General features: G+C 68.4%; 199 protein-coding genes and 2 pseudogenes (1 of these 201 only partly in view). 100 read left to right on the top strand and 101 right to left on the bottom strand.

Annotated elements, in window-relative coordinates; all coding sequences use genetic code 11:
• The 4 genes from GA0116996_RS10395 to GA0116996_RS10380 form a co-directional block, all read right to left on the bottom strand.
• A protein-coding gene (locus tag GA0116996_RS10395) for a 2-aminoethylphosphonate--pyruvate transaminase (protein ID WP_092310345.1) crosses the window boundary here: on the bottom strand, positions 1 to 830 show its 5' portion. Its footprint begins 304 nt before the window's first position; the window shows 830 of its 1,134 coding nt (coding positions 1–830); the start codon lies at positions 828 to 830; its stop codon lies beyond the left edge, outside the window.
• Positions 831 to 867: 37 nt separating this feature from the next.
• Positions 868 to 2,697, bottom strand: coding sequence for a putative 2-aminoethylphosphonate ABC transporter permease subunit (locus tag GA0116996_RS10390; RefSeq protein ID WP_092310341.1), 1,830 nt, complete (start codon positions 2,695 to 2,697; stop codon positions 868 to 870).
• Positions 2,688 to 3,830, bottom strand: coding sequence for a putative 2-aminoethylphosphonate ABC transporter ATP-binding protein (locus tag GA0116996_RS10385; RefSeq protein ID WP_092310338.1), 1,143 nt, complete (start codon positions 3,828 to 3,830; stop codon positions 2,688 to 2,690). The genes GA0116996_RS10390 and GA0116996_RS10385 overlap by 10 nt, the downstream gene beginning before the upstream one ends.
• A gap of 90 nt (positions 3,831 to 3,920) precedes the next feature.
• Positions 3,921 to 4,955, bottom strand: a complete 1,035-nt coding sequence (locus GA0116996_RS10380; RefSeq protein WP_092310335.1) for a putative 2-aminoethylphosphonate ABC transporter substrate-binding protein — start codon at positions 4,953 to 4,955, stop codon at positions 3,921 to 3,923.
• A 265-nt stretch (positions 4,956 to 5,220) separates the two neighbouring features.
• Here GA0116996_RS10380 and GA0116996_RS10375 point away from each other — a divergent pair, with 265 nt between their 5' ends.
• From GA0116996_RS10375 to GA0116996_RS10350, 6 genes are all read left to right on the top strand, one after another.
• The gene (locus GA0116996_RS10375) at positions 5,221 to 5,949 is read left to right on the top strand and encodes a phosphonate utilization associated transcriptional regulator (RefSeq protein ID WP_092310332.1); all 729 of its coding nucleotides are present in this window, start codon (positions 5,221 to 5,223) and stop codon (positions 5,947 to 5,949) included.
• A 57-nt stretch (positions 5,950 to 6,006) separates the two neighbouring features.
• The gene (gene phnA, locus GA0116996_RS10370) at positions 6,007 to 7,269 is read left to right on the top strand and encodes a phosphonoacetate hydrolase (protein ID WP_092310329.1); all 1,263 of its coding nucleotides are present in this window, start codon (positions 6,007 to 6,009) and stop codon (positions 7,267 to 7,269) included.
• Positions 7,270 to 7,358: 89 nt separating this feature from the next.
• Positions 7,359 to 8,822, top strand: a complete 1,464-nt coding sequence (phnY, locus tag GA0116996_RS10365) for a phosphonoacetaldehyde dehydrogenase (RefSeq protein WP_092310327.1) — start codon at positions 7,359 to 7,361, stop codon at positions 8,820 to 8,822.
• A 165-nt stretch (positions 8,823 to 8,987) separates the two neighbouring features.
• The gene (locus GA0116996_RS10360) at positions 8,988 to 9,743 is read left to right on the top strand and encodes a DeoR/GlpR family DNA-binding transcription regulator (protein WP_092310324.1); all 756 of its coding nucleotides are present in this window, start codon (positions 8,988 to 8,990) and stop codon (positions 9,741 to 9,743) included.
• Positions 9,744 to 10,036: 293 nt separating this feature from the next.
• Complete coding sequence (gene gdhA, locus GA0116996_RS10355; RefSeq protein ID WP_092310321.1) at positions 10,037 to 11,389, top strand: NADP-specific glutamate dehydrogenase; 1,353 nt, start codon at positions 10,037 to 10,039, stop codon at positions 11,387 to 11,389.
• 91 nt (positions 11,390 to 11,480) lie between these two features.
• Positions 11,481 to 11,786, top strand: a complete 306-nt coding sequence (locus GA0116996_RS10350; protein WP_092310318.1) for a DUF1272 domain-containing protein — start codon at positions 11,481 to 11,483, stop codon at positions 11,784 to 11,786.
• On the opposite strand, the gene GA0116996_RS10345 is transcribed toward GA0116996_RS10350, so the two are convergent.
• A complete protein-coding gene (locus tag GA0116996_RS10345; protein WP_092310315.1) occupies positions 11,783 to 12,217 on the bottom strand; it encodes a phasin family protein in 435 nt (144 codons plus the stop codon). The genes GA0116996_RS10350 and GA0116996_RS10345 overlap by 4 nt on opposite strands.
• Positions 12,218 to 12,495: 278 nt before the next feature.
• Between GA0116996_RS10345 and GA0116996_RS10340 the strand changes: the two genes are divergently transcribed.
• A complete protein-coding gene (locus tag GA0116996_RS10340; RefSeq protein WP_092310312.1) occupies positions 12,496 to 14,037 on the top strand; it encodes a methyl-accepting chemotaxis protein in 1,542 nt (513 codons plus the stop codon).
• An 85-nt stretch (positions 14,038 to 14,122) separates the two neighbouring features.
• Here the strand turns inward: GA0116996_RS10340 and GA0116996_RS10335 are convergent, their stop codons facing one another.
• The 8 genes from GA0116996_RS10335 to wecB form a co-directional block, all read right to left on the bottom strand.
• Positions 14,123 to 14,941, bottom strand: a complete 819-nt coding sequence (locus GA0116996_RS10335) for a hypothetical protein (protein WP_092310309.1) — start codon at positions 14,939 to 14,941, stop codon at positions 14,123 to 14,125.
• 2 nt (positions 14,942 to 14,943) lie between these two features.
• The gene (locus tag GA0116996_RS10330; protein WP_243419742.1) at positions 14,944 to 15,783 is read right to left on the bottom strand and encodes a YaiO family outer membrane beta-barrel protein; all 840 of its coding nucleotides are present in this window, start codon (positions 15,781 to 15,783) and stop codon (positions 14,944 to 14,946) included.
• Between the two features lie 204 nt (positions 15,784 to 15,987).
• Positions 15,988 to 16,998 carry a hypothetical protein gene (locus GA0116996_RS10325; RefSeq protein WP_092310306.1) on the bottom strand — a complete coding sequence of 337 codons (1,011 nt, stop codon included), beginning with the start codon at positions 16,996 to 16,998 and terminating at the stop codon, positions 15,988 to 15,990.
• Positions 16,986 to 18,086 carry a bactofilin family protein gene (locus tag GA0116996_RS10320; RefSeq protein WP_244159801.1) on the bottom strand — a complete coding sequence of 367 codons (1,101 nt, stop codon included), beginning with the start codon at positions 18,084 to 18,086 and terminating at the stop codon, positions 16,986 to 16,988. The genes GA0116996_RS10325 and GA0116996_RS10320 overlap by 13 nt, the downstream gene beginning before the upstream one ends.
• A gap of 2 nt (positions 18,087 to 18,088) precedes the next feature.
• Positions 18,089 to 19,663, bottom strand: a complete 1,575-nt coding sequence (locus tag GA0116996_RS10315) for a glycosyltransferase family 2 protein (RefSeq protein WP_092310303.1) — start codon at positions 19,661 to 19,663, stop codon at positions 18,089 to 18,091.
• A 53-nt stretch (positions 19,664 to 19,716) separates the two neighbouring features.
• A complete protein-coding gene (locus tag GA0116996_RS10310) occupies positions 19,717 to 21,504 on the bottom strand; it encodes a polysaccharide deacetylase family protein (RefSeq protein ID WP_244159830.1) in 1,788 nt (595 codons plus the stop codon).
• Positions 21,505 to 21,669: 165 nt separating this feature from the next.
• The gene (locus GA0116996_RS10305) at positions 21,670 to 21,981 is read right to left on the bottom strand and encodes a hypothetical protein (RefSeq protein WP_092310298.1); all 312 of its coding nucleotides are present in this window, start codon (positions 21,979 to 21,981) and stop codon (positions 21,670 to 21,672) included.
• Between the two features lie 140 nt (positions 21,982 to 22,121).
• Complete coding sequence (wecB, locus tag GA0116996_RS10300) at positions 22,122 to 23,300, bottom strand: non-hydrolyzing UDP-N-acetylglucosamine 2-epimerase (protein WP_092310295.1); 1,179 nt, start codon at positions 23,298 to 23,300, stop codon at positions 22,122 to 22,124.
• An 895-nt stretch (positions 23,301 to 24,195) separates the two neighbouring features.
• Between wecB and GA0116996_RS10295 the strand changes: the two genes are divergently transcribed.
• Complete coding sequence (locus GA0116996_RS10295) at positions 24,196 to 26,433, top strand: NADP-dependent isocitrate dehydrogenase (RefSeq protein ID WP_092310292.1); 2,238 nt, start codon at positions 24,196 to 24,198, stop codon at positions 26,431 to 26,433.
• A gap of 85 nt (positions 26,434 to 26,518) precedes the next feature.
• Here GA0116996_RS10295 and GA0116996_RS10290 read toward each other — a convergent pair whose 3' ends face one another.
• Positions 26,519 to 26,746, bottom strand: coding sequence for a hypothetical protein (locus GA0116996_RS10290; protein WP_092310289.1), 228 nt, complete (start codon positions 26,744 to 26,746; stop codon positions 26,519 to 26,521).
• Positions 26,747 to 27,028: 282 nt separating this feature from the next.
• Between GA0116996_RS10290 and GA0116996_RS10285 the strand changes: the two genes are divergently transcribed.
• Positions 27,029 to 27,232: a cold-shock protein gene (locus GA0116996_RS10285; protein WP_012356438.1), complete on the top strand. Its 204-nt coding sequence runs from the start codon at positions 27,029 to 27,031 to the stop codon at positions 27,230 to 27,232.
• A gap of 15 nt (positions 27,233 to 27,247) precedes the next feature.
• Here GA0116996_RS10285 and GA0116996_RS28255 read toward each other — a convergent pair whose 3' ends face one another.
• Positions 27,248 to 27,415 carry a hypothetical protein gene (locus tag GA0116996_RS28255; RefSeq protein ID WP_167355491.1) on the bottom strand — a complete coding sequence of 56 codons (168 nt, stop codon included), beginning with the start codon at positions 27,413 to 27,415 and terminating at the stop codon, positions 27,248 to 27,250.
• On the opposite strand from GA0116996_RS28255, the gene GA0116996_RS10280 reads away from it, so the two are divergent.
• The 3 genes from GA0116996_RS10280 (at position 27,414) to GA0116996_RS10270 (ending at position 28,525) form a co-directional block, all read left to right on the top strand.
• Positions 27,414 to 27,713 carry a hypothetical protein gene (locus tag GA0116996_RS10280; protein ID WP_092310285.1) on the top strand — a complete coding sequence of 100 codons (300 nt, stop codon included), beginning with the start codon at positions 27,414 to 27,416 and terminating at the stop codon, positions 27,711 to 27,713. The two genes, GA0116996_RS28255 and GA0116996_RS10280, sit on opposite strands and share 2 nt — an antisense overlap.
• 66 nt (positions 27,714 to 27,779) lie before the next feature.
• Positions 27,780 to 28,106 carry a hypothetical protein gene (locus GA0116996_RS10275; protein ID WP_092311195.1) on the top strand — a complete coding sequence of 109 codons (327 nt, stop codon included), beginning with the start codon at positions 27,780 to 27,782 and terminating at the stop codon, positions 28,104 to 28,106.
• A gap of 44 nt (positions 28,107 to 28,150) precedes the next feature.
• Entirely contained in the window at positions 28,151 to 28,525 is a 375-nt protein-coding gene (locus tag GA0116996_RS10270) for a hypothetical protein (RefSeq protein ID WP_092310282.1), read from the top strand.
• An 80-nt stretch (positions 28,526 to 28,605) separates the two neighbouring features.
• Here GA0116996_RS10270 and GA0116996_RS10265 read toward each other — a convergent pair whose 3' ends face one another.
• The 4 genes from GA0116996_RS10265 to GA0116996_RS10250 form a co-directional block, all read right to left on the bottom strand.
• Positions 28,606 to 28,860 carry a translation initiation factor 1 gene (locus tag GA0116996_RS10265; RefSeq protein ID WP_092310279.1) on the bottom strand — a complete coding sequence of 85 codons (255 nt, stop codon included), beginning with the start codon at positions 28,858 to 28,860 and terminating at the stop codon, positions 28,606 to 28,608.
• Positions 28,861 to 28,945: 85 nt separating this feature from the next.
• The gene (gene infA, locus GA0116996_RS10260; protein WP_008646230.1) at positions 28,946 to 29,167 is read right to left on the bottom strand and encodes a translation initiation factor IF-1; all 222 of its coding nucleotides are present in this window, start codon (positions 29,165 to 29,167) and stop codon (positions 28,946 to 28,948) included.
• A gap of 115 nt (positions 29,168 to 29,282) precedes the next feature.
• On the bottom strand, positions 29,283 to 29,516 hold the full coding sequence (locus GA0116996_RS28570) for an isochorismatase (RefSeq protein ID WP_092310276.1): 234 nt from the start codon (positions 29,514 to 29,516) through the stop codon (positions 29,283 to 29,285).
• 476 nt (positions 29,517 to 29,992) lie between these two features.
• On the bottom strand, positions 29,993 to 30,901 hold the full coding sequence (locus GA0116996_RS10250; RefSeq protein ID WP_092310273.1) for a LysR family transcriptional regulator: 909 nt from the start codon (positions 30,899 to 30,901) through the stop codon (positions 29,993 to 29,995).
• 148 nt (positions 30,902 to 31,049) lie between these two features.
• On the opposite strand from GA0116996_RS10250, the gene GA0116996_RS10245 reads away from it, so the two are divergent.
• Entirely contained in the window at positions 31,050 to 31,727 is a 678-nt protein-coding gene (locus GA0116996_RS10245; protein WP_092310271.1) for an isochorismatase family protein, read from the top strand.
• 96 nt (positions 31,728 to 31,823) lie between these two features.
• Here GA0116996_RS10245 and GA0116996_RS10240 read toward each other — a convergent pair whose 3' ends face one another.
• From GA0116996_RS10240 to GA0116996_RS10225, 4 genes are all read right to left on the bottom strand, one after another.
• On the bottom strand, positions 31,824 to 33,194 hold the full coding sequence (locus GA0116996_RS10240; protein ID WP_092310268.1) for an MFS transporter: 1,371 nt from the start codon (positions 33,192 to 33,194) through the stop codon (positions 31,824 to 31,826).
• 46 nt (positions 33,195 to 33,240) lie between these two features.
• Positions 33,241 to 34,845, bottom strand: a complete 1,605-nt coding sequence (locus GA0116996_RS10235) for a benzoate-CoA ligase family protein (RefSeq protein WP_092310265.1) — start codon at positions 34,843 to 34,845, stop codon at positions 33,241 to 33,243.
• Between the two features lie 86 nt (positions 34,846 to 34,931).
• Complete coding sequence (locus GA0116996_RS10230; protein WP_092310262.1) at positions 34,932 to 36,479, bottom strand: 3,4-dehydroadipyl-CoA semialdehyde dehydrogenase; 1,548 nt, start codon at positions 36,477 to 36,479, stop codon at positions 34,932 to 34,934.
• Positions 36,480 to 36,488: 9 nt separating this feature from the next.
• Positions 36,489 to 36,953, bottom strand: a complete 465-nt coding sequence (locus GA0116996_RS10225; RefSeq protein ID WP_092310259.1) for a DUF4863 family protein — start codon at positions 36,951 to 36,953, stop codon at positions 36,489 to 36,491.
• Positions 36,954 to 37,042: 89 nt separating this feature from the next.
• Between GA0116996_RS10225 and GA0116996_RS10220 the strand changes: the two genes are divergently transcribed.
• From GA0116996_RS10220 to boxA, 4 genes are all read left to right on the top strand, one after another.
• The gene (locus GA0116996_RS10220) at positions 37,043 to 38,005 is read left to right on the top strand and encodes a helix-turn-helix transcriptional regulator (protein ID WP_092310256.1); all 963 of its coding nucleotides are present in this window, start codon (positions 37,043 to 37,045) and stop codon (positions 38,003 to 38,005) included.
• 160 nt (positions 38,006 to 38,165) lie between these two features.
• A complete protein-coding gene (gene boxC, locus GA0116996_RS10215) occupies positions 38,166 to 39,824 on the top strand; it encodes a 2,3-epoxybenzoyl-CoA dihydrolase (RefSeq protein WP_092310253.1) in 1,659 nt (552 codons plus the stop codon).
• A gap of 44 nt (positions 39,825 to 39,868) precedes the next feature.
• Positions 39,869 to 41,296 carry a benzoyl-CoA 2,3-epoxidase subunit BoxB gene (gene boxB, locus GA0116996_RS10210; RefSeq protein WP_092310250.1) on the top strand — a complete coding sequence of 476 codons (1,428 nt, stop codon included), beginning with the start codon at positions 39,869 to 39,871 and terminating at the stop codon, positions 41,294 to 41,296.
• A gap of 113 nt (positions 41,297 to 41,409) precedes the next feature.
• The gene (gene boxA, locus GA0116996_RS10205; RefSeq protein ID WP_092310247.1) at positions 41,410 to 42,690 is read left to right on the top strand and encodes a benzoyl-CoA 2,3-epoxidase subunit BoxA; all 1,281 of its coding nucleotides are present in this window, start codon (positions 41,410 to 41,412) and stop codon (positions 42,688 to 42,690) included.
• A gap of 192 nt (positions 42,691 to 42,882) precedes the next feature.
• Here the strand turns inward: boxA and paaX are convergent, their stop codons facing one another.
• On the bottom strand, positions 42,883 to 43,806 hold the full coding sequence (paaX, locus tag GA0116996_RS10200; protein ID WP_092310244.1) for a phenylacetic acid degradation operon negative regulatory protein PaaX: 924 nt from the start codon (positions 43,804 to 43,806) through the stop codon (positions 42,883 to 42,885).
• 129 nt (positions 43,807 to 43,935) lie between these two features.
• On the opposite strand from paaX, the gene paaA reads away from it, so the two are divergent.
• The 9 genes from paaA (at position 43,936) to GA0116996_RS10155 (ending at position 52,945) form a co-directional block, all read left to right on the top strand.
• Complete coding sequence (gene paaA / locus GA0116996_RS10195) at positions 43,936 to 44,934, top strand: 1,2-phenylacetyl-CoA epoxidase subunit PaaA (protein WP_092310241.1); 999 nt, start codon at positions 43,936 to 43,938, stop codon at positions 44,932 to 44,934.
• Between the two features lie 57 nt (positions 44,935 to 44,991).
• A complete protein-coding gene (paaB, locus tag GA0116996_RS10190) occupies positions 44,992 to 45,273 on the top strand; it encodes a 1,2-phenylacetyl-CoA epoxidase subunit PaaB (RefSeq protein ID WP_029044895.1) in 282 nt (93 codons plus the stop codon).
• 13 nt (positions 45,274 to 45,286) lie between these two features.
• A complete protein-coding gene (gene paaC / locus GA0116996_RS10185) occupies positions 45,287 to 46,051 on the top strand; it encodes a 1,2-phenylacetyl-CoA epoxidase subunit PaaC (protein ID WP_092310238.1) in 765 nt (254 codons plus the stop codon).
• 5 nt (positions 46,052 to 46,056) lie between these two features.
• Complete coding sequence (gene paaD, locus GA0116996_RS10180; RefSeq protein WP_092311192.1) at positions 46,057 to 46,581, top strand: 1,2-phenylacetyl-CoA epoxidase subunit PaaD; 525 nt, start codon at positions 46,057 to 46,059, stop codon at positions 46,579 to 46,581.
• A 17-nt stretch (positions 46,582 to 46,598) separates the two neighbouring features.
• On the top strand, positions 46,599 to 47,675 hold the full coding sequence (gene paaE, locus GA0116996_RS10175) for a 1,2-phenylacetyl-CoA epoxidase subunit PaaE (RefSeq protein ID WP_092310235.1): 1,077 nt from the start codon (positions 46,599 to 46,601) through the stop codon (positions 47,673 to 47,675).
• Between the two features lie 55 nt (positions 47,676 to 47,730).
• Positions 47,731 to 49,395, top strand: coding sequence for a phenylacetic acid degradation protein PaaN (gene paaN, locus GA0116996_RS10170; protein ID WP_092310233.1), 1,665 nt, complete (start codon positions 47,731 to 47,733; stop codon positions 49,393 to 49,395).
• Positions 49,396 to 49,468: 73 nt separating this feature from the next.
• A complete protein-coding gene (gene paaK / locus GA0116996_RS10165; RefSeq protein WP_092310230.1) occupies positions 49,469 to 50,818 on the top strand; it encodes a phenylacetate--CoA ligase PaaK in 1,350 nt (449 codons plus the stop codon).
• 157 nt (positions 50,819 to 50,975) lie between these two features.
• The gene (locus tag GA0116996_RS10160) at positions 50,976 to 51,284 is read left to right on the top strand and encodes a DUF485 domain-containing protein (protein WP_092310227.1); all 309 of its coding nucleotides are present in this window, start codon (positions 50,976 to 50,978) and stop codon (positions 51,282 to 51,284) included.
• On the top strand, positions 51,281 to 52,945 hold the full coding sequence (locus GA0116996_RS10155) for a cation acetate symporter (protein ID WP_092310224.1): 1,665 nt from the start codon (positions 51,281 to 51,283) through the stop codon (positions 52,943 to 52,945). The genes GA0116996_RS10160 and GA0116996_RS10155 overlap by 4 nt, the downstream gene beginning before the upstream one ends.
• A gap of 13 nt (positions 52,946 to 52,958) precedes the next feature.
• Here GA0116996_RS10155 and fusA read toward each other — a convergent pair whose 3' ends face one another.
• Both fusA and GA0116996_RS10145 read right to left on the bottom strand, forming a co-directional pair.
• Positions 52,959 to 55,022 carry an elongation factor G gene (gene fusA / locus GA0116996_RS10150; protein WP_092310221.1) on the bottom strand — a complete coding sequence of 688 codons (2,064 nt, stop codon included), beginning with the start codon at positions 55,020 to 55,022 and terminating at the stop codon, positions 52,959 to 52,961.
• Positions 55,023 to 55,219: 197 nt separating this feature from the next.
• Positions 55,220 to 56,116, bottom strand: a complete 897-nt coding sequence (locus GA0116996_RS10145) for an oxidoreductase (RefSeq protein ID WP_092310217.1) — start codon at positions 56,114 to 56,116, stop codon at positions 55,220 to 55,222.
• A gap of 192 nt (positions 56,117 to 56,308) precedes the next feature.
• On the opposite strand from GA0116996_RS10145, the gene gcvA reads away from it, so the two are divergent.
• On the top strand, positions 56,309 to 57,205 hold the full coding sequence (gene gcvA, locus GA0116996_RS10140) for a transcriptional regulator GcvA (RefSeq protein WP_092310214.1): 897 nt from the start codon (positions 56,309 to 56,311) through the stop codon (positions 57,203 to 57,205).
• A gap of 16 nt (positions 57,206 to 57,221) precedes the next feature.
• Here the strand turns inward: gcvA and GA0116996_RS10135 are convergent, their stop codons facing one another.
• From GA0116996_RS10135 to GA0116996_RS10100, 8 genes are all read right to left on the bottom strand, one after another.
• Positions 57,222 to 58,448 (bottom strand): CaiB/BaiF CoA transferase family protein, encoded by a 1,227-nt coding sequence (locus tag GA0116996_RS10135; protein WP_092310211.1) that lies wholly within the window; start codon positions 58,446 to 58,448, stop codon positions 57,222 to 57,224.
• A 1-nt stretch (position 58,449) separates the two neighbouring features.
• Positions 58,450 to 58,902 carry a PaaI family thioesterase gene (locus tag GA0116996_RS10130; RefSeq protein WP_244159798.1) on the bottom strand — a complete coding sequence of 151 codons (453 nt, stop codon included), beginning with the start codon at positions 58,900 to 58,902 and terminating at the stop codon, positions 58,450 to 58,452.
• A complete protein-coding gene (locus GA0116996_RS10125; protein ID WP_244159797.1) occupies positions 58,899 to 59,882 on the bottom strand; it encodes a tripartite tricarboxylate transporter substrate binding protein in 984 nt (327 codons plus the stop codon). The genes GA0116996_RS10130 and GA0116996_RS10125 overlap by 4 nt, the downstream gene beginning before the upstream one ends.
• A gap of 32 nt (positions 59,883 to 59,914) precedes the next feature.
• Entirely contained in the window at positions 59,915 to 60,718 is an 804-nt protein-coding gene (locus tag GA0116996_RS10120; protein ID WP_092310205.1) for an enoyl-CoA hydratase/isomerase family protein, read from the bottom strand.
• Between the two features lie 10 nt (positions 60,719 to 60,728).
• Positions 60,729 to 61,493 (bottom strand): SDR family oxidoreductase, encoded by a 765-nt coding sequence (locus GA0116996_RS10115; protein WP_092310202.1) that lies wholly within the window; start codon positions 61,491 to 61,493, stop codon positions 60,729 to 60,731.
• A gap of 1 nt (position 61,494) precedes the next feature.
• Positions 61,495 to 62,640, bottom strand: coding sequence for a thiolase family protein (locus GA0116996_RS10110; RefSeq protein ID WP_092310199.1), 1,146 nt, complete (start codon positions 62,638 to 62,640; stop codon positions 61,495 to 61,497).
• 30 nt (positions 62,641 to 62,670) lie between these two features.
• Positions 62,671 to 63,024, bottom strand: a complete 354-nt coding sequence (locus GA0116996_RS10105) for a Zn-ribbon domain-containing OB-fold protein (RefSeq protein ID WP_092310196.1) — start codon at positions 63,022 to 63,024, stop codon at positions 62,671 to 62,673.
• 231 nt (positions 63,025 to 63,255) lie between these two features.
• Complete coding sequence (locus GA0116996_RS10100) at positions 63,256 to 64,185, bottom strand: LysR family transcriptional regulator (RefSeq protein WP_092310193.1); 930 nt, start codon at positions 64,183 to 64,185, stop codon at positions 63,256 to 63,258.
• A 731-nt stretch (positions 64,186 to 64,916) separates the two neighbouring features.
• Here GA0116996_RS10100 and GA0116996_RS10095 point away from each other — a divergent pair.
• Positions 64,917 to 65,690, top strand: coding sequence for an SDR family NAD(P)-dependent oxidoreductase (locus tag GA0116996_RS10095; RefSeq protein ID WP_092310190.1), 774 nt, complete (start codon positions 64,917 to 64,919; stop codon positions 65,688 to 65,690).
• On the opposite strand, the gene pdeM is transcribed toward GA0116996_RS10095, so the two are convergent.
• The 8 genes from pdeM to GA0116996_RS10055 all read right to left on the bottom strand — a co-directional run bounded on the left by pdeM (position 65,675) and on the right by GA0116996_RS10055 (position 77,223).
• Entirely contained in the window at positions 65,675 to 66,382 is a 708-nt protein-coding gene (gene pdeM / locus GA0116996_RS10090) for a ligase-associated DNA damage response endonuclease PdeM (RefSeq protein WP_092310187.1), read from the bottom strand. The two genes, GA0116996_RS10095 and pdeM, sit on opposite strands and share 16 nt — an antisense overlap.
• Positions 66,379 to 69,084 carry a ligase-associated DNA damage response DEXH box helicase gene (locus GA0116996_RS10085; RefSeq protein WP_208601242.1) on the bottom strand — a complete coding sequence of 902 codons (2,706 nt, stop codon included), beginning with the start codon at positions 69,082 to 69,084 and terminating at the stop codon, positions 66,379 to 66,381. The genes pdeM and GA0116996_RS10085 overlap by 4 nt, the downstream gene beginning before the upstream one ends.
• Positions 69,081 to 70,754 carry an ATP-dependent DNA ligase gene (locus GA0116996_RS10080; RefSeq protein ID WP_092310181.1) on the bottom strand — a complete coding sequence of 558 codons (1,674 nt, stop codon included), beginning with the start codon at positions 70,752 to 70,754 and terminating at the stop codon, positions 69,081 to 69,083. The genes GA0116996_RS10085 and GA0116996_RS10080 overlap by 4 nt, the downstream gene beginning before the upstream one ends.
• Complete coding sequence (locus GA0116996_RS10075; protein ID WP_092310178.1) at positions 70,751 to 71,857, bottom strand: ligase-associated DNA damage response exonuclease; 1,107 nt, start codon at positions 71,855 to 71,857, stop codon at positions 70,751 to 70,753. Before GA0116996_RS10075 ends, GA0116996_RS10080 begins: the two co-directional genes overlap by 4 nt.
• A 247-nt stretch (positions 71,858 to 72,104) precedes the next feature.
• The gene (locus GA0116996_RS10070; protein ID WP_092310175.1) at positions 72,105 to 73,550 is read right to left on the bottom strand and encodes an NAD(P)/FAD-dependent oxidoreductase; all 1,446 of its coding nucleotides are present in this window, start codon (positions 73,548 to 73,550) and stop codon (positions 72,105 to 72,107) included.
• 16 nt (positions 73,551 to 73,566) lie between these two features.
• Positions 73,567 to 73,968, bottom strand: a complete 402-nt coding sequence (locus tag GA0116996_RS10065; RefSeq protein ID WP_018008487.1) for a nuclear transport factor 2 family protein — start codon at positions 73,966 to 73,968, stop codon at positions 73,567 to 73,569.
• 140 nt (positions 73,969 to 74,108) lie between these two features.
• Entirely contained in the window at positions 74,109 to 75,671 is a 1,563-nt protein-coding gene (pdxR, locus tag GA0116996_RS10060; protein ID WP_092310172.1) for a MocR-like pyridoxine biosynthesis transcription factor PdxR, read from the bottom strand.
• A 115-nt stretch (positions 75,672 to 75,786) separates the two neighbouring features.
• Positions 75,787 to 77,223, bottom strand: a complete 1,437-nt coding sequence (locus GA0116996_RS10055; protein ID WP_092310169.1) for an amino acid permease — start codon at positions 77,221 to 77,223, stop codon at positions 75,787 to 75,789.
• A gap of 334 nt (positions 77,224 to 77,557) precedes the next feature.
• On the opposite strand from GA0116996_RS10055, the gene GA0116996_RS10050 reads away from it, so the two are divergent.
• From GA0116996_RS10050 to GA0116996_RS10040, 3 genes are all read left to right on the top strand, one after another.
• On the top strand, positions 77,558 to 78,406 hold the full coding sequence (locus tag GA0116996_RS10050) for an IclR family transcriptional regulator (protein WP_092311186.1): 849 nt from the start codon (positions 77,558 to 77,560) through the stop codon (positions 78,404 to 78,406).
• 66 nt (positions 78,407 to 78,472) lie between these two features.
• Positions 78,473 to 79,492 (top strand): AAA family ATPase, encoded by a 1,020-nt coding sequence (locus tag GA0116996_RS10045; RefSeq protein WP_092311183.1) that lies wholly within the window; start codon positions 78,473 to 78,475, stop codon positions 79,490 to 79,492.
• Positions 79,489 to 81,210 (top strand): cobaltochelatase CobT-related protein, encoded by a 1,722-nt coding sequence (locus GA0116996_RS10040; RefSeq protein ID WP_092310166.1) that lies wholly within the window; start codon positions 79,489 to 79,491, stop codon positions 81,208 to 81,210. Before GA0116996_RS10045 ends, GA0116996_RS10040 begins: the two co-directional genes overlap by 4 nt.
• Positions 81,211 to 81,223: 13 nt before the next feature.
• Here the strand turns inward: GA0116996_RS10040 and GA0116996_RS10035 are convergent, their stop codons facing one another.
• The 4 genes from GA0116996_RS10035 to GA0116996_RS10020 form a co-directional block, all read right to left on the bottom strand.
• Entirely contained in the window at positions 81,224 to 81,553 is a 330-nt protein-coding gene (locus GA0116996_RS10035; protein ID WP_092310163.1) for a 2Fe-2S iron-sulfur cluster-binding protein, read from the bottom strand.
• A gap of 34 nt (positions 81,554 to 81,587) precedes the next feature.
• On the bottom strand, positions 81,588 to 81,905 hold the full coding sequence (locus tag GA0116996_RS10030; protein WP_092310160.1) for a ferredoxin: 318 nt from the start codon (positions 81,903 to 81,905) through the stop codon (positions 81,588 to 81,590).
• A 1-nt stretch (position 81,906) separates the two neighbouring features.
• A complete protein-coding gene (locus GA0116996_RS10025; protein WP_092310157.1) occupies positions 81,907 to 82,242 on the bottom strand; it encodes a 2Fe-2S iron-sulfur cluster-binding protein in 336 nt (111 codons plus the stop codon).
• 61 nt (positions 82,243 to 82,303) lie between these two features.
• Positions 82,304 to 83,842, bottom strand: a complete 1,539-nt coding sequence (locus GA0116996_RS10020; protein WP_092310154.1) for a hypothetical protein — start codon at positions 83,840 to 83,842, stop codon at positions 82,304 to 82,306.
• Between the two features lie 388 nt (positions 83,843 to 84,230).
• Here GA0116996_RS10020 and GA0116996_RS10015 point away from each other — a divergent pair, with 388 nt between their 5' ends.
• From GA0116996_RS10015 to GA0116996_RS09965, 12 genes are all read left to right on the top strand, one after another.
• A complete protein-coding gene (locus GA0116996_RS10015) occupies positions 84,231 to 84,926 on the top strand; it encodes a sulfite exporter TauE/SafE family protein (RefSeq protein WP_092310151.1) in 696 nt (231 codons plus the stop codon).
• A gap of 58 nt (positions 84,927 to 84,984) precedes the next feature.
• Positions 84,985 to 85,917, top strand: coding sequence for an ornithine cyclodeaminase family protein (locus GA0116996_RS10010; RefSeq protein WP_092310149.1), 933 nt, complete (start codon positions 84,985 to 84,987; stop codon positions 85,915 to 85,917).
• 172 nt (positions 85,918 to 86,089) lie between these two features.
• Entirely contained in the window at positions 86,090 to 86,821 is a 732-nt protein-coding gene (locus GA0116996_RS10005) for an iron-containing redox enzyme family protein (protein WP_092310146.1), read from the top strand.
• A gap of 25 nt (positions 86,822 to 86,846) precedes the next feature.
• Positions 86,847 to 88,292, top strand: coding sequence for an aldehyde dehydrogenase family protein (locus GA0116996_RS10000; protein WP_092310143.1), 1,446 nt, complete (start codon positions 86,847 to 86,849; stop codon positions 88,290 to 88,292).
• Positions 88,293 to 88,320: 28 nt separating this feature from the next.
• On the top strand, positions 88,321 to 88,800 hold the full coding sequence (locus tag GA0116996_RS09995) for a GlcG/HbpS family heme-binding protein (protein ID WP_092310140.1): 480 nt from the start codon (positions 88,321 to 88,323) through the stop codon (positions 88,798 to 88,800).
• Between the two features lie 22 nt (positions 88,801 to 88,822).
• Positions 88,823 to 89,824: a 2Fe-2S iron-sulfur cluster-binding protein gene (locus GA0116996_RS09990; RefSeq protein ID WP_092310137.1), complete on the top strand. Its 1,002-nt coding sequence runs from the start codon at positions 88,823 to 88,825 to the stop codon at positions 89,822 to 89,824.
• A gap of 70 nt (positions 89,825 to 89,894) precedes the next feature.
• Entirely contained in the window at positions 89,895 to 90,605 is a 711-nt protein-coding gene (locus GA0116996_RS09985; RefSeq protein ID WP_092310133.1) for a GntR family transcriptional regulator, read from the top strand.
• 166 nt (positions 90,606 to 90,771) lie between these two features.
• Complete coding sequence (locus GA0116996_RS28250; RefSeq protein ID WP_165835205.1) at positions 90,772 to 90,948, top strand: hypothetical protein; 177 nt, start codon at positions 90,772 to 90,774, stop codon at positions 90,946 to 90,948.
• A gap of 259 nt (positions 90,949 to 91,207) precedes the next feature.
• Entirely contained in the window at positions 91,208 to 92,698 is a 1,491-nt protein-coding gene (locus tag GA0116996_RS09980) for an amidase (protein WP_092310130.1), read from the top strand.
• Between the two features lie 44 nt (positions 92,699 to 92,742).
• A complete protein-coding gene (locus GA0116996_RS09975) occupies positions 92,743 to 94,047 on the top strand; it encodes an MFS transporter (RefSeq protein ID WP_092310127.1) in 1,305 nt (434 codons plus the stop codon).
• Positions 94,048 to 94,323: 276 nt separating this feature from the next.
• Positions 94,324 to 95,364, top strand: coding sequence for a type IV toxin-antitoxin system AbiEi family antitoxin (locus tag GA0116996_RS09970; RefSeq protein ID WP_092310124.1), 1,041 nt, complete (start codon positions 94,324 to 94,326; stop codon positions 95,362 to 95,364).
• Positions 95,348 to 96,247: a nucleotidyl transferase AbiEii/AbiGii toxin family protein gene (locus tag GA0116996_RS09965; protein WP_092310121.1), complete on the top strand. Its 900-nt coding sequence runs from the start codon at positions 95,348 to 95,350 to the stop codon at positions 96,245 to 96,247. Before GA0116996_RS09970 ends, GA0116996_RS09965 begins: the two co-directional genes overlap by 17 nt.
• A gap of 34 nt (positions 96,248 to 96,281) precedes the next feature.
• On the opposite strand, the gene GA0116996_RS09960 is transcribed toward GA0116996_RS09965, so the two are convergent.
• The 8 genes from GA0116996_RS09960 to GA0116996_RS09925 form a co-directional block, all read right to left on the bottom strand.
• A complete protein-coding gene (locus tag GA0116996_RS09960) occupies positions 96,282 to 97,052 on the bottom strand; it encodes a sulfite exporter TauE/SafE family protein (protein WP_092310118.1) in 771 nt (256 codons plus the stop codon).
• Positions 97,049 to 98,083 carry a phosphate acetyltransferase gene (gene pta, locus GA0116996_RS09955; RefSeq protein ID WP_092310115.1) on the bottom strand — a complete coding sequence of 345 codons (1,035 nt, stop codon included), beginning with the start codon at positions 98,081 to 98,083 and terminating at the stop codon, positions 97,049 to 97,051. The genes GA0116996_RS09960 and pta overlap by 4 nt, the downstream gene beginning before the upstream one ends.
• A gap of 123 nt (positions 98,084 to 98,206) precedes the next feature.
• A complete protein-coding gene (xsc, locus tag GA0116996_RS09950) occupies positions 98,207 to 99,973 on the bottom strand; it encodes a sulfoacetaldehyde acetyltransferase (RefSeq protein ID WP_092311180.1) in 1,767 nt (588 codons plus the stop codon).
• A gap of 397 nt (positions 99,974 to 100,370) precedes the next feature.
• Positions 100,371 to 101,543 carry a c-type cytochrome gene (locus tag GA0116996_RS09945; protein WP_092310112.1) on the bottom strand — a complete coding sequence of 391 codons (1,173 nt, stop codon included), beginning with the start codon at positions 101,541 to 101,543 and terminating at the stop codon, positions 100,371 to 100,373.
• A 40-nt stretch (positions 101,544 to 101,583) separates the two neighbouring features.
• A complete protein-coding gene (locus GA0116996_RS09940; RefSeq protein ID WP_183299228.1) occupies positions 101,584 to 102,462 on the bottom strand; it encodes an ABC transporter ATP-binding protein in 879 nt (292 codons plus the stop codon).
• Entirely contained in the window at positions 102,456 to 103,529 is a 1,074-nt protein-coding gene (locus tag GA0116996_RS09935) for an ABC transporter permease (protein ID WP_092310109.1), read from the bottom strand. Before GA0116996_RS09935 ends, GA0116996_RS09940 begins: the two co-directional genes overlap by 7 nt.
• A gap of 4 nt (positions 103,530 to 103,533) precedes the next feature.
• Positions 103,534 to 104,550 carry an ABC transporter substrate-binding protein gene (locus GA0116996_RS09930; protein WP_092310106.1) on the bottom strand — a complete coding sequence of 339 codons (1,017 nt, stop codon included), beginning with the start codon at positions 104,548 to 104,550 and terminating at the stop codon, positions 103,534 to 103,536.
• A 44-nt stretch (positions 104,551 to 104,594) separates the two neighbouring features.
• Positions 104,595 to 105,692, bottom strand: coding sequence for an LLM class flavin-dependent oxidoreductase (locus tag GA0116996_RS09925; RefSeq protein WP_092310103.1), 1,098 nt, complete (start codon positions 105,690 to 105,692; stop codon positions 104,595 to 104,597).
• A 195-nt stretch (positions 105,693 to 105,887) separates the two neighbouring features.
• Between GA0116996_RS09925 and GA0116996_RS09920 the strand changes: the two genes are divergently transcribed.
• The 3 genes from GA0116996_RS09920 to GA0116996_RS09910 all read left to right on the top strand — a co-directional run bounded on the left by GA0116996_RS09920 (position 105,888) and on the right by GA0116996_RS09910 (position 109,454).
• A complete protein-coding gene (locus tag GA0116996_RS09920; RefSeq protein ID WP_092310100.1) occupies positions 105,888 to 107,099 on the top strand; it encodes an acyl-CoA dehydrogenase family protein in 1,212 nt (403 codons plus the stop codon).
• 109 nt (positions 107,100 to 107,208) lie between these two features.
• Entirely contained in the window at positions 107,209 to 107,826 is a 618-nt protein-coding gene (locus GA0116996_RS09915; protein ID WP_092310097.1) for a cysteine dioxygenase family protein, read from the top strand.
• Positions 107,823 to 109,454, top strand: coding sequence for a rhodanese-related sulfurtransferase (locus GA0116996_RS09910; RefSeq protein ID WP_092310094.1), 1,632 nt, complete (start codon positions 107,823 to 107,825; stop codon positions 109,452 to 109,454). The genes GA0116996_RS09915 and GA0116996_RS09910 overlap by 4 nt, the downstream gene beginning before the upstream one ends.
• Positions 109,455 to 109,468: 14 nt before the next feature.
• Here GA0116996_RS09910 and GA0116996_RS09905 read toward each other — a convergent pair whose 3' ends face one another.
• Together GA0116996_RS09905 and GA0116996_RS09900 are read right to left on the bottom strand one after the other, a co-directional pair.
• Positions 109,469 to 109,930: a hypothetical protein gene (locus GA0116996_RS09905; RefSeq protein WP_141693724.1), complete on the bottom strand. Its 462-nt coding sequence runs from the start codon at positions 109,928 to 109,930 to the stop codon at positions 109,469 to 109,471.
• Entirely contained in the window at positions 109,893 to 110,498 is a 606-nt protein-coding gene (locus GA0116996_RS09900) for a nucleotidyltransferase domain-containing protein (protein ID WP_167355490.1), read from the bottom strand. The genes GA0116996_RS09905 and GA0116996_RS09900 overlap by 38 nt, the downstream gene beginning before the upstream one ends.
• Positions 110,499 to 110,833: 335 nt before the next feature.
• Between GA0116996_RS09900 and GA0116996_RS09895 the strand changes: the two genes are divergently transcribed.
• The 4 genes from GA0116996_RS09895 (at position 110,834) to GA0116996_RS09880 (ending at position 117,196) form a co-directional block, all read left to right on the top strand.
• Positions 110,834 to 111,244, top strand: a complete 411-nt coding sequence (locus GA0116996_RS09895) for a cobalt-zinc-cadmium resistance protein (protein WP_092310085.1) — start codon at positions 110,834 to 110,836, stop codon at positions 111,242 to 111,244.
• Positions 111,245 to 111,461: 217 nt separating this feature from the next.
• Positions 111,462 to 112,910 (top strand): TolC family protein, encoded by a 1,449-nt coding sequence (locus tag GA0116996_RS09890; RefSeq protein WP_092310082.1) that lies wholly within the window; start codon positions 111,462 to 111,464, stop codon positions 112,908 to 112,910.
• A 2-nt stretch (positions 112,911 to 112,912) separates the two neighbouring features.
• Positions 112,913 to 114,073, top strand: coding sequence for an efflux RND transporter periplasmic adaptor subunit (locus GA0116996_RS09885; protein ID WP_092310079.1), 1,161 nt, complete (start codon positions 112,913 to 112,915; stop codon positions 114,071 to 114,073).
• Positions 114,074 to 114,079: 6 nt separating this feature from the next.
• The gene (locus GA0116996_RS09880) at positions 114,080 to 117,196 is read left to right on the top strand and encodes an efflux RND transporter permease subunit (protein WP_092310076.1); all 3,117 of its coding nucleotides are present in this window, start codon (positions 114,080 to 114,082) and stop codon (positions 117,194 to 117,196) included.
• A 175-nt stretch (positions 117,197 to 117,371) separates the two neighbouring features.
• On the opposite strand, the gene GA0116996_RS09875 is transcribed toward GA0116996_RS09880, so the two are convergent.
• The 5 genes from GA0116996_RS09875 to GA0116996_RS09850 form a co-directional block, all read right to left on the bottom strand.
• Positions 117,372 to 117,956, bottom strand: a complete 585-nt coding sequence (locus GA0116996_RS09875) for a methyltransferase domain-containing protein (protein WP_092310073.1) — start codon at positions 117,954 to 117,956, stop codon at positions 117,372 to 117,374.
• An 11-nt stretch (positions 117,957 to 117,967) separates the two neighbouring features.
• On the bottom strand, positions 117,968 to 118,318 hold the full coding sequence (locus GA0116996_RS09870; protein WP_092311174.1) for a mechanosensitive ion channel protein MscS: 351 nt from the start codon (positions 118,316 to 118,318) through the stop codon (positions 117,968 to 117,970).
• Positions 118,319 to 118,487: 169 nt separating this feature from the next.
• Positions 118,488 to 119,606 carry an NAD(P)H-dependent flavin oxidoreductase gene (locus tag GA0116996_RS09865; protein ID WP_092310070.1) on the bottom strand — a complete coding sequence of 373 codons (1,119 nt, stop codon included), beginning with the start codon at positions 119,604 to 119,606 and terminating at the stop codon, positions 118,488 to 118,490.
• A gap of 57 nt (positions 119,607 to 119,663) precedes the next feature.
• The gene (locus GA0116996_RS09860) at positions 119,664 to 120,551 is read right to left on the bottom strand and encodes a LysR family transcriptional regulator (RefSeq protein WP_092310067.1); all 888 of its coding nucleotides are present in this window, start codon (positions 120,549 to 120,551) and stop codon (positions 119,664 to 119,666) included.
• Between the two features lie 309 nt (positions 120,552 to 120,860).
• Positions 120,861 to 123,326 carry a DUF3772 domain-containing protein gene (locus GA0116996_RS09850; protein WP_092310065.1) on the bottom strand — a complete coding sequence of 822 codons (2,466 nt, stop codon included), beginning with the start codon at positions 123,324 to 123,326 and terminating at the stop codon, positions 120,861 to 120,863.
• A 478-nt stretch (positions 123,327 to 123,804) separates the two neighbouring features.
• Here GA0116996_RS09850 and GA0116996_RS09845 point away from each other — a divergent pair, with 478 nt between their 5' ends.
• Both GA0116996_RS09845 and GA0116996_RS09840 read left to right on the top strand, forming a co-directional pair.
• A complete protein-coding gene (locus tag GA0116996_RS09845) occupies positions 123,805 to 124,473 on the top strand; it encodes an alpha/beta hydrolase (RefSeq protein WP_092310062.1) in 669 nt (222 codons plus the stop codon).
• A 158-nt stretch (positions 124,474 to 124,631) separates the two neighbouring features.
• Positions 124,632 to 125,360 (top strand): BON domain-containing protein, encoded by a 729-nt coding sequence (locus GA0116996_RS09840; RefSeq protein ID WP_092310058.1) that lies wholly within the window; start codon positions 124,632 to 124,634, stop codon positions 125,358 to 125,360.
• 13 nt (positions 125,361 to 125,373) lie between these two features.
• Here GA0116996_RS09840 and GA0116996_RS09835 read toward each other — a convergent pair whose 3' ends face one another.
• From GA0116996_RS09835 to GA0116996_RS09825, 3 genes are all read right to left on the bottom strand, one after another.
• Entirely contained in the window at positions 125,374 to 126,105 is a 732-nt protein-coding gene (locus GA0116996_RS09835) for a GntR family transcriptional regulator (RefSeq protein ID WP_092310055.1), read from the bottom strand.
• Between the two features lie 77 nt (positions 126,106 to 126,182).
• The gene (locus tag GA0116996_RS09830) at positions 126,183 to 127,511 is read right to left on the bottom strand and encodes an MFS transporter (protein ID WP_092310052.1); all 1,329 of its coding nucleotides are present in this window, start codon (positions 127,509 to 127,511) and stop codon (positions 126,183 to 126,185) included.
• 129 nt (positions 127,512 to 127,640) lie between these two features.
• On the bottom strand, positions 127,641 to 129,296 hold the full coding sequence (locus tag GA0116996_RS09825) for a GMC family oxidoreductase (RefSeq protein WP_092310049.1): 1,656 nt from the start codon (positions 129,294 to 129,296) through the stop codon (positions 127,641 to 127,643).
• A gap of 131 nt (positions 129,297 to 129,427) precedes the next feature.
• Here GA0116996_RS09825 and GA0116996_RS09820 point away from each other — a divergent pair, with 131 nt between their 5' ends.
• A complete protein-coding gene (locus GA0116996_RS09820; protein WP_092310046.1) occupies positions 129,428 to 130,252 on the top strand; it encodes an IclR family transcriptional regulator in 825 nt (274 codons plus the stop codon).
• A 22-nt stretch (positions 130,253 to 130,274) separates the two neighbouring features.
• Here the strand turns inward: GA0116996_RS09820 and GA0116996_RS09815 are convergent, their stop codons facing one another.
• Positions 130,275 to 130,919 (bottom strand): uracil-DNA glycosylase family protein, encoded by a 645-nt coding sequence (locus GA0116996_RS09815; protein ID WP_092310043.1) that lies wholly within the window; start codon positions 130,917 to 130,919, stop codon positions 130,275 to 130,277.
• Between the two features lie 136 nt (positions 130,920 to 131,055).
• Between GA0116996_RS09815 and GA0116996_RS09810 the strand changes: the two genes are divergently transcribed.
• On the top strand, positions 131,056 to 132,552 hold the full coding sequence (locus tag GA0116996_RS09810) for a PQQ-dependent sugar dehydrogenase (protein ID WP_092310040.1): 1,497 nt from the start codon (positions 131,056 to 131,058) through the stop codon (positions 132,550 to 132,552).
• Between the two features lie 27 nt (positions 132,553 to 132,579).
• Here GA0116996_RS09810 and GA0116996_RS09805 read toward each other — a convergent pair whose 3' ends face one another.
• Complete coding sequence (locus GA0116996_RS09805; protein ID WP_092310037.1) at positions 132,580 to 133,590, bottom strand: tripartite tricarboxylate transporter substrate binding protein; 1,011 nt, start codon at positions 133,588 to 133,590, stop codon at positions 132,580 to 132,582.
• A gap of 24 nt (positions 133,591 to 133,614) precedes the next feature.
• Entirely contained in the window at positions 133,615 to 134,796 is a 1,182-nt protein-coding gene (locus GA0116996_RS09800; RefSeq protein WP_092310034.1) for a M20 aminoacylase family protein, read from the bottom strand.
• A 156-nt stretch (positions 134,797 to 134,952) separates the two neighbouring features.
• Here GA0116996_RS09800 and GA0116996_RS09795 point away from each other — a divergent pair, with 156 nt between their 5' ends.
• The 3 genes from GA0116996_RS09795 to GA0116996_RS09785 all read left to right on the top strand — a co-directional run bounded on the left by GA0116996_RS09795 (position 134,953) and on the right by GA0116996_RS09785 (position 137,539).
• The gene (locus GA0116996_RS09795; protein WP_092310031.1) at positions 134,953 to 135,861 is read left to right on the top strand and encodes a LysR family transcriptional regulator; all 909 of its coding nucleotides are present in this window, start codon (positions 134,953 to 134,955) and stop codon (positions 135,859 to 135,861) included.
• 112 nt (positions 135,862 to 135,973) lie between these two features.
• Positions 135,974 to 136,570: an AraC family transcriptional regulator gene (locus GA0116996_RS09790; RefSeq protein ID WP_092310029.1), complete on the top strand. Its 597-nt coding sequence runs from the start codon at positions 135,974 to 135,976 to the stop codon at positions 136,568 to 136,570.
• A gap of 66 nt (positions 136,571 to 136,636) precedes the next feature.
• Positions 136,637 to 137,539, top strand: coding sequence for a LysR family transcriptional regulator (locus GA0116996_RS09785; RefSeq protein WP_092310026.1), 903 nt, complete (start codon positions 136,637 to 136,639; stop codon positions 137,537 to 137,539).
• Positions 137,540 to 137,564: 25 nt separating this feature from the next.
• On the opposite strand, the gene GA0116996_RS09780 is transcribed toward GA0116996_RS09785, so the two are convergent.
• From GA0116996_RS09780 to GA0116996_RS09770, 3 genes are all read right to left on the bottom strand, one after another.
• On the bottom strand, positions 137,565 to 139,097 hold the full coding sequence (locus tag GA0116996_RS09780) for a class I adenylate-forming enzyme family protein (RefSeq protein WP_092310023.1): 1,533 nt from the start codon (positions 139,095 to 139,097) through the stop codon (positions 137,565 to 137,567).
• Positions 139,098 to 139,175: 78 nt separating this feature from the next.
• Positions 139,176 to 140,384: an acetyl-CoA C-acetyltransferase gene (locus tag GA0116996_RS09775; protein WP_092310020.1), complete on the bottom strand. Its 1,209-nt coding sequence runs from the start codon at positions 140,382 to 140,384 to the stop codon at positions 139,176 to 139,178.
• 40 nt (positions 140,385 to 140,424) lie between these two features.
• Entirely contained in the window at positions 140,425 to 141,729 is a 1,305-nt protein-coding gene (locus GA0116996_RS09770; protein ID WP_092310017.1) for an acetyl-CoA hydrolase/transferase family protein, read from the bottom strand.
• 295 nt (positions 141,730 to 142,024) lie between these two features.
• Here GA0116996_RS09770 and GA0116996_RS09765 point away from each other — a divergent pair, with 295 nt between their 5' ends.
• The 10 genes from GA0116996_RS09765 (at position 142,025) to yedA (ending at position 155,997) form a co-directional block, all read left to right on the top strand.
• A complete protein-coding gene (locus GA0116996_RS09765) occupies positions 142,025 to 143,191 on the top strand; it encodes an acyl-CoA dehydrogenase family protein (protein WP_092310014.1) in 1,167 nt (388 codons plus the stop codon).
• A 292-nt stretch (positions 143,192 to 143,483) separates the two neighbouring features.
• The gene (locus GA0116996_RS09760) at positions 143,484 to 147,446 is read left to right on the top strand and encodes an autotransporter outer membrane beta-barrel domain-containing protein (protein WP_092310011.1); all 3,963 of its coding nucleotides are present in this window, start codon (positions 143,484 to 143,486) and stop codon (positions 147,444 to 147,446) included.
• Positions 147,447 to 147,535: 89 nt separating this feature from the next.
• Positions 147,536 to 147,880, top strand: a complete 345-nt coding sequence (locus tag GA0116996_RS09755; protein WP_244159795.1) for a hypothetical protein — start codon at positions 147,536 to 147,538, stop codon at positions 147,878 to 147,880.
• 100 nt (positions 147,881 to 147,980) lie between these two features.
• Entirely contained in the window at positions 147,981 to 149,198 is a 1,218-nt protein-coding gene (locus tag GA0116996_RS09750; RefSeq protein WP_092310005.1) for a TolC family protein, read from the top strand.
• Positions 149,195 to 149,764 (top strand): hypothetical protein, encoded by a 570-nt coding sequence (locus tag GA0116996_RS09745; RefSeq protein ID WP_092310003.1) that lies wholly within the window; start codon positions 149,195 to 149,197, stop codon positions 149,762 to 149,764. Before GA0116996_RS09750 ends, GA0116996_RS09745 begins: the two co-directional genes overlap by 4 nt.
• Complete coding sequence (locus tag GA0116996_RS09740; protein WP_092310000.1) at positions 149,764 to 150,882, top strand: efflux RND transporter periplasmic adaptor subunit; 1,119 nt, start codon at positions 149,764 to 149,766, stop codon at positions 150,880 to 150,882. The genes GA0116996_RS09745 and GA0116996_RS09740 overlap by 1 nt, the downstream gene beginning before the upstream one ends.
• A gap of 9 nt (positions 150,883 to 150,891) precedes the next feature.
• Positions 150,892 to 153,996 (top strand): efflux RND transporter permease subunit, encoded by a 3,105-nt coding sequence (locus GA0116996_RS09735; protein WP_092309997.1) that lies wholly within the window; start codon positions 150,892 to 150,894, stop codon positions 153,994 to 153,996.
• Between the two features lie 53 nt (positions 153,997 to 154,049).
• The gene (locus GA0116996_RS09730; RefSeq protein ID WP_092309994.1) at positions 154,050 to 154,436 is read left to right on the top strand and encodes a hypothetical protein; all 387 of its coding nucleotides are present in this window, start codon (positions 154,050 to 154,052) and stop codon (positions 154,434 to 154,436) included.
• Positions 154,437 to 154,710: 274 nt separating this feature from the next.
• Positions 154,711 to 154,896 (top strand): hypothetical protein, encoded by a 186-nt coding sequence (locus tag GA0116996_RS09725; protein WP_062802878.1) that lies wholly within the window; start codon positions 154,711 to 154,713, stop codon positions 154,894 to 154,896.
• A gap of 225 nt (positions 154,897 to 155,121) precedes the next feature.
• Positions 155,122 to 155,997 carry a drug/metabolite exporter YedA gene (yedA, locus tag GA0116996_RS09720; protein ID WP_092309991.1) on the top strand — a complete coding sequence of 292 codons (876 nt, stop codon included), beginning with the start codon at positions 155,122 to 155,124 and terminating at the stop codon, positions 155,995 to 155,997.
• A gap of 21 nt (positions 155,998 to 156,018) precedes the next feature.
• Here yedA and GA0116996_RS09715 read toward each other — a convergent pair whose 3' ends face one another.
• The 3 genes from GA0116996_RS09715 to GA0116996_RS09705 all read right to left on the bottom strand — a co-directional run bounded on the left by GA0116996_RS09715 (position 156,019) and on the right by GA0116996_RS09705 (position 159,323).
• Positions 156,019 to 156,711 carry a GntR family transcriptional regulator gene (locus tag GA0116996_RS09715; RefSeq protein ID WP_092309989.1) on the bottom strand — a complete coding sequence of 231 codons (693 nt, stop codon included), beginning with the start codon at positions 156,709 to 156,711 and terminating at the stop codon, positions 156,019 to 156,021.
• A 126-nt stretch (positions 156,712 to 156,837) separates the two neighbouring features.
• Positions 156,838 to 158,451: an OpgD/OpgG family glucan biosynthesis protein gene (locus tag GA0116996_RS09710; RefSeq protein WP_092309986.1), complete on the bottom strand. Its 1,614-nt coding sequence runs from the start codon at positions 158,449 to 158,451 to the stop codon at positions 156,838 to 156,840.
• 107 nt (positions 158,452 to 158,558) lie between these two features.
• Complete coding sequence (locus GA0116996_RS09705; RefSeq protein ID WP_092309983.1) at positions 158,559 to 159,323, bottom strand: TerC family protein; 765 nt, start codon at positions 159,321 to 159,323, stop codon at positions 158,559 to 158,561.
• Between the two features lie 187 nt (positions 159,324 to 159,510).
• On the opposite strand from GA0116996_RS09705, the gene GA0116996_RS09700 reads away from it, so the two are divergent.
• The 10 genes from GA0116996_RS09700 to GA0116996_RS09655 all read left to right on the top strand — a co-directional run bounded on the left by GA0116996_RS09700 (position 159,511) and on the right by GA0116996_RS09655 (position 172,745).
• Positions 159,511 to 160,488, top strand: a complete 978-nt coding sequence (locus GA0116996_RS09700) for a 2-dehydropantoate 2-reductase (protein ID WP_092309980.1) — start codon at positions 159,511 to 159,513, stop codon at positions 160,486 to 160,488.
• Positions 160,489 to 160,757: 269 nt separating this feature from the next.
• Complete coding sequence (locus GA0116996_RS09695; RefSeq protein WP_012356329.1) at positions 160,758 to 161,477, top strand: GntR family transcriptional regulator; 720 nt, start codon at positions 160,758 to 160,760, stop codon at positions 161,475 to 161,477.
• Positions 161,478 to 161,792: 315 nt separating this feature from the next.
• A complete protein-coding gene (gene frc, locus GA0116996_RS09690; protein WP_062802884.1) occupies positions 161,793 to 163,025 on the top strand; it encodes a formyl-CoA transferase in 1,233 nt (410 codons plus the stop codon).
• A gap of 149 nt (positions 163,026 to 163,174) precedes the next feature.
• Positions 163,175 to 163,957 carry a fumarylacetoacetate hydrolase family protein gene (locus tag GA0116996_RS09685; protein ID WP_092309977.1) on the top strand — a complete coding sequence of 261 codons (783 nt, stop codon included), beginning with the start codon at positions 163,175 to 163,177 and terminating at the stop codon, positions 163,955 to 163,957.
• A gap of 37 nt (positions 163,958 to 163,994) precedes the next feature.
• Positions 163,995 to 165,554 (top strand): Re/Si-specific NAD(P)(+) transhydrogenase subunit alpha, encoded by a 1,560-nt coding sequence (locus GA0116996_RS09680; protein WP_092309974.1) that lies wholly within the window; start codon positions 163,995 to 163,997, stop codon positions 165,552 to 165,554.
• A 16-nt stretch (positions 165,555 to 165,570) separates the two neighbouring features.
• Positions 165,571 to 166,968: a Re/Si-specific NAD(P)(+) transhydrogenase subunit beta gene (gene pntB / locus GA0116996_RS09675; protein ID WP_092309972.1), complete on the top strand. Its 1,398-nt coding sequence runs from the start codon at positions 165,571 to 165,573 to the stop codon at positions 166,966 to 166,968.
• A gap of 437 nt (positions 166,969 to 167,405) precedes the next feature.
• Positions 167,406 to 169,145, top strand: a complete 1,740-nt coding sequence (gene oxc / locus GA0116996_RS09670) for an oxalyl-CoA decarboxylase (RefSeq protein ID WP_092309969.1) — start codon at positions 167,406 to 167,408, stop codon at positions 169,143 to 169,145.
• Positions 169,146 to 169,184: 39 nt separating this feature from the next.
• On the top strand, positions 169,185 to 170,435 hold the full coding sequence (frc, locus tag GA0116996_RS09665) for a formyl-CoA transferase (RefSeq protein ID WP_092309966.1): 1,251 nt from the start codon (positions 169,185 to 169,187) through the stop codon (positions 170,433 to 170,435).
• Positions 170,436 to 170,593: 158 nt separating this feature from the next.
• Positions 170,594 to 171,031, top strand: a complete 438-nt coding sequence (locus GA0116996_RS09660) for a PAS domain-containing protein (RefSeq protein WP_092309963.1) — start codon at positions 170,594 to 170,596, stop codon at positions 171,029 to 171,031.
• Positions 171,032 to 171,167: 136 nt separating this feature from the next.
• Positions 171,168 to 172,745 (top strand): AMP-binding protein, encoded by a 1,578-nt coding sequence (locus tag GA0116996_RS09655; RefSeq protein WP_092309960.1) that lies wholly within the window; start codon positions 171,168 to 171,170, stop codon positions 172,743 to 172,745.
• Positions 172,746 to 173,003: 258 nt separating this feature from the next.
• Here the strand turns inward: GA0116996_RS09655 and GA0116996_RS09650 are convergent, their stop codons facing one another.
• Positions 173,004 to 173,558: a hypothetical protein gene (locus GA0116996_RS09650; RefSeq protein WP_244159794.1), complete on the bottom strand. Its 555-nt coding sequence runs from the start codon at positions 173,556 to 173,558 to the stop codon at positions 173,004 to 173,006.
• A gap of 12 nt (positions 173,559 to 173,570) precedes the next feature.
• On the opposite strand from GA0116996_RS09650, the gene GA0116996_RS09645 reads away from it, so the two are divergent.
• Positions 173,571 to 174,851, top strand: coding sequence for an SDR family oxidoreductase (locus GA0116996_RS09645; protein ID WP_244159793.1), 1,281 nt, complete (start codon positions 173,571 to 173,573; stop codon positions 174,849 to 174,851).
• Complete coding sequence (locus GA0116996_RS09640; protein ID WP_092309954.1) at positions 174,833 to 175,291, top strand: DUF2269 family protein; 459 nt, start codon at positions 174,833 to 174,835, stop codon at positions 175,289 to 175,291. Before GA0116996_RS09645 ends, GA0116996_RS09640 begins: the two co-directional genes overlap by 19 nt.
• 55 nt (positions 175,292 to 175,346) lie before the next feature.
• Here GA0116996_RS09640 and GA0116996_RS09635 read toward each other — a convergent pair whose 3' ends face one another.
• Positions 175,347 to 175,652 carry an HAD family hydrolase gene (locus GA0116996_RS09635; RefSeq protein WP_012356314.1) on the bottom strand — a complete coding sequence of 102 codons (306 nt, stop codon included), beginning with the start codon at positions 175,650 to 175,652 and terminating at the stop codon, positions 175,347 to 175,349.
• Positions 175,653 to 175,768: 116 nt separating this feature from the next.
• Positions 175,769 to 176,710 (bottom strand): LysR family transcriptional regulator, encoded by a 942-nt coding sequence (locus tag GA0116996_RS09630; protein WP_092309951.1) that lies wholly within the window; start codon positions 176,708 to 176,710, stop codon positions 175,769 to 175,771.
• A 309-nt stretch (positions 176,711 to 177,019) separates the two neighbouring features.
• Here GA0116996_RS09630 and GA0116996_RS09625 point away from each other — a divergent pair, with 309 nt between their 5' ends.
• From GA0116996_RS09625 to fdhF, 5 genes are all read left to right on the top strand, one after another.
• A complete protein-coding gene (locus tag GA0116996_RS09625; protein ID WP_092309948.1) occupies positions 177,020 to 177,943 on the top strand; it encodes a LysR family transcriptional regulator in 924 nt (307 codons plus the stop codon).
• A 134-nt stretch (positions 177,944 to 178,077) separates the two neighbouring features.
• On the top strand, positions 178,078 to 178,296 hold the full coding sequence (locus GA0116996_RS09620) for a hypothetical protein (protein WP_092309945.1): 219 nt from the start codon (positions 178,078 to 178,080) through the stop codon (positions 178,294 to 178,296).
• A 637-nt stretch (positions 178,297 to 178,933) separates the two neighbouring features.
• On the top strand, positions 178,934 to 180,253 hold the full coding sequence (gene oxlT, locus GA0116996_RS09615) for an oxalate/formate MFS antiporter (RefSeq protein ID WP_092309942.1): 1,320 nt from the start codon (positions 178,934 to 178,936) through the stop codon (positions 180,251 to 180,253).
• Positions 180,254 to 180,436: 183 nt separating this feature from the next.
• Positions 180,437 to 182,146, top strand: a complete 1,710-nt coding sequence (locus tag GA0116996_RS09610) for an NADH-ubiquinone oxidoreductase-F iron-sulfur binding region domain-containing protein (RefSeq protein ID WP_092309939.1) — start codon at positions 180,437 to 180,439, stop codon at positions 182,144 to 182,146.
• A 26-nt stretch (positions 182,147 to 182,172) separates the two neighbouring features.
• On the top strand, positions 182,173 to 184,995 hold the full coding sequence (fdhF, locus tag GA0116996_RS09605) for a formate dehydrogenase subunit alpha (protein ID WP_092309936.1): 2,823 nt from the start codon (positions 182,173 to 182,175) through the stop codon (positions 184,993 to 184,995).
• A gap of 50 nt (positions 184,996 to 185,045) precedes the next feature.
• On the opposite strand, the gene GA0116996_RS09600 is transcribed toward fdhF, so the two are convergent.
• The 5 genes from GA0116996_RS09600 to GA0116996_RS09580 all read right to left on the bottom strand — a co-directional run bounded on the left by GA0116996_RS09600 (position 185,046) and on the right by GA0116996_RS09580 (position 189,834).
• Positions 185,046 to 187,145: a TonB-dependent siderophore receptor gene (locus GA0116996_RS09600; RefSeq protein ID WP_092309933.1), complete on the bottom strand. Its 2,100-nt coding sequence runs from the start codon at positions 187,143 to 187,145 to the stop codon at positions 185,046 to 185,048.
• A gap of 135 nt (positions 187,146 to 187,280) precedes the next feature.
• Positions 187,281 to 188,339, bottom strand: a complete 1,059-nt coding sequence (locus GA0116996_RS09595; RefSeq protein WP_207781286.1) for an AI-2E family transporter — start codon at positions 188,337 to 188,339, stop codon at positions 187,281 to 187,283.
• A 42-nt stretch (positions 188,340 to 188,381) separates the two neighbouring features.
• Complete coding sequence (locus GA0116996_RS09590) at positions 188,382 to 188,606, bottom strand: DUF2188 domain-containing protein (RefSeq protein WP_092309927.1); 225 nt, start codon at positions 188,604 to 188,606, stop codon at positions 188,382 to 188,384.
• 174 nt (positions 188,607 to 188,780) lie between these two features.
• Complete coding sequence (locus GA0116996_RS09585; RefSeq protein WP_092309924.1) at positions 188,781 to 189,074, bottom strand: GYD domain-containing protein; 294 nt, start codon at positions 189,072 to 189,074, stop codon at positions 188,781 to 188,783.
• Between the two features lie 238 nt (positions 189,075 to 189,312).
• Positions 189,313 to 189,834, bottom strand: coding sequence for a MarR family winged helix-turn-helix transcriptional regulator (locus GA0116996_RS09580; protein ID WP_092309921.1), 522 nt, complete (start codon positions 189,832 to 189,834; stop codon positions 189,313 to 189,315).
• 139 nt (positions 189,835 to 189,973) lie between these two features.
• Between GA0116996_RS09580 and badH the strand changes: the two genes are divergently transcribed.
• Genes badH through aliA form a run of 4 tightly spaced genes read left to right on the top strand, consistent with a single transcriptional unit; the run spans position 189,974 to position 194,431 of the window.
• Positions 189,974 to 190,741, top strand: a complete 768-nt coding sequence (gene badH / locus GA0116996_RS09575; RefSeq protein ID WP_092309918.1) for a 2-hydroxycyclohexanecarboxyl-CoA dehydrogenase — start codon at positions 189,974 to 189,976, stop codon at positions 190,739 to 190,741.
• Positions 190,742 to 190,777: 36 nt separating this feature from the next.
• Positions 190,778 to 191,560 (top strand): 2-ketocyclohexanecarboxyl-CoA hydrolase, encoded by a 783-nt coding sequence (gene badI, locus GA0116996_RS09570; RefSeq protein ID WP_092309915.1) that lies wholly within the window; start codon positions 190,778 to 190,780, stop codon positions 191,558 to 191,560.
• 26 nt (positions 191,561 to 191,586) lie between these two features.
• A complete protein-coding gene (gene aliB / locus GA0116996_RS09565; RefSeq protein ID WP_092309913.1) occupies positions 191,587 to 192,738 on the top strand; it encodes a cyclohexanecarboxyl-CoA dehydrogenase in 1,152 nt (383 codons plus the stop codon).
• A 49-nt stretch (positions 192,739 to 192,787) separates the two neighbouring features.
• Positions 192,788 to 194,431: a cyclohexanecarboxylate-CoA ligase gene (gene aliA / locus GA0116996_RS09560; protein ID WP_092309910.1), complete on the top strand. Its 1,644-nt coding sequence runs from the start codon at positions 192,788 to 192,790 to the stop codon at positions 194,429 to 194,431.
• A gap of 177 nt (positions 194,432 to 194,608) precedes the next feature.
• Here aliA and GA0116996_RS09555 read toward each other — a convergent pair whose 3' ends face one another.
• The 3 genes from GA0116996_RS09555 to GA0116996_RS09545 all read right to left on the bottom strand — a co-directional run bounded on the left by GA0116996_RS09555 (position 194,609) and on the right by GA0116996_RS09545 (position 196,753).
• Positions 194,609 to 194,941 (bottom strand): DUF2917 domain-containing protein, encoded by a 333-nt coding sequence (locus GA0116996_RS09555; RefSeq protein ID WP_092309907.1) that lies wholly within the window; start codon positions 194,939 to 194,941, stop codon positions 194,609 to 194,611.
• A 14-nt stretch (positions 194,942 to 194,955) separates the two neighbouring features.
• On the bottom strand, positions 194,956 to 195,972 hold the full coding sequence (locus GA0116996_RS09550) for an alpha/beta fold hydrolase (RefSeq protein ID WP_092311168.1): 1,017 nt from the start codon (positions 195,970 to 195,972) through the stop codon (positions 194,956 to 194,958).
• A gap of 166 nt (positions 195,973 to 196,138) precedes the next feature.
• Positions 196,139 to 196,753 (bottom strand): TetR/AcrR family transcriptional regulator, encoded by a 615-nt coding sequence (locus GA0116996_RS09545; RefSeq protein WP_232348250.1) that lies wholly within the window; start codon positions 196,751 to 196,753, stop codon positions 196,139 to 196,141.
• 338 nt (positions 196,754 to 197,091) lie between these two features.
• Here GA0116996_RS09545 and GA0116996_RS09540 point away from each other — a divergent pair, with 338 nt between their 5' ends.
• The 3 genes from GA0116996_RS09540 (at position 197,092) to fahA (ending at position 200,597) form a co-directional block, all read left to right on the top strand.
• Positions 197,092 to 197,475 (top strand): helix-turn-helix domain-containing protein, encoded by a 384-nt coding sequence (locus GA0116996_RS09540; protein ID WP_092309901.1) that lies wholly within the window; start codon positions 197,092 to 197,094, stop codon positions 197,473 to 197,475.
• Positions 197,476 to 197,882: 407 nt separating this feature from the next.
• Positions 197,883 to 199,202, top strand: a complete 1,320-nt coding sequence (gene hmgA / locus GA0116996_RS09535) for a homogentisate 1,2-dioxygenase (protein WP_092309898.1) — start codon at positions 197,883 to 197,885, stop codon at positions 199,200 to 199,202.
• 132 nt (positions 199,203 to 199,334) lie between these two features.
• A complete protein-coding gene (gene fahA, locus GA0116996_RS09530) occupies positions 199,335 to 200,597 on the top strand; it encodes a fumarylacetoacetase (protein ID WP_092309895.1) in 1,263 nt (420 codons plus the stop codon).
• A 24-nt stretch (positions 200,598 to 200,621) separates the two neighbouring features.
• On the opposite strand, the gene GA0116996_RS09525 is transcribed toward fahA, so the two are convergent.
• The 9 genes from GA0116996_RS09525 to GA0116996_RS09485 all read right to left on the bottom strand — a co-directional run bounded on the left by GA0116996_RS09525 (position 200,622) and on the right by GA0116996_RS09485 (position 210,564).
• Positions 200,622 to 201,101 carry a hotdog family protein gene (locus GA0116996_RS09525; RefSeq protein WP_092309892.1) on the bottom strand — a complete coding sequence of 160 codons (480 nt, stop codon included), beginning with the start codon at positions 201,099 to 201,101 and terminating at the stop codon, positions 200,622 to 200,624.
• Positions 201,094 to 201,906 carry a beta-ketoacyl synthase chain length factor gene (locus tag GA0116996_RS09520; RefSeq protein ID WP_092309889.1) on the bottom strand — a complete coding sequence of 271 codons (813 nt, stop codon included), beginning with the start codon at positions 201,904 to 201,906 and terminating at the stop codon, positions 201,094 to 201,096. Before GA0116996_RS09520 ends, GA0116996_RS09525 begins: the two co-directional genes overlap by 8 nt.
• 9 nt (positions 201,907 to 201,915) lie before the next feature.
• Positions 201,916 to 203,118, bottom strand: coding sequence for a beta-ketoacyl-[acyl-carrier-protein] synthase family protein (locus GA0116996_RS09515; RefSeq protein WP_092309886.1), 1,203 nt, complete (start codon positions 203,116 to 203,118; stop codon positions 201,916 to 201,918).
• A 65-nt stretch (positions 203,119 to 203,183) separates the two neighbouring features.
• Entirely contained in the window at positions 203,184 to 204,032 is an 849-nt protein-coding gene (locus GA0116996_RS09510; RefSeq protein ID WP_092309883.1) for a polysaccharide deacetylase family protein, read from the bottom strand.
• Positions 204,029 to 206,440, bottom strand: a complete 2,412-nt coding sequence (locus GA0116996_RS09505) for an MMPL family transporter (RefSeq protein WP_092309881.1) — start codon at positions 206,438 to 206,440, stop codon at positions 204,029 to 204,031. The genes GA0116996_RS09510 and GA0116996_RS09505 overlap by 4 nt, the downstream gene beginning before the upstream one ends.
• The gene (locus GA0116996_RS09500; RefSeq protein WP_092311165.1) at positions 206,437 to 207,072 is read right to left on the bottom strand and encodes a LolA-related protein; all 636 of its coding nucleotides are present in this window, start codon (positions 207,070 to 207,072) and stop codon (positions 206,437 to 206,439) included. Before GA0116996_RS09500 ends, GA0116996_RS09505 begins: the two co-directional genes overlap by 4 nt.
• 18 nt (positions 207,073 to 207,090) lie before the next feature.
• Positions 207,091 to 208,065, bottom strand: a complete 975-nt coding sequence (locus tag GA0116996_RS09495; RefSeq protein WP_092309878.1) for an LpxL/LpxP family acyltransferase — start codon at positions 208,063 to 208,065, stop codon at positions 207,091 to 207,093.
• Positions 208,059 to 209,780 (bottom strand): AMP-binding protein, encoded by a 1,722-nt coding sequence (locus GA0116996_RS09490; RefSeq protein WP_092309875.1) that lies wholly within the window; start codon positions 209,778 to 209,780, stop codon positions 208,059 to 208,061. Before GA0116996_RS09490 ends, GA0116996_RS09495 begins: the two co-directional genes overlap by 7 nt.
• Before the next feature lie 49 nt (positions 209,781 to 209,829).
• Positions 209,830 to 210,564, bottom strand: coding sequence for a COG4648 family protein (locus GA0116996_RS09485; protein ID WP_092309872.1), 735 nt, complete (start codon positions 210,562 to 210,564; stop codon positions 209,830 to 209,832).
• 265 nt (positions 210,565 to 210,829) lie between these two features.
• Here GA0116996_RS09485 and GA0116996_RS09480 point away from each other — a divergent pair, with 265 nt between their 5' ends.
• Together GA0116996_RS09480 and GA0116996_RS09475 are read left to right on the top strand one after the other, a co-directional pair.
• Entirely contained in the window at positions 210,830 to 211,090 is a 261-nt protein-coding gene (locus GA0116996_RS09480) for a phosphopantetheine-binding protein (RefSeq protein WP_062802929.1), read from the top strand.
• 40 nt (positions 211,091 to 211,130) lie between these two features.
• Positions 211,131 to 211,949 carry a glycosyltransferase family 2 protein gene (locus GA0116996_RS09475; RefSeq protein WP_092309870.1) on the top strand — a complete coding sequence of 273 codons (819 nt, stop codon included), beginning with the start codon at positions 211,131 to 211,133 and terminating at the stop codon, positions 211,947 to 211,949.
• Positions 211,950 to 212,012: 63 nt separating this feature from the next.
• On the opposite strand, the gene GA0116996_RS09470 is transcribed toward GA0116996_RS09475, so the two are convergent.
• The 4 genes and pseudogenes from GA0116996_RS09470 to GA0116996_RS09455 all read right to left on the bottom strand — a co-directional run bounded on the left by GA0116996_RS09470 (position 212,013) and on the right by GA0116996_RS09455 (position 216,762).
• Positions 212,013 to 212,189, bottom strand: a complete 177-nt coding sequence (locus GA0116996_RS09470; RefSeq protein ID WP_092309867.1) for a glycine zipper 2TM domain-containing protein — start codon at positions 212,187 to 212,189, stop codon at positions 212,013 to 212,015.
• A gap of 170 nt (positions 212,190 to 212,359) precedes the next feature.
• Positions 212,360 to 213,247 (bottom strand): annotated as a pseudogene (locus GA0116996_RS09465) (NAD(P)-dependent oxidoreductase); the annotation flags it as partial.
• 261 nt (positions 213,248 to 213,508) lie between these two features.
• Entirely contained in the window at positions 213,509 to 215,821 is a 2,313-nt protein-coding gene (locus GA0116996_RS09460; protein WP_092309861.1) for a cation:proton antiporter, read from the bottom strand.
• Positions 215,818 to 216,762, bottom strand: a complete 945-nt coding sequence (locus GA0116996_RS09455; RefSeq protein WP_092309858.1) for a LysR family transcriptional regulator — start codon at positions 216,760 to 216,762, stop codon at positions 215,818 to 215,820. Before GA0116996_RS09455 ends, GA0116996_RS09460 begins: the two co-directional genes overlap by 4 nt.
• 135 nt (positions 216,763 to 216,897) lie before the next feature.
• Between GA0116996_RS09455 and GA0116996_RS09450 the strand changes: the two genes are divergently transcribed.
• Positions 216,898 to 217,911 (top strand): 3-hydroxyacyl-CoA dehydrogenase family protein, encoded by a 1,014-nt coding sequence (locus GA0116996_RS09450; RefSeq protein WP_279615825.1) that lies wholly within the window; start codon positions 216,898 to 216,900, stop codon positions 217,909 to 217,911.
• A complete protein-coding gene (locus GA0116996_RS09445) occupies positions 217,908 to 218,795 on the top strand; it encodes a beta-keto acid cleavage family enzyme (RefSeq protein WP_092309855.1) in 888 nt (295 codons plus the stop codon). The genes GA0116996_RS09450 and GA0116996_RS09445 overlap by 4 nt, the downstream gene beginning before the upstream one ends.
• Before the next feature lie 63 nt (positions 218,796 to 218,858).
• Here the strand turns inward: GA0116996_RS09445 and GA0116996_RS09440 are convergent, their stop codons facing one another.
• Complete coding sequence (locus GA0116996_RS09440; protein WP_092309852.1) at positions 218,859 to 219,134, bottom strand: hydroxyquinol 1,2-dioxygenase; 276 nt, start codon at positions 219,132 to 219,134, stop codon at positions 218,859 to 218,861.
• A 305-nt stretch (positions 219,135 to 219,439) separates the two neighbouring features.
• Between GA0116996_RS09440 and GA0116996_RS09435 the strand changes: the two genes are divergently transcribed.
• Positions 219,440 to 219,691 carry an H-NS family nucleoid-associated regulatory protein gene (locus GA0116996_RS09435; RefSeq protein ID WP_373861842.1) on the top strand — a complete coding sequence of 84 codons (252 nt, stop codon included), beginning with the start codon at positions 219,440 to 219,442 and terminating at the stop codon, positions 219,689 to 219,691.
• Between the two features lie 42 nt (positions 219,692 to 219,733).
• Here GA0116996_RS09435 and GA0116996_RS09430 read toward each other — a convergent pair whose 3' ends face one another.
• Complete coding sequence (locus GA0116996_RS09430) at positions 219,734 to 220,168, bottom strand: hypothetical protein (protein ID WP_092309846.1); 435 nt, start codon at positions 220,166 to 220,168, stop codon at positions 219,734 to 219,736.
• Positions 220,169 to 220,385: 217 nt separating this feature from the next.
• Here GA0116996_RS09430 and GA0116996_RS09425 point away from each other — a divergent pair, with 217 nt between their 5' ends.
• From GA0116996_RS09425 to GA0116996_RS09410, 4 genes are all read left to right on the top strand, one after another.
• Complete coding sequence (locus tag GA0116996_RS09425) at positions 220,386 to 221,075, top strand: heavy metal response regulator transcription factor (RefSeq protein ID WP_018008628.1); 690 nt, start codon at positions 220,386 to 220,388, stop codon at positions 221,073 to 221,075.
• Entirely contained in the window at positions 221,072 to 222,523 is a 1,452-nt protein-coding gene (locus GA0116996_RS09420; RefSeq protein ID WP_092309843.1) for a heavy metal sensor histidine kinase, read from the top strand. The genes GA0116996_RS09425 and GA0116996_RS09420 overlap by 4 nt, the downstream gene beginning before the upstream one ends.
• 118 nt (positions 222,524 to 222,641) lie before the next feature.
• Positions 222,642 to 223,052 carry a VOC family protein gene (locus GA0116996_RS09415; RefSeq protein WP_092311159.1) on the top strand — a complete coding sequence of 137 codons (411 nt, stop codon included), beginning with the start codon at positions 222,642 to 222,644 and terminating at the stop codon, positions 223,050 to 223,052.
• A 304-nt stretch (positions 223,053 to 223,356) separates the two neighbouring features.
• Positions 223,357 to 225,510: a heavy metal translocating P-type ATPase gene (locus tag GA0116996_RS09410; protein WP_482156197.1), complete on the top strand. Its 2,154-nt coding sequence runs from the start codon at positions 223,357 to 223,359 to the stop codon at positions 225,508 to 225,510.
• 72 nt (positions 225,511 to 225,582) lie between these two features.
• Here the strand turns inward: GA0116996_RS09410 and GA0116996_RS09405 are convergent, their stop codons facing one another.
• Together GA0116996_RS09405 and GA0116996_RS09400 are read right to left on the bottom strand one after the other, a co-directional pair.
• Complete coding sequence (locus GA0116996_RS09405) at positions 225,583 to 226,482, bottom strand: polysaccharide deacetylase family protein (protein WP_092309837.1); 900 nt, start codon at positions 226,480 to 226,482, stop codon at positions 225,583 to 225,585.
• 12 nt (positions 226,483 to 226,494) lie between these two features.
• Positions 226,495 to 226,809 (bottom strand): annotated as a pseudogene (locus tag GA0116996_RS09400) (bifunctional UDP-4-keto-pentose/UDP-xylose synthase); the annotation flags it as partial.

The following is a 226,809-nucleotide window of genomic DNA, read 5'->3' as shown; positions in this document are numbered from 1 at the left end:
GTGTCGCAGTTGCGGCGATAGCGCGCGCCGCGCACCGGCTGGCCGCCTTCTTCCAGGAACTGGTCCAGCGCGGCCCGGAATGCCGCCACCACGTGCGTCGGCGGCGTGAAGCGCCACTGCGTGGTCTTCTGCATGTAGACGTACTGGTCATAGAGGTCCAGCGCCAGCGAGTGGCTGTTGCCCTGGCTGGCTTCCAGCACGTCTTTCTTCACCAGCACGAAGCCCATGCCGGGCACGCCCTCGATGCACTTGCCGGTGGCGGCCACCAGCGCGTCGAACGGCATGGTGCGCGCGTCGATCTCGAGCGCGCCGAACGAACTCATGGCATCGACGATCAGGCCCTTGCCCAGGCGCTGGCACAGCAGGGCGATGTCCTGCAGCGGGTTGAGCACGCCGGCGCCGGTCTCGCAGTGCACCTGCGCCACGTGCGTGATCGACGGGTCGCGCCGCAGCGCTTCCTCGACCAGCGCGGCGCTGGCGGGCTGGTCTTCCGGAATCGGCAGTTCCACGCTGGCGCGCCCGAGCACCTTGCAGATCTTCAGGATGCGCTGGCAGTAGGCGCCGTTCTGCGGCACCAGCACCTTGCCGTCGCGCGGCACCACGTTGGCGATCGCCGCTTCCACCGAGAAGGTGCCGCTGCCCTGCATCGGCACGCAGACGTGGGTGCCTTCGCCGTGGACGATGCGCACCAGGTCGTCGCACAGGCTGCGCGTGATGGTGTTGAAGGCGGCGTCCCACGAGCCCCAGTCGCGCAGCATGGCCTGCTTGGTGGCGAGCGAGGTGGTCAGGGGGCCGGGGGTCAGAAGGATCGGGTCATTGCCGCGAATCATGTTGAGCTCCTGATTGGGAAGGAGTGGAAATGGAAAGTCAGTCGTTGCCTTGGCCCTGGCGCCAGGCCTGGGTCTTGCAATCGAGCACGCGTTGCAGCAGGTAATAGAGCAGGCAGGCGCCGGCCGAGGTCAGCACCACCAGCGTGGCCATGGCCGCGGCCGGGCCGATGTCGCCGGACTCGTCCAGGTTGACGATCTCGACCGAGGCCAGCTTGGTGTCGGCGCCGTACAGGAACACCACCGCCGAGACCGTGGTCATCGCATTGATGAACAGGTAGCGCGAGATCTCCAGGATGGCGGGCAGGCAGGCCGGTACCGTGACCTTGAAGAAGGTCTTGTAGAACGGCACCTTGAGCGATGCGGACACGGCCTCGAACTCGCTGTCGAGCTGCTTGAGCGCGGTCACGGCGGTCAGGTGGCACGATGCGTAGTAGTGGACGATGGTCACCAGCACCAGGATGCCCAGGGTCTGGTACAGCCCGTGCAGCGGGTTGGCCTGCGGCACGAAGAAGAAGATGTAGCCCAGCCCCAGCACCAGCCCCGGCACGCCCATCGGCAGCACCGCCATCAGCCGCACGAAGCTGCGCAGCCAGTCCATGCCGCGGGTCTTCTCCAGCAGGTAGGCGGTGGCGAAAATGAACACCGGTCCGATCACCGCGGCCAGGCCCGCCATGCGCAGGCTGTTCAGGTAGGAATCGACCACGCCGCCCTCGATCAGCCCGACCCGGTAGTGGTTCAGCGACAGCGAGAAGTTGTACGGCCACAGCTTGACGAAGGACGCGTACACCGCCATGCCCATCACCGCCAGCATCAGCGCCGCCATCGACCAGCAGAACACCGCCATGGCCAGGTCGAAGCGCGGGCTGCGCCGCGGCACGTAGGGCACCGAGCGCGCCGACATCAGCGCCATCTGGCGGCGCTGCACGCGCGCGTCGACGCAGTAGGTCACGGCCACCGGCACCAGCAGCATCAGCGACACCACCGCGCCCTGCGAGAAGTCCTGCATGCCGATCACCAGCTTGTAGATATCGGTCGCCAGCATGTGGAAGTTGCCGCCGATCACCTTGGGGATGCCGAAGTCCGAGATCGCATAGGTGAACACCACCATGGCGGCGCTGACCAGCCCGTAGCGCGCACCCGGCACGGTGATGGTGAAGAACTTGCGCACGGTCGAGGTGCCCAGCGCGTCGGCGGCTTCATACAGCCGCGCATCCGTCAGCGACAGCGCCGTGATCAGGATCATCAGCGCATGCGGAAAGGTGGCGAACACCAGCGACGCGACGATGCCCAGCGGCCCGTAGATCTGCGTGCTGCCCATCCACGGCTTGAACAGCCCCTGGTTGCCGAACCAGAAGATGAACGAGATCGCCGCCAGCAGCGAGGGCGCCAGCAGCGGGATCAGCGCCAGGTTGCGCAGCAGGCCCTTGCAGGCAATGCGGCTGCGCGTCAGCGCATAGGCAAAGCCGAACGCCAGCGGCACCGTGATGCAGGTGGCCAGCGCCGAGACCCACACGCTGTTCCATACCGAGCGCAGCAGCGCGGGAGACTCGAAGTAGGCGCGGAAGTGCGCGATGCCGGCCAGGGTGCCGTCGCGGTTCTGCACGCTCTTGGCCAGGATCATCACGATCGGCGCCAGCACGAAGCAGGCCAGCGCCAGCGCGGCCAGGGCCAGCAGCGCGTAGGCGAGGCGGTCGGTCCAGTGCGCGCGCACCGAGGTGGCGACCAGCGCCGGCGATGCCGGCGGCGAGGGCTGCGCGCCAGGGTTGGCGGGCCCCGCCGGCGCGCTGGCCGGGGCGGGGGAGAGGGTATCGGTAGCCGGCATGGTGGCAGACGTGGTGGCCGGCGCCGCAGTGAGGCTCATGCGCATGCGTGGCGGAAGATTCGGATACGGTCAGCGGGAATGGCCAGACGCAGCCGGTCGCCGGTGTGCGGGCGCAGCTCGTGCAGGTCATTGAGCGAAAGGTCGGCATACAGCGCGCTGCCAAGCGCGCCGGCGCCGCCCGGTGCCGCCGGCGCGGCGTCGGGCAGCCGCAGCGTCAGCCGCGAGAAGGCGCCGAGGAACTCGATCTTGTCGACGGTGGCCTCCAGCACATTGGGGCCATGCTGTTCGATGCCGCGCACGCAGACGTCTTCCGGGCGGAAGAACACCTGCACGTCCTCGTCGGGGCAGCAGCCCGCGGGCGCGGCGCAGCGCATGCGCACGCCGCCCAGGTGCAGCTCGCCGTTGCCGCAGACGCGCGCGCCCAGCATGTTGGTCTTGCCGACGAAGTCCGCCGCGAACGGCGTGGCCGGGCGCTGGTAGACCTGCGCCGGGGTGCCGACCTGCTCGATCGCACCCTGGTTCATCACCACGATGCGATCCGCCATCGACAGTGCCTCTTCCTGGTCGTGCGTGACCAGGATGGTGGTGATGTTCAGCCGCTGCTGCAGCGCGCGGATCTCGCTGCGCAGGCGCACCCGCACGCGCGCATCGAGCGCCGACAGCGGTTCGTCCAGCAGCAGCAGCCCGGGCGAAGTGGCCAGCGCGCGCGCGATCGCCACGCGCTGCTGCTGGCCGCCCGACAGCTGCGCCGGATACTGGTTGCCGCGATCGGGCAGCCCCACCAGCGTCAGCAGTTCCGCCACGCGCGCGCGGCGCTGGTCGCGCGGCATGCGCCGGTTGACCAGGCCGTAGGCGACGTTGTCGGCCACGGTCAGGTTGGGGAACAGCGCATAGGACTGGAACACGATGCCGTAGTCGCGCTCCATCGGCGGCAGCGTGGAGATATCGCGCCCGCCCTGGTGGATGGTGCCGGCATTCTGCGATTCCAGCCCGGCGATGATGCGCAGCAACGTGGTCTTGCCGCAGCCCGACGGGCCCAGGAAGCACAGCAGCTCGCCCTGGCGCACGTCCAGGTCGATATGTTGGAGCGCGACGAAGGCGCTGCCGCTGCCGCCGAAGCGCTTGTGGATGCCTTTCAGGCTGAGGTAGGTCTCGGCCGTGGATGTGGAGGTCTGCATGGCGTGGGGCCTGTGTTCTGTTGGGGGAGCCCGGCGCCGCCTGCCCGCGAGACAGGCCGGCGGCGCCGGTACAGGACGGCGCTCAGGCGCTCAGGGCTGCTTTTCCGACTTGCTGGCGTAGCGCTTCTGCCATTCGGTCAGCACGCGCTCGCGGTTCTTGGCGATGTAGCCGAAATCGTTCTTGACCAGCATCTGCTCGTAGTTGGCCGGGATGGTTTCCACCTTCCGCGCCACGCCCGGGTAAGCCACGATGGCCCAGTCCTTGGCGAACAGCTGGTTGGCCTCCTTGCTGGCGAGCCAGTCCAGGTAGCGTTGGGCGGCCTCCATCTTCTTCGTGCCCTTGACGATGCCGGCGGCCTCGATGTCGTAGCCCAGGCCCTCCTTGGGGAAGATCATCTCGATCGGCGCGCCCGCCGCCAGCGTCTTGTGCGCGCGCAGCTCGAACGAGATGCCGATCGGGAACTCGCCGGAGCCGGCCTGCTTGCAGGGCTTGGAGCCGGAGTGCGTGTATTGGGCGATGTTCTCGTGCAGCGCGTCCATGTACTTCCAGCCTTCCTGCTCGCCGTAGAGCTGCAGCCAGGCGGTCACGTCAAGGAAGCCGGTGCCGGACGAGGCCGGGTTGGGCATCACGATGGTGCCCTTGTAGACCGGCTTGGCCAGGTCCTTCCAGGTTTCGGGGCGCGGCAGGTTGCGCTTCTTGGCCTCGATGGTGTTGAAGCAGATGGTGGCGCCCCACACGTCCAGCCCTACCCACGACGGCGGTGTGGCCTTGTCGCTGTAGTCGCGCGTCAGCTTCTCGAAGCCCTTGGGGGTGTACGGCACGAGCATGCCTTCCTGCTTGAGCAGTTCCAGGCTCGACGCCGCCAGCCCGGCGATCACGTCGGCCTGCGGATTGGCTTTCTCGGCCAGCGCCTTGGCGGTGATCACGCCGGTGGAATCGCGCACGTATTTCAGTTCGATATCGGGCGCCACCTTGGCAAAGCCCTCGGCATAGGGCTTGAGGGTCTCGGTCTCCCACGCCGTATAGACGGTCAGCGTGGTCTTCTGGGCCAGCGCGGTGCCGGAGGCGGCTAGCGCAAGCAGGGCGGCGGCGGTGCGCAGGGTGGTGGTGAAGGACGGTTGCATGGGGACTCCTTCCGGCATTGTAGGTGGAGAAATGTGTCAATGTGGTGAATATGTTGCAATGCCGTGGGGCGTGCTGCACAACATTGAATCACCGTGAAACCCTTGTGCTACAACACTTGCAAGACATATGCCCAACTTCTGGCGCGTTGCGTTGTCACCCGTGGATCTGCGCCGATGTCTTGATTGTTGACAATATACAAACCGCTTGCTTTAATGGCAATAAGGATTTTCGATATTGCTGAATCCGTCACAAACGGGAGTTTTCATGTCACGCCAAGCGCCGCTGGCGAGCGAAATCACCATCCTGCAGAGCCAGTCCCTGACTACGCTGGTGCAGCGGGAGCTGGAGTTGCGGATCATGTCCGGCGAGCTGGCGCCGGGCGCCAAGCTCAACGAGATCGAAGTCGCCGGGCAGCTCAATGTGTCGCGCGGTCCGGTGCGCGAGGCATTCCGTGCGCTGGAGCAGGCCGGCCTGCTGCGCACCGAGAAGAACCGCGGTGTGTTCGTGCGTGCCATCTCGGTGGAGGAAGCCGATGAGATCTATGAACTGCGTGCCGTGCTGGATGAGTTCATCGGCCGGCAGCTGGCCGCCCGCATCACGCCCGCGGACCTGCGCGAACTGCGCGCACTGGTGGAGGCGCTTGACGCGGCGAGCCAGGCGCGGGACGTCGATGAATACACGCGGCTGAACCTGTCGTTCCACGACCGCATGGTCGAGCTGGCCGGCAACCGCAAGCTGCTGGAGACCTATCGGCGCCTGGTCAAGGAGCTGACGCTGTTCCGGCGCGAAGCGCTGTCGCGCAGCCACGCCGCCATGCCCGATTCCACCCGCGAGCACCGCGCCATCGTCTCGGCGATTGCCGCGCGCGACGGCGAGCTGGCCGCGCGCCTGATGCGCGAGCACGTCGAGCGCGGCCGCGCGCGCATGCATGCCGCGGTGGCCCCGTCGGCTACCAGCGCTGGCGCCAGCACCGGCACCGATGCCGCCGCCTGAATCTGAATCCACTGCAGCTACCGCCTTACCGACCGCGATCCCGCACAGGAACCGACCATGCCCGATACCAATGCCCGCACCATTACCGTCAACCAGCGCACCTATCGCTGGATGCAGCAGCCCGTCGTGGTGGTCTGCGTCGACGGCTGCGAGTTCGATTACCTTGAAGCCGCCGCGGCCAGCGGCCGCGCGCCGTACCTGAAGCGGCTGCTGGACGCCGGTTCTGCCTTCCGCGGCGCCTGCGTGGTGCCGACCTTCACCAACCCCAACAACCTTTCCATCGTCTGCGGCGCGCCGCCCGCGGTGCACGGCATCTGCGGCAACTACTTCTTCGACCGCAGCGCCAACGGCGGGCGCGGCGAGGAAGTGATGATGAACGACCCCAAGTACCTGCGCGCCGGCACCATCCTTGCCGCCTTTGCCGAGGCCGGCGCCAGCGTCGCGGTGGTCACCGCCAAGGACAAGCTGCGCCGGCTGCTGGGCCATGGCATGCAGGGCATCTGCTTCTCGTCGGAGAAGGCCGACCAGGCCACGGTGGCGGAGAACGGCATCGACGGCGTGCTCGAGCTGGTGGGCATGCCGGTGCCGGACGTCTATAGCGCCGAGCTGTCCGAATTTGTCTTCGCCGCCGGCGTGCGCCTGATGGAAACGCGCCGCCCGGACCTGATGTACCTGTCCACCACCGACTATATCCAGCACAAGTTCGCGCCCGGCTCGGACGGCGCCAATGCCTTCTACGCCATGATGGACAAGTACCTGGCGCGGCTGGATGAACTCGGCTGCGTGGTGGCGCTGACCGCCGACCACGGCATGAACGCCAAGCACGACGAGGCCACCAAGGCGCCCAATGTGATCTACCTGCAGGACCAGCTGGACGCCTGGCTGGGCCGCGGCGTGGAAGAGGGCGGCGCGCGCGTGATCCTGCCGATCACCGATCCGTACGTGGTCCACCATGGCGCGCTGGGTTCCTACGCCACTATCTACCTGCCCGACGATGCCGACGCCGCCGCGATCCAGGCGCGACTGTCCGATTTGCAAGGCGTGGAGAGCGTGCTGACCAATGCCGAGGCCTGCGCGCGCTTCGAGCTGCCGTCCGACCGCGTCGGCGACCTCGTGGTCACCAGCGACAAGCACGTGGTGCTGGGCACCAGCCGCAGCCGCCACGACCTGTCCGGCCTGGACGCGCCGCTGCGCTCGCACGGCGGCGTATCGGAGCAGACCGTGCCGCTGGTGTTCAACCGCGCCACCGCCGGCATTCCCGGCAAGACCGTGTTGCGCAACTTCGACATCTTCGATGTCGCGCTGAACCACCTGCACTGAACGCCCGGATGGTATCGGCCGGTTCGGGCGCGCAGCCTGACTCTGCTGTCCGAGCCGCAATTTGAGCCTGTATTGAACGGAGGAGACCCATGAACGCCCCCCAATTTCCCGCTGGCGCCGTCAGCCCCCATTTCCGTGCCGAGGCCTTGCGCATCGACGGCCAGAAGATCGTGCGCGAGCGCGTGATCGAAGTGCGCAATCCGTTCGACGGCGCGCTGGTGGGCACCGTGCCCAAGGCCACCGTCGACGACGTGCGCCGCGCCTTCGAGGTGGGCCAGGCCTACCGCGCCACGCTGACGCGCTACGAGCGCGCCGCCATCCTCAACCGCGCCGCGGCCCTGCTGCGCGAGCGCACCGAGGAAGCGTCGGACCTGATCACGCTGGAATCCGGCCTGTCCAAGAAGGACTCGCTGTACGAGATCGGCCGCGTCGCCGACGTGCTGGGCTTTGCCGCCACCGAGGCGCTGCGCGACGACGGCCAGCTGTTCTCGTGCGACCTGACGCCGCACGGCAAGAAGCGCCGCGTGATGACGCAGCGCGAGCCGCTGATGGGCGTGATCAGCGCGATCACGCCGTTCAATCACCCGATGAACCAGGTTGCGCACAAGGTGGCGCCGTCGATCGCCACCAACAACCGCATGGTGCTCAAGCCGTCGGAAAAGGTGCCGCTGTCGGCGTTCTACCTGGCCGACCTGCTGTACGAAGCCGGCCTGCCGCCGCAGATGTTCCAGGTGGTCACCGGCGACCCGCGCGAGATCGCCGACGAGCTGATCACGCACCCGGCAGTGGACCTGGTCACCTTTACCGGCGGCGTGGCGATCGGCAAGTACATCGCCAGCAAGGCCGGCTACAAGCGCGTGGTGCTGGAGCTGGGCGGCAACGACCCGCTGATCGTGCTGGACGACGCCGACCTGGACCGTGCCTCCGACCTGGCGGTGCAAGGCTCGTACAAGAACTCCGGCCAGCGCTGCACCGCGGTCAAGCGCATGCTGGTGCACCAGGCCGTGGCGGCGCGCTTTACCGAACTGGTGGTGGAGAAGACCCGCGCCTGGAAGTACGGCGACCCGATGGACCGCGGCGTCGACATGGGCACCGTCATCGACGAGCAGGCCGCGCAGCTGTTCGAGGCCCGCGTCAACGAGGCGGTGGCGCAGGGCGCGCGGCTGCTGGCCGGCAACCAGCGCAACGGCGCCAGCTACGCGCCCACCGTGATCGACCGCGTCGACCCGTCGATGACGGTGGTGCGCGAGGAAACCTTCGGTCCGGTCTCGCCCATCATCACCTTCCGCGATGTGGACGATGCCATCCGGATCTCCAACGGCACCGCGTTCGGGCTGTCGTCGGGGGTGTGCACCAACAATATCGAGGCCTTCACCAAAATCGCCAATTCGCTGCACGTGGGCACGGTCAACCTGTGGGAAGTGCCTGGCTACCGGATCGAGCTGACGCCGTTCGGCGGGATCAAGGATTCGGGGCTGGGGTACAAGGAGGGGGTGCAGGAGGCGGCGAAGAGTTTTACGAATTTGAAGACGATTACGCTGCCTTGGGGGTGAAGCACGGCTGAAACCGGCTGCGGGTTGGCTCGCCTCTCCCGCGCGCGGGAGAGGGAGCACGCAGTCGGTCATGGGAAAGTCTATGGCAGTTGGGCGCCAGGTCGCTCGGGGTGACCCCGCTGCGCTAGAATCAGCCCCCAAGTCCCCGATCCTCCCGGAGTCCCCGTGCTCGCCGAACAACGGCAGAAATACATCCTCGATCAGCTTTCCGCGACCGGCGCGCTGGCCATCAGCGAGCTGGTGAGCGAACTCGACGTTTCGCGCGAGACCATCCGGCGCGACCTCAACGCGCTGGCCACCCGCGGGCTACTGGTGCTGACCCACGGCGGCGCGCTGGCGCCGGACCGGACCGAGCCCGATACCCAGACCCGCGCGCAGGTCAATGCCGAGGGCAAGCGCGCCATCGGCGTGCGCGCGGCCGAGCTGGTGCGCGACGGCGCCTCGCTGATCCTGGACTACGGCACCACCACGCATGCGGTGGCGCAGGCGCTGCACGGGCACCACAACCTGCTGGTCTACACCAACGACCTGGCCATTGCCCAGCTGCTGGGGCGGCGCAACGGCAACCGCGTGATCGTGCTGGGCGGCGAGCTGCAGGACAACGAAGACGCCACCCACGGCTGGGACACCATCGAGCAGCTGTCGCGCTACCACACCGACTTCGCCTTTATCGGCATCGGCGGCATCACGCCGCGCGGCGAAATCTGCGACTTCTCGCGCGCCGCGGCCGAGCTGCGCAGCCGCATGCTGCTGGCCGCCGACGTGGCCTGCGTGGTCGCCGACCACACCAAGTTCGGCCGCAACACCGGCGTCACCATCAAGCATGCCGAACTGGCGGCCTGGGTGATTACTGACATGGCGCCGGAACCTGAGTTGGGCGCGGCCCTGAAGGAGCGGGGCAACAAGCTGCTGATTGCCTGACGGCCTCGCCTTGGTCTCGGCCGGGCGGCCGCCATGTCCGCTGATCGCACGCAAATCCGGCCGGCCGCGCACCAAAATGCGGCTTTGACGCCGCTGTCACAGGTGTTTTGACTCCCGTGTGCCCCATGGCGGTGCTAAAGTGCTGGGTTGTCGAACCGGCATGGCTAGCCGTGCCCGTCCGATAACCGGAGGCGACCCACCTTCCATCGGCGCAACGCCAGACGGCACCGCAGACCGGCATCCAGCCGGCAAGGCTGCCGGATCCTGCCACTCCAGCACAGCAAGAGACATCCGTGAATTCTCCTTCCCGCACTTCCCTTGAAGCATTTCTGGCGGGGGTTGCCCGCCGCGACCCCAATCAACCCGAATTCCTCCAGGCCGTGAAGGAAGTCATGATGACGCTGTGGCCGTTCGTCGAGCGCAACCCGCGCTACGCCGACCAGGCCCTGCTCGAGCGGCTGGTGGAGCCCGAGCGCGTGATCCAGTTCCGCGTGGCATGGACCGACGACCAGAACCGCGTCCAGGTCAACCGCGCCTTCCGCGTGCAGCACAGCTCGGCCATCGGCCCGTACAAGGGCGGCATGCGCTTCCACCCGACCGTGAACCTGTCGGTGCTGAAGTTCCTGGGCTTCGAGCAGACCTTCAAGAATGCGCTGACCACGCTGCCCATGGGCGGCGGCAAGGGCGGCTCGGACTTCGATCCCAAGGGCAAGTCCGACGCCGAAGTGATGCGCTTCTGCCAGGCGCTGGTGACCGAGCTGTACCGCCACCTGGGCCCGGATACCGACATCCCGGCCGGCGACATCGGCGTGGGCGCGCGCGAGGTCGGCTTCATGGCCGGCATGATGAAAAAGCTGTCGAACCAGTCGGCCTGCGTGTTTACCGGCAAGGGCCTGGCCTACGGCGGCAGCCTGATGCGCCCTGAAGCGACCGGCTACGGCACTGTCTACTTCGCCCAGGAAATGCTGCACCGTCGCGGGCGCGGCTTCGACGGGCTGCGCGTGCTGATCTCCGGCTCGGGCAACGTGGCGCAGTACGCGGCCGAGAAGGCGATCGAACTGGGCGCCAAGGTGCTGACGCTGTCCGACTCCGGCGGCGTGCTGCACTACCCGCAGGGCATGACCACCGAGCAGCTGGCCGAAGTCATGGCCTTCAAGAACGAAGAGCGTGGCCGCCTGTCCGACTTTGCCGCCCGCCGCGGCATGACCTTCGAAGCCGGCCGCACGCCCTGGCACGTGCCCGCCGACGTGGCGCTGCCGTGCGCCACCCAGAACGAACTTGACGGCAACGACGCCGAAACCCTGCTGGGCAACGGCGTGATCTGCGTGGCCGAAGGCGCCAACATGCCGTCGACGCTGGAGGCGGTGGACCGCTTTGTCGAGGCGAAGATCCTGTACGCGCCGGGCAAGGCCAGCAACGCCGGCGGCGTGGCCACCTCGGGCCTGGAGATGTCGCAGAACGCGATGCGCCTGTCCTGGCACCACGCCGAGGTCGACGAGAAGCTGCACGCGATCATGAAGGACATCCACCAGAACTGCATCCACCACGGCCAGAAGGCGGATGGCTACATCAACTACGTCGAAGGCGCGAACATCGCCGGCTTCGTCAAGGTGGCCGACGCCATGCTGGCGCAAGGCGTGATCTGACGGGAAAAAGCGGCCGGCGCGATGCCGGCCGCGCCGAATCCGGCTACGATGGCGGTCCCGAACCGCTTATCCAGAAAAGGAGCGACGCGCCATGCTGGAACTCAGACCAGGCTGCGAACACTGCAACAAGCCCCTGCCGCCGGATTCCGCCGAAGCGCGCATCTGCTCGTACGAATGCACCTTCTGCGCGGGCTGCGTCGACCTGCTCGGCAATGTCTGCCCGAACTGCGGCGGCGGTTTCGCGCCGCGGCCGGTACGGCCGGCGCGGGACTGGAAGAACGGCAACTACCTGGGCAACAACCCGGCCAGTACCAAGGTCAAGCACCGGCCGGTGGACCTGGCCGCGCATGCCCGCCTGGTCGAGGCGGTGGGCCAGGTTCTGCCTGAGCGGCGCTAGCCGCGGGGTTTCGTTTTCGGCTGGAGCATTTCGCCAGCCTCCTTCACGTTCTGTTCGGCGCGCTTGCTGATCACGGCAAGCGCCTCGGCTTGCGCCTTCTGCGCGGTCTCGGCCAGCGCGCGCATATTCTCCAGCGCCTGGTGCAGCTGCTGTTGCACGAACTCGCTGTGCCTGGCCATGGCCTCGGCCGGGTTGCCCGCCGTGCCGTACTGCTGCGCGGCCGCCTGCAGCTGCTGCATGGTCTGGGCGAAGATTTCCTGCTGCTTCTTCACGATGGCCTGCATGCCTTCATAGGCCAGCCGGTTGGCCTCGGTCAGGGCCTCGATGTCCTTGCGGCGCGCTTCGATCACCGCGCTCATGTCCACGCCCGGCAGGCGGAACTGTTCCATCATCCTGGTGAAATCGGCAAAGGGATTGGGAGGCGTGGCCATGCTGGGTCTCCTGGAAGGACTGGCAGGTCGGCCGGCGGCGGGGATGGCGTGCCCTTTGGCCGGGATCCTGTCCACTATAGCCGGTATCCGCACACTTCTGGCCGTCAATCGAGGAAGACCCTAAAGTTACCGCCGCCCCTGCCGTTGGCATCCATAGCCCGCCTGTGCGTCGGCCCGACCCGGCCCGCCCGCGGACGATGAGAGCGAAGAGCGTTGCGCCGAGCCATTTCGGGGCGCGGCAGCACTTCGCCATGACCAATGCTAATCAGGTAGAAGAAATGAAGAATCTAGGTATCGGGGTTCGCCTCGGCATCGGCTTTGGGGTGGTATTGCTGCTTGCGGCGCTGACGACGGGATTGGGCATGCTGCGGCTGCAGCAGGTGGCCGAGCGCACGCACGCAATGATGCAGCAGCCGCTGACCAAGGAGCGGCTGGTCAGCGACTGGTATCGCCTCATGCACACCAGCGTGCGCCGTACCACCGCGGTGGCGCGCAGCGCCGACCCTTCGCTGGGCCAGTTCTTTGCCGCCGAGACCAAGGCATCGATCGAAGGCATTGCGCAGCTGCGCGACAAGCTGCAGCCGATGCTGAACTCCGAAGAGGAAAAGGCCGCGTTCCAGAAGATCCTGAGCGTGCGCGACCCGTACAACAACGGCCGCGACAAGATCACCAAGCTCAAGCAGGAAGGCCTGACCGAGGAAGCCAACCAGGTGCTGGAGCAGGAGTTCGTGCCCGCCGGCGACGCCTACCTGGCCGAGATCCAGAAGCTGCTCGACATCCAGCGCGCCAGCATCGACGCCACCGCGCGCGAGATCAACGCCATCTACGTCAATGCGCGCAACAGCCTGATCGGGCTGGGCGTGGTGGTGCTGGGGATCGGCATCGCGTTCGCGTTCTGGCTCACCCGCGGCATCACGCGTCCGCTGCATCGCGCCGTGGCGGTGGCACGCACCGTGGCCTCGGGCGACCTGACCAGCCGCATCGACGTCGACAGCCGCGACGAAACCGGCCAGCTGCTGCAGGCACTGGCTGACATGAACGCCAATATCCTGCGCATCGTGCGCCAGGTGCGCGCCGGGACCGAGTCGATCGTGTCGGGCACCAGCCAGATCGCGGCCGGCAACACCGACCTGTCGCAGCGCACCGAGGAACAGGCCTCGTCGCTGCAGCAGACCGCGGCCAGCATGGAGGAGCTGACCAGCATCGTGCGCCAGAACGCCGACAACGCGCGCCAGGCCAGCACGCTCGCGGTCAACGCCTCGGATATCGCCGCCAAGGGCGGCGAAGTCGCGGGCCAGGTGGCCGAGACCATGGAAGAGATCAACGGCGCGTCGAAGAAGGTGGTCGACATTATCGCCGTGATCGAGGGCATTGCGTTCCAGACCAATATCCTGGCGCTCAACGCCGCGGTGGAAGCCGCGCGCGCCGGCGAGCAGGGCCGCGGCTTTGCGGTGGTGGCGGGCGAAGTGCGCACGCTGGCGCAGCGCAGCGCGACCGCGGCCAAGGAGATCAAGGCGCTGATCGGCGATTCGGTCGACCGCGTCGAAAAGGGCTCCATGCTGGTGACGCAGTCGGGCCAGACCATGGAAGAGATCGTCGCCGCGGTCAAGCGCGTGACCGACATCATGGGCGAGATCAGCGCCGCGTCGGCCGAGCAGAGCTCGGGCATCGAGCAGGTGAACCAGGCGGTGACGCAGATGGACACGGTGACGCAGCAGAACGCGGCGCTGGTGGAAGAGGCTGCTGCGGCGGCGGGTTCGCTGGAGGAGCAGGCGCAGCGGCTGAAGGAGGCGGTGGCGACGTTCAGGCTGGCGGCCTGACGGCCGGGCAGCGCTTGCCTTCTTCCGCCAGCCGTAAGAAGGGCGCCCTGCCCGGTACGGCCGCCGTCACGGCGGCACGCCGGCACTACGGGCGTCCGCCCGGACGCTTCCAGCTCATGGCCCATCCGTACAGCGCGATGCATCCCGATACCATCACGGTCGGCCCCAATACAAAGGACAGCAACGGCATCATCAGCAGCGAGCAGCATGACAGGATGTACAGGTGCAACGCCAGTTGCAACGGTACGGCGACGACCACGAACGCCAGGGTCAGCAGCGTCAGCGATATCTTCTTCCACCACGCAAAGCCGAAGATGTAGTACGTCAGCGCATGGGCCCACGGCAGCAGCCAGAGAAAGCCGCAGGAGGTCTTGAGGCCGTTGTCAATGTAGCTGCTTGCGCTATACGGAAAACTATGTGGGGCCACCGCGAAGAACAGCAGCGCGGTAGACTGCACGAACACCGCGAACAATATGAAATAGCGCAGCGGCAGGTAGTGGTCGCGCAGGCGCAGCGCCAGCAGCGCGGCCGCCAGTGTGCCAGCCAGCGTCAGCCACCACGTCAGCGTGTCGGGCATCGCGACGGAGACACTGACGTACGGAAGGGGCAGGTCGAACCAGCCTAGCGGCGCGGTCCGCTCGGACACGGTACCCTCCAGGCGCAGCTTGTCGATCCAGAAGGCCAGCACGGCGGCCCATGCCGCGCTGAGCTTGCCGCGCAGCATCCATTCGGCGGCGTTGAAGGCGAGCGCAACCAGCGGGATCGCGGCAAGCGTGGGCAGGCTCAGTATCAGGCGGTCCAGCGATCGCTGCCGTGCATGGTACAGCGTTGCCAGGCCGAGTGCATCGCCCTTGTCGCGTGCGGCGGGTGGCTCGGCAGTGCGATCGCAGGCCTGGCGCGGCATGGTCAGAACTCGACGAAGAAGCCGATCTCCGCTTGCTTGCGCCGGTACGACGGGTTCTCGTAATAGATCGCGCGCAGGTTCATGCCGTAACGTTTGTTGAACCACTTGCGCCACGTCAGCGTGACCTCATGGCTGGTAAAGTCGCTCAGCAGCGACTGCGCGCCGGTCAGCTGATAGGCTTCGCGGCCGCCGTCGTACTTGAGGGTGATGTACTGGTCTTTGTCGCGGCCGTAGGTGATGGCGGCCACGCCGCGGTTGGAGCGGACGTTGCCCGGGTCGCTGCGGTTCAGGCGCGCGCCGAGCTGCACGATCCACGGTGCGTCGAAATAGTAGGTCAGGCCGAGTAGCAGTGTCTTGTCGGTATAGATTTCCTTGGCGCGGTAGTAAGTGAAGCCCGCACTGGCCACCAGGTTTCTCTTCTCGAGAAATTTGCGGAACAGCATGCCGTCGACGCGGAACTCTGGCAGGAAAAAGCCGCCGGCGCTGGTGCCGACGCTCAGGAAGCCGTACCAGTCCGGATTGAAGGTGCGGGTGTAGCCCAGGCCGAAGAATGTGCCCTGGTCGTCAAAGTGCCGCTGGTGGCTGATTTCGCCGGTGACGTAGTCAGCGGCGGACAGGTGCACTCCGCCGCGCAGATACTGGTCGTTCCAGCTGGCGTTGTTGCCGGTCAGGCTGGCGTGACCCAGGCCGCCTTCGATAAAGCCCGTCAGCGACGGGGCGAACGTCCGGGGGGCGGTGGCCTCGGCCTGGGCCCGGGCGTGGGGACAAGCCGCCAGTGCCAGCACGCCGAGCAGGCAGGCAAGGGACTGTGCGCCGAAGCATCTGGCGTCCGGTAGCTTCACATTGCCTCCTGTCGTGCTTATGGGTATTTCCGGGGACGGCCGGTGCAGACCGCCTGATGTGGCAGCAGCGCTTGCACCATACACCGGGGCGGGGCGATGCGTCGATCCGCCATGCCTCGTCATTTTGGTGGTGTGTTGCATCTCTGAAATGCTGGCCAGGCGTGCCGGTCGGTTGCCTTGGCCCCGCGCCCCTGCGTTACCGGGCTATCGGCAGCGCAGGCTGGCCGGCGGTGGCGCGAGCGCCTGCGCCGGCGTGAGCCTGGCCTCGAAGGCCAGGAACAGCGCCTCTTCCAGGACGTTCCAGTGATGGCCGTGGCGGAACTGGTTCGAGCGCACGCGCCAGCAGGTGATCGCGTCGGCGTCGCCCATCTTGTCGGCCACCAGCGCGACCAGCCCCCACGGGAAGTCCACCTCTGTCATTTGCAGCCACGCGAAGCGATGCGTTGTCATCCACGCCTGGTAGGCACTGGCGTGCGGATGGCCGGGAGGCTGGATATCGGCCAGGATGGGGAAGATCTGCGCCACCGCATCGGGATAGAACTCGCTGCGCTCGCGCGGCTGGGTGCTGACCAGGAAGCCGCCTTTGCGCCAGAACACGCGCAGGATGGCTTGGTCGAGCTGTTCGGCCTGGCGTGCCCAGGCCGCGGCGCCGCTGCTGTCGCCCAGCCGCTGGCGGTAGGCGCTGACTGCCTTGAACGCGCTGGATACCTCGACATTGTCCATCAGCAGCGCCACCGGCAGTGTGGAGGAAATCTGGTAGACACCGGTGCGGCGGTCGCGCAGCGTGTCGAGGTAGCGGGCTGCCTTGTCGAAGCTGGCCTGCCACGCGGGCGGCATGCCCTTGGCCGGGGCGGTGCGGACCAGCAGTTCCATCCAGGCCGCCATCAGCGCGTCGTCGGCATCCGCGGCCTGGCAGGCGGCAAAGTGTTGCCCCGTGAGGCAATAGCGGTCGAAGCGGCCGTCGCCGTGCTGGCGTGGCAGTTGCCACGCGATCCACTTGCCGGCCGCGGTGGTGGTGGCCATGCCGGCATCCTGTGCCGCCAGCAGGGCCTTGGCCGCGAAGTAAGGGTCGATCGAGTCGCCACCGAAGTATGTCGTGATGGCGCCGTCGGACCGTTGGTAGCCCGGCAGCGCAAGCTCGGCGGCGGCCGCGGGGACGGCCAGGGTGGTGGCGAGGGCCATCAGCAGGGTGAACAGGGCTTTCAGGGCGGGCATGGATGATCCTTGGTGGTGGCAGCGTCGCAATCCGGTTCGACGCGCCCATGCTCCAGGGCCGAGGCGGCGCCGTGTACCGTGGCGCCGACGCGCGCGCGCAACACCGGTGCCACCACGGTGGTGTGCCGCTGCGGCGAGCCGATCACGCAGGATGGGGCCAGCCGGATCTCGCGCTCGGCGGCGACCGGCCCGCCGATGGCGCAGCCGCGCTCCACCGAGATGTCAGCCCCGGCAATCAGGGCGCCATCGATGCCGGCGCCGGCTTCCAGGCGGATGCTGCCGCTCGCCTTGACACTGCCGGCAATGTGGGCGCCGGTGCCGATCCACAGGTTGCCATGGACCACCAAGTCGCCGCGATACAGTCTGTTGGCGGGGAAGGTGAAGTCTTGCGGCACCAGCCAGCGACCATCCTTCGCTTCGGCGGGCGCGAGCTCGCCCGCCGGCGCACCGGCGCAGGGGCCGGCCGCGGTGCCGTCGGCGATGCCGGCAGCGTCGCCGGCACGACCGAAACGGACCACGGGCGCATTGACCGACGCGAAGCGGCAGCCTGCCTCCAGCCGGATCGACTGCAGCGCGGCCACCGGACCCAGCAGGCGGCAGCTTTCGCTCACGTACACGCGGCTGGCGTGGGCCCATCGCTGCAGCTCGCTGCCTGCGGCGATGACTATGGCGCCGTCGGAAAGCAGTCCCTGCAGGCGGTTGCGCTGTCCGGTGCGGATGCTGCGCCGGCCATAGATGTCGCGGGCGAAGGCGTAATCGTCGGGCAGCTGCACGGCTTCGGCAGCCACGATGGTGCGGGCGCACAGCCCGGCTGCCGCCTCGGCCGGGCTCGGCACGAAGGCGCCGTCCACGCGTACCAGCGGCTCCAGCGAAAGCTCGGGCGTGGCTCTGCCCACTTGCCCCGGCGACTCCGGCTGCGCGACCAGCCGCGCCCGAAAGCCGGCTGCCACCGCACCAACATCCAGGGTGTGTTCGCCATCGATGGGCAGTGGCCCGATATCGCGTTGCCTGCGCCATTCCAGCAGTGCCGGCGTCAACGGCAGCGCCAGCACCAGCAAGGTCAGGAACGCAAGGGTGAGGGGCCACACGGTCAGCTCCGCTGTCGGTAGCGCGTGGTCTTGTCCCAGCGCATCTCGCGGCGCAGCAGCGGATCCAGCACCATCTGGTCGGCGATCGCCCGCGATACGGCCAGTACGCTCACCAGGAAGCCGAAGTAATTCAGCGGCAGCAGGCAGATGCGAGCGCGGCTGCCGTCCAGGTACACCGCCGCGGCAATCTCGAAGAACGCGGCAAAGTTGCCCAGCGTCCCGTACGAGATCAGGGCGAACAGGACCAGCGCCTCTCCCAGCGACGGCAGTCCGCCGGCATAGAACAGCAGGATTGCCAGCAGCCAGCCGGCCAGCATCACCGGCGCCATCATGTAGATGCCCAGCAGCGCCAGGCCGTCGATCTTCTCGAGCAGGCCGTGATCGCGGCAGCGCGCCATGTTCCATGCGTGCCGGTACAGCGCCTGGTTGTGCCCCTTGGTCCAGCGCTTGATCTGCCGAACCCGCACGGGCCAGCTCTCGGGAACTTCCTCATAGCATTCGGACCAGTTCTGGTAGACGGTCTTCCAGTTGGCCAGCAGCAGGCGGTAGGTCAGGTCGGTGTCTTCGGCCAGCACGTCGTCGTGCCAGCCGCCGGCGCTGCGCAGCGCACGCATGCGGATGCCGCCCACGGTGCCGCCGTATTGAGGCACAAGGTTCAGGTTCATGCGCGCCTGCTGGTCGACCTGGTAGCCGCCGGAGCGCTCGAGATCCAGCAGCCGCGTCAGCAGGTTGCTGCTCAGGTTCATCGGCACCACCCGCCCCATGGTGGCACCCACTTCCGGATCGAAGAACGGTGCCACCAGTTGCTTGAGCAAGCCGATCGGCGGCAGGTAGTCGGCGTCGAAGACGACGATGATCTCGCTGGTCACGGTCTCGCACGCGTCCTTCAGGGCCGCGGCCTTGCCCGGTTTGCCGCCGGTACGGTGGAACGGCGTGATGCGGCCCGGGTGCTGTGCCACGATCGCGTCGATGATGTCGCGGGTGCGGTCGGTGGAGCGGTCGTTGACCGGCATGATGGTGAGGCGGTCTTCCGGATAGTCGGCCCGCAGCAGGCATGCCAGCGAACCGGCGATCACGGCTTCTTCGTTATGCGCGGCGACCATCACTGTCAGCCTCGGCCAGTCGGCGATATCGATGTCGAGGTAGGGGTGGCGTTGCTTGCCGAACAAGCGGTTCAGTGTGAACACGTAGTGCCGCACCGCGTAGAACACCACCAGTGCGACGATCAGCGTCAGCATGCTGGTGAGCAGCGTGACCATGGCGTGCCCGTCTGCCGGCATGGGCGGCTGGCCCGGCGGTGCAGGCGGCCACGTCCGTGCGGGCGGCTTGGGGGGCTCCAGCGAATCGGCGGGCAGCGTATCGACGAAAGCCAGCTCCAGTGCCACGGTTTGCGCGCCCGGGTCGGGGATGCTGCCCGCCATGGCCTGGGTCGCAGGCGCGGGCATGGGCTGCGCCGCGGCCGCTTCGCGGACCAGGGTATCGCCGCGAAGCGGCAGGTCGGCCGCCTGCAGCGGCACGACGATGCTGCCCGCGAGCAATCCGCACAGCGGCAGCAACCAGCGATGGGCCAGGCGCATGGGCGACAACCCTCAAGTGTGTGGTGGGCGCGGCAGGCCGCCGCGCTCGCGCATCAGAGCTTGCTGGCGATAAACGTCAGCGATGTCCCTCCCAGCGCGGTCACGATCCAGTTGTTGGCATCGAATGTCACGAGCCCGAGGCCGCCGGTGACCACCGGCTGAATGAAGCCCGTGCGCGGCAGTACCCATGTCATGTCGGTCATGTCGGTCGGATGCGCGGCCTGGAATACCCAGGTGAGGCCGTTGTCGGTGGCCTGCCAGCTAACCAGGTCACGCCGCTGCTCGAACCTGGCCAGCGTGTCCATGGTGTACCAGCTGAACTGTCCGCTCAGCGCCAGCGTCGCGGCGCGGCTGAACAGCGCATTCAACACCGTCGGGTACTCCTCGGCGCCGAGCGGGTGCATGTAGATCAGCCGGCTGGTGCGGTTCTTGACCACGAAGTCGATCAGTTGCCGGTACCAGGCGGTGACGCTGCCCGCGGGCACGTTGAATTCATCGAACTCTTCGAACGTCGCGTACTGGCCGAACGGCATGACCGGGAAGGCGCGGATGCGCTGGTTGGTCAGCACGCCGTGGCGATAGCTGCGCGTTGGCGCCATGCCGGTATGGCCCAGGAAGTAATAGCCGGTGTTGCCGTTGGCTTCCAGCCAGTCCACCGACCATTGCGGGGTGTTCCCTTCCGGCGCCGCATACTCCGTCGCGGGCCGCCCGGTCACGGCTTCCACGCTTTGCTTGTTCAGCTCAAGATACTGCTGGAACGTGGACTGGTTGGTTTCGCTGGCATTGGCGCCCCAGTAGTCGTGGATCCATCCGCCATGGCTGCCGATCTTGTGGCCCTTGGATTGCAGAAACAGCAGCAACTGCTGCGCGGTGGCATTCTGCGGCAGCTTGATGCCGAGGCCATCGCCAAAGGTGATCTGGTCCGGACCGGCAGTCACGGAAACCGAGAATGGTCCGTGGTTGAAGATGCCCCAGTTCTTGAGCTTGAGTGCCGGGGCGATCTGGTCGCCGGCGCAGAAATGCATGTTCAGCACCAGCCCGGCGCGCCCCTTCGGCTGTGCCGACAGCCGCGGCAGCTTCATCAGGTTGACGGCAAAGTAGCGCAGGAAGCCGTGCATCAGCATGCCGTCGGTCTGGCCCTTCAGGTACGACAGCGGCAGGTTGACGAACAGCACGCTGCCGGAGCCGAAATTGCGCAGCCCGGCCACCAGGCCGAAGTTCGGCGACGTCAGCAGCGCTGATCCGGTATAGCTGCCTTGCGTGACAAAGCTGGGATAGGTCAGGAAGCCATAGACATAGCCCGAAATGCCCTCCACCGGGTCGGTGGTGCCATTGGTGGACCACAACATCGACTTGCCTGGCGGCACCTGGATGTTCCGCAGCGTACTGCCCAGGCCCGTGACCGGCCCCAGTCCGATCATATTGCCGAGCAGGGAGTCGTAGAGCACGTAGTCGACGCCGGCAAGGTTGCTGAGCCGGCTTCGCTGCGGCGCGTAGAAGCCGGTGGTGGTCAGCGCGCCGAAGTCATACACCAGCATGACCTTGCCGCCTAGGCTGGTGTAGTTCTCCAGCGCGGCGATCAGGTTCTCGCTGGCATGCACATGCACCTGGTCTGGCAGGATGACGCCAGGGAACTGTGCCGGGGTGATGCCCTGCTGCAACTGGGTATCGCTGATGACGGTCAGCTTCAACCCTTCTTCGCGCGCGGCGTCTTCCCACGCCGAGACGCGTGCGTCGGGCAGCGCCATGCCGTCCGGCACAAGCAGCGCGATCTGGTTGGTGGCGGCGCGGCTCACCGCTGGCATGGCTAGCGACAGCGCCGCCACGACCAACAACAGCATGGCGCGGTGCTTTCGCAGCCGTTGCAGCAGGGCGTACAGTGGGTTTGGCATGGTCTTCTCCGGGTGCGATCAAGTAGGCCGGTGTTGCCGTGCGCAGCCGCGCGGCCGCCGCACGGGGCGTGATGCCGCGTGGGCGGCGACGCGTCGTTGCAATGAAGGGAAGCCTCAGTCCGGCTCGGCCGCTGGCGCCGGCGACAGCGTGTAGGCGCCGCTGCGCACCTTCGGGCCCGCTACGGCATTGTTCAGGAGCTTCTTGGTCAGCCTGTCCTTCAGCGCCTTGTTCTTGCTTGGCGCATGCGCTTCGAAAGCGAAATCGAGTTGGGCGCCATGCTCATAGCCTTTCAGCCCGCCGGGATTGGCGGGGCTGGCCGGAAGATAGAGCGGGCTTGCCGCCAGGGCCGCGGTGGCTTCCGCGGTCAGCGCGGCCCTGGCGGTTGGCAGCGCCAGGGCCGCCGCGAGTGCAACGGCAGTTGCCATTCCAATACGTGAGCGCTTCATTGCGATGCTCCTGCGGTGAGCGACCAGGCCGGCCGCGGCTGTAGCGTGGTGCGAGGGATGCGAGGTGTGCTTGTCGGGGGGGCGGGTTGTGCGTGTCGTGCGCGCAGGACCTGTGCCGGCTAGTGCGTGGTGACGCCGGCGCCCATGCCGGCGGGCGCGCCGCAATACTCGGCGGCGCGGCCCTCCAACGCGAGAACGATGCGTTCGCTGGCACGGCCATCGCCAAATGGGTTGTGCGCCCGCGACATGCACGCATACTCGTCGGCGTCATTGAGCAACTGCTCCGCCGCGGCAATCAGGCGCTCGGGATCAGAACCGACCAGCCGCGCCGTGCCTGCGGCGACGGCCTCGGGCCGTTCCGTGGTTTCGCGCGTAACCAGCACAGGCTTGCCGAGTGCCGGCGCTTCTTCCTGGATACCGCCGGAGTCCGTGACGATCAGGTGCGCCCGCGACATCAGGAACACAAAAGGCAGGTACTCCTGTGGTTCGATCAGGTGGATGTCCGGATGCCCGCCCAGGATGGCATGCACGGGCGCGCGCACGCGCGGGTTCAGGTGCACCGGATAGACGAACTGCAGATCGCGATTGCGGTCAGCGAGCGTGCGCAGTGCCGTGAACAGGCGCTCGAATGGCGCGCCGAAGTTCTCGCGCCGGTGTCCTGTCACCAGCACCAGCCGGCGCGAGCTGTCCAGGAAGGGGTAGTTCCCCGCCAGCTGCTGGTGCATCACCACGTCGCGGTCCAGCCGGGCCTTGACCTGCAGCAGCGCGTCGATGCCGGTGTTGCCGGTCAGGCTGACCCGGATCGGGTCCACGCCCTCGCGCAGCAGGGTTTCCTGCGCCTGCTGCGTTGGCGCGAAGTGCCAGGCGGCCATCACGTCGGTGACGCGGCGGTTCATCTCCTCGGGCCAGGGGGCACTGAGGTCGCCGGTGCGCAGTCCCGCCTCGACATGCCCGACTGCGACATTGCGGTAAAAGGCGGCGAGGGTCGCTGCCAGGGTGGTGGTGGTGTCGCCATGGACCAGCACCGCATCGGGCAGGTATTGACCGAGCAGGGCATGCACGCCCGCAAGCACGCGCGTGGTGATGTCGCTCAGGCTCTGGCCCTGGCTGATGATGTTGAGATCGTAATCGGGTTCGATCTCGAACAGCCGCAGCACCTGGTCGAGCATCTCGCGATGCTGTCCGGTCACGCAGACCCGCAACTCGAAGCGGTCGGAGGCCTTCAGGCGATGAATCAGCGGCGCCATCTTGATGGCTTCCGGGCGGGTTCCGAATACAGCCAGGACTTTCTTCGGCATGTCGGTCTCTTTGGTGTGGTCGGCAGATGCCGCCCGCTGTTTTTTTCAAGAGAGGCGGTGTCGCTCGCTGGCATCGCGCTATCCACCGGGACAGCGCCAATCCGGCTGGATCGGTCCGCGCGGGTCGGCGGATACGCGTGCCCATCCTGCGCGAGGGCATAGCGATGGCTGTGCCAGCGGGCTGCAACCCTTGACCCGTGAGGACCCGGGGGTCACACCTGGCCAGCCGCCCGACTTGCCGGTCCTTCCGGGTTGCACGGCTGAAACAAAATGCAGTAAGAAATACACCCGCTTGCCTGGCGCGCGGGCTGGCAGAACCGGGCTCGCCGTCCGGATTTGAAGCAAAAAGTGGCAACTTAATGCTTTGTGGTTCGCTTTTTGTCAGATACGACGTTTCCGCTGTGAAACGTCAGCCCGTGTTCCGGATTGCTCCAGGCTTGTGGTGCCTAGCATGGCGGAGCACGGCGGCGCCGCGGGCCATCACGACGCTGGGGCATGGTCGAAATGTGGGCGATTCGGCGCACGCGCCGAGGCAAATGGCGGATAGACGCGATGGCTCCCGCGTGCGCATGGAACGCCCTCTCGTTCTTTTGGCGTAAGAGAGCGCTGGTGGAGCACGCCTGCATTGGGTTGCTAGGATGAAACTGCTCGCAAATCAGATATAAGTATCATTTACAACATGTGCCTTGGGCATTGGGATGTCGACAATGACGACGAAGCGCGTTGTGGAGCGGACTACCGGCGCCCAGGCGTGAGCGGAAAGGGCTTGACGGCGTAGATTTTCAGTCTCCTGAAAGGAAACTGAGGCAGAATTCTATTTTTCGCCGACTGTGCTGCCCGCTGTGACCCAGCGGGCAGACGACCCACCACCCCGTTAGAGGATCTGAGAGAAGCAATGAGTACCCAGCAACCCACCATCATCTACACGCTGACCGACGAAGCCCCGCTGCTGGCGACCAGTGCGTTCCTCCCGATCATCCAGACCTTCACCAAGCCGGCCGGCATCAACGTGACCACCAGCGATATCTCGGTGGCGGGCCGTATCCTGGGCGAGTTCCCCGAATTCCTGACCGAGGCCCAGCGCGTGCCGGACAACCTGGCCGAGCTGGGCAAGCTGACGCAGCTGCCCGACACCAACATCATCAAGCTGCCGAACATCTCGGCCTCGGTGCACCAGCTGGTCAGCGCCATCCGCGAACTGCAAGGCAAGGGCTACAAGGTGCCCGACTATCCGGAAGATCCCAAGACCGACGAAGAGAAGGCGATCCAGAAGCGCTATTCCAAGTGCCTGGGCTCGGCGGTGAACCCGGTCCTGCGCGAAGGCAATTCCGACCGCCGCGCCCCGGCCGCGGTCAAGAACTACGCGCGCAAGCACCCGCACAGCATGGGCGAGTGGAGCATGGCCTCGCGCACGCACGTGGCGCACATGAAGCACGGCGACTTCTACCACGGCGAAAAGTCGCTGACGCTGGACCGCGCGCGCGACGTCAAGATGGAGCTGATCACCAAGAGCGGCAAGACCATCGTGCTCAAGCCCAAGGTGTCGCTGCAGGATGGCGAGATCATCGACAGCATGTTCATGAGCAAGAAGGCCCTGTGCGCCTTCTATGAAGAGCAGTTCGAAGACGCGCGCAAGACCGGCGTGATGCTGTCGCTGCACGTCAAGGCGACCATGATGAAGGTGTCGCACCCGATCGTGTTCGGCCACGCCGTCAAGATCTTCTACAAGGAAGCCTTCGCCAAGCACGGCGCGCTGTTCGACGAGCTGGGCGTCAACGTCAACAACGGCCTGGTCAACCTGTACGAGAAGATCGAGTCGCTGCCCAGCTCCAAGCGCGAAGAGATCATCCGCGACCTGCACGCCTGCCACGAGCATCGCCCGGAACTGGCGATGGTGGACTCGGCCAAGGGCATCTCCAACCTGCACGCACCCAACGACGTGATCGTCGATGCCTCGATGCCGGCCATGATCCGCATCGGCGGCAAGATGTGGGGCGCCGACGGCCGTCCGAAGGACACCAAGGCGGTGATCCCGGAAAGCACCTTCGCCCGGATCTACCAGGAAATCATCAACTTCTGCAAGACCAACGGCAACTTCGACCCGACCTCCATGGGCACCGTGCCCAACGTCGGCCTGATGGCGCAGAAGGCCGAGGAATACGGCTCGCACGACAAGACCTTCGAGATCGCCGAAGACGGCGTCGCCAACATCGTCGACCTGGCCACCGGTGAAGTGCTGCTGACGCAGAACGTCGAGCAGGGCGACATCTGGCGCATGTGCCAGGTCAAGGATGCGCCGATCCGCGACTGGGTCAAGCTGGCCGTCACGCGCGCGCGCAATTCGGGCATGCCGGCGGTGTTCTGGCTGGACCCGTACCGTCCGCACGAGGCCGAGCTGATCAAGAAGGTAGAAACGTACCTGAAGGACCACGACACCAGCGGCCTCGACATCCAGATCATGTCGCAGGTGCGCGCGATGCGTTATACGCTGGAACGCGTGATCCGCGGCCTGGACACCATCTCGGTGACCGGCAACATCCTGCGCGACTACCTGACCGACCTGTTCCCGATCATGGAGCTGGGCACCAGCGCCAAGATGCTGTCGATCGTGCCGCTGATGGCCGGCGGCGGCATGTATGAAACCGGCGCGGGCGGCTCGGCGCCCAAGCACGTCAAGCAGCTGGTGGAAGAAAACCACCTGCGCTGGGATTCGCTGGGCGAGTTCCTGGCGCTGGCGGTGTCGCTGGAAGACGTCGGCATCAAGACCGGCAATGCCCGTGCCAAGATCCTGGCCAAGACGCTGGATGCCGCCACCGGCAAGCTGCTCGACAACAACAAGAGCCCGTCGCCCAAGACCGGCGAGCTGGACAACCGCGGCAGCCAGTTCTACCTGGCGATGTACTGGGCCCAGGAACTGGCCGCGCAGTCGGACGACGCGGAACTGGCCGCCAGGTTCGCGCCGCTGGCCAAGACCCTGACCGACAACGAGCAGAAGATCGTTGGCGAGCTCGCCGCGGTGCAGGGCCAGCCGGTGGACATCGGCGGTTACTACCAGCCGGACGCCGCCAAGCTCAGCGCCGCGATGCGCCCGAGCCAGACGCTGAACGCCGCGCTGGCCTCGGTCGCAGCCTGATTGCGCCCGGCCCACGCGGTGGGCCGGCTGCTGGCAAGAGCCCCGGACTTCGGTCCGGGGTTTTTTCATGGCGGCGCAGGTTCGCCTATTGCGGCGGCGTTGGCGCGGGCAGGTCCCAGCCTTGTTCCGGACCGCTCTTCTGGTCGCGGTAGGTCCACAGGGCACCGCAATCCTGGCAGACGAAGCTGCTGATGGTGACGGCCGCCGAGCGCGGCGGCTTGATGCGGCGGGTGTCGGTGATGCGCAGTGCGGCGTGCCCGGGGGCGCCGCGCACATGGCGTTCAATGGCCTGGCAGGCAGTGCAGAGTGTCATCCGTGGTGTTCCCTTCGATGGGCCACTGTAGCATGCATGCCGCATGCAGGACGCGAAGACCCGCAAGCCGCACTTTGCGCACGATTCCGCGGCGATCCGGAGAAGTTCGTTGACTTGGCAGGGGGTGACCTGTATAAGGGTGGATGCAGGATCTTTCAAGCAGCAACCTCGAAGTCCAGGTGCTTGCCCGTACGGCGCCACTTTTTCTCCTTGTGTCTTCCTTGATCGTCATGCCTTGCCGGCGCTTTTACCGGTGAGAACAAACTTATTGAGGAATCCAACATGGAAACCGGTACCGTCAAGTGGTTCAACGATTCGAAGGGTTTTGGCTTCATTACGCCTGATGCAGGCGGCAACGACCTGTTCGCGCACTTCTCCGAAATCCAGGGCAGCGGCTTCAAGTCGCTGGCAGAAGGCCAGAAGGTGCGTTACGTCGCCGGCGTCGGCCAGAAGGGCCCGGCCGCGACCAAGATCGAGCCGATCTGAATTGCACCGCACCCATTAAGCTGAGCGCCACGGCGCCAGTTCGATGAGAAAAAGCTCCGCCACGGCGGAGCTTTTTTTGTTTTGGCCGGCATGCTGCCCGCCGATGACGAAATAAAGCCACTGCGCGGCCGTCAACAGGCGTAGAGTGGGGGCAAGACCACCATCTCCGGCGGAGACTGCCATGGATATCTATCCAGCTGCGACATACAAGGGGTATGACCTCTACCCGCTGGTGTACAAGCACACCATCACGCGCGTATGGCCGGAACCGCGACCCGATCGCTCGTTCGATGCGGCGGTGGTGATCTGCCTCGAGGGCGAGTCGCCGGAGGGCGCGCAGGCGCGCACGTTCCGCCTGGAAGCCACGCCGTGGGACAACGTCGGCGGTGCACGCCGTGGTGCGCTGCGCTATGCCGAGGCCATCATCAACGGCGCGGTGCCAGGGCTTTCGGTGGCATCGACCGGTTTGCCGGCGTCCTGATCCAACCTGGGCGCCGGTCCTGGATGTCTTCCCCATCAACGCGGCACGATGCCGCATGGAGCCGTCGTGAGCGACAGCAGTCCCAGCCGCAGTCCCGGCAACAATGTTCCCGGCAGCACGCCCTTTGCCAGCTACAAGGGTTTTGACCTGTACCCCCTGGTTTACCGCCACCGGCCTCAGCAGGCGTGGCCGCGCACCAAGCCCGACAACAGTTTCCTGGCTTCCATCGTGATTTGTCGCGAGGGCTATCGCCCTGGCGAAGACCATGCGCGCGTGTTCCCCGTCGGCCAGTCGCGCTGGGAGAACATCGGCTCGGCGCGCCGCGGCGCGCTGCAGTTCGGCGAAGACATCATCAACGGGCTGGTTGCCGGCGAATCGGTGGCGTCGCTGTAGGCGTTGCCCCAGGCGTTATCCGTCAGACTGCAAGGAGTCCTTTCATGGACATGCGTACGGGATCATCCGGTTTTCTGTGCACGTTGCCCGGCGAGGGCAAAGGCATCACCTATCACGTGGCGGTCTGCTTCATCGATGCCGAGCATCCTACCGGCGTGCTGTTCACCAGCTTCGTGGGGGTGGGGCGGCGCTCGTTCGGCGTGCTGACCGACCCTGCCGCATTGCAGGGCCAGCTTGCCACCAGCGGCGAGGCGTTGTGCCGCCTGGCCATCGGCCAGGTGGTGCGCGACCAGCTGCATGACAAGGCGCGCGAGGGCGACTACGTGCTGGACCTGGCCGCCGCCCCCTGGGACGGTGAGTTGCGCTCGGTCGGCGCCGGGCTCAGGACGGCCCGGCCGCATGTGCGCGTGCTGGGCTGAGGTGCCGGCGTGCCCGCGGCACCGCGGGTGCTAGTGCACGGGCACGCAGCGCGTCGCGCACAGCTCGTGGGGCACTGCAATCAGATCTGGAACACGGGGTCGCCGTGGCGCTCCAGCAGCGCTTCGATCAGCGCCATGTCGGTGATCTCCGGGGTGCGGTCTTCCACTGCGCGCGAGGGCCCGCAATAGGTGGCCGTCACGTGGCGCCTGACCGTCAGCACGCCCGCCGCCGGCGGCGCGATCTCCACGGCTTGCCACGGCGCATGCCGGTAGCTGCCGGCTTGCCAGCCTTCAGGCGTCAGATGCAGGGCTTCCCATTCTTCGATGACGGACATGATCGGTTCTCCTTGATTGAGGGATAAGGCGTTGAGGGATGGCATGCGCCGCTGCGGCGCATGCCATGGCGCAGGGCGCGTCCGGCTACGACTTGTGCCGGTAGTTGATGCGTCCCTTGGTCAGGTCGTAGGGCGACATTTCCAGCGTGACGCGATCACCCGCCAGCACGCGGATGCGGTTCTTCTTCAGTCGACCGGACGAATACGCCCAGACTTCAAAGCCGTTTTCCAGGATCACGCGAAAGCGGTTGTCGGGCAGCACTTCCGACACCTTGCCGCCAAATTCGACCAGTTCTTCTTTTGCCAAGGGAACTCCTTGCTGTAGCCGCGCAGCTTGTGCGCGGGCTTGGGGTGGCGGCCAGCCGCTGACGGCGGACCGAGGGGAGGGGGCTGACTGCGGCCTGACTGCGGCCTGCCGCGGCTTACTGCTGGCGCAGCCGGGCTGCGGCATGTTCGCCCGCGCGGCGGGCAGCCTGCCTGGCGCGGGCTTCGGAGCGGTGGGTGTCGTGGCGCATGGCCACGTTGGCCACGATGCGTTCGGCGCCATTGCGGTATTCCGCAATCATGTAGGTCGCGAACCAGACGCCGGGTTCCTGCTGAATCGGGTAGACGGAAACGGTATAAGAGCTGTGTTGGATAGGGTTGACTCGATTCAATGTGTTGCCTGTTCATGGGCGCGGCCGTGGGCGGCGCGGGGCATCGGCATGCCGATGCGGCGCGTGGCGCGGTGGCGGCCGTCAGCCGTTGCGGTGTGCCAGCATCTGGCCCGGGCGACAGCACGGGCGTTGCATCTGGCGTGAAATGGACCATGCCTGCGCAAGCCGATACGCCGGCGTACCAGGGTGCAGGGATGCAGCGGTACGGGTGATCGTTGCGGAGCGGACCAGCCGCTGGTCGGAAAAGGGTGATGGGCCGTCCGGCCCGAAGACGCGCCGGGGATCGATGGATCGGTCCGGGTTTGCGCCTGATATGCCGCTGCTGAAGTGCTTCCAGTGGACAGAGGACTGCGGCAGATGCGCAGCAGTCGGGCGTTGCCGGTCTGGTCTGCACATAGGATCCCGGATGATACCACTTCCGCGCCAGGCCTGCTCGTGTGACGGGCGATACCTGTGGCGCGCCTGCGCTGCATCGCTCAGGATTCGTCGATCTGCGCAAAACGCTGCGACAGGAACTCGATCAGTTCGCGCACTGACGGCAGCAGCCCGCGCCTTGACGGAAACACGGCGTGAATCACGCCGCCCTTGACCGACCATTCCGGCAGCACCTTCACCAGACGGCCATCGCGCAACTCCTCGGTCATCATCATCACCGGCAATTGCACGATGCCGGCACCGGCCACCGCCGCCGTGCGCAGCATGATCATGTCGTCGGTGACCAGCCGCGGCTTGTGGTGCAGGTCGGCGCTGGCGCCGCCGGGTCCGTACAGCGACCAGGTGTGCGAGGGGCGGGGCGGGCCCAGGTCGAGCGTGGGCAGGGCGTTCAGGTCCGCCGGCGCCAGCAGCGGTCCGTGATTGGCCAGCAGCGCCGGGCTGGCGACAAAGCACCACGCGCGCTGGGCCAGCTTCCGCATCACCAGGTCGCTGTCTTCCAGCGGCGGCACGCGCACCCGCACGGCCAGGTCGATGCCCTCGGCGACCACGTCGACGCGCCGGTTGGTGGCCTCCAGGTGCACGATGACCTTGGGATTGGCCGCCATGAAGTCGGCCACCATCTCGCCAACGCGCGCATGCAGCAGGGCTACGGGACAAGTCATGCGCACCAGGCCGCTGGGCTCGGCGCGGCTTTGCTCGATCGCGCTCTCGGCGGCCTCGGCCTCGACCAGCATGGCCTTGCAGTGGGCGTAATAGGTCTGTCCCAGTTCGGTTACGGAGAAGCGCCGCGTCGAGCGCTGGATCAGGCGCACGCCCAGGCGCTCTTCCAGCAATGCCACGCGCCGGCTGAGCTTGGACTTGGGAATGCCCAGCACGCGGCCGGCCGGGGCGAAGCCCTGGTGGTCGACCACCAGCGCGAAGTAGTACAGGTCATTGAGGTCCGGATGCAACGGCGGCTCCTGTCGTCCTGCCAGTAGGACGCTGAGGGCAGATTTTGTTGTCTACCGGTGGGATTTGCCAAGTCCTATGCTTTCGCAACACGGTCGGTTCCGGATGGTCCGGTCCGCCGGTTTTGCCAACCGCATAGGAGAATGCCAAATGACCACACCCGCCAATTTCAACGGCAAGCGTCCGGCCATCGATCCCGCCGATACGGCAATGCTGCTGATCGACCACCAGAGTGGCCTGTTCCAGACCGTGGGCGACATGCCGATGCCCGAACTGCGCCTGCGCGCAGCCGCACTGGCCAGGATGGCGACGCTGTGCAAGCTGCCCGTGATCACCACCGCATCGGTGCCGCAAGGCCCCAACGGCCCGCTGATCCCCGAGATCCACGAGAACGCCCCGCATGCCAAATACGTCGCCCGCAAAGGCGAGATCAATGCCTGGGACAACCCTGACTTTGTCGCCGCCGTGCGCGAGACTGGCAAGAAGACCCTGATCATCGCCGGCACCATCACCAGCGTATGCATGGCGTTCCCGTCGATCAGCGCGGTCGCCGACGGCTACAAGGTGTTCGCGGTGGTCGACGCCTCGGGCACCTATTCCAAGATGGCGCAGGAAATCACCCTGGCGCGCATCGTCCAGGCCGGCGTGGTGCCGATGGACACCGCCGCGGTGGCTTCGGAGCTGCAGCAGAGCTGGAACCGCCCGGACGCGCAGCAATGGGCCGAGGTCTACACCAAGATCTTCCCCGCCTACCAGCTGCTGATCGAAAGCTACATGAAGGCGCAGGAAGTCGAGAAGAAGCACGAGGTGCTGGACTCCCAGCGTTAAGTTCCTGACGCTAGGCACTGCTGCAGGTGGAAACATAGCGGGCGCGGCAAGGGATCCCTTGCCGCGCCCGCAACGTTTCCACCGGAGCAATTGCCCTCAGGCTTCGCGCACAACCGCGCGCACCGGCGCCGCTGCGGCTTCGGCCTGCGCCGAGGCCGAGCGCCGGTGGTTGATCATCGACACCGCCCCCACCGCGATGACCGCCGGAATCGCCATCGCCATGAAGTTCTGCTGCAGCGGCATCGACATTCCCACCAGCACGCCAATCACGATCGGCGCCAGGATGGCACCGCTGCGCCCCACGCCCGAAGCCCAGCCGATGCCGGTGCCGCGCACCGCCATCGGGTAGAACTGGCCCGCGTAGGCATAGGTAACGATCTGCGTGCCGATGGTGGAGGCGCCCGCCAGGCCCACTACCACGAACAGCGCGGCGCTGGGCATCGGATAGCCCAGCAGCGTGATCGACACCGCCGCGAGCGTGTACATGCCGATCAGCACATGCTTGATCGGCAGGCGATCGGCCAGCCAGCCGCCGCCGATGGCGCCCAGCATCGCGCCGAAGTTCAGCACCAGCACGAAGGTCAGCGCCGAGCCCAGGCTGTAGCCCGCGCCCGCCATCAGCTTGGTCAGCCACGAGCTGAGCGCGTACACCATGAACAGGCACATGAAGAACGCGACCCAGAACATCACCGTGCTGACGCCGCGGCCGTCCTGGAACAGGCGGCGGATGGGCGCGCTTGCGGCGGCGCCGGCCGCACCCTCGTCCGCGGGCAGGACAAAGACATCGCCGGCCTGCGGGCGATGCGAGGGCGCCAGCCGCGATACCACCGACTGCAGCGCGGCGGTCTGGCCGGTGCGGAGCAGGTAGGGCATCGACTCCGGCAGCGCGCGCAGCACCAGCGGGATCAGCACCACCGGCAGGCCGGCGGCGAGGAACACCGACTGCCAGCCGTAGCTTTCGATCAGTCCCTTGCCCAGCAGGGCGGCCAGCATGCCGCCGACCGAATAGCCGCTGAACATCAGCGTCACCAGCGTGCCGCGCAGCTTGCGCGGCGAGTACTCGGTCATCTGCGCCACCACGTTGGGCATGACCCCGCCGATGCCCAGCCCCGCCAGGAAGCGCGTCACGCTGAAGCTGACCGGATCGCTGGTCAGGCCCGCCGCCGCGGTGAACACGCTGAACAGCGCCACGCAGATGGCGATGGCGTGCCGGCGCCCGATGCGGTCGGCCACGGTGCCGAGAAAGATCGCGCCGAACATCATGCCGAACAGCGCCGAGCTGACCATGAAGCCTGCGCTGGTGGCGGTCACGCCCATCTCCTTCATGATCGACGGTAGCGCGATGCCGGCCACGGCGAGGTCATAGCCGTCGAAGATGATGATCAGCGCGCACCAGAACAGGATGAGCGCATGGAAGCGGTTGAAGCGGGCCGTGTCGGCCAGCTGGTGGACATCGATCTGACGCATGGTTTGTCTCCGGATGGTTGGGGTGGCGGCAGGGCGGCGTTGCCGCTCACGCCACCGCGGCGGCACGCTCTGCGGCGGCCTGCAGTTCTCGTTCGCGCAACAGGAAGCGCTGGATCTTGCCGGTGGCGGTCTTGGGCAGCGCCTCGACGAAGGCGATCGCGCGCGGGTACTTGAAGGCGGCCAGCCGGTTTTTGACGAAGGCCTTCAGTTCGTCCTCGCCCAGCTGCGCGCCGGCCTTCAGCACCACGAAGGCCTTGGTCTTGAGCAGCCCGTCGTGGTCGGGCACGCCGACCACGGCGGCTTCGAGCACCGCGGGGTGCTGCACCAGCGTGGCCTCGACCTCGAACGGCGACACGTAGATGCCGCTGACCTTGAGCATGTCGTCGCTGCGCCCGGCGTAGCTGTAAGTGCCGTCGGCGTTGCGCACGTACTTGTCGCCGCTCTTGGTCCAGCCGCCGCGGAAGGTCTCGCGCGACTTCTCGCGGTTGGCCCAGTACATCATCGCGGCGCTGGGGCCCTGGATATACAGGTCGCCGATCTCGCCGTCGGGCACCGCGCGGCCGTCCTCGTCGCGCAGCTCGATGGTGTAGCCCGGCACCGGCCAGCCGGTAGTGCCGTAGCGCACCTGGCCGGGACGATTGGACAGGAAGATGTGCAGCATCTCGGTGGAGCCGATGCCGTCGATGATCTCGCAGCCGAAATGCGAGGTGAAACGCTCACCGATCTCCGCCGGCAGCGCTTCGCCGGCCGACGAGCACAGCCGCAGCGCCACCTCGGCGCGAGCCGGCAGCGCCGGCGACGCGAGCAGGCCGGCATAGCCGGTCGGCGCGCCGAAGAACACCGTCGGCTGGTGCTTCAGCCAGCGGCGGAAGGTGGCATCGGGCGTGGGCCGCTCGGCCATCAGCACCACCGTGGCGCCGACGCTGAGCGGAAAGCTCAGGCCGTTGCCGAGCCCGTAGGCGAAATACAGCTTGGCCGCGGAGAAGCACACATCCTGCTCGTTCAGGCCCAGCACCGGCCCGGCGTAGAGGGCCGCAGTCCAGTAGGGGTTGCCGTGGCTGTGCACCACGCCCTTGGGCTGGCCGGTCGAGCCCGACGAGTAGAGCCAGAAGCCGGGATCGTCGCAACCGGTGGCGGCGGGCGCCGGCAGCGGAGCCTGCGCGGCCAGCGCCGTTTCCAGCGCCGCCACGCCATCGGGCAATGCTTCTTGCGCACGCGACACCAGCACCTGCCGCACCTCATGCCCGGGTCGCGCCAGCGCTTCCTGCAGTACCGGCAGCAGCGCGGCCGATACCAGCACCGCCTGGGCGCGGCTGTGCTGCAGCATGTAGGCGTAGTCGTCGGCGGTCAGCAAGGTGTTGACGGCAACGGGGACGATGCCGGCGTACATCGCGCCGAGAAAGCACACTGGCCAGTCGGTGCAGTCGTGCATCAGCAGCAGCACGCGCTCTTCGCGGCGGATGCCGGCGCCGAGCAGCGCCGCGGCCAGGCGCCGCACCCGCTGGTCGAGTTCGCCATAAGTGAGCTGGCCGTCGTCGTCGACATAGGCCACCTTGCCGGCGCGCGCGAGATTGCAGTCGAGCAGGTGCGCGGCAAAGTTGAAGGGGGTGCCGGGTGGCCGGACCGGTGGCGCTGCGGGCGTGGCGTTCATGGGTTGTCTCCCCTGTTGCTGGTGTACGGTGTGCCGCGCGCCGCCATGCGGATGTGGCGGCGCGGGAAAGCGGTGGGCCGGATGGCTCAGCCCAAGGTGCCGAGCACCGCGGTGCTGGCCTGGATCGCGCTGCGGCGGTGATAGAAGTGCAGGGCGCGCAGGCCGCCCAGCTCTTCGCCGCCGCCGGCGCGGCCCGGGCCGCCGTGCAGCGATTGCGGCATCACGTTGCCGTGGCCGGTGTGCAGCTGCGCCACGTCGAGCGAAATCACATGCACGCGGCCATGGCTGTCTGCCAGCTCCAGCGCGGCGGCGCCGAGCGCGGCCGCGTCGCTGCCATAGAGCGAGGCCACCAGCGAGCCCTGGCCGCGGCGCACCAGGTCGAGGGCATGGGCCGTATCCCGGTAGGGCAGCAGCGTGGCGACCGGGCCGAACACTTCGGTGTCATGCACCGCGGCGGCCGCGTCGGCATCGGTCACGCCCAGCAGCGTCGGGCCAAGGCAGCACGCCACCGCCGGGTCGGCATCGACCAGCGGCTGGCGCGCGCCGTCATGCAGCACTTGCGCGTGCGCGCGCAAACCGGACAGCCCCGCTTGCACGGCGTCGAACTGCGCGCGGCTGACCAGTGCGCCCATGCGCACCGAGTCGTGGCGCGGGTTGCCCACGGTCACCTTGGACAGCCGCGCGCCGATGGCCTCGGCGGCCTCGGCGTACAGCGCCTCGGGCACGAATATGCGCCGGATCGCGGTGCATTTCTGGCCGGACTTGACCGTCATCTCGCGCACCACTTCCTTTGCCAGCAGGTCGAAGGCGGCACTGCCGGCGCCGTCCTGTGGCAGCAGCACGGCGGAATTGATGCTGTCCGCTTCGATGTTCACGCGCACCGAGCGCCGGGCGATCGCCGCATGCGAGCGGATCACCGCCGCGGTGTCGGCCGAACCGGTGAACGACACCACGTCGAACGGCCGCAGCGCGTCCAGCAGGCCCGCGGCGCTGCCGCACACCACCGACAGCGCGCCGGCCGGCAGGATGCCGGCCTCGACCACGTCGCGCACCATGCGCTGGGTCAGCCAGGCCGTCGCGGTGGCGGGTTTGACGATCACCGGCACGCCCGCCAGCAGCGCCGGCGCGGCCTTCTCCCACAGGCCCCAGGCCGGGAAATTGAAGGCATTGATAAACAGCGCCACCCCGCGCGTGGGCACCAGCACATGCTGCGACTGGAACAGCGGATCCTTGCCCAGCCGCACCGCTTCGCCGTCGGGCAGGTAATGGCGGTCGCCAAGCGCGTCGCCCAACCTGGCGTAAGTGCCCAGGGTGAAGATGCCGCCGTCGATGTCGACCGCGGAATCGTTGCGCACGGTGCCGCTGTTGGCGGTGGCGATGTCGTAATAGGCATCGCGATTGGCCTGCAGCACCTTCACCACCTCGCCCAGCAGCGCCGCGCGTTGCCGGTAGGTCAGCGCGCGTAACGCGGCGCCGCCTTGCTCGCGGGCGAACGCGAAGCCGGCTGCAAGGTCCAGGCCGGCGGCGTCGACGCGCACCAGTTCGTTGCCGAGCACCGGATCGAACAGCGGGGAGCCGGCGCCGCCGCCGCGTTGCCAGGTGCCGCCGAGGTAATTGGAGAGCAGTTCAGTCATGGGGAGGCCTCAGCGCGTAAAGTCGATGCGGCCTTGCGGCAGCAGGTACAGCACCAGCGCGCGGCCGTTGCTGACGGTGGGGCGATGGGCGCTGCCCGGCGGGCACACCAGCCAGCCGGCGGGGCGGCCGTCGAAGCGCGCGTCGCCGTCGAGCGGCATGATCAGGTCGATCTCGCCTTCGGGATGGCTGTGGTGCGGGCCGGCAATGTCCTGCATGTCGACCACGTCGACCGAAAATCCGTGCAGGTCGTCTGCGGGCCTGAAGATGCGGCCATAGCGGATGCCGCCGCCTTCGCGGTCGCACAGCCAACCATCGGCGACACCAGCCTGGCATGACGCCATCAGTTGCTGGTAAGTGGGGCTGCCCGCGCCGTGCTCGGCGTTAAGCCAGTCATCGAGCGCGGCATCGAGCGGGCGGCCGGCCAGTTGCGCGGTGAGCCGGGCAATCTGGCTGCGAAATTCAGTGGGGGTCATAGGAAGGGGGCTCCGTCTGATGCGCCGGTTGCCTTCACCGACGTCATGCATTATTGTGCATGTATGAAAAATAGAGCCGCAGGGAAATCATGTCAAGCACTATATTGCATGAATCTGGGTTAACCCCCGAGGCGGAACTGCAGCATGGTTCAAGCGGCGCGGCCGCCAACGGGCCGGAAAAGAACCCCTTCCTGGTGTCGCTGGGCGAGCGCGTACGAGCGCAGCGAGCGTGCCGCGGCCTGACCCGCAAGGCCGCCGCGCAGGCAGCCGGCGTCTCCGAGCGTCACCTCGCCAACCTGGAATACGGCAGCGGCAACGCCTCCATCCTGGTGCTGCAGCACGTGGCCGAGGCGCTGCAGTGCACGCTGGCCGGGCTGCTGGGCGACGTCACCACCTCGTCGCCGGAATGGATCCTGTTGCGCGAGCTGCTGGAGCACCGTGACGAAGCCACGCTGCGCCGCGTGCGCATTGCCGTGGGCGAGATGCTGGGCACCGGCGGCGAGAACTCGGCCCAGGCCGCGCGCAGTCCGCGCGTGGCGCTGATCGGGCTGCGCGGCGCGGGCAAGACCACGCTGGGCGGGATGCTGGCCGAGGACCTGGATTTCCCGTTCGTCGAGCTGAGTCGCGAGATCGAGAAATTCGCCGGCTGCAGCATTTCCGAGATCCAGGGCCTGTACGGCATGAACGCCTATCGCCGCTACGAGCGGCGCGCGCTGGAGGAGGCCATCCAGATCTATCCCGAGGCCGTGATCGCCACGCCGGGCGGCCTGGTGTCTGACCCGGCCACCTTCAACCTGCTGCTGGCCCACTGCACCACGGTGTGGCTGCAGGCCGAGCCGGAAGACCATATGGAGCGGGTGCGGGCGCAGGGCGACTTCCGCCCCATGGCCGCCAGCAAGGAGGCCATGGAAGACCTGCGCCAGATCCTGGCCGGCCGCGCCGCCTTTTACTCCAAGGCGGAGTTCTCGCTGGACACCAGCGCGCAGCCGCTTGACGCCACCTTTGCCGGCCTGCGGGGGCTGGTGCGGGAGGCGTTGCGCATGCCGGTGTGACGGCGCTGCCCCTGCAAGCCGAACTGGAGGGCACTCCCGGTCACGCCCCCTGAAATCTGCACAATAGTGCTTGCCGAGGATCTGTTTGATGAACTATAGTTCGTTCAAGCCAGATACCCGTTGATGCACGATAGTGCAGTTTCGCAGAGGAGACCCCGCCGTGACCACCGCCCCCCGCGTCGACTACCAGACCGATCCTTCCCACTACAAGCACCTGAAGCTGGCATTCGACGGTCCCGTCGCCACGCTGGCGGTGGACATCGACGAGAACGCCGGACTGCGCCCCGGCTACAAGCTCAAGCTCAACAGCTACGACCTCGGCGTCGACATCGAACTGAACGACGCGCTCAACCGGGTCCGCTTCGAGCATCCGGAAGTGCGCACCGTGGTCATCACCAGCGGCAAGGACAAGGTGTTCTGCTCCGGGGCCAATATCTTTATGCTCGGCGTCAGCAGCCATGCGTGGAAGGTCAACTTCTGCAAGTTCACCAACGAGACCCGCAACGGCATCGAGGATTCCTCGGCGCACAGCGGCCTCAAGTTCCTGGCCGCGGTCAACGGCGCCTGCGCCGGCGGCGGCTATGAACTGGCGCTGGCGTGCGACGAGATCCTGCTGGTCGACGACCGCTCGTCGGCGGTGAGCCTGCCGGAAGTGCCGCTGCTGGGCGTGCTGCCGGGCACCGGCGGCCTGACCCGCGTCACCGACAAGCGCCATGTGCGCCATGACCTTGCGGATATCTTCTGCACCACCACCGAAGGTGTGCGCGGCCAGCGCGCCAAGGACTGGCGCCTGGTCGACGATATCGCCAAGCCCGCGGTGTTTGCGCAGAAGGTGCGGGAACGCGCGCTGGCGCTGGCCGCGCAGAGCGATCGCCCGGCCGATGCGCAGGGCGTCGCGCTCGCGCCGATCGAGCGCGTGATCGAAGCGGATGCGCTGCGCTATGCGCACGTCACGGTCGAGATCGACCGGGCCGGCCGCACCGCCACCTTTACGGTGAAGGCACCGACCGGCGCGCAGCCGCAGGACATCGACGCGATCATGCAGGCCGGCGCCGGCTGGTATCCGCTGCAGCTGGCGCGCGAACTGGAAGACGCGATCCTGTCGATGCGCACCAACGAGCTGGATATCGGCACCTGGCTGATCAAGACCAGCGGCGACGCCGCCGCGGTGCTGGGCACCGACGCCACGCTGCTAGCCCACCAGGACCACTGGCTGGTGCGCGAGACCATCGGCCTGCTGCGCCGCACGCTGAGCCGGCTGGACGTGTCGTCGCGCAGCCTGTTCGCGCTGATCGAGCCGGATTCGTGCTTTGCCGGCACCTTCCTGGAGTTGGCGCTGGCGTGCGACCGCAGCTACCACCTGGCGCTGCCTGACGACGAGGCGCGCGCGCCGAAGATCACCGTGGCGGACGTCAACTTCGGCCTGTACCCGATGGCCACCGGCCAGAGCCGCCTGGGACGCCGCTTCTACGACGAACAGCCCGCGCTCGATGCCGTGCGCGCCAGGGCAGGGCAGCCGCTCGATGCCGACGCCGCCTGGGCGCTGGGCCTGGTCACCGCCAACCCGGACGACATCGACTGGACCGATGAAGTCCGCATCGCGTTGGAAGAGCGCGTGGCGATGTCGCCCGATGCGCTCACCGGCATGGAAGCCAACCTGCGCTTCAACGGCCAGGAAAACATGTTCACCCGCATCTTCGGCCGCCTGACCGCGTGGCAGAACTGGATCTTCCAGCGCCCCAACGCCGTCGGCGACAGGGGTGCGCTCAAGGTCTACGGCAAGGGCGACAAGGCTGCCTTCGACTGGAACCGCGTCTGATCCAGCACCTAACGACAACCGAATCGTCCTCCCAGGAGACCACCATGTCCGGCATCAACTACAGCGACAAGATCCCCAACAACGTCAACCTCAGCGAAGACCGCACCCTGCAGCGCGCGCTCGAGCAATGGCAGCCCAACTACCTGAGCTGGTGGAACGACATGGGCCCGGAGGGCTCGCACAGCCATGACATCTACCTGCGCACCGCGATCAGCGTCGATCCGCAGGGCTGGGCCCACTTCGGCCACGTCAAGATGCCGGACTACCGCTGGGGCATCTTCCTGAACCCCGCCGAGGCCAACCGCAAGATCCACTTCGGCGACCACAAGGGCGAGGACGCGTGGCAGGACATTCCCGGGGAATATCGCGCCAACCTGCGCCGCATCATCGTGACGCAGGGCGATACCGAGCCCGCGTCGGTCGAGCAGCAGCGCCACCTTGGCCTGACCGCGCCCAGCATGTACGACCTGCGCAACCTGTTCCAGGTAAACGTGGAAGAGGGCCGCCACCTGTGGGCCATGGTCTACCTGCTGCACAAGTACTTCGGCCGCGACGGCCGGGAAGAGGGCGAAGCACTGCTGGAGCGCCGCAGCGGCCAGCAGGACAACCCGCGCATCCTGCAGGCGTTCAACGAGCAGACGCCCGACTGGCTGTCGTTCTTCATGTTCACCTACTTCACCGACCGCGACGGCAAGTTCCAGCTGTGCGCGCTGGCCGAGAGCGCGTTCGACCCGCTGGCACGGACCACCAAATTCATGCTGACCGAGGAAGCGCACCACATGTTCGTCGGCGAATCGGGCGTGTCGCGCGTGATCCAGCGCACCTGCCAGGTGATGAACGAGCTGAAGACTGACGATCCGGCGAAGCTGCGCGCGGCCGGCGTGATCGACCTGCCGACCATCCAGCGCTACCTGAACTTCCACTACAGCGTCACCATCGACCTGTTCGGCGCGGATGAGTCGAGCAACGCCGCCACCTTCTACAGCACCGGCCTGAAGGGCCGCTACGAAGAAGGCAAGCGCATGGACGACCACGTGCTCAAGGGCCAGACCTACCGCATCCTGCAGGCGCAGAACGGCCAGCTGACCGAGAAGGAAGTGCCGATGCTCAACGCGCTCAACGAAGTCCTGCGCGATGACTACATCAAGGACAGCATGGCCGGCGTCGAGCGCTGGAACAAGGTGATCGAGAAGGCCGGGATCCCGTTCCGCCTGAAGGTGCCGCACAAGGCGTTCCACCGCAACATCGGCGCGCTCGCCGGCGTGAAGGTATCGCCGGACGGCCGCGTGATTTCCGACGCCGAATGGCGCGACTTCCGCGACCAGTGGCTGCCCACCGAAGGCGACCGCGCCTTCGTCGCCAGCCTGATGGGCCGCGTGGTCGAGCCCGGCAAGTTCGCCAACTGGATCGCGCCGCCGGTGATGGGCATCAACCGCCAGCCGGTGGATTTCGAGTACGTGCGGTTTAACTGATCGACATGGCTGCTTCCGTGCCGCCGGTTTTCTCCCCTCTCCACTGAGGGGAGAGGGGAACACCGATGGCACGGGATGCATGCCCGGAAGTCCTCTGATTTGTGGAGACCGCCATGGACATGGCAGAAATTCAAGTCATCAAGCAGCACTTGATCGATCCCGAGATCTGCATCCGCTGCAATACCTGCGAAGCCACCTGCCCGGTGGGTGCGATCACGCACGACTCGCGCAACTACGTGGTCGATGCCGACAAGTGCAACCTGTGCATGGCCTGCATTGCCCCGTGTCCGACCGGATCGATCGACAACTGGCGCGACATGCCGAAACTGCGCGCCTACAGCATTGAGGAACAGCTCACGTGGGACACGCTGCCGGAAGCACTGTCGCCCGAACAGCTGGCCGACCTGGCGCCAGGCGCCGACCTGCAGACCGCCGCGCCGGAACTTCCCGCGGCGTCGCCACTGTCCGGCACTGCCGAGGAAGCCTTCAACAGCGCCCGCTACGGCGCCACCGTGCCGCCGTGGTCCGCCGCGCATGCCTACACTAACCTCTATGGCGCCAAGTCCGCGCAGAAGACCATCACTGCCACGGTGACCGGCAACGTGCGCGTGACCGAGGTCGGCCGCGAATACGACACGCACCACATCGTGCTGGACTTCGGCACGACGCCGTTCCCGGTGCTCGAAGGCCAGTCTATCGGCATCGTGCCGCCCGGCACCGACGCCGGCGGCCGCCCGCACCATGCGCGCCAGTACTCCATCGCCAGCGCGCGCAACGGCGAGCGGCCGGGCTACAACAACCTGTCGCTGACGATCAAGCGCGTGCTGCAGGACCACGACGGCAACCCCGTGCGCGGCGTGGGCTCGAACTACATGTGCGACCTGAAGGTGGGCGACAAGGTAGAAGTGATCGGCCCGTTCGGCGCCAGCTTCCTGATGCCGAATCACCCGCGCTCGAACATCGTGATGATCTGCACGGGCACCGGCAGCGCGCCGATGCGGGCGATGACAGAATGGCGCAGGCGGCTGCGCAAGGCCGGCAAGTTCGATGGCGGCAAGCTGATGCTGTTCTTCGGCGCGCGCAGCAAGGAAGAGCTGCCGTACTTCGGGCCGCTGCAGAACCTGCCGAAGGATTTCATCGACATCAACCTGGCGTTCTCGCGCACGCCGGGGCAGCCCAAGCGTTACGTGCAGGACCTGATGCGCGAGCGCGCGGCGGACCTGGCGGCGCTGCTGGCATCACCGGATACGTACTTCTATGTCTGCGGGCTGAAGAGCATGGAGGAGGGCGTGGTGCTGGCGCTGCGCGAGGTGGCACAGCAGGCGGGACTGCATTGGGAGGCGCTGGCGGAAGGGTTGAAGCGGGACGGGAGGTTGCACTTGGAGACGTATTGAGGGCCTGTCCATCGACGCGAAGCATTATCTATTCCCCCGGGCGTGCTCCCTCTCCCGCTTGCGGGAGAGGGTTGGGGTGAGGGCCGGCGCATGCAAGGGCGCCGGCCCTCACTTCGTGGGGGTGCCTGCCCTCACCCCCGGCCCCTCTCCCGCAGGCGGGAGAGGGGAGCAAACAAGCGCGGGCTGACGTGTTCAGCCATGCATGAACCGCCTGCGCAGCACCCTTTCCGCATGCATCAACGACCCCTCCGCCACCTCCACCGTGCGCTGCAGGTAATCCTCGCTCGCCGCCAGCAGCGAACCATACATCGCGCTGCACATCTCCCGCGCCGTGCGCCCGGGCCAGTCCTGCGGCAGCAGCGCCTCCGGCAGGTTGGGATCGCGCAGCAGCACGCGCCGGTATTCATGTACCAGCAGCGTCCGCACGAAATAGGCGTCGGCCGGCGGTAGTTGCGCCGCCTCTTGCGCCAGCGGTGAAAACCGTTTCAACAGCGCCTGCCACGCGTCCGCCACGTCGCCCAGCTTGAAGGTCTGGTGCATCAGCGCCTGCAGCGGCTGGATCGGGAACGCTTCCAGGCTGCTTGCCTCCATCACCGCGACGTACTCCTGCGCGCGCGCCGCGCCGATGATCTCGCGCAGCGACCCCAGGTCTGCATTGGGATGCGCCATCACCCCCGGCGCGATCGCGCCAAAGCCCTCCCACAGCAATTCGCGCTTCAGCTTTTGCCGCACCGTTGCGCGTACGTCACCGCGCACCATCACCATGGTCCAGCGGCCATCCCATTCCTGCGCTTCGCCCGCATAGATGCGCTTGCCGGCGTGGAGCACGCGCTGCAGTCCGGCTTCCGACAGCCCGTAGTAGCTGCGCCGTCCGATCCTGGTGGCGCTCAGCCAGTCGTCCGCGGTCAGCCGGAAGGTGGCCGTGCGCACCAGCCGGTCGTTGATGCCGAACGGTGCCGCGAGGCGGATCAGGCTCCCCAGCCACACCGCCTGCGGCCGTGGCGCGACCACGTCGCCGAACAGCGTCACCAGCAAGGAATTGGCCCCCAGCTTGAGCCCGCGCGCCAGCCGGCCAAGGCGCGCGGAGGGTTGTTCCGGATCAGGTGAAGTCGCCATCGCAGTCCCTTGAAGTGATACACATTCGTCGATTGCTTGAATCAAATTGTATCACTACCATGCATTGCAACTGACGCAATTGACGTAAATCAAGACCCCGAGCGGGCCTCAACAAAAGCCGGAGCAGGCATGTACGCACAGCTGGTGGAGACAGGAGCAACAAGGCTCCGCGCGATGGAAGAGATGGACCCGCAGGAGCGCGCGTTCCAGTCCCGTGTGGATGATGGCATCAAGATCGAGGCCAAGGACTGGATGCCCGAGGCCTATCGCAAGACCCTGGTCCGCCAAATCTCGCAGCATGCGCATTCGGAGATCGTCGGCCAGCTGCCGGAAGGCAACTGGGTGACCCGAGCCCCTACGCTGGAGCGCAAGGCGGTGCTGCTGGCCAAGATCCAGGATGAAGCCGGCCACGGCCTGTACCTGTACAGCGCCGCCGAAACGCTGGGCGTGTCGCGCGACCAGATGCTGGGCGACCTGCATTCGGGCAAGGCCAAGTATTCCAGCATCTTCAACTACCCCACGCTGTCCTGGGCCGACATCGGCATGATCGGCTGGCTGGTCGACGGCTCGGCCATCATCAACCAGGTGCCGCTGTGCCGCTGCTCGTACGGCCCGTATGCGCGCGCCATGGTGCGCGTATGCAAGGAAGAGTCGTTCCACCAGCGCCAGGGCTACGACATCCTGCTGAAGCTGTGCAACGGCACGGCCGAGCAGAAGCAGATGGCGCAGGACGCGCTCGATCGCTGGTGGTGGCCTGCGCTGATGATGTTCGGCCCGTCCGACGGCGATTCGCCCAACAGCGCGCAGTCGATGCAATGGCGCATCAAGCTGTTCTCCAACGACGAGCTGCGCCAGAAGATGGTCGACCAGACCGTGCCGCAGGCCGAGTACCTGGGCCTGACCATTCCCGATCCGGAACTCAAGTGGAACGACGAACGCGGCCACTATGACTTCGGTGAAATCGACTGGTCCGAGTTCTACAACGTGATCCAGGGCAACGGCCCGTGCAACCGCGACCGCCTGCGCACCCGCGTCAAGGCCTGGGACGACGGCGCATGGTTCCGCGACGCGCTGGTGGCGCATGCGGAAAAGCAGGCCGGCCAGCAGGCGCAGCAAGCCGCGGCCTGACCCATGCGGCGCAGCGCGCCGCTCCCCACATCGAATCGCTTTACACAGGAGGTTGCCATGAAAGAGTGGCCGCTTTGGGAGATCTTTATCCGCAGCCAGCACGGCCTGGCCCACAAGCACGTGGGCAGCCTGCACGCACCGGATGGCGAAATGGCGATCAACAACGCCCGCGACGTCTACACGCGCCGCAACGAAGGCGTCAGCGTCTGGGTGGTGAAGGCCAGCGACGTGATGGCGAGCAGCCCCGGCGACAAGGGCCCGCTGTTCGAGCCCGCCAACAGCAAGGTCTACCGCCACCCGACGTTCTTCCCGATGCCGGAAGCGGTCAAGCACATCTGAGACGGCCCGGACCATGGACAACCACAAGCTCGCTCATCTCCACGAGTATCTGCTGCGCCTCGGCGATTCCACGCTGGTGCTCGGCCAGCGCCTGTCGGAATGGTGCGGCCGCGGCCCGGCGCTGGAAGAGGACATTGCGCTGACCAACGTCGCGCTCGACCTGATCGGCCAGACCCGCCTGTGGCTCGGCTATGCCGCCGAAGTGGAGGGCGCCGGGCGCACCGCCGACCAGCTGGCATTCCTGCGCGATGTGCACCAGTTCCGCAACCTGCTGCTGGCGGAACAGCCCAACGGCAGCTATGCCGATACGCTGGCGCGCCAGTTCCTGTTCGATACGTGGCACTACTTCCAGCTCGAAGCGCTGCAGCGCTCGACCGACGCGCGCATCGCCGAGATTGCCGCCAAGTCGCTAAAGGAAGTGACCTACCACGTGCGCCGCAGCGCCGACCTGGTGGTGCGGCTGGGCGATGGCAGCGAGGAAAGCCATCGCCGCATGCAGGAGGCGTTCGACGAGCTGTGGATGTTCACCGGCGAACTGTTTGAAGCCGATGCGGCCGAAGCCGCGCTGGCGCGCGACGGCGTGATCCCCGATCCCGCCACGCTGGCCGAGCCCTGGCAACGCCACGTCAGCGAGGTGCTGGAAGAAGCCACGCTGCGCGTGCCCGCCGGCCAGTGGGCGCAGCGCGGCGGCCGCCACGGCCGTCATACCGAACACCTTGGCTACCTGCTGGCCGAGATGCAGTTCCTGCAGCGCGCCTATCCCGGCGCACAGTGGTGAGCATCATGACCGCGCAAGCGCTGGATCGTGCCGCCGTGGAGCAGGTCTGGACCTGGCTCGACACGGTGCCCGACCCCGAAATCCCCGTGATCTCCGTGGTGGATCTCGGCATCGTGCGCGACGTGGCATGGGAAGGCGATGCCTGCGTCGTCACCATCACGCCAACGTATTCCGGCTGCCCGGCCATGACCGTGATCCGCGAGGGTATCGAAAGCGCGCTCGCCGCGCAGGGCGTGGACAAGGTCCGCGTGCAGACCCGGCTGGCGCCGGCCTGGACCACCGACTGGATGACCCCGCGCGGCAAGGCCAGCCTCGCCGGCTACGGCATCGCGCCGCCGGCGCAGCAGGTGATCGATATCAGCGGCATCAGCCGCAAGGGGGGTGGGGGACCGGCCGCGCTGGTGGTGGCCTGCCCGCACTGCGGCTCGCGCCATACGCGGCTGGTCAGCCAGTTCGGCTCGACCGCGTGCAAGGCGCTGTACCGCTGCGGCGACTGCAAAGAGCCGTTCGACTACTTCAAGGCTCACTGAGAAGGAAAAGTGGGGAGATGAGCAAATTCCATGAATTGACGGTGGCCTCGGTCACGCGCGAGACCCGCGATGCGGTAGCCGTGACCTTCGCCGTGCCGGACGAACTGGCCGACACCTACCGCTACGTCCAGGGCCAGCACCTGACGCTGCGCACCGGCATCGATGGCGAGGACGTGCGCCGCTCTTACTCGATCTGCTCCGCGGTGCAGGACGCGCAGCTGCGCGTGGCGATCAAGCGCGTCGACGGCGGGCTGTTCTCCAACTGGGCCAACGAGCAGCTGCAGCCCGGCATGAAGCTGGAAGTGATGCCGCCGTCCGGCCATTTCCACGTGCCGCTGTCCGCCACGCACGCGAAGCACTATGTCGCCTTCGCCGCCGGCAGCGGCATCACGCCGATGCTGTCGATCATCAAGACCACGTTGCAGGCGGAGCCGGACAGCCGCTTTACGCTGTTCTACGGCAACCGCGCCTCGTCGTCGGTGCTGTTCAAGGAAGAGCTGGAAGACCTGAAGGATACCTACCTGCAGCGCTTCAACCTGGTGTTTGTGCTCAGCCGCGAGCAGCTCGACATCGACCTGTTCAACGGCCGCATCGACGGCGCCAAGGCCAATGCGCTGCTGCAGCATTGGGTCAGGCCGCAGGACATCGACGTCGCCTTTATCTGCGGCCCGCATTCGATGATGGAAGAGGTCTCGCAGGCGCTGCTCGATAACGGCGTCGACAAGACCCGCATCAAGCGCGAGCTGTTTGCCACCAGCATCCCGTCGGCGCGGCCCGCCGCGCATGCGCACAAGCAGGTCGGCCAGCAGCAGTGCGAAGTGACCGTGATCCAGGATGGCCGTACCCGTTCCTTCACGCTGGAGAAGAACAAGGAAACGGTGCTCGACGCCGCGCTGGCGCAGGGCATCGAACTGCCGTACTCATGCAAGGGCGGCGTCTGCTCGACCTGCCGCTGCAAGCGCATCGAAGGCGAGGTCGACATGGACGTCAACTTCGCGCTGGAAGACTACGAGGTCGCGCGCGGCTTCATCCTGAGCTGCCAGAGCTACGCCGTCAGCGACAGGCTGGTGATCAATTTCGATCAGGAAACCTGAAGCGTTCTCCTGCCATCCCAAATACCCAGATTCAATTTCGCCCCCGGAGCAAGCCGTGTCCCATCCGTTTTTCGAACGCCATCAGGCGCTGCTGGAACAAGCCACCCAAGCCATCGCCACGCGCGGCTACTGGAGCCCGTTCGCCGAAATGCCGAGCCCCAAGGTCTATGGCGAGACCGCCAACGCCGACGGCAAGGCTGCCTTCGAGGCACGCCTGAACCAGCCGTTCGCGCTGTCGCAGCCGGGCACCGTCGGCCAGGCCGGCAAGGAAGTCTCTCCGTACGGCGCGGAACTGGGTGTCACCTATCCCAAGCCAGACCTCGACCAGCTCTTTGCCGGCGTGGCCAAGGGCATGCCAGCATGGCGCAAGGCTGGGCCGGAAGCGTGGGTGGGCGTGTCGCTGGAAATCCTGCAGCGCCTGAACCGACGCAGCTTCGAGATTGCCTACGCGGTCATGCACACCACCGGCCAGGCCTTCATGATGGCGTTCCAGGCCGGCGGCCCGCACGCGCAGGACCGCGGCCTGGAAGCCGTGGCCTACGCGTGGGACGAACTGCGCCGCATCCCGAAGCAGGCCACGTGGGAGAAGCCGCAGGGCAAGAACGAGCCGCTGCGCATGGAAAAGCGCTACACCGTGGTGCCGCGCGGCGTGGGCCTGGTGATTGGCTGCTGCACTTTCCCGACGTGGAACGGCTATCCGGGCCTGTTCGCCAGCCTGGCGACCGGCAATGCGGTGGTGGTCAAGCCGCACCCGGGCGCGATCCTGCCGCTGGCGATCACCGTCGAGGTGGCGCGCGAAGTGCTGCAGGAAGCCGGCTTCGACCCGAATATCGTCATGCTGGTGGCCAACGACCCGAGCGAGCGCATGGCGTCGAAGCTGGCGCTGCGCCCCGAAGTGCGCCTGATCGACTTCACCGGCAGCACTGCCAACGGCGACTGGCTGGAGCGCAACGCGCACCAGGCGCAGGTGTACACGGAGAAGGCTGGCGTCAACCAGATCGTGATCGACTCCACCGCCGACTTCAAGGGGATGGTGCGCAATATCGCTTTCTCGCTGTCGCTGTACTCGGGCCAGATGTGCACGGCGCCGCAGAACATCTACGTGCCGAAGGACGGCATCGATACGCCGGAAGGGCGCATCGGCTTCGACCACGTTGCCGCGGCGATCGGCGAAGCCGTCAGCAAGCTGACAGGCGATCCGGCCAAGGCGGTGGAACTGATCGGTGCGATCCAGAACGACGGCGTGGTCGAACGGATCGAAGCGTCGCGTGCGCTGGGCGAGATCGTTGCCGACAGCCGCGCGCTGGCGCATCCGGAGTTTCCGGATGCCCGCATCCGCACGCCGCTGGTGCTGAAGGTCGATGCCAGCGACGAAGCGAAGATCATGCAGGAACTGTTCGGCCCGATCTCCTTCGTCGTGGCGACCGACAGCACCGCGCACAGCATCGAACTGGCGCACCGCGGCGCGAAGACGCACGGCGCGCTGACGCTGTCGGCCTACACCATCGATGCCGGCGTGACCGAAAGCATCCGCGACGCCGCTGAAGATGCGGGCGTGGCGCTGTCGCTCAACCTGACCGGCGGCGTGTTCGTCAACCAGTCGGCCGCGTTCAGCGATTTCCACGCCACCGGCGCCAATCCGGCAGCCAATGCTTCGCTGTCCGATGCGGCCTTCGTCGCCAACCGCTTCCGCGTGGTCCAGAGCCGCTCGCATATCTGATCGCAATACCTGCAGTACCCCGGCGCCGGCCCCCCTTCGCACGCGGCGCCATCATAACGAGATGGAGTAGACAATGGTGCAACGCAACCCCAACCCTGACGAGCTGGAGCCGATCGAGCGCGCCAGCCGCGACCAACTGCAGGCGCTGCAGCTGCAACGGCTCAAATGGAGCGTGCGCCATGCCTATGACAACGTCCCGCACTACCGCAAGGCGTTTGCGGCGGCGGGGGTGCATCCGGACGACCTGAAGTCGCTGTCGGACCTGTCGAAGTTTCCGTTCCTGACCAAGCAGGATCTGCGCGACAACTATCCCTTCGGCATGTTCGCGGTGCCGCGCGAGCAGGTGGCACGCGTGCATGCGTCGAGCGGCACCACCGGCAAGCCGACCGTGGTCGGCTATACCGCGAAGGATATCGATACCTGGGCCAGCGTGGTGGCGCGCTCGATCCGCGCCGCGGGCGGGCGCGCCGGGGATCTGGTGCATGTCAGCTATGGCTACGGGCTGTTCACCGGCGGACTGGGCGCGCACTACGGCGCCGAGAAGGCGGGTTGCACGGTGATCCCGATGTCGGGCGGGCAGACCGAGAAACAGGTACAGCTGATCCGCGAGTTCCAGCCCAACATCATCATGGTGACGCCGTCGTACATGCTGAACCTGATCGAAGAAATGGAGCGCCAGGGCATGGACCCGTCGGAAAGCTCGCTGAAGGTCGGCATCTTCGGCGCCGAGCCGTGGACCGACGCGATGCGCGCGGAGATCGAGGCGCGCGCCGGCATCGACGCGGTGGACATCTATGGCCTGTCCGAGGTGATGGGGCCGGGCGTGGCGTGCGAATGCATCGAGAGCAAGGATGGCCCGGTGATCTGGGAAGACCATTTCTATGCCGAGATCATCGACCCGGTGACCGGCGAGGTGTTGCCCGATGGCTCAGAGGGCGAGCTGGTGTTCACCTCTCTGACCAAGGAAGCGCTGCCGGTGATCCGCTACCGCACGCGCGACCTGACGCGTCTGCTGCCGCCGACTTCCCGTTCGATGCGCCGCATCGGCAAGATCACCGGACGCTCGGACGACATGTTGATTATCCGTGGCGTCAACGTATTCCCGTCGCAGATCGAGGAACTGATCCTGAAGGCGCCGGCGCTGGCGCCGCAGTACCAGCTGGTGGTGACGCGCGACGGGCACCTCGACAAGCTGGAGGTGCGGGTCGAGGCGCGGCCGGAGCGGTCTTCGTCGCTGTCGGCGGATGACCGGGCGGCGCTGGAGCGGAATCTGAAGGACCAGATCAAGACCTATGTCGGCGTGACCACGCGGGTGCAGGTGGTGGCGGCCGAGGGGATCGAGCGCACCACGGTCGGCAAGGCACGGCGCGTGCTGGACATGCGGCCGAAGGTCACGCACGAACAGCCGGTCGGCGCGATCTGACAGCGCTGCTTTTCACCCACACCCCTGGCAAGGGCTCCCCTCTCCCGCTTGCGGGAGAGGGGAGCAAACCGGCGGCATTCAAGACATAACGAACGAAATCCAACTGATGGCAGCCACCCAGAGCCGCCACATCCCCCCTGCGCCAAAGGAGACAACCATGGACGCACAACAACTGGAAGCCATCCAGAACCACCCCGACTTTATCCGCCTGACCCACGGGCGCACGCGCCTGGGCTGGTCGCTGACGCTGATCATGCTGGCGGTCTACTTCGGCTTCATCCTGCTGCTGGCCTTCTCGCCCGCCACGCTCGGCACGCCGGTCGCCGGAGGCGTGATGACGGTCGGGATCCCAGTCGGCGTGGCGGTGATCGTGGCCGCCGTGCTGCTGACCGCCATCTACGTCCACCGCGCCAACCGCGACCTGGACCCACTCAACGAACGCGTGCGCAAGGAGTGCGAAGCATGAAGCCGGTACACCGTTTCCTCGGCGCCGCCCTGTGCGGGCTGGTAGCCACTGCTGCGACCGCGGCCCCCGCGATCCAGGGCGAAGCCGCGCAGCGGCCGCTGAACTGGAGCGCCATCGTGATGTTCCTGCTGTTCGTGCTGTTCACCCTCGGCATCACCCGCTGGGCCGCGCGGCGCACGCGCTCGGCGTCGGACTTCTATGCGGCCGGCGGCGGCCTCACCGGCTTCCAGAATGGCCTGGCGATCGCCGGCGACATGGTGTCGGCCGCGTCGTTCCTCGGCATCTCGGCCATGATGTTCGACAAGGGCTACGATGGACTGATCTACGCGCTCGGCGTGGTGGCCGGATGGCCGATCATCCTGTTCATCGTCGCCGAACGCCTGCGCAACCTCGGTCGCTACACCTTTGCCGACGTGGTCTCGTACCGCCTCTCGCAGAAGCCGGTGCGCATCACCGCCGCATGCGGCACGCTGACGGTCGTGATCATGTATCTGGTCGCGCAGATGGTCGGCGCCGGCAAGCTGATCGAGCTGCTGTTCGGCACCAGCTATGAATCGGCGGTGGTCATCGTCGGCGCGCTGATGGTGCTGTACGTGATGTTCGGCGGCATGCTGGCGACGACCTGGGTGCAGATCATCAAGGCGGTGCTGCTGCTCGGTGGCGTGACCTTCATGGCGGTGATGGTGCTGGCCTATTTCGGCTTCAGCCCCGAAGCCATGTTTGCCAGCGCGGCCAAGGTGCATGACAAGGGCGCAGCGATCCTGTCGCCGGGCGGTTTGGTGTCCAACCCGATCGATGCGATCTCGCTGGGCGTCGGCATGATGTTCGGCACCGCCGGCCTGCCGCACATCCTGATGCGCTTCTTCACCGTGGCGGATGCGAGGGAAGCGCGCAAGTCCGTGCTCTACGCCACCGGCTTCATCGGCTACTTCTACGTGCTGATCCTGGTGGTAGGCTTCGGGGCGATCGTGATGGTGGGCGCCGATCCGGCCTATCGCGATGCCGCGGGCAAGCTGATCGGCGGCAGCAACATGGTGGCCGTGCACCTGTCGCACGTGATCGGCGGCGACCTGTTCCTCGGCTTTATCTCGGCGGTGGCGTTCGCGACCATCCTGGCGGTGGTGGCGGGGCTGGCGCTGTCGGGCGCGTCGGCGGTGTCGCATGACCTCTACGCCAACGTGTTCCGCCGCGGGCAGGCCAGCGAGAAAGACGAGATCCGCGTGTCGAAGATCGCCACGCTGGTGATCGGCCTGCTGGCGATGGTGCTGGGTGTGATGTTCGAGAAGCAGAACATCGCCTTCCTGTCCGGGCTGGTGCTGGCGATTGCCGCGTCGGTCAACTTCCCGGTGCTGTTCCTGTCGATGTTCTGGAAGGGTCTGACCACGCGCGGCGCGGTGGCGGGTAGCCTGGCGGGGCTGGTGTCGGCGGTGGTGCTGCTGGTGCTGGGCCCGACGGTGTGGGTGGGAATTCTCAAGCACCAGCAGGCGATCTTCCCGTACGCCAACCCGGCGCTGTTCTCGATGACGCTGGCCTTCGCCGCCGCCTGGCTGGCATCGGTGCTGGACCGCTCGGCGCAGGCGAGCGCCGAGCGGCAGCGCTACGGCGCGCAGTTCGTGCGCGCCATGACCGGCATCGGCGCGGCCGGTGCCAGCCAGCACTGAGCCAGCCGCCAGCTCACTCGGTGTCCTGCTGCGCCTTGTGGCGGGACGCCATCTTCTCCTGCTGCGCCGGCGGCACGTTGTCGTAATGGCTGAACTGGATGGTGTAGCTGCCATGCCCGCCGGTGATGCTGTTCAGCCGTGACTGGTAGTCGTTCAGCTCCGACAGCGGCACCTGCCCGGCGACGATCACCGTATTGCCGGCCGCGGTGCGCGTGCCATGGACCTGGCCGCGCTTGGTCGAGAGGTCGCCGATGATATCGCCCATGGCGTTGCCCGGTGCCGTGACCTCGATATCGACGATCGGTTCGAGCACGCTCGGCCTGGCCTTGAGCACCGCGTCGATAAAGGCCTTGCGTCCCGCGGTGGCGAACGCGACTTCCTTGGAATCGACCGGGTGGCTCTTGCCGTCGTACACGGTCACGCGCACGTCCTGCATCGGAAACCCCGCCAGCGGGCCGCTGTCCAGCGCCTGCCGGATGCCTTTCTCGACCGCCGGGATGAACTGCCCGGGAATCGCGCCGCCCTTGACCGCATCGACGAAATCGAAACCCGCGCCGCGTGCCAGCGGCTCGATGCGCAGCATCACTTCGCCGAACTGGCCGGCGCCGCCGGTCTGCTTCTTGTGCCGGTGATGGCCTTCGGCCCTGGCGCCGATGGTTTCGCGATAGGCGATCTTGGGCGGGCGCGTCGCCACGTCCAGCTTGTACTGCTCGGTCAGCCGCTCCAGCGCGCAGCGCAGGTGGAACTCGCCCAGGCCGAACACCACGGTCTCGTTGGTGCCGGCCGGGTGCTCGACGCGCAGGCACGGGTCTTCCGCGCTGAGCTTGTGCAGCACCTCGGCCAGGCGCTGCTCGTTGCCGCGCCGCGCCGGCTCGATCGCCAGGCCATAGATCGGCGTGGGGAATTCCAGCGGGGTCAGGTGGATGTTGCCGTCCTCGGTGGCATCGTGCAGCACTGCGTCGAAGCCAAGTTCATCGACCTTGGCCACCGCGCAGATATCGCCCGGGCCGGCACGCGGCACTTCCTGGGTCTCCTTGCCCTGCAGCCGCAGCAGGTGCGCCACCTTGAACGGCTGGCGTCCTTCGCCGATATAGAGCTGGCTGTCGCGCGTGACCGTGCCCTGATGGATGCGGAATATCGCCAGCTTGCCGACATAGGGATCGATCACCACCTTGAACACGTGCGCCAGCACATGCTTGTCCGGGACGGGCTCGGCGCGCACCGCCTGGCGCTGTTCCGTGCCCTCGGCATCCGCGCCGGTGGAGCGGTAGAACAGCGGCGGGTTGCCTTCGGTGGGGTTGGGCAGCAGCCGCACGAATACGTCCAGCAACGCTTCGATGCCGGCGCCGGTGACGGCCGAGGTAAAGCAGATCGGCACCAGGTGGCCTTCGCGCAGCGCGCGCTCGAACGGCGCGTGCAGTTGCTCCGGGGTGATGGCTTCGCCTTGCTCCAGGTACAGCTCCATCAGCTCGGGGTCGATCTCGATCACCTGGTCGATCAGCGCGTCGTGCGCGGACGCCACCGATAAAAAATCCGACTCGCCGGCCGGATTGAAGAAGCAGTCGACCACCTTGCCGCCGTGGTCGGCCGGCAGGTTGATGGGCAGGCATTCCTTGCCGAAGGCCTCCTGGATCTCCGCCAGCAGCGCGGGCAGGTCGACCTTCTCGCCGTCGATGCCGTTGATGATGATCATCCGGCACAACTGGCGCGCCTGCGCCCAGGCCATGGCGCGGCGCGTGGTCATCTCGATGCCGGTCTGCGCATTGATGACGATGGCCGCGGTTTCCACCGCGGCCAGCGCACTGATGGCGTGCCCGGAGAAGTCCGGGTAGCCGGGGGTGTCGATCAGGTAGATGCGGGTGTCGCGGTACTCCAGGTGCGCGACCGCGGCGCTGAGCGAGCGCTTGTACTTGCGCTCGAGCGGATCGTTGTCGCACACGGTGGATCCGCGCTCGACGCTGCCAGGCGTGTGCACCGCACCGCCCTTGTGCAGCAGCGCCTCGACCAGCGAGGTCTTGCCGCTTCCTGCGTGCCCGAGCAGGGCGACAGTGCGGATGGCATCGGGACTCTCGTGCATGGTGGCTCTCGGTTCGTCCGGCAATGACTCTCTGGGCATTATTGGCGAAATTCGGCGGAAGCGACATATATGCGTGCCGATACCGTGCAATGCCCGACGCAAGTGCCCCTGCAAGTGGTGAGGCCGGCGCTCCGCCGGCCTCCTGTAGAGAGGCGCCCGGCTTGGCTGCAGTGCAGCAAACCGTGCGCGGCGCAGGCTCACGCGTGCGCGTCGGCGTGGTCGGTCGACACCGCCAGCGCGTGCCACGCGGCCAGCTCGCTTTCCACCTTGCGGTGCTTGTCGGCGATGCGGGCGACCGTGTCGGAACCCAGCGGCAGCCGCACCGGCGGCGTGTCGCTGTCGGCAAGCGCGAGCAGGGCCGCGGCCAGCCGGGCCGGGTCGCCGGGCTGCTGGTGGTTGGCCGAGGCCATGTGCGTGCGCATGGCGCCGACCGTCTGCGCGTATTCGCCGATCTCCGTGCCGACGCGCACCAGCGAACTGGCATCGAGGAAATCGGTGCGGAAGAAGCCGGGCTCGACCACCGTGGCGTGGATGCCCAGCGGCGCCAGTTCGGCCGACAGCGCTTCGGTCAGTCCTTCGACCGCGAACTTGGTGGCACCGTAGACGCCCCAGCCCGGATAGGCCGCATAGCCGCCGATCGACGAGATATTGACGATATGGCCGCTGCGCTGGCGGCGCATCTGCGGCAGCACCGCGCGCGTCACCGCCAGCACGCCGAACACGTTGGTGGCGAACTGCTGTTCGACCTCCCTGGCCGACGCTTCTTCCACCGCGCCCAGCAGGCCGTAGCCAGCGTTGTTGACCAGCACGTCGATGCGACCGAAGCGCGCCACCGCGGCCTCGGCGGCGGCGATGGCCTGGGCTTCGCTGGTCACGTCCAGCGCCACGGCGAGCAGGTGATCATGCCCGCCCACGGCGCCGATCACGGCCTGCGGGTTGCGCGCCGTGGCGACGACGCGGTCGCCGCGGGCCAGCGCGGCGCGGGTCAGCTCGAGGCCGAAGCCGCGCGAGGCGCCGGTGATGAACCACACCTTGCCGGTGGCGTTGGTGGCGTTGGCGAAGGTGTTGGCAGTGATGGTGGTGTTGGCGGACATGGTGAATCTCCTTGACGTAGTGCTCGGTTTGACTTCGAGGTTTGATGGCGGGGGCCACGGAGACAAATTTAGGCTGGCGCAGCCAGCAACACTAGCCACCACAATGGCGTTTTAATGGCAACCAGGAGTTGCTAATTACCGTCGTGTCTGCTTCGATTGAGCAAACCTCAACCGTATGGCAGACTCGCCGGCATGGACAAACTGCCCCCGCTGAACGCGTTGCGCGCCTTCGAGGCGGCGGCGCGGCATCTCAGCATCACCGTCGCGGCCGAAGAGCTGCACGTCACGCCTGGCGCCGTCAGCCGCCAGATCCGCGCGCTGGAGCTGGGCCTGGGCGTGCAGTTGCTGCATCGTGGCCACCGGCAGATCTCCCTGACCCGCACCGGCGAGGACTACTACCGCGCCGTGACGCGGGCGATGGACGACCTGCGCGAAGCCACGCGCCGGCTGAGCAAGCGCGCCCGGCGCAGGCAGCTCAAGGTGCGCGCCTATACCACCTTCGCCATGCGCTGGCTGATCCCGCGGCTGTCGAGCTTCCATGCGGCCAATCCCGGCATCGAGGTGCTGCTGACCGCGTCGCTGGACCCGGTCGATTTCCGCAAGGAAGACATCGACGGCGCGATCCGTCTCGGCGACGGCAAGTGGAGCGGCGTGAATACCCACCGGCTGGTGTCCAACATCCTGGTGCCGGTGTGCAGCCCTGGCGTTGCCGCCGGCAGCCCGAAGGTGAAGAAGCCTGCCGACCTGCAGCACCAGACGCTGCTGCATTCGATCGCGCGTCCGGACGACTGGGCGCACTGGCTTAAGGCCGCGCGGGCCGACGCGCAGGTCGATGCGCGCAGCGGCATGACCTTCCAGAGCTCGGCCATGGCATACGCGGCGGCCATGGAAGGGCAGGGCTTCGCCATCGCCCAGCGCTTCCTTGTCGCGACCGACCTGGAGGCCGGGCGGCTGGTCGCGCCGTTCCGCCAGACCGTCGACATGGGCGATTTCACCTACTACCTGGTGACGCCGGCGGACCGCAAGGAAAGCGCCAGCATGGCGGTGTTCCGCGAGTGGCTGCTGGCGCAATGCGAGACGCAGGGCTAGCGCCCGTGCACGCCAGTCAGGCCGTGGAGGTGGCAAGCGGCTGAACCTCGGCGCAGTGGATCGCGCCCCGCGTCTGCAGCGCGGCAATCTGTGCGCGGGTGTAGCCGAAATCAGCCAGTACCGCTCGCGTGTGCTGCCCGCACGCCGGCGCCGGCCGCGCCGGCAGCGCGTTTTCCTGGGCACTGTTGATCGGGAAGCCGGGCATGCGGACCTCGCCCAGCGCCTCGTGCGGGATGCGCTGCACCATGCGGTTGGCCGCCACCTGCGGGTGTGCCATCAGGTCTTCATAGGTGGCGACGCGGGCGCACAGGATGTCGGCGTCCTGCAGCAACGCCAGCCACGCGTCGGTGGAGCGGGTCACGAACACGCTGGTCAGTGCCTCGACCATTGCTGCACGGTTGGCCACGCGCAGCGGCGAAGTGGCGAAGCGCGGATCGTCGGCGAGCGTCGGCAGGCCCAGCACGTCGCACAGCCGGCGCCAGCGCTCGGGCATGTAGGCGGCCACCATGATCCATCCGTCCGCAGTGCGGAAGGCCTGGTTGGGCGCAGAGTAGGGCGCCGCGCTGCCAGCGCGTTCCGGCAGCTGTCCGTCGGCGCAATAGCTGGTGAGCGACGATTGCTGCAGCGCCAGCGCGGCGTTGAGCAGGCTGACGTCGAGATGCCCGCCCTGGCCGTCGCGCGCCCGTTGCGCCAGCTTGCCCAGGATGCCGACGCAGGCGACATAGCCGGTCATCACGTCGACCACCGGCGCCTGCACCTTGCACGGCTCGCCGTCGGGCAGGCCGATCAGGCTCATCAGCCCGGAATCGGCCTGGATGATGCCGTCGACGCCGGCACGGCCGGCATACGGGCCTTCCTGGCCATAGGCGGAGATGGAGCAGTAGACCAGCGACGGGTTCAGCGCCGACAGCTCGGCATGGCCCAGCCCGAGGCGCTCCATTACGCCGGGGCGCATGCTCTCTACCACGATGTCGGCGTCCGAGACCATCCGGCGCGCCACCGCGAGTCCGTCGGGGGATTTCAGGTCCAGCGCCACGCCCAGCTTGTTGCGGTTGAAGCCGTGGAACAGCGCGCTGTCGTCGCCCAGCCAGCCGGGGCCGAGCCCGCGGCCCAGTTCGCCGCCGGGCGGCTCTGCCTTGATGACCCTGGCGCCCATGTCGGCCAGCAGCATGGTGCAGGTCGGGCCGGCGCCGATCTGGGTGAAGTCGATGACGGTCAGGCCGTCCAGTGCGTCGCGCAGCATGTCAGGCCTCCGGAAGGATGCGGGATCGTTTGAACGTGCCTTGCGCCGTGGCGACCAGCACGCCAGCATCGGTGGCCAGTTCGGCCGAGGCAAAGTACAGGCTCTTGCCGGCGCGGCTCACCGTGGCAGTAGCGCGCAGCCGGCCCGCGCTCGCCTTGCTGAGGTAGCTGATGGCCAGCATCACCGTCACGGCGTGGCCGAGGGCGCCATCGACGCCGGTCGGCAGGCCGGCGTAACCGCACGCGGCGTCGAGCAGCGTGGCGGTCACGCCGCCCTGCACGTTGCCCTGCCGGTTCAGGTGGCGCGGTTCGATGTCGAGCTCGAAGGTGCAGCGGCCGTCGCCGACGCTGGCCAGGCGGATGCCAAGGTAGTCCAGCAGCGGGTTGTCGGTGGGCGGCAGCATGGCGCGGTCGGCGGGCTCGACGCGATCGACGAGGGCGGCGGGCGCGTTCACAGCGCCACCTTGATGTTGTTGTCCTGGATCACGCGCTGCCAGCGCGACATCTCCTTGCCGATATACGCCTTCAGTTCGTCCGGCGTGGAGGCCTGCGGCTCGAAGCCCTGCTTTGCCAGCTGCACGGCAACGTCGGGCGACTTCAGCGCAGCCACCAGTGCGGCGTTGACCTTGTCGACCACGGCCCTGGGCGTGCGTGCCGGCGCCAGCAGGCTGTACCAGAGCTCCGCGTCGTAGCCAACGATGCCGGCTTCGGCAAAGGTCGGCAGGTCTGGCATCAGCGCGCTGCGCTTCTTGCCGGCGATGCCGAGCGCGCGCAGCTTGCCGGCGCGCACGAACTGGATCGACGAAGCAAAGGTGGCGAACGAGATCTGCACCTGGCCGCCCATCAGGTCGCTGATCGACGGGCCGGTGCCGCGGTAAGGCACGTGCAGCAGCTCGGTCTTGTTCAGCTTGGCGAAGACCTCGCCCGCCAGGTGCTGCGGGGTGCCGGGTCCCGGGCTGCTGTAGCTGAGCTTGCCCGGGTTGGCGCGGGTGTACTGGATGAATTCCTGCAGCGTGCGGAAGGGTTGGTCGGGATTGGCAACCAGCATGATCGGTACCGACGCGATCCGGCCGACCGGCTCGAAGTCGCGCTCGACCTGGAACGGGACCTTCATGCCGAGGAACGGGTTCATCGTGATCTGGCTCGACGCGATTACCAGCGTATAGCCATCCGCCGCGGCATGCGCCACGTAATCGGCGCCCAGGTTGCCGCCGGCGCCGGGCTTGTTCTCGATCACGATGGTCTGGCCCAGCAGCTGGCCCATCTTCGGCGCGATGGCGCGTGCCAGGATGTCGTTGCCACCGCCCGGCGCGAACGGCACGACCAGCGTGATCGGCTTCTGCGTGGGATAGGGTGACTGTGCTGCCGCGCCCAGCGCGGTGGCTGCCAGCACGCCGGCCATTGCCGCGCGCATGATTCGAAGGATTTCTGCCATGGTTGTCTCCTGCGTGGTTGTTGTCGGGCCGCTCAGCGGCCTGTGTAGTGGGGCTGGCGCTTTTCGGCGAAGGCCTGGCGGCCTTCAACGCGGTCGGCGGTGTCGCGCAGCACGCCCCAGTAGAGTTCGGTGAGCTGCTGCGCGTCGGTTTCGCTGAGGTGGCTGGTCTGGCGCGACAGCTTCCTGACCGCCTGCACCGCGAGCGGCGCGTTGGCGGCGATGCGCACGGCCAGCGCCAGCGCGCGGCCGGGCAAGGCGTCGGGCGCCATGGTCTCGGTGACCAGGCCGATGCGCGCGGCGTGCGCGGCATCGATGCGTTCGCCGGTCAGCACCATCTGCATCGCATGCGCCGCGGGCACGGCCTTGAGCAGCCGGTGCAGGCCGGACACCGCCGGGATCGAGCCGACCGCGACTTCGGGCAGGCCGAAGGTGGCCTGCGTCGACGCAATCCGCAAGTCGCACTGCAGCGCGATCTCCAGCCCCGCGCCGAGGCAGTGTCCGTTGACCGCCGCGACCAGCGGCTTGCCGAGGCCGAGGTCGCTAAGGTCCATCAGCCGGATATAGAGCCCCAGGTCCGCGGCCTGCTCCGGCGCGCGGAACAGCGCCTCGGGGTAGGTGGCGGATGAGGTGCGCGTGCCCTTCAGGTCCGCCCCGGCGCAGAAGGCGCGCGTGCCGGCGCCGGTCAGCACCGCGACGCGCAGGTCGTCGCGGTCGCGCACCTCGGCCAGGTGCGCGCGCAGTTCGCGCAGCGTGGTCACGTCGAGCGCATTGAGCGCGTCGGGCCGGTCGATGGTCAGCACCGCGACCGCGCCTTCGATATGGCGTTGGATGGTCATGATGGCCTCCTTACACGCTGGGCGACGACAGGCTGCGCCCGCCGCAGACGTAGAGCGTCTGGCCGGTCACGTACGACGACTGCGGGTCGAGGAAGAAGCTGACCGCATTGGCGATATCGTCAGCGGTGCCGATACGCTGCACCGGCACCGATTTCTGCAACCGCGCCTGCACCTCCGGCGCAAAGCCGCGGAACAGCGGCGTATCGACAATGCCGGGCGCGACCGCGTTGACGGTGATGCCCTTGGCCGCGAACTCGATCGCCAGCGAGCGCGTCAGGCTGACCACGCCACCCTTGGCCGCGGAGTAGTTGGCCTGTCCGAAGCCGCCCAGCCAGGCCCGCGACGAGATATTGACCACGCGCCCGTAGCCACGCCCGACCATGCCGGGCAGCGCCGCGCGGCAGCACAGGAACTGCGAGCGCAGGTTGGTATCGATGACCAGGTCCCAGTCGTCGTCGCTCATCTTCAGGAAGCGCATGTCGCGCACGGCCCCCGCGTTGTTGACGAGGTAGTCGACGCGGCCGGCGCGTGCCGCGACTTGCGCAAAGGCGTCGTTGACCGCGGCGGAATCGGTCAGGTCGGCGGTGGCGCCAAAGGCATTCAGCCCTGCGGCGGCGAGCGTGCCGACGGCCTCGTCCAGCGCACCGCCATCGCGGTCCAGCAGCGCCACGGTCAGTCCTTGCCGCGCGAGTTGCGTGGCGATACCCAGGCCGATGCCGCGCGCGGCACCGGTGACCACCGCCACATGGGTGGGATCGAATCGTTGCGTACTCATTTCAGACTCCCAGCAGGTGGACGGAAGACGCGGCGTGGTCGACGCCCGCGATGCCGCCGCCGGTGCATTGCGTCAGGCCCACGCGCGCGTTGTCGACCTGGCGCTCGCCGGCGCGCCCTTGCAGGTGCCACAGGATCTCCACCATCTGCGCCACGCCGGTGGCGCCGAGCGGGTGACCCTTGGCCAGCAGGCCGCCACTGGGGTTGACCGGCACGCGGCCGCCCAGCCGGGTCGCGCCGGACTTCAGCAGCGACACCGCTTCGCCTTGTGAGGCGAGGCCCAGCGCTTCGTAGTAGAGCAGTTCGGCGATGGTGAAGGCGTCGTGCAGCTCGACCACGTCGACGTCCTGCGGCCCCAGCCCGGCCTGTTCATAGGCCTGGCGCGCGGCACGCGCGGTGATTTCGGCATCGAGGATGTCGTCATCGGCCTCCTCGCGCAGGCCGGACACCACCACCGACGACAGTACCTTGACCGGACGCGCCTGCGCTGCGCGGCGCGTGCTCAGCACCACCGCGGCGGCGCCATCGACCTGCGACGGGCAGCACTGCAGCAGCGTCAGGGGGTCGGCGATCATGCGCGAGCCGAGCACTTCTTCCACGGTGGTGGCCTTGCGCTGCTGCGCATATGGGTTGAGCGAGCCGTTGTAGCGGTTCTTGACCGCCACTTCCGCTAGCTCGGCGGGCGACGCGTCGCGCTCGTACAGGAAGCGCGTGCCCCGCATCGCGTAGACCGCGGGCAGCACCATGCCGGATCTGGCATAGAGCTCGGTCTTGTGGTCATTGCGCTGCAGCGGGATGGTGCCGCCGCCGAGCGCGGTGAGCTGCTCGATGCCGAACACCAGCACCGTGTCGTATTGCCCGGCCAGCAGCGCGTGCCGCGCCAGGTGCACGCCGGTGGCGCCGCTGGCGCAGGCGTTCTCGACGTTGTAGACCGGGATGCCCTTGAGCCCCAGGTCGCGCACGACGAGCTGGCCGAGGATCATGCCGCCCAGCACGTTGGCGCAGTAAACCGCCTGGATGCGGCCGGCCGGCACGTCGGCGTCGGCCAGTGCCTTCAGGATGGCCTGTTGCGCCAGCTCCGGCGCCAGCACGCCGGGATAGCGGCCGAACGGCGTCATCGCGCCGCCGTGGATGTAGATGTCCTGCATGGTGCTTACCTTTTCCCTTCTTGCGATCGTTCAGGCCGTGACGGCTTCGAACACATAGCCAAGTTCGGCGTCATGCCGCGGCGCGTAGCGCGCGCCGATGACTGGGCGCGCCGCGCCCTGCAGGCGGCCGAAGATGCGCACCGGGCCGACGAAATCGACATAGCCGAGCGCGTAAGGCGGCTGCCCGGTCTTGGGCGCGGGGTGGATCACGGTATAGCTGTAGAGCGTGCCCGTGCCAGCGATGGCGACGGCCTCATAGCTCTCGGCCAGCGGCGAGTCGGCGGGCAGCGCCGGGAAGATCCAGGCGCCGGTGGCGCGCTCGCGCGAGGCAAGCAGATGGGGGACGGGGTCCGCGCTCCAGAGCGGATAGGGCTGGTCTGACATGGCTGTCTCCTGCGGTTGGGCCTGGTGTAATGGTTGTCGCCGGCGTGCCGCGCGACAAACGATATTTCAGGCGCTTTCGGTTGAGAAAAAGTCAAGCGAAAGGCAACGGAAAGAGGGATGGGCGTGGCAGTCAGGCCCGGGAGGACGACAGGCCGTTTCTGGCCCCTGATGCATGCGGGAGGGTAATCGCGCCGGCTACTGGCGCCGTGGCACCAGCCGGTGACGGGTGTCTCAGTCCACCACCCCCACCAGCCGCGACAACGACTGCTCCGCGCCGCGCGAGGCCGCCACCACGAAGTCGATGAAGCGCCGGACCCGCACCGGCATCTGGCTGCGGTGCGGGTAGTACATGTACAGCCCGACCTGGCTGCTGCTGTATCCGGTCAGGATTGCGCTGAGCCGTCCGCTGACCAGGTCGGCATGGACCATGTAGGCAGGCAGCTGGCCGATGCCGATGCCGGCGCGTACCGCCTCGACCTCGGTTTCCACATCGTTGAAGCTGGCCACCGCGGGCAGCTCCTGGTACACGAGGTTGCCGTCCACCTGCAGTTCCCACGGCACCATGCGGCCGGTGGCGGGGCGGCGGAAGCCGGTGCACTGGTGCCGCAGCAGGTCGTCGAGCGTGGCCGGCTCGCCGTGCCGCGCCAGGTACTCCGGCGCGGCGCAGATCACCAGCGGCAGGTCGCACAGGCGCCGCGCCACCAGGTTCTGGCCGGGGCTGGTGCCGACGCGGAAGCCCACGTCGATCCTGGCTTCGACCAGGTCGGTGAAGAGGTCGCTCAGCACCACGTCGAAGCCGATGCCGGGATGCTGCTCGCGGAAGCCCTTGACCAGCGGCACCAGCACGCGGCTGCCGAGCGACGGCGGCGCGGTCAGGCGGATCAGCCCGTCGTCGTCGCCGCGGCTGGCGCGGACCTGCTCGAGCGCTTCGTCGAGCTGGCGCATGCCGGGCGCGGTCAGTTCGAACAGGCGCGCGCCTTCCTCGGTCAGGCTGAGCTTGCGCGTGGTCCGGTGCAGCAGGCGCACGCCCAGATGGGCCTCGAGCGTGCGCACCGCCTTGCTCGCCGCCTGCGGCGTGACCCCGGCCTCGACCGCGGCGCGCCGGAAGCTGCCGGCGCGCACCACGCCGAGGAAGAGGGTGAGGACCCGGGCCTTGTCCATGACTGGCAACCAGAGGATGGGGAGGCGGCCATCATAGCGCCACTCATGACCGATCGAGGGCAAGGCCCCGGTGCGCCATCGGGTGCCCGATCCGAAGGACGCGCCCGCATTGCGGTGCGCAGGATGGAGCGCAGCACGACGGACCACTCCGCTGGACAACGCATTGCCGCGCCTGTCATGCGTTTGTAATTAAGGCGCTGGCTGTCTTTGTAATCCATGGACTGGTGGCGCCAGCGGTAGGTGCGCTGGCCGGGAGCGGCCACCGATGCGCCGCCCGAGGCACCGGTAAACCAAGGCACGAATGTTGCGGCAAGTCCTGACAGCGATGGGTATATCGCTGGCCCGAGAGTCATGTGACCGGGTCGACCATCCACCCGCCACAAGGCGTCGGTAGAGGCCGCGTCGGGACCTTTGGGACAAGGAGAGCTGTCATGAATATCGTCTGGCTTGTTGGAGCCGTAGTCATCATTCTCGCGGTACTCAGCTTCTTCGGCTTGCGCTAGGCCACATCGCGTAGCGTACCGCGCAGCGCCACGGCACGGCCGTCGGGGCATGCGCGTACCGCGGGCATCGCATGATGCCCTTGCTGCAGTGCGGCGTGGCAGCGCCACGCCCGCTTTCCTGTTTTCTTTCCGCAGAGCAAATTTCATCTGTTCCGACGACGAGCCTTCGCGCGTGTCCTGCCAACAATGTCCTGCCAAGACAGCGACAAACCATCCGAGGAGACAGACATGAGCACGCATCCGTTCGACCTGACCGGCAAGGTGGCACTGGTGACCGGCGGTAATGGCGGCATCGGCCTGGGCATTGCCGAAGGGCTGGCCGCGGCCGGTGCCGATATCGCGATCTGGGGCACCAGCGCGGACAAGAACGCCGCCGCGGCGGACCGGCTGGGCCGGCACGGGCGCAAGGTGCATACGGAGCTTTGCGATGTGGGCGACGAGCAGGCGGTCGACGCCGCGATGGCGCGCACCGCGGCGGCGCTCGGCCGCATCGACGGCTGCTTTGCCAACGCCGGCGTCGGCAGCGGCAGCAAGGCACCGTTTGACCAGCTCGAGACCGAAGCCTGGCGCCGGACCCTGCGCGTCAACCTCGACGGCGCTTTCTTTACGCTGCGCGCGGCGGTGCGGCAGATGCTGGCGCAGGGCGACGGCGGCGTGCTGTGCAGCACGGCCTCGGTCGCCGCCATCGAAGGCGCGCCGCGCGCCGAGCACTACGCCGCCACCAAGGGCGGCGTGATCTCGATGATGCGCGGGCTCGCGGTCGAGTATGCGCGCAAGGGCATCCGCGCCCATTCGATCCTGCCGGGCTGGATCAAGACCGAGATGACCAGCGCGGCGCAGGGCAACGATGCCTTCCAGGAGATGGTGCACAAGCGCGTGCCGATGCGCCGCTGGGGCGAGGGCAGCGACTTCGCCGGCATCGCGGTCTACCTGATGAGCCCGGCCTCGGCCTACCACACCGGCGATACCTTCGTCATCGACGGCGGCTATACGCTGTTCTGACGCGCCGGGCCCACCGGCCAGACCCTGCCGCCGCCGACCACATAGGCGCGCTCGTCGGCCTGCGGCCGCACCGTGGCATGGCCGGTGAAGGCGCCGAACGCAGGCAGGATGGCACCGCGCGGCCCGAACAGGAAGCAGGGCAGGCGCAGGCTGTCGGCGCCGCTGCCGCGCAGGCGGCAGGCCGGATGCAGGTGGCCCGCCAGCACATAGCCCAGCGGCGAGGTGCCGGGCATATGGCAGAGCGCGAACGGGCCCGCCAGCGCGGGCTCGGACACCACGGCAATGCCAAGCGACGCGGGCGGATCACCCGCGCGCGCGTCGTGGTTGCCGCGCACCAGCGTGCAGCGCAACGGCGCGGGCAGGTCCTGGCGCCAGTCGTACAAGGCCTGCAGCACCGCTGGCGTGCGCGAGGCGCGCGCGTGCAGGAAGTCGCCGAGGAATACCAGTTCATCGACCGGCAGTTGCCGCACCAGACGGGTCAGGACTGACAGGTTGTCGCCGGTGGTGCCGTGCGGCACCGGCTGCCCCAGCGCGCGGAACGCCGCGGCCTTGCCGAAGTGGACGTCGGCCACCATCAGCATGCCGGCCGCCGGCCACCACAGCGCGTGTTCGGGCAGCAGCCACAGGGTCTCGCCGGCGGCCGCCACCGCCATCGCGCCACCCTGCTCCAAAGTGCGGGCGTCGGGATTCATAGCAGCGGCAACGGCTTCGACGGCTTGCGCGGGCGCCGCGGCCGGCGCGCGGTGCGGGCCGACGGGCCGGCATGGTCGGCCATGCCGAAGCGCGCGGCTTCGGCCACGGCATCGGCCATGATCTCGGCCGGCATGCCGGCGGCTTCGCCGGGCTCGGGCCCGGCCGCCAGTTCCAGGTCGGCCAGCATCCGTGCGATGCGGTCGGCGAGCTTTTCGGTGCTGAGCTTCTCGCGCAGGAATTCGACCACCAGCGGGAACGACAGCGGCGTGGGCCGCTTCAGCGCGTGCAGGTCCAGCTTCAGCGCGGACAGGCGCTCCAGCGTCGCGGCGAGCCGGTGCGCGTCCAGCTCCTGCATCAGCACTTCGCGTTCGGCCTGGCCCAGCAGCAGGTTGCCGGGGTCGTGCTTGCGGAAGACCTCGTAGAACAGGCTGGACGACGCCTGCAGCTGGCGCGCGCTCTTGGGCGCGCCGGGGTAGCCCTGGAAGATCAGCCCCGCGATGCGGGCAATCTCGCGAAAACGCCGCAACGACAGTTCGCCCGCATTCAGGCTGCCCAGCACGTCGGCGGCCAGGTCGCGCCGGCGCTCGTCGGCCAATACCTGCGGCAGCCAGCGGCCCCAGTCCACTGGCGCCGACGCCAGCAGTTCCAGCCCGTAGTCGTTGACCGCCACCGAGAACGTGGCCGGCACCTGTTGTCCCAGCCGCCATGCCAGCAGGCTGCCCAGGCCAAGATGGACCGAGCGCCCGGCGAACGGATAGAGGAACAGGTGCCAGCCCTCGCGCGAATGCAGCGATTCGGCGAGCAGGGTATGGCGCGAGGGCAGCGCGGACCACTGCGCCTGCAGGTCCACCAGCGGCTGGATCAGCGGCAGCTCGGGGGTGTCGCGCGGATCCAGCCGGCCCACCGCGGCGGCGGCGAGCGTGTCGATCACGGCCTCGGCCAGTTCGGTCGACATCGGCATCTTGCCGCCGTTCCAGCGCGGCACCACCGGGCGCCTGCCGGTGGCGCGGCGCACGAACGCGGTCATCTCCTGCACGCGTACCAGCTCCAGCAGCCGGCCGCCGAACAGGAAGCAGTCGTCGGGCGCCAGCCGCGCGATAAAGCCTTCTTCCACCGAGCCCAGCGAGGCGCCGCCGGTGCCCGCGCGGCTCCAGTAGCGCACCTGCATGGTGGCATCGCTGACGATGGTGCCCACGCTCATGCGGTGGCGCCGTGCCAGCCCCGCGTCCGGCACGCGCCAGACGCCTTCGTCGTCGGGCACCGCGCGGCGGAAGTCCGGGTATGCCGACAGCGTGGCCCCGCCCTGGCGCACGAAGTCCAGGCACCACTGCCATTCCTCGCCGCTCAGGCCGCGGTAGGCCCAGGCGGAGCGCACCTCGGCCAGCAACGCTTCGGGCCGGAAGCCGCCGCCCAGCGCCACCGTCACCAGGTGCTGCACCAGCACGTCGAGCGGTTTGTCGGGCGACTCGCGCGCCTCGATCCGTCCTGCCTGCACCGCATGCCGCGCGGCCACGGCCTCGACCAGTTCCAGGCTGTGCGTGGGCACCACCGTCACGCGCGAGGCGCGGCCCGGCGCATGGCCGGAACGCCCCGCGCGCTGCAGCAGGCGCGCCACCCCCTTGGGCGATCCGACCTGCAGCACGCGCTCCACCGGCAGGAAATCGACGCCAAGGTCCAGGCTGGAGGTGCACACCACCGCGCGCAGCGCGCCGTTCTTGAGGTTCAGCTCGACCCATTCGCGCACCGCGCGGTCGAGCGAGCCGTGGTGCAGGGCGATCTCGCCCGCCCACTCCGGGCGCGCGTCGAGCAGCGCCTGGTACCACAGCTCGGCCTGCGAGCGGGTATTGAGGAACACCAGCGTGGTGCCGCCGTGCGCCAGTTCTTCCACCACGTGGGGCAGCATCGACAGGCCCAGGTGGCCGGCAAACGGAAAGCGGCTGGCGTTGTCGGGCAGCAGCGTGTCGATCACCAGGGTCTTCGGCGTATGGCCGTGCACCAGCGTGCGCCGCTCGCCGGGCACGCCGCTCAGCAGCACCTCGGCCGCGTGCGGCAGGTTGCCGAGCGTGGCCGACAACCCCCACACCATCAGCGCGGGCTGCCATTGCCGCAGCCGTGCCAGTGCCAGCTGCACCTGCACGCCGCGCTTGTTGCCGAGCAGCTCGTGCCATTCGTCGACCACCACCATGCGCACGCGCCGCAGGGTGTCGTGCGCGTCGGCGCGGGTCAGCATCAGCGTCAGGCTTTCGGGCGTGGTCACCAGTGCGGTCGGCAAGCGCCGCTGCTGCGCCGCGCGCTCGGCGCTGCCGGTGTCGCCGGTGCGCAGCGCGACGGTCCAGTCGAGGTCGAGCTCGGCCAGCGGCGCCTGCAGCGCGCGCGTGGTGTCGGCCGCCAGCGCGCGCATCGGCGTCAGCCACAGCACGGTCAGCGGCGGCGCGGGCTTGTCGTGCGACGGCGCCGCGCGCGGCGTGGCGAATGCCATCAGCGCGCCGAGCCACGCCGCATAGGTCTTGCCGGTGCCGGTGGTGGCATGCAGCAGTCCGCTCTGGCCGCGCGCGATCGCGGTCCAGACTTCGCGCTGGAAGGCGAAGGGCTGCCAGCCGCGCGCGTCGAACAGCGCCTGCATGCCCTGGGCAACGGTCAATGGGGCTGGGGTGGGCGCCGGATCGATCGCGGGCCGGCGCGCGCCGCGCGGCGGGCTCATGCCGCATCCTCCCGCGCCGCGCCGGTGGCCGGCAGCATCGCTTCGAGCGTGGCCAGCGTGTCGGCCTCGTCGATCGGCTTGTCGGTGCGCCAGCGCAGCATGCGCGGAAAGCGCACGGCGATGCCGCTCTTGTGGCGGCCGCTGCGGGCAATGCCTTCGAAGCCGAGCTCGAACACCTGGGTCGGTTCGACGCTGCGCACCGGCCCGAACTTCTCGACCGTGGTGCGGCGGACGATGGCGTCGACCGCGCGCATCTCGGCGTCGGTCAGGCCGGAATAGGCCTTGGCGAAGGGCACCAGCGCGCGGTCCGGCGTACCGGGCGGGCCGTTCCAGACCGCGAAGGTGAAATCGGTGTAGAGGCTGGCGCGGCGGCCGTGGCCGCGCTGCGCGTAGACCAGCACGGCATCGACCGAGTACGGGTCGATCTTCCACTTCCACCAGACCCCGACATCCTTGGTGCGGCCCGCGCCGTAGGCCGCGCCGGCGGCCTTCAGCATGAAGCCCTCGACCCCCAGCTCGCGCGACGCGTCGCGCAGGCGGGCATAGTGCTCCCAGTCGCCGGCTTCCACCAGCGGGCTCAGTTCCAGCGCGGGGTGGACGTGAGCCGCCACCACCTGCTCCAGCCGGGCGCGCCGTTCGGCCTGCGGGCGGGTACGCCAGTCCTCGCCCTGCCACTCGAGCAGGTCATAGGCCATCAGGATCGCCGGCGCCTCGCGCAGCAGCTTTGCGCTCAGCGTCTTGCGGCCGATGCGCTGCTGCAGCAACGCGAACGGCTGCACGCGGCCCTGCTGCCAGATCACGATCTCGCCGTCGAGCACGGTGCCGTCCGGCAGCGGCGCGGCGGCCTGCAGCAGTTCCGGGAAGCGCTCGGTGATCAGTTCCTCGCCACGCGACCACAGCCAGGTCTGGCCGCCGCGCCGCACCAGTTGCGCGCGGATGCCGTCCCACTTCCACTCGACCAGCCACGCGCCGGGCGCGCCCAGCACGGTGTCGAACTGTTCCACCGGAGCCTGCAGCGGATGGGCCAGGAAGAACGGATACGGCTGGCCGCCGGCGCGCAGCGCGCGGTCGTCTTGGTCCTCGGGCGCCAGCAGGGCGAGGAAGCGCGCCGCGTCGGGCCGGGCCGACAGGTCGGTGTAGCCGACCATGCGCTCGGCCACGCGCTTGGGATCGATGCCGGCCACCTCGCCCAGCGCGCGCGTGACCAGCAGGCGCGACACGCCCACGCGGAAGGCACCGGTGATCAGCTTGAACAACACCAGCCGGCCGTGCGCGTCGAGCGGGCGCCATAGCGCGTCGAGGCGCGGCAGCAGCGTTTCCGGCGCCAGCCCGCGCAACGGCAGCAGGCGCTGCTCGACCCATTCGGCCAGGCCGGCGTGGTCGGCATCCCGCGGGTCCGGCAGCAGCAGCGCGATGGTTTCGGCGAGATCGCCGACGGCCTGGTAGCTCTCTTCGAAGAGCCAGTCGGGCAGGTCGGCGGCCTGCCGTGCGAGGTCGCGCAGCAGCGATACCGGCACGATCTGGCGCGGCTTGCCGCCCGCCAGGAAATAGACGGCCCAGGCGGCATCCGCGGGCGGCGTGATGCGCAGGTAATCGACCAGCGCGGCCAGGCGGGCCTTGGTCGAGGTGGTGCCGTCCAGCGCGGCGTAGAGATCGGCGAAGGCCTTCATGGCGCAGCCTCTTCCTGGCCCGCTTCGGCGGGCACCGCCGGGTCCGGGTGCGCGGCTTCATCGTCGTCGCCGTACTCGGTGTCGAACGCCTGCGCCAGCCAGCCGCGCTCGCTCAGATAGCGCACCATCACCGGCACGTTGCCATGGGTCACGATGATGCGGCCCGCGCCGGTGGCGCTGATCGCCTGCAGCAGCCCCGGCCAGTCGGCATGGTCGGACAGCGCAAAGCCGCGGTCGACGCCGCGCCGCCGGCGCGTGCCGCGCAGCTGCATCCAGCCGCTGGCGAAGGCGTCGGAGGCATCGCCGAAACGCCGCAGCCACGGCGAGCGCTGTGCCGACGGCGGCGCCACCACCAGCGCCTGGCGCAGCAGCGGGCTGCGCGCCGGCAGATCCGAGACCAGTGCCGTGGGCGGCAGCGCGACGCCGGCCCCGGCATAGGCGGCGTTGAGCTGCGTCAGCGCGCCATGCACGATCACCGGGCCGGGCATGCCATCGGCGCCGGCATGCCGCAGCAGGCCGTGCAGGATGCGCTGCGCCTTGCCGAAGGTATAGGCGTAGACGACGCTGGCGCGCCCGGCACGGGCATTGGCCTGCCACCAGTCGAAGATCTCGGCCATCAGCGTCGCCTGCGGCGGCCACCGGTAGATCGGCAGGCCGAACGTGCTTTCGGTGATGAAGGTGTCGCAGGGCACCGGCTCGAACGGGTCGCAGGTGCCGTCTGCTTCCAGCTTGTAGTCGCCCGAGGCCACCCAGACCTGCCCGCCGTGCTCCAGCCGCACCTGCGCGGAACCGAGCACGTGGCCGGCCGGATGCAGGCTCAGCGTGACGCCGTGGTGCGTGATGCGCTCGCCGTAGCGCAGCGTGTTCAGGTGGATCCCGGGCAGCCGCGCCAGCAGCACGCCGCGGCCGGGCTCAGCGCACAGGTAGTGCGCGTGCCCGAAGCGCGCGTGATCGGAATGGGCATGGGTGATGACGGCGCGTTCGACCGGGCGCCACGGATCGATGTAGAAGTCGCCGGGCGGGCAATAGAGGCCTTCCGGCCGGGCGACGATGAGGTCGCCGGGGCGGGCGGGTTCGGACGGGAGCGGTCGGATCGGGTCCAAGCGTGCCTCCTGATGCACTGCGGCCGGGGCGTGGCCGCGATGCTCCCGCGGAGGGAGACCTGGGCATCATACTGCGGCGTTGCGCAGGGTGTGGAGGCGGTGAGGGCTGGTTCGGGTGTCGGTGAGGGTCCGACAAGAAGCTTGCGAGAGGCGGCGGGTTTGCTCCCCTCTCCCGCCTGCGGGAGAGGGAGCGCCCAGGCGGCGTTGGCGAGCTCAAGCATGGCCGGCAAGCAGTACCGCGCCACCCTCAAAACACATCATCCTTCCAGTGGTACCAGTGGTACAGCACCCGCTGCCCCATCCGCCGGAACGGCGCGAACATCTGCGATTCCACCATCTCGCGCACATTCGGGAACGGCAGCGGCGAGCGGAAGATCGGCAGTTCCGGCAGCCCCGACGACTTGCCGGCGATCAGCGCGGCCAGGCGCTTGCCGGCCTGGGCGGAGTACATCACGCCGTTGCCGCCGTAGCCCATGGCGTAGTAGATCGACTGCGCCGGGTCGGGCTGGGTGATGCGCGGCATCATGTCGTGGCTGACGTCGACCCAGCCCCACCACGAATAGTCGATCTGGATGCCCTGCAGCGCCGGGAATTTGCGGTGCATGTCGGCAATCAGCTTCTGCTTGTACTGGTCCTGCGGCGCGTCGTTGCCGGTGATGGCGCTGCGGCTGCCGATCTGCAGGCGGCCGTCGGGCATCAGCCGGTAGTAGTGGCGCAGGATGCGGGTGTCGGTGATGACCTGGGTGGTGCGGAAGTTGCACGCTGCCAGTTCGTCGGCGGTGAGCGGACGCGTGACGATGGAGTTCGACAGGATCGGGAACAGCCGGTTCTTCAGCTCGCGGTGCAGGGATTGCGAGGTGTAGCCGCCGGTGGCCACGCCCACGGCGCGGGCGCGCACGATGCCGCCGGGGGTGCGCAGGTAGTGCACGCCGTTGCGCGTTTCCCAGCCCGTCACGGGGCTCGACGGATGCACCTTCGCGCCCAGTGCGCGCGCGCGGCGCAGGTAGCCGAAGGCGAGCTTGCCGGCATGGATGCCGATGCCTTCGGGCTCGTGCATGGCGCCCGCGGCTTCCTTGTCGTCGACGTATTCGCGCCGCACGGTGTCGGCGTCGAGGATGCGCGCGTCGTAGTTGAACACTTCGCGCAGGATCTTCGCCTCCTTCTCCAGGGCGGGCATCACCTTGTCGCGGTGCGCGATATAGAGGTGGCCGCCGGGCTGCGGATCGCAGTCGATGTCCTTGATCAGCCCCTTGAAGGTCTCCATGCCGTCGCAGACCTCCTGGTGCAGGCGCAGCGCGGTATCGAGCCCGTAGCGCTGGATCCACTGCGAGCGCTTGAGCCGGCCCGACGCGCATTGCGCCTGGCCGCCATTGCGCGTGCTGCAGCCCCAGCTGACGCGGTTGGCCTCGAGCACGGTGGCCTTGATGCCGTATTCCTGCGCCAGGAAGATGGCGCAGGTCAGGCCGGTAAAGCCAGAGCCGATGATGGCCACGTCGACGTCGATATCGTGCGTGATCGGGCCGTCGTCGGCGGGCGGCTCGCCCGCGGTGCCGATCCAGTAGGTCGGGGCGTACTCCCGGCCGTGGCCGGGCGTGGGCGTGTGCAGGGGGTCGTAGGCGGGGTCGTACGGCCGGGTCGGCGCGGTCGACTGCTCGCCGGCCAGGAGGCTGCTGCGGGGAGCTACGGCTTGCATGGCGCGTCTCCTCGCTTCAGGCTGCGGCCACCACCGGCGGGCGGTCCTTGCGGTAGGCGTTCTTCACCGCGATCTTGCCGCCGCGGAAGGTGAACACGTCGACCATGCGCGCCTCGATGCGGGCGCCGTCGGCGCGGGTGCCGCGGAAGGTGGATTCGCTGACGCCGCGGTCGCCGACGACGAAGTGGTCGCCATCGACCCATTGCGCATCGGGGAAGGTCTGCCAGGCCAGCTGGAAGCCTTCGCGCACCGCCTCGCGGCCGACGAAGCTGCGGCCCAGCAGGTCGGGGCCGGCCACGCCATGGAACACGCAGTCGTCGGCCATGCAGGCCATCAGCGCGTCGATGTCGTGGCGGTTCCAGGCGTCGTTGAAGGCTTGCAGCAGTTCAATGCCGGCGGCGGTGTTGTCCTTGGACATGGCTTGGTCTCCGTGAGTGTTGTGTGCCGGTCCGTGGGGAACCGGCCATGACTCGAGGATAGGGAAACCGGCCGCGGCGCTGTAGCGCCAGTTCGGGACTATCGCTTGGGCCAGCGGCGCAGGCGCAGCGGTGGCCCCGCTCAGGCGGCGGGGCGGGCCCGGGAAGTGATGGCGGCGGGGGCCTTTGCGCTGCCGGCGGTGGCCTGCAGTTCACGCGCGACGCCGGCCAGCACGCGGATGCCGGGCTCGATGCGGTCCAGCGAGATCGACGAGTAGCCCAGCCGGAAGCCGTTGCGCGGCGCGGGCTCGGCCATGAAGAAGACGCTGCCGGGCTCGATCAGCACGCCCTGCAGTTCCGCCAGCCGCGCCAGCGCATCGGCGTCGAGCCAGGACGGCCCTTCGATCCAGCAGGAGGCGCCGCCGGCGATCGGCACCGCGCGGAAGTCAGGCATATGCGTGGCCAATGCCGCCAGCACCGCTTCGGCGCGCTCGCGGTGCGCGGCGGCGAGCCGGCGCAGGTGCGCGTCATAGTGGCCGAGCGACAGGAACAGCGAGAACGCGCGCTGGATATACGCCGACGGGTGCCGCAGCATCAGCCGGCGCGCGCCGCGCAGTTCGGCGATCAGCGCCGCGGGGCCGACGATGTAGCCGATGCGCAGCCCCGGCGCCAGGCTCTTGGACAGGCTGCCGACGTAGATCACGCGGTTGCTGCGGTCCAGGCTCTTGAGCGTGGGCGTGGGATCGCCCTCGAAGCGGCTCTCGGCCTCGTAGTCGTCCTCGATCAGCACGAAGTCGGCTTCCTCGGCCTGCCGCAGCAGCGCCTGGCGGCGCGCCAGCGGCATGGTGACGGTGGTCGGGCACTGGTGGCCGGGAGTCACGTAGACGTAGTCGCACGCGCGCTGCGCGTCGGACAGCGTCAGGCCCTGCTCATCGACCGGCAGCGGCACCAGGTTCGACGTGTGCGAGCCGAAGATATTGCGCGCGTCCGGGTAGCCGGGGTCCTCGATGCCCACCGGCGTGTCGGGGCTGACCAGCAGGTCGGCCAGCAGGTACAGCGCCTGCTGCGCGCCCACCGTGATCACGATCTCGTCGGTGCCGGCCCAGACGCCGCGGCGCGGCAGCACACGGGTGCGGATCTGCTGCACCAGCGACTCGTCGTCGCGCAGGATCATGTCCTGGGCCCAGTCATGGATGTCGAGCACGCTCAGCGCCTTCAGGCAGCATTCGCGCCAATCCGCGGTGGGGAACAGCGCCGGGTCGTACTGGCCGTAGATAAAGGGGTAGGGATAGTCGCGCCAGTTGGCGCGCTTGACGATATTGCGCTGCTGCGTGGGGCGGAACACGAAGCGCCGTTCCCAGTCGGGCTCGCCCGCGCGCGCCGGCACCGGCTCGCCGCGCAGCGAGGCCACGCCGCTGACGCGGGTGCCGAGGATCTCGGGGTTGACGAAGTAGCCGCTGCGCTCGCGCGCTACCAGGTAGCCTTCGTCGACCAGCTGCTGGTACGCCAGCACCACCGTGTTGCGCGCCACCCGCAGCTGCGCCGACAGCTCGCGGCTGCTGGGCAGCGGCTCGCCTTGCGGCAGCTGCTCGTCGAGGATGGCCGAGACCAGCATCTGCCGGATCTTGCCCTGCAGGCTCAGGCCCGAATGCACATGCTGCTGGAACAGCTGCGACCAGAGGGTGGTGGGAGACTTCAGGCTCATGGGACCGGGGGCGTTTCCTGAACGGCGAAGCGCGCCAGCATACCGCACCGGCGCGCCCCGTCAGTCATGGTTCAGTTGCTTCTGGCATCTCGACGCCAGTCATCGCTTGCGCGCTTCAGTACTTGCGCAGGTCGCGGCGCGGCAGTTCCGCCAGCGGTACTACTGGATCCACGCCACGCCGAAACAACTGGCGCGCCGCGTAGGCCAGCAGCAGGATCGCCAGGCTCACCACGCCCAGCGCCAGGGGCGTGCGCTGGTCGGGAATGAAGGCCATCGCCACCACGATGCCGAGCATGCCGAGGATCGCCACATAGGTGAGGTACGGATAGCACCACATGCGCACGCGCAGCTGGCCCGGCGCCTCGCGCTCCAGCCGCGAGCGCAGGCGCAGCTGCGAGATCGCGATCAGGATGTAGACGAAGATCGCCACCGTGCCGTACGAGTTCACCAGGAAGGCGAACACGGTATCGGGCGAGACATAGGACATCACCACCGCGCCATAGCCGAACAGCGTCGCCACCAGGATCGCGCGCACCGGCACGCCGTTGCGGCTGACGCGGGCCAGCGACTGCGGCGCGTCGCCACGGCGGGTCAGCGCAAACAGCATGCGCGACGAGGCGTACAGGCCCGAGTTGAGTGCCGACAGCACCGCGGTCAGCACGATCGCGTTCATGATCTGCGCGGCCGCCGGCACGCCCATCACGTTCAGCGCGCTGACGTACGGCGTGGCGATGCTGGTGGAGTTCCACGGCACCAGGCACACCACCAGCAGGATCGAGCCGACATAGAACACCAGCACGCGCGTGATCACCGAGCTGGTGGCCTTGGCCACGGCCTTCTGCGGTTCGGCGGTCTCGGCGGCGGCGATGGTGACGATTTCGGCGCCGAAGTAGAAGCCGGTGGCCGCTACCGCGCCGGTCAGCACCGGCACGATGCCGTTGGGCATGAAGCCGCCGTTGGCGGTCAGGTTGGCCACTTCCATGCCGTGCGACCCGGGAGCCAGGCCCAGCACGTAGACGCCGGCGACGAACAGGAACACCATGATCGCGGCCACCTTGATCGAGGCGAACCAGAATTCGAACTCGCCGAATGACTTGACCGATACCAGGTTGGTCAGGGTCAGCATCACCAGCAGCACCAGGCTGATGATCCAGTTGGGCACGTCCGGCAGCCAGTAGCGCACCAGGTCCGCGCCCGCCACCGCTTCCAGCGCCACCACGATGACCCAGAAGTACCAGTACATCCAGCCGGTCAGGAAGCCGGCCAGGTTGCCGACCGCGGGGCGATCGCGCCAAGCTTCGCGTGCATACTCGTAGAAGCCGCCGCCGCCGGGCATGGCGCAGGCCATCTCGCCCAGCATGCGCATCACCAGCACCACGAGAAGGCCGGTGATCAGGAAGGAAAGGACCGCGGCCGGACCGGCCGACTTGATGACGACGCCGCTGCCGACAAAGAGCCCCGCGCCGATCACGCCGCCGAGGGCGATCATGGTCATGTGGCGTTGCTTGAGGCCGTGGGATAGTCCGTTGCCGGACGGTGATTGTTGGATCATGTTGTGTCTCCTGTGCTGCGCTTGCTGTCGGCACTGCGTTGCAAGCAGTCCAGCGTTTAAGGCAGGCGCCACGGCTTCTCTTCGGTATAGGCGGCAGGGCAGTAAATGCCAGCCTGGGCCGTGGTCGTTCAGTAATTGCAATCCCCGGGAGAGGATGGCTTATCCGTACATGTCGACTTGTCTCCGGTGTTCGCTTAAAAAATGGAACCAGAAGTTCCAAAAAATTATGGTTTAACCGGAATGTAGGCCGTTGGAGCCGGAAGGTCAACCAGAAGTTTCGATAATTGATATGATTTGACTCTGAAAATGAAACTTACCTATGATGGAGCCAGGCATGAACGATATGCGCCTCGCCAAAAGTGAAGCCAGGCCGGACGGAGACACGCCGGCGCTGCGCTTGTTCGGCCTGCTCGAGGTCATCGCGGAGAAGGACCAGTCCTTCAACCTGCAGGCGCTGGTGGAAGAGACCGGCCTGCCCAAGCCCACGCTGCACCGCATGCTGCAGCAGCTCGAGGCGGCCGGACTGATCCAGCGCAACGGCGACGGGCGGCAATACGGCACCGGCCTGCGGCTGCGCCGGCTGGCGGAGAACCTGTTGCTCAACAGCACCTCGCACGGCGCGCGCCACATGGTGCTGCGCCGGCTGGTGGAAGAGGTGGGCGAGAGCTGCAACCTGACCGCGTTTTCCGGCGGCGAGGTGCTGTACCTGGATCGCGTCGAGACCGCGGCGCCGCTGCGCTTCTACCTGCATCCGGGTTCGCGCGTGCCGGCGCACTGCTCGGCCACCGGCAAGCTGTTCCTGGCGCAGCTGGCGCCGGCGCAGCGGCAGCGGCTGCTGGCCAACGTGGAGCTGGAGCGCTACACGCAGAACACGCTGACCGACCATGCGCAGCTGGAGTCGGAGCTGGAGCGCGTCAAGCGCGACGGCTACGCCATGGACTACGAGGAATTCCTGCCGGGGCTGGTCTGCATCGGCGTGCTGGTGCCGGCCGCCGACGGCGGCAAGTCCAACCTGGGGCTGGCGCTGCAGGCCCCGGTGATGCGGGTGTCGCGCGACAAGGCGGTGCAGCTGCTGCCCGCGCTGCAGCGCGCGGCGGCGGCGCTGGCGGCGATCGAGGCCGACAGCGCGGGCAGCTGGCAGGGCGGCGCCGAGGCCCCGGACGCGGCGGAAGAGGACGAATAGCAGGCACGGCGTTACGCGGAACCGCTCCGCTTGCCGCCGTGCCGATGGCATGGCATGGCCGAAGCAATGAGGCAGCGAGGCAACGAGGAGCACAAGGTGACGCAAGAGCAGTTTGGCAAGCCGGACCGGATGATTCCGGTGCGCAGCGTGTTTGGCATCGATTCCGGCCTGATGGTGCCGGCCTTCAGCCAGCGCGACGACCATGTGCCGGAGATCGATCCGGCCTACCGCTTCCAGCCGGAGGTGACGCTGGCGATCCTGTCGGGCTTCATGCGCGACCGGCGCGTGATGGTGCAGGGCCTGCACGGCAGCGGCAAGTCGACCCATATCGAACAGGTGGCCGCGCGGCTGAACTGGCCCTGCGTGCGCGTCAACCTGGACGGCCACATCAGCCGGCTCGACCTGGTCGGCAAGGATGCCATCGTGGTGCGCGACGGCCGCCAGGTCACCGAGTTCCAGGAAGGCATCGTGCCGTGGGCGCTGCAGCGCCCGGTGGCGCTGATCTTCGACGAATACGACGCGGGCCGGCCCGACGTGATGTTCGTGATCCAGCGCATCCTGGAGCGCGATGGCAAGTTCACGCTGCTGGACCAGAACCGCGTGATCCGTCCCCATCCTTCGTTCCGTCTCTTTGCCACCTCCAACACCGTGGGGCTGGGCAACGTCAACGGGCTCTATCACGGCACGCAGCTGCTCAACCACGCGCAGATCGACCGCTGGAACGTGGTGGCGACGCTGGACTACCTGCCGCACGACGAAGAGGCCGGCATCGTGCTGGCACGCGTGCCCGAGCTGGATCACGCGGACGGGCGCGCGCTGGTCGATGCCATGGTGGCGCTGGCCGGCCTGACCCGGCGCGGCTTTGCCGCGGGCGATGTGTCGGCGCTGATGTCGCCGCGCACCGTGATCAGCTGGGCCGAGAACTGCCAGATCTTCCGCGACCCCGCGCTCGCGTTCCGGCTGACCTTCCTGAACAAGTGCGAAGAGGCCGAGCGCCCGGTGGTGGCGGAGTACTACCAGCGTTGCTTCGGCCACCTGCCGGGCGAGGCGGCCGGCGTCAGCGCGGCGTCGGAGCCGGCGCAATGAATGCGGCGGCGCTCGCCCTGCGCTTGCGCCGGCGCCAGCGGCAGGATGAGCTGTCCGGCGCGGCCGTGCGCGCGCTCACCGGCGATGCGGCGCTGCATTTCCGCGATGGCCAGCTCTGGCGCGCGCTGCGCCCGGTGCCGCAACGTGCGCCGCACCTGCGCACCGACCTCGACACCGACAGCGCCACCTGCCTGCGCGGCGCCGCCGATGGCGCCGCGCTGCGCCAGGCGCATTCCGACGCCGCGCTGCATCGGCGGCTGTGCCCGGCCGACGCGGTCGAGCGCCTGGTGTTCGAGCTGCTCGAACAGTTGCGCTGCGAAACGCGCCTGCCGCGCGGCATGGCTGGCGTCGAGGCCAACCTGCGCCATCGCTTCCTGGCGTGGTCGCAAGCCTTCCATCGATCCGGGCTGACCGACGGGCATCTCGGCATCCTGCTCTATACCGTGGCGCAGGTGGCGTGGTCTCGCCTGAGCGGCGAGCCGGTGCTGGAAGAAACCGAAGACCTGATCGAGGCCACGCGCGCTGCCATCGTGCCGATGCTGGGCGCCCAGCTGGCGGGGCTGCGCGCGCAACGCCACGACCAGGCTGCGTACGCCGTGCACGCGCTGGCGCTGGCGCATGCGGTGGCGCAGATGATCCGCACCGAAGCGCCCCGGGCCGGCGAAGACGACGATAATGCCGCCTCGGCCGCGCGCGCCGGGTTTGCGCTGTGGCTCGACTTCGACGAACCGCCCGCGGAGGATTTCGCCCTGGCCGACAGCGGCCATAGCCGCGTGCTTGCCGACGCCACCGACGGCTACCGCATCTACACCACCCGCTACGACCGCGAAGTGCGCGCCGCCACGCTGGTGCGCCGCGCCTTGCTGGACGAGTACCGCACGCGGCTGGACGCGCGCATCGCGCGCGCGGGCGTGAACGTTGCCCGGCTGGCGCGCCGGCTGCGCGCCGCGCTGTCGCAGCCGCGCGTGGACGGCTGGTCGTTCGGCGAGGAAAGCGGCCGTATCGACGGCCGCCGCCTGGCGCAGCTGGTCAGCTCGCCCGCCGAGCGCCGGCTGTTCCGGCAGGAAGCGCACAAGGCCCATGCCGATTGCGTGGTCGGCTTCCTGATCGACTGCTCCGGCTCGATGAAGGCGCAGGCCGAGCCGCTGACCCTGCTGGTCGACCTGCTTGCCCGCGCGCTGGACCAGGCCGGCGTCGCCACCGAGGTGCTGGGCTTTACCACCAACGCGTGGAACGGCGGCCGCGCGCGCAGCGACTGGCTCGCGCGCGGCCGCCCGCAGCATCCTGGCCGGCTCAACGAAACCTGCCACATGGTGTTCAAGGACGCGCAGCGCAGCTGGCGCCGCGCCCGCACCGAGATCACGGCGTTGCTGAAGGCCGACCTGTTCCGCGAAGGCGTCGACGGCGAGGCGGTCGAGTGGGCCTGCGCGCGCCTGCATGCCAGCGGCAAGGCGCGCCGCATCCTGGTGGTGGTGTCCGACGGCAGCCCGATGGATACCGCGACCGGGCAGGCCAACGACGCCTGCTACCTCGACAACCACCTGAAGGCCGTGGTGGCGCGGCACGAGGCGCTGCGGGATGTCGAAATACTAGGGCTGGGAGTCGGCCTGGACCTGAGCCCGTATTACCGGCACACGCTCGCCCTGGACCTGTCGCAGCCGGTGGATATGGCGATGCTGGACGAGGTGGCGGGGCTGGTGGGGGCGAGGCGGCGCTAGCGGCACCGCGCGCCTAGTCGCCGCTGGCGGCGGCCGGCTGCGGCCGCCCGGCCGTCGCCTTCGGCTGCCACGAGACCGCGACATCGCCGGCCATGAAAGTCTGGCATGCCAGCCGGAAGCCATCGGCCAGTTCCGCTTCCGTCAGCAGCTTCCGTTCCTTCGGCTTGACCGCATCGGTATGCTCGCGGCCTTGCTCGATGCGGCATTTGCAGGTGCCGCACAGGCCGCCGCCGCATTTGAACGGGATGCCACCCTGTTCGCGCAGCGACACGCGCAGCAGGTTGCTGTTGACCGGTGCAGTGACGGTCTTGCCGTGGTTGGTGAGGAAGGTGATCTGGATCATGGCGATAGATGCCTGGCGTTGCAGGCGTGAGGCTTCAGGAGCGGCCGTCCACGGTGACCGGCGCGGGCACCAGGGCGATGTCCATGCTGCCGAAGCTGGCCAGCTGGTGCAGCGCGTCGCGGGCGGCTTCGAGCGTGGCGTACTTGTCGAGGAAACGCGTCGAGACCAGGTTGACGATGCCGGGCGGCGTTTCCTCCCGGATGCGGACCCTGGTCTCCGCGGCCAGCTCGGCAATGACGAAGCGGGCGGTGGCCTTGCCGTAGAAGAGGTAGTCGTAGGCCTCGACGGCGGTCAGGCCGTCGGTGGGCTCGGTACGGAACTGGCCGGGGCGGCTGGTCAGCAGCACGAACATGTCAGGCCCCCGCGCTTGCCCCGGCCAGCGCGGCCGCGGCCGGCACATCGTCCTGGGCCAGTTCGACGTCATGCTCGATCCACAGCTGGCAGGCCAGCCGGTAGCCTTGTTCGAGCCGTTCGCCAAGCTGCTTCTTTTCCTTCCAGTTGGGCGGCGGCAGGTGCTCCGCGCCGGCGATCACGCGGCACGCGCACTTCGAGCATTTGCCCATGCCGCATTCGTAGCGCAGGTTGGGGTAGGGGAACTGCCGGATGCCGGCGCGGACCACCAGGTTGGTGCTGGGGCCGACCTCGCCGGTAAAGGTCTGGCCGGACTTGTGCAGGATGACTTTTGGCATCGTTGGTCTGGGCAAGGATCACGAAATCAGGGCAGGGAAAACGTCGCGGTGCTGCGTCCGCCTACGACCACAGCACCATCGCCGCCACGGTGGAGCAGGCCAGCCCGATCAGCACCGGGATCAGCAGCGCGCGCACCGCTTCGAGCACCGGCACGCGGGCAAAGCCGGCCACCGCGATCAGAGACGACCACGCCACCAGCGTGCCGCCGCCGGTCCAGACCGCGCCCATCTGGCCGACCGCCGCCAGCGTTGCGGGGTCGAAGCCGACCACCGGGCCCAGTGCGCCGGCCAGCGTGCCGGTCAGCGGCAGGCCGGCGAAGCCGGAGCCGTCGATGCCGGTGATCATGCCGACCAGCAGCACGCCGAAGGCGACCAGCATGTGGTTGTCGGGGATCAGGTGCTGGTAGGCCTGGATCAGCTCGAACAGCAGGCTGGGCGCCTTGCCCGGCGGCAGGCCAAGGATGTGCGCCGCGGTCTCGCCGGCGCCGACGAAGAAGAAGCCCGCGATCGGCAGCACCGACCCCATGGCCTTGAAGGCAAAGACAAAGCCGTCGGTGATGTGCTCGGGGCAGACATCCAGCATGCGGCGCGGGCCTTCCGCGGCCAGCGTCGCCAGCATCATCAGCACCGCGGCGACCCCGCCCACCAGCGCGGCGGCCTCGCCGCCCTTCAGGTCCTGCACCCCGGCGCCGAGCTTGGGCAGCACCATCACGGCGACCACCGCAAGAAAGGCCAGCGGCGTCACGATGGCAAAGCACTTGGACCACTTCACCCGCCGCCGCGCGACCATCGACAGGCTGGCTTCGATATTGCTGTCGGTGGCGAGCGGTTCGGCGTGGGCGGTGCCCTTCGCGATCTCGGCCTTGTCGAAGGTGATGCCGCCATCGATGGCTTCGGCGCTGCCGCCGGCGCGCGCCTGCCAGCGATCGAGCAGGGTGCCGCAGGCCGGCACGATGTGCTTGCGCATCGACAGGTAGGCCAGGCACAGCGCAATGCCGCCGGTGATCAGCGACAACGCCAGCGCGCGGTCGGCCACCACCGCCGCGCTGACCGCCGCGCCGGCGGCCTTGGCGCTGATGCCTGGCGCGACGCCGATCACATAGTCCGACGACAGCGCCATGCCCTGCCCGGCGATGGCAATCGCCATCGCGCCCGCCAGCGGCGGCAGCCCGGCAGCGATCGCGGCCGGCAGCAGGATGGCCGACACCAGCGGCACCGCCGGCGTTGGCCAGAAGAACAGCGAGATCAGGTAGGTGATGCCGGCCAGGATAAAGAACGCGGAATGCCCGTTCTTCATCACCACGCGGAAGGGCTCGACCATGCGGATGTCGGAGCGCAGCGTCTTGAGCGCATTGAGCAGCGCCGTCATGAAGGCGATCACCAGGAAGATGTTGAACAGCTCCCGCGCGGCGACCAGGCTGGCCGAAAACACCCCGGCCAGCGCCGACACCGGGCTGCCGGTCAGCGCAAACACGACCAGCGCGGTGCCGACGATCGACGGGACGACGACATTGGCGCGCAGGATCATCGTCAGCACGATGACTGCTACCCCTGACAGATAGATCCAGTGCGCGGCACCGATCACGACGTGTTGTGACATGAAGACTCCCTGGGGGCGGAGGGGTTGGGGGCGATTTCACCGGACTGCGTTGGTCCGTGACGGTATACTATATTCCAGCGTAGTTCCGCGCCAAGCGATTTTTCGTCCGGACTTACGCGGACTCCGGTTCGGTGCAATGTGGCTGTAGGCCGCACATTTACGGGGATTAACCGGTCGTCGAGGGCTTTTCGATGGTGCATCGGTTGCCCCGGAAGTTGCCTACGGTCATGTCAATAAGTAGACTGTATACAGATTAGGTCCACTGAAAACCGGTGATGCACTCCCGCCGCCCCGCCGCCATGTTGTTCCCCTGCCCATGACCGACGCCATGCCCGCCGCCTTGCTGACGTTGCTGCCTCCAGGTCTTTCTGCTCCGGACTACCTGTGGATGGGCGCGCTCATCCTGGCCGGCGCCTGCCTGCAGGGGGTAGGCGGGATCGGCTTTGCGATGCTGTGCGCGCCGCTGGGCGCGATCTTTTTTCCGGAACTGGTGCCTGGGCCGCTGCTGGCGATGGGGTGCTGCCTGTCGCTGATGGGGGCGCTGCGCGAGCGCGAAGCCATCGTCTGGCCGGTGGCGGGCTTTGCCCTGGTGGGGCGGGCAGTCGGCGGCGCGGCCGCGGTGCTGACCATGGCCTGGCTGGCGCCGGGGCCGCTGGCGGTGCTGTTCTCGCTGTCGATCCTGGCCGCGGTGGCGCTGAGCCTGCTCGGCTGGCGGCTGCTGCCGGGTGCCCGCAACGTGGTGATCGCCGGCACGCTGTCCGGCTTCATGGGGACCATTACCTCGGCCGGCGCGCCGCCGTTCGCGCTCGTCATGCAGCACATGCCGCCCGCGCCGATGCGCGCGACCATGGGCTGCATCCTGTCGGGCGGCGCCGTGCTGTCGCTGGCCATGCTGACGCTGGCCGGGCGCTTCGGCACGCCGCAGCTTTTACTGGCGCTGGCGCTCGCGCCGTTCCTGCTGGCCGGTTTCGCGCTGTCGAACCGGCTGCGCGGGCGCGTTTCCGCCCACACCGTGCGCCGCTTGCTGCTGGGCCTGTGCGCGGCCGGCGCGCTGGGCGTGCTCGGCCGCGCGGCGTTTGCCTGAGGCGGCGTGCCCACGCGGATTTCCTGGCTTTCCCAACCAACCCACCAGCGGAGTTTCCATGCAGCACATCACAGACGCCATGATCGACGCCCATGTCACCCCGGAAGCTGCCCTCGAGGTCATGGCGTCCGCGTTTTCCAGCTTCGGGCGCGGCGATGCCGCGATGCAGGCGCGGATCCGCACCGAGGCGGGCGGCGTCAAGCTGTCGACGCTGGGCGCGGTGATCCCGCAGCAGGGCGTGGCCGGCGCCAAGGTCTACACCACCATCAACGGCCAGTTTTCCTTCGTCATCCTGATCTTCTCGTCCGCAGACGGTCGCCCGCTCGCTTCGCTCGACGCCGGCGCCATCACGCGGCTGCGCACCGCGGCCTGCACCACGCTGGCGGCGCAACGGCTGGCCTGCGCCGGCGCACGCACGCTGGCCTTGTTCGGTGCCGGCACGCAGGGCGCGCAGCACGCGCGCCAGCTCAGCGCCGCACTCGGACTCGCGCGCATCCTGGTGTCCGATCCGCATGCCGACGCCGGCATGCCGGAACGGCTGTCGGCGCAGTGCGGCATTCCCGTTGCGCTGGCCGAGCCCGATGCCGCGGTGGCCGAGGCCGACATCATCGTCACGGCCTCGCGCGCCACCACGCCGCTGTTCTCCGGTGCGGCGATCCGGCCAGGCGCGTTCGTCGCCGCGATCGGCTCGAGCCTGCCCCACACGCGCGAGCTCGACGACACCGCGCTGCGCCGCGCCGCCGCCGTGGTGGTGGAGTGGCGGCCGCAATCGACCCGCGAGGCCGGCGATATCGTGCTGGCCGGTCCCGGCGCGCTGCCGCCGGAAAAAATCGTCGAACTGGCCGACGTGGTGCTCAGCAAGGTGTCGCCGCGGCAGCGCGATGACGACATCGTGATCTACAAGTCGGTCGGCGTGGGACTGGAAGACGTCGCACTGGCGGGATACGCATGGTCGCGCATCGCGGGCGGGGCGGTTCGCCGCGCCGACTGACGCTCGCGGCGCCGACGCTCTCGGGTAAACACTGACGTGACGAGTCAACAGAGCCCTTGTCGGCGTTGATCAACTGTATATAGTATACAACCATGCCGGGACGGCATCGAAGCAGGCTTTTCCGGCATCCCACCCACTCGCATCGCCCCACACCGACAACCAGGAGCCCGTCATGGCCGAACTGATGAACCGCGAAGCATTCCGTGCCGCCCTCGAACAAGCGATCAAAGGCAAGAGCGCCAACCAGGCGCCGTTCAGCGTGGCCTGGGCCAGCGGCAAGCTGACCCGCGCCCATCTCGCGCGCTGGGCCGAGAACCACTACCACTACGTCGGGCCGTTCGCGGATTACCTTGGCTACATCTATGCGCGCACGCCGGACCGCTATACCGAAGCCAAGGACTTCCTGCTGGCCAATATGTACGAGGAAGAGATCGGCGGCGACCGCCACACCGACCTGCTGATCCGCTTTGCCGAAGCCTGCGGCACCACGCGCGAACGCGTGATCGACCCGGACAATATGTCGCCTACCACGCGCGGCCTGCAGAGCTGGTGCTACGCGGTGGCGATGCGCGAGGACCCGATCGTGGCCGTGGCCGGCCTGGTGGTGGGGCTGGAATCGCAGGTGCCGTCGATCTACCGCAAGCAGACGCCGACGCTGCGCGACAAGTACCAGTTCACCGACGAAGAGGTCGAGTTCTTCGACCTGCATATCGTCTCGGATGAGATCCACGGCGAGCGCGGCTACCAGATCGTGCTGGAGCACGCCAATACGCCGGAACTGCAGCAGCGCTGCCTGAAGATCTGCGAGATCGGCGCGCAGATGCGCCTGCTGTACACGACCGCGCTCTATCACGACTACGTCGAGCAGGAGCTGCCGCTGCCCGAACTGGACATGGCGGCCTGAGCGGCGCCACGCAACGGGATCGACGATGACTGTGTTCCTCAACCATATCGACGGCGAATGGACGGCCTGCCAGTCGGGCCGGACCTTCGACAACGTCAACCCGGCCGACACCGCCGACATCGTGGGCCGCTTCCAGGCGTCGTCCGCGGTGGACGCGCAGGCGGCCGTGGCGGCCGCGGCAGCGGCCTTTGCCGGCTGGAAGAAGACGCCGGTCGGCAAGCGCGCGGCCATGCTCAACCGCGCCGCGGACCACCTCGAAGCCAATGCCGACAGCATCGCGGCCGAACTGACGCGCGAGGAAGGCAAGGCGCTGGCGCTGGCGCGCGACGAGGTGCTGCGCTCGGCCCAGACGCTGCGCTTCTATGCCGTGGAAGGGCAGACCTTCACCGGCGAGGTGTATCCCAACGACGATCCCGACCAACTGGTCTACAGCCAGCGCGAGCCGCTCGGGGTGGTGACGGTGATCGCGCCGTGGAACTTCCCGGTGTCGATTCCCGCGCGCAAGATCGCGCCGGCGCTGATTACCGGCAACACGGTGGTGTTCAAGCCGTCGTCCGAGGCGCCGCTGTCGGGCTATCGCCTGGCCGAGGCGCTGGTCCAGGCCGGGCTGCCCAAGGGCGTGCTCAACTTCATCACCGGCAGCGCCGGCGAGATCGGCGCCGCCATCACCGAGGCGCCTGCGGTGCGCGCGATCTCGTTCACCGGCTCGTCGCGCGCGGGCGAGCAGATCCACCGGGCGGTGCCGCTGACCACGCGCACACAGATGGAACTGGGCGGCAAGAACCCGCTGATCGTGATGGAGGATGCCGACCTCGACCGCGCGGTCGACCTGACCATCAAGGGCGGCTTCTCGCTGTCGGGGCAGGCGTGCACCGGCACCAGCCGCGTGCTGGTGGCCGAAGCCGTGAAGGCGGCGTACACCGAACGCCTGCTGGCGAAAGTCGCCACGCTCAAGCTCGGCAGCGGCATGACGCCGGGGATGGATCTCGGGCCGCTGGCCTCGCACAAGCAGCTGGAAACGGTGCTGCGCTACATAGACATCGGCAAGGCCGAGGCGACGTTGTTGTGCGGCGGCGCGCGGCTGAGCGGCGGCGACTACGACAAGGGCTACTACGTCGCGCCGACCGTGTTTGCCGACGTGACCCCGCGGATGCGGATCGCGCGCGAGGAGATCTTCGGCCCGGTGATCGCCATCCTCGGGTTCACTGACTATGCCGACGCCATCGCCAAGGCCAACGATACCGAATACGGCCTGGCTGCCGCCATCGTCACCAGCAACCCGCGCTACATCCACCACTTCGCCAACGACATCGAGGCGGGCACGGTCAAGATCAACCGCACCACTACCGGCAACCTGGTCAACGCGCCGTTCGGCGGGCTGAAGCGGTCGAGCACGTCGACCTTCCGCGAATCGGGCCGCACCGGGCTGGAGTTCTATACGCAGGTCAAGACCGTCTACCGGGGCGCATGAGCCCGTCCCGCAGCAAGGAGTCATCGTCATGAAGAAAGCCATCAAGCTGGAACTGCGCGAAGCGCGCCATATGGTTGCCGCCGCGATCCGGCGCTCGGAAGAGATCGGCGTGCTGGAGTCGATCTGCGTGGTCGACGAGGGCGGCTATCCGCTCGCGCTCGAGCGCATGGACGGCGCCCGCATCACCGGTCCGCAGATCGCGTGGAACAAGGCGTTCACCGCCGCCGGCCACAAGCGCTCGACGCACCTGTTCACCACGCCGCCGAACGGGCCGGCGCTGCCCGGCAACGAGGCCTTCGGTATCCAGTGGAGCTTCGAGGGCAAGTTCGCCGCCTTTGTCGGCGGCTTCCCGATCGTGGTTAACGACGAAGTGATCGGCGGCATCGGCCTGTCCGGCGGCAACGGCGAGCAGGACACGCAGGCCGGCCTGGCCGCGCTGCAGGCGCTGGCCGAACTGCTGGCAGCGCAGGACCTGCGCGTGCTGGTGCAGGCCGACATCAAGAAATAAGCACGCTTGCCGGGGAGGTTCCATGTCGTACCGCATCCAGGTCGCCGAAACGGAGCAGGTCTTCTTTGTCGAGCGCGGCGAGACGCTGCTGCAGGCCGCGCAGCGCGCCGGCGTTGCCTTGCGCCACGACTGCCAGCTGGGCGGCTGCGGCACCTGCCGCATCCGCCTGCTCGACGGACAGGTGCGCTACGACGAGGAACCGTTCGGCCTGGCCCCCGACGAGGCCGCTGCCGGCTTCGCGCTGGCATGCCAGGCGCAGCCGCAGGCCGACCTGGTCATCAGCACGGCGCGCGACGACGAAGCCTGCGCCGAACCGGCACGCCATCGCGCGGTGGTGCGGGCGGTGCGCCAGCTGTCGGCCGACGTCATGCACGTCGCGCTCGAGGTGCCTGGCGCGGGTGCGCTGGACTACCGACCTGGCCAGTATCTGAAGCTGTTGAGCGGCGAAGGACTCGCGCGCAGCTTCTCGATGGCTTCGCTGCCGCGCGACGGGCGCATCGACCTGCACGTGCGGCGCATTCCCGGCGGCGCCTTTACCGATGGCATCCTGCCGCGCATGCGCGCCGGCGATGCGATCGAGGTGGAGTTGCCGCTGGGCGCCTTCTTCTACCGCGCGAGCGACTACCGGCCGCTGCTGATGGTGGCCACCGGCACCGGGCTGGCACCGATCAAGGCTATCCTGGAATCGCTGATGGACGATCCCGACTGTCCGCCGGTGTCGTTGTACTGGGGCATGCGGCAGGCGCAGGACCTGTACCTGGACCGCGAGATCGCGGCCTGGGGCGAGCGGCTCTACGAGTTCCGTTACGCGCCGGTGCTGTCGCGCGCCGGCGCGGACTGGCAGGGCCGGCGCGGCTATGTGCACGACGCGGCGCTGGCCGACCTGGGCGACCTGAGCGAATACGCGATCTACCTGTGCGGCTCGCCCGACATGATCCGTGACGCGCGTGCCGCCTTTCTCGCGCATGGGGCCAGTCCCGGCCACCTGTACGCCGACAGCTTTACGTTCCAGCACCCTTGTTAAGACATGGCGGTAGGCATAAACGGCTGGTATACAATGACGCCAGCCTCTCCGCTTACGCCTCTGCCGACCCATGTCCCTCACTCCGCCTCCTGCCGCGCACGCCGAGCCGCTGAGCCTCGGTGCCAGCCACTCGCCGTTGTTCGCCCTTGTCACCGACAAGCTGCGCGAAGGCATCCTGAACGGCAAATACGCCCCGGGCGAACGGCTGGTGGAGAACAAGCTTTCGGCGGAGCTGGGCGTATCGCGCATCCCGGTGCGCGAGGCGCTGCGCGCGCTCGCCAGCGAAGGGCTGGTGGTGATCGAGCCGCGCCGCGGCGCGACCGTGGCCAGCCTGTCGCCGGTGATTGCGCGCGAGATGGTCGAAGTACGCGCCACGCTGGAGGGGCTTAACGCCAAGCTCGCCGCGCAGCGGCGCGACCCGGCGCTGGTGGCGGAGCTGGAAACCGTGTTGCGGCAGGGCATGGAGGCCGCGGCCCAGGGCCGCGCGGATGAGCTGCTGGCGCTCAATACGCGCTTCCACGAGGTGCTCGGCACCATCGCGGCCAACAGCGTGCTGCAGGAAATGATGCGTTCGCTGCGCGAGCGCACCGCAGTGCTGTTCGGCCCGGCCAACGTGGTGCGCGCGCGCCAGAACTGGGACGAGCACGCGCAGATCCTGCAGGCGGTGATCGCCGGCGACGCCGACCTCGCGGCACTGCTGGCCGCGCGCCACGTCTACAGTGCCGCCAAGGCTGCTGACCTGCCGGTGGAAGGGCAGGGCAGCGCGGCGCAGGCGGCCTGAGCGCGCCGGCTGCCTTCTCTCGGCCGCTCCGTCGTTGCCCCGGCAGCCCGGCCGTATCCCGGACCTGCATGCATGGATGCCCTTGAGCAGGGCATGACGTGCCCCGATATGACGCACTGCACCAATTAAGTGTATACTGTAGTCATTCAAGGTCATGAGATTTGCCATGCAGTCGTCCGAACAACGCTACCTTTCGCAACCCGTCGGCCAGCAGTTGCTCGGCCACTTTGCCGCGCGCGATGCGGTGCGCCATGCCACCCCGCTGGTGCCGCTGCGGCTGCGCGATATCGGCCGCTTTTTCCTTGCGCTGGGCGGCCGTGCGCCTCGCCGCGGCCATTGCTGACCCTTGCTGAATGACGCGCGGCGGAGCCCCGCCGCGCGCCCTGGCTGTTCCCGCCTTCCTCCCTGGCACGCGTCCTGCGGGCCATTTGTTCCGGTCATCCCAAAACCTTCGCACGCCGCCCGCGCGGTGTCCGCTCGCGCATTGTCCTTGCACTGCGCGCGATACGGAATATAGTATACCAACGAAGACGAAGCACGCCTGAGCCCCTGACATGCCCCCCACCGCGCCGCGCGAGCGCGGATCACGACAAGGAGCCGATGTGAACTTGCCGGACTGGACGACTGGCGGCTTTCCGCCGCTATGGGAGGTGGCACAGCGGCTTGCCGCTGGCACGGTGTCGTCGGAGCATCTGGTGGATGCCTGCGAGGCGGCGCAGCGGCAATGGCACGGCACCATCAATGCGCTGGTGCTATCGGATTTCGATGCGGCCCGCGCGGCCGCGCGCGACAGCGACCAGCGCCGCCGTGCCGGGCACGCGCGCGGCATGCTCGACGGCGTGCCGTTCTCGGTCAAGGAGTCGTTCGACGTCGCGGGCTGGCCCACCACCTGCGGCAATCCGGCCCTGCGCAATCAGGTGCCCGGGCGCGACGCGGTGGTAGTGCAGCGGCTGCGCGACGCCGGCGCGATCTTGCTCGGCAAGACCAACGTCCCGCTCGGCCTGCGCGACTGGCAGAGCTATAACGCGATCTACGGCACCACCCGCAACCCGCACGATCCGACCCGCACGCCGGGCGGCTCGTCGGGCGGCAGCGCCGCGGCGGTCTGCGCCGGCCTGTCGTTCTTCGACGTGGGTTCCGACATCGGTTCCTCGCTGCGCAATCCGGCGCACTACTGCGGCATTTTTTCGCTCAAGCCGAGCCACGGGCTGGTGCCGCTGGCCGGCCACGGCACCGGTGACGCGCGCTTCGGCGAGCAGGACATCAATGTCGCCGGCCCGCTGGCGCGCAGCGCGCGCGACCTGGAACCGGTATTGCGCGTGATCGCGGGCCCGGACGGTGACGACGCGCTGCCATACCGCCTGCAGTGGCCGGAATGCCCGCACCGCCGGCTCGCCGATTTCCGCATCGCCGTGCTGCCCACCCATGCCCAGGCCGAAGCGGACCGCGAGGTCGCCGCGCAGATCGAGCAGCTGGGCCACTGGCTGGCGGAGCAAGGTGCCCATGTCGGCTGGCATGAACGGCCAGACTTCGACCCCGGCGAGTTGTGGCATGCCTACGTGACGCTGCTGCGCGCCACCACCTCGGTGCACATGGACGACGCGGCCTTCGCCGATGCGCTGGCCCGCAGTGCCACCGCCACCGCCGGCGATCATGACTACGCGACCCTGCAGTACACCGGCGCGACGCTGCGCCACCGCGACTGGCTGCGCCTGCAGGTGGCGCGCGAACGCTTTGCCGCCGCATGGCGCAGCTTCTTCACCCGCTATGACGTGCTGCTGTGCCCGGCCGCCGCCACCACGGCGTTTGCGCTCGACGAGGCCGGCGAGCCGTGGCAACGCACGCTCACCGTCAACGGCCGCCCGCAGCGGATGACCACGCAGTTGTTCTGGGCCGGCCACTCCGGGCTTTGCGGATTGCCCTCCGCCGTGGCGCCGATCGGGCCCGGTGCCGGCGGGCTGCCGGTCGGGGTGCAGATCGTCGCCGGCCGCTACCAGGATCTCACCGCCTTGCGCTTTGCCTGCCTGCTGGAGGAAGCAGGCTATGCGTACCGGCCGCCAGTGCCGCCGCAGTCAGCGGCGGACCACAACTGACCACAACCAACCACAACACATCACACACCACAGGGGAGGGGATCATGTTCGATTGGTTCCGTGATTTGTCGCGCATGGAGCGCAAGGGATTCTATGGCGCGTTCCTGGGGCATGCGGTCGACGTGTTCGACTTCATGATCTATTCCTTCCTCATCTCCACGCTGCTGGGGCAGTGGGGCATGAGCAAATCGACGGCCGGGGCGATCGTCACCTGGACGCTGGTGTCGTCGCTGGTCGGGGCTATCGGCGCCGGCATCCTGGCCGATCGCTACGGCCGCGTGCGCGTGCTGCGCTGGACCATCATCGTGTTCGCGGGCGCCTGCTTCCTGTGCGGGCTGGCGCAGTCGCCGGAGCAGCTGATGGTATTCCGCATGATCCAGGGGTTGGGGTTCGGCGGTGAGTCGTCGCTGTGCATGGTGCTGGTGACCGAGATGATTCGCAACCCGGCGCACCGCGGCAAATACTCGGGCTTTACCGCGAGCAGCTATTCCTTCGGCTGGGGTGCGGCGGCGATCGTGTATGCGATCACGTTCAGCGTGCTGCCGGCGGAGACGGCATGGCGCGTCTGCTTCTTCCTCGGCATCCTGCCGGCGCTGGTCGTGATCTACCTGCGCCGCAACCTCGAAGAGCCCGAGATCTTCCTGAAGAGCCGCGCCGCCGGCAACCAGGGTTCGGCGCTGGCGGGGCTGGGCCGGCTGTTCCGCGGGCCTCTGCTGGCCAAGACGCTGCTGTGCAGCCTGCTGTCCGGCGGCATGCTGGGGGCGTACTACGCCATCGCCACGTGGCTGCCAACCTTCCTCAAGACCGAGCGCGGGCTGTCGGTGTTCGGCACCAGTTCCTACCTGACCGTCACCATCATCGGCTCGCTGGCCGGCTACGTGGCGGGCGCCTATGCCACCGACCGCTGGGGCCGGCGGCTGACCTACATCGTATTCGCCGCGGGCGCGTTCATCGCCGCGCTGGTCTACATGGTGATCCCGGTGTCCAATACCTCCATGCTGTTCCTCGGCTTCCCGCTGGGTGTGCTGATGCAGGGCGTGTTTGCCGGCATCGGCGCAACCATTGCCGAGTCCTATCCCAACGATATCCGCGCGACCGGGTATGGCGTCTCGTACAACGCGGGCCGCGTGATCGGCTCGCTGTTCCCGCTGTCGGTGGGATGGCTCAGTTCGGGGCACACCTCGCTGCCGACCGCGATCGCGATCGTCGCGGGGATCGGCTATGCGATGGTGGTGGTGGCCGCGGCGCTGCTGCCCGAAACCACTGGCATGGACCTGGAGCAGGCGGGCGGCAGCGGCGGCAAGGAAGACGCCGCGCCGCTGGCGCGGCCGGCGGGGACGGTGGCCTGAACCAGCACTTGGCTGAAGGTGCCGGCAAGGCCGATCGGCTGCAGGTCGCGCGCTGAAGCGCGCGGCCGCATGGCTTGCCACACGCATTTCGAGATGGCCGGCAGCAGCACCAAGCTGACCCGCAAAAGGCGACGTTCCAGCAGCGTCGAACCGGTCGCCCATGAACGCGTGTCGCGTTGGGCCCGGAAGTTCGTACGCAAACGGCAGGTCCTGTATGATTATTAGATAATGTACGCGTAACGCGTACTACGCTAAAAATCAAACGTCTTTCATGTGATGTATACGACGCCTGCAGACAACGAAATCCTGCTTCATGCTGCCGCCAGCGCTTTCCGTACCGCGACTGCGCTGCACGCGGAGGCCGTGCCGGCATCGATGCGCGTCGACCAGCAGGACGGCTCGATGCGTTTCGATTTGGGCGCAGGCGGCAGCTGCACTTTGCCGGTCATGGTGCGGCGCGTGGTGGATCGTTTCGCCGCCGTGACCCCGATCGTGGAATTGCAGCATCGGCTTGGGCAGAAGGTGCTGCTTGTCACGTCATACGTGTCCCCCGACATGGCCGAGCGCCTGCGCAGCCATGACATCCCCTTCATCGATACCGCGGGCAACGTTTCCCTGCGCTTGCCCAGTGCATTGCTGTACGTGGTGGGCCGCCGCGCGCCGGCTGGCGGCGTGCCGCAGCGACGCGCACGGACTGCCAGCCCCAAGCAGCTGGCAGTCCTGTTTGCACTGATCGCGAACCCTGGGTTGCTGAACGCTCCGTACCGGTCCATCGCCAACGCGGCCGGCGTTGCGCTGAGCACCGTCAATCTTGCACTGGACGACCTGCTCAAACGCAGCCTGGTAGGGGCCGGCGATGACGGCAAGCGTCGCTTCATTGACTGGGCGCGTGTCGTCGACGAATGGGCGACGCTTTATCCGTTGCGGCTCCGGCCGAAACTCGCGAGCAAGCGATTTAGCGCAACGCGGCCCGATTGGTGGCAGGGCATCGACCTTCAACGATACGACGCCGTCCTTGGAAGCGAGGCGGCAGCAGAGAAGCTCGCGCATAATCTGCGGGCCGAGCGCATCACGCTGTACGCGGGTTCGGCGACACCTCGCGAACTCATCCTCGACGCGAGGCTGAAGGCAGACCCTGGCGGCGAGGTGGAGATCGTGCAGCGCTTCTGGCCAGCGGGGCTTGCGCTGGCGACGGAAGTGGCGCCCACCGTTGGGCACCCGGTGCTCGTGTATGCCGACCTGCTCGAGACCGGAGAATCGCGTAATGTCGAGGCCGCGCGACAGATAAGAGAACAGTACCTTGCCTATCCTCCATGAAATTCCGGCGGCGCGGCCGATCGACGCCGAAAGCAAGGCTTTGCTGGGCGACCTGGACGCCGTCGCGCGACAGCTTGGCATCTCCTACTTCGTTGGTGGTGCGACCGCCAGGCAAGTGATCCTCGAGAATGTCTTCGGCAACCGGCCGGCGCGGCGCACATATGACATCGACATTGGGATCTGCATTGCCGACTGGGCCGAGCACGAAGCGCTGCGACGGCAACTGGTCGCTACCGGCCGATTTCAAACGGTCGACAAGAACGCCCACAAACTGACCTATCACCTCGGCGGCGAACGTGTAATGGTGCTCGATATCATTCCGTTCGGGGCCATAGAGAGGCCCGCTGCGAGCATCGCGTGGCCGCCGGCCATGGATACCGTGATGAACGTCGCAGGCTTTCGCCAGGCCTTTGATGCGGCGATTCACATCGTTGTCGATGACGGACTGACTGTCGCGTTTGTCTCGCTGCCGGGGCTGGCAATGCTCAAGCTGCTTGCATGGCACGACCGTCATCGTGACGACAGGCGCGACGCCACGGACCTGTTGACCTTGTTATGCAGCTATGAAGCAGCCGGCAACCAGGACCGGCTATACCAGCAGGAAGCTGCCCTGCTGGAGCAATATGGCTTCGACCTCGACATCGCCGCAGCAGGGCTGCTTGCGCGCGATGCCGCTGCACTGGCTCGCGGCGACGTCGCAGTGACGAGGCAACTTGTTGCCATGCTCGGCGACGACATTGTCTTTAGTCGGCTGCTCGAGCACATGGCGTTTGGCGACCACCAGCCAGTGCACGGCGACAGCCTGGACCCGAAGCGGGTCTATCCGCGCATGCACGCGTTCCGGGCGGAGTTCTTGTCAATGCTGGGATCCAATCTGTCCTGACCGCAGGCGCAGCCGGAGGCGAGGGCGGCTTTCCTCAGCGCGCCCACGAAGTCAACGCCGGCAGCATCAAACTGACCCCGATCCCGATCAGCACCCCGAACGCGACACGCCGCGTCGTGGTGGGCGAGAACGGCGGCGGAAAGCGCCGGCCCAGCAGTGTGGCAATCACTACCACCGGCACCCCGAGAGCGGCCTGCAGCCAGATCGTGGCATCGAGTTGCCCTTGCCAGGCCGAGAACAGCGTGCGCACGGACGAGGTCACGGTGAACACCAGGATCAGCGCGCAGCGGATCTCCACCGGCTTCATCGGCTGCCGGTAGAACTGGAAGATCAGCGGCGGGCCGGAAACGCCGAACATGCCGCTCAGCAAGCCGCCGAAGACGCCGCTCATGAAGAAGCTGCCGTCGCCGGAGCGTTGCGGCAGCGGCTCGGGTTTGAAGGCGGCGCTGAGGCCGCCGTACAGGATCACCGCGCCAAGCAGCAGTTGTAGTAGCGTGGCGGCGGTGCTGCTCAGGTATTCCAGCACCAGCACGCCGACCAGCACCGAAGGGAGGATGCCGATCGCCGCCGCGCCCACGGCGCGCCAGTCGATGTGCTGGAACTTGCCGGGCAGCGCGCAGGCGCTGTTGGCCAGCGTCACCAGGCTGACCACGGCGGCGACGGTGGCAACCGGCGCCAGACCTAGCCCGCTGGTGGCGCCCATCACGATCATGCCGAGGCCAAAGCCGGTCACCGTCTGGAAATAGGTGCCGGCACCGAGCAAGGCCTGCAGGCCCAGCAGCGGCAACAACAGTTCTGCCTTCATGCCGCCGCCTGCTCGCCTTTGGGGGCCTGCGCCGCGGTGGCTTGCGCCTGGACCACGGTGACGGCGATGACATGGAACACGTCGTCGGCGCTGCAGCCGCGCGAGAGATCGTTGGCCGGCTTGTTCAGGCCCTGCAGCATCGGGCCGATGGCCTTGGCGCCGCCGACGCGCTCGGCCAGCTTGTAGCCGATATTGCCGGCTTCGAGGCTGGGGAACACCAGCACGTTGGCGTGGCCGTTGACCTGCGAATGCGCGACCTTGCGCGCCGCGATCTCGGCGACGATGGCGGCATCGAGCTGCACGTCGCCGTCGATGGCCAGGCCGGGGCGCTGCGCGCGCACGCGCTCGGTCGCGGCCACGACCTTGTCCACCGCGGCGTGGTGGGCGCTGCCGCTGGTCGAGAACGACAGCATCGCCACGCGCGGCTCGTCGTTCAGCAGGGCGCGCGCGCTGTCGGCGGCGGCCATGGCGATATCGGCCAGGGCCTCGGCATCCGGGTCGACCACCAGTCCGCAGTCAGAGAAGATCAGCCCGCCCTTGAGCGTGTGGAACGGCTCGCACAGCATCATCAGGAAGAAGCTCGACACCAGCCGGAAGCCCGGCGCCAATCCGATCAGCTGGATCGCGTTGCGCACCACGTCGGCGGTGGTGTGGGCGGCGCCAGCGACCGAACCATCGGCATGGCCCAGGCGCACCATCAGGTTGGCGAAGCACAGCGGATCCAGTACGGCGCGTTTGGCTTCGTCAAGCGTCATGCCCTTTTTCTGGCGCAGGGCAAAGAGCTGCTGCGCGAAGGCGGGCGTCAGCGCGGAGGTGGCGGGGTCGACCAGCGTCATGCCATCGAGCGCGATGCCGTGGATGGCCGCGGCGGCGTTGATCTGGCGCGGGTTGCCAACCAGCACGATGCGCGCGATGCCTTCCTGCGTGGCGCGTTGCGCGGCCAGCAGGATGCGCGGGTCTTCGGCCTCGCACAGCACGATGCGGCGGGGGGCGGCGCGGGCGCGGTCGATGATGCGGAGGATGGGTTTCATGGTGGTTGGCTCGGTAAAACTGAAAAAAGGGCCGTAGCCCTTGTGATGCTGGTGGTTGGCTCCCTCTCCCGCAAGCGGGAGAGGGAGCACACCGTCGCAAGCGAGGGTTGTGCAAGCTCAGGATCAGACGTAATCCTTGTACTTGTCCAGGTAACGCACCGGCTTGGCCAGCGCATCGCGGCGGAACGGGTCGCCCAGTTCGCGGGTGCACATGATCTCGATGATGGTGGTCTTGCCGTGGTTCATCTGCAGGTCGATGGCGCGCTTCAGTGCCGGGCCCACGTCTTCCAGTCGGTCCACCACGATGCCTTCGGCGCCCATGGCCTTGGCGATCTCGGCGAAGCTCTGGTTGTCGAGCTCGCCCGCGACGAAGCGGCGGTTGTAGAAGTCCACCTGGTTCTTCTTCTCCGCGCCCCACTGGCGGTTGTGGAACACCACTGCGGTCACCGGGATGTTGTGGCGCACGCAGGTCATGGTTTCCATCAGGCTCATGCCCCAGGCGCCGTCACCGGCGTACGACACGGCCGGGCGGTGCGGTGCCGCGACCTTGGCGCCGATGATGGTGGGGAAGGCGTAGCCGCAGTTGCCCCAGCTCATTGCCGCGAAGAAGCTGCGCGGCTTTTCGAAGCGCAGATAGCTGTTGGCCACCGAGTTGATGTTGCCGATGTCGGTGGACACCATCACGTCTTCCGGCATGGCCTTTTCCAGCTCGCGCAGCACCTGGCGCGGGTGCAGGTAGTGGCCGCCGGTGGGCGTGCGCTCGTTCTTCTGCTCTTCGATCATGTCCAGGCTGTACGGGTCGCGCTCGTGCGTCCAGTCGTCCAGCTCCTTCTCCCACGCCGCCTTCTCGTTGGCGATGTCGGTGGCGCGGCCGTCGCGGGTGGCGTCGCAGGCGAGCGTGCGGCCGGCCAGGCGCTGGGTCAGCGCGATCGCGGCGGCCTTGGCGTCGCCGCAGATGCCCACCGAGATCTTCTTCACCAGGCCCAGCATCTTGTGGTCGGCATCGATCTGGATGATCTTGGCGGTCTTGGGCCAGTAGTCCATACCGTGTTGCGGCAGCGTGCCGAACGGCCCCAGGCGCGAGCCCAGCGCCACCACCACGTCGGCGCGCGAGATCAGCTTCATCGCCGCCTTCGAGCCCTGGTAGCCCAGCGGGCCGCACCACAGCGGGTGGCTGGCGGGGAACGAGTCGTTGTGCAGGTAGCTGTTGACCACCGGCGCGCCCAGGCGCTCGGCCAGGGCCTTGCATTCTTCGATGGCATCGGCCATCACCACGCCGCCGCCGGAGATGATCACCGGGAACTTGGCGTTGGCCAGCAGTTCGGCCGCTTCGTTCAGGCTCTGCTCGCCGCCGGGGCCGCGATCAAGGTTCTGCGGCTTCGGGATCTCGGCGGTGATCTTGCCGTAGAAGTGGTCGCGCGGGATGTTCAGCTGGGTCGGGCCCATTTCGGCCTTGGCGCGGTCGAAGCAGCGCGCGGTGAACTCGGCCATGCGCGCCGGGTTGGTGACGTGGCCCTGGTACTTGGTGAACTCCTGGAACATCGGCAGCTGGTTGGCCTCCTGGAAGCCGCCCAGGCCGATGCCCATGGTGCCGGCCTCGGGGGTGACGATCACCACGGGGCTGTGGGCCCAGTACGCGGCCGCGATGGAGGTCACGCAGTTGGAAATGCCGGGGCCGTTCTGGCCGATCACCACGCCGTGGCGGCCCGACACGCGGGCGTAGCCGTCGGCCATGTGGCCGGCGCCCTGCTCGTGCACCACCGGGATCAGGCGGATGCCGGCGGGCGCGAAGATGTCCATCGCGTCCATGAAGGCCGAGCCCATGATGCCGAACATGTCGGTCACGCCGTTGGCGGCCAGCGTTTCGACAAAGGCTTCGGACGGGGTCATGGTCTGCGGGCCGGCCGGCACCTGGCTGTCCTTCGCGGCGGCCGAGCCACCGGAAACGGCGGGATTCGAGGTGGTTTCGAGGTCGCGCATGGCGTTGTCTCCTGATGAGGTGTTATAAAGTGGAACAAGGCGTTCCGGAAAATTGCTTGTTGGGGGAAATGTAGGCGCAAGACTTCCGTTGGTCAATAGGAAGTTTTGGTTTACGGAATGAAATTGATAAAAAAATGAGACAGAAGGCCTTTATGGGTGCCTTATGCAGCATTTATTGGGGGGTGAAGCGCCAGCGACCGAAGCGCGGCAGCCACCGGCAGGCAAGACGCCCAGCGGTGGCGGCTAAGAAATCGGGATGTCGCTGAGGCGGACCGCACGCGGATCGGTGCGGGCTGGTGGCGGCAGTTCAGTGAATGAAGCCGCCCTTGACGAAGCGCACCGGCTCGGCGTCCATGCGCAGCAGCAGCGCGGTCAGCCCGTCGGCCGCAGGCGAGGGCGAGCGTGGCATGCCGGTGGTCGGACCCGACACGCACACCAGGTCTGCGTCGGACCATGGCCGGCCAGGCGTGCCGCGCGCGCGCAGCCAGCCGGCGCGGTCGGCCAACAGCTGGGTGCCGGCCAGCTGCGCAAGGGGTTGGCCAGAGATGGCCGCGATCACCTGCCAGGCCTGCGCGGAGGCCGCGGTGCAGCCGGCGCGGAAGGCCGGCACCTGCGCCGGCGGGCGGCCGTCGGGCGTGACCAGCACGGTCAGGAAGCGGGGATCGTCGTATGGCAGCGCAGTGGCGCCATCGACCGCCACCAGCCGCACGCGCTGCCCGCCGCGCCATACGGACAGCGCTATCGGCGCGGCACCGGCGCAGCGGACCGCCATCTCCGGCAGCTGCAGCGGTACGGGCCAGTTGCCGGCGCTGTCGCTGCCGGCGGATAGCGCCTTCATGTAATCGATCACGGCCCAGGCCTCATGATCGCCAAGCCGGTCGCGGAAGGCGGGCATGGTGGGCCGGCCGCGCCGGTCGCGCATGCCGGCCAGCACGTGCCAGAACAGCTCGCCGTCGGCGCGTCGCGCCAGCAGCGGGCCGGCCAGCGTGGGCGGCCACACCGCCAGGCCGGCGGCGAGCGGCCCTTCGCCGCGTCCGTCCGTGCCGTGGCAGCTGGCGCAATGCTGCGCATAGACGCGCGCGCCCAGGGCAATGGTGTCGACCGAAAAACGCGCCGGGCTGGCGTGGAAGCTGGTCGGTGCGGCCGGCACGAACAGCAGCGATGTGCTGGGCCACGGCGCCGCCACCAGTGCCAGCGCGCCGGCTGCAAGCAGCACGCCGCGGCGGCGCCAGGCCAGCGCCAACGCCACGGCCAGCACCGCAACCGCCAGGGCGCACAGGGTCAGGCCGAGCTGGCGTGCCAGGCCCAGGTCGATCAGCAGGGTCTCGCCGGCCACGCGCCGCGCCCACGGCCATGCGGGCTGGCCGTGGCTGTCGCCGGTCAGGCCCAGCGCATGCCAGAGCGACAGCAGGCCGCGCTGCAGCGCCTCGACCAGCACCAGCAGCGCATTCAGCCAGGCCTGCGGCGGCGGGCCGCTCATCGGGCGGCCCGCGCGGGGAAGTACGGCGCCATGCGTGTCATTACCAGCTGGCGTCGAGCCCCAGGTGGCGCAGCGCTTGATGGCGCAACGCGGTCAGGCGCGGATCGCCGCGATGGCGGGGATAGGGCAGGTCGACCCGGAGCTCGGCCGCGATGCGCGCCGGACGCTGGCTGAACACGATGACGCGCTGCGCCAGGAACAGCGCCTCTTCCACGTCGTGCGTGACCAGCAGCGCCGAGAAGCGCGAGCGCTGCCACAGCTCGACCAGGTCGCTCTGCATGGCCAGCCGCGTCAGCGAATCCAGCTTGCCCAGCGGCTCGTCCAGCACCAGCAGCCGCGGCTCGTTGACCAGCGCGCGCGCCAGCGCCACGCGCTGCGCCATGCCGCCGGACAGCTGGTGCGGGAAGGCGCGCGCGAACGATTCCAGCCCTACGCGGCGCAACGCGTCGTCAACGCGATGGCGCTGCCGGGCGAGGATGCCCTGCGCCTGCAGCCCGAGCGCAACGTTGTCCCAGACACGGCGCCACGGGTACAGCGTGGGATCCTGGAACACCACGATGCGCGACGGATCCGGCTCGGTAATCGGTGCGCCGTCCTGCAGGATGTCGCCCGACGAGGGCTGCTCCAGGCCCGCGACCAGCCGCAGCAGCGTGGACTTGCCGCAGCCGCTGGGGCCGAGCAGGGCGACGAATTCGCCCGGCGCCACGGCGAGGTCGACGTTGTCGAGTACCTGCAGCCGGTCGGCGCCGCTGCCGAACCAGTGGCTGACCTGGCGGATGTCGATGCGGGCGCCGGTCCGTGCTGTCGAGTCATCAACTGCCGCCGCGTTAACTCCCCTCTCCCGCGCGCGGGAGAGGGGAGCTTTCTTCACGCGCGGGAAAGATCCCGACGCTTTCAACCGCTCGACCACGCTCACCATTTCACCGTCCCCTTCTGCCACGACAACACGCGGTCGCGCGCGGCGAACAGCAGCGTGATCACGCCCGAGAACAGCAGCGCCATCACGATCAGCGCCGCATACATGTTGACGTACGAGGCCCAGCCCTGGGCCCAGGTCAGGTACCAGCCCAGGCCGGACTTCACGCCCATCATTTCCGCGGTGACCAGCACCGAGAAGGAAGCGCCGAGCCCCATGAACAGGCCGACAAACACCTGCGGCAGCGCCGCCGGGATCGCCACCCGCAGCACCAGGAACCAGCCCGAGGCGCCCAGCGTGCGCGCGACGTCGTAATAGCTCTTGCTGACGCCGGCCACGCCCGACCAGGTCAGCACCGCCACCGGGAAGGCCGTGGCCAGCGCAATCAGGAACACCGCCGCGGCATAGCTCGACGGGAACAAGTAGAAGGTCAGCGGCAGCAGCGCGGTCGACGGCAGCGGCCCCAGCACGCGCAGCACCGGATGCACCCAGTAGCCGATGCGTCGCGACCAGCCGATCGACACGCCCACCAGGAAGCCCGCGAGACCGCCATATGCGACGCCCAGCCCGAGCAGCTTCAGCGTGTTCAGCGCACTCTCGCCCAGCCGCGGCCAGTCGTCCGCATACACCTCGATCAGTGCCTGCGGCGGCGCGAAGAACGGCGTGGGCAGGATCGCGGTCTTGGCGGTCAGGATTTCCCAGGCCGACAGCGCGACGGGCAGCGCCACCAGCCACGGCCCGGCGGCGCGCAACGCCGCCAGCGGGCGTTGCGCGGCCGGCGCCCGCTGCCCGGCCAGCGCCACCACGGCCAGCAAGGCCGCGCCGGCCAGCGCCGCGATGCCCAGTTCCGCGGTATAGGCCCAGTCGCTAAAGCCCGCTGCCTGGTTGGGCCATTGCCATGTCAGCACACCGAACGCGGCCCACGCCAGCGCGGCGAGGATGCCGGTGGCCCAGATCGGGCCGGCGTGGCGGGATGCGGTTGCGTGCGGTGCGTGCAGTGCGTGCGGTGCGTGCGGCGCGGAGGGCTGGTGCCCGAGGCCTGGCTCGAACGCGCTTTGGCTGGTGGTCATGGCATTACCCCAGTACGTTGGCGTAGACATGCTGCGCCAGGCGTTTGGCATCGGTGGACTTCTTGAGCACGCCGATGCGGCGGAAATCGTCGGCGTAGAACGCGATCTCGTCGCGCAGGTCGACACCGGTCGGGTGGTGGGTATAGGTCAGCGTGGCGTAGAGCTTGCGCAGGTCTTCCGGGTTGATCTTGGGCGAGTACCTGGCGAACACCCGGGCCGCCTCGTTGGGATTCTCGTTGACATAGTCGGTGGCCTGCACGATGGCGCGCGCCAGCGACGTTGCCGCGGGGCGGTCGTTGCGCACCAGTTCGCCGCGCGCGCCGACCACGCAGCACACCTTGCGCGCGTACTCGCCGGTCAGGTTGGTGGCCAGTTCCACGTAGGCGCCGTTGGTGCGCTTTTCCAGCAGGTAGAGATTGGGGTCGCCGTCGGCGATGGCCTGGATCTCGCCCTTGTCGACCGCCACGCCCAGCAGGTCGGCCGGGTACTGGCGCCAGGTGACGTCCTTGTCGGGGTCGATGCCGTGCTTGGCCAGCAGGATGGTGAAGAAGTGCTTGCCCGGCGCCGCCAGGTCGCTGACGCCGACGGTCTTGCCCTTCAGTTGCTGCAGCGTGGTGACGCCCGCGGCCTTCGATCCCACCAGCCGCACGCAGCCGCCGTGCGAGCTGCCGATGATCTTGACGTCGAAGCCGGCTTCGAGCGGCTTGAGCCAGCGGTGGATCATGCCCACCGCGGCATCGGCCTTGCCGGTGGCGATCGATTCCAGCAGCTGGTCGGTCGAGCCGCTGTAGTTGATCAGGTCGACCTGCAGGCCGTTCTTCTCGAAGAAGCCTTTCTCCTGCGCCACCACGACCGGAGTCAGGCAAAAGGAATTCTGGTTCCAGGCAAAGGTCAGCTTGCGCGGGGCGGACCAGGCCTGCCGGCCCAGGATCAGCGCGGGCGCGGCCACGGCCGCGGCGCCGGCAAGCCGCAGCACGCGGCGTCGGCGTGGGTCGGCATGGTTGCTGTGGTTCTGGCTCATGTGGGATTCCCGTCTTCGTGGTGTGGTGTGGTGGGTTGGTGCGCTCAGGCGGCCTGGCGCTGCGTCGCGTGTGCGGCGTCGTGCTGCACCACCAGGGCACGCACGCGCGGGATCAGTTCGCGGCCGTAGTCGATGGCGTCTTCCAGCGGATCGAAGCCGCGGATCAGGAAGGTGGTGACGCCCAGCTCGTAGTAGGCCAGCAGCGCTTGCGCGACCTGCTCGGGCGTGCCGACCAGCGCGGTGGAGTTGGAGCGCCCGCCGGTCTCGCGCGCGATCGCGGTCCACAGGCGCTGGTCGACGCGGTCGCCTTGCCCGGCCGCCGCCAGCAGGCGGCGTGCGCCCTCGCTCTGCTGCGGGCCGCCGCGGCTGTAGCCGGCCTGCACGCGCAGCGCGCGGGTGCGCTCTAGGATGCGGTCGGCGCGGGCCCAGGCCTTGTCTTCGGTGTCGGCCAGGATCGGGCGGAACGATACCGAGAAGCGCACCGTGCGGCCGTGCCGCGCGGCTTCGGCGCGCACCCGGGCGGTCAGTTCGCGTACCTGGTCGAGCGACTCGCCCCACAGCGCGTAGACATCGGCATGCTTGCCGGCGACGGCCAGCGCGGCGGCCGAGGCGCCACCGAAATAGATCGGCACATGCGGCTGCTGCGCGGGCTTGACCTCGGAGAAGCCCTGGGTAAAGCGGTAGAACTCTCCGGCGTGGTCGAACGGCGTGGCCTCGGTCCAGATGCGGCGCAGGATGTGCAGGTATTCGTCGGTGCGTGCATAGCGCTGGTCATGGTCGAGGAAGTCGCCGTCGCGCTGCTGCTCGCTGTCCGAACCGCCGGAGATGAAATGCACGCCCAGGCGGCCGCCGCTGAACTGGTCGAGCGTGGCGATCTGGCGCGCGGCCAGCGTCGGCGCGGTAAAGCCGGGGCGATGCGCCAGCATGAAATGGATGCGCTCGGTCACGCTGGCGGCATAGGCAATGGTCAGCGTTGCCGACGGGCCGGTGGAGTGGTGCGGCACCAGGATGCGGTCGAAGCCGGCCTGTTCATGCGCCTGCGCAAACGCGCGCACGTAGTCGCGATCGATCACCGGACCGGACGGGGGATGGATCTCTGACTGCTTCTGGCTCTGGATCATGCCGATGAAATCGACGCTCATGTGCGCTCTCCTGGAAGTCGGTGTCGGGTTGGTTTAGGGCTGAGGCAGAAAGTACGACAGCGGCGCGCCTGCGCTAACGAATAAAAACGACGCTCCATATTCAATAAGCATCGTTCTCGCCGGACAGCGGCGGCGCTACGCTGGGCGGCATTCGGTGCGCACCGCGCGCTCATCTTTCTCCCGGAGTTCTGTTCCATGTCCCTGACGTCTGCCCTGCGCCGGCTGCCCGGCAGCGATGCGCGCCTTGGCGAGGTGCTGGCGGCGCTGTCCGCGCGCTTTGCCGGCGATGCCGGCGCGCACGATGCCGCGGCGAGCTTCCCGCACGACAACTTTGCGCAGCTGCACGCCCATGGCCTGATTGCGCAGGTGGTGCCGCGCGCGCACGGCGGCGGCGGGGCGGGCCTGGCGCAGGCGCGCCGCATCGTGGCCGCGCTGGCCGGCGGCGACGCCGCGACCGCGCTGGTGCTGACCATGACCTACCTGCAGCACCGCGCGCTCGCCCGCGCCGACTCGCACTGGCCAGCGGTGCTGCGCGAGCAGGTCTTTGCCAGCGCGGTGCAGGAGGGCGCGCTGATCAATTCGCTGCGCGTCGAACCGCAGCTGGGCTCGCCCGCACGCGGCGGCCTGCCGGCCACGGTGGCGACACGCGTGGCCGACGGCTGGCGCATCAGCGGCCGCAAGCTGTACAGCACCGGCATTCCTGCCTTGCGCTGGCTCGCGGTGTGGGCCCGCACCGACGAGCCGCAGCCGCGCGTGGGTGTGTTCCTGGTGCCGGGCCCCGCGTCGGGTATCGCCGGCGTGCGCATCGTGGAGAACTGGAACCACCTTGGCCTGCGTGCCTCGGGCAGCCACGAGACCGTGCTCGACAATGTCTGGATTCCTCCGGACCACGCTGTCGATATCCGTGGGCCATCGGCGTGGGCGCCGGCCGGCGCCAGCCAGGCGGATCTCGATGCCAACGCCGACCAGCAAGCCTGGATGGTGGTGCTGCTGGGCAGCCTCTATGACGCGGTGGCGCGCGCGGCGTCGGCCTGGCTCAACGACTTCGTGCGCGAGCGTGCGCCCGGCAGCCTGGGCGCGCCGCTGGCCACGCTGCCGCGCGTGCAGGAAGCTGTCGGCGAGATCGCCGCGCTGCTGCGCGTCAACCAGGTGCTGCTCGACGACGCCGCGGCGCGCACCGATGCGGGCGCTCCGCCGGCAATGGCCGACAGCGGCCTGCTGAAATTCACCGTGACGGGCAACGCCATCCGCGCGGCGGAGCTGGCGCTGCAGCTGTCGGGCAACCACGGGCTGAGCCGCAACCATCCGCTCGAGCGCCACTATCGCGACGTGCTGTGCAGCCGCATCCATACGCCGCAGAACGATTCGATCCTGCTCGCCGCCGGGCGCGCGCAGCTGGGCCTGTAAGCGCTGCCGCGCCTGCCGTGCTATGTTTGCGGGGCCAGCGCCCCGCTAGAGGGCCGCGCGGCCGGCCCCGGCGGCCGGCAACCACAACGAGACACTCCGGAGCACTCCCATGGGCAGTTCCCCCGATCCCAACGCGCTGGCGCCGCTGCGCGATTTCATCACCGGCCTGGCCGCGCTGCTCGACCAGCATCCCGACGAGTCCCGCATCCTGCGCGAAGGCGGGGCCCTGCTGGCAACGCTGGTCGCGCGCGATGACTGGCTGCCCGAAGCGTGGGCCCGGCCACACCCCGAGTACTACCAGCAGCACCTGCTGCATTGCGATTCCGCCGAGCGTTTTTCCATCGTCAGCTTTGTCTGGGGACCGGGCCAGCGCACGCCGATCCACGACCACACCGTATGGGGCCTGATCGGCATGCTGCGCGGCGCGGAAGATGCGCAGCCGTTTGCACTCGACACCGCCGGCCGGCCGGTTGCCAGCGGCCCGAGCGTGCGCCTGCTGCCCGGCCAGGTCGAAGCCGTGTCGCCGGCGGTCGGCGATATCCATCGCGTCAACAACGTCTACGACGACCGCGTCTCGGTCAGCATCCACGTCTACGGCGCCAATATCGGCGCGGTGCGCCGCTCGGTCTACGCCGAGGACGGCACCCGCAAGCCCTTTGTCTCCGGCTACTCCAACCAGACCCTGCCCAACCTGTGGGACCGCTCCCGCGAACTTGCCCAGTCATGACCAACGTTTCCGCCACGCCGGCCGCGCCAGCCACGCCGGCCTTTCCCACGGTTTCTGCCGAAGCCGTGCGCAGCGCCCTGCGCAACCGCGACGAGATCGCGCTGATCGACGTGCGCGAGGAAGATCCCTTTGCGCAGCAGCATCCGCTGTGGGCCGCCAATTTCCCGCTGTCCCGCCTGGAACTGGACGCGTGGGCGCGCATTCCGCGCCGCGATACGCGCATCGTGGTCTATGGCGACCATGCCGGCGCTGACCTGGCGCCGCGCGCGGCGGCGGTGCTGCAAGGCCTGGGCTATACCCAGGTGCAGCTGCTGGAAGGCGGGCTGCGCGCATGGATCGATGGCGGCGGCGAGGTGTTCCGCGACGTCAACGTGCCGAGCAAGTCGTTCGGTGAAGTGGTCGAAGCCGCCCGCCATACGCCGTCGCTGGCGGCCGAGGAAGTGCAGGCACTGATCGACAGCCGGGCCGATGTGGTGATCGTCGACGCGCGCCGCTTCGACGAGTACCAGACCATGAGCATCCCCACCGCCACCAGCGTGCCGGGCGCCGAGCTGGTGCTGCGCGTGCGCGAGCTCGCCCCTGATCCGCGCACGCGCGTGATCGTCAATTGCGCGGGCCGCACGCGCAGCATCATCGGCACGCAATCGCTGGTGAACGCGGGGATCCCGAACCCGGTGGCGGCGCTGCGCAACGGCACCATTGGCTGGACCCTGGCCGGCCAGCAACTGGACCATGGCGCCAGCCGCCGCGCCCCGGCCGCGGTCAGCGACGCCAACCGCGACAGCGCCCGCCGTGGCGCGCGCGAGATCGCCGACCGCGCCGGCGTGCGGCGCATCGCGCTGGCGCAGTTGGACACGCTGCACTCGCCCGGGCGCACGGTGTACCGCTTCGATGTGCGCACGCCCGAGGAATTCGCCGACGGCCACCTGCCGGGCTTCGTCAATGCGCCGGGCGGGCAGCTGGTGCAAGAAACCGACCACAGCGCGCCGGTGCGCGGCGCGCGCATCGTGCTGGCGGACGACGATGACGTGCGGGCCGGCATGACGGGATCCTGGCTGGCGCAGATGGGCTGGGAGGTCTGGGTGGTGGAACCGGTGGCCGCCTCTGCACGCAGCGAGACCGGGCCGGTCGCCGCGCCGGTGCCGACGCCGGCGCCCGTAGCCAGCGTCGGCACGGCGCAGCTGGCCGCATGGCTGGAGGCCGGCGACGACAGCACCGCCGTGCTGGATTTCACCACCAGCGCCAACTACGTCAAGCGTCATATCCCGGGCGCGTATTTTGTCATTCGCGCCCAGCTGGCCGACGCGCTGGCCCGCATCCCGCGGCCGCGGCGTTATGTCCTCACCTGCGGCACCAGCCTGCTGGCGCGCTTTGCCGCCGCCGACCTGCGGCGCCTGAGCGATGCGGAAGTGTTCGTGCTGGAAGGCGGCACCCAGGCCTGGATCGCCGCGGGGCTGCCGCTGGAGAGCGGCGAGACGCGCCTGGCCTCAGGCCGCACCGACCGCTATCGCCGCCCCTATGAAGGCACCGACAACCCGCGCGAAGCGATGCAGGGCTACCTGGATTGGGAATTCGGCCTGATCGCGCAGCTGGAGCGCGACGGCACGCATGGGTTCAGGGTGGTGTAGGGCGTGGTGTTGTGCTAAGGCTTCAGCATGCCGGGAAAGTGCTCGCGCAGCCAGTGCGACGTGTCGTCGAGTATGCGCCTGGCGTGTTCCAGGGCCAGGCGCATGTCAGGCGCCCTGACGGTGGCAAATCCCGTGTACTTTTCATTGCGGATGGACAGCAGGCCGTCCAACTCGTCCAGCAGGAGTTGGCTGCCACCGATGGACCCGACAAGCCCTTCCAGTGCGATGCGGTGGTGCCCTTGCGCCGCCGTGATCCGGTAGCCTTGTGCGGCAAAGACGGCCAGCGCTGCGAACAGGATTGCATCGTAGGCGGCTTCGAACTTTGTTGGGTCCGACACTCCCTGCACCGTTGTGTCCTGGAACTTCTGCACGGCCGCGCGCAGCAATTCCTGCACCATCTGTTTGTTCTGCATGCGCTCCAGGCGGACGGCCTGAGGCTCATCCAATGTCAGTTGTGCCGGCTTGCGCGCTGCCATAGGCAAAGTCTCCTTTCAAGGCGATAACTGGCTGACCCACCACACCCAGCGCGAAGCTGTTTCCCTCTGCCAGCATCTGCTCAAACTCGGACCTCGAGAATACTGAGGCATGGATTTCCCGTCCGTGCTCGCGCCCGACCGGTTTCAACGCCGCATTGACGCGTACGGCGCTAAGTTCTTCGCCCAGCACCAGCACGTCCAGGTCAGAAGTCGCCTGTTCTTCGCCGCGGGCGACCGATCCGAATATCACGGCGATCTCCACCTCTTCTGGTAGCGCATTCCTGACATCCTCCAGCCCGGCGTCACTGCGGCGGACGATGTCGGTCAGGCCTGCCAGCAAGGGCGAATCGGAGGCGCTATACCGAATGTTTCGGCCGTCCTGCGACCGAATGGCCAGCCCGACCTCGGTCCAGCGCTTAAGCCAATGCGTTACATTTCCCGTGTTGGATCCCGACATTCTGGCCAGTTCGGTGAGCGCGTACTGCTTGCCCGGAGTGAGATAGAGGGCACGCAAAAGTGCCAGGCGCTTTTCGCCACCGAAAAGTTCACCAAGAAGTACGTTGTGCACGGTAAGCCTCCTTTTGCTGCATGATCTACAGCGTTGCTGCATATTATGCACTGACGCTGCAGATCATGCACTGTCACTGCATTTTATGCAGGAGGCTTTGGGCGGGGCGTTTAAGCCGCTTGGTTTCAGGTGAAGATCGTACAAACCAGGGGCTTCGCTGCAGAGCAGATCCTTCTCAAAAGGCGCCAAAGACGCAGGTTCTCTCTACAGCAAGGGAACGAACGTAACGATTCCCTGTCAATCGTAATCGTTCAGTTACAATGCTGTCCTGCAGCATCCCTGGCGGCCGCGAAACACCCCTGGCCCCAGCCGATGCCGCCAAAGCCCCCGACCCAATGCGACTGTTGTTCCTGCTGCTGACTGCCATGTGCCTGTCGCTGCTCTCCTTTGGAGCAGCGGCGGACGCGCGCGCGGCGTTGCCGGGGCCGCAGCAGGCGGGGGTGGACCTGATCGACATGGCGGCGGCCCAGCCTGTCGACGATCTGGGCCGCATCGTGGTGCCCGGCGACGACGGCCTGCACGACGACGATATCTGCGATGACCCGCCCCCCGGGTACTGCAATATCTGGTCGGCCGACCTGCTCGATCCGCTCGACCTGCTCGACGAGATCGAAGAATCCAGCGCGCTCTTTGCGTTGCCGCCAGTGAAGTTCCTGCTGCCTAGCGGCGACGTGGCCCAGCACCCGCCAGGCCGCGCCGAGCCGCCGCCTTCCGCCTTTTTCCGGCCGCCCATAGCCCTGGCCTGACCGCTTTCCTGCGCCCGCACCGTGCGCGCTGCCGCATGCAGCCGCCCAGCCGCGGGCCGCGCCCCTTTGCCTGATATCGCCAGCCTGCCTGCCGCCTGACCGCGCGGGCATGCCGCCGCCGTTGTGCGCCCTGCCGTGATTGCGTCCCCGTGACGGCGTCACCCGGGGCGGGCGGCAGCGTGGCGAGAGGCAGACGTATCGCTTGCTTTCCCGACTCATGACAACAACCAAGCTGACCCTGATCGCGTCGCTTTCGCTGATGGCGCTTGCCGCGGCCCCGGCCCAGGCCGGCGCCCAAGGCGCGACCTCCGCGAAGGCGACAGACCTGGCCGGTGCCGCGCCCGCGGCCCGCGCACCGCTGTCCAAGCCGGCTGCCGCGCCGCTGCCGGGCGCCGCCATCCTGGCGGCCGCCGCCGTACCGAAGACCGCCCCGGCCGGCGCCGCTGCCGCCGGACCCGCTTACTCGCTGCCCCAGCTGCTCGACCTGGCCCAGTCCACCAACAAGGGCGTGGCCGCCGCCGAAGCCAATGTCGACGCGGCCAGCGCCGCCATCAGCAGCGCCCGCGCCTATCCCAATCCGCAGGTCGAAGTGATGTATGGACGCATGTCCGGCAAGCAGCCGGGCGTGGCCAGCGGCAATGCGCCCAGCTACGCGGTGGTGCAGAAGTTCGACTACCCGCACCAGCGCAGCCTGCGCGAAGCCATGGCGACCCGCGGGCTGGAATCGTCGCAGGCGGTGCGGCAGGGCTTCCGCGCCGACCTGGCCGCGCGCGTGAAGACCGCCTATTACGACGTGCTGCGCCGCGAGAGCGAGCTGCACGCCGCCGAGGAAGACCTGGCGATGATGCGGCAGATCCACTCGCGCGCGCGCCTGCGCGTGGAAGTGGGCGAGGCCCCGCGCTACGAGCTGATCAAGGCCGAGACCGAATTGCTGGCCTCGCAAAAGAGCCAGCAGACCGCCGAGCTGCGCGTCAACCAGGCCAAGGCCGCGCTGCGCCAGCAGGTCGGCGGCGCCATGCCGGGGCAGTTTTCGCTGGCGGGCACGCTGGGCCAGTCGCCGGACGTGCCGCCGCTGCCGGCGCTGCGCGACACCATGACCGCCGGCAACGCCGAACTGGTCCAGCGCCGCATGGAGCTGGAGCGCGCGCAGCTGGGTGTCGATTACCAGAAGTCGCTGCGCTGGCCGGAAGTGGCGCTGCGCGCCAGCACCGACCGCCAGCCTGACAACAACGTCTCGCAGATCGGCCTGATCCTGACCATCCCGCTGTGGGACCGCCGCAGCGGCCCGGTGGGCGAAGCCACCGCGCAGGCCACGCAGGCGCGCAGCGCGCTGGAGATGCGCGAGTTCGAGCTGACCCAGGAACTGGAAGCAGCCTACCGCCAGTACGAGATCAACCAGGCCCAGGTGACGGCGCTGGAGTCGGGCATCGTGCGCGAGGCCGAGTCGGCGCTGGGCGTGGCCGAGGCCGCCTACCGCTTCGGCGAGCGCGGCATCCTGGACTACCTCGATGCCCAGCGCGTGCTGCGTGGCGCGCGCAATGAGCTGATCGCCGCGCAGTATGACCTGCAGCTGGCCGCGATCCAGATCGAAAAGCTTATGTCGACCGCCCCTGGCGCCACCGCTGCCCCCGGCCTGCAGCCGACGTCCAACATCGAACAGAAATAACCATGCGTCCCAATTTCCTGCTTTCGCTGACGGCCGCCGCCGTCCTGACGTTCAGCCTGGCGGCCTGTTCCGACAAACCTGAGCCCGTCGCCGAGGCGCCCAAGCTCCCGCCCGGCGTGATCCAGCCCGAGGGCAACCTGCAGAAGGGCCTGAAGGTGGCCCCGGTGGCCAGCTCCCCGTTCAGCGAGATGCTGCGCGTGGCCGGCCGCATCGATTTCGACGAGCAGCGCGTGTCGCGCATCGGCGCCAGCGTGACCGGCCGCGTGACTGACCTCTATGCCACGCTGGGCCAGGAAGTGAAGGCCGGCCAGGTGCTGGCGCGGCTGCACAGCAGCGAGCTGGGCGCGGCGCAGATGGCGTTCCTGAAGAGCGAGGCGCAGACCGAGCTGCAGGGCCGCAACGCCGAGCGCGCGCGCCAGCTGTTTGCCGCCGACGTGATCGGCCGCGGCGAGCTGCAGCGCCGCGAGAGCGAACTGGCGATTGCCTCGGCCGAGATGCGCGCCTACCGCGATCAGCTGCGCGTGCTGGGCATGTCGGCAACCTCGATCGCGCAGCTGGCCAAGAGCGGCAGCATCAATTCGCACTCGCCGGTGTATTCCAGCATCAGCGGCACCGTGGTCGAGCGTAACGTGGCGCAGGGCCAGGTGGTGCAGCCCGCCGACGCGCTCTACACCGTGGCCGACCTGTCGCGCGTATGGGTGGTGGCCGAGGTGCCCGAGCAGCAGGCCGCGCAGGTGGCCGAAGGCCAGAGCGTGGAGATCGAGGTGCCATCGCTGGCCAACGGCGCCGGACGCCAGACCATTACCGGCAAGCTGATCTACGTGGGCCGCACGGTCAGCCCGCAATCGCGCACGGTGCTGGTCCGCACCGAGCTGGAAAACCGCGATGGCCGGCTCAAGCCCGCCATGCTGGCCAGCATGCTGATTGCCGGCAAGCCGGTCGACCAGCTGGTGGTGCCGGCGGCGGCGGTGGTGCGCGACGGCAATGACGAGCTGGTCTATGTCGAGATGCCGGGCAACAAGTACCGCCTGACCCGCGTCAAGCTGGGCGCCGAGAGCGACGGCATGCGCGTGGTCCAGAACGGCGTGAAGGCCGGCGACCGCATCGTGGTCGAGGGCGCCTTCCACCTGGACAACGAGCGCAAGCGCCTCGAACAAGGGTAATCGACCATGATGAAATCCCTAGTCGAAGCCGCCATCAAGCAGCGGCTGGTGGTGTGCGTCCTTGCCGTGGTGCTGTTCTTCTTCGGCCTGCGCGCTGCCACCAAGCTGTCGGTGGATGCGTTCCCGGACGTGACCAACGTGCAGGTGCAGATCGCCACCGAGGCCGCGGGCCGCTCGCCCGAGGAAGTGGAGCGCTTTGTCACCGTGCCGGTGGAAATGGCCATGACCGGCCTGCCCGGGCTGGAAGAGATGCGCTCGCTGAACAAGGCGGGCCTGTCGCTGATCACGCTGGTGTTCACCGATGCCACCGACGTGTACTTCGCGCGCCAGCTGGTGATGGAGCGCCTGATCGAAGTGGGCGGGCGCATGCCCGAGGGCGTCACGCCCGTGCTGGGGCCGGTCTCGACCGGCCTGGGCGAGGTCTACCAGTACACGCTGGACCGCGCCGACGACGGCAACCGCGAACTGACCCAGGAAGAGCTGGCCGAGCGCCGCATCGCCCAGGACTGGGTGGTGCGTCCGCTGCTGCGCTCGATTCCCGGCGTGGCCGAGATCAACTCGCAGGGCGGCTACGTGCGCCAGTACCAGGCGCTGGTCAACCCGGAGCGCATGCGCCATTACGGTGTGTCGATCCAGCAGGTCTACGAGGCGCTGGCGCGCAACAACGCCAACTCCGGCGGCGGCGTGCTGCCGCACTACGCCGAGCAGTACCTGATCCGCGGCGTCGGCCTGGCCAAGGGCGTCGACGACCTCGGCAGCATCGTGCTGAAGGAAGTCAACGGTACGCCGGTCTACCTGCGCGACGTGGCCAACGTCACCATCGGCCATGAGGTGCGCCAGGGCGCGCTGGTCAAGAACGGCCAGACCGAGGCGGTCGGCGGCATCGTCATGATGATGCGCGGCGGCAATGCCAAGGAAGTGGTCAGCCGCGTCAAGGCCCGCGTGGCCGAGATCAACGAGCGCGGCATGCTGCCGGGCAAGCTGCAGATCGTGCCGTACTACGACCGCAGCGAACTGGTCGACGCGGCCCTGTGGACCGTGACCAAGGTGCTGCTCGAAGGCGTGGTGCTGGTGGTGATCGTGCTGTTCCTGTTCCTGGGCGACGTGCGTTCGTCGATCATCGTGCTGGCCACGCTGGTGCTGACGCCATTGCTGACCTTCATGGTGATGAACGAGGCGGGGCTGTCGGCCAACCTGATGTCACTGGGGGGGCTGGCGATCGCCATCGGCCTGATGGTCGACGGCTCGGTGGTGGTGGTCGAGAACGCGTTCGAGCGGCTCGGCCACAAGGAGCCCGGACTGACCAAGACCGAGATCCTGGTCAAGGCAGTGCAGGAAGTGGCCACGCCGGTGATCGTGGGCGTGGGCATCATCATCCTGGTGTTCCTGCCGCTGATGACGCTGTCGGGCATGGAAGGCAAGATGTTCGCGCCGCTGGCGTTCACCATCTCGATTGCGCTGGCGATCTCGCTGTTCCTGTCGCTGACGCTGTCGCCGGTGCTGTCGTCGTACCTGCTCAAGGGCGGGGCCGAGCATGACACCTTCCTGATCGCCTTCATGAAGCGCCATTACCTGCGCCTGCTGCACTGGGCGTTGGGCAACAGCCGCAAGACCGTGCTCAGCGCGGTCGGCGCCTTCGTCGCCACGCTGCTGATCGTGCCGCTGCTCGGTACCTCGTTCATTCCGGAGATGAAGGAAGGCTCGATCGTGCCCGCGATCGACCGCGTGCCGAACATCTCGCTGGAAGAGTCGATCAAGCTGGAGAAGGAGGCCAACAAGCTGGTGCTGGGCGTGCCGGGCGTGAAGTCGGTGGTGTCGGGCGTGGGCCGCGGCGAAAGCCCGGCGGACCCGCAGGGCCAGAACGAATCGACCCCGATCGCCAGCCTGAAGGACCGCGACGAGTGGCCCGACGGCTGGACCCAGGACGATATCGCCAATGCCATCCGCGAAAAGCTCAAGGCCATTCCGGGCGTGCAGATCGTGATGGCGCAGCCGATCTCGGACCGCGTTGACGAAATGGTGAGTGGCGTGCGCTCCGACGTGGCGGTGAAGGTGTTCGGCGACGACCTGGACAAGCTGCGCGAGCTGGCGGGCGAGATCGCCCGCGTCGCCGGCGGCATCCAGGGCTCGCAGGATATCCGCATCGAGCGCGTGTCGGGCCAGCAGTACCTGTCGATCGAGATCGACCGCCAGGCGATTGCGCGCTACGGCCTCAACGTGTCGGATATCCACGACGTGATCGAGATCGCCATCGGCGGCAAGCGCGCCACCGACATCTTCGAGGGCGAGCGCCGCTTTGCCGCCGCCGTGCGCCTGCCGGAAGACTTCCGCAACAACGTGCAGGCCATCCGCCAGCTGCTGGTGAACACGCCCGACGGCATGCAGGTGCCGCTGCAGAGCGTGGCGCGCATCGAGGTCAACGACGGTCCCGCGCAGATCAGCCGCGAAATGGCCAAGCGCCGCGTGGTGGTGATGATCAACGTGAAGGACCGCGACCTCGGCGGCTTCGTCGCCGAGCTGCAGCAGGCCGCCGACGCCAAGGTCAAGCTGCCCGAAGGCTACTACCTCGAGTGGGGCGGCCAGTTCCAGAACATGGAACGCGCCATGGGCCACCTGAAGATCATCGTGCCGGTCACCATCGCCGCGATCTTCTTCCTGCTGTTCCTGCTGTTCAACTCGCTGCGCTTCGCCACGCTGATCATCACGGTGCTGCCGTTCGCATCGATCGGCGGCATCATCGGGCTGTTCGTCACCGGCGAGTACCTGTCGGTGCCGGCGTCGGTGGGCTTTATCGCGCTGTGGGGCATGGCGGTGCTGAACGGGGTGGTGCTGGTGTCGTATATCCGCACGCTGCGCGATTCGGGCCTGTCGCTCGACGAGGCGGTGGTGCAGGGCGCGACCCAGCGTTTCCGCCCGGTGATGATGACCGCGACCATCGCCATGCTGGGCCTGGTGCCGTTCCTGTTCTCGACCGGCCCCGGCTCTGAAGTCCAGCGGCCGCTGGCGGTGGTGGTGATCGGGGGGCTGATCACGTCGACGCTGCTGACGCTGGTGATGGTGCCGACCCTGTACCGCTGGTTTGATGACCGCAAGCCGGATCCGACGCGGGATGTGCCGGTGTAAGGCAGCGATTGCCTTCACCTTCCCGCGGGTTTGCTCCTCTCTCCCGCAAGCGGGAGAGGGAGTACCCCGGCGGTCGATCAAGGACCGGTGTGCCTGGGAACGGCGCCAAAGACAACGCCCCATGCAAGTCGCTACTTGCATGGGGCGTTTTTTCTTTTCCCGTCGACGCGACCGCCTACGCCAGCCGCATCTCCAGCTGCCGCGTCCACAGTTCCAGCACGAAATCCGGCTCCTCGTGCCGGATATGCCGGTACAGCCCGCGCTGCGCGCCGATCGCGTCATGCACCGCCTGGGCGGTAATCTGCTGCTCGGCGAACGGATGCCGGAAATGGCAGGCGACGATGACGCCGTCATCGGCCAGCGCGCGCGCGGCCATGGCCGCGACCTCGTGCCAGTCAGGCTTGGGAAAGTAGTAGCCCAGTTCGGAGAACACCATCAGGTCGAAGCTGCCCTCCGGCCACTGCTGCGGCAACTCGCCGGTCAGCACACGTGCGTGCGGGAACGGGGCCAGTCGTTGCCGCGCCTGCTCGGCTGCGCTCTCGGCCAGTTCCATTGCCACCAGCGCATCGCAGCGCGGCGCCAGCGCCACGCTCAGGTGGCCGCCGCCGCAGCCGGGCTCGAAGGCGCGGGCGAAGCGCTCGCGCGGCAGCGTGGCCAGCAGCAGGGCGCGCTTGCGCGCTTCGTACCAGCGCGTGCCGATGCCCCAGGGATCCTCGTTGCGGCCGTACAGGCCGGCGAAATAGTCGCGGTCGACCGGCATCGCGGCAGGTCTCAGTAGCCGTAGTACGGCGCCTCGCGGTAGTAGCCGGAAGGCTGCGGTCCGCACGGCACGTAGGCGCGGTCGTAGTCGCTGTAGCAATAGCCCGGCGGCACCGCCGGCGCCGCGTACGAGACCGGCGCGGGGGCGTAGGTGACGGGCGGCGGCGCCACCGGTGCCGCCACCACCGGTCCCGAGGCCAGCATGGCGCCCAGCGCCAGGCCGGCCAGCGCGCCGACCGCCAGCACGGCGCCGGCGTTGGAGCCGCCATGGTGGTGGTGCCGGCCGCGCGCGGAGGCGGAACCGGCGGCTACCAGGGTCGCGGCCAGGACCGCCGCGGCGACGATGCGGGTGGAGGGGCGCATTTCGGACTCCTTGTCATGCACAGCTTGTGTTCCTGAATGATGGACGCAAAGCGGCGATCAAGGTGTTTCCGGCCCCGGGTCGACTTGTTAGCTTTGTAACCGCGGCTTTTAAGACCCGCCTTTTTTAACCTGGTGTAAGACGCGCTAAGACGACCGTGTCCGAAACCGCTTATCCGAGTGTTTCGGCCAGCTCCCCCAGCCCGCGCGCGCTGGCGGCGAGTTCACTCGCCAGCGCGGCGACCAGCTCCGCCGCCGGCAGTGCCCGGGCCAGCGGCACCGCCTGGCCGGCCCACTGCGCGGCAAAGTCGGCGCTGCCGCGCGCCTTGGCGGCGGCGTGCAAGGCCTTGCCGGCGTCGTAGGCGGTCGGATAGTCAGGCGTGGCGGGCGCGCCGGCTGCCGCACCCAGCTCGGTGAAGCGGTTGGCCAGGCCGCGGGCATGGCGGCCGGAAATGGCCCGCGTCAGCACGGTCGGACGCTTGCGCGCCTGCAGCAGCGCCTCGCGGTAGGGGCCGTCGGCCACGGTCTCGGGGCAGGCAATAAACGCGGTGCCGAGCTGCGCCGCATGCGCGCCGAGCGCCAGCGCCGCGGCGATGCCGGCGCCGTCCATGATGCCGCCCGCGGCGATCACCGGCAGGCGGGTCTGGGTCGCCAGCATGCGCACCAGCGCGAAGGTGCCCAGTCCCTCGTCGACGGCGGACGGGTCGAACACGCCGCGATGGCCGCCGGCCTCGATGCCCTGCGCGACGATCGCGTCGATGCCCGCCGCCTCGATCGCGCGCGCCTCATCGAGCGAGGTGGCGCTGGCCAGCAGCACGATGCCGGCGTCGCGCAGCGCGCGGATCCGGCCCGCATCGGGCAGTCCGAAATGGAAGCTGACCACTGCCGGGCGTTCTTCCAGCAGCATCGCGTGCATGGCATCGTCAGTGACGTAGCTGCGGTAGATCTCGCGCAGCGCCGCCGGCGGGGTGGCGCCGAATTCGGCAAAGCGTGGCGCAAGGTAGGCCAGCCACGCCTGCTCGCGCGCGGCATCGGCGACGGCCGGCGCATGGCAGAACACGTTGACGTTGAACGGGCCGCTGGTCAGTGCGCGGGTCTCGCGGATGGCCTTGCGCGCGGCTTCGGCATCCATGGCGCCAACGCCGAGCGAACCCAGTCCGCCGGCATTGGTGACGGCCGCGGCCAGCGCGGGTGTGCTGACACCGGCCATGGGTGCCTGGATGATCGGGGTGCGGATGCCAAGCCTGCGCAACAGCGGCAGCCGGTCAGCGATTGGGGTGGTCTGGGTCAATTTGGCGCTCCTTGGCAAGATTCGATGGCGATGGTGCGGCGAGGAGGAACGGCAGGGTCAGCCGTCGCGCAGTTCGCGCACGAAGGCGTCGAAGGCGTGCGTGGCATAGCCGGCACGCTTGACGATATAGGTGTGCACCGCGCGCACCGGCACGGTCTGCACGTCGACCGCGTCGCGGTGCAGCGCCAGCAGCGAGCGGGGCAGGATCGCCATCGCGGTGCCGGCGCTGACGCAGGCCAGCATGGCGTGGTACGACGGCATCTCGGTGATGGCCAGGCGCTGGCGCATGTCGTCGCTGCCCTGCGCCAGCCAGGCTTCGGCGCACTGGCGGTAGGTGCAGCCCTTCGGGAAGGCGGCGAGGCGGCGCAACGCCACGTCCTGCGGCCCGCGCGCCTTGGGATGGCTGCCGGGCAGCACCAGTTGCAGGTGTTCGGTGAACAGGTAGGTGCCTTCCAGGCCGGGAGCGAGTTCATCCATGTCGGCCGCGCGCGCCGGCCCTTCGCCCGGGTGCGCGACCACGGCGCAGTCCAGCCGGTGGTCGAGCACGGCATCGACCAGCGCGCGCGTGGTGCCGGTGCGGATCTCGATTTCCACGCCGGGCCAGGCCGCGTGGAAGCGCGCCAGCGGCATCGGCAGGCGGTTGGCGGCGGCGCTTTCCATGGTGCCGATGCGCAGCCGGCCCGACGGCGCGGCGCCCTGCACCGACTGCCGCGCTTCTTCGGCCAGCGCCAGCATCTGGTTGGCATAGGCGAGCAGCCGGTGACCCTCGGGCGTCAGCAGCATGCGCTTGCTGTCGCGCTGGAACAGCGCCACGCCGAGCGCTTCTTCCAGCTGCTTGACGCGCGTGGTGACGTTGGACTGCACCCGGTCCAGCAGGCGCGCGGCGCGGGTAATGCTTTGCTCGGTGGCTACGGCGCGGAAGATTTCGAGTTCAGCCAGTTCCATCGGCGTTCGGGCGCGGCAGGCGGAAAAGAGGTCAGTTGGATATTCTCGTTCGGAGAATATAACAAAACAAACAATCTTTCCAAGAGAATAGCCAGTACAGCCGCGCCGTGCGCCGGCGGCGTCGCTTCAGGCCGGCGCCAGTGCCGCGAACGGGTCATGGCCAAGGAGGCCGGCCTCGCGGCGGGCCTGACGGCGCAGGAAGAGCAGGTGATTCGCCGCTGGCTGGTGGCGCTGGCGGTGGACGCCGCCGCCGCGGGGGAGCCCGCGTTGTAGCGGCGATGATTGGCAGGGCGGCACTGCCGCCGGCCATCAGCCGGTCGCCAGCGCGCGCTCCGGTTCCGGCCCGAGCGGCGGCATGTTCTCCAGCCGCAGCGACTGCGGCACCGACAGCGAGATGCCCGCGGCGCGCAGTCGCTTGAGGATCTCGAACAGCAGGTCGCTGCGAGTATTCGCGGCGATGCGCGGGCTGCCGACATAGCCGGTCACCGACAGCGTGATGCCGTTGGGCGCCAGCTGGCTGAACATCACCGAGGGGGCGGGCACATCGAGGATGCTTTCGTTCTCGCGGTAGACGTCGAGCAGCAGGTCGCGCAGCTGCTCGGGGTCGGTGTTCAGCGGGAAGGTGAGCTGCAGCGAGGCGACCCCCTGGGTGCTGTTGCTCATGGTGACGTTGCGCAGGTTCTGCGAGATCAGCTGCGAGTTGGGCACGATCACCGTGGAGCGGTCGCCCAGCTGGATCTCGGTGGCGCGCACGTTGATGCGGCGGATGTCGCCCTCGACGCCGGCGATGCTGACCATGTCGCCCACCTTGACCGGACGCTCGGTCAGCAGGATCAGCCCCGACACGAAGTTCTTCACGATCTCCTGCAGGCCGAAGCCGATGCCGACCGACAGCGCACTGACGATCCACGCCAGGTTGTCCCAGCGCACGCCCAGCAGCGACAGCGTCAGCAGCACCAGCAGCACGTAGCCGACATTGCTGAACAGCGTGATCAGCGACGCGCGCAGCCCGGGCTCCATGCACAGCTTGGGCAGCAGCTCCGCATCCAGCCAGCGCCGCACCGTGCGCAGCAGCCAGATGCCCACCCCCAGCGCGACCAGCGCATTGAGGATGCGCTCGGGCATGATGTTCAGGCTGCGCAGCTTTTCGCCGCCCAGCACGGTGACCAGGCTGTCGACCAGGTCGGCGGGGGTGGTGCCGAAGCCGCCGGTCAGCAGCGCCACCACGGCCAGCAGCAGCAACAGGCTGGCGCCGATGCCGGACAGGATGGTGGCGGCCTGCTCCAGGCGCGCATCGTCGACGCCGAACAGCTGCTTGATCACCTGGCCGCTGGTGTGCTGGGTCGAGAACAGGCTTTCGAACAGGTCGCGCGTGACCTGGGTCAGCAGGTACAGGCTGCACAGCACGATGTCGAACCAGACCAGCTCATAGGTCAGGAAGCGCGCAAAACTGATATAGCCCGCCAGCAGCGCCACCATCGACACGATCACGATCAGCGTGACGCCGGCGTGGATCAGGCCCGCCAGCGTGGCGCGCGCCTCGGGCTGCTCGCCGGCGGCGGCCAGCTCGTTGCGCACGCGGTTGGCGCGCAGCAGCGCCGCGCCGATGGTCAGCACCACTACCAGCGAGACCAGGCCGCGCCCCAGCAGCGTGACCTGCACGCTGGTATCGGCAATGCGGTTGAGCTGTTCCAGCGTGCCGGCCAGCAGCAACAGCCCGGCCAGCACCGCGGGGAACGGCTTCATCGCCCGCGCCACGGGATCGGCCAGCGCGGGCAGCCGCCAGGACGGGTGGCGCGTGCACAGCAGCGCGCGCCCGAGGCCCGCGATCAGGGCGCTGGTCAGGGTCAGCTTGACCAGCCCGCCGTACAGCGTCATCAGGTCCGGCGGCAGTTCATAGTTGCGGGTGAAGGCGTTGTAGACGATCTGCACCGCCAGCCCCGTGGTCGCCACCGTCGCGATGGTGGTGGCCAGCGCCAGCGCACTGCGCCGCAGCCGGGTCGGGGGCAGCTTGTTCAGGCAGAACCAGGCCAGCGCGCGTTCGGCCAGGCGCTTGCCCAGCAGCCACACGCCCAGCGCGAGCAGCAGCAGGGCGATGGTGGCGGCGCGCTGCGACGGCTGCCAGGCCAGCTGCACCATCGGCACCACCTGGTCCAGGAACGCCGCCATGCGCGCGCGGTCCTCGGCGGCGGGGCTGACCATCGGCTTCCAGAACTGCGGGTTCAGGATGCTGTCGGAGCGCAGCGCCAGCTGGTCTTTCATCTGGCTGCGCTGCAGCCGTGCGATCTGGCCGTTCAGGTTGGCGATGTTCTCTTTGCTCTCGGCCGCCTGCTTGAGCTGCGCATCGAGCTGCAGGCGCCGCGCGTTCAGTTCGGCGCGCTGCCGCACCACCGCCGGGGCCTCCTTGGTGATGCCATCCGACGGCGGCGGGCCCAGCACGTCGAGCTGCGCCTGCAGCTGGTTGCGCTGCGGCGCCAGCGCGGCACTCAGGCTGTCGACGTCGGCATCGAGCTTGTGCAGGTCGTGGTCGAGCTCGTCCAGCTTGGTGGTGCCGTCGGGGTCGGAGGCCTGCTGCTTGATGCGGTCCTGCTCAGTCTGCAGGCGCTTGAGTTCGGCGGTGGCTTCGGCGTGCGTGAGGGCGGGGGGCTGCTGTGCCTCGGTGGCGGAGGCGGCCTCGGATGCCGGCGCCGCGATCGCGGCCGGCAGGGTGGCTGGCATCAGGTGGCATAGCGCTGCGAGCGCAAGGCCCAGTGCGAGCCGTGAAACGTTGCTCATGGCGGAATCTCGTCGGACGGTGACGGCTTGCGGCGCTCCGGCATCGACATGCGGGATCGCCTGTCGCGCCGGCATCAGCCAGGATGCGGCGCGGCGACCGGATGCGGGAACGGCCGGGACACCGGCAATGAACAGGCGAGGGGATTGCCGCTCGCTGGCGATCCTCTCGGCGTATTGTCCGGCCAGGCCCGATGCGCCCACGCGAGGGCACCGGCAGCTGGCCGCGGGTGACGGGACCGGTGCAACCGGCCCTGCCGCGATTCGCGAAATTATAGGAAAGCGCTTCCGCCACACCGGCGGATGCAGCGGCGGATCGGGCACACTGTGACAAATTGATACGCATCCATGCCCGTGGCGCCGGCGCGGCCGCCGTCGGCATGCTCGCCGTCATCGCAGTAACATCACGGGCTTCGGGCCATGCGCGGCCCGCATTGCCTTGGTTACTAAACATCGTCACTCAACATCTTCTGGAGAACGCATGGCGGTTGCGTCAGGCACCGAAAAGACCAGGCTCGACGGCGACGCCGGGCCGATTGAAATGCTGGTCGACCGACCAAAAGGCGATCCGCTCGGCATTGCCGTGGTGGGCCACCCGCATCCGTTGCTGGGCGGCTCGGCCACGCACAAGGTGCCGCACCAGCTGGCCAAGGCGCTGGTGGCGCGCGGCTACCTGGCCGTGCGGCCGAATTTCCGTGGCGTGGAGGGCTCGGGCGGCGCCCATGACCAGGGCCGGGGCGAGGCGCAGGACATGCTGGCGGTGATCGCGCACCTGCGCGCGTCGCATCCCGGCCTGCCGCTGGCGCTGGCAGGGTTCTCCTTCGGTGCCTTCGTCATGACCCATGTGGCCGCGGCACTGGTGGCTCAGTCCGTGCCGATCCGCCACCTGGTGCTGGCAGGCACCCCCTACGGCGTGGTGAAAGGCCATCGCAGCTATGACACCCCGGCCGTGCCGGCCGATTGCCTGGTGGTCCATGGCGAGCACGACGAGCGCGCGCAACTGGCCGCGCTGTTCGACTGGGCCCGGCCGCAGGCGTTGCCGGTAGTGGTGGTGCCGGGCGCGGATCACTTCTTCACCGGCAAGCTGCCGCTGCTGGTGCGCATCGTCGGCGGCTACCTCGACCGGCCCGGGTCCGGCACAACCGTGTAAAAACTTCGATTCTGCCCGCGCTCGCGCGGCACGGCGGCGGTCTGGCCGGCGTCGTGCCGCGTGTTGTAGCCGAGTGCCGCCAGGCACGGCGCGAGGCATGGATGATGCTACCGATAGCAGACACGGCGCACGACACGCGTCCAGATCGGAGGCAATCCATGAAAGACTATCCACCGTCGGAAATCAGGGAAACGTGGCGCAACCGCGGCTATGGCGAGCCCGGCGACAGCCGCCAGGCACACCACTGGCGCAGCGGCAATCCGGGCGGCGCGGGCTTTGGCTACGGGCAGGCCCGCTATGGCACGGAAGACGGCGAGGGTCCGGAAGACCAGTACCGTCCCGGCATCCCGGCGCGGACCGCATCGCGCCGCCTGCCCAAGAACTACCACCGCACCGACACGCGCATCCGCGACGACCTGTGCGAACGGCTGGCGCACGCCGACGACGACGTCTCGGACGTCACCGTCGACGTCGGCTCGGGCATCGTCACGCTGACCGGCACCGTGGCCGACCGCGGCATCAAGTACCGCATTGAAGAGCTGGCCGAAGACGTGCTGGGCGTCAATGAGGTGCGCAACAACCTGCATGTGGCGCGCCGCGCGGGCGGCACGGACGACGGGCAGCAGGACACCGCCGCCGGCAGCGTGCCCGGACAGCGGCGCCTGGGCCAGGCTGCCGGCTGGCGCCAGCCGGTGGGAGAGGTTGGGGCGGACGTGCTGTATATCGTCCAGTCTCGCGACGGGCGCTTCCTCGGCGCGGAATCCGGCGAGGCCGTGCTGGTGCCGGGAATTGCCCAGGCCGGCTTGTTCGACGATCCGGATGAAGCCCGCGCCGCGGCGCAGGAGCATTGCAGCCGCGGTTACCGCATCCTGGCGACGCGGCGCTGACCAGACGCCGCGCTCAGGCGTTGGGCACGGCAGGCGCGCTGGCCGGATCCGGGTGGATCTGCATCACCGCGGCGCGCTTCTCCAGCAGGTGCTGGCGCAGGATCGACGCCAGCCGCTTGCCGTCGCGGGCTTCCAGCGCCCGGATCATTTCTTCGTGGTCGTGCACCGCGCGGTCCCACTTGTCGGTCTGGTGGTTGGAGCGGAAGCGCATCGCCTTGAGCCGCCGGTTCAGCGTCAGGTAGGTCTGCAGCAGGGTCTGGTTGCGCGCCGCCGCGGCGATGCGGTCGTGGATTTCCTGGTTGCGGCTGTAGTAGCCGGGCAGGTCATTGCGCGCATGGCAGGCCAGCATGGCGTAATGCAGCGCCTTGATCTCGGCCAGTTCCGGCCCGGTGATGCGCTCGCAAGCCAGCTCGCCGGCAAAGGCCTCCAGGCCGCTCATGAGCTCGAACGCCTCCCACGCCTCGGCCTCGCTCATGCGCGAGACGCTGGCGCCGCGGTTGGGCGAGATCTCGATCAGCCCCTCGGCGGCGAGCACCTTGAGCGCCTCGCGCAGCGGCGTGCGCGAGATCCCCAGCGTTTCGCACAGTTCGCGCTCGTTCAGCTTCATGCCGGGCGCCAGCACCCCTTCGACGATGAAGTTGCGCAGGTGGTCGACCACGGTGTCGTGCAGCCGCTGGCGCACCACCTTGGGCAGAAGCGGGGCGGCAGGAGTGCCGGTGCCGCCGGTGCCGTCCGAAGGTTGCATGCAATGTCCCTGTCATTAGCGTGGTGCCATTCTAAGACATTGCCGGCCTGCCGCAACGGCGGCCGCCGCCCTTGCGCTCAGCGCGCCGGGCCGCGCAGCGGCACGCCGCTTTCGCGCGGCGCCCGGGCGCCCGCGCCTCGCCCGATCAGCGCCACCGACAGCGCCGACACCACCCCCGCGAACGCGACGTAGGCGCAGATCTGCCACGGTTGTCCGCCGCCCGACTTGAGCAGCGCCGTGGCGATGATGGGCGTGATGCCGGAAGCGAAGATGCCCGAGAACTGGTAGACGAACGAGATCCCGGTGTAGCGCACCTTGGCATCGAACAGCTCGCAGAACAGCGCCGCCTCCGGCCCGTAGACCGCGGCGTAGAGAATGCCGAACGGCACCACGATCGCCAGCCACAGCAGCATGGTGTTGCCGCCGCTGTTCAGCATCAGCCAGAACGCGGGGAAGGCCGACAGCGCGGTGATCAGCGCACCCCAGAAATACACCCGCGTGCGGCCGATGCGGTCGGACAGGTGGCCGAACAACGGGATGAAGAAGCACATCGCGATCGCAGCCGCCATCACCCCGACCAGCGCCTGCGTGCGGCTGATATTGACGGTCTGCGTCAGGTAGGTGATCGAGAACACGCCGAAGATGTTGAAGAAGACGCCGTCGATATAGCGCGCGCCCATGCCCTTGACGATATTGCCGGGGTAGCGCCGCATCATGTCGACAAAGGGAATCTGCGTTTCGGCATTGCGCTGCTTGACCTCGGCGAATTCCGGCGTTTCCTTCACGTTGAGCCGGATATACATGCCGACGAACACCATCGCCGCCGAGATCAGGAACGCCACGCGCCAGCCCCAGGCCAGGAACTGCGCATCCGACAGGGTCAGCGACAGCAGCGCCACCACGCCGGAGGCCAGGCACAGCCCGATCGCCAGCCCGATCTGCGGCAGCGACGCGTAGAAGCCCTTCCGGTGCGGCGGCGCGTACTCGTACGCCATCAGCACCGCGCCGCCCCATTCGCCGCCCAGGCCGATGCCCTGCAGCACGCGCAGCAGCAGCAACAGCACCGGCGCCAGGATGCCGATGCTGTCATAGGTGGGCACCAGGCCGATCAGGAAGGTGGAGACGCCCATGATCATCAGCGTCATCACCAGCATGCTCTTGCGCCCGACCTTGTCGCCGAAGTGGCCGAAGATCACGCCGCCGAGCGGGCGCGTGACAAAGCCCACGGCGAAGGTGGTGTAGGCCAGCATGGTGGCCACCAGCGGGTCATCGCCGGGGAAGTACAGCTTGTTGAAGACCAGGCCGGCGACCACGCCGTACAGGAAGAAGTCATACCACTCGATGGTGGCGCCGATCACGGACGCCAGCGCGACCTTGCGGATCGCCTGTTCGTTGGGGCTAGTCATGCTTGTCTCCTCTGGTGGTGGGCGGCGTCCTCTGGAAGGATGGTTATGGACGCCGATGCGCTGCGAGGCCAGGCCGGGTGGTTATCGATGCCTGGCCCCGCCGGTTTGCCGCTTCAGGTTGCTTCGGCTTCAGGCTGCCGCGGCCATCGGGGCCGCAACGTCGGCGTGGTGGATCTCGCGCCGCGCGTCTTCACGGATCAGGTCTGCCGCGCGCTCGGCCATCATCACCACCGGCACGTTGGTGTTGCCCGATACCAGCGTGGGCATCACCGAGCAGTCCACCACGCGCAGCCCGCCAACGCCATGCACGCGCAGGCGCGCATCGACCACCGCCAGCGGATCGGCGGCCAGGCCCATTTTTGCCGTACCCGACGGATGGAAGATGGTGGCGCCGTACTCGCGGCAGAAGTGCAGGATCTCGTCGTCGCTGCGCACCTCGTCGCCCGGCCGGAACTCGCGCTTCATCAGGCCGCGCATCGGCTCGGTCTGCGCCACGCGCCGGGCGTAGCGCACCGCCGCGACGGTGCAGCGCCGGTCGAGTTCGGCCGACAGGTAGTTGGGCTGCATCGACGGCGGCTCGAACGGGTCGGTCGAGCGGATGCGCACGGTGCCGCGCGACGCCGGGCGCAACTGGCACACGGAATAGGTGCAGCCCGAGAACGGATGCACTGTACCGCCGGCCATGTCGGCCGACAGCGTCGAGAAATGGAACTGCGTGTCCGGCGTGGCGCTTTCGTGCGGCAGGGCGCGGCAGAACATCGCGCCCTGGTTGATGCCGATCGCCAGCGGGCCCTTGCGCAGCAGCAGCCATTCCAGGCCCATGCGCGCCTTGCCGGCCAGCGTGCGCAGCTGGTCGTTGGTGGTGATGGGTTTGGTTACCTCGTAGATCAGCCGGACCTGCAGGTGGTCCTGCAGGTTTTCGCCGACGCCGGGCAGCGCATGCACCACCGGTACGCCCAACTCCTGCAGCAGCGGCGCCGGCCCGACGCCTGACAACTGCAGCAGCTGCGGCGACTGCAGCGCGCCGGCGCACAGGATCACTTCGCGCCGTGCCCGCAGGATATAGGGCTGGCCATGCTGGGTGTAGCGCACGCCCACGGCGCGCTTGCCTTCGAACAGGATCCCGGTGGTATGCGCGTCGGTCTCCACGCGCAGGTTGGCGCGCCCCCGCGCAGGGCGCAGGTAGGCCACCGCGGTGGAGCAGCGCCAGCCGTTGCGGGTGGTCAGCTGGTAGTAGCCCACGCCCTCCTGGTCGCCGCCGTTGAAGTCGGTCTGGCGCGGCAGGCCCAGCGCCTGGCCGGCGGCGATGAAGGCATCGACCAGCGCATGGCGCCGGTCGATCGAGGTGGCATTGAGCGGGCCTTCGGTACCGCGCGTCGGCCCGGCGCCGAGGTCGTTGTTCTCGAGCTTGCGGAAGTAGGGCAGGCAGTCGTCCCAGCCCCAGCCCGGATTGCCCAGCGCGGCCCAGTGGTCATAGTCCTCGCGCTGGCCGCGTACGTAGATCAGGCCGTTGATGGCGCTGCTGCCGCCCAGCGTGCGCCCGCGCGGCCAGTAGATGCGGCGGTTCAGCATGTTGGGATCGGGATCGGTATAGAAGCCCCAGTTCACCTGCTTGTGGAACATGGTCTTGCCGTAGCCGATCGGGATATGGATCCACGGGTAGCGGTCGGGCGGTCCCGCCTCGAGCAGGCAGACCGAATGGCGGCCGTCCTCGCTGAGCCGGTTGGCCAGCACGCATCCGGCCGAGCCGGCGCCTACCACGATGTAGTCAACGGTTTGCGACATCGTCGCTGTCTCCTGTTTCTGGCCGGCGAGCACATGGCCCGTCGGCTTGGATTTATAATTTGAAACGTTCTGTTCCGGATTTTATTTTTCGGGCCCGGAATGGGAAGCCCAATCGCGAGGAGACGCCGGTTGTGAAACAGAACATGACAATGCCGTTTCAGAATCGCACTGCAGCAGAAGACGGGGTGCCGGAAGAGGATGCCCGCAGCCTGCGCGTGCTGGCGGTGCTGTCCAGCCTGGCGCGGGCGCAGCAGCCGCAGACGCTGTCCCAGCTGTCGCAGCGCCTGCATGTGCCCAAGGCGACGCTGATGCGCCTGCTGGCGGCGATGGAGCGCAGCGGCTTCGTGGTGCGGATGCCGGCCGAGCGCGGTTATGTGCCCGGGCCGGCCGCGGCGGCGTTGTCGCTGCAGACGCTGCGCAGCCCGCCGCTGCTGCGCGAATGCCGCGGCATCCTGGCCCGGCTGGTGGCGCGGCTGGGCGAAACCTGCAACCTGACCGCGCTCGACGGCGACCGCGTGCTGTACGTGGAGCGCGTGGAAACCCACGAGCCGCTGCGGCTGCAGCTGTCGCCCGGCATCCATGTGCCGCTGCATTGCACTGCCAGCGGCAAGCTGTTCCTGTCAGCGATGAACCGGCTGGAACGCCAGCAGACACTGCGGCGCGTGGACCTCGCCGCGCACACGCCGCGCACGCTGTCCGACCTGCCCGCACTCAATGCCGAGCTGGACCGGCTGGGTGCGCGCGGCATCGGTGTCGATCACGAGGAATTCGTGCGCGGCATGTGCGCGGTGGCGGTGCCGGTGCGCGAACCGGACGGCGCCGGATCGGGCCGGGTGGTGGCCGCGATCGCCTGTCACGCGCCGACGGCGCGGGCCTCGCTGGAAGCGCTGCTGCAGGCGGTGCCGACGCTGCAGGGTGCGGCGCAGGAGATGGCGGCGGTGCTGTGCGGGCAGTGAGCCGGGCTATGGCGCTGCGCGTTCAGCCGGATGCCTTTCCATGCGGCAGGATCCGCGCAACCCGCTCGCTTAACATCGGCAACACCTCGCTCTCGAACCAGGGATGCTGCTTGAACCACGGCTGGTTGCGCGGCGATGGGTGCGGCAGCGGTATGAAGCCGGGCGCGTAGTCCTGCCATGCCCTGACGGTTTCGGTCAGCGTGGACTTGCGCCGCGCCCCCAGGAAATGGCGTTGCGCGTACTGGCCGACCAGCAGTGTCAGCGCGATCGAGGGCAGTTGCGCCAGCAAGCGGTCCATCCACAAGGGAGCGCATTCGGGGCGCGGCGGGTTGTCGCCACCCTTGCCGCGGCCCGGATAGCACAAGCCCATCGGGATGATGGCGAATTGCGAGGCATCGCAGAAGGTGGCGTCGTCGACGCCGAGCCACTGCCGCAGCCGCTCGCCGCTGGCGTCGTTCCATGGAATGCCGGTCTCGTGCACGCGCGTTCCCGGCGCCTGGCCGACGATCAGGATGCGCGCGCCGGCGCCGACGCGCACCACCGGACGCGGGCCCAGCGGCAGGTGCTGCGCGCAGGCGCGGCAGGCGCGTACCTCGGTCAGCAAGGATTCAAGCGCGGCGGGTTGGTGACGCCGGGGTTTGTCAGGCGGGGGCGGCTTGGCTGGCATCGCTCAGGTTGTCCGGAATGCGCGCTTTCGAGCGGATCTGCAGTGTTTGGCCGATGCTGCGCGCATGACGTATTTTACAAGGGCAAGGCGCCCCTGCTGCCGGCAGGCGGTGCCCCGGCCGTCACAGGAGCCCGCCATGCCCGACGCATTCCGACACGCGCTTCGCCGATTCGCCATCGCCTGTTGCCTGGGACTTGCAGCCTGCGGAGGCGGTGGTGGCGGAGGCGAAAGCGTCGGCGCAGGCGGCGGTGGTGGCGGGGGTGGCGGTGGGGGTGGCGGTGGTGGCGGCAACGGTTCGCTGACGCTGGCGATCTCGGGCCTGCCGTCCGGAACCCCGGCTGCCGTCACGGTATCGGGGCCGGGCCAGTTCCGCCAGGCCGTGGTCCAGTCAACCACGTTGTCCAACCTGCCGCCCGGCAGCTATACCGTCGCCGCCGCCGGCGTGCTGACTGGCAGCGCGCTGCGCCGCCCGCAGCCGCCGACGCAGGTGGTCGCGGTAGCCGCGGGCACGGGCGCTGCAGCCAGCGTGGCCTACGGTGCGCCGGAATCGATGCAATTGTCGTTGACGCAGATGCCCGGCGATTACTCCGCGCCGATCTTCCTGACCGCCCCCGCCGGCGATGCGCGCCTGTTCGTGGTGGAGCGCGCCGGCCGTATCCGCGTCGTGCGCGACGGAGCGCTGCTGGCCACGCCGTTTCTCGATATTGAGGCGCTGACCACCACCGACGGCGAGCGCGGACTGCTGTCGATGGCGTTCGATCCGGACTATGCGGCCAACGGCCGCTTCTACGTCTATTACACCGACACCGGCGGCGCCATCACCATCGCCCGCTACAACGTCTCGGCCGCGAATCCGGACGTCGCCGATGCCTCGGGCACGGTGCTGCTGTCGATCCCGCATCCGACCTTCTCCAACCATAACGGCGGCCAGCTCGCGTTCGGCCCCGACCGCATGCTCTACATCGGCACGGGCGACGGCGGCGGTGGCGGCGATCCGGCAGGCAATGCCCAGAACGCCGCCACGCTGCTCGGCAAGATGCTGCGCATCGATGTCAGCGGCGCGACGGGCTATGGTGTGCCGGCCGGCAACCCGTTGCTCGGCCAGTCCGGCAGCCGCGGCGAGATCTGGGCGCTCGGGCTGCGCAACCCGTGGCGGTTCTCGTTCGACGCCGCGTCGTTGTATATCGCCGATGTCGGCCAGGAGCAGCGCGAGGAAGTCGACGTGGCACCGTCGACCAGCGCGGGCCTGAACTACGGCTGGAACCTGACCGAAGGCACCGCGTGCGTGGGCGCCGCTACCTGCGACAAGAGCGGGCTGACCATGCCCGTGTTCGAGTACGGCCACGAGGCAGGCGGCTGTGCCATCGTCGGCGGCTACGTGTATCGCGGCAGCGCCAGCCCGGCGCTGCAGGGGCGCTACTTCTACTCCGATCTGTGCACCGGCAAGCTGCAGAGCTTCGTGTACCGCGATGGCGCCGCCACCGAGCCGGTCGACTGGAACGTCACGGTGCCGGGCAGCGTGTTCTCGTTCGGCGTGGATGGCGCGCAGGCGCTCTATGTGCTGGCCGATCCGGGCACGTCCGCGACCAGCGGGCGGGTCTACCGGATCGATGCCTCGGGCGGCACGCCTTGATGCCTTGCCGCCGCGCGTCGCTGCGCCTCAGGCCGCGTTGGTCTTGCGACCGACGCCCTGGATCAGCTTGTTGACGCGCGCCAGGTACTGCTCGAACATCCGGTTGGCCTGTTCCTGGCTGTCGATCGGCTGCAGCACGGTGCGGCCCTCCGCTTCAAGCTTCGCGCGGATCTCCGGCTTGGCCAGCGCTTCGCCGATGGCCTTGCGCAGCACCGCCACGCGCTCTGCCGGCGTGCCTTGCCTGACGAAATAGCCGCCGCCGATGGTGTATTCGAAATCCGGCACCAGCTTGCTCTGCGAAATCAGCGGGACCGACTTGAGCGCGGGCGGCAAGGCCCGCGAGAAGCTGGTCAGAATCTTCAGCCGGCCCTGCTGCTGCATGCTGTCGAAGCTGGACTGGTAGGGCAGGATGGCAAAGTCGACCTCGCCGCCGGCCAGTCCCTGCAGCGCCGGGGCGCCGCCCTTGTAGGGCACGTGCAGGAACGGCACGCCCAGGCGCGCGGCCAGCGCATCGCCCATCAGGTGATAGATCGAGTCGATGCCGACGGTGGCGTAGGTCAGCGACTTGCCCTTGCCCTGCCGTGCGAACTCGATGAACTTGTCCAGGCTGTCCACGGCGATGCCGTTGCGCACCATCAGCACGATATTGGCGTCGCTGATCGGCGCGGCCAGCAGAAAGTCCTGCGGCTTGTAGCGCGCCGCGGGGTTCAGCAATGGCGCCAGGAACACCTCGTTGATCGAGCCATGGAAGAAGGTGTAGCCGTCGGCCGGCGCGGCCAGCACCTTGTTGGCGCCGATCAGCCCGGTGCCGCCGCCGTAGTTCTCCACCACCACCTGCTGGCGCACGCTCTTGCTGATCGATTCGCCGAAGATGCGCGCCGACGCGTCGCTGGCGCCGCCGGCGGGATAAGGCACGACCAGCGACAGGGCCTTGGCGGGAAAGGCATCGGCCGCAAACGCCGGCAGACCCGACAGTACGGAAGCACCGGCGGCAAGGCCGGCGTGTTGCAGGAAGCGGCGGCGGTTCAGGGTAGCCATGGGGTTGTCTCCTCGGTTTCTTTTTCAGGCCAGATAGCTTTGCGCCAGGTGCGCCCAGAAGGCGGCGCCGACCGGCAGGGCCTTGTCGTTGAAGTCGTACAGCGGGTTGTGCACCATGCAGCCGCCGTCTTCGCCCAGGCCGTTGCCCAGCCGGATATAGGTGCCGGGGCGATGCTCGAGCAGGTAGGCGAAGTCTTCGCTGCCCATCACCGGCGGGCGTTCGACCACGTTGTCGGCGCCCACCAGCCGGATTGCGGCCTGGCGCGCGAATTCGGTCTGCGCGGCGTGGTTGACCAGCACCGGATACTTGCGCTCGTAGACCACCTCGGCCTGCAGGCGGAAGCTCTGCGCCTGGGCCGTGACGAAGGCCTGGATGCGCTCTTCGACCAGCGTGCGCACGCGCGGGTCGAGCGTGCGCACGCCGATCTTGATGGTCGCGGTGTCGGGCACCACGTTGTAGGTGCTGCCGGCCTGCAGCGCGCCCACGGTGATGACCGCCGACTTGAGCGCGTCGATTTCGCGGCTGACGATCGATTGCAGCCCCAGCACCATGCTGGCCGCGCCCTGCATCACGTCGATGCCGTGGTGCGGCATGGCGCCGTGCGCGCCGCGTCCGCGCAGCGTCACCGTGGCGCGGTCGAACGACGCCATGGCGGGGCCGGTGATGACGCCGATCTGTCCCACCGGCATTCCCGGCGAGTTGTGCAGCGCGTACACCTCGTCGCACGGGAAGCGCTCGAACAGCCCGTCCTCCAGCATGCGCAGCGCGCCGCCTTCGTTTTCTTCGGCCGGCTGGAAGATGAGGTTCAGCGTGCCGTTGAAATCGACCGACTCGGCCAGATAGCGCGCGGCACACAGCAGGATCGCGGTGTGGCCGTCATGGCCGCATGCATGCATCTTGCCCGCGATGGTGCTGGCATAGTCCAGGCCGGTCTGTTCCTGGATCGGCAGCGCATCCATGTCGGCGCGGATGCCCAGTGCCTTGCTGCCGTGGCCTTTGCGCAGCGTGCCGACCACGCCGGTGGTGCCCAGGCCGCGATGCACGGCGTAGCCCCATGCCGCAAGCTGCTCGGCGACCAGGTTGCTGGTCTGGCGCTCTTCGAAGGCCAGCTCCGGATGCGCGTGGATCTTGCGCCGGATCGCGACGAACTCCGGCGCGAGGGTCTGGATGGATCGCTGCAGGTCGGCGGGCAGGGTGCGGGTCATGGGGGCAGGGGAACGTGGTGGTTCACCGCATTCTCTCCGCAGCCGGGCGCCGAAACCATGACAACGGTAGCGACAAATCGTTGTATAAAATGCAACGATAAAAGAACGCGCGGCGCGGTGCGGCACCGTTGCACGCCGCCGCAGGGGGACCAAGCCATGGAAGACGTGCTGGACCGCAAGCGGGCGCTGTGCCTGCTGCAGATCATCGAAACCGGCTCGGTGCGCGGCGCCGCCGAAGTACTGGAACTGGACCCCTCGGTGGTCAGCCGTGCCGTGGCCAAGCTGGAGCAGGACACCGGGCTGACGCTGCTGGAGCGGCGCGGGCGCGGCGTGGTGGCCACCGACGCGGGACGGCTGCTGGCGCTGTTTGCCCGGCGCCAGCAAGACCTGCAGGACACCTTCGTGGCCGAGGTGAACAACCTGAAGAACGCCCAGCGCGGCCATGTCGAACTGTCCTTCGGCGAGGGCTTTGTCGATCTTGTGCTGGAACCCGTGCTGCAGGGCTTCCTGCGCAAGCATCCCGACGTCACCTGCAGCATCCAGGTGGCGGGCACCGACGAGACCGTGCGCCTGCTGCTCGAGGACCTGGCCCATATCGGCTTCGTGTTCCAGCCGCCCGACGATGCGCGGCTGCACTCGCACTACTCGCGGCTGTCGCCGATCCGCGCGCACGTGCACAAGGACCATCCGCTGGCGCGGCGCCGCCGCGCGCTGACGCTGGCGGACCTGGCGCAGCACCAGGGCGCGTTCCTGGCGGGTTCGTTCGGCGTGCGCAAGCATGTGCAGGCGGCCGAACTCGACGAACACATCACGCTCAAGCCGATGCTGGTCACCAACTCCTTCAAGGTGCTGTGGGAGTACGCGGCGATGGGACTTGGCTATATCCTGACGGCGCGCTCGGTGCCGCTGAAGGAACCGCAGTTGCGGCAGCTGGTGTCGCTGCCGCTGGCCAATCCCATCCTGAACAACAGCCGCATCCATATCCTGACGCGTGCCGGCCGGCACTTGTCGCCGGTCGCGGACGGCCTGCTGCGGCACCTGGTCAAGGCGTTTCCGGCGGCCTGAACCGGCACCGGCATGCGGCGGCGGCGAACGGAGTGTTCGGGAATGGCAGAGGCGCGCGCGCCGGATTGCGGCGATCATGCAGTCTGATCCTGTCCGCCAATCGCGATCCGCCATGCATGTCCATCTGCAGTCTTCCATGCACGCCAGCCTGCAGCAGCTGTGGCTGGCGTTTCCGCTGTCGGTCGGCGCCGAGCGCGGCAGGGTGGTGGTCAGGCGGCGCGGCTACGAGCGGGTGCTGCTGGCCCGCCAGCAGGCCATCATCGATCCGTTCGAAGCATTTGCGCTGCGCCTGGATGGCAGCAGCGCGCAGCCGGCGGCATGCACGCTCGAAATGCGGGGGCTGGCCCCGGCACAACCGTCGGAATGCCTGCACCACCGCATTGCCAAGCGCGTGTTCCTGCAGCCGCAGTACGCCTGGAACGCGGCCTTTATCGCGGAGCGGCTCGGCATGTCCGCGGCGCAGCTGCGCCGCGCGTTGTTCGCGCAGGGGACCGCGCTGACCGACCTGTGCCGCACGCAACGGCTGATGCGGCTGCTGTTCGATGTGATGGCGGGCGAGGCGGCGCTGGGCGAGGCCAGGCGGCGTGTCGGGTGGCCGGCCAACAGTGATGTCGATAGCGCATTCTATGACCGCTTCGGCGTCTCGCTGGAGGCCGCGCGGCGGCTGGCCGGCGCGCACGCGATGCCGCGGCAGCGCTCGGTGGCATGACGCGTGCGGCGCGGTTTGCGAGATAATCCGGCGAGCTAGGCCGCCGTTGTGCCCGGGAATGATGTCATGCGCTTTGATCTGGTCGACCTGAAACTGTTCACGCATATCGCGGAGGCACAGAGCCTGACCGGCGGTGCGCAGCGCTCGCACCTGTCGCTGGCCGCCGCCAGCACGCGCATCAAGAATCTGGAGGAGCACGTCGGGGTCAAGCTGCTGAGCCGCAGCAGCCAGGGCGTGAAGGTGACCGGGGCGGGCGAGACCCTGCTGGCCCATGCGCGCCGCGTGCTGCGCCAGCTGGAGCAGCTCAGCGGCGACCTGCAGGAATACGCGGCGGGCGTCAAAGGCCATGTGCGCGTCTTCGCCAACACCACCGCCATGAGCGAGTTCCTGCCGGCGGTGCTGCGCAGCTACCTGGTCAGCCATCCGGACGTGACCATCGACATGCACGAACGGCTCAGCCCGGACATCGTGCGCGCGGTCCAGGAAGGCATCGTCGACATCGGCATCATCGCCGGCAACGTGCGCACCGAAGGGCTGGAGGTCATGCCATACCGGCGCGACCGGCTGGTGCTGGCGACCGCGCTGAGCCATCCGCTGGCCGAGCGCGGCCGCGTGGATTTCATCGATACGCTCGACTACGACTTCATCGGCCTGCCCGAAGACAGCGCCATCCACAATTTCCTGAAGCGGGCCGCGGCGGACCTGCAGCGCAGTCTGCGCTGGCGCGTGCAGGTCAGCAATTTCGAGACCGCCTGTCGCATGATCGAGGCCAACGTAGGCGTCGGGGTGTTGCCCGAGACCACCGCGCGCCGCCATGCCAGGGCCATGTCGCTGCGCATCGTGCAGCTCGACGACGAGTGGGCAGAGCGCCAGCTGCAGATCTGCGTGGCCGATCTCGACGCCTTGCCGCTGTTCGCGCGCAAGCTGGTGGACCTGCTGGTGGAAGACGGGCAAGGGCGCCAGGACTGAAGCAGCACCGCCGCTCGGCTGCGTCCTACGCCTGGCCCGCGAGCGTCTGCCGCAACTGGTGCTTGAGCAGCTTGCCGCTGGCCGTGGTCGGCATCGCCGCCACGCGCACGATGCGCTCGGGTCGCTTGTAGGGCGACAGGCGCCCGACCAGGTAGTCATGCAACGCCGGCGCGTCGAAGCGTTCGCCTTCGCGGATTTCGACGAATGCGATCACCTCCTCGTTGCCATCCGCGGCGGGCTGGCCGATCACGGCCGACACGCGTACCGACGGATGCGTGTTGAGCACCGATTCGACCTCGATCGGGTAGACGGTGAAACCCGAACGGATGATCAGGTCCTTGGTGCGGCCGACGATAAACAAGGCGCCGTCGGCGTCGAGCCGCCCGATATCGCCGGTGTTGAGCCAGCCGCCGGGGCGCAGCGCTTCGGCGCTCAGGTCCGGCGCGCGGTAGTAGCCGCGCATCACGCCCGGCCCGCGGATCCAGAGCTCGCCGGGCTGTCCCGGCGGCACCGGCTTGCCGTCCGGCCCGACCACCTGCAGGTCGGCGCCCGCGACGATCTCGCCCGCGGCGCAATCGGCGCGCGGCCGCTCCATGCGCGTCACGAACATCGATCCCGCGTACTCGGTCATGCCGTAGCCATGGTGCAGCGGCTGGCCGAAGGCGGCTTCGACATCGCGCTTGAGCGTGGCGTCGAGCGGGCCGCCGCCGGTGTAGAGATAGCGCAGGCGCGGCGACGGCTGCAATGGCGCACCGGTGGCCCGCACGTGGGCCAGGATGCGGCTGAACATGGTCGGCACGCCCTGCAGCAGCGTGATCGCGCCAGCGCGGATCGCCGTGGCCAGGTCCGCCGCGTTGAAGCGCGCGCACAGGTACAGGCTGGCGCCGGCGTGCAAGGTCGAGATCAGCAGGGTGCCCAGCCCGAACACGTGCGACATCGGCATCACCGCGTAGGCGCAGTCGTCCGGCTGCATGCGGCGCGAGGCCACGGTGACCTCGGCAAAGTGGAGCAGGCCCTGGTGGGTGACCATCACCCCCTTGGGCTGTGCGGTGGTGCCGGAGGTGTAGATCAGCGCGGCCACGTCGCGCGCCAGCGCTTCGGGCTCGCGCGCGGCGGTCTCGTCGACGGCGCTGGCCATCAGCGGCCCCAGGCCGGCCGGGGCAATTTCCCGGGCCCGGCAGCGCACGCCGTGGCGCAGCGCATCCGGCGACGCCGCGTGGGTGAACAGCATCAGGCGCGGGTGGCAGTGGGCGCGGATCACCTCGATCTCGCGCTCGGACAGGCGCGCGTTGACGACCACCGGCCATGCGCCCAGCTCTGCCAGGGCAAACACCAGCGTGATCACCGCCAGGCAGTTCTCGGCCACCACCAGCACGCGGTCGCCGGTGCCCACGCCCTGCGACTGCAGGTAGCGCTGCGCGTCCTCGATGCCGGCCCACAGCTGCGCATAAGAGGTGGTCCGGCCGTCTTCGAACACGGCGACATGGCCGGGCGTGTGCGCGGCCCAGTGGCGCGGGATGTCGCTGATGCGGGTGAGGGGGACTCGGTCCGGTGGCATGGTTCAGGCGTCGTTGTGCGGGGCAAAGCGTGCGGCGCGCGTGCGGCAAGCAGCGGGCCGCACGCCGCCGCTGCGGCATCAATAGCGTTCGAACACCGCGGCAATGCCCTGGCCGCCGCCGATGCACATGGTTTCCAGGCCGTAGCGGCCGCCGCGGCGCTGCAGTTCGTGCAGCAGCGTGGCCAGGATGCGCACGCCGGTGGCGCCGATCGGATGGCCCAGCGAGATCCCCGAGCCGTTGACGTTGAGCTTCTGCTCGATTGCGTCCTGATCCTGCCAGTCCCAGCCCTTGAGCACGGCCAGCACCTGGCAGGCGAAGGCCTCGTTCAGCTCGACCAGGTCCATCTGGTCCAGCGTCAGGTTCAGGCGCGCCAGCAGCTTCTTCACCGCCGGCACCGGGCCGATGCCCATGTGCGAGGGCTCGCAGCCGGCAGCGGCCCAGCCCACCAGCGAGGCCATCGGGGTCAGGCCGAGTTCGGCGAGCTTGTCCTCGGCCACGATCAGGCACGCGGCCGAGGCATCGTTCTGCTGGCTCGCATTGCCCGCGGTGACGGTGCCGTTCGGCATCAGCACGCGCAGCTTGGCCAGGATGTCCAGCGTGGTCTGCGGGCGGAAGCCTTCGTCGCGCGTAAATGCCACCGGCTCGCCCTTGCGCTGCGGCACCTGCACCGGGACGATCTCGGCGTCGAAGCGCCCGGCTTCCCAGGCGGCCGCGGCGCGCTGATGGCTGCGCACGGCAAAGGCATCGGCGTCCTCGCGGCTGATGCCGTAGTCGCGCGCCAGGTTCTCGGCGGTCTCGATCATGCCGGAGATCTTGCCGAAGCGCTCCACCGGCTGCGAGCGTTCACGGCCGCGGTCGAGACGGTCGAAGAAGCGCACGTTGCCGGAGCGCGCGCCCCAGCGCATATCGGTGGTGTAGTACTCGATATTGCTCATGCTCTCGACGCCGCCGGCGATCACCACGTCGGCCGCGCCGCTCTGCACCATCATCGATGCCGTGACGATGGCCTGCAGGCCGCCGCCGCAGCGGCGATCGAGCTGCATGCCCGGCACTTCCACCGGCAGGCCGGCCTGCAGCGCGGCCCAGCGGCCCACGCACGGCACTTCGCTGTTGGCGTAGGACTGGGCGAAGACGACGTCGTCGATGCGCGCCGGGTCGATGCCGCTGCGTTCCACCACCGCGCGCACGGCGGTCGCGGCCAGTTCCTCGACCGGAACCGGACGCAGGCTGCCGCCGAAGGTGCCGACGGGGGTGCGAAGGGGGGTGACGATTGCAGCTCTGCGCATGGAAGTCTCCTTGGAATCTGGTATCGGGTGAACCATCAAGTTAGTCGGTGGGCGCCGTCCCGGAAAGGGCGACGAAGGCCGCGCCGCACTGGCGCAGCAGCGCATGGGCCTGGCGCTCCAGGCCGGCGCGGTGTTCGGGGGCAGCGATGTCCAGCATGCGGCGCACGCGCTGCGACAGGGTCTGGCCGCGCAGGTCGGCCACGCCATGCTCGGTCACGATCAGGCCGGCATCGGCGCGCGGCGTGCTGACCGGGCCGGACAATTGCCCGACGATGCGGCTCGCCCCTTTGGCGGTGGCGGGCAGCGCCACGATCGGCAGGCCGCCGCGGCTGCGCGCGGCGCCGCGCAGGAAATCCACCGCGCCGCCGACCGCGCCGACATAGACGCCCGCTGCCACTTCGGCATTGACCTGGCCGGTCAGGTCGACCTCGATCGCCGAATTGATCGCTGTCAGCTTGTCCACGCTTGCGAGCACTTCGGGATGGTGGGTATAGGCGGTTTCGCGCAGCTGCAGCCGCGGATTGCGATGCGCCCAGCGCCGCAGCCGCTCGCTGCCCATCAGGATGCCGCCGATGCCGATGCCCGTATCGATGCTCTTGCGTGCGTTGGTCAGCACACCGGCCTCTGCCAGCGCGGCAATGCCGTCGCCGACCGCGCCGCTGTGCAGCCCCAGGTCGCGGCGGTCATGCAGCGCCGCCACCACGGCCTCGGGCAGGTTGCCGATGCCCATCTGCAGGGTCGCGCCGTCTTCGACCCAGCCGGCGATATGGCGGGCAATGGCCTGTTCGGCCGCACCGGGAGCGCCGCGCTCCAGGCTGATCGGCGGGTACAGCGCCTCGACCCGCAGGTCGATCTGGTCGGCGCCGAGATAGCGGCTGCCGTGGGTCCACGGCACCTCGGGGTTCACTTCGGCAATGATCACGCGGGCCCGGTCGAGCGCGGCGGGCAGGTACTCATGCACCAGGCCCAGGCTGTGGCGGCCCTGTTCATCGGCCGGCGACACCTGCACCAGCACCACGTCGGCGCGCAGCGTGCCGTGCCGGATCAGCCCAGGCAGGTGCGAATAATGGCTCGGCACGATGTCCAGTACGCCCGCGCCGGCCAGCCGGCGGTGCGGCCCGCTGGCGGCATAGCCGAAAAAATCGATCACGTCGGCCTGTTCCGGCTGCAGCGTGTCCGACTGGCCGATGCCGACGAAGACGCTGAAGCGCCCGCCGCGCGCGATGGCATGGCGGTGTGCCACCAGCGCGCGCGTCAGCGTCAGCGGCTCGGCGGTGGCTTGTCCCCACCAGAGGTGGTCGCCTGGGCGGATCAGGGATTGCAGTCGGGAGGCCAGGTCGTGCATGTCCACGGGAAAGCGTTGGGCAGCCCAGAGCATGTCGCCAAAGCCGCGTTTGCGCTATTCGACAATGCCAATGGCCGGCTTTGGCGATTGCGAAACGGACGACAGGCTGAAAGAGGCGCCGGCTGCGCCGACTTAAGCCGCGTGGAAGGCGCGCTTTCGGAAAGGCTGATTGTCCCGCCGGCCGAACGCCGCGACCATGGCGGCTATCACGCGGCGTCGGCCACCGGCCACGCCTGCCATAGAACGATCATTACAGACCGATCACCACAGACAGGACCGACCGCAAGGCAGCGCCATGATCGAACAGACCCTCTCGAACAATTTCCACGAAATCCGCGATGCCATCCGTGCGCTGTGCGCCGAGTTTCCCGACGAGTACTTCCGCAAGGTCGATGAACAGCGCGCCTATCCCGAGGCCTTCGTCAACGCGCTGACCGCGGCGGGCTGGCTGGCGGCGCTGATTCCGCAGGAATACGGCGGCTCCGGCCTGGGACTGACCGAAGCGTCGGTCATCATGGAGGAGATCAATCGTTGCGGCGGCAATTCCGGCGCCTGCCATGGCCAGATGTACAACATGGGCACGCTGCTGCGGCACGGCTCCACGGCGCAGAAGGAAAAGTACCTGCCGAAGATCGCCTCGGGCGAATGGCGCCTGCAGTCGATGGGGGTGACCGAGCCCACCACCGGCACCGACACCACCAAGATCAAGACCTCGGCGGTGAAGAAAGACGGCCGCTACGTCGTCAACGGCCAGAAGGTATGGATCAGCCGCGTGCAGCACAGCGACTTCATGATCCTGCTGGCGCGCACCACGCCGCTGGCCGAGGTCAGGAAGAAGAGCGAGGGCATGTCGATCTTCATGGTCGACCTGCACGAGGCGCAGAAGAAGGGCCTGACGGTGCGGCCCATCCCCAACATGGTCAACCACGAGACCAACGAGCTGTTCTTCGAGGACCTGGAGATCCCCGAGGAGAACCTGATCGGCGAAGAGGGCAAGGGCTTCAAGTACATCCTCGATGGCCTCAATGCCGAGCGCACGCTGATCGCCGCCGAGTGCATCGGCGACGGCTACTGGTTTATGGACCGGGTCACGAAGTACGTGAAGGAACGCGAAGTGTTCGGCCGCCCCATCGGCCAGAACCAGGGCGTGCAGTTCCCCATCGCCGAGTCGTTCATCGAACTCGAGGCGGCCAACCTGATGCGCTGGAAGGCCTGCGAGCTGTTCGACAAGCACGAGTCCATGGGCGCGCAGGCCAACATGGCCAAGTACCTGGCCGCCAAGGCCAGCTGGGAGGCCGGCAATGCCTGCCTGCAGTTCCACGGCGGCTTCGGCTTTGCCTGCGAATACGATGTCGAGCGCAAGTTCCGCGAGACGCGCCTGTACCAGGTGGCGCCGATCTCGACCAACCTGATCTATTCCTTCGTCGCCGAACACGTGCTGGGCCTGCCGCGCTCGTTCTGAGCGGAACGCCCGCCTGGCGGCCATGCTGCGGGCGGTGTTCCGCCTTCCTGCCCGGACGGGCCAGCATGGTCCGGCATCCAAAAAAAATAACTAAATTGGCAGGCAAGAAACAGTAAATTGATTTTTGGCGTTCTGCTGGTGCAAGCTACAAGTGGCAAATGCGGAGCCTCGGCTCCGCGCCGCCGGCCGATTTCCGGCACCGATCCCAGCGTTGATTCGCCGGTCTGGCGGGCCCCCCTCCACCGGCGCTATCCGTTTCGGGACACTGTAGCGTCCGTCGAGGATAAGCACTATGTCGCAGGAGCAGAATCGCCCTGGCATTGCCCGCAAGCGTGACGCCGGCACGCAGTTGCGGCTGACGCCGCTCGCAGGCGTGGTCGCAGGGCTCGTGTACGCCGGCGGCGTGCAGGCGCAATCGAATGCCACGCCGTCGGGCACCTACGGGCCTGGCTCCTATGGCTCCGCGTTCCAGTTCTTCGGCACGGACGGTGTCATCCAGGGCAGCACTACGATCTACCCGAAGCCGCCATATCCCCCGCAGTTCGGCGGGGCCGGCGTGTCCGTGGCCTCGCAGGGATCGGCGACCATCAATCCTGATCTCGGGCCATTGCCGGGTGACATCGTCATCGAATCCGACTATCGGTCGGGCGCGCCCAACACGGCACTCTATGTGGCCAACGGCACGCTGACCGTAGTGGGCAGCAGCGCTCCGGGCCGCCTGACCTATGCCCGCGGCCACGGCCAGTCGGCGCACGGGGTTTATGTCCCCGGCGATGCCAACTCCTCGGTCTTTACCGGTGCGGGCATGGTCATGTCGGCCGACGGCCCGGATGCCAACGCGATCCGCGCCTATGGCGGGTTTGCGTTGGCGGACGTGAGGAACTCCACGCTGCTGACCACCGGCGCCGGGCATGGCGTGCTTGCCTGGAACAATGCATCGGTGAAACTCGCCAACACCGATGTGACAGTGCAGGCGGCGGACGTCTACGGCATCTATGCGTTCAGCGGCGCCAGGATCGAAACCAGCGGCGGCAATGTGAACACCAGCCTGAGCGGGGCTCGCGGTGTCGTCCTGAGCGGCGCGTCGGGTGTGTTGGCCGGCACCAATGTGACCACGCAAGGCACCAGCGCGTATGGGGTCCAAGCCATCGGCTCGACCCTGTCCGTCACGGGGGGAACCCTCCGCACCCAGGGCAATAACGCCTACGGCCTCTACCTGTATGGCAATACGGCCACCACGCTCGACGGTGCCACGGTGACGACCGGCGGGACCAGCGCCCACGGCATCTTTGTCAGCAGCGGCACCCTGAACGCGCAGGGCGCCACGGTGACGGCCACGGGCCCCAGTGCCCGTGGCCTGTACGTTGCCGGGGGCGCCACCGTGGTGGCGAATCAGAGCCAGTTCGCCGCGCAGGGCGACGCCGGTATGGGGACCTGGATCAACGGCGCCGGATCGTCGCTGACGATGACGGGAGGCGGGCTCAGCGGCGCCCTCGCCAACGGCCACGGCGCCTATGTCAGCGCCGGGGGGAGCCTGCGCACCACCGATACGGCGATATCGAGCGCCGCCGCGGTGGGCCTGTATGCCGTGGGCACAACCGTGGAATTGACCCGCGGCACGGTGTACGGCGGCACCTATGGGGTCTATCTGAGCGAGGGCGCAACGCTGCGCGCTAGCGGCACGGCAATCACGGCCGGAAGCGGCGCCACACGCGGCGTGCAGGCGGTGGCATCGGCGCTGGACCTGACCGATGTCTCGATCAGTACCGCATCCGCGGAAGACCATGCCATCTACGCGTACAGCGGCTCGACCCTGCAGGCGCGCAACCTCACGCTGGCTACCCAGGGCCAGAGTGCTTATGGCTTGCGGCTGATCGGGGCGCCGGCGGCGCAAATCGACGGCATGGTGGTGCGCACGGCAGGCGCCGGCGCGCATGGTGCCGTGTTCGAAGGCGGGACCAGCGTCTACACCGGCAGCCATTTCGATATCGGGACCAGCGGCGGCGGCATCGGCATCTATGCCTGGCAAGGCACTGCATTGCGCCTGGCGGGCGGCCGGGTCGATACCGGTGCCGCGGCCAATGCCCACGGCATCTATATCAACGATGCCACTGTCGAGCTGAACCCGGACGCGCAGGGCGCGGGCGTCACCGTCAACACGGGCGGCGCCGGGGCGCATGCGGTCCGGATCAGTTCGGGCGGCCGCTTCAGCGCCACGGGCACAGCGTTGCATGCCGCCGGCGCCGATGCGGCGGGCATCTATTTGGTCGGTGTCGCGGACGCGGCGTCCGCCAGCGCCGTCGCCAACGCAGCGCCGGCACCGGGTCCGGTGGCGCCGCCCAACGATGATGGCTCGCCGGCGCCGGTTTTGCCGGCACCGCCGGTGCCGTCGCTGGGGCAGGCGTTGAATACCACCGAAACCGTGACCCTGGCGAACAGCTCGGTCGTGTCGGACGCCGGCGCGGCAATCAGCGTCGCGGGCGGCTCCGCCACCATCGCGGCGACCAACACCACCATTCAAGGCGTGGCGGCGTTGCAGGTGCTGGGCCGTCAGGATTCGTCCGGCGGTTCGCCGGTCAATGTTCCGGGCGTGGCGACGCTGAATGCCAGCGCGTCGACGCTGACCGGCGCCGCGGTGACCGGCAGCGACAGCCAGTCGACCCTGAACCTGTCGCAGGGCAGCCGCTGGAACGTGACGGCCAGTTCGGTGCTGACGCATCTCGGCAATGACAGCAGCGTGATCGACGTGCAGGCGGCGCCAGGCCTGCCGCTGGGCCGGCGGCGCTCGCTGCGGGCAAGCCCGATCCCCGGCAATGCATACCACACCGTTACCGCCCGGGGCGACTATGGCGGCAGCGGCGGCGTGGTGGCCCTGAACACCTTCCTTGATCAGGGCGGCAGCCTGGCGCAGCAGTTCACCGATCGTCTGCTGGTCCATGGCACGGCCAGCGGCACGACCGCCATCCAGATCAAGCCCGTTGCCACCAGCCCGGGCGCGATCACCTCGCCCACGGGCGTGGTTAATGCCACCGAAGGCATCTCGGTGGTCCAGGTGGCCGGCACCTCCACTCCGGATGCTTTCACGCTGAAGGGCGGCTATGTCACGGCGGCCAATTCGCCCTATGCCTACCGGTTGTACGCCTATGGCCCGGGGTCGTCGATCAGTGCCGCCGATCCCAATGCGTCGCTGGTCGGCAATGCGTCGTCGTACTGGGACTACCGTCTGCAAAGCGCCTATGTCGAGCCTGACGGCCCGGTGGTGCCGGACCCGGACCAGCCGATCCCGCCCGATGCCCGGCCCGGGGTGGCGCCGCAGGTGGCGTCCTATGTCACCGCGCCGGCCGCATTCCTGCACGCGGGCATGCTCGACCTCGACAGCCTGCACCGCCGCCTGGGAGAAGTGCGCGACGACCGTGCGCTGGCGCGCGACCAGGGCCCGGGCGAGATGTTCTTCCGCGCCTATGGCGGCAATTTCCGCTACACCAGCAACCAGTCGTTCGAACGGTACGGCTACGATGCCAGCGGCGATTACGCGGCCATCCACCTTGGCGGCAACCTGTTCCGCCAGGAAGACGAGACCGGGCTCTGGCGCTTCGGTCTGGCCGGTTCGATCGGCTGGCTCCACTTTACGCCGCATGCTGCCGACGGGCCCAGCAGCACGCGCGCGACCATCTACCGCATCAGCGGCTACGGCACCTATCAGAGCAACCAGGGCTGGTACGTCGACGGCATCCTGTCAGGCGGATGGTTCGACGGCGATGTCTCGACGCAGGCGCGCGGCCGGGCCAGTTCAATGGACGGCGGCCTGTTTGCCGCGTCGATCGAAGCCGGCTACCCGTTGGCCATGCCATACGGCCTGAACCTGGAGCCGCAGCTGCAGCTGATCGGGCAGCACGTGAGCTTCCGCAACAACATCGACGTCGACGAACTGGAGGTCAACATCGGCTCGCAGAACCAACTGGTGGGCCGTGCCGGCGTGCGCCTGACACGGCCGGTTGCGATCGCCGGGGGCCGGCTGACGCCATACCTGGGCTTCGACCTGTTCCATGCGTTCACCGGCGGGACCAACGTGCACGTCGGCGAAGTGCAGTTCGAATCCGGCAAGCTGGGCGACGCCTTCCAGTTGTCGCTGGGGCTCAACGGAATGCCGACGGGGCGGCTGTCGCTCTATGGCCGGATCTCGTACCAGCATGCGATGGGGCGGGGCGGCATCCAGGGTTGGCTGTTCAATGCCGGCGCCCGCTATCTGTTCTAGGTTTCGGCCCGGGCGACGCTTACGGCATTCGGCGCCGCGGTCTCGCGCCGGTGCCGGCAGGTCGGGTAGAATCCCGCCCTATGTCGCGCATGATTGCCTTGCTCCTGATGCTGATCCTGCCGCTGCAGGCATTGGCCGCGGCGCAGCGGCAGCTCGCGCACGCCGCCGGCTTTCCGCCGGACCACATGGCCGCGCACGCCGAGCACATTCCGCATCACCATGATGAGGACGGAGAGATCGCCTTCGACGATTCCACCGCCTCCGCGTCGCACCAGCTCGACTTCGACTACGGCACCCACTTCCAGGCGCCATTGCCGGCCGGCATGGTGCCGCCACTGACGCTGCAAACGCAGCGCGAGCCGTTGTTCCTGGGCGGCCGCATCCCTGACCCTGGCTGCAGTCCCCCGTTACGCCCCCCTCACGCGCCCGCCTGACGGCGGGGCACTGATCTGCTGATTGCCTGCCGTGGCGCCATGTCTTTGCGCCGCGCCCCGCCGCATTGCCGTTGTTGTCGCAATCTGCGTTGGGGATTCCATGCACAAGTTCTTCATCTCCGTGGTGGCGTCGGCGTTGCTGATGCCCGCGGCCCATGGCCAGTCCGCACCCGCCGATCTGCGCGCGCTGTTCGATGCCGCCTGGGAGCGCTCCGTCGCCTTCCAGGCCACCGAGGGGCGGCGCCTGGAGGCGGCGGCCAGCCGGGTCCAGGCCGACGCACCGATCGCCGGGCCGCCCACGCTCGGCCTGCTGCACCGTGACGACCGCTGGACCGAACGGCGTGGCCTGCGCGAGAGCGAGGTCCAGCTGGGCGTGCCGGTGTGGCTGCCGGGCCAGCGCGCGGCACGCGGCGACCTCGCCGATGCCCAGGCGGCCGAGGCCGAGGCTGGCGCCGCGCTGGCGCGGCTGAATCTGGCCGCCGAAGTCCGCGAGCGCGTCTGGCAGCTGGCGGCCGTGGAAGGCGAGCGCGAAGTGATGCGGCGCCGCGCCGGCATTGCCGCGTCGCTGCGCGACGATGTACGCCGCCGCGTCAGTGCCGGCGACCTCGCGCGCACCGACCTGCTGCTGGCGCAGCAGGATGACCTGGCGGCACAGGGCCTGCTTGCCGAAAACGAGGCCCGCGTGGTCGAGGCGAAGGCGCGGCTGCTGCAGGTCACCGGTGTCTCCGCGCTGCCGCTACGGTACGACGAATCGGCGGCGCCGGCGGCAGACCCTGCCGCCCATGCCGCGAGCCATCCGCGCCGGGAAGCGGCGCAGCAGGCCGTGCTGCGCGGCGAACGCCAGCTGGGCTACCTGCGCAAATCGCGCCGCGACCCGCCCGAAGTCGGCGTGATGTACCGCAACGACCGGGCCGGCGGCGGCATGCCCGGCGACCAGACCGTCGGCCTGTTCGTCAGGATCCCGTTCGCCACGGATGCGCGCAACCTGCCGCGCGAAACCGCCGCGCAGACCGAGCTGATGACAGCGCGGGCCGAACTCGAGCGCACTGAGCGCAACGTCCGCGCCGAGATCGACGCGGCGCAGGCCGCGCTGCGGCTGGCCGAACAGCAGCTCGGCCTTACGCAAGAACGCAGCGCCGCGCTGTCCGAACGGGCGGCGCTGCTGCGCAAGACCTTCAATGCCGGCGAGATTGGCTTGCCGGAAGTGCTGCGCGCACAAAACCAGGCGCTGGAAGCCGAAGCCGACCTCGCGCGCCAGCGTGCCCGCCGCGGCATCGCCATTGCCACCCTCAACCAGGCGCTCGGAGTCCTGCCATGATCCGCCAGTTGTTTCTTGTCCTGTTCCTGACGCTCGCGATCGCGCTGCCGGCGGCGCACGCGGGCCCCGGTGCCCATGGCCCCAATGGCGAGCACCTGGACGCGCCCGCCGACACCGGCGCGGCGGCACACGCCCAGCCGACCATCGAAGCCAATACGGAGGCGTTCGAACTGGTGGGCACCCTCGCCACGGACGAACTCTCCGTCATGGTCGACCGCTACGTCACCAACGAGCCGGTGCTCGACGGCACGCTCGAGGTCGAGTTCAACGGCATCAAGGCCCAGGGCAAGCCGCACGCCGATGCCGGCGACTATGCCTTTACCGACGAGAAGCTGCTGCAGGCGCTGCGCCGGCCCGGCCAGCATGCGCTGGTGTTTACGCTCGTCACCGGCAACGAGTCGGACCTGATCGAAGGCACCCTGAACGTTGCCGCGGACGAACACGAGCACGGCATGGCGTGGTGGCAGGCGCGCTGGCCGTGGCTGGTCCTGCTTGCGGCGGTCGTTGCCGCCGGCGCCTGGCGCGTGCAGCGCCGCGTTGGCAAAAGGAATGGAGGCACGGCGTGATGATGACCACCCATATCGCAACCCTGGCGGTCGCGCTGGCCGCCTGGGCAACCATGCCGGCGCTGGCCGGGCCCGGCGCGCACGGCCCGAATGGCGAACACCTCGATACACCGGCCGCGGTGTCGGGCAGTGGCCTGGCCCGGCTGCCAGACGGCAGCGTCCTGGTGCCCAAGCTGGCCCAGCGCCGCATGGGCATACGGACCGCGATGCCGCAGCCGGCCGCGCACCCGATGACCGTTGAACTGAACGCCGTGGTGGCGATTGATCCGAACGCCGGCGGGCGCCTGCAGGCGGGCCACCCGGGCTGGATCGACCCGCCGCCGGGCGGCTTCCCGGTGCTCGGGCAGCGCGTCAGCAAGGGCCAGGCGCTGGCCGTGCTGCGCCACAAGAGCGAGCCTTTTGACATCGGCAACCAGCAGGCGCAGTTCGCCAACCTCAGCGCCAGCCTGAAGCTGGCGCGGCAGCGGCTGCAGCGGCTGGAATCGCTGACGGACAGCATCCCGCGCAAGGAGATCGAAGCGGCCCGCGCCGAGGTCCAGAGCCTTTCCGGCCAGCGCGATGCGGTCGGCAAGAGCCTGCACCAGACCGATACGCTGACCGCGCCGGCCAGCGGCGTGATCGCCAGCGCCAACGTGCTGGCGGGGCAGGTGGTTGCCGCCGGGGACGTGCTGTACGAGGTGGTCGATCCCGCCCGCCTGCTGATCGAGGCCAGCACCGCGGACAGTTCGCTGGCCAACCGCATCAAGGGCGGCGCCCTGGCCAGCGGCACCGGCGGCAAGCTGGAATTCGTCGGCGCCGGCCGCAGCCTGAAGAACGGCGCGGTGCCGCTGACGTTCCGGCTGACCGGCAGCGACGTGCCGCTGGCCGTGGGCCAGCCCGTGACCGTGGTCGCGACGCTGAGCGATACCTTGCGCGGCATCGCGCTGCCCAGCGAGGCGCTGGTGCGCAACGCCAGCAACCTGCCGGTGGTGTGGATCAAGTCCGGCACGCAGCGCTTTATCGCGCAGCCGGTCGAGGCGCGCGTGCTCGATGCGCGCACCGTGGTCGTGGTCGGCGGACTGTCGCCGGAGAACCGGGTGGTGGTGTCCGGCGCGGCGCTGATCAACCAGATCCGCTGAGGGGCGCGCATGTTCAACTGGATCGTTCGCGCCAGCCTCGGCAACCGGCTGCTGGTACTGGCCTTTGCCCTGATCCTGATGGTCTACGGGGGGCTCACCGCATGGCGCACGCCGGTCGATGTGTTCCCGGACCTGAACAAGCCGCTGGTGACCGTGATCACCGAAGCGGGGGGCATGGCGCCGCAGGAAGTCGAACTGCTGGTGTCGTTCCCGATCGAGACCGCGCTGAACGGCATGCCCGGCGTTACGCGGGTGCGCTCGGTGTCCGGCGTCGGCCTGTCCATCGTCTACGCCGAGTTCGACTGGGGCAGCGATATCTACCGCAACCGCCAGCTCGTGTCGGAACGGCTGGCGCTGGTGAAGGAGCAGTTGCCCGGCGGGCTCGCGCCCATCCTCGGGCCGGTCTCGTCGATCATGGGCGAGATCATGCTGATTGCGTTGCCGATCGATCCGGCCCGGGCCAGCCCGATGCAGGCGCGCGAGTATGCCGACTTCGTGCTGCGACCGAGCCTGCTGTCGGTGCCCGGGGTGTCGCAGGTGATCCCGATCGGCGGCGAGGTGCGGCAATTGCGGGTCGAGCCGGATACCGCGCGCATGGCGCAATTCGGCGTGGCGCTGGCACAGGTGCAGGGTGCCCTGCGCGACTTCGCCGCCAATACCAGTGGCGGCTTCATCGACCTGAACGGCCGCGAATACCTGATCCGCAATCTCGGCCGCACCAACCGGATCGACGACCTCAAGGGCGTTGCGGTCGCCTACAAGGACGGCGCGCCGGTGCTGCTGGAGCAGGTGGCCGGCGTGCGCTACGCCGCTGCGCTCAAGCGCGGCGACGCCGGCTTCAACGGCAAGCCCGCGGTGATCGTCAGCGTGCAGAAGCAGCCCGCCGCCGACACCGTGCGCCTGACGCGCGACCTGGAAGCCGCCCTTGGCGAACTCAGGCAGGGGCTGCCGCAGGGTTTGTCCGCGCCGCAGGTGCTGTTCCGCCAGGCCGACTTTATCGAGGCCTCGCTCGGCAACGTGGTCGAGGCGCTGCGCGACGGCGCCATCATGGTGACGGTGATCCTGTTCGCCTTCCTGCTGAGCGCGCGCACCACCGCGATCTCGCTGGTGGCGATACCGCTGTCGCTGGCTGTCTCGGCGCTGGCGTTCCAGCTGCTGGGCCAGTCGATCAACGTGATGACGCTGGGCGGCCTGGCCATCGCCATCGGCGAACTGGTTGACGATGCCATTGTCGACGTCGAGAACATCCAGCGCCGGCTGCGGCAGCGCGCCGCCATGGACGACCCGCCATCGGTGCTGGAGACGATCTGGCGCGCCAGCGTCGAAGTGCGCTCCGGCATCGTCTATGCCACGCTGGTGGTGGTGCTGGTGTTCGTGCCGCTGTTTGCGCTGCCGGGGATCGAAGGGCGGCTGTTCGCGCCGCTGGGGATCGCCTACATCGTGTCGATCCTGGCATCGATGCTGGTGTCGATGACGGTGACGCCGGTGCTGTCGTACTACCTGCTGCCGCGGATGAAGCGGCTCGAACATCCCGACAGCCCGCTGGTGGCGTGGCTCAAGCGGGTCGATGCCCGCATCCTGGACTGGTCGTTCCCGCGCGCGCGGGCAGTGCTGTCAGTGGCCGCGGTCGCGGTGGTGCTGGCGGCCGCCACCGTGCCGTGGCTGCCGCGTGCCTTCTTGCCGGGCTTCAACGAGGGTTCGATGGTGATGTCGCTGATGCTCAACCCCGGCACTTCGCTGGCCGAAGCCAACCGCATCGGCGCGCTGGCGGAAACGCTGATCCGGCAGGTGCCGGAAGTGACACGGGTGGGCCGCCGCACCGGCCGCGCCGAACTGGACGAACATGCCGAGGGCGTGCATGCCTCCGAGATCGACATCGACCTGAAGCCTTCCGTCCGCAGCCGCGAGCAGGTGATGGCCGCCATCCGCGCGCAGCTTGCCGGCCTGCCGGCGTCGGTGGCGATCGGCCAGCCGATTTCGCATCGGCTGGATCACCTGCTGTCCGGGGTGCGGGCGCAGATCGCGCTGAAGATCTATGGCGATGACCTCGATACGCTGCGCGGCCTGGCGGAGAACGTGCGCGGGCGCCTGGCAACGATCCCGGGCCTCGTCGATATCACGGTCGAGCGCCAAGTGCTGATTCCGCAGGTCAATGTGCGGCTCGACTATCGCAAGGCGGCGCAGTACGGCATCCCGGCCGGCGAGGCGCTGAAGGCGCTGCAGACCTTGTCCGACGGCACGCGCGTCACGCAGCTGATCGACGGCGTGCGCCGCCACGACCTGGTGGTGCGCCTGCCCGATACCGGCCGCGCGCCGCAGGACCTGTCGCGGGTCATGCTGGACTCGCCGCGCGGCGCGGTGCCGCTGTCCGCCATCGCCAGCGTGGAGGAGGGCGACGGCCCCAACCAGATCGGGCGCGAGAACGGCCGGCGCCGCATCGTGGTCTATGCCAATACCGACGGCTCCGACATGTCGCGGATCGTCGGCGCAGTGCGCGAAGCGGCGGCGCGTGCCGGACTGCCCGCTGGCTATTTCGTCAGCATCGAGGGCCAGTTCCAGGCGCAGGAGCAGGCCACGCGGCGCATCGTGTTGCTGTCGCTGGTGTCGCTGGCGCTGATCTACCTGGTCCTCTACTCGCGCTACCGCTCCGCGACCCTGACGCTGGTGATCATGGCCAATATCCCGTTCGCCTTGATCGGCAGCGTGATCGCGATGTGGCTGGCGGGGCTGAGCCTGTCGGTGGCGTCGATGGTCGGCTTTATCACGCTGACCGGCATTGCCACGCGCAACGGCATCCTGAAGGTCAGCCACTATATCAACCTGTGCCGCTTCGAAGGCGAGACCTTCGGCATCCCGATGATCGTGCGCGGTTCGCTCGAGCGGCTGACACCGGTGCTGATGACCGCGCTGGTCGCGGCGTTCGCGCTGGTGCCCTTGCTGGTGTCGGCCGATGCGCCCGGCAAGGAAATCCTGCACCCGGTGGCGGTGGTGATCTTCGGCGGGTTGGTCAGTTCGACCCTGCTCGATTCCATGCTGACGCCGCTGGCGTTCTGGCTGTGGGGGCGCCGCCCGCTGCAGCGCATCCTGTCGCAGCGGCCGGAAGACACGTATTGAATCAGGGCTTTGGCAGCGGCGCCCCCAAGCCGCTGCAGCAACGGAGTTATGCGATGAAGAAACAGTTCTCGGCCATGGTGCTTGCCGGCAGTCTCGCACTGTCCGGCCTTTCCGGACTGGCCATGGCCCACGGCGCCAAGCCTGCGCAATATGGGGGCATCGTGCAGGTCGCCAGCGACCTGCAGTTCGAACTGGTGAACCGGGATGGCGCGGTCACGATTTATGTCGACGACCATGACAGGAAGCTGCCCGTGGCCGGTGCCAGCGGCAAGCTGACGGTGCTGACCGGCACCCGCAAGACCGAAACGGCGCTGAACCCCGGCGCGGACAATGCACTGGTCGCGGCCGACAAGCTGCAACTGCAGGCCGGCTCCAAGCTGGTCGCGACGATCCGGTTTGTAGACGGCAAGACTGTCACGGCGCGCTTCGTGGCGAAGTGACGGGCGCTCCATGCTGGCAGGGTTCGATCCTGCGTCGCTGCAACAAAAAAAGCCGCTGCTATAGCAGCGGTTTTTTTGTGCCTTCGGCGCGTCATAGGAGGCTGGTGGGTGGTCAATTTATTTCTATTTCGCGGACGCGCTCATTGATAAGTAATTCATCCGACACAGTTTGTGGTGTCCCGGCATACGTACTTTCACCTAATGCTGCATTGCGACAATTCTTTTGCTACAATCAGGGAAAACCCCATAAGGGTAATCCCGAAGGAAGGACGCCATGAACACCCAATCCGATATCAAGCTGACCGATCAACTGGAACGCCAACTCATCGAGCGCGAGCTCGGTACGCAAAGCCTGGGCTTCGCCCACGACGTCAAGCGTGCCATCGCCACCGTGCAGTCGGTGATCGAACGCCTGCAAAGCCAGGCCCGCAAGGCCAAGGTGGTTTACGCCAACGGCTGATCGCTGGCACCAGCAGTACGGTAGTTGCGGCCCGTCCGGGCTGCGTTGAAGAACCGGCCATACGTGCGCCTGCCCAGGCGAACGCGGCCGGTTTTGTTTTGCCTGCGGCGCTGGAGTGCTTTGTGAGCAACGTTCACAAGACTTGCCAGCGCTTTTCGTTTTGCCGCGGCGGCGGACACGGCTATCTTGGATGCCTTTCCCGCACCTCGTCCGCCCCTGCGCCCCATGTCCCCGCTTGTACTGCTGTGCCTGTCGATCACCTATGTGGTCTGGGGCACGACCTACCTGGCGATCCGCTTTACGCTGGAGAGCTTTCCGCCGCTGTTCATGATGGGCACGCGCTTCCTGTGCGCGGGCCTGCTGCTGGCCGCGTGGCTGGCATGGCGCGGCACGCCGATGCCGTCGGCGCGGCAATTGCGCCATTGCGCGGTGCCGGCGCTGTTTCTGCTGGTGGGCGGCATGGGTCTCACTGCGATTGCGGAGCAGACGATCTCCTCTGGCGCCACCACGGTGATGATCGGGTCGATGCCGATCTTCGCGCTGATCTGGGGCGCGTGCTTCGGCAACCGGCCGAAGTGGTATGAGTATGTGGCAATTGCGATCGGCAGCGCCGGCATCCTGGTGCTGACCGCGGGGGCGGAGTTCCAGGTCAGCACCGGCGGCGTGGTGGCGCTGCTGCTGGCGGTGGCGAGCTGGTCCTTCGGCTCGCAGCTGGCGCGCCGGCTGGACCTGCCGCCCGGGGCGGCGGCGTTTGCCGCCGAGATGGTGATCGGCGGCGCGGTGCTGATGGCACTGTCGCTGCTGCGGCAGGAGCCGTGGCCGTCTTCCGTCAGCGCACAGGCCGGCTGGGCCTGGGTCTACCTGGTGGTGGCGGGGTCGCTGGTGGCGTTCTCCGCCTACATGTACCTGGTCTCGACGGTCAGCCAGACCCTGGCGGCGAGCTATGTCTACGTGAACCCGCCGGTGGCGCTGGCCATGGGCGCGTGGCTGGGCGGCGAACAGATCGCGCCGCAGACGCTGGGCGCGGTGGTACTGATCCTGGCGGCGCTGCTCGTGCTTAGCCTGGGCACGCTGCGCACAGCACGGACCCAGGCGGCCTGACGGCGCCGTGCGGGCGGGGCCTCAGCGGCCCGACTGCTCCTGGATCCACAGCGACAGCCGCACCTTGTACGCCTGCTGGATATGCCGGCGCGCGATCTGCTCGGCCAGCGTCGGATCGCGCTGTTCCAGCGCTTCCACCAGCGAGATATGCTCTTCGTACGAGCTGCGCGCGCGCCCCGGCACCGCCAGCGTGGTGCGGCCCAGCAGCGCCATGGATTCATGCAGCGAGCGCAGCGTCTTCAGCAGGTAGCGGTTGTGGGCGCAACGGTGCAGGGTTTCATGGAACAGCCGGTTGTTCAGCGCGAGCCGGTCGGGATCGTCAGCGATGGCAAGGTCTCGCTCGACGATATCGCGCAGCAGAGAGATCTCGACGTCGGTGGCGTGGCGCGCGGCCAGCGCGGCGGCGGTGCCTTCCAGCACTTCGCGCATGACGTACAGCTCGCTGACCATGCTGGCGTCGAGCTGCGTCACCATCATGCCGCGATTGGGCTCGTTGACGACCAGGCCCTCGGATTCCAGCCTGGACAGCGCTTCACGCACCGGCGTGCGCGACAATCCCAGCGATTCGGCCAGTTCCACCTCGCGCAGCCGGGTGCCGGGGGAAAGCTGGCCGGCCTGGATGGCGGCACGCAGCTGCTGGTAGGCACGCTCCGAGCGCGGGAGCGATGCAGCCTGGCCGCTCTCGGCGGCGCCGGCGAACTCTTGAGAAATCATGTGAGGCTGGCGGATGCAGTGGAACAGTCGTAGCCAGCCATCATACCCGCTCGCGCCCGCCTGACATCACGGTGTCGCAATAAGGTGTAAAGGGGCTGGCGCGGCGCCAGCCCCGCGCGCAGGGCGTCAGCCCGCCGGCGACTGGAACGGGTGGTACTGGTACAGCCAGGTTTCGGAGAGCGGCTTGCCGTTCAGGCGCAGGAACAGCCGCAGGTCGACCGGCTGGGTGCCTTCGGTGGTCAGGTCGAACTGGGCGCGCCAGTGCCCGGCCACGCCGTTGGGCACGGCTTCGGTGAAGACATAGGAAAAGCTGCCGCGCGATGCGGTCAGCACCGCTTCGGGCTTGACGCCGAAGGGCAGCTTCTCCAGCGGTGCGCCCTTGAACTCGACCATGAACTTGCGCACGCCCTTGGGCCGCGGCTGGCCCGGCTGGCCGCCGTTGCCGAGGCGCGTGGCCACGCAGCGCGCCAGCGGGGTCGGGTAGGGCTCGTCGGCCGCCCAGTGCAGCCGGTAGCGCAGGCGGTAGGTGCTGCCGGCCTTGGCCGGCGCCTTCGGCACCCACATGGCGACGATGTTGTCGTGGATCTCGTCGTCGGTGCGCAGCTCCACCAGCTGGACCGAGCCGGCGCCCCAGCCATCGCGCGGTTCCACCCACAGGCTCGGACGGCGCTCGTAGTTGACGCCATCCTGGTAATGGTCGAACAGGCGGTCGCGCTGCAGCAGCCCGAAGCCCTTCGGGTTGTCGTCCGAGAAGGCCGAGGCCGTGGTCTGCGGCGGGTTGTTCAGCGGGCGCCAGATATGCTCGCCCGCGCCGTTCCACAGCGCCAGGCCGTCGGAGTCGTGCACTTCGGGGCGCCAGTCGACAGCGGTGCCCTTGATGCTTTCCGAGAACCAGTACATCGAGGTCAGCGGCGCCAGCCCCAGCCGGGCCACGTCCTTGCGCAGGAACAGCACGCATTCGACGTCCATGATCACGGCCTTGGCCCGCTGCATGACGAAGCGGTAGGCGCCGGAAATGCTGGGTCCGTCCAGCAGCGCGTAGACCGTGACGGTGTCGCTGTTGCCCTCGGGGGTTTCGAACCAGAAGTGGGTGAAGGCGGGGAATTCTTCCTGCTTGCCGGCTTCGGCCACGTCGATGGCGATGCCGCGCGCGGACAGGCCGTACTGGTAGAGCTCGCCGATGGCGCGGAAATACGAGGCGCCCAGGAACGCCACCCAGTCATTCTTGCGCCAGTCTCGGGTTTTCTGGTCGCCCAGGCGGCTTTCCTGGAAGCGGAAGCCGGCAAAGCCGCTGCCCGGCGGCAACTTGTGCGCGGGGCTGTCGGCCGGCATGTCGAAGTAGGCATCGTCATAGACGATCTCGCGGGCCTTGCCGGTACCGCCTTTGGCGCGCTCGATCACATGCATGCGCACCGGGCTGCGGAAGTAGGTGCCGAGGTGGAAGAACGTGACCGGGAACTGGCCCGGGCCGCTGGCAAAGAGCGCGTCCTCGGTGCGGAAGCGGATCTTGCCGTGGGCGTCGTAGTCGATGCGTGACAGCACATCCGCCGGCGGCGCGGGCGGCGGCGCGTACGGCTTGCCGGCCAGGGCGCGGGCGCGCTCGATCAAAGCGTCGAAGCCGAACGGCTGGGCTTCGCCTAGCTTGATCCGGCTGGCTGCCAGCACCGATGGGGTAATGCCGAGGGCGGCAAGCGCGGCAGAGGCGGTGGCGGAAACCAGCAGGGTTCGGCGATTCATCATGTGGTGAAAGCGTCCTTTTATTGTCCGGGATTGTGCAGAACTGTAAAAGACGCCGGCGCCGCGGAAAAGTTCGGACACCCTCTGTTACAGCGGGTGGCGCCAGCGCCTCACCGTGCTTCGCTTGGCTCGCGCGCGGCGCGGCGCAGCCGGCGCCGTTGCCGTGCCAGCATGTTCAGCCCCTCGACCGAGGCCGAGAACGCCATCGCCGTATAGATGTAGCCCTTGGGCACGTGCGTACCCAGGCCTTCGGCGATCAGCGTCATGCCGATCATCATCAGGAAGGCCAGCGCCAGCATCACGATGGTCGGGTTGCGGTTGATGAAGTTGGCCAGCGGCGTCGCAGCGAACAGCATCGCCATCACCGCCGCGATCACCGCCACGAACATGATCTGGACGTGCTCCGTCATGCCGACCGCGGTAATGATGCTGTCGATCGAAAACACCAGGTCCAGCACCAGGATCTGGCCGATGGCGGCGGCAAAGCTGTGCACCGCCTTGGTGGTGCCGCCGTCCTCGCCTTCTTCGGCGGCAGTGACGTGGTGATGGATTTCGCGCGTGGCTTTCCACACCAGGAAGCCGCCGCCCGCGATCAGGATCAGGTCGCGCCACGACAGGCCGTGGCCCAGCACGGTAAAGAGCGGCTGGGTCAGCGTGACGATGAAGGCGATGGTTGCCAGCAGGCCCAGACGCATCAACAGCGCCAGGCTGATGCCGATCTTGCGGGCTTTTTCCCGCATCTCCAGGGGCAGCTTGTTGGTCAGGATCGAGATGAAGATCAGGTTGTCGATCCCCAGCACGATTTCCATGGCCACCAGCGTGGCCAGTGCCGCCCAGGCGGCGGGATCCTGCAGCAATGCCAACGACGCTTCCATGAGAGCTCCGGAGTGATGGGAGGGCGCATGCAGGCTTCATGTTAGCGCAGCGTCGCTTGGCCGCGCAGCCTGTCACATAAAGATAAAGGCGGGTCGACGGGATTACGGTGCAGGTTGCCATGTGCCGGCATGGAATATAGTATGTGATATATCAAAAGATCCAATCGAGCCATCAAGGAGGCAGCATATGAAAGTCTGTATCTACGGCGCCGGTGCCATCGGCGGCTATGTCGGGGCGCAGCTGGCGCGCGCGGGGGCCGAGGTCAGCTTCGTCGCGCGCGGACCCCACCTCGCGGCGATGCGGGAGCATGGCGTCAAGCTGCTGATTGATGGCGAGGAGCGTGTGGAGAAGGTGCGCTGCACCAGCGATCCGCGTGAACTCGGGCCGCAGGACTACGTGTTCATCACCCTCAAGGCGCATTCGGTGCCCGGCGTGGTGGACCAGATGCAGCCGCTGCTGGGGCCGGATACCGCGATCGTGACCGGTGTCAATGGCATTCCTTACTGGTACTTCTACAAGCATGGCGGCGAGCTGGCCGGCCGCACGCTGGAAAGCGTCGATCCCGGCGGGCGCCAGTGGCAGCGCCTGGGGCCGGAGCGGGCCATCGGCTGCGTGGTCTATCCCGCCGCCGAAATCGTCGCGCCGGGCGTGATCAAGCATGTCTATGGCAAGAAGTTCCCGCTGGGGGAGCCGGACGGCAGCCGCTCGGCGCGCGTGACCCGGCTCAGCGAAATCATGATGGCCGCCGACCTCGACGCGCCCGTGCGCGAGAACATCCGCGACGAGATCTGGCTCAAGCTGTGGGGCAACCTGTGCTTCAACCCGATCAGCGCGCTGACCCACGCCACCCTCGACGTGATCACCGCCGACCCCGCCACGCGCGCGCTGTCGCGCCAGATGATGGTGGAGGCGCAGGGCATCGCCGAGCGCTTCGGGGTGAAATTCCGCGTCGACGTGGAGCGGCGCATCGACGGCGCCGGCGCCGTGGGCGCGCACAAGACCTCGATGCTGCAGGACCTGGAGGCGGGGCGGGCCATGGAAATCGATCCGCTGCTGACGGTGGTGCAGGAAATGGGGCGGCTGGTGGGCGAGCCGACGCCGATGTGCGATGCCGTGCTCGGGCTGATCAAGCAACGCGACGCGATGGCCAAGCTTGCCGCCTGAGGAGCCGGGGGGACGCCATCGGTCAGGCGTCCTCGGAAGGGCGGGCCGGGCACGCGGGGTGACGCTTTCCCGGCTCGCGAAGTCGTAAGGCAGGGCGATTGTGATATACCATATACGACAGGCCGCGCACCGCTTTTGTGCCGATGCATGTGGAGCGCGCATCGTTTGATGCGTTTTCATAATGGGTCGGGCGTTTTTGCTAAGCTGTGCAGCAATGCGGCGGGCAGCCATTCCGGCCGTCCGGCCGCCGGTCTCACACGAGCACATTCATGTCTGCGCAAAGCCAATCCATCGTCCAGCCCAACGGGCTGTCCCTGTCGGTACAACCGATCAACGCCGGCGCCAGCCTGCGCGACCAGGCCTACGCCATGCTGCGCCAGGCCATCGCCGACGCCGACATCTATCAGTCGCGCGACGAGATCCGGCTGGATGAGCGGGTGCTGAGCGAGGCCATGGGCGTCAGCCGCACGCCGATCCGCGAGGCCATGACGCTGCTGGAGCAGGAAGGCTTCCTGCGCACCGTGCCGCGGCGCGGCATCTACATCATGCGCAAGACCAAGCGCGAGATCGTCGAGATGATCCAGATGTGGGCCGCGCTCGAAAGCATGGCGGCCCGGCTGGCCACCGAGAATGCCACCGACGCCGAGATCGCGCAGTTGCGCAGCATGTTCGACAGCTTCCGCGACTCCACCCCGGCCGAGCATATCGAAGAGTATTCCGACGCCAATATCGCGTTCCACCAGGCGATCGTGCAGTTGTCCAAGTCGCAGATCATCATGGACACGATCCGCAACATCTTTATCCACGTGCGCGCGATCCGGAAGATGACGATCTCGCAGAGCGACCGCGCGGCGCGCTCGATCGTCGACCACCTGCGCATCATCGAGGCGCTGGAGAGGCGGGACACCGAACTGGCAGAGCGGCTGGTGCGGCAGCACTCGCTGGACCTCGCGGACTACGTGGAAAAGCACTGCGATTTCCTGGACTGAAGCAGCCAGGAACGAGGTTAAGCAAAGCGGCGGACTTCGGTCCGCCGCTTTGCTTTGGGGCCTGGCCGCGCATGCGAAGGGCATTTCGCTAAATGGTGTGTGATATATCAATGTGAAAAGCGCTTGGGCCTTTATGTCGCCTTAGCACTGAAAGCTTCCGTTCTTATGCCTTCCTTCACTGGATAGGCGCCGGGTGCTGCGTCGCATCGTCGATATTTGCCCCGGAAGCGCCAAACTCCTCTTGCTCTCTTCTGATATATCACATACCGTATGTCATCAGAGACTACAAATAGCGGAAAGAGGAGACCCTTCGCAATGGAAACCAAAGCCCTGCAAGGTGTGCGCATCCTGGACATGACCCACGTCCAGGCGGGCCCGTCGGCGACGCAGTTGATGGCGTGGCTGGGCGCGGACGTGATCAAGGTGGAGATGCCGGGACGCGGCGACATCACGCGCAGCCAGCTGCGCGACGTGCCGAACGCCGACAGCCTCTACTTCACCATGCTCAACTCGAACAAGCGCAGCCTGACGCTGAACATGAAGACGCCCGAAGGCAAGGCGCTGCTCGAAGACCTGATCCAGCGCAGCGACGTGCTGATCGAGAACTTCGGGCCCGGCGTGCTGGCGCGCGCGGGTTTCGACTGGGACCACATGCAGGACCTGAACCCGCGCCTGGTCTATGCCTCGATCAAGGGCTTCGGCCCGGGCCCGTACGCGGACTGCAAGGCCTATGAGAACGTGGCGCAGTGCATGGGCGGCTCGGCCTCCACTACCGGCGAGGCCGACGGCGTGCCCACCGTGACCGGTGCGCAGATCGGCGATTCCGGCACCGGCGTGCATGCCGTGGTCGGCATCCTGGCCGCGCTGCTGCACCGGGAGCACACCGGCCGCGGCCAGCGCGTGGAAGTGGCGATGCAGGACGCGGTGCTGAACCTGTGCCGGGTCAAGCTGCGCGACCAGCAGCGGCTGGCCAACGGTCCGCTGCGTGAATATCCCAACGAGGAATTCGGCGACCACGTGCCGCGCGCGGGCAATGCCTCGGGCGGCGGGCAGCCGGGCGCGGCGCTGCGTTGCGCGCCGGGCGGCCCCAACGACTATGTCTACGTCATCATCCAGCCGCAGGGCTGGGAGCCGCTGATGCGCCTGTGCGGGCGCGAGGACCTGATCACCAACCCGGACTACGCCACGCCGGAAGCGCGCCTCAAGCACCTGGCCGACTGCTTCGCCGTCATCGAGAAATGGACGCGCGGCATCAGCAAGTTCGAGGTGATGGCGGCGCTGAACGAGGTCGATGTGCCGTGTGGCCCGATCCTGTCGATGAAGGACCTGATCGAGGACGAGTCGCTGTACCAGCGCGGCTACCTGGTCGAGCTGGAGCATCCGCAGCGCGGCAACTACGTGCAGCTGGGCTGCCCGATCACGCTGTCGGCCTCGCCGGTGCAGGTGGAACGCTCGCCGCTGCTGGGCGAGCATACCGAGGAGATCCTCGAGTGGCTGGGCCGCACGCCCGCGCAGATCGCCGCGATGAAGCTGGCCGGCGCGGTATGAGGCTGGCCTGATGCGATGGCCGCCGTCATTCCCGCCAGCGCGGGAATGACGAGCGCGCCGCGCCGTCCTGCTTTTCCTCCCTTTCCAAGATCCCTGCAACCGACATCGGCGCAGGCGGGGCCTTCCTTTGCCTGCGCAAGGAGCATGCTGTGCAAACCTGGATACGTTTTCGCCGCGCCGACGGCAGCATCGGCCATGGCCGTATCGATCCGGCCGCCCCCAACCGCGTCGTCGAATATGACCGCGACGGCTTCGACAATCCCAGCCCCACCGGCGCCGTGCACGACCGGGGCGCGCTGACCCTGCTCGCGCCGTGCACGCCGGGCAAGGTGGTGGCGCTGTGGAACAATTTCCACGCGCTGGCGCGCAAGCTGGAAAAGCCGGTGCCGACGCACCCGCTGTTCCTGATCAAGCCGGCGTCGTCGCTGGCCGGTCCAAACGACGCCGTGCAGCGCCCCAAGAGCTACGACGGCAAGATCGTCTACGAGGGCGAGCTGGGCATCGTCATCGGCAAGAAGGCGCGCAACGTGACGGTGGCGGAGGCCGGTGCCCATATCTTCGGCTACACCATCGTCAACGACGTGACCGCGGCCGAGCTGATCACGGCCGATCCTAATTTCCCGCAGTGGACCCGCGCCAAGGGCTTCGACACCTTCGGCTGCATCGGCCCGGCCATCGTCACCGGCTTCCCCTGGAAAACCGCCAGCGTGGTCACGCGGCTGGACGGCGTGGAGCGGCAAAACTACCCCCTGTCGGACATGATCTTCTCGCCCGAGGAACAGGTCAGCCGGATTTCGCAGGACCTGACGCTGATGCCGGGCGACGTGATCGCGGTGGGTACCTCGCTGGGGGTGGGTTCGATGAAGGACGGCGCCGTGGTCGAGGTGTCGATCGCCGGCATCGGCTCGCTGGTCAACCACGTGCGCGGCTGAGCCGGCGCCAGATCCCTTTCCTGAAACGGTGAATGCCATGCCAATGACGATCGGTGTGCCGCGCGAGGTCCACCCGGGCGAGCGGCGCGTTGCCGCGACCCCGGACTCGGTCAAGGAACTGCTCAAGCTCGGTTACCAGGTAGTGGTGGAGACCGGTGCCGGGCTGGAAGCGTCGTTCTCGGACGACGACTACCGCGCCGCCGGCGCGGCCATTGTCGACGCGGCCAGCCTGTGGGCCTCGGTCGATGTGGTGGTCAAGGTGCGCCCGCCGCAGGTCCATCCCAGCCTGGGGGTGGAAGAGGCGGCGCTGCTGAAGAAGCATGCCACGCTGATCGGCTTTGTCTGGCCGGCGCAGCAGATGGCTATGCTGGAGCGGCTGGCGCAGCGCGGCGCCACGGTGCTGGCGATGGACTGCGTGCCGCGCATCTCGCGCGCGCAGAAGCTGGATGCGCTCAGCTCGATGGCCAATATGGCCGGCTATCGCGCGGTCATCGAAGCCGCGCACGCCTTCGGCCGGCCCTTCGCCGGGCAGATCACCGCCGCGGGCAAGATCCCGCCGGCGCGCGTGCTGGTGATCGGCGCGGGCGTGGCGGGGCTGGCGGCGATCGGCGCGGCGCGCAGCCTGGGCGCGGTGGTGCGCGCCTTCGATACGCGGCCGGTGGTGCGCCAGCAGATCGAGAGCCTGGGCGCGGAATTCCTCACCGTCGAGATCGAAGAGGACGGCAGCGGCAGCGGCGGCTACGCCAAGGAGATGAGCCCGGCCTTTATCGAGGCTGAGATGCGGCTCTTTGCCGAGCAGGCGCGCCAGGTCGACATCATCATCACCACCGCGCTGATCCCCGGCAAGCCGGCGCCCAAGCTGCTGGAGGCCGGCACCGTCGGGCTGATGCGCGCCGGCAGCGTGGTGGTGGACCTGGCCGCCGAGCAGGGCGGCAACTGCGTGCTGACCGTGCCGGGCGAAAGCGTGCGCCGCGACGGCGTCACCATCATCGGCTACACCGACCTGCCCAGCCGCATGGCGGCGCAGGCGAGCCAGCTCTATGGCACCAATATCCGCCACCTGTTGAGCGAGCTGACGCCGGGCAAGGACGGCCAGCTGGTGGTGAACATGGACGACGAGATGATCCGCGGCGCGACCGTGCTGCACCAGGGCGCGGTGACCTGGCCGCCACCGCCGCTGACCGTGGCGGTACCGCAGCAGCAGGCGCCGGCCGAGGTGCCGGTGCCGGCCGAAGCCGCGCCGCCGCGCCGCCGCACCGGCACGACGCTGATTGCACTGGCGCTGGCGGCCGCTGCGCTGCTGGGACTGGGGGCGGTCGCGCCACCCGCTTTCATGGCGCATTTCACGGTGTTCGTGCTGGCGATCTTCGTCGGCTACCAGGTGGTGTGGAACGTCACCGCGGCGCTGCACACGCCGCTGATGAGCGTGACCAATGCCATCAGCGGGATCATCGTGGTGGGGGCGCTGGTGCAGCTGGGCAAGCCGTCGCTGCTGACGGCGGTGATCGCGGGCTGCGCGGTGCTGGTGGCCACCATCAATATCGCCGGGGGCTTCCTGGTGACGCAGCGCATGCTGAAGATGTTCCAGCGCGACTAAGGCCAGGGAGAGAACCATGCCATCCGGAATCAGCAATATCGCTTACCTCGCCGCCAGCGCGCTGTTCATCCTCAGCCTGAGCGGACTGAGCCATCCCGCCACCGCCCGGCGCGGCAACATGCTCGGCATCGCCGGCATGGTGATCGCGGTCATGACCACGGTGCTGGCGGGCAGCCCCGACGGCATCGCCATCATCATCGGGGCGATGGTGGTGGGGGGCATTGCCGGGGCCATGCTGGCGCGGCGCGTCGAGATGACGCAGATGCCGCAGCTGGTGGCGGTGCTGCACAGCTTCGTCGGCCTGGCCGCGGTGCTGGTCGGCTACGCCAGCTACCTGGAGCCGACCACGCTCAGCGGCGCCGAGAAGGCGATCCATGAGGTCGAGACCTACCTCGGCATCCTGATCGGCGCGGTCACCTTCACCGGGTCGATCATCGCCTTCCTCAAGCTGCAGGGCACCATGGGCGGCAAGCCGATGCTGCTGCCGGGGCGCCACGTGCTCAACGCCGGCGCGCTGCTGTTGTGCGTGTGGCTGGGCTATGCCTTCCTGGCCGCGCCGGATCCGCAGCAGGGGCTGGTGCCGCTGGCGGCGATGACGGTGATCGCGCTGCTGGTCGGCGCCCACCTGGTGCTGGCCATCGGCGGCGCCGACATGCCGGTGGTGGTGTCGATGCTGAACAGCTATTCGGGCTGGGCGGCGGCGGCGACCGGCTTCATGCTGGGCAACGACCTGCTGATCATCACCGGCGCGCTGGTGGGCTCGAGCGGTGCCATCCTCAGCTACATCATGTGCAAGGCGATGAACCGCAAGTTCCTGTCGGTGATCCTGGGCGGCTTCGGCGCGGTGCAGGCGCAGGGCGCGGCGACCGAGCAGGGCGAGGTGCTGCCGGTGTCGAGCGAGGAAGTCAGCAGCCTGCTCAAGGACGCCAACGAAGTCATCATCGTGCCGGGCTACGGCATGGCGGTGGCGCAGGCGCAGGGCACCGTCAGCGAGATTGCGCGGCGCTTGCGGGCGCAGGGCGTCAACGTGCGCTTCGGCATCCACCCGGTGGCCGGCCGCCTGCCGGGGCACATGAACGTGCTGCTGGCCGAGGCGCGGGTGCCGTACGACATCGTGCTGGAAATGGAAGAGATCAACGACGACTTCGAGAAGGCCGACGTGGTGCTGGTGGTCGGCGCCAACGACATCGTCAACCCGGGTGCGCTGGAAGACCCCGCCAGCCCGATTGCCGGCATGCCGGTGCTGGAGGTGTGGAAGGCCAAGACCGTGGTGGTGTCAAAGCGCAGCATGGCGGCGGGTTACGCGGGCGTCGACAACCCGCTGTTCTACAAGGACAACACGCGCATGTGGTTTGGCGACGCCAAGGGCAGCGTCGATGCGTTGCTGCGGCAGCTGGAAGAGGTAGCTGCCTGACCGTATCGAAGCTGCGCGGTCGGTCGCTCGAACGTTGTATGTGATATATCTGCGATCCGAAATTGCCTTTTAAGGCGATTTCGGATCGACCGCCTGCATTGGTGCGAAATGCGAATAAATGGCGTGGATTGAGGAATTGCGCTGATTTACGCGCAGATCCAGCCAGGTTTGCTGCAGTGCACTGACGAAAGTTGGTCACAGAGATGGAAAATAGCTTGCCGTTCTCTGATATATCACATACCGTATGTCATCAAGACCGGTCGAAACGGAACCGGCACCGACCGCAGCAGGGCACAGCGCCCGCGCACCACGAACACAAGTCGAAAAGGAGACCAAGCATGTCGGAAGTCGTAGCGAAGCGGGCCCCAGGCACTCCCGCGGCAGCCTGAGTCACAAAAATTCCCACCCCAGTCAAATTTGCATAGAAGGAAGCAACCATGGCAGAAGTCGGAAACGAGCTGCAGCGTCACGCCGCGGAAGAGCAGCAGGCACAAACCGATGGTTTCCATCTGGTCATCGACGCGCTGAAGCTGAACGGCATCGAAAACATCTACGGCCTGCCCGGCATCCCGGTCACCGATCTGGCCCGTCTGGCGCAGGCCAACGGCATGCGCGTCATCAGCTTCCGCCACGAGCAGAACGCCGGCAACGCCGCGGCCATTGCGGGCTTCCTGACGCAGAAGCCGGGCGTTTGCCTGACTGTTTCCGCGCCGGGGTTCCTGAACGGGCTGACGGCGCTGGCGCACGCCACCACCAACTGCTTCCCGATGATCCTGATCAGCGGCTCGAGCGAGCGCGAGATCGTCGACCTGCAGCAGGGTGACTACGAAGAGATGGACCAGCTGGCCATCGCCCGTCCGCACGCCAAGGCTGCGTTCCGCGTGCTGCACGCCGAAGACATCGGTGTCGGTGTCGCCCGTGCCATCCGCGCCGCCGTGTCGGGCCGTCCGGGCGGTGTGTACCTGGACCTGCCGGCCAAGCTGCTGGGCCAGTCGCTGGAAGCCGAAAAGGGCAAGCAGTCGCTGATCAAGGTGGTGGACCCGGCGCCGCGCCAGCTGCCCGCACCGGACTCGGTCGACCGCGCCGTCGCGCTGCTGAAGACCGCCAAGCGCCCGCTGATCCTGATCGGCAAGGGCGCCGCGTACGCACGCGCCGAGACGGACCTGCGCAAGCTGGTCGAGAAGACGGGCATCCCGTACCTGCCGATGTCGATGGCCAAGGGCCTGCTGCCCGATACCCATCCGCAGTCGGCGTCGGCGGCGCGCTCCTATGTGCTGGCGGAAGCCGACGTGGTGCTGCTGGTCGGCGCCCGCCTGAACTGGCTGCTGTCGCACGGCAAGGGCAAGACCTGGGGCAAGCCCAAGCAGTTCATCCAGGTCGACATCGCGCCGACCGAGATGGACAGCAACGTCGCCATCGCCGCGCCGGTTGTGGGCGACATCGGCTCGTGCGTAACGGCGCTGCTCGACAAGATCGGCAATGACTTCGCCAAGCCGGGCGCCGACTGGCTGAACGCGGTGGCGGACCGCAGGGACACCAACCTGGCGAAGATGGCCGAGACCCTGGCCAGGGCCAAGGATGCCGCGCCGATGAACTTCCATGGTGCGCTGGGCGTGCTCAAGGACGTGGTCAAGGCCAACCCGGGCATCTCGTTCGTCAACGAGGGCGCCAACACGCTGGACTACGCCCGCGCCGTGATCGACATGTACGAGCCGCGCAAGCGCCTGGACGTTGGCACCTGGGGCGTGATGGGCGTGGGCATGGGCTACGCGGTGGCAGCGGCGGTCGAGACCGGCAAGCCGGTGCTGGCGCTGTGCGGCGACAGCGCATTCGGTTTCTCGGGCATGGAAGTCGAGACCATCTGCCGCTACAACCTGCCGGTCTGCATCGTCATCTTCAACAACAACGGCGTCTACAAGGGCATCGACAAGAACCCCACCGGCGGCACCGACCCGGCGGTCACGACCTTCGTCCCGGGCGCCCGCTACGACAAGATGATGGAAGCGTTCGGAGGCGTCGGCGCCAATGTCACCACGCCGGCGGAACTCGAAGCCGCCGTGAACGAAGCGCTGCGCTCGGGCAGGCCGACGCTGGTCAACGCCGTCATCGACCCGGCTGCCGGCACCGAAAGCGGCCGCCTGACCAACCTCAATCCGCAAAGCTCGGCCAAGAAGTAATTCACCCGATTTCACCCCCTAATCCAATAGGAGACGAACGTGAACCTCCCACTCAACGGCATCAAGATCATCGACTTCACGCACGTCCAGGCGGGTCCCGCCTGCACCCAGCTGCTGGCATGGTTCGGCGCCGACGTGATCAAGGTCGAGCGCCCGGGTTCCGGCGACGTGACGCGCACCCAGCTGCGCGACATCCCGGATGTCGACGCGCTGTACTTCACCATGCTCAACTCCAACAAGCGCAGCCTGACGCTTGACACCAAGAAGCCGGAAGGCAAGAAGATCCTGGAGCAGCTGATCCGCGAGTCGGACGTGCTGGTCGAGAACTTCGGGCCGGGCGCGCTGGACCGCATGGGCTTCTCGTGGGAACGCATCAACGAGCTGAACCCCAAGATGATCGTGGCTTCGGTCAAGGGCTTCAGCGACGGCCACCACTATGAAGACCTGAAGGTGTATGAGAACGTGGCCCAGTGCGCGGGGGGCGCGGCCTCGACCACCGGCTTCTGGGACGGCCCGCCCACGGTCTCCGCCGCGGCGCTGGGCGATTCCAACACCGGCATGCACCTGGCGATCGGCATCCTGACCGCGCTGATCGGCCGCGACAAGACCGGCAAGGGCCAGAAGGTGGCGGTGTCGATGCAGGATGCGGTGCTGAACCTGTGCCGCGTCAAGCTGCGCGACCAGCAGCGCCTGGACCGCCTGGGCTACCTGGAAGAGTACCCGCAGTATCCGCATGGCACCTTCAGCGACGTGGTGCCGCGCGGCGGCAACGCCGGCGGCGGCGGCCAGCCGGGCTGGGTGCTGAAGTGCAAGGGCTGGGAGACCGATCCCAACGCTTATATCTACTTCACCATCCAGGGCCATGCCTGGGAGCCGATCTGCAAGGCGCTGGGCAAGCCGGAATGGATCGACGATCCCAACTACGCCACCGCCAAGGCACGCCAGCCGCATATTTTCGATATCTTCAACACCATCGAGGCATGGCTGGCCGACAAGACCAAGTACGAGGCGGTCGACATCCTGCGCAAGTTCGACATCCCGTGCTCGCCGGTGCTGTCGATGAAGGAGATTGCCGCCGATCCGTCGCTGCGTGCCAGCGGCAGCATCACCGAGGTGCCGCACAAGGAGCGCGGCAGCTACCTGACGGTGGGCAGCCCGATCAAGTTCTCCGACCTGAAGCCGGAGATCACCGGCTCGCCGCTGCTGGGCGAGCATAGCGAAGAAGTGCTGGCCGGCCTGGGCTACGGTGCGGAAGACATCAAGCGCCTGCGCGAGTCCCAGGTGATCTGACGCCGACCGCCGGCATCGTGCCGGCGCCGACGCCGGGGCCGCGCGTACAGCGGGCTCCGGCGTTTTTGCTTGTGACGCCGCGATGTGGCACGCTACCTTGATGGCACCGGCGCGCCCCCGGCCGCTGCCGTTTGCAGATGACGAGAGAGGGAATCCCCATGACAGAGCAGATCGACTACGCGCAACTGGTGTCCGCCATCGGCGACGCCATCATCATCTCCGACGCCAAGGGCGCCATCACGCTGTGGAATCCGGCCGCCGAGCGCATGTTCGGCTTCACCCAGGCCGAAGCCATGGGCCAGTCGCTGGACCTGATCATCCCCGAGCGGCTGCGCGGGCGGCACTGGGAGGGCTACGACAAGACCATGGCGACCGGCATCACGCGCTACGGCCATGACTTGCTCAAGGTGCCGGCGGTCGACAAGGACGGCAAGACGATGTCGATCGCCTTCACCGTGGCGCTGCTCAAGGACGCCGCCGGCGCCGTCACCGGCATCGTCGCCGTGATCCGCGACGAGACCGTGCGCTTCCAGGAAGAGCGGGCGCTGAAGAAGCGGCTGGTGGAACTGGAGAGCCAGGTCAAGGAACAGGCCTGAGTGCGCGCTTGCATGACTCCGGCACCGGTGTACTTCACCTCGTCTTAACCCGGCCTTTGCGGTACCAAAAGCGTTGACGTGGTGCCGGACGGCCGCCAACATTGGGAGCCTGACCAGAACAAGACAGGGAGACAACATGGCCCGTCAGGCTTCGGCGGCTTCGGTCGTCCACGGCGGCGCGACCGTCGGCCAGCTCTATACCGCGGCGCTGCGTGCACGGCCTGGCGTACCCGCCGTCGTCGGCGACGACGTCACGCTGAGCTACGAGGCGTTGGCCCGGCAAAGCGCGCGCATCGCGCGGCTGTTCGCTGCCCGCGGCCTCGCGCGCCAGCACGCCGTGGCCTTCCTGGTGGGCAATCGCGCCGAGGCGGTCGCGGCCATCATCGCCGCACAACTGGCCGGGCTGAAGGCCGTGTCCCTGCACCCGATGGCGGCGCAGGCCGACCATGCTTTCGTGCTGGAAGACGCGGGCGTGCAGGCGCTGGTGGTCGACAACGCCCGCTTCACCGAGCGGGCGCGCGCGCTCGCCGCCAGCACCCGGCTGCAGGTGCTGCCGCTCGACGATGGCGAGTTCGGCCCCGGCCTGGCCCGCGCCGCGGCGGACTTCGACGACGCGCCCGTGGTCCCCGGCGATGACCCGACCGAGATCAGCAAGCTGTCGTACACCGGCGGCACCACCGGACGTTCGAAGGGCATCCTGCATACCCACCGGACCACGGTCACGATGCTGCAGTACATGCTGGCCACCTATGAGTGGCCGGCGCAGGTGCGTTACCTGGTGACCACGCCGATCTCGCATGCGTCCGGCAGCCTGTTCCTGCCCACGCTGCTGCGCGGCGGCACCATTTACCTGTGCGACAAGTTCAGCCCGGCGGACTTCCTGCGCCGCGTCGCCGAGCACCGCATCAACCTGACCTTCCTGGTACCCACGCAGATCTACGGGCTGCTGGATTGCGATGGCCTGGACACGGCCGACCTCTCCAGCCTGGAACTGGTGCTCTACGGCGCGGCGCCGATCGCGCCGGTGCGCCTGGCCGACGCGCTGCGCCGCATCGGCCCGGTGTTCGGGCAGATCTACGGTCAGGCCGAAGCGCCCATGTGCATCAGTTACCTGAGCCCGCGCGACCATGATCCGGACCACCCCGAGCGCCTGCGCTCGTGCGGCAAGGTGATCCCCGGCAACCAGGTCAGGCTGCTCGACGCGCAGATGCGGGGCGTCGCGCCGGGCGAGGTGGGCGAGCTGTGCGTGCGCGGCCCGCTGGTGATGGAGGGCTACCTGAACCGGCCGGAAGAAGATGCCAGGGTCTTTGCCGGCGACTGGCTTCATACCGGCGACATGGCGCGCTGCGACAGCGAAGGGTTCCTGTACCTGGTCGACCGCGCCAAGGACATGATCATCAGCGGCGGCTTCAACGTGTACCCGAGTGAAGTCGAGCATTGCCTGGCGCTGCATCCGGCCATCGCCATGTCCGCGGTGTTCGGCGTGCCCGATCCCAAGTGGGGCGAAGCCGTGACGGCCGTAGTGGTGGCCCGCCCCGGCACTGACCTGACCGAGGCCGACGTGATCGCCCACGTGACCCGGCACAAGGGCGTGGTCAACGCACCCAAGCAGGTGGTGTTCGCCGATGCGCTGCCGCTGACGGCGCTGGGCAAAATCGACCGCAAGGCCATCCGCGGCCGTTACTGGGGCGGCCAGGATCGGCAGGTGGCCTGAGCGCGGCCTGCCGACCGGCTCGGCGGCCGACGGGTTCGCAGGGCCGGGAGCGGAATGCTGCGACGATTCCCGCACGCGCTGCAGCACAACGCTGGGGGGGCGGTGGCGTGGAGCTTGCACGGCTGGTGCAGCGCGTTGCCGGGCACAACGCGAAGGCCCGCCCTGGCGCGGCGGAAACGGTAAAAGCGGGAGTGCCGTGTGAAAATTACTGGCGCGGCGTGCAGCAACACCGGCCCATGCGGCGGGCGCGGGCCGGATTCAAACGCGCTTTCCGGCGTGCCGCAGCACCATCGCGCCCAGCGGCAGCGCCAGCCCGAAGGCGACGTAGACCAGCGCCAGCATGCCGGGCGACAGCCGGCGCTCGAAGCCAGGGGTGAGGCGATGCGGCGTGCACTTCAGGTCGACGAAGCACGCAATGCCGGCAATCGCCAGGCCGCCGAGCACGCGCGTCGGCGCCGTGGGGTATGCGGCAGGACGCGTGCTGGGGTGGACATCGCCATGTGTGGCGCCGACGGCCATCGCGCCTTCGTAGAACGCCGCCCAGAACACCGACATCGCATGATGGATGACATAGCCCAGCACGGTATGCCGCACCGAGGGCCGGTTGGCATGCACGGCACGTTCGCCCCAGACCCAATGGCTGACGGCGTTGACCGGCGCGAAGGCGCTGCCGCAGTCGACGCTGCCGCCGCAGGCCAGCATGCCGGTGGAGAGCAGGCTGGCGCAGGTGCCCGAGACCACGGCGCGGCGCAGCACCGTGGCCCCATCCACCGGGTGCTGGTGCTCGGCGCCAGCGGCTTTATCGGCCGCCATGCCTGCGCCGCAATGCTGGCTGGAGGATTCCATGTGATAGCGGGCGTGCGGCGCGTGCCCGCGCACGATGCACCCGAAGCGCCGCACAGCGGCCATGCCTGCACGGCAAGCGAATTCCGTGCCGTCGATTTCGCGCGGATGACCGCGGCAGCGGACTGGGCGCCGCTGCTGGCCGATGTCGACGCGGTGGTCAACCTGGTCGGCATCTTCCGCGAGACCGCGACGCAGCGCTTCGACGTGCTGCACCGCGCCGCGCCGCAGGCGCTGTTCGATGCCTGCCAGCGCCAGCGCGTGCGGCTGGTGGTGCAGATGTCGGCGCTGGGTGCCGACGAACACGCGCTGACCGATTTCCATCGCAGCAAGCGCACCGCCGACCAGCACCTGCTCGGGCTCGGCATCGATGCCGTGGTGTTGCAGCCGTCGCTGGTGTTCGGTGCCGACGGCACCAGTGCGCAGTTGTTCTGCGCGCTGGCGACGCTGCCCTGCCTGGCGCTGCCGGGCGGCGGCAGGCAGCCGGTGCAGCCGGTCCATGTCGACGACGTGGCGCAGGCCATCGTGGCATTGCTGGCCGAATGGGGCGGCACAGTGCCATGGCGCTCCGGCCGGCTCGCGCTGGTGGGCCCGGCGCCAATGCCGCTGGCCGGCTACCTGCAGGCGTTGCGCCATGGCCTGGGTTTGCGCGGCAAGGCCTGGCTGTTGCCGCTGCCGCGCGCGCTGGCCCGCGCCGTGATGCCGCTGGCCGAACGCGCCACCGGCGGCGTGCTGGGGCGCGATGCGCTGACCATGCTGGACCAGGGCAGCGTGGCGGAGCCGTCCGGCCTTGCCCGCGTGCTCGGGCGGACGCCGCTCGCGGTGCCCGACTTCATACCGCCGGGACTGCGCGGCGCGTTGCGCGCGCAGGCGCTGCAGCGCTGGATCCATCCGCTGCTGCGCTGGAGCCTGGCCTTGGTGTGGATCGTTACCGCGGCGGTTTCGCTGGGGCTGTACCCGGTGGCCGACAGCTATGCCTTGCTTGCGCGCGCGGGCGTGCCGCCGGCGCTGCAGCCGCTGGCACTGTATGGCGCCGCGCTGCTCGACCTCGCCTTCGGCGTGCTGTGCGTGCTGCCGCGGCGCCCGCGCTGGCTGTGGCTGGCGCAGATCGCGCTGATCCTGGGCTACACGGCGATCATCAGCGTGCGCCTGCCGGAATACTGGCTGCATCCGTATGGCCCGCTCAGCAAGAACGTGCCGATGCTGGCCGTGCTGTGGTGGCTGCACCTGACCGAGGAGCGGGCATGGACTACGTCACGCTGAAATGGCTGCATATCCTGTCGGCCACCTTCCTGTTCGGCACCGGCGTGGGCAGCGCCTTCTACCTGGTCGGCGCGACGCTCACGCGCAATGTCCGCACGGTTGCCGCCACCGCGCGCATGGTGGTGATCGCCGATTGGATCTTCACCGCTTCGACGGCAATACTGCAGCCGCTGACCGGCTATGCGCTGGTGAAGATGGCCGGGTTCTCGTGGTCGGTGCCGTGGCTGAAGTGGTCGGTGGTCCTTTATGCCGTCGCCATTGCCTGCTGGCTGCCGGTGGTCTGGCTGCAGAAGCGCATGCGCGACGTGGCGCTGGACTGCACCGGGCCCCAGCTGCCGCGCGCCTACTGGCGCCTGTTCTGGTGGTGGTTCGGGCTGGGGTTTCCGGCGCTGCTCTCGTTCCTGGCCATCTTCTACCTGATGGTGGCCAAGGTCAGTTGAACAAAAAACGGCGAGGCCGCTGTCGCGCGCCTCGCCGTGAACCGATCGGACCCGCTCAGTTGAGGTGGCCGACCGCGCGCAGGTACTCGTTCTTTTTCTCGAAGATCAGCCCGCTCAGGAACGCGGCGTCGTAGGCGGCCAGCAGGTGAGGGTGGTGTTCCTCGATATAGCGGGCCACCCGTCCTTTTTCGCATTCGATGCCGCACAGCCATTCATACATGGCGGCGTCCCAGCGAAAGCGCAGCCCCAGTTCGATGAAGGCCGCGTTATACGCCGCGAGCTGGGTCTCGCGCGGGATCGGCTGGTTGTCGGCGCCGACCGTGATCGCGGCGTGGCGGCTTTCCTGCTGGGCTGGGTTCATGCTGGTCTCCTCGGATGCGCGCTGGCAGTTGGGTTGAGACAAGCATAGGGAGGGCGAAGGATTTACGATAATTAAAGTTTCATAGTAAAACCATAAGTTATCGTTTATACAACTGTTCAGGCATCCTGGCGGATCAAGCCTTCCACCCCCGTGATGGTCTGGATCAGGTCGGCGCCTTCTTCCATCAGGAACTGCTTGAACGCCAGCGCCACCGGCGGCAGCCGCTTGTTCTTGCGGTGCACCACGTACCAGTTGAGCATCACCGGAAAGCCTTCGATATCGAGCACGGCAAGCTTGCCTGCCTGCAGTTCCAGGCCCACCGTATGCGCCGACAGGAAGGCGATGCCCATATTGGCGATCACGGCCTGCTTGATGGTCTCGGTGCTCTTGATTTCCATGGCGATGCGCAGGTTCGACAGCCGGCCGGCAAAGCCCTCCTGCATCGAGTTCCAGGTGTCCGAGCCCTTCTCGCGCGAGACAAAGGCCTCGTCGGCCAGTGCGGCCAGCGGGATCTTGCGCTTGCCCACCAGCGGGTGGCTGGGCGCGGCGACGATCACGTAGGGGTGCGGGGCAAAGGCCTCATTGATGGTATCCATGCCCTCGGGCGGGCGCACCATCACGGCAAGGTCGGTCAGGTTGCCGGCCAGCTGGTGCAGCAGTTCTTCGCGGTTATGCACGGCCAGGTTCAGCGTCACGCCCGCGTGGCGGTCCATGAATTCCGCCAGCAGCCGTGGAAAGAAGTAATCGCCGGCGCTGATCACCGCGACATTGAGGCGCCCGCCGGAGATGCCCTTGAGCTGCGACATGGCGTCTTCGGCCTCGCGGAACTGCTGGATGATGCTGCGGCTGTAATGCAGCATTTCATGGCCCGCCGGGGTCAGGTAGATCTTCTTGCCGAGTTGCTCGAACAGCGGCAGCCCCACGTGGTGTTCCAGTTGCCGCACCTGTGTCGACACCGCGGGCTGGGTCAGGTGCAGTTCCTCGGCGGCGCGGGAAAAGCTCATATGGCGGGCAACGGTCTCGAAGACCTTCAGCTGCCGCAGGGTGGCGTTCTTCATCCGGCTCCCGTCCTATAAACGATCCGCTATATAAACGATAAAAAACTTTATGCATTACTGATCTTAGATTCAAGTAGCATCAATCGTCAGCTTTTCCATGACCCGCCCGAATCCGGCACTCCGGCAGGAGCCCGCCGCCGGCCACCAGCACGGCCGATAACAACGATGGCTGCCGACAGCCACGCCAAACACCAAGGAGACTACCGTGACCGGACCGAACGCAACCGCGCGTGCCCCGCGGCGCCGTGCCATGCCTGAAGACAACAGGCTTAGCCCCAGCCAGGCCGGCATGGGGCAGGGGAGCAGGCCATGAATATCTCGCTCCCGCAACTGAAGGCGTTTGCCGCCGTGGCGCGGCACAAGAGCTTTACCCGCGCCGCGGTCGAATTGGGCCTGACGCAATCCGCGGTCAGCCGCAGCGTGCGCGAGCTGGAAGAAGAGATCGACCAGCGGCTGTTCGACCGCACCACGCGCCAGGTGGAACTGACCGACGCGGGCCAGCACCTGTCCCAGCGCATCTGCCACCTGATCGAAGAGGTGGAGCAGACCTTGCGCGACAGCCAGAGCGCCAGCCGCCCGTGCCAGGGCCTGGTGCAGATCGCGTCGGACCCGGTGCTGAGCTCGATGTCGCTGCCGACCTGGCTTGCCGGGTGCCGGCAGGCGTGGCCGGCAATCGCCATCCACCTGAAGGACCGTCCGCAGGAATCGGTGCTGCAGAGCGTGCGCAGCGGCGAGGTCGACTTCGGCATCGCCACCGATCCGCGCGCCGGCGATGACCTGTATTGCGAGCCGTTGTGCGTTGACCCCTATTACGCCGTCCTGCCCGCCAAGCACCCGCTGGCCCAGCACGACACGGTAGGGTGGGGCGACCTGTGCGATGCCAGTGTACTGACGCTGGACCAGCAGTGCGGCGTGCAGCCCGTGGTGGAAAAGGCGCTCAGCAGCTATCACGTGCGCGCCGGTTCGCTGCAGTTGCTGGGCCATTTCGCGGCGGTGTTCGGCATGGTGGCGCTGGGGCTGGGCATTGGCGTGGTGCCGTCGCGGGCGCAGGCCGGTGGCATGCATCCGGCCGCCGTGATGCGGCCGCTGCGCCCGCAAGTGACATCGACAGTGATGCTGGTGCGGCGCAAGAGCCGGTCGCTCAAGCCCAACGCCGCCGCGATCTGGGACACCTTGCGTGGCCAGGAGTACCAGGAGCCGCCTGTTCGCAGGCGCGAAGCGACGACGGTGTAAGCAGGAGGGCCCGGCAACGGGTGGAGTTGGATTAGTGCAAAACCTCTATTGATATATTACATACAGGATATTTACACATAGTGCGGCGCAGCATATAATGAAAACTCCTGATCACAACGTTCGGAGTTTTCAAAATGGAAGTCGCTCTTCTCGTCGCCCTTGGCCTGGCCCTGATTGCTGTCGGTGTGGGCGTGACCACGCTGCTGGCCACGCGCCTGCCCATGGATGTTCTGGTAACCGCGCAGGATCACGGCCGCTTTGCCGGCCTGGGCTCGAACCAGCACAGCGACGGCGTGGGCCGCACCAGCGCGTCGCGCATCGTGCCGGCCGCTGGCGAACTCGCCTATGCCTGAAGCACGCCGGCGCGCAGCGCTTTCGCGCTGAAGCGCCGTTGGCAAGGGCTGTAGCGGCCGGCATCCCTTGCGACCATTACGGCGAGCACGGCCGCCACTCTCCTCATCCCTCCTTATCTTCCTCTCAGTTCGCTATAGCGAACGCCCTGGCGCCTCTTCGCGCGCGTTTCTGGTCTCGCCATCGGCGCTGTGTGTGCCAGGACCCGAGTGGATTCAACGACCTGCCATATCGAAACGGACACGGCCAGGCATCCATGTCTGCATCTAGGGACTTTCCCGAACTGATCGTTTTCCCGGTTTTTCGATGGCGCGATCCCCGGCATGCTTGCGGATGCCGTGCGTTGGCCGATTTATGATCCAACGCGAGGTAACTGCTTGATTTCCAATGACTCTTGATGTCGCCGGAACCGACATTGATGCTGCGTGCACACCAGTCGCACGCACGCAGTGACGGTTAAGGCGCCAGGTAACGCGGCTGAATGCTGCACAGCCGCGACGAATACGCTTGACTTACCTGATATATCACATACCGTATAGCACTAGAACGGCTCAGCTGTTCTTCGACCGAGAGTCAACGCAGAGGCGTCTACAGGCGCCCATCTTCCACCTTGGCGGTTCGCCGCTATAAGGAGACATCATGGAATTGCAGCAGACGGAGTCCACGTCGCGCTTTGCGTCGCCGTGGGTGCAACTGGTATTCGGCGTGATCTGCATGGCGATGATCGCCAACATGCAGTATGGCTGGACCCTGTTCGTCAACCCGATCGACGACAAATACGGCTGGGGCCGTACCGCGATCCAGGTCGCATTCACCATCTTCGTTGTGACCGAAACCTGGCTGGTGCCGATCGAGGGCTACCTGGTCGACAAGTACGGCCCGCGCCCGGTGGTGGTGGGCGGCGGCCTGCTGTGCGCGGTGGCCTGGGCGCTCAACTCGGTGGCGTCCTCGCTGCCCATGCTTTACGTCGCGGCGGCCATCGGCGGCCTGGGCGCGGGCGCGGTGTATGGCACCTGCGTGGGCAATGCGCTGAAGTGGTTCCCGAATCGCCGCGGCCTGGCGGCGGGGATTACCGCGGCGGGCTTCGGCGCCGGCTCGGCACTCACCGTGGTGCCGATCGCCAACATGATCAAGACCTCGGGCTATGAAGCGGCATTCCTGTGGTTCGGCCTGGGCCAGGGGCTGGTGGTATTCATCCTCGGCATGGCCCTGTACCCGCCGTCGGCCAAGATCCTGAGCGAGGTCAAGACCACGCTGAAGACTGCCGCCACCTACAACGCGTCGCCGCGCGAGGTGCTGAAGTCGCCGATCTTCTGGGTCATGTACGCGATGTTCGTGATGATGGCCGCCGGCGGCCTGATGGCCACCGCGCAGCTGGGCCCGATCGCCAAGGACTTCGGCCTGCACGAGGCGCCGATCTCCATCCTCGGCCTGACGCTGCCGGCGCTGACCTTCGCGCTGACCATCGACCGCGTGCTCAATGGCCTGACGCGTCCGTTCTTCGGCTGGATCTCCGACCATATCGGGCGTGAACGCACCATGTTCTTCGCCTTCGCGGTCGAGGCCGTCGGCATCCTGCTGCTATCGAAGTACGGCCACCATCCGGTTGCCTTCGTGGTGCTGACGGGCGTGGTGTTCTTCGCCTGGGGCGAGATCTACAGCCTGTTCCCGGCCACCTGCGGCGACACCTTCGGGCCCAAGTTTGCCGCCACCAATGCCGGCCTGCTGTACACCGCCAAGGGCACGGCCGCGTTGCTGGTGCCGTTCTCCAGCGTGATCACCGCCGCCACCGGCAGCTGGCATGCGGTGTTCATGGTGGCCGCTGGCATGGCGGCGCTGACCGCGGCGATGGCGCTGTTCGTGCTCAAGCCCATGCGCGAGGCCCATGCCCGCAAGTACGTGCATGCCAACACGGCGGCGCCGATGGGCTACCGTACCGTGCCCGAAGACCTGACCTGATGAAGAAAGCAGTACGGCACCCACCGGCGCCGGCAGTACCCGGGCGCGTGCGGCTGCGATGCCTGCACAGCCGCCGCGCGCGGTAGCACAATACGACAACAACAAGGCACGACAGGAGGGCGGCCCGCCGGGCGCCTTCCTGATCGCGCAGCGCATACCCCACAATCAACATCCAGGCACGCCATGAACCAGGTTGTCATTCCCCTCGAGGCGACGGGCCTCAGCCGGCAGCGCAAGCGCCGCCAGCCCAAGGGCCGGCAGGTCGACGCGGCCGCGCTGGCCGAAGTGCGCGTGGCGCTGGGCGACATGCCCCGCCGGCGCGACCTGCTGATCGAACACCTGCACTGCATCAACGACCGCTACGGCCAGCTCGCCATGCCGCACCTGGTGGCGCTGGCCAGCGAGCTGCGGCTGTCGATGACAGAGGTCTACGAGGTCGCCACCTTCTACCACCACTTCGACGTAGTGCGCGAGGATGCCGACGGCCAGATCGCGCCGCCGCCCGCGCTGACCGTGCGCGTATGCGAAGGCATTGCCTGCGAGCTGGCCGGTGCGCAGGCGCTGATCGACAAGCTGCCGGCGCTGCTCGGCACCGAGGTGCGCGTGATCGCCGCCCCCTGCATCGGCCGCTGCGAGAAGGCGCCCGCCGCGCTGGTCGGGCAGAACCCGGTCGACCATGCAAGCGCCGAGGCGATCGGCACCGCCGTGCAGGCCAAAGCGGTGCGCCATGCGCCCGAACCCCATATCGACTACGACGCTTACCGGCGCGACGGCGGCTATGCCTTGCTGAAGGACCTGGCCGGCGGCGGGGTCGATCCGGCCGCGGTACTCGCCACGATGGAAGATTCCGGCCTGCGCGGCCTGGGCGGCGCGGGCTTCCCGACCGGGCGCAAATGGCGCATCGTGCGTGGCGAAGCCGCGCCGCGGCTGATGGCGGTCAATATCGACGAAGGCGAGCCCGGCACCTTCAAGGACCGCGTCTACCTGGAACGCGATCCGCACCGCTTCCTCGAGGGCATGCTGATCGCGGCGCGCGTGGTCGACGTGGCGGCGATCTACATCTACCTGCGCGACGAGTACGCCGGCTGCCGCGCGCTGCTGGCCGAAGCCTTGCGGCAACTGCAGCAGGACCCGCCGGTTCCGGGCCTGCCGCGCATCGAGCTGCGTCGTGGCGCGGGCGCGTATATCTGCGGCGAAGAATCGGCGATGATCGAATCGATCGAAGGCAAGCGTGGCATGCCGCGGCTGCGCCCGCCCTATGTGGCACAGGTGGGCCTGTTCGGCCGGCCGACGCTCGAGCACAACTTCGAAACCCTGTACTGGGTGCGCGACATCATCGAGAAGGGCGCCGAGTGGTTTGCCTCGCAGGGGCGCAACGGGCGCAAGGGGCTGCGTTCGTTCTCGGTCTCTGGCCGGGTCAAACGACCTGGCGTGCACCTGGCGCCGGCCGGGATCACGGTGCGCGAGCTGATCGACGAATACTGCGGCGGCATGCTCGACGGCCATGCGTTCTACGGCTACCTGCCGGGCGGCGCGTCGGGTGGCATCCTGCCGGCGGCGCTGGGCAATATCCCGCTGGACTTCGACACGCTGCAGCCCTACGGCTGCTTTATCGGCTCGGCCGCGATCGTGATCCTGTCCGACCACGACAGCGCCACGCAGGCGGCGCGCAATCTGATGCATTTCTTCAAGCATGAGTCGTGCGGGCAATGCACGCCGTGCCGCACCGGCACGGCCAAGGCGCTGGACCTGATCCGCCAGCCGAAGTGGGACCTGGCGGCGCTGGATGACCTGTCCGCGGTGATGCGCGATGCCTCGATCTGCGGCCTGGGACAGGCCGCGCCGAACCCCGTCGACTGCGTGATCAAGTACTTCCCGCACGAACTGGCCTGATGCTGGCCCGAGCCTGAGAGACAGACATGAATGCACTGACCCGCGCCGAACGCGCGCTAGTCGAATCCGCCGAGCCAGCCGTCACCTTTACGCTCAACGGCCGTGAAGTCAGCGCGCAGCCCGGCGAAAGCCTGCTGAAGGTGGCGCAGCGCGAAGGCTTCGACGTGCCGCACCTGTGCTACAAGGACGGCCTCGAGCCTGCCGGCAATTGCCGCGCCTGCATGGTCGAGATCCAGGGCGAGCGCGTGCTGGCGCCGTCCTGCTGCCGCTATCCCGCCGCAGGCATGCAGGTGCAGACCGAATCCGAGCGCGCCCGGCGCGCCCAGCGCACCGTGCTGGAGCTGCTGCAGTCGGACATGCCGGAAGCGGAATACACGCGCAACAACGAGCTTGACCAATGGGCGGCGAAGCTGGAAGTCGGCAAGCCGCGCTTCGCCCCGCGCGAGCGCGTGGCGGCGGACCTGTCGCATCCTGCCATCGCGGTCAACCTGGATGCCTGCATCCAGTGCACCCGCTGCCTGCGCGCCTGCCGCGACGAACAGGTCAACGACGTGATCGGCCTGGCGCTGCGCGGCGACGATGCGCGCATCGTGTTCGACATGGACGACCCGATGGGCGCCTCCACCTGCGTCGCCTGCGGCGAATGCGTGCAGGCCTGCCCGACCGGCGCGCTGATGCCCGCGCGCGATGCCGCGCTGGCGGTGCCGGACAAGCAGGTGGAATCGGTGTGCCCGTACTGCGGCGTCGGCTGCCAGCTGACCTACAACGTCAAGGACAACCGCATCCTGTTCGTGGAAGGGCGCGACGGCCCGGCCAACCACCAGCGCCTGTGCGTGAAAGGCCGTTACGGCTTTGACTACGTCCAGCATCCGCAGCGGCTGACGGTGCCGCTGGTGCGCCGCGACGGCGTGCCCAAGCAGGGCGATTTCGTCATGGATCCCGACCATGTGATGGACGTGTTCCGCGAAGCCAGCTGGGAAGAGGCGCTGGCGCTGGCCGGCGGCAAGCTCGCGCAGATCCGCGACACCCATGGCAAGCGCGCGCTGGCCGGGTTTGGCTCGGCCAAGGGCAGCAATGAAGAGGCCTACCTGTTCCAGAAGCTGGTGCGCACCGGCTTCGGCAGCAACAACGTCGATCACTGCACGCGGCTGTGCCATGCGTCGTCGGTGGCGGCGCTGCTGGAAGGGATCGGCTCGGGCGCGGTGTCGAACCCGGTGATGGACGTCGACAAGGCCGAGGTGGTGATCGTGATCGGCGCCAACCCGACCGTGAACCACCCGGTCGCGGCCAGCTGGATCAAGAACGCGGTGAAGAACGGCACCAAACTGATCGTGGCCGATCCGCGCCGCTCCGACCTGGCGCGCTTCGCCTGGCGCTTCCTGCAGTTCAAGCCCGATGCCGACGTGGCGCTGCTCAACGCGATGATGCATGTGATCGTCAACGAGGGCCTGGTTGACCGGGATTTCATCGACAGCCGCACCATCGGCTTCGACGAGCTGCAGCGCAATGTGGCCGCGTACAGCCCCGAGCTGATGGCACCCATCTGCGGCATCGATGCCGAGACCATCCGCGAGGTCGCGCGCGTCTATGCCACCTCGAAGGGTTCGATGATCCTGTGGGGCATGGGCGTCTCGCAGCACGTACATGGCACCGACAACGCGCGCTGCCTGATCGCGCTGGCGCTGATGACGGGCCAGATCGGCCGGCCCGGCACCGGCCTGCATCCGCTGCGCGGGCAGAATAACGTGCAGGGCGCTTCCGACGCGGGGCTGATCCCGATGATGTACCCGGACTACCGGCGCGTCGACGACCCGCTGGCGATCGCCAGCTTCGAGGCGCTGTGGGGCATGCCGCTGGACCGCCAGCCGGGCCTGACCGTGGTCGAGGTGATGCAGGCGATCGAGCGTGGCGAAGTGCGCGGCATGTACATCATGGGCGAGAACCCGGCGATGTCCGATCCCGACGCCGAGCATGCGCGCGAAGCGCTGGCCTCGCTCGACCACCTGGTGGTGCAGGACATCTTCCTGACCGAGACGGCGTACCTGGCGGACGTGGTGCTGCCGGCCTCGGCCTTCCCCGAGAAGACCGGCACCTTCACCAACACCGACCGCACCGTGCAGCTCGGCCGGCAGGCGCTGAATCCGCCGGGGCAGGCGCGCCAGGACCTGTGGATCATCCAGCAGATGGCGGCGCAGCTGGGGCTGGACTGGCGCTACGACAGCGTGGAGGACGTGTTCAACGAGATGCGCCAGGCAATGCCGAGCATCGGCGGCATGACCTGGGAGCGCCTGGAGCGCGAGCACGCCGTGACCTATCCATGCATGGAAGAGGGCGATCCGGGCGAGCCGGTGATTTTCACGGACAGCTTCCCGACCGCCACCGGCCGGGGCCGCTTTGTCCCCGCCGACATCATTCCGGCCGCGGAGCGTCCCGATGCGGACTATCCGATGGTGCTAATCACCGGGCGCCAGCTGGAGCACTGGCATACCGGCAGCATGACGCGCCGTGCCGGCGTGCTCGACGCGCTCGAACCCGATCCGGTGGCGCTGGTGCATCCGCTGGACCTCGACGCGCTGGGCGGCACGCCGGGCGGCGTGGTCACGCTGTCGTCGCGGCGCGGCGAGGTCACGCTGTATGCGCGCGCCGATGCCGGCACGCCGCGCGGCGCGGTGTTCGTGCCGTTCTGCTACTACGAGGCGGCGATCAACAAGCTGACCAACGCGGCGCTGGACCCGTTCGGCAAGATTCCCGAGTTCAAGTATTGCGCGATCAGGATGACGGCGGGCGGCGCGGTGCCGGTGCAATCAAGCTATGGCGGCGGGCAGATCCTGGAGCCCGCTTCGGCCTAGCCGCGCGGACCGGTGGTGTTTCGCATCGCACGCGGGACACCACCTCGACCTCAATAATTCATCGTCACATTGAGCATGGCGACGCGCGGATTGCCCACCGGCAGCACGTTGTTGTTCAGGCCGCCCGCGTAGTACATCTTGTCGAACACGTTCTTGACGTTGAATGCCGCGCGCCAGTGCGAGGCGACGTAGCCGACGGCAAGATCGGCGACGGCGTAGCCCGGCACGGTGTAGTTGAAGCTGTAGCCGCGCTTGGCGCTCTCGCCCCGCACGCCGGCACCGACATACCAGCCGGCCAGCGCGCCACGCAGGCGATACTGGCTCCAGACCGAGAAGCTGTGCCGGGGCACGCTGTTCAATGGCTTGCCGACGTTGGCGGCGGTGGTGTCCTCGGTGACTTCGCTGGCGATATAGGCGTAGGCCGCCGACACGCTGAGGCCGTTGCCGAGATCCTGCGTCAGTTCCACTTCCAGCCCGCGCGAGCGCTGTTCGCCCACGGCCACGCTGAATCCCGTATTGACCGGATCGCTGCTGAGCACATTGGTGCGCGTCAGGTCGAACGCGGCCAGCGTCAGCAGGCCGGTCTTGTCCGGCATGTCGAACTTGACGCCCACCTCGTACTGGCGGCCCTTCTCGGGCTTGAAGGTGGCGCCGCTGGCATCGGTGCCGGCGTTCGGCAGGAACGACGTGGCGAAGCTTGCGTACGGCCGCGCCCAGTTCGTCAGGTCGTACATTACGCCCGCGCTGCCGGTGACGGCGTTGCTGTCGTTGGTGTTGCGCGATGATGCCAGCCGGTCCGTCGTGCCGGTCCGCGCCGATTCGTAGCGCACGCCGCCGGTCACGGTCCAGCGCTCGGCCAGGCGCACCTGGTCGCGCAGGTAAAGGCCGAGCGCATCCAGCGTATCGGTTGCATCCAGGTTATAGGCGGGCGGGCAGTTGATGCTGGCGCCGTAGACCGGGTGGTAGACGTTCAGCGCGGCGACGCGGCACGTCTTCTGCAGGCGGTCTTCCTTCGTATGCCGGTAGTCGATGCCGAAGGTCACGCTGTGGGCGTGCCCCGTGAATGCAAAGGTCCGCTGCACGTTGGTGTCGACGCCGAACGAATTTCCCGAAAAGCTCTGCTGCGTGCCGCTGCGGTTCATCGACTGGCTGTTGAGCGCCATGGTGCCGGCCGAGACCAGCGTACCAGTCAGCGACGATGTCTGGTAGCGCAGGTTCTGGTTCAGGGTCCAGCCGGAGTCGAACCGGTGCGTCAACGCGTAGCCGATGCGGTTCTGCTCGCCGTCATAGGACGGCGCATGCGGTTCGCCGATAAAGCGGTTGGCCGGCACCACGCCATTGCGGTTCGGCACCAGGGTGCCATTCACGGGCAGGCCCTGCTGGCGCACGTAGTTGCGCTGGTTGTGGCTGGCCAGGATGGTGAAGTCCGTGCGCGCGCCAAGGTCGAGCGTCAGCGACGGCGCGATCCAGCGGTTGCGATACCAGACAAAGTCGGTCGGATCGTCGCTGTTCATCAACAGCCCGTTCAGGCGGAACGCCGCCTTGCTGTCGTTGGCCAGCGGCGTGCCCACGTCGACCGTCATCTGCCGGAAGCCGTAGTTGCCGACGGTCAACCCCAGTTCGCCGAACAGTTCCGCGCGCGGGCGCTTGCTGACCATGTTGACCAGGCCGCCGGGCTGCACCGCGCCGAACAGTATCGAGGCCGGCCCCTTGAGCACTTCCACGCGCTCCACGCCGAACAGCTCTTGCGCCACGCGGTTGTTGCTGTCGACCAGCAGGCCGTCGGCAAAGACTGATTCCGAGGCACGCTGGCCGCGGATGATGAAGTCGTCCCAGCCGCGCCGACCATAGGTGTTGGTGACCACGCCGGCCGAGTTCTGCAGCGCGTCGCCGAGGTTCTGTGCCTGCTGGCTGTCGAGCAGGTCGCGCGTGATCACGGTGATCGATTGCGCGGCGTCGGCCGCGGCTTCGCCCGACTTGGTCACGCCGGCCGCCCGGCGCGTGGCGAAACCGACGTCGGCCTGCCCCTCACCGGCGGCGCTGACCGTCACGGACGGCAGCGTGGCAAGTTCTTCGGCGGCGTGGGAGACAACGGCAGGCAGCAGCAGCGAACTGGCGGCGGCAGGTATGGCAAGACGGCGGAAGAGCATGACGGCCCGGGACAAAAGCAAAGGCCGAATAATAAATGAGAATAATTCGCGTTTCTAGAGGTTTTGTCCATGCGGGTTCAGTTGCTTCGTCAACACGCTAAAGACGGCGAGATGGCGAAATGGCGCCGCGGTCGCTCACATGGTCTCGTCGCGATCCTCGATCACCGAAATATCCCAGCACGACATAAACAGCGCGGCAAGCAGCGGGCCTATCACAAAGCCGTTGATGCCAAACACGGACATGCCGCCCAGGGTCGAGATCAGCACGACCCAGTCCGGCAGCTTGGTGTCCTTGCCGACCAGGATTGGGCGCAGCAGGTTGTCCACGGCGCCAATGACAAGGGTACCGATGGCAATCAGCGCGATACCTTTCCAGACCGGGCCGGCCAGCAAGAAATACACTGCGGCCGGACCCCAGACCAGCGCGGCGCCAATGGCCGGCAGCAGGGAGAGGAACGCCATCAGCGTGCCCCACAGCAACGCTCCATTGATGCCCAGCAGCAGGAAGGCCAGCCCACCCAGGATTCCCTGAACCGCCGCCACCACGACGTTGCCCTTGACCGTGGCGCGCACGACGGTGGTGAACCGGCCCACCAGCCGGCGGGTGTGGGCGTCGCTCAGCGGGATCGCCTCGCGGAAGCGATGGGCAATGACCGTACCGTCCCGCAGCAGGAAAAACACCAGATACAGCATGACGCCGAGGCCCACGGCGAACTGCAGCGTGTTCTGGCCAATGGCGACAGCCTGAGCCGCCATGAACTGGCTGATGCGGGCGGCACCTTCAGTCAGTTTCGCTTGCAATCCCGCTACGTCGGCCAATCCGACTTCATTCAGCCATGCCTCGACGGAATCGGGCAGGGCCTGTACGGCCGTCTGGAAGTACTGGGCGAAATCCCATTTGCCGGTCTTGATCTGGTTGTAGGCAAGGGCCACTTCCTGCGCGAGCGTGGCAATCATCAGGAACACCGGGACAATGGCCATCAGCACGCAGACCAGCAGCGTGGTCAACGCTGCGAGATTTTCCCGGTTGCGCAAGCGCACCGTCAGCTTGCGGTGCATGGGGTGAAACAGGATGGCGAGGATGGTGCCCCAGAGGATCGCGCTGTAGAAGGGCAGCAGTATCCAGATGAACGCAATGGTGACGGCGACCAGAAGGATGTAAAAGCCTTTCAGATTGCGCATCGCATTGTCGATGAGTAGATGTGCCCCGGGAACGATGCCGATGATACTCTGACACTACCCTTCGGCGTCAGCGGGAGCGCTTCCGAACGAGTTTCGCTCCATGATCTGGTGATCCCTGCCGTGGATCAGCAGCTCGACCTTTGCGCGCCTGGCTTTTTCCATGCCGGTAGCGATCGCATGGTCCATCGAAGTGAAGCGCTGCTGGTTGCCGGAGCGGCCCTCCGCTTCGACTGCCCAGCCATTATGGGTTGGCACGACATGGATATTCTTGCCTGGCATGGCGCTCTCCCGGAGTTGGCAGTACGAGTGTCTGCGGTGTGCAGCCGGCCAGCTATCGGGCATCGTCTGACAACACCGTCGGACTGACGGAAGAATCACGCAAGCCAGGCGCGACAACGCCCGCCTGGTGCCGTGGCGGGCGTTCTTCGGTGACAAGGGCAGTGCCAGGGCGGCTCAGCTCATCTTGTCGAGGATCCCCTGCATCTCGTCGACGTCGAAGGCGCGCAGCGTCTGCGTGCGCACGTTGCCCAGCGCGCCGACCGCCAGCCCGAACGCGGTCATGCTGGCGTCATCCTGGGCCTCGACGGTCAGCACGATGTCATATTTGCCCAGGGTCCAGTAGATGTCTTTCATCTGCACCCCGAAGCGCGCGCCCATCTCGCGCACCGCGGCGGCGCGCTTGGTGGTGTCCTTGACGGCGCGGATGCCCTGGTCGGTGAAGCTGGCTAGCACGATATAGCGGGTCATGGCGGGATCTCCGGTAAGGATCGATCGAACGCCGTCCCGGCTGCGCGCACGCGACCGATCGCAGCAAGCCGGGGCAGTGGTTCAGGGCGTCCCGGCGCAGCACCGGGGGAACCTGAGCAACCCCACAGCGATGCATATCGCGCGCCAGCCGACGTGGCGCGCCGCGCAGCGGGAGATGCCACGGCGCCGGACCACGCGGCGCGGCACGCGGTGTATCAGTCCTGATACAGCGGCTGCCTTAGTCCTGTGCCGGCCCGGTGTCGCCACCCTCCGGCGCGTCCAGTGCGCGCATGTTGTCCAGCAGCTTCAGCAGGTAATGCAGCGTGTGGGTCAGGTCGTTGGTGGAGAAGCCGTCCAGCGCCTGCTCGTAGTACTGCCGGATCTTCGGCTGCGCCTGGTGCAGCCAGACCTCGCGGCCCGGCTCGCTCATCCGCACCAGCCGCGAGCGGCGGTCGCGCCCGTCAGGCGCCAGCGTGACGTGGCCGTCCCGTTCCATCCGGCCGACCAGCCCGGACAGGTTCTGGCGGCTCACCATCAGGTACCGCGCCAGATCCCCGACGCTCATGCCATCAGCGGCCTCCGGCCGCGACAGCGCGCCCAGAACTGCCCACTGCTGCGTCGTCAGGCCTTCCGCTTCGACGGCTCGCGACCCCGTTTTATGCAACATGTTTGCGCATTGGTAGAGGCGGAAGAACAGCCGGTTGGCCAATTCCATGCGGGCGGTGGTGGGGAGTTCGCCTCCCTGTTCGGGGTTAACCATAGTCATGTCCAAAGATTCGATGCCTTGCGAACAGGGCCGACCGCACCTATTATACGTCAATATATTTACGTAAGGGATGGGGCATGTGGCGGCGGCACCGCCGGCACGATAGCACCGGAACCCTGAAAGGAGAACGGCTGTGCAAGGACTCGAAGGCAAGACGGTCATCGTGACCGGCGGTGGCGGCGGTATCGGTGGCGCAACCTGTTTGCGTTTTGCGCGTGCGGGCGCGGCTGTCGGCGTGCTCGACCTGAACCCGGAGGCAAGCGAACGCGTGGCGGCGCAGATCCGCGATGCGCGCGGCCGCGCATTGTCCGTGCGCTGCGACATCACCGATCGCGCCAGCGTCGACGCTGCGCTAGCAGCGGTGGAGCAGGAGCTGGGCCCCATCGACGTGCTGGTCAATAACGCCGGCTGGGACGTGTTCCGACCGTTCGTCAAGACCGAGCCGGCGCAGTGGGAGCGGCTGATTGCCATCAACCTGACCGGCGCGCTGCACATGCACCACGCGGTGCTGCCGGGCATGGTGGCGCGCCAGCGCGGGCGCATCGTCAATGTCGCCTCCGACGCCGCGCGCGTGGGCTCGTCCGGCGAGGCCGTGTATGCCGCGTGCAAGGGCGGGCTGGTGTCGTTCTCCAAGACCATCGCGCGCGAGCATGCGCGCCACGGCATCACCGTGAACGTGGTGTGCCCGGGCCCGACCGAGACGGCGCTGTTCGACGCCTACAAGCAGGGCGCGGGCAACCCCGACAAGCTGGTGGAAGCCTTCACCCGATCGATCCCGCTGGGCCGCATCGGCCAGCCCGACGACCTGCCCGGCGCGGTGCTGTTCTTCGCCGGCGACGACGCCGCCTTTATCACCGGACAGGTGCTGAGCGTGTCGGGCGGCCTGACCATGAACGGCTGAGTGCAACCCACTGCCAGACAGACAACGGGGACGACCATGCAATACGAAGACATCCGCTATGAAGTGCGCAACGGCGCGGCCTGGATCATCATCAACCGCCCGGAAAAGATGAACGCCTTCCGCGGCCGCACCTGCGACGAACTGATCCACGCCATCAACCGCGCCGGCTATGACCGCGAGATCGGCGCCATCGTGCTGGCCGGCGCCGGCGACAAGGCCTTCTGCACCGGCGGCGACCAGTCCGCGCACGAAGGCCAGTACGACGGCCGCGGCACCATCGGCCTGCCGATGGAAGAACTGCACAACGCCATCCGCGACGTGCCCAAGCCGGTGATCGCACGCGTGCAGGGCTATGCCATCGGCGGCGGCAACGTGCTGTGCACGATCTGCGATTTCACCATCGCCTCGGACAAGGCCGTGTTCGGGCAGGTCGGGCCCAAGGTTGGCTCGGTCGATCCCGGCTATGGCACCGCCTTCCTCGCACGCGTGGTCGGCGAAAAGAAGGCGCGTGAGATCTGGTACCTGTGCCGCCGCTACTCCGCCGCCGAAGCGCTGGCGATGGGGCTGGTCAACGCCGTGGTGCCGCACGAGCAGCTCGACGCCGAAGTGCAGAAGTGGTGCGACGAGATCCTGGACAAGAGCCCGACCGCGATCGCCATCGCCAAGCGCTCGTTCAACATGGACACGGCGCACCAGGGCGGCATCGCCGGCATGGGCATGTACGCGCTCAAGCTCTATTACGACACCGAGGAATCGCGCGAGGGCGTGCGCGCCTTCCAGGAAAAGCGCAAGCCGGACTTCCGCAAGTACGCGAAGTAAGCCGACCGGACCGCGCGGAGACGACCATGACTCCCTACCTAGACGAAGACCTGATGGCGCTGGCGGAACACGCGCGCCGCTTTGCCGATGCGCGCGTCGCGCCCGGCTGCCTGGAGCGCGACCGGACCCGCGTGCTGGACCGCGCGCTGATGCGCGAGATGGGCGAGATGGGCTTTATCGCGCCCGAGTTGCCGGAGCAGTATGGCGGGCAGGCCATGGGCTCGCTCGCGGCGGGCGTGATCCACGAAGCGGTGGCGCGCGCCGACCTGAGCCTGTCGTATATCAACCTGCTGGCTTCGCTGAACGGGCAGATCCTCGCGCACCACGCGCGGCCGCAAATCGCCGGCCCGTGGCTGCAGCGCCTGACGCGCGGCGAAGCACTGCTGGCGATCGCGCTGACCGAGCCGCGCGGCGGCTCCGACGCCGCCAACCTGCGCCTGCGCATGGAACGCGACGGCGACGCCTACGTGCTCAACGGCGAGAAGACTTCGATCTCCGCCGCCGACCAGGCCGACGCCGCGGTGGTATTCGCGCGCAGCGGTTCGGTGGAGTCGGGGGCGCGCGGCGTGTCGGCGCTGCTGGTGCCGATGGACCTGCCGGGCATCACCCGCAACCGCTTCGACTGCCATGGCCAGCGCGCCATCGGGCGCGGCTCGGTCTTTTTCGAGAACGTGCGCGTGCCGGCCAGCCACCTGCTGGGCCGGGATGGCGAGGGCTTCGTGCAGGTGATGCAGGGCTTCGATTTCTCGCGCGCGCTGATCGGGCTGCAGGTGCTGGCGGTGGCCCAGGCCGCGCTGGACGAAACCTGGGCCTATGTGGCGCAACGCCAGGCCTTCGGCAAGCCGCTGTCGGCGTTCCAGGGCGTGTCGCACCCGCTTGCCGATTTCCAGACCCAGGTGACCGCGGCGCGCCTGCTGTGCCTGCAGACGCTGTGGCTGAAGGACCATGGCTTGCCGCATACCGCGGAGGCCGCGATGTGCAAGTGGTGGGCGCCCAAGCTGGCTTACGACGCGGTGCACCAGTGCCTGCTGTGCTTCGGCCATGGCGGCTACGACCGCGGCGTGATGGAGCAGCGCCTGCGCGACGTGCTCGGCTTCCAGATCGGCGACGGCACCGCGCAGATCATGAAGACCATCATCGCGCGCACCCGCGCGGGGCGCGAGGCGGTACCGGCCTGACCCGCCGTCCGCGCCACGACTGGCAGCACACAACAACGAGGAGACCGCCTTGGATTTCGACGCCGTATTGATCGCGCCGCGCCGTGCCGCCAGTGTTGCCGCCGGGCACTGGCAGGACCGTACCATCAACGACTATCTTGCCGCATGCGTGCGGGACCGGCCCGACGCAACCGCGTTGACGGCGCTCAGCATCGAGCGTGAAGACGTGACGCGCTTCACCTGGCGGGAGCTGGCCCGCATGGCCGATCGTGTGGCGGTAGGCCTTTCGCGCCTAAGCATCGTTGCCGGCGACGTGGTCTCATGCCAGTTGCCCAACGGCTGGCACCTGAGCGTGCTGTACCTGGCCTGCGCGCGGCTGGGCGCGGTGCTCAACCCGGTCATGCCGATCTTCCGCGAGCGCGAGCTATCGTTCATGCTGGCGCACGCGCAAAGCAAGGTGGTGGTCGTGCCGAACGCGTTCCGCGGCTTCGATCATGCGCAGATGCTGCGGGGTTTGCGCGATGCGCTGCCCGCGCTGCGTCATGTCGTCGTGATGGATGGCGATGGCGACGACAGCTTCGAGGCGCTGCTGAGCGGCCCGGCCTGGGAAGACCACGCCGATGCCGCCGCCATCCTGCTGCGCAGCTGCCCCGGTCCGGATGACGTCACGCAGCTGATCTACACCTCCGGCACCACCGGCGAACCCAAGGGCGTGATGCATAGCGCCAACACGCTGTTCTCCAACATCGTCGCCTATGCAGGCCGGCTGCGACTCACCTGCGACGACGTGGTGCTGATGGCCTCGCCGATGGCGCACCAGACCGGCTTCATGTACGGCCTGATGATGCCGGTGATGCTGGGTGCGCATGCGGTGCTGCAGGACATCTGGGACCCCGCGCGCGCCGCCGCGCTGATCCGCGACGAGGGCGTGACCTTTACCATGGGTTCCACGCCATTCCTGACCGACCTGGCGCGCGTGGTGGCCGAGTCCGGCGTGCCAGTGCCGAGCCTGCGGATCTTCCTGTGCGCGGGCGCGCCGATTCCGGGCGCGCTGGTCGAGCAGGCACGGCAGGCGCTGGGTGCGAAGATCGTGTCGGCATGGGGCATGACCGAGAACGGCGCGGTCACCACGACGCTGCCCGAGGACAGCGACGAGCGCGCGTCGACCACCGACGGCCGCCCGTTGCCCGGCGTGGCGATCCGCGTGGTCGACGGTACCGGTGCGGAGGTGCCGGTGGGCGCGACCGGCCGGCTGCTGGTGCGCGCCTGTTCCAACTTCGGCGGCTACCTGAAGCGCCCGCAACTGAACGGCACCGATGCCGACGGCTGGTTCGACACCGGCGACCTGGCCCGGCTGAACGCGGACGGTTACCTGCGCATCGCCGGCCGCAGCAAGGACGTGATCATCCGCGGCGGCGAGAACATCCCCGTGCTGGAAGTCGAGACCCTGCTGTACCGGCATCCCGCGGTGGCGCAGGTGGCGATCGTGGCCTATCCCGATGCGCGCCTCGGCGAGCGTGCATGCGCCTTCGTCGTGCCCCGGGCGGGGCAGTCCATCGACCTGGCGGCCATGGTCGACTGGCTCAAGCAGCAGAAGATGGCGCTGCAATACATTCCGGAGAAACTGGTGGTGCGGGACGCACTACCGGCAACGCCTGCCGGCAAGATCCAGAAGTTCCGGCTGCGCGAGATGCTGCTTGGCGAGGCTGGCTGACGCTGCGCCGGCCGATATCCCGCGCGCGGGCGCAAGGCCAGCGACTTTTTGTTCAATTGCAATTGCGCAATTAACCGCCATGACCCACACCCGTCCGCCAACGCGCCGGCGCGACAAGCGAGCAAGGCCTGTCGGCGGATGGCCGACGGGGTAACGGCCAGAGCCAGGTGACTCGGGTCAGCGGCCGGCGCCGGTATAGCCCTGGCTGCGCGGGCCCAGCCAGCGCCATAGCCGCTGTCGCCATGCGTCGGGAACGGGATCGGGCGCTGTCTTGCAGCGGGTGACGTGCAAGGAGGCGGCGGTGATCGCATACAGCTCGACATGGCCGGCATCGGACAAGGTAAAGCACTCGCTTGCCGTCAACGCCGTGTCCTTCGGATCGCCATCGCGGATCAGCCACAGCTCGCCCGCGGTGCAGCGCACCGCCACCCGTTCGCCGGGCCCGGCGACCAGCCGCAGCGAGCTGCGGGCGGGCAGGGTGGCGGTCATATCGTTGCTTACCAGGTACATGATGGTCTCCTGGTTCAGGTCACGGCCAGGCCGGCGGGTACCGGCTTCTCGCGTGGCGCGGATGGCGGCCGGATGAATTCGGCGATGCGCTGGATCACGGCGGGATCGCGCAGGATGCGGCGGTGCCCGAGGCCGGTGGTGGTTTCCAGCCGCGCGCCAGGCCAGGCGCCGGCGATGGCCGCGCCGTCTTCCCAGCGCACCTCCTTGTCGTCGCGGTCATGGATCACCAGGGTCGGCGGCACCGCGCGGGCGCGGCCCAGGTCCGGCACGTTGAAGGCCGACCATGGCATGCCCAGCCAGCGTTCGCTGTGACGCTGCATGCGGCCCAGCACCGCCGGCGCCACGCCCAGTTGCCACGCCAGCGCGGCGCATGCCGCGCGCATGTCGGCGGGCGCGCCCAGCAGCACCGCGGCGCTCGCCGGCAGGCCTTCGCGCAGCGCCAGCGCCGTCGCCGCGCCGCCCAGCGAATGTGCCACCACGGCGTGGACGGGGCCGGCATGCCATGCTGCCGCCAGCAGCGAGCGCGACATCTCCAGCACCGAAGTCTGCGCGGCGCCGCGCGCGCCGGCATCGGAGGCGCCGTGCGACAGCGCATCGAATGCCACGACCCGCATGCCCGCCGCCAACAAGCCGTCGATCACCGCATGCCACTGGCCCGCATGGCCGCCCCACCCATGGGCGAGCAGCACCACCGGCCCGGCGCTGCCCCAGCGGTAGACCCGCACCCGCCGGCTAGGTCCATGGCCGGTCACGAGGGCCCAGTCGGCGCGCGCACCGTCCAGCGCGTGCAGGGCGGCGGAGGTGGCGGCGCCCCGCGGCGGGCTGAACCAGATGCGCTCGAGCCGGCGCGCCGTCGCCGCGGGCATCAGCACGCTGCCCGCTTGCCAGCGCAAGCGCTGCAACCCCATCAGGGCACGCTGCACGGTGCCGTCGCGGCTGGCGGGCGCCGACGCATCGGGGTTGCGCAAGGCCGTCGCCGCCGCGGCGGGAGAAGGGGAAACCGGGGAAGGAGAAGAGACTGCTTGCGTCACGACCTGCACCTCCAATGGGTTCTGGATTGCGCGGCGTCATCGGAACCGGGCTGGCCGGAGGCGTCTCGCGCTTCTTAAAAGACCGACCAGTCGTGCTTTTTTCGGTACAAAAAAAGCCCGCCGGAGCGGTTTGCTGCCCGCCGGCGGGATAGCGCCGGCGCCGATGTCAGGTCCCCGCGGGATGGGGCGCGTCTGCCGCCGCGCGCGCAACCAGGGCCGCAAAGGCGTTCCGCGCCATCGCTTCCGCATCCTGGCGCCCCAGCAGCTTGAACGATTGCTGGAAGGCCATGCCGATGCCGGACAACTCGAAGGCGAACTGGCGCGGGTCGACTTTCGGCCCGAACTGGCCCTCTTCGATGGCGTCCCCCACCACCCGCGCGATGGTGCTGTGCCAGTCCTTCAACGACTGCACCACCAGGTCGCGGATCGAGCCGGGGCGGTCGCGATACTCCTGCCCCAGCGCGGTAAACAGGCACCGCCCCTGCGTCACCGTGCCGCCCAGCCATTCCAGGTAGCCTTCGAACAGCGCCTGCAAGCGCGGCATGCCGCGTGGCTGGCGCATCGCCGGCCGGATCACGATGTCGCCGAAACGCTCCACTGCCAAGTCCAGCACCGCCTGTTGCAGCATCTCCTTGGACTTGAAGTGCGCATACAGGCCGCTCTTGGACATATTGGTGTCGGCCGCCAGGGTGGCCAGCGACAACTGCTCGAAGCCGACCTTGGCGGCGGCGTCCAGCGCCTGCTCGATGATGGCTTTGCGGGTGAGGTGTCCTTTCTGCATGCAGCGAAGAATAGCACGACCGGTCGGTTTGTCAACGAAACCGGATGCATGGTAGTTGCCCCGACTTGCGTTGTTGTGTCCGGGAGGCCATAACGTCATACAGCTATGCATGTGACGTCAACGCAAATTCCGAGGGCCCGTTACTGTCAAGGCGGCGCGAAGGCGTTGTGCTCTGTCCGACGCTTGGATGGGCGCCTTCGGGTAGATGCCGGCGCAAGATGACGGGCCAGCAAGAAATCTGCACAAAGTGTTTCGGCGGTTACATACGGAACGCTTTGCGTGCTCTATACTCGAATGCACGTCCGCGCACTTTTTTTCACTGGTGACTGGAGACCGACATGAACAGTACAGCCGTGCCGAGAGGCGCTAGCGAACCGTTCCGGCAACTGCGGGCGCTGCGCCGCGCGCGCAAGCTCAAGCAGGAGGACGTCGCCCGCAAGGCGGGCATTTCCCGGGAGGCCTACCTCCGGGCAGAATCAGGCCAGGCCGACCCCCGCATGTCGACCTTCCTGGCGGCCTGCGAGGCCCTGGGCCTGGAAGTGGTGCTGGCGCCGCAGCACCTTGCCGCCGACGTCAACGCTTTCATTGCCAGCCGCAACGGCGGCGTGACCGCTGCCTCGATAGCCGGCCAGCCCGCTGGCAGCGCGCCGGCACCGGCCGCGACACCGGCCTCCGGCGGCGGTTTCGGCCCGGGTACCGGCGAGGGCCACAAACCGGTCTGATCCGCCTTCTGCCTGGCCGCGCGCATGCTTGTGCGGGCCGGTCCGGCAGCAGGCCTCCAGGCCACCCTCCGCAAGCGGCGCGTGCCCTCTGGCGCGCGCCGAGCCGCTTTTGTCCCGAGAGCCGTTTCTGGCACCGGACAGCCATGACGCCGCAGGCCTGACTGCCTGAGCCGGCGCTTTCAAGCCTTTTCTTCCTGCCGCTCTGGCGCCCGCCAGCGGCACCTTCCCAATTTCCCGCTTCGCCGCCTACAACTGCAAGTGCGCCGTGTGCTGCCCGTGCGCATCCGCGGTTTGACACGCCCGGTTCCGATGATTACGATATGGTAAATTCATTGAACAATACGTAATTCAAGCGCCGTGCGGCCAGCGCTGCGCTGATGGACCCTCCCGGAGACGCAAACAACACCATGGACCTCACGCATACCCAGCTTGCCGAGCACGGCTATATGTCCGGCTTCGCCAACGAATTCGCCACCGAGGCACTGCCAGGCGCGCTACCGGTGGGCCAGAACTCGCCCCAACGCGCGCCCTATGGCCTGTATGCCGAGCAGTTGTCGGGCACGGCGTTCACGGCGCCGCGCGCGCACAACCGCCGTTCATGGCTGTACCGCATCCGCCCGGCGGCGATGCACAAGCCGTTCACGCTGATCGAACAGTCGCGTTTCCTGAGCCGCTTCGACCAGGTGCCGCCGTCGCCGAACCAGATGCGCTGGAGCCCGCCGGCAATGCCGTCGGTGCCGACCGATTTTGTCGATGGCATCGTCACCATGGCCGGCAATGGCGGCCCGGAAGCGATGACCGGCTGCGGCATCCACCTGTACCTGGCCAACCGCTCGATGCAGGACCGCTTTTTCTATAACGCCGACGGCGAGATGCTGATCGTGCCGCAGCAGGGCCGGCTGCTGATGGTGACCGAACTCGGCCGCCTGGAAGTCGAGCCGCACGAAATCGTGGTGATCCCGCGCGGGGTGCGCTTCCGCGTGGAGCTGCCTGACGGCGAGGCGCGCGGCTATATCTGCGAGAACTACGGCGCGCTGTTTCGCCTGCCTGACTTGGGCGTGATCGGCTCGAACGGCCTGGCCAACCCGCGCGACTTCCTCTCGCCGGTGGCCGGCTATGAAGACCGCGAGGGCAGCTTCGAGCTGGTGGCCAAGTTCCAGGGCAATCTGTGGCGCGCCGACATTGGCCACTCGCCGCTCGACGTGGTGGCCTGGCACGGCAACTACGCGCCGTACAAGTATGACCTGCGCCGCTTCAACACCATCGGCTCGATCAGTTACGACCATCCGGATCCGTCGATCTTCCTGGTGCTGCAGTCGCCGTCGGATACGCCGGGCGTCGACACCATTGACTTCGTCATCTTCGGGCCGCGCTGGCTGGCCATGCAGGACTCGTTCCGCCCGCCCTGGTTCCACCGCAATATCGCCAGCGAATTCATGGGCCTGATCGCGGGCGTCTATGACGCCAAGGCCGAAGGCTTCGCGCCCGGCGGTGCCAGCCTGCACAACTGCATGAGCGGCCACGGCCCGGATGCCGAGACGTTCGAGAAGGCCAGCGTGGCCGACACCTCGACGCCGCACCACATCGAAAACACCATGGCGTTCATGTTCGAAACGCCGGGCGTGATCCGCCCGACGCCGTATGCCGCGCAGTCGGCGTCGCTGCAGCAGGAGTACTACACCTGCTGGCAAGGCCTGAAGAAGCATTTCAACCCGAACGTCCGCTAACGCGCTGGTGCCTGCCATCCCGCCGGTCTTTTCTCCCGCTCGCGGGAGCGGGCCGGCGAGAGGCCAGGCTGCCATAAGGCAAGACAACTGCCGGCACGCCAAGCGTGCCCGCCAAACTTTCCGGAGTACCCGATGACCGCCCCCCAAACCAGCTGGATCGCCAGCGCCAACGACGGCAACACCCATTTTCCGCTGCAGAACCTGCCCTACGGCGTGTTTTCCACCAAAGGCCAGGCGCCCCGTGTCGGCGTCGCCATCGGCGACCAGGTCCTGGACCTCGCCGCACTGGACCAGGCGGGCCTGCTGCCTGAAGCGGCCCGGGGCACTTTTGCCGCGGCCAGCCTGAACCGCTTCATCGCGCTGGGCCAGCCGGTATGGAGCGAAACGCGCCGGCGCCTGACGGCACTGCTGTCCGGTGCGGACGCCGCGTTGCGCGACAACGCCGCCTTGCGCGACCAGGCGCTGGTGCCGATGTCGGCCGCGACCCTGCACCTGCCGGTCGAGATCCCGGGCTACACGGACTTCTATTCGTCGAAGGAGCACGCTACCAATGTCGGCCGCATGTTCCGCGATCCGGACAACGCGCTGCTGCCGAACTGGCTGGAAATCCCGATCGGCTACAACGGCCGCGCCAGCTCGGTGGTGGTGAGCGGCACGCCGCTGCATCGCCCCAACGGCCAGATCAAGCTGCCGAACGAGGCGCGCCCGGTTTTCAGCGCCTGCCGCAAGCTGGATTTCGAGCTGGAGATGGGCTTTATCGTCGGCAAGCCCTCGGCCCTGGGCGAGCCCGTCAGCACCGCCGACGCGCCGGCGCATATGTTCGGCATGGTGCTGCTCAACGACTGGAGCGCGCGCGATATCCAGCAATGGGAATACGTGCCGCTGGGGCCGTTCAACAGCAAGGGCTTCGGGACCTCGATCTCGCCGTGGGTGGTCACCATGGAAGCGCTCGAGCCGTTCCGCCGCGACAATCCCGCGCAATCGCCCGAGCCGCTGTCGTACCTGCAGCAGCAGGGCAAGAACGCCTACGACATCGCACTCGAAGTCGCACTGCAGCCCGCCGGCGCAACGGCCCCCAGCACCATCTGCCGCACCAACTTCAAGGCGATGTACTGGACCATGGCGCAGCAGCTGGCGCACCACACCGTGTCGGGCTGCAACGTGCGCGTGGGCGATCTGATGGGCTCGGGCACGATCAGCGGCACTACGCCGGACTCTTACGGCAGCCTGCTCGAGCTGACCCGCAACGGCGCCGAGCCGCTGACCCTGGCCGATGGCAGCCAGCGCAGCTTCCTGCAGGACGGCGACGACGTGATCATGACCGGCTACTGCCAGGGCGACGGCTACCGCGTCGGCTTCGGTACGGTGTCGGGCAAGATCCTGCCGGCGCGTTAAAGCGAGGGCGCTGGCCGGCAGGTTTCAGCCGGCGTCAGCGCCAAGCGCGGCGGCATCCAGGATGACCGCCGCGCGGCCGGACAGCAGCGTACGTCCCGCGGCACTGACGACAAAGGCATAGAGCACGGTGGCCCCTTCGCCGCTGATGCGCTCAGCCGTGACTTCCAGCGGCGCCGGGATATCGTCGAGCCGTTCCACCTGCAGCACCAGCTTGCGCACGCTCGCAAGATAGCCCGTTCGCGGGCGCTGCTGCGCGCCGCCTGCCTGCACGGCCTCGGCCAGCAGGGCGCCATGCACGGCCATGGCCTGCGCGGCATATTCGATCCCGCACACCGCTGCCAGCCGGTCCTGCGCGCGCAGCGGATTCTCCGCGTGCGTGTGGCTGGTTGCCGTGCAGCGGATCGATGCCGCGTCCCACGCCGCCACGCCGTCGAGCAGGCACATGCTGCCCTGGTGCGGAATGCGCGCCGCGATCCAGGCGCGGTCCCGGATCGCCTCAGGCATGGGCCTGGCTGCCGAGACTGGTGACTTCGGCTTCGATCCGCAGCGTATCCAGATAATCCAGTACCACCGTGCCGGTCTCGCCGCGGGCGATGGCGGCGAGGAGCGGCAGCACGCGCGCGGCCGGGGCCGAGTTGCGCAGCGCTTCAAGCGCCGTGTCCGGCATCACGGTGGCCGGCGCCTGTGTCAGCGCCACCCCGATGCGCGCCAGCGAGCGCGCGCTCGGTTGCGGCGTCAGCAGCAGCGCCACGCCGAACGGGTCGGGAATCGGCCGGCAGCTGTGCAGCGGCTCCGGATAGCCGGTGTCATAGGCGACCAGCAGGCACGGCTGCGCATCGGCGGTGGCCTGCAGCGCGCCTTCCAGCAGACCCGCGCCAAAGCTGCCATCCATCGCGCACAGCACGTTGGAGGCGCGCATCGCGCCGGTGGCGATCGACCAGTAGCCGGCGGTCGCGTTGTGCACGGAGTTGTGGAAGCGCGTGGGCGACATCAGCGGCTCGGGCTGCGCCAGCGCTTCGCAGATGGCATGGAAGTTGTGGCCATCGCTGCTGGACGAGGTGAAGATCGTCGGCAGTTGCGCGGCATCGCAGCCGCTGGCCGCCACCGCCTGCTGGCCCACGCCCAGCGCCAACCGGACGGTGGGCCCGGTGCGGCGGCGCTCGGCCGGGGGCAGGCCCGACGGCAGCGGCAGCTCGGTGGCCGCGTGCGCGTACGGCGTGCGTCCCGCGAGCACGGCACTGGCCTGCTGCCAGCCGCTCAGGCCGGGGCCGAGCAGGCCGATGCTTTCGAGATAGACGGGCTGTGGCATGGCGCTGGCTCAGTGAGCAACCGCGTCCGCACGGGCGAACAGCAGGCTGCAGTTGGATCCACCGAAACCGAACGCATTGCTCATCGCGTAGCGCAACGGCGTGTCCTGGTTGGCGAGCTGGTAGTTCACGCCGAGCGCGGGGTCGACCTGCGTGGTGTTGATGCCGGCCGGCACCAGGCCGTGGCGCAGCGCCAGCGCGCAGATCACCGCCTCGAGCGCGCCGGCCGCGCCCAGCGCATGGCCGGTGGCGCCCTTGGTCGAGCTGCACGGCGTGCCGGGCAGCACCGCGGCCATGGCCAGCGCTTCGGCGGCGTCGTTGCTGCGCGTGGCGGTGCCGTGCAGGTTGACGTAGCCGACCTGCTCCGGCGCGATGCCTGCGCCGGCCAGCGCCTGCGCCATCGCCATGCGCGCGCCCAGCCCCTGCGGGTGTGGCGTCGACATATGGTGGGCGTCGCTCGATTCGCCGATGCCTGCGAGCAGGATGGCATCGTCCGCCACCGTGCCGGTCACGCGTTCGAGCAGGCCGAATACCGCGCCTTCGCCGATCGAGATGCCGTTGCGGGCCACGTCGTAGGGCCGGCACGGCTGGCGCGACAACAACTCCAGCGCATTGAAGCCGTACAGCGTGGTGTGGCACAGCGAGTCGACGCCGCCTACCACCGCCGCATCGATCAGCCCGGCCTCCAGCATGCGCCGCGCCGAGCTGAACACCTTGGCTCCGGACGAGCACGCCGACGACACCGCTGCCGCCGGCCCTGTCAGGCCCAGCTGCTGGCGCAGGAACGCCGGCAGCGAGTAGGGGTTGTGCGTGCCGCCGTAGTGGAAGTCCGACGGCAGCGCGCCACTGGCCGGGTCGCGCTGGCGGTAGCCCAGTTCCGTCTGCAGCACGCCTGCGGTGCTGGTGCCGAGAAAGACACCGATGCGGTGGGCGCCGTAGCGCGCCGCCGCCTCGCGCACCCGCGCGGCGAAGCCATCCTGCTCCAGCGCCAGCTGCGCCAGCCGGTTGTTGCGGCAGTCGAACACGGCCAGCGCGGCCGGCAGCGTGACGGCGTCGAGGCCGGCGACTTCGCCGACATAGGTATCGAGGGCGACGTCGCCGAAGCGGCAGGGCGCCAGGCCACCGCGCTGCGCGCGCAGCGCCCCCAGCGTGGCGTCAAGGCCGGCGCCGAGGCAGCTGGTGGCGGTGAAATGCGAGAACAGGAGCGGGGACACAGCTTCGGTGAGGCGAATGGAAGGAATCTCTGAAGGCAGCGGCAATTGTAACAAGCCGCGGCGGCTCAGCCCGGCGGCACCACGGCGCGCAGCGTCACGCAGCGCAGTCCGGCGCGATCGATCGCGGCCAGCAGGCCCGGCAGCACGGTGGTGCAATGGGGATGGCCGGCAGGGTCCAGGCCGGGGTTGCCGTCGTGCAGCAGCAGGATGTCGCGCCCGGCCAGCCCGCCGGCCAGGCGCCGCGCCACGTGCGCGGCGTTGTTGCCGCCGAGGGTATCGAAGCCGCGCCGGGTCCAGGCCGCCAGGTGCAGCCCGAGCCGGCACAGCACCGGCTCCAGGAAGGGATTGCGCAGACCCGCCGGGGCGCGGAAGAAGCGCGGCGCCTGGCCGGTGATCTCAGTCAGCACCTGCTGCGCGGCGGCGATATCGCGCTGCATGCGCGCGGGCCCGAAGAGCGAGAAGTGCAGCCGGTGGTACATGCTGTGGTTCTCCACGGCATGGCCGCGGCGCACGATCTCGCGCACCAGTTCGGGATGCGCCGCGGCGCGCTCGCCGATGCAGAAAAACGTCGCGCTGGCACCGTGCTGGTCCAGCAAGTCGAGCACCCGCGGCGTCAGGTCCGGGTTGGGGCCGTCGTCGAAGGTCAGCGCCACGCAGCCCTCGGCCGATGGCGGCAGGCGCACCAGGTTGGGCCCGAGCCAGGTACTGCGCGGCCACAGGCCGGCCGCGCACATCGCCGCATGGGTCGCGCCGATGCCTGCCACGGCCCAGCCCACGCCCTGTGGATAGGCAAGCAGCGCGCCGACGGCGCCCACATGGACCGCGGCGGCGCCATACAACAGCGGGGTGGGCCGCCAGCGACGGCTGGGGGAACCTTCGGGCAGGACAACGCCCGGTGCGGATAGCGGCTTCATGTTGCACTCCCGGCCTTCCCCGCCGCCGCCGACGGCGCGGGCGCGAGGATGGCCGAAAACCACAGCGCCAGCACGGCGCCGGGGCCGACCGTCAGGCCGAATGCCTGCAGCAGCGGCAGGCTCGACAGCGACAGCAGGCCGAACGCGGCGACCGTGGTCAGGTTGGCCAGCAGCAGCGACACCAGCGTGTGCGGGGAAGCGCCAGCCGCCTGGCCGTCTGCCGCCGGGCCATTAAAGAATAGTGCGTAGTTGGAGCCGACCGCGGCCAGCAGCAACAGGCCCACCAGGTGCAGCAGCGTCAACGGCTGGCCCAGCGCCGCCAGTCCGCCCAACACCACCACCGCGGCGGCGGCCAGCGGCAGTACCGTCGCCAGCACCCGCCGCGGCGAGCGCAGCGCCACTGCCAGCAGGGCGATGATCGCCAGCAGTCCGGCCAGCGACAGCAGCAGGGCCTCGCGCAGGTAGCTGGCATAGAGCCGGTCGGATTCGCCCTTGAGATCGACGAACAGGGTATCGGGCACGCCCGCCCGCCGGATCGCGGCGCGCACCGCGGCGCTGTCGACACCGTCGGCCACGCTGGCATGGTTCGGCGCATGCACCGGCGCGCGCAGCGGCAGGGTGGCGCTCCAGCGGCCTTCGCGCTGCACCAGCAGGGCGTCGACCGCCAGCGCCATCGAGGTGCCGCGCAAGCTCTCGCGCTGCAGCAGGGGCCCGGTGCGGGCGGCTTCGGCCTGCGCCAGGAAGGGGGCGAACACCGAGGCGCGCACCGGCTGGCCGGCGATGGCGGCATGCAGCCGCTGCGCCAGCACATCGGGCTGCGGCAGGCTGGCCTGGCGCTCGCGCTGGGTGGCGGCGCTGGGCAGGTAGCGCGCCGGGCTCTCGTAGCCGCCGATGAAGTTCTGCGCCACCAGCGGTTCCAGCTCGTGCGCGACGCGCTCCGCGCCCTGCAGCACGGACTCCTGGTCCGGGCCCGACACCACCACCAGGTAGCGCACGTCGGGTGCCCCGAGGTTCTCGCGCAGCGAGGTGTCGAGCGCCTGGTCGCTGGCCGATACCGGGCTCAGCGCCTGCAGTTCCCGCCCCCACAGCTTGCCGCGATGCTGGACCAGCACCACGCAGGCGGCCACTACAAGCAGCACCACCAGCCAGCGCAGCCGGGGCGCGCGCTCCGTCAGCCATTGCAGCCTGCGGCCCAGTGGTGCGACGTCGCGCAGCTGCAGCGTGGCCGGCACCAGCTGCGGCAGCACGAAGCGTGTGACCAGCGCGGCGGTGGCAAGCCCCGCGATCGAATACAGCCCCAGCTGCGCCAGCCCCGGGAAACCCGACAGCAGCAGCGACGCAAAGCCGCAGACCGAAGTCAGCACCCCCAGGCGCACCGTCGGCCAGAAGCCGCCCAGCCAGGCGCGCTCGTCGCGCTGGCCATTGCGCGTGTACTGCGCGGACTGCACGAACAGGTAGATGGAATAGTCGACCGCTTCGCCGATCAGCGTGGTGCCAAAGCCCAGCGTCAGGCCATGCACGGCACCGCCGAAGCCCAGGCTGACCGCGGCGATGCCCGCCAGCGCGCCGCTGAGTACGGGCACCAGCCCAAGCACCAGCAGCGGCACCGAGCGGTACACCGCCAGCAGCAGCGTGACGATGATGGCCAGCCCGATGGCGGAGAGCCGCTCGACATCGTGCCGGATGGTGTCGCGCGCCTTGACCGAGAACACCCCCGGGCCTGTCATCACCAGTTGGTAGGGCCCGGCCGCGGCGGCGCTGTCAAACGCTTGCTGCACGGCTGCCATCGCCGCTGCCTGCGCATCGGTATCCGAGCCCGCGCCGGCGGTCTGCGCCAGCAGCAGCGCGCGCTTGCCGTCGCGCGAGGCCCAAGCGCCCGCATGCATCGGCACGCGCTGGCCGGCATCGAGCTGCGCCAGCATCGCCGCGACCTCGCCGGTGGGATCGCGCGGCAGCAATGACTTGGTGAAGAGCCCGGCGGAAGAGGCCAGCAGCGCGAACGAATCATTCACCGCCTGGGCCAGCCCGTGCTCGCTGAACCGCTCCGGCGTCACCGCGGGGCTGAGCAGGTAGCGGTGCGCGAACACGTATTCGCGGTCCGCCGCCTGGTTGACCGGCTCGCCGTTCTGCACCGAGGCGAAGCGCCGGTCGCCGCGCAGTTGCGCCGCCATCGCGCGCGAAACCCTGGCGCGGCCATCGGCATCGCCGCCTTCGATGCCCACCAGGATCAGGCGCGATACCAGCCCGTCGCGCAGCTGGTTCACCAGCAACTGCTGTTCGGCGCTGGGCAGCCGCGGCAAAAAGGCGGACAGGTCGGCGGTGAAGCTGGTGCGGCTGATGACCGCGGCGCAGGCCAGCAGTGCCAGCACCCACAGCGCCAGCGCCAGGCGGCGCGGTGCCGCCCTCATCGGCTCGCGGCCGGCCGGATCTTCATCACCGAGCGGTCACCGTCGGCCTGCCGGATCTCGATCTGCTCCAGCGCATCCTGCCTGCCGTCGATGCGCACCTGGCTGACGGCCGCGGCCATGCGCGAGTCCGCCGGCGTCAGTGTCAGCGTCCAGCGGCTGGCGCGGCCCTCCACGCCGAGCTTGTAGTAGCGCTCCAGCGCATCGCGGTTGCCGGCCAGCGTGGCGCGGATGCTCTCGATAAAGGCGGCGATCTCGGGGTAGTTCTGCAGCGGCATGGTGTAGCGCTTGCCGTCGCGCTCGATGGTCAGCATGTCGCCGTCGAGCACCAGGTTTTCCGCCTTGGGCGAGAGCGTGCGCTTTTCCAGGTGGTCGGGCGCGGTGAAGCGCAGTTCGCCCGAGGACTGCACCGGCTTGTCGAGCAGCGCCAGGTACTTGGTTTCGGTAAACAGCACGCGCCCGGACTTGCGCTGCGCCAGCGTGGACATCAGCTGGTCGACCCCGAACGCGGCGGTGGCTGCGGTGGCGGCCGGGGCGGCGGGTGCTGCCGTGGCCGCCTGCGGTGCAAGCGCGAGCAGAGCGCTTGCCAGCAGAGCCGACAACGAATAGCGGAAAGGGCGCGCGAAGCAGAACATCAGTGGCGGGCTCACGGGTTAGGGCTCGTTCCCCGGCGGCGGCTGCTCGGACAGCGGCGGGCCGGCGTGCCAAAAGTCATAGAAGTTGAACCAGTTGTATGGGGCGCTGCGGCTGAACCGCTCCAGCAGCCCGACGTAGTCCGCCAGCGCCGCCTGCACCGCTGTTTCGCGCTGGCCGCGCGCGGTTTCGGTGAAGTCCGCCAGCGGCACGAAGTGAACATCGTAGCGGTTGCCGCCGCGGTACAGGCCGGTGATGAAGAACACCGGCCGCCGCAGCATGGCCGCCATGCGCAGCGGGCCGGTGGGGAAGCCGGTCGGCGCGCCGAGGAATTCGCACTGCTGCACCGGGTCGGTGGCGCGCTGCGACAGCGTGCGGTCGGCCAGCATGCCGATCATATAGCCGCGGTCCAGGTAGTCGCGCACGCGCAGCATGGTGTCGAAGCGGCCCAGCGCAATCACGTCCTGGCGCATCGCCGGGTTGATCGACTGCAGCACGTCGTTGAGCTTGTGCGCGTTCTCTTCGTACATGGTGATCGCGACCTCCATGTCCGGATGGCGCCGACCGAGCGCGCGCACCACCTCGAAGCTGCCCAGGTGCGCGCCCAGCAGGATGGCGCCGCGGCCGCGCGCCATCGCCGCTTCGAGCAGGTGTTCGCCATGCAGGCGGATGTCGAACAGGTCGAAGCGGCCGTTGAGCAGGTAGATGCGGTCGTGGATGGTCGAGGCGAACGTGAACACATGGCGGTAGCCGTCGCTCCAGCTGGCCTGCCGTCCGAGCACGCGGTCCAGGTACGCGCGCGAGGCATGGCGCGCGGCCGGCGCGAACAGCATGAAGTAGGCGGCAATCGCGCGCAGCACCACGCGCCCGGCGGGCCGGCCCAGCGCCAGCGAGATCCACGTCATGACCCGCAGCAGCGTGATGCTGCCGCGCTCTTCGCGGCGCGACCATTCCGTATCCAGCGGCGCCTGGCGCCGCCACAGCCAGCTCAGCATGGCATGGCTCCCACATGCGGCGTGCTGGCGCGCACCTGCAGCGTGCCGCTGGCGACATCGCGCCCGGCGCTGCGCAGCGTGAAGCGGATGGTCTCGGCGCCATCGGCTGTCGCCTCGGACTGGTGCAGCACCTCCACGCGCTCGCCCGGGCGCACCGGGCTCAGGAACTTCAGCATGCTCGCCTGCGCGACGGCTAGCGGGCGGCGCAGCGCGGTGCCGAGCGCCAGCACGGCATGGTCCAGCAGCACCACGCCCGGTACGATCGGATGGCCCGGGAAATGGCCGGCCATGGCAGGGTGGGCGGCGTCGATGACAAAGCCCGGCGGCGGCACGGCATGGCGATGCTGGGTGCCGGACAGGGTCGCCACCAGCGCGGCAAGCGCCTCGCGCGGCAGCTTGCCGGCGGCATTGCGCGGCAGGCAGTCGGCAAAATACAGAGGGCGCGGCATGAAGGCAGGGTCGATCCGTTCGCGCAGCGCCTGCTGCAACCGGGCCGGCGCCACGCCCGGCGCCACCACCACGGCGACCAGGCGCACCACGTGCCCTTCCGTGTCGCCCTCATGCGCGTCGTCGGGCATGAAGAACGCGCCGTCGCGCACGCCGTCAATGGCGGTGAGCTGGTGATTCAGGTAGCCCAGCGAAGTCCGCTTGCCGGCGATGTTGAGCAGGTCGGCCTTGCGCCCATGCAGCAGGAAGCGCTGCGCGTCAAGCGGGGCGATCGCGTCGCCCAGCGGCACCGGCTGCTCGATATGGCCACCCTCGGCCCAGGTCTCGGTATCGTCGCCGGCGGTGTTGGGGCGGGCTTGCAGCCGCACTCCGGGCACCAGTGTCCACGTGTCTTCCTGTGCGGTGCGGCGGGTGGCCAGCTGGCCGGTCTCGGTGCTGCCGTAGATCTCGCACAGCGGCGCGGCGAACAGCGCCTCGGTCTCGGCGGCCAGCTGGCGGCCAAGCGGCGCGGTGGCGCACAGTACCAGGTCGGCCGCCGGCATCGCCTGGCCGGATTGCACCAGCGTGCGCAGGTGCACGGGAGAGCTGACCAGCGCGCGCGGCGCCGGCACCGCGGCCAGTGCCGCACTGACATCGGCCGGATAGAACGCCGGCGCGGCCACCAGCGCCGCGCGGCCCTGCAGCACCAGCATCACGGTGGCTTCGAGCCCGAACATATGCTGCGGCGGCACCGTGCCCGCCAGCGTCCACGCGCGTCCGTCGAGCAAGCCGAGCCGTTGCGCCGCGGCGCGCGCGCTGCCGGCCATGGCGCCCCAGGTCTTGCGGTGCGGCACCGGTGTGCCGGTCGATCCGGACGTGAACACGTAGGCCATGACCTGCGCCGCCGGAATCCGCGGGATCTCGACGGGGCCGTCGGCGGCGCTGGCGGCCAGGCCATCGTGGTAGTGCAGCGCCGGCATGTCGAAGGCCGCATCGGCCTGGTCATGCAGGCAGAAGGCGTCGGGCGCGAAGGCCAGCAGCTGGCGCACCGTCTCGGGCGTATGCGACGGCGGCAGCAGCGTGGGCTTGCGCGCCAGCAGCGCCGCGCACAGGCCGACGGTAAAGCGGTAGCGGTCGGTGCAGGCGTTGAAGACATGGCCGCCGGCGGGCAGGGCCGTTGCCAGGCGGGTCGCATCGGCCAGGAACTGCCGCACGGCGACAGGCCGGCCGTGCACCCAGGCGATGACGTCATCGGGCGCGGCGTGGGCAACGATGGGGAGCGAGGTCATGGACGGAGCCTGTGCCTGTTGCGCGGGGCAGGGGCCGGATGGCGGCGCGTCAGCGCGGCAGCCCGGGCCGGGCCGCGCGGACCGTCATCAGCGCGCGGTAGCCGTGCACCGCGTCGAGCAGGCCGCGGTGGCGCATGCCCGGAAACGCGATGCGGCGGTACACGGCCTCGCCCGCGAACATCAGCGCGATCAGCAGCGGCGTGGCCAGGTTGGCGAAGCTGGACCAGGCCGCCACCGGCGCAAGCACGAACAGCAGCGTCGACACCCCCACCATCGCCGCGAAGAACAGCGTCCAGGCCTGGGTCACGCGCACCGTGTAGCGCGCATGCGCGGCGGACAGCGGGCCGTGGATGGCAGTGGCGATCTGCGTGCACAGCGGGGTGCGGCCGCGGCGCAGGCTGAGCGCGAACATCGCGCCCAGTGCGGCATTGGCGCCGGCATGCTGCAGGTAGTAGGTCCAGCCGAAATGGCCGGACAGCGGCGCGCGCCACAGCCACAGCGCCGCGCACGCGGCGAGCAGCGCCAGCAGGGCCGGGACCGCGCCGGCCAGCCGGCGGCAGGCGACGAAGCCGATCAGCAGGAACGGCGCCGCGCCGAGCCACAGCGCGGCCACCTCGGCGCCGGGCTGGTGGGCCGCGCGATGCAGCGCCGACTCGTAGACCACGAAGGCCGCCACCGCGCCGATCCAGGCATGGCGCCGCCACCATGGGGCGGCGGCGTCTGCCGCGGACAGGGGCGCGGCGGCGGGCGGGGAAAGGCGGTCGACGGACTGGCTCGAAGGCATCGGTGGGAGCTGGATGTGTTGCGTAAGGCGCTTGGCGCGCGGTGGGCCCGAAAGGCGCCTAGCGGCATGCGAAGCGAACGCTTTATACCCCAAAAGACCCTCCGGACGCGATCATGATTCCCCAATAGGTTGTTGATGTTGTTACTAAACTTCTCTCGAGTGGCCCGGGATTGCCCCGTTTGATAGCATTCGGGTGCCCGACGCCCGCACCGGGATCGACTTGCCCGGCACGGGCGGCGCAGCGGCGTTCCAGCCATCTAGCAACATGACCGAACTCGAAACCGAACTTGCCCGCCTGATCCTCGACGAACTCGACATCGCCGAACTGCGGCTGGAGGACATCACCGCCGCGACCCCGCTCTATGGAGAAGGCTTCGGGCTGGATTCGATCGACATCCTCGAGATCGCCCTGCTGGTATCGCGCAAGTACGGCGTCGAGCTGCGCTCGGACAATCCCGACAACAAGACCATCTTCACTTCACTGGGCAGCCTGGCCGCCTACCTGGCGCAACACCGCACGCGCTAGCCCGGCCACCGTTTCCCCTCAGCCAGGACAGGAACACGACATGCCGCAGCAAGCCACGCCCGCGCCGGCGCTGGTGGAAGGCGGCGCGCCGCCTTCGGCGACCCACCTGGTGCTGATCCCCAGCTATAACCCCGGCGTGCGCCTGCAGGAGGTGCTGTGCGGCGCGCGCGCGGCCTGGACTCCGGTGTGGGTGGTGGTCGACGGCAGCACCGACGGCAGCACGCAATGGCTGCAGGCGCAGGCCGCTACCGACCCCGGGCTGCAGGTGCTGGTGCTGCCGAGCAACCAGGGCAAGGGCGCCGCGGTGCTGCACGGCATCGAACGGGCCGCGGCGGCAGGCTACACGCATGTGCTGGTGATGGATTCCGACGGCCAGCATCCGGCCCACCTGATCCCCGAATTCATGGCGGTGTCGCAGCGCGACCCCGGCGCGTTGGTGCTGGGCCGTCCGCGCTTCGACGCCAGCGCCCCGCGCGAGCGGGTCTACTGGCGGCGCATGTCCAATTTCTGGGTGGATGTGGAGACGCTGTGGGCCGGCATCGGCGATTCGCTGTTCGGCTTTCGCGTCTACCCGATCGCGCCGCTGCGTGCGGTGATGCAGGACAGCCGCTGGATGCGGCGCTTCGATTTCGATCCCGAGGTGGCGGTGCGGCTGTGCTGGCGCGGCGTGCGTCCCATCAACCTCGACGCCCCGGTGCGCTACTTCGACCGGCGCGAGGGCGGCGTCTCCCACTTCCGCTACCTGCGCGACAACCTGCTGCTGACCGGCATGCACCTGCGGCTGCTGGCCGGCTTGGTGGTGCGGCTGCCGATGCTGCTGTGGCGGCGCTTGCGCCGGCGCGCAAGCCACCCGGCGTAGCCACGGCGAAAACAAGCCAGGCCGCGCGCAGCGGCCTGGTTTTCGGTCGGACCGACCGGCCCGTCAGTCGCTGAGCTCGTGGCCGATCACACCACCCACCACGGCGCCGCCGATGGTGCCGGCGGCACTGCCGTCGGTCAGTTCATGCCCGGCGACACCGCCGGCCACCGCGCCCGCCGCCGTACAGCCGGCGAGCGCCATGCTTGCGCCTACCAGAAGCGCGCCTGCGAGTTTCCACATGATGGTCTCCTGCCTCGTGGCCGGGCCCGCCGCACGACGTCTGGGGAAGACATCGCAGCGGCCGTGCCCTCATGCGTCCACTTTAGGCGTGTGACGCGGCGCGGCCCTTCCGTGAAGCGCCGATTGCCCTGTAGGAATCGGACGACGGCGCGGGTGGCGCGCCCGTCGCCTCAGCCCTTGCCGCTATGCTGGCGCAGCCGCTTGATCAGCGACGAGGTGTCGGCGCGGCCACAGCCCATCTGCTGCAGGTCGGCGTAGAACTGGTCCACCAGCGCCGTGACCGGCAGGCCGGCGCCGTTGCGGCGGGCTTCGTCCAGGCACAGGCCAAGGTCCTTGCGCATCCAGTCCACCGCGAAGCCGAAGTCGAACTTGTTGTCGATCATGGTGGGGCCGCGGTTTTCCAGCTGCCAGGAACCGGCCGCGCCCTTGCTGATGACGTCCAGCACCAGGCGCATGTCCAGGCCCGCGCGCTCGCCGAAGGCGATGGCCTCGGACAGGCCCTGGATCAGGCCCGCGATGCTGATCTGGTTGACCATCTTGGCCAGCTGCCCGGCTCCGGATTCGCCGATGCGGGTGACGGCGCACGCGTAGGCGGCGATGACCGGCTCGGCGCGCGCAAAGGCGTCGGCGTCGCCGCCGCACATGATGGTCAGGATGCCTTTTTCCGCGCCCACTTCGCCACCCGAGACCGGGCCGTCGACAAAGTGCAGGCCGCGCTCGCCGGCCGCGGCGTAGAGTTCGCGCGCGACGTTGGCGCTGGCGGTGGTGTGGTCGACGAAGATGCAACCGCTGGGCGCGCCGAAGAAGGCGCCGTCGCGCCCGGTCAGCACCGCGCGCAGGTCGTCGTCGTTGCCGACGCAGGAGCAGACCACCTGCGCATCGCCCACCGCCTGCGCGGGGGTGGCGGCGGCCTTGCCGCCGAAGCGCTCGACCCAGGCCTGCGCCTTGGCCGCGGTGCGGTTATAGACCGTGACCTCGTGGCCCTTGGCGGCCAGGTGGCCGGCCATATGGAAACCCATGACGCCCAGTCCGAGGAATGCGACACGCATGCTGCTGCTCCGTTGCTTGTTTGAGGTTCGGGATCGGTGCGGCGCGGGCGCGCCGGTCCCTGAGTATACGGGCCGGGTGGCGCCGCGGACAGATACAGAACCGAGGGCGCTGTGGCATCACAGGCAGGGCCGCAAAGGACCTGACAAGTCACAAGCGGGTCAGAACCCGCCTACGCCAGCATCCGCCCTTGTCCTATCCCTTGCGCCGCCCACGCTGCCTACATTGAACACAGGTTGCACCCCCGAAGGAGCCGACTCATGTCATTCGCGCTATATCTCATCGGCCTGCTGGTCCTGGTGGGCGGCATTGCCTGGGGCCTGTCGACGGCCGGGCTGGCGCCGGTCTATATCGGCATTGCCTGCCTGATCGTGCTCGGCATCGGCATCATGGCGGCCGTCTCGCGTACCCGCACCAAAGACCCTTCCTGAACCCCCGCCTGTTGCGCCGCCTTGCGGCTGCGGGCCTGGCGCCTCGCCGGGCCCGGCCGCTGGTTCCGTCACGCCGCGCAGCGGCGGGCGCACCAGGCTGGCGTTCCACGCCTGCTGGATCACCTGGGCGATCTGGTTGAAGGCTTCCTTGGAAATCACCGCCTCCTCGCGCATCGCTTCCAGCGACAGCCGGCCCTTGCGCAGCGCGAACAGCATCAGCAGGCGCCGCTCCAGCGCCACGGTATAGGCGCCGAACTTGCCGCGCATGTCGGCCAGGCCTTCGGCGGCGGCGCGCGAGCGGTCTTCCAGCACCCCGTCGAGCACGGTCGCCATGCGCGCGCCGAACACCGGCGTCAGCATCGAGCGGTTGTAGCGGCGCAGACGGTCGAGCACGGTCTGGCGGCAGATCAGCAGTTCAAAGCGGTCGGCCAGCGCGCGCGCCAGCGGGCGGTCGATGCCGAGCCGGCGATGCAGGAACAGCGCCACCCTGAAACCCAGGTGATAGTCCAGGATATGCCGCGCGGCGCGGTTGTAGCCGATGCGCCCTTGCTCGCGCGCCGCGTCGATCATCTGCGCGGTGTTGCGCATCATCGCGTCGAGGTTGGCCACCGAGATCACGCCGTCGCCGTACTCGGGAATCAGCTCGCGCTCGCGCGTGGCCAGCGTGACCAGGCCGATACTGAGGCGGTCGCGCTCGGACAGGGCGGTGTCGAAGTCGAATTCCGCCGAGCCCAGCTCGATGCCATGCCGGTACTTCTGCGCCGCCTCGCGCGCGATCGCCGGGGGCAGGTCGAACGAGTCGGCCACGCGCGCCATCATTGCCTCGACTTCCTCGGTGGAGAGGCGGATTGCCTGCAGCTGCAACGCGCGCTCCTGCGGCGAAAGCTGGTCCAGGCCGAGCCGGTGAATCAGCGCGCGTAGCGTGGTGCCGTTGAGCAGCAGGCTGACCAGCACGAAGCCGGTCGCCAGGATGGCGACGAAATGGCGCGTTTCATAGGGCAGGTCACTGTTCTCGGCGATGCCCAGCGCCAGCACCAGGGTGACCGCGCCGCGCAGCCCGCCCCAGGCGATGGCGAGCTTGAAGGCGCCGTCGATGGGCGCGCTCAGCCGCAGCCACGACAGCAGCGGCAGCAGCCCGAACAGCGTCAGCAGGCGGGCCGCCAGCGCCGCGAGCACCAGCGCCAGCAACAGCCAGCCGTGATGCCCGGTCACGCCCGCCAGCATCGACGGCACGCGCACCGCCGCCAGCAGGAACACCACGGCGCCGGCGATCCCGGCGAACTGCTCCCACATCATGCGCAGGTGGCGCCAGTTGGGCGGCGCCAGCCGCGTCGGACCGAGCGCGCTGACCATCAGGCCGGCGCACACCACGGCGACCACGCCCGACACGCCCAGCAGTTGCTCGGCCAGCAGGTAGAGCGGGTAGGGCAGCGCCAGGGTCAGCGCGCTTTCCGCCATGGCCAGGCCCGCCAGCCGCGGCAGCAGGTCGGACACCAGCCGCCCGGCCAGCGCGCCGCACAGCACCCCGCCGACAAAGGCCCACGCCAGTTCGCGCAGGCCCGCCGCCAGCGTCGCCTGCGCGCCATGCCCGGTCAGCATCGCCACCAGCACGCCGACGATGGCGATGGCGGCGGCGTCGTTGAGCAGGCTTTCGCCCTCTACCAGCCGGATCAGCCGCGCCGGCGCGCCCACGTCGCGGAAGATCGCGATCACCGCGGCCGGGTCGGTGGTGGCCACCACCGCGCCCAGCAGCAGGCACACCGCGAGCGGCATGCCGCTGGCCGCCGCGGTGGCCACGCCGATGACACCGGTGGCCACCACCACGGCCACCACCGCCAGCAGCAGGATCGGCGCCGCGTCGGGCAGCATGCCGCGCACGTCGGCGGTCAGCGCGGCGTGGAACAGCAGCGGCGGCAGGAAGATCCACAGGTAGGCCTCGGGCGGCAAGGCCGGGTCGATCAGCGGATGCAGGAAGTGGCGGGCGAAGTCGGGGTGGGCGGCGTCGATCGCCACATAGCCAGCGCCGATGGCGATGCCGATGGCCGACAGCAGCGTGGATTCCGGCAGCACCAGCCGCGCCGCGGCCACCTGCACCACGGCGACGATGGCCAGCAGCACGCCGGCCAGGATCAGGATATCGACGATGATGCTCATGCGCCGGCCTCCGGGGCCGCCGACGCCGCATTCGGCGGCGGCGGGCTTGCCAGCCGCGCGCGCACGGCCGCCGCCAGCTCCGCCGCCGCCGGCGACAGGCTGCGGTTGCGCGCGGTGACCAGGCCGATCGAGCGCTCGGTCACCGGCGCGGTCAGCAAGCGCTCGACAATGCCGGGCTGGCGCACCGTGCCCGCGGCGATCTCGGGCAGCGCGGCCACGCCGAAGCCGCATTCGACCATGGCGGCGATGGTGGCCAGGCGTTCGGCCTCGAATACCGGCTGGAAGCGGATGCGGTTCTGCAGGAAGGCCCATTCGGCGTACTGCCGCACGCTGCTGGGGTGGGTCATCGACACATGCGGCGCGGCGGCGGTGTCCGCCCAGCGCAGCGGGCCCGGGCTGCGCGCCAGCGGGTGCGCCGACGGGATCAGCAGCACGAAGCGGTCCGACAGCAGCGGCTCGTATTGCAGGTCCGCCTGCTGCGGGTTGGCGGCGGTCAGCGCGAAATCCACATCGCCGGCGCGCACCAGGTCGAAAGCCGGCCCGGACAAGGTGTCGAACACCTTCAGCGCGACCTCGGGGCGCGCCTGGTGGTAGGCCATCAGCACGCGCGGCAGCACCCGCGCCGCCAGCGACGGCAGCGCGGCCACCGCCACCTGGCCGCGCTCGGCGCTGGCGATGCCGGTCACGGCGTCGATGGCGCCGCGGAACGCCGCCTGCAGCAGCGCGGCCTGCTGCATGAAGACCTGGCCCGCGGCGGTCAGGCGCACGGTGCGGGTGGTGCGGTCGAACAGGCGCACGCCCAGCGATTCCTCGATGCGCAGGATCTGCGTGGACAGGGCGGATTGCGACAAGTGCAGCTGGCTGGCGGCCTGGCGGAAGTTCAGCGTGCGGCCCAGCACCAGCGTGGTTTCGATGTCGCGCATCGACAGGTTGATGTTCATGGGAGCGGCGCTCCGGCAGCATCCGGCGGCCGGAACGTTAAGGCGATTGATCTGATTTGGTGATCATTTTATCCAGAGAATCGACTTCTTCAATCAAAGCGGGTTCTCTACACTGGCGGGATGCCAGGAGAAACCATGCCCAATCCAAGCCCCGACTCCAGCCCCGACTCCAGCCCCGACGCCAGCCCCGCGCCCACGCCATCGGTGCCGGGCCGGCCAGGCGCCGCCCATGCCGTGGTGGTGGGCGGCGGCACCATGGGCGCCGATGTCGCCGTGGTGCTGACGCGCGCGCTGTGCCGCACCACCATTGTCGAACCCGATCCCGGGCGTGCCGGCGCGCTGCCCGCGCGCGTGCGCGCCAACCTCGCCATGATCGGCCGCGACGCGGGCGCGCAACGCCTCGCGGTGGTGGCGACGCTCGACGCCGTGGACTGGACATCGGTCGACCTGGTGATCGAATGCATTCCCGAGGACCTGGCGCTGAAGCAGGCGCTGTTTGCCGAGCTGGTGGCGCGGGCGCGCCCGCACACGCTGCTGGCCAGCAACAGCTCCAGCTTCCCGATCAGCGCGATCGGCGCCGGCCTGGACACGCGTGAACGCATGCTCGGCCTGCACTTCTTCATGCCGGCGCACCTGGTGCCGCTGGTCGAGGTGGTGATGGGAGAGGCCAGCGCCGAGGGCCATGCCGACGCGCTGGCCGCGTTCATGCGCCGCTGCGGCATGGTGCCGGTGAAGGTGCGCAAGGACCTGCCCGGCTTCCTCGCCAACCGGCTGCAGCATGCGCTGTCGCGCGAGGCCTTCAATTTGATCGACCGCGGCATTGCCTCGCCCGAGGACGTCGATGCGGCGGTGCGCTTCGGCTTCGGTTTTCGCTTCCTGGCGGCGGGACCGGTGCTGCAGCGCGACCACGCCGGCATCGACGTGCATGCCGCCGCCGGCGCCACCATGTACCCCACCTTCTGCAACGACGACCATCCCGCGCGCTGCCTGTCCGAGCGCGCCGCCGACGGCCGCCACGGCATGAAGCGCGGCGAAGGCTTTTACGCATGGACGCCCGAAACCATCGCCGCCGAGCGCGCGCGCTATGACCACCTGCTGCGCGCCGGCCTGGCGCTGATCGCGCCCGAACTGCCCGAGATCCAGCCATGACCGATACCCCATCCCAGGCCGCCACCCAGCCTGCCCCGCAGCGCGCCGCCCTGGCCGAATCGCCGCTGATCGTCACCGTGGCGCCCAACGGCGCCTACAAGCGCGCCAGCGACCATCCCGCGGTGCCGCTGACCGCGGCGGCGCTGGCGGCGGAAGCGCGTGCCTGCCTGGATGCCGGCGCCGCCATGATGCATATGCACGTGCGCGATGCCGAGGGCCGCCATTCGCTCGATGTGCAGACCTACCGCGACGCGCTGGCGGCGGTCAGGCAGGCGGTCGGCGACGCGCTGCTGGTGCAGGTGACCAGCGAGGCCGCCGGCGTGTACCAGGCCGCCGAGCAGATGGCGATGGTGCGCGCGCTGCGCCCCGAGGCGGTTTCGGTCGGCCTGCGCGAAGTGGCGGTGCCGGAGATTGCGGACAGCGAGCTGGCGGCGTTCTTCGCGTGGCTGGCGCGCGAGCGCGTGATGACGCAGGTGATCCTGTATGACGCGGCCGACGTGCGCCGCTGGCAGCAACTGCGCGCGCGCGGCATGGTGCCGCCGGGCGCGTGGTCGGTGCTGTATGTGCTGGGACGCTATGCGGCGGGACAGGTGTCGTCGCCGCACGACCTGCTGCCGTTCCTGCAGGCCGCGGCCGAGGGCGGCGATGCGCTGCCGTGGGCGATCTGCGCGTTCGGTCGCGAGGAGAATGCCTGCGTGACCGCGGCCGCCGCGTTCGGCGGCCATGTGCGGGTGGGCTTCGAGAACAACCTGCTGTTGCGCGACGGCAGCCGTGCGCCCGGCAACCACGCGCTGGTGGCGCAGGCGGTGCAGGGCGGGCTGACGCTGGGCCGGCCGATTGCGGACGCGGCCGATGCGCGCCGCATCTACGGCGAGGTGCGCTGAAGCGGGCGCGCCGCGCGGCGCTTCAAGGGACCGTCAGGAGCCCTCAGTGGCCATCGGCGGCCATCAGGCGCCGTCGCTGAAGCTGTCGCGCGGGCCGTTGGGGTTGTGGGCACCGTCGGCGAACGGGTTGCGCGCACCGGTGGCGGTGTGCGCGCCGTCGGCAAAGCTGCTGCGGGTGCCGGTGGCGGCGTTGGCACCGTCGCTGAACGGGCTGCGCGTGCTGGTGATGCCGTGCGCGCCATCGCTGAACGGATCGACGCTGCGGGGCGCGGCTTGCGCGGCGCCGGCAACGCCGGCAATAAGGGCGGTGGCGACAAAGACTTGCCTGAGTGCATGCATGGATCGCTTCTCCGTAAGGTTGCCGGCCCGGATTGGGCGGCGGTGTGGCTAGTCTAGGTGTCGGCCACCCACACGAGCATGACCGCCACATGACAATGCCGTCATCCCGCGGGCATTAGTCGGCACCGCAAGCACGCCGGAGAAGCTGTCGCCGGGCAAAGGCTGTAGAATCATGGCTGTCCGACCGGCCTGTGGTTCCATCGCCGGTTTTTCATTGCCCGCGGAAATGCAGCGGGCCTCTCACAAGAGTCATGTCCGAGTCTGATTCAGCCAAACTCGCTGCGGTGGCGTGGATCCGCGAGCAAATGGACCGTCATGCCCTGACCCTCGACGACCTCGTCGAGGCCGGGTGCTTCGACAACGTCGCGACGGCATCGGCGGGCGCCGAAGAAACCGCGCCGCCGGCGGCCACCGCCGCGGCGCCGAAACCCGCGGGCGCGCGCCCGCTGTACCGCAATGCCTTGGGCCAGAGCTGGGACGGGCAGGGCGAATATCCGGACTGGTTGCAGCGGGCGGTCAACGCCGGGCAGTCGATCGAATTCTTCCGCGTCGATTAAGGCGCGGTTAAATCCCCTTTAAATCCCTGCGAAGCGTCGCGCTCAGCAGTGCGGGGGCAGCAGCCGCAGCACCGGCAGCATCGGCAGGATGCCGGTGAATGCCGCCGGCGTGGCCATGGGCGCCACATGAGAGCGGTGCACGAAGACCTCGGGCGGCAGCTCGCGCAGCACGTCGGCAGACTGCGGGGCGCTGTCCGCGGCAGTGTCCTGCGGGACATCCGGCTCGCCCAGCTGCAACGGCGCGCCGGCGCCGGCGGGTTCGGCCATCACGCGCACCGCGCTGCCGCCGCAGCCTGCGTCGGCAGCGCCATCCAGCGACGCTTCCGCTGCCAGCTTGGCCGCGACGTGCCGGTCCGGCAGCGACAGGCCAGCCGCCTGCACCGCGCCGGACATCCGGCTGTCCGCCGCCGCGCCGCCCGCTGCGGGCAGCGCAAGCAGGGCAAGAGACAGCAACAAGGAATCAGGCAGGCGTTTCATCGCAGGGAAACCGGCAGAATGGGAGACGATGCGCGCGGGCCAGTCGCGCGCGGGAGGTGAGCGCGCATTCTACCGGGGATTGCCGGGGATTTGCGCGGCCATGCCGTGGCAATGCGTTGGCATGGCGATGACATTTGTGCAATCTTTACCCATTTGCCGCCATCCTCGGCTAGCGTTACGCCATGGCGGCACTGGGCCGCCCGAAAGTGACTGAATCATGCGTATCCTGATTGTCGAGGACGAACCCAAGGCAGGCGACTACCTGCACAAGGGGCTGACCGAATCCGGCTTCGTGGTGGACCTGGCCCGCGACGGCGCGGATGGCCTGGCCCACGCGCGCGAGCATCCCTATGACCTGATCGTGCTGGACGTGATGCTGCCCGGCCTGGACGGCTGGGAGGTGCTGCGCGAACTGCGCCGCGAGCGCGACACGCCGGTGCTGTTCCTGACCGCGCGCGACGAGCTGTCGGACCGCCTCAAGGGCCTCGAGCTCGGCGCTGACGACTACATGGTCAAGCCCTTTGCCTTTGCGGAACTGGTGCTGCGCATCCGCACCATCCTGCGCCGCGGCCCGCTGCGCGAGAGCGAATTCATCGAAGTGGCCGACCTGCAGATCGACGCCATCCGCCGCCGCGTGGTGCGCGCCGGCCAGAAGATCGACCTGACCTCGAAGGAGTTCGCGTTGCTGTACCTGCTGGCGCGCCGGCGCGGCGAGGTGCTGTCGCGTTCGCTGATCGCCTCGCAGGTGTGGGATGTCAATTTCGACAGCAACACCAATGTGGTCGACGTGTCGATCCGGCGCCTGCGCGCCAAGGTCGACGACCCGTTCCCGCGCAAGCTGATCCATACGCGCCGCGGCATGGGCTATGTGCTGGACGACGGCGATGAGCGGGTGCAGGACGCATGATGCGGCTGCCGTCTTCGCTTACCACGCGGCTGGCGCTGGCCTACGGGCTGGCCACCGCGGCGATCCTCGCCAGCGTGGCGGCGTACCTGTCGAGCGCGCTGTCGGCCCAGCTTGAAGGACGCGACGAGAGCGAGCTGGTGGGCGAGGTGCTGCTGGTGCGCCACCTGCTGCGCGAGGTGCGCAGCGAGGCCGAGATCCGTGCCGATACCCACCGCTTTGCCGATATCGCGATGGGCCACGAGGGCCTGATCCTGGTGGTGCGCACGCGCCAGGGCGAGCCGCTGGTGACGCTGAACCCGCGCAACGAGATCGTGCCGCCGCTGCGCGTGCTGCCCGCCACCACGCAACCCGAGAAGGGCATGCTGCAGACCTGGCGGCCAAAGAACGGCGTGCCCTCGCGCGGCATTGCCGCGCTCGGCCAGCTGGGCGACTCGGACAAGGCCGTCGAAATCGTGGTGCTGCGCGATGCCGGCTATCGCGTGGCGCTGATCCGCGAGTATCGCCACCAGCTGCTGTGGGCCACGCTGTGCGGCGCCGCGGTCGCCGCCGGGCTGGGCTTTGCGCTGGCGCGGCGCGCGCTGCGGCCGCTGCGGCGCATGGCCGCCGACGCCGCCGCGGTCACCACCAGCCGCCTGGCCACGCGGCTCGACGTGGGCAGCGCGCCGGCGGAGCTGCGCGAACTGGCGGCCGCGCTCAACGACATGCTGGCGCGGCTGCAGGACAGCTTTTCACGGCTGTCCGAGTTCTCGGCCGACCTCGCCCATGACTTCCGCACACCCATCAGCAACCTGATCGGCCAGACCCAGGTCACGCTGGCGCAGAGCCGCAAGACCGCCGAGTACGAGGCGCTGCTCGAGTCCAACCTGGAAGAATACGAGCGCCTGGCCCGCATGATCGAGAACATGCTGTTCCTGGCGCGTGCCGACCATGCGCAGGTGGCGCTGGACGTGCGCACGCTGGACGCGCGCGAAGAGCTCGACAAGATGGCCGAATACTTCGAAGCCGTGGCGGCGGACCGCGAGGTGGTGCTGACGGTATCCGGCTCGGCCCCGGTGGAGGCCGACCAGACGCTGTTGCGGCGCGCGGTGACCAACCTGCTCGACAACGCGCTGCGCCATGCGCCGGCGGGCAGCACGGTGCGGGTCGACGTCGCGCGCGCGCCCACGGCCGCGGGCACCGGCACCGGCACCAGCATCCGGGTCAGCAACCCGGGCCCGGCGATCCCGCCGGAGACGCTGCCGCATATCTTCGGCCGCTTCTACCGCGCCGATCCGTCGCGGCGCAACTCGGCCGCATCGACGGGGCTGGGGCTGGCCATCGTCGACACCATCATGCGGCTGCACGGCGGCAGCGTGACGGTGCGCAGCGTCGACGGCCTGACCGTGTTCACGCTGCAGTTCCCGGCCGAGCCGATGCCGGTGCCTATCGCCCCCGCCGCCATATCCTGAACTCGCGCTTGCACTGGCCCGGTGCGCGCGCATAATGGCGCGCGTGCCGGCCGCATCCATTTCCGGAGCGCCCGGCAGTTCCATGTCACGCAACCCGATGGACAACCAGGAGAGCAACATGCAGGTGCAACCGTATCTGGATTTCGGCGGCCGCTTCGACGAGGCGGTGGCCTTTTACGGCAAGGTGCTGGGTGCGCAGGTCACGTTTGCGATGCGCTACAAGGAAGCGCCGCAGGAACCGGGCATGGCGGTGCCCGATGACTGGAAGGACAAGGTGATGCACGCCAATCTGCAGATTGGCGAGAACCAGGTGATGGCCTCCGACGGCCGTCCCGGCGAACGCCCGGCGTTCAGCGGCTTCAGCCTGTCGGTGGGCGGGGTCAGCCGCGACGAAGGCCAGCGCATCTTCGAAGGCCTGAGCGAAGGCGGCCAGGTGGTGGTGCCGTACCAGAAGACCTTCTGGGCCGAAGGCTTCGGCATGCTGGTGGACCGCTTCGGCATGTCGTGGATGGTCAACTGCGAGCACTAGCGGCCCGCCGCGGCATGGCCGGCATCACCACGGCCATGCCGCTTGACTCTGTAGCCACTACAGGGTCTTCAATGTCATCAGGTCAAACCAGCGCGAACAACAAGACATGGCTCGCACGTCACCTGAAGACACACTTCCACACGATCACGCCGTCCAGCACGATGGGTCGCATGGCGCCTGCCATGCGCATGATCACGATCACCACGGTCACGCCCACGCCCACGCTCCTGAACCAGCGCCGGCGCCTGCCGCATGTTGCGGCGGCGGGTGCGCTTCCACCGTCGCGCTGACGCCGCCGGCACCGGTGGAGGTCCCGTCCGGCGCCACCACCGTTGCCTGGCGCATCGACGCCATGGACTGCCCCACCGAGGAAACGCTGATCCGCAACAAGCTGGGCGGCATGGCCGGCATCGCCGCGCTGGAATTCAACCTGATCCAGCGCGTGCTGACGGTGCACCACACGCTGCCGTCGGCGGAGCCGGTGGCCCGCGCGATCGAAAGCCTGGGCATGCGGCCGGTGCCGCTCAGCGCCGAAGCCGCGCAGCAAGTGCTGCCCGAAACCGCCGCGCGCAAGCCCTGGTGGCCGCTGGCGCTGGCCGGTGCCGCAGCGCTGGGGGCCGAGGCGGCGGAATGGCTGGGCCTGGGGCTGCCGTGGCTGCCGGCGGTGCTGGCGCTGGCCGCGGTGGCGCTGGGCGGGCTTACCACCTACCGCAAGGGCTGGATCGCGCTGCGCAACGGCAACCTGAACATCAACGCGCTCATGAGCATCGCCGTGACCGGCGCGCTGCTGCTGCGCCAGTGGCCCGAAGCGGCGATGGTCATGGTGCTGTTCGCGCTGGCCGAGCGCATCGAGGCGGCGTCGCTGGACCGCGCCCGCAATGCCATCCGCGGCCTGATGGCGATGGCGCCGGAGCTGGCCACGGTGCGCCGCGCCGATGGCGGCTGGGACACCGTGCCGGCTGCCGGCGTGGCCGTCGGCACGCTGGTGCGCCTGCGCCCGGGCGAGCGCGTGGCGCTCGACGGCAAGGTCGTGCGTGGCCAGTCGGCGCTGGACCAGGCGCCCATCACCGGCGAAAGCGTGCCGGTCGACAAGGCCGAGGGCGATGCCCTCTACGCGGGCTCGATCAACCAGTCCGGCGAACTCGAGTACACCGTGACCGCGCCCGCCAGCGACTCGACGCTGGCGCGCATCATCCACGCCGTTGAGGCCGCGCAGGGCAGCCGCGCACCCACGCAGCGCTTTGTCGACCAGTTCGCGCGCATCTACACGCCCACGGTGTTCGCGATCGCGCTGGCGGTGGCGGTCGTGCCGCCGCTGCTGGCCGGCGGCGGCTGGGTGGACTGGATCTACAAGGCGCTGGTGCTGCTGGTGATCGCCTGCCCGTGCGCGCTGGTGATCTCCACCCCGGTCACGATCGTCAGCGGGCTGGCCGCGGCCGCGCGGCGCGGCATCCTGGTCAAGGGCGGGGTCTACCTGGAGCAGGGCCGCGAGCTGGCCTGGGTGGCGCTGGACAAGACCGGCACCATCACGCACGGCAAGCCCGCGCAGACCGACCATGCGCTGCTGGCCGACGAGGTCCCGCATGCGCGCGCCATTGCCGCCAGCCTGGCGGCGCGCTCCGACCATCCGGTCTCGCGCGCGGTGGCCACGGCGGCGCAGGCCGACGGCATCGCCACGCTGCCGGTGGAGGCGTTCGAGGCGCTGGCCGGGCGCGGCACGCGCGGCACGGTGCAGGGCGTGGAATACCGGCTCGGCAACCACCGGCTGGTGCATGAGATGGGCGCGTGCTCGCCGGCGCTGGAAGCGCGGCTGGAAGCGCTGGAGCGCGAGGGCAAGACCGTGGTGCTGCTGGCGCGCGTAGACGGCCGCGGTGCGGCCACGGCGCTGGCGCTGTTCGCGGTGGCCGACACCGTGCGCGACACCAGCCGCCAGGCGATTGCCGAGCTGCACGCGCTGGGCGTCAAGACGCTGATGCTGTCCGGCGATAACCCGCACACGGCACAGGCGATCGCGGCGCAGGTCGGTATCGACGAAGCGCGCGGCAATCAGCTGCCGCAGGACAAGGCCGATGCCATCGCCGCGCTGGCCGACGCCGCGCATGCCCGCGGCGGCCGCATCGGCATGGTCGGCGACGGCATCAACGACGCCCCGGCGCTGGCGCGTGCCGACGTGGGCTTCGCCATGGGCGCCGCCGGCACCGATACCGCGATCGAAACCGCCGACGTGGCGCTGATGGACGACGACCTGCGCAAGATCCCGGCCTTCGTCCGGCTGTCGCGCCGCACCGCCAGCATCCTCAGGCAGAACATCGCGCTGGCGCTGGGCATCAAGGCCGTGTTCCTGGTGTTGACGGTGCTGGGGATGGGGACGATGTGGATGGCGGTGTTCGCCGATATGGGGGCGAGCTTGCTGGTGGTGTTCAATGGGCTGCGGGTGGGGGCGCGGCGCCAAGGCTGACCACTACGATGGTTTGCTCCCTTCTCCCGCATGCGGGAGAGGGAGCACACAGTCGGCCGGTGGAACGGCTTGTCAGCCTGCTGCTGGCTGCACAATCAACTCCCCGCTCCGCCCCGGAATCTCCCCCCACGTCACCGGCAGGCGCGGCAGCGCCGCGCAATCCAGCCCGCGATACCACATGCCCATCGACACCAGCTCGTGCCCCTGCGCACGCCAGCCCGCCAGCAGCCGTTCGAACACGGGCGCCAGCTTGCCGCCTTCCAGCTCGGCATGCAGCGTGAACACATGGTCGCGCGAGCCGTTGGTCAGCTTCAGCAGGGCCGTGTGGACGTTGTCCTCGGTCAGGCCGTCGGTGCCGATCAGCTCGTCCAGTGTCGGCAGCGTGGTCGGCATCTGCACGTGGCGGCAGGGCACGCCGCCGATGGTGGGGATATAGGGCGCGCTGCCACGGCCGTCCGAGGCGTAGGCCATGTCCCAGATGTCGATCTGCCGGAACGCGGCCTCGTTCATCTGCCAGCCGGCGGCGCCGTGCGTGGCCGGGGGCTCGCCGAAGATCTCGCGAAAGCGTGCGAAGGCGCGCTGCATCTGGTCGCGGGTCCAGGCGGCATCGCGCTCGCGCACGTTGTCCTGCCAGTAGACGTGGTCCCAGGTGTGGATGCCGCATTCGTGCCCGGCGGCGCGCGCCGCGCGCATCTCGGCGGCGCCCTTGCGGCCGATGTCCGGGCCGGGCAGCAGCACGCCGTACATCAGCGTGCGCAGGCCGTAGTTCGACACCACCGAGGTGCGCGACACCTTGCGCAGGAAACCGGGGCGGAACACGCGCCGCAGCGCCCAGCCGGTATGGTCCGGGCCCAGGCTGAACAGGAAGGTGGCCTGCGCCTGCGCGGCCGCCAGCAGCGACAGCAGCCGGGGTACGCCCTGGCGCGTGCCGCGCAGCGTGTCGACGTCGACCTTCAGTGCGATCCGTGCCATGTGCGTGCGCGCTCAGTTGCCGGAATCGACCAGCGTGCGGGCCTCGACCACCTTGCCCCGGTACGCCTCGAAGATGCGTCGCAGCGCCGCTTCCATGCCGATCTCGGGGCGCCAGCCCAGTTCCTCGATGGTGTTGTCGATCTTCGGCACGCGGTGCTGCACGTCCTGGTAGCCCTTGCCGTAGAAGTCGCCCGACGAGGTTTCGACGATCCGGGTGTGGCGCGCTTCCTGCGCGTATTCCGGGTAGTCGGCGGCCATCTTCAGCATCATCTCGGCGAGCTCGCGCACCGAGTGGATATTGCCCGGGTTGCCGATGTTGTAGATCTT

It is taken from the genome of Cupriavidus alkaliphilus (assembly GCF_900094595.1).
Taxonomy (GTDB): Bacteria; Pseudomonadota; Gammaproteobacteria; order Burkholderiales; family Burkholderiaceae; genus Cupriavidus; species Cupriavidus alkaliphilus.
The sequence above is the reverse complement of the archived record's forward strand: the minus strand, read 5'-3'. Positions and strand labels throughout refer to the sequence as shown.

Coding starts and splice junctions, on each gene's coding strand:
- GA0116996_RS10390 (WP_092310341.1), bottom strand. CDS start 2,697: ATGCGCATGAGCCTCACTGCGGCGCCGGCCACCACGTCTGCCACCATG.
- GA0116996_RS10385 (WP_092310338.1), bottom strand. CDS start 3,830: ATGCAGACCTCCACATCCACGGCCGAGACCTACCTCAGCCTGAAAGGC.
- GA0116996_RS10380 (WP_092310335.1), bottom strand. CDS start 4,955: ATGCAACCGTCCTTCACCACCACCCTGCGCACCGCCGCCGCCCTGCTT.
- GA0116996_RS10375 (WP_092310332.1), top strand. CDS start 5,221: ATGTCACGCCAAGCGCCGCTGGCGAGCGAAATCACCATCCTGCAGAGC.
- phnA (WP_092310329.1), top strand. CDS start 6,007: ATGCCCGATACCAATGCCCGCACCATTACCGTCAACCAGCGCACCTAT.
- phnY (WP_092310327.1), top strand. CDS start 7,359: ATGAACGCCCCCCAATTTCCCGCTGGCGCCGTCAGCCCCCATTTCCGT.
- GA0116996_RS10350 (WP_092310318.1), top strand. CDS start 11,481: ATGCTGGAACTCAGACCAGGCTGCGAACACTGCAACAAGCCCCTGCCG.
- GA0116996_RS10345 (WP_092310315.1), bottom strand. CDS start 12,217: ATGGCCACGCCTCCCAATCCCTTTGCCGATTTCACCAGGATGATGGAA.
- GA0116996_RS10340 (WP_092310312.1), top strand. CDS start 12,496: ATGAAGAATCTAGGTATCGGGGTTCGCCTCGGCATCGGCTTTGGGGTG.
- GA0116996_RS10335 (WP_092310309.1), bottom strand. CDS start 14,941: ATGCCGCGCCAGGCCTGCGATCGCACTGCCGAGCCACCCGCCGCACGC.
- GA0116996_RS10325 (WP_092310306.1), bottom strand. CDS start 16,998: ATGCCCGCCCTGAAAGCCCTGTTCACCCTGCTGATGGCCCTCGCCACC.
- GA0116996_RS10315 (WP_092310303.1), bottom strand. CDS start 19,663: ATGCGCCTGGCCCATCGCTGGTTGCTGCCGCTGTGCGGATTGCTCGCG.
- GA0116996_RS10310 (WP_244159830.1), bottom strand. CDS start 21,504: ATGCTGTTGTTGGTCGTGGCGGCGCTGTCGCTAGCCATGCCAGCGGTG.
- GA0116996_RS10305 (WP_092310298.1), bottom strand. CDS start 21,981: ATGGCAACTGCCGTTGCACTCGCGGCGGCCCTGGCGCTGCCAACCGCC.
- wecB (WP_092310295.1), bottom strand. CDS start 23,300: ATGCCGAAGAAAGTCCTGGCTGTATTCGGAACCCGCCCGGAAGCCATC.
- GA0116996_RS10295 (WP_092310292.1), top strand. CDS start 24,196: ATGAGTACCCAGCAACCCACCATCATCTACACGCTGACCGACGAAGCC.
- GA0116996_RS10290 (WP_092310289.1), bottom strand. CDS start 26,746: ATGACACTCTGCACTGCCTGCCAGGCCATTGAACGCCATGTGCGCGGC.
- GA0116996_RS10285 (WP_012356438.1), top strand. CDS start 27,029: ATGGAAACCGGTACCGTCAAGTGGTTCAACGATTCGAAGGGTTTTGGC.
- GA0116996_RS10280 (WP_092310285.1), top strand. CDS start 27,414: ATGGATATCTATCCAGCTGCGACATACAAGGGGTATGACCTCTACCCG.
- GA0116996_RS28255 (WP_167355491.1), bottom strand. CDS start 27,415: ATGGCAGTCTCCGCCGGAGATGGTGGTCTTGCCCCCACTCTACGCCTG.
- GA0116996_RS10270 (WP_092310282.1), top strand. CDS start 28,151: ATGGACATGCGTACGGGATCATCCGGTTTTCTGTGCACGTTGCCCGGC.
- GA0116996_RS10265 (WP_092310279.1), bottom strand. CDS start 28,860: ATGTCCGTCATCGAAGAATGGGAAGCCCTGCATCTGACGCCTGAAGGC.
- GA0116996_RS10245 (WP_092310271.1), top strand. CDS start 31,050: ATGACCACACCCGCCAATTTCAACGGCAAGCGTCCGGCCATCGATCCC.
- GA0116996_RS10240 (WP_092310268.1), bottom strand. CDS start 33,194: ATGCGTCAGATCGATGTCCACCAGCTGGCCGACACGGCCCGCTTCAAC.
- GA0116996_RS10235 (WP_092310265.1), bottom strand. CDS start 34,845: ATGAACGCCACGCCCGCAGCGCCACCGGTCCGGCCACCCGGCACCCCC.
- GA0116996_RS10230 (WP_092310262.1), bottom strand. CDS start 36,479: ATGACTGAACTGCTCTCCAATTACCTCGGCGGCACCTGGCAACGCGGC.
- GA0116996_RS10225 (WP_092310259.1), bottom strand. CDS start 36,953: ATGACCCCCACTGAATTTCGCAGCCAGATTGCCCGGCTCACCGCGCAA.
- GA0116996_RS10220 (WP_092310256.1), top strand. CDS start 37,043: ATGTCAAGCACTATATTGCATGAATCTGGGTTAACCCCCGAGGCGGAA.
- boxB (WP_092310250.1), top strand. CDS start 39,869: ATGTCCGGCATCAACTACAGCGACAAGATCCCCAACAACGTCAACCTC.
- boxA (WP_092310247.1), top strand. CDS start 41,410: ATGGACATGGCAGAAATTCAAGTCATCAAGCAGCACTTGATCGATCCC.
- paaX (WP_092310244.1), bottom strand. CDS start 43,806: ATGGCGACTTCACCTGATCCGGAACAACCCTCCGCGCGCCTTGGCCGG.
- paaA (WP_092310241.1), top strand. CDS start 43,936: ATGTACGCACAGCTGGTGGAGACAGGAGCAACAAGGCTCCGCGCGATG.
- paaB (WP_029044895.1), top strand. CDS start 44,992: ATGAAAGAGTGGCCGCTTTGGGAGATCTTTATCCGCAGCCAGCACGGC.
- paaC (WP_092310238.1), top strand. CDS start 45,287: ATGGACAACCACAAGCTCGCTCATCTCCACGAGTATCTGCTGCGCCTC.
- paaD (WP_092311192.1), top strand. CDS start 46,057: ATGACCGCGCAAGCGCTGGATCGTGCCGCCGTGGAGCAGGTCTGGACC.
- paaE (WP_092310235.1), top strand. CDS start 46,599: ATGAGCAAATTCCATGAATTGACGGTGGCCTCGGTCACGCGCGAGACC.
- paaK (WP_092310230.1), top strand. CDS start 49,469: ATGGTGCAACGCAACCCCAACCCTGACGAGCTGGAGCCGATCGAGCGC.
- GA0116996_RS10160 (WP_092310227.1), top strand. CDS start 50,976: ATGGACGCACAACAACTGGAAGCCATCCAGAACCACCCCGACTTTATC.
- GA0116996_RS10155 (WP_092310224.1), top strand. CDS start 51,281: ATGAAGCCGGTACACCGTTTCCTCGGCGCCGCCCTGTGCGGGCTGGTA.
- fusA (WP_092310221.1), bottom strand. CDS start 55,022: ATGCACGAGAGTCCCGATGCCATCCGCACTGTCGCCCTGCTCGGGCAC.
- GA0116996_RS10145 (WP_092310217.1), bottom strand. CDS start 56,116: ATGTCCGCCAACACCACCATCACTGCCAACACCTTCGCCAACGCCACC.
- gcvA (WP_092310214.1), top strand. CDS start 56,309: ATGGACAAACTGCCCCCGCTGAACGCGTTGCGCGCCTTCGAGGCGGCG.
- GA0116996_RS10135 (WP_092310211.1), bottom strand. CDS start 58,448: ATGCTGCGCGACGCACTGGACGGCCTGACCGTCATCGACTTCACCCAG.
- GA0116996_RS10125 (WP_244159797.1), bottom strand. CDS start 59,882: ATGGCAGAAATCCTTCGAATCATGCGCGCGGCAATGGCCGGCGTGCTG.
- GA0116996_RS10120 (WP_092310205.1), bottom strand. CDS start 60,718: ATGACCATCCAACGCCATATCGAAGGCGCGGTCGCGGTGCTGACCATC.
- GA0116996_RS10115 (WP_092310202.1), bottom strand. CDS start 61,493: ATGAGTACGCAACGATTCGATCCCACCCATGTGGCGGTGGTCACCGGT.
- GA0116996_RS10110 (WP_092310199.1), bottom strand. CDS start 62,640: ATGCAGGACATCTACATCCACGGCGGCGCGATGACGCCGTTCGGCCGC.
- GA0116996_RS10105 (WP_092310196.1), bottom strand. CDS start 63,024: ATGTCAGACCAGCCCTATCCGCTCTGGAGCGCGGACCCCGTCCCCCAT.
- GA0116996_RS10100 (WP_092310193.1), bottom strand. CDS start 64,185: ATGGACAAGGCCCGGGTCCTCACCCTCTTCCTCGGCGTGGTGCGCGCC.
- GA0116996_RS10095 (WP_092310190.1), top strand. CDS start 64,917: ATGAGCACGCATCCGTTCGACCTGACCGGCAAGGTGGCACTGGTGACC.
- pdeM (WP_092310187.1), bottom strand. CDS start 66,382: ATGAATCCCGACGCCCGCACTTTGGAGCAGGGTGGCGCGATGGCGGTG.
- GA0116996_RS10085 (WP_208601242.1), bottom strand. CDS start 69,084: ATGAGCCCGCCGCGCGGCGCGCGCCGGCCCGCGATCGATCCGGCGCCC.
- GA0116996_RS10080 (WP_092310181.1), bottom strand. CDS start 70,754: ATGAAGGCCTTCGCCGATCTCTACGCCGCGCTGGACGGCACCACCTCG.
- GA0116996_RS10070 (WP_092310175.1), bottom strand. CDS start 73,550: ATGCAAGCCGTAGCTCCCCGCAGCAGCCTCCTGGCCGGCGAGCAGTCG.
- GA0116996_RS10065 (WP_018008487.1), bottom strand. CDS start 73,968: ATGTCCAAGGACAACACCGCCGCCGGCATTGAACTGCTGCAAGCCTTC.
- pdxR (WP_092310172.1), bottom strand. CDS start 75,671: ATGAGCCTGAAGTCTCCCACCACCCTCTGGTCGCAGCTGTTCCAGCAG.
- GA0116996_RS10055 (WP_092310169.1), bottom strand. CDS start 77,223: ATGATCCAACAATCACCGTCCGGCAACGGACTATCCCACGGCCTCAAG.
- GA0116996_RS10050 (WP_092311186.1), top strand. CDS start 77,558: ATGAACGATATGCGCCTCGCCAAAAGTGAAGCCAGGCCGGACGGAGAC.
- GA0116996_RS10045 (WP_092311183.1), top strand. CDS start 78,473: ATGAGGCAGCGAGGCAACGAGGAGCACAAGGTGACGCAAGAGCAGTTT.
- GA0116996_RS10040 (WP_092310166.1), top strand. CDS start 79,489: ATGAATGCGGCGGCGCTCGCCCTGCGCTTGCGCCGGCGCCAGCGGCAG.
- GA0116996_RS10035 (WP_092310163.1), bottom strand. CDS start 81,553: ATGATCCAGATCACCTTCCTCACCAACCACGGCAAGACCGTCACTGCA.
- GA0116996_RS10030 (WP_092310160.1), bottom strand. CDS start 81,905: ATGTTCGTGCTGCTGACCAGCCGCCCCGGCCAGTTCCGTACCGAGCCC.
- GA0116996_RS10025 (WP_092310157.1), bottom strand. CDS start 82,242: ATGCCAAAAGTCATCCTGCACAAGTCCGGCCAGACCTTTACCGGCGAG.
- GA0116996_RS10020 (WP_092310154.1), bottom strand. CDS start 83,842: ATGTCACAACACGTCGTGATCGGTGCCGCGCACTGGATCTATCTGTCA.
- GA0116996_RS10015 (WP_092310151.1), top strand. CDS start 84,231: ATGGGCGCGCTCATCCTGGCCGGCGCCTGCCTGCAGGGGGTAGGCGGG.
- GA0116996_RS10010 (WP_092310149.1), top strand. CDS start 84,985: ATGCAGCACATCACAGACGCCATGATCGACGCCCATGTCACCCCGGAA.
- GA0116996_RS10005 (WP_092310146.1), top strand. CDS start 86,090: ATGGCCGAACTGATGAACCGCGAAGCATTCCGTGCCGCCCTCGAACAA.
- GA0116996_RS10000 (WP_092310143.1), top strand. CDS start 86,847: ATGACTGTGTTCCTCAACCATATCGACGGCGAATGGACGGCCTGCCAG.
- GA0116996_RS09995 (WP_092310140.1), top strand. CDS start 88,321: ATGAAGAAAGCCATCAAGCTGGAACTGCGCGAAGCGCGCCATATGGTT.
- GA0116996_RS09990 (WP_092310137.1), top strand. CDS start 88,823: ATGTCGTACCGCATCCAGGTCGCCGAAACGGAGCAGGTCTTCTTTGTC.
- GA0116996_RS09985 (WP_092310133.1), top strand. CDS start 89,895: ATGTCCCTCACTCCGCCTCCTGCCGCGCACGCCGAGCCGCTGAGCCTC.
- GA0116996_RS28250 (WP_165835205.1), top strand. CDS start 90,772: ATGCAGTCGTCCGAACAACGCTACCTTTCGCAACCCGTCGGCCAGCAG.
- GA0116996_RS09975 (WP_092310127.1), top strand. CDS start 92,743: ATGTTCGATTGGTTCCGTGATTTGTCGCGCATGGAGCGCAAGGGATTC.
- GA0116996_RS09970 (WP_092310124.1), top strand. CDS start 94,324: ATGTATACGACGCCTGCAGACAACGAAATCCTGCTTCATGCTGCCGCC.
- GA0116996_RS09960 (WP_092310118.1), bottom strand. CDS start 97,052: ATGAAGGCAGAACTGTTGTTGCCGCTGCTGGGCCTGCAGGCCTTGCTC.
- pta (WP_092310115.1), bottom strand. CDS start 98,083: ATGAAACCCATCCTCCGCATCATCGACCGCGCCCGCGCCGCCCCCCGC.
- xsc (WP_092311180.1), bottom strand. CDS start 99,973: ATGACCCCGTCCGAAGCCTTTGTCGAAACGCTGGCCGCCAACGGCGTG.
- GA0116996_RS09945 (WP_092310112.1), bottom strand. CDS start 101,543: ATGAGCGGCCCGCCGCCGCAGGCCTGGCTGAATGCGCTGCTGGTGCTG.
- GA0116996_RS09940 (WP_183299228.1), bottom strand. CDS start 102,462: ATGGTGAGCGTGGTCGAGCGGTTGAAAGCGTCGGGATCTTTCCCGCGC.
- GA0116996_RS09935 (WP_092310109.1), bottom strand. CDS start 103,529: ATGACCACCAGCCAAAGCGCGTTCGAGCCAGGCCTCGGGCACCAGCCC.
- GA0116996_RS09930 (WP_092310106.1), bottom strand. CDS start 104,550: ATGAGCCAGAACCACAGCAACCATGCCGACCCACGCCGACGCCGCGTG.
- GA0116996_RS09925 (WP_092310103.1), bottom strand. CDS start 105,692: ATGAGCGTCGATTTCATCGGCATGATCCAGAGCCAGAAGCAGTCAGAG.
- GA0116996_RS09920 (WP_092310100.1), top strand. CDS start 105,888: ATGTCCCTGACGTCTGCCCTGCGCCGGCTGCCCGGCAGCGATGCGCGC.
- GA0116996_RS09915 (WP_092310097.1), top strand. CDS start 107,209: ATGGGCAGTTCCCCCGATCCCAACGCGCTGGCGCCGCTGCGCGATTTC.
- GA0116996_RS09910 (WP_092310094.1), top strand. CDS start 107,823: ATGACCAACGTTTCCGCCACGCCGGCCGCGCCAGCCACGCCGGCCTTT.
- GA0116996_RS09905 (WP_141693724.1), bottom strand. CDS start 109,930: ATGGCAGCGCGCAAGCCGGCACAACTGACATTGGATGAGCCTCAGGCC.
- GA0116996_RS09895 (WP_092310085.1), top strand. CDS start 110,834: ATGCGACTGTTGTTCCTGCTGCTGACTGCCATGTGCCTGTCGCTGCTC.
- GA0116996_RS09890 (WP_092310082.1), top strand. CDS start 111,462: ATGACAACAACCAAGCTGACCCTGATCGCGTCGCTTTCGCTGATGGCG.
- GA0116996_RS09885 (WP_092310079.1), top strand. CDS start 112,913: ATGCGTCCCAATTTCCTGCTTTCGCTGACGGCCGCCGCCGTCCTGACG.
- GA0116996_RS09880 (WP_092310076.1), top strand. CDS start 114,080: ATGATGAAATCCCTAGTCGAAGCCGCCATCAAGCAGCGGCTGGTGGTG.
- GA0116996_RS09875 (WP_092310073.1), bottom strand. CDS start 117,956: ATGCCGGTCGACCGCGACTATTTCGCCGGCCTGTACGGCCGCAACGAG.
- GA0116996_RS09870 (WP_092311174.1), bottom strand. CDS start 118,318: ATGCGCCCCTCCACCCGCATCGTCGCCGCGGCGGTCCTGGCCGCGACC.
- GA0116996_RS09860 (WP_092310067.1), bottom strand. CDS start 120,551: ATGGAACTGGCTGAACTCGAAATCTTCCGCGCCGTAGCCACCGAGCAA.
- GA0116996_RS09850 (WP_092310065.1), bottom strand. CDS start 123,326: ATGAGCAACGTTTCACGGCTCGCACTGGGCCTTGCGCTCGCAGCGCTA.
- GA0116996_RS09845 (WP_092310062.1), top strand. CDS start 123,805: ATGGCGGTTGCGTCAGGCACCGAAAAGACCAGGCTCGACGGCGACGCC.
- GA0116996_RS09840 (WP_092310058.1), top strand. CDS start 124,632: ATGAAAGACTATCCACCGTCGGAAATCAGGGAAACGTGGCGCAACCGC.
- GA0116996_RS09835 (WP_092310055.1), bottom strand. CDS start 126,105: ATGCAACCTTCGGACGGCACCGGCGGCACCGGCACTCCTGCCGCCCCG.
- GA0116996_RS09830 (WP_092310052.1), bottom strand. CDS start 127,511: ATGACTAGCCCCAACGAACAGGCGATCCGCAAGGTCGCGCTGGCGTCC.
- GA0116996_RS09825 (WP_092310049.1), bottom strand. CDS start 129,296: ATGTCGCAAACCGTTGACTACATCGTGGTAGGCGCCGGCTCGGCCGGA.
- GA0116996_RS09815 (WP_092310043.1), bottom strand. CDS start 130,919: ATGCCAGCCAAGCCGCCCCCGCCTGACAAACCCCGGCGTCACCAACCC.
- GA0116996_RS09810 (WP_092310040.1), top strand. CDS start 131,056: ATGCCCGACGCATTCCGACACGCGCTTCGCCGATTCGCCATCGCCTGT.
- GA0116996_RS09805 (WP_092310037.1), bottom strand. CDS start 133,590: ATGGCTACCCTGAACCGCCGCCGCTTCCTGCAACACGCCGGCCTTGCC.
- GA0116996_RS09800 (WP_092310034.1), bottom strand. CDS start 134,796: ATGACCCGCACCCTGCCCGCCGACCTGCAGCGATCCATCCAGACCCTC.
- GA0116996_RS09795 (WP_092310031.1), top strand. CDS start 134,953: ATGGAAGACGTGCTGGACCGCAAGCGGGCGCTGTGCCTGCTGCAGATC.
- GA0116996_RS09790 (WP_092310029.1), top strand. CDS start 135,974: ATGCATGTCCATCTGCAGTCTTCCATGCACGCCAGCCTGCAGCAGCTG.
- GA0116996_RS09785 (WP_092310026.1), top strand. CDS start 136,637: ATGCGCTTTGATCTGGTCGACCTGAAACTGTTCACGCATATCGCGGAG.
- GA0116996_RS09780 (WP_092310023.1), bottom strand. CDS start 139,097: ATGCCACCGGACCGAGTCCCCCTCACCCGCATCAGCGACATCCCGCGC.
- GA0116996_RS09775 (WP_092310020.1), bottom strand. CDS start 140,384: ATGCGCAGAGCTGCAATCGTCACCCCCCTTCGCACCCCCGTCGGCACC.
- GA0116996_RS09770 (WP_092310017.1), bottom strand. CDS start 141,729: ATGCACGACCTGGCCTCCCGACTGCAATCCCTGATCCGCCCAGGCGAC.
- GA0116996_RS09765 (WP_092310014.1), top strand. CDS start 142,025: ATGATCGAACAGACCCTCTCGAACAATTTCCACGAAATCCGCGATGCC.
- GA0116996_RS09760 (WP_092310011.1), top strand. CDS start 143,484: ATGTCGCAGGAGCAGAATCGCCCTGGCATTGCCCGCAAGCGTGACGCC.
- GA0116996_RS09755 (WP_244159795.1), top strand. CDS start 147,536: ATGATTGCCTTGCTCCTGATGCTGATCCTGCCGCTGCAGGCATTGGCC.
- GA0116996_RS09750 (WP_092310005.1), top strand. CDS start 147,981: ATGCACAAGTTCTTCATCTCCGTGGTGGCGTCGGCGTTGCTGATGCCC.
- GA0116996_RS09745 (WP_092310003.1), top strand. CDS start 149,195: ATGATCCGCCAGTTGTTTCTTGTCCTGTTCCTGACGCTCGCGATCGCG.
- GA0116996_RS09740 (WP_092310000.1), top strand. CDS start 149,764: ATGATGACCACCCATATCGCAACCCTGGCGGTCGCGCTGGCCGCCTGG.
- GA0116996_RS09735 (WP_092309997.1), top strand. CDS start 150,892: ATGTTCAACTGGATCGTTCGCGCCAGCCTCGGCAACCGGCTGCTGGTA.
- GA0116996_RS09730 (WP_092309994.1), top strand. CDS start 154,050: ATGAAGAAACAGTTCTCGGCCATGGTGCTTGCCGGCAGTCTCGCACTG.
- GA0116996_RS09725 (WP_062802878.1), top strand. CDS start 154,711: ATGAACACCCAATCCGATATCAAGCTGACCGATCAACTGGAACGCCAA.
- yedA (WP_092309991.1), top strand. CDS start 155,122: ATGTCCCCGCTTGTACTGCTGTGCCTGTCGATCACCTATGTGGTCTGG.
- GA0116996_RS09715 (WP_092309989.1), bottom strand. CDS start 156,711: ATGATTTCTCAAGAGTTCGCCGGCGCCGCCGAGAGCGGCCAGGCTGCA.
- GA0116996_RS09710 (WP_092309986.1), bottom strand. CDS start 158,451: ATGATGAATCGCCGAACCCTGCTGGTTTCCGCCACCGCCTCTGCCGCG.
- GA0116996_RS09705 (WP_092309983.1), bottom strand. CDS start 159,323: ATGGAAGCGTCGTTGGCATTGCTGCAGGATCCCGCCGCCTGGGCGGCA.
- GA0116996_RS09700 (WP_092309980.1), top strand. CDS start 159,511: ATGAAAGTCTGTATCTACGGCGCCGGTGCCATCGGCGGCTATGTCGGG.
- GA0116996_RS09695 (WP_012356329.1), top strand. CDS start 160,758: ATGTCTGCGCAAAGCCAATCCATCGTCCAGCCCAACGGGCTGTCCCTG.
- frc (WP_062802884.1), top strand. CDS start 161,793: ATGGAAACCAAAGCCCTGCAAGGTGTGCGCATCCTGGACATGACCCAC.
- GA0116996_RS09680 (WP_092309974.1), top strand. CDS start 163,995: ATGCCAATGACGATCGGTGTGCCGCGCGAGGTCCACCCGGGCGAGCGG.
- pntB (WP_092309972.1), top strand. CDS start 165,571: ATGCCATCCGGAATCAGCAATATCGCTTACCTCGCCGCCAGCGCGCTG.
- oxc (WP_092309969.1), top strand. CDS start 167,406: ATGGCAGAAGTCGGAAACGAGCTGCAGCGTCACGCCGCGGAAGAGCAG.
- GA0116996_RS09660 (WP_092309963.1), top strand. CDS start 170,594: ATGACAGAGCAGATCGACTACGCGCAACTGGTGTCCGCCATCGGCGAC.
- GA0116996_RS09655 (WP_092309960.1), top strand. CDS start 171,168: ATGGCCCGTCAGGCTTCGGCGGCTTCGGTCGTCCACGGCGGCGCGACC.
- GA0116996_RS09650 (WP_244159794.1), bottom strand. CDS start 173,558: ATGGCGGCCGATAAAGCCGCTGGCGCCGAGCACCAGCACCCGGTGGAT.
- GA0116996_RS09645 (WP_244159793.1), top strand. CDS start 173,571: ATGCTGGCTGGAGGATTCCATGTGATAGCGGGCGTGCGGCGCGTGCCC.
- GA0116996_RS09640 (WP_092309954.1), top strand. CDS start 174,833: ATGGACTACGTCACGCTGAAATGGCTGCATATCCTGTCGGCCACCTTC.
- GA0116996_RS09635 (WP_012356314.1), bottom strand. CDS start 175,652: ATGAACCCAGCCCAGCAGGAAAGCCGCCACGCCGCGATCACGGTCGGC.
- GA0116996_RS09630 (WP_092309951.1), bottom strand. CDS start 176,710: ATGAAGAACGCCACCCTGCGGCAGCTGAAGGTCTTCGAGACCGTTGCC.
- GA0116996_RS09625 (WP_092309948.1), top strand. CDS start 177,020: ATGAATATCTCGCTCCCGCAACTGAAGGCGTTTGCCGCCGTGGCGCGG.
- GA0116996_RS09620 (WP_092309945.1), top strand. CDS start 178,078: ATGGAAGTCGCTCTTCTCGTCGCCCTTGGCCTGGCCCTGATTGCTGTC.
- oxlT (WP_092309942.1), top strand. CDS start 178,934: ATGGAATTGCAGCAGACGGAGTCCACGTCGCGCTTTGCGTCGCCGTGG.
- GA0116996_RS09610 (WP_092309939.1), top strand. CDS start 180,437: ATGAACCAGGTTGTCATTCCCCTCGAGGCGACGGGCCTCAGCCGGCAG.
- fdhF (WP_092309936.1), top strand. CDS start 182,173: ATGAATGCACTGACCCGCGCCGAACGCGCGCTAGTCGAATCCGCCGAG.
- GA0116996_RS09600 (WP_092309933.1), bottom strand. CDS start 187,145: ATGCTCTTCCGCCGTCTTGCCATACCTGCCGCCGCCAGTTCGCTGCTG.
- GA0116996_RS09590 (WP_092309927.1), bottom strand. CDS start 188,606: ATGCCAGGCAAGAATATCCATGTCGTGCCAACCCATAATGGCTGGGCA.
- GA0116996_RS09585 (WP_092309924.1), bottom strand. CDS start 189,074: ATGACCCGCTATATCGTGCTAGCCAGCTTCACCGACCAGGGCATCCGC.
- GA0116996_RS09580 (WP_092309921.1), bottom strand. CDS start 189,834: ATGGTTAACCCCGAACAGGGAGGCGAACTCCCCACCACCGCCCGCATG.
- badI (WP_092309915.1), top strand. CDS start 190,778: ATGCAATACGAAGACATCCGCTATGAAGTGCGCAACGGCGCGGCCTGG.
- aliB (WP_092309913.1), top strand. CDS start 191,587: ATGACTCCCTACCTAGACGAAGACCTGATGGCGCTGGCGGAACACGCG.
- GA0116996_RS09555 (WP_092309907.1), bottom strand. CDS start 194,941: ATGTACCTGGTAAGCAACGATATGACCGCCACCCTGCCCGCCCGCAGC.
- GA0116996_RS09545 (WP_232348250.1), bottom strand. CDS start 196,753: ATGCAGAAAGGACACCTCACCCGCAAAGCCATCATCGAGCAGGCGCTG.
- GA0116996_RS09540 (WP_092309901.1), top strand. CDS start 197,092: ATGAACAGTACAGCCGTGCCGAGAGGCGCTAGCGAACCGTTCCGGCAA.
- hmgA (WP_092309898.1), top strand. CDS start 197,883: ATGGACCTCACGCATACCCAGCTTGCCGAGCACGGCTATATGTCCGGC.
- fahA (WP_092309895.1), top strand. CDS start 199,335: ATGACCGCCCCCCAAACCAGCTGGATCGCCAGCGCCAACGACGGCAAC.
- GA0116996_RS09525 (WP_092309892.1), bottom strand. CDS start 201,101: ATGCCTGAGGCGATCCGGGACCGCGCCTGGATCGCGGCGCGCATTCCG.
- GA0116996_RS09520 (WP_092309889.1), bottom strand. CDS start 201,906: ATGCCACAGCCCGTCTATCTCGAAAGCATCGGCCTGCTCGGCCCCGGC.
- GA0116996_RS09510 (WP_092309883.1), bottom strand. CDS start 204,032: ATGAAGCCGCTATCCGCACCGGGCGTTGTCCTGCCCGAAGGTTCCCCC.
- GA0116996_RS09505 (WP_092309881.1), bottom strand. CDS start 206,440: ATGAGGGCGGCACCGCGCCGCCTGGCGCTGGCGCTGTGGGTGCTGGCA.
- GA0116996_RS09500 (WP_092311165.1), bottom strand. CDS start 207,072: ATGTTCTGCTTCGCGCGCCCTTTCCGCTATTCGTTGTCGGCTCTGCTG.
- GA0116996_RS09495 (WP_092309878.1), bottom strand. CDS start 208,065: ATGCTGAGCTGGCTGTGGCGGCGCCAGGCGCCGCTGGATACGGAATGG.
- GA0116996_RS09490 (WP_092309875.1), bottom strand. CDS start 209,780: ATGACCTCGCTCCCCATCGTTGCCCACGCCGCGCCCGATGACGTCATC.
- GA0116996_RS09485 (WP_092309872.1), bottom strand. CDS start 210,564: ATGCCTTCGAGCCAGTCCGTCGACCGCCTTTCCCCGCCCGCCGCCGCG.
- GA0116996_RS09480 (WP_062802929.1), top strand. CDS start 210,830: ATGACCGAACTCGAAACCGAACTTGCCCGCCTGATCCTCGACGAACTC.
- GA0116996_RS09475 (WP_092309870.1), top strand. CDS start 211,131: ATGCCGCAGCAAGCCACGCCCGCGCCGGCGCTGGTGGAAGGCGGCGCG.
- GA0116996_RS09470 (WP_092309867.1), bottom strand. CDS start 212,189: ATGTGGAAACTCGCAGGCGCGCTTCTGGTAGGCGCAAGCATGGCGCTC.
- GA0116996_RS09460 (WP_092309861.1), bottom strand. CDS start 215,821: ATGAGCATCATCGTCGATATCCTGATCCTGGCCGGCGTGCTGCTGGCC.
- GA0116996_RS09455 (WP_092309858.1), bottom strand. CDS start 216,762: ATGAACATCAACCTGTCGATGCGCGACATCGAAACCACGCTGGTGCTG.
- GA0116996_RS09450 (WP_279615825.1), top strand. CDS start 216,898: ATGCCCAATCCAAGCCCCGACTCCAGCCCCGACTCCAGCCCCGACGCC.
- GA0116996_RS09445 (WP_092309855.1), top strand. CDS start 217,908: ATGACCGATACCCCATCCCAGGCCGCCACCCAGCCTGCCCCGCAGCGC.
- GA0116996_RS09440 (WP_092309852.1), bottom strand. CDS start 219,134: ATGCATGCACTCAGGCAAGTCTTTGTCGCCACCGCCCTTATTGCCGGC.
- GA0116996_RS09435 (WP_373861842.1), top strand. CDS start 219,440: ATGGACCGTCATGCCCTGACCCTCGACGACCTCGTCGAGGCCGGGTGC.
- GA0116996_RS09430 (WP_092309846.1), bottom strand. CDS start 220,168: ATGAAACGCCTGCCTGATTCCTTGTTGCTGTCTCTTGCCCTGCTTGCG.
- GA0116996_RS09425 (WP_018008628.1), top strand. CDS start 220,386: ATGCGTATCCTGATTGTCGAGGACGAACCCAAGGCAGGCGACTACCTG.
- GA0116996_RS09420 (WP_092309843.1), top strand. CDS start 221,072: ATGATGCGGCTGCCGTCTTCGCTTACCACGCGGCTGGCGCTGGCCTAC.
- GA0116996_RS09415 (WP_092311159.1), top strand. CDS start 222,642: ATGCAGGTGCAACCGTATCTGGATTTCGGCGGCCGCTTCGACGAGGCG.
- GA0116996_RS09405 (WP_092309837.1), bottom strand. CDS start 226,482: ATGGCACGGATCGCACTGAAGGTCGACGTCGACACGCTGCGCGGCACG.